This window comes from Superficieibacter sp. HKU1, assembly GCF_029319185.1.
Classification (GTDB): Bacteria; Pseudomonadota; Gammaproteobacteria; order Enterobacterales; family Enterobacteriaceae; genus Superficieibacter.
In genome coordinates, this window is the sequence record NZ_CP119754.1 from 56,339 (window position 1) to 287,024 (window position 230,686).

At 53.4% G+C, this 230,686-nt stretch carries 214 protein-coding genes, 2 tRNA genes and 1 pseudogene (2 of these 217 cut by a window edge); 113 read left to right on the top strand and 104 right to left on the bottom strand.

From position 1 onward, the window contains the following. A protein-coding gene (locus P0H77_RS00280) for a LysR family transcriptional regulator (protein WP_276165210.1) crosses the window boundary here: on the top strand, nt 1-887 show its 3' portion. Its footprint begins 4 nt before the window's first position; 887 of the gene's 891 nt are visible here — the last part of the coding sequence; its start codon lies off the left edge, out of view; its stop codon occupies nt 885-887. Nucleotides 888-891: 4 nt separating this feature from the next. Here the strand turns inward: P0H77_RS00280 and P0H77_RS00285 are convergent, their stop codons facing one another. Continuing rightward, nucleotides 892-1,947 carry an NAD(P)-dependent alcohol dehydrogenase gene (locus P0H77_RS00285; RefSeq protein ID WP_276160657.1) on the bottom strand — a complete coding sequence of 352 codons (1,056 nt, stop codon included), beginning with the start codon at nt 1,945-1,947 and terminating at the stop codon, nt 892-894. A 369-nt stretch (nt 1,948-2,316) separates the two neighbouring features. Here P0H77_RS00285 and P0H77_RS00290 point away from each other — a divergent pair, with 369 nt between their 5' ends. The 9 genes from P0H77_RS00290 to P0H77_RS00330 all read left to right on the top strand — a co-directional run bounded on the left by P0H77_RS00290 (nt 2,317) and on the right by P0H77_RS00330 (nt 11,857). Further along, the gene (locus P0H77_RS00290; protein WP_276165211.1) at nt 2,317-2,775 is read left to right on the top strand and encodes a helix-turn-helix domain-containing protein; all 459 of its coding nucleotides are present in this window, start codon (nt 2,317-2,319) and stop codon (nt 2,773-2,775) included. A gap of 267 nt (nt 2,776-3,042) precedes the next feature. Beyond that, a complete protein-coding gene (gene dagR, locus P0H77_RS00295; RefSeq protein ID WP_276160664.1) occupies nt 3,043-5,841 on the top strand; it encodes a transcriptional regulator DagR in 2,799 nt (932 codons plus the stop codon). A 118-nt stretch (nt 5,842-5,959) separates the two neighbouring features. Next, nucleotides 5,960-6,394 carry a PTS sugar transporter subunit IIA gene (locus P0H77_RS00300; RefSeq protein WP_276160667.1) on the top strand — a complete coding sequence of 145 codons (435 nt, stop codon included), beginning with the start codon at nt 5,960-5,962 and terminating at the stop codon, nt 6,392-6,394. 13 nt (nt 6,395-6,407) lie between these two features. Beyond that, the gene (locus P0H77_RS00305) at nt 6,408-6,893 is read left to right on the top strand and encodes a PTS system mannose/fructose/N-acetylgalactosamine-transporter subunit IIB (RefSeq protein WP_276160668.1); all 486 of its coding nucleotides are present in this window, start codon (nt 6,408-6,410) and stop codon (nt 6,891-6,893) included. Between the two features lie 23 nt (nt 6,894-6,916). Then, nucleotides 6,917-7,669 carry a PTS sugar transporter subunit IIC gene (locus P0H77_RS00310; protein WP_276160670.1) on the top strand — a complete coding sequence of 251 codons (753 nt, stop codon included), beginning with the start codon at nt 6,917-6,919 and terminating at the stop codon, nt 7,667-7,669. Then, a complete protein-coding gene (locus P0H77_RS00315; protein WP_276160672.1) occupies nt 7,666-8,523 on the top strand; it encodes a PTS system mannose/fructose/sorbose family transporter subunit IID in 858 nt (285 codons plus the stop codon). The genes P0H77_RS00310 and P0H77_RS00315 overlap by 4 nt, the downstream gene beginning before the upstream one ends. A 3-nt stretch (nt 8,524-8,526) precedes the next feature. After that, nucleotides 8,527-9,636: a D-glucosaminate-6-phosphate ammonia lyase gene (dgaE, locus tag P0H77_RS00320; protein WP_276160673.1), complete on the top strand. Its 1,110-nt coding sequence runs from the start codon at nt 8,527-8,529 to the stop codon at nt 9,634-9,636. Continuing rightward, a complete protein-coding gene (locus P0H77_RS00325) occupies nt 9,623-10,366 on the top strand; it encodes a 2-dehydro-3-deoxy-phosphogluconate aldolase (RefSeq protein ID WP_276160674.1) in 744 nt (247 codons plus the stop codon). Before dgaE ends, P0H77_RS00325 begins: the two co-directional genes overlap by 14 nt. A gap of 276 nt (nt 10,367-10,642) precedes the next feature. After that, nucleotides 10,643-11,857, top strand: a complete 1,215-nt coding sequence (locus P0H77_RS00330) for a diguanylate phosphodiesterase (RefSeq protein WP_276160675.1) — start codon at nt 10,643-10,645, stop codon at nt 11,855-11,857. On the opposite strand, the gene P0H77_RS00335 is transcribed toward P0H77_RS00330, so the two are convergent. Beyond that, the gene (locus P0H77_RS00335) at nt 11,854-13,632 is read right to left on the bottom strand and encodes a diguanylate cyclase (RefSeq protein WP_276160676.1); all 1,779 of its coding nucleotides are present in this window, start codon (nt 13,630-13,632) and stop codon (nt 11,854-11,856) included. The genes P0H77_RS00330 and P0H77_RS00335 overlap by 4 nt on opposite strands. Nucleotides 13,633-14,032: 400 nt before the next feature. Here P0H77_RS00335 and P0H77_RS00340 point away from each other — a divergent pair, with 400 nt between their 5' ends. After that, nucleotides 14,033-16,018 carry a ligand-gated channel protein gene (locus tag P0H77_RS00340; protein WP_276160678.1) on the top strand — a complete coding sequence of 662 codons (1,986 nt, stop codon included), beginning with the start codon at nt 14,033-14,035 and terminating at the stop codon, nt 16,016-16,018. A 44-nt stretch (nt 16,019-16,062) separates the two neighbouring features. Here the strand turns inward: P0H77_RS00340 and P0H77_RS00345 are convergent, their stop codons facing one another. Then, entirely contained in the window at nt 16,063-16,845 is a 783-nt protein-coding gene (locus tag P0H77_RS00345; RefSeq protein ID WP_276160680.1) for an SDR family NAD(P)-dependent oxidoreductase, read from the bottom strand. A 119-nt stretch (nt 16,846-16,964) separates the two neighbouring features. On the opposite strand from P0H77_RS00345, the gene P0H77_RS00350 reads away from it, so the two are divergent. Continuing rightward, nucleotides 16,965-17,933, top strand: a complete 969-nt coding sequence (locus P0H77_RS00350) for an AraC family transcriptional regulator (protein ID WP_276160682.1) — start codon at nt 16,965-16,967, stop codon at nt 17,931-17,933. A 41-nt stretch (nt 17,934-17,974) separates the two neighbouring features. Here P0H77_RS00350 and P0H77_RS00355 read toward each other — a convergent pair whose 3' ends face one another. Next, nucleotides 17,975-18,331: a MerR family transcriptional regulator gene (locus P0H77_RS00355; RefSeq protein ID WP_276160690.1), complete on the bottom strand. Its 357-nt coding sequence runs from the start codon at nt 18,329-18,331 to the stop codon at nt 17,975-17,977. Nucleotides 18,332-18,416: 85 nt separating this feature from the next. Here P0H77_RS00355 and P0H77_RS00360 point away from each other — a divergent pair, with 85 nt between their 5' ends. Continuing rightward, nucleotides 18,417-19,304, top strand: coding sequence for an alpha/beta hydrolase (locus P0H77_RS00360; RefSeq protein ID WP_276160697.1), 888 nt, complete (start codon nt 18,417-18,419; stop codon nt 19,302-19,304). Nucleotides 19,305-19,398: 94 nt separating this feature from the next. Here P0H77_RS00360 and P0H77_RS00365 read toward each other — a convergent pair whose 3' ends face one another. Next, on the bottom strand, nt 19,399-19,704 hold the full coding sequence (locus tag P0H77_RS00365) for a SymE family type I addiction module toxin (RefSeq protein WP_276160711.1): 306 nt from the start codon (nt 19,702-19,704) through the stop codon (nt 19,399-19,401). Nucleotides 19,705-19,830: 126 nt separating this feature from the next. Between P0H77_RS00365 and P0H77_RS00370 the strand changes: the two genes are divergently transcribed. Beyond that, entirely contained in the window at nt 19,831-20,022 is a 192-nt protein-coding gene (locus P0H77_RS00370; RefSeq protein ID WP_276160719.1) for a toxin-antitoxin system HicB family antitoxin, read from the top strand. A gap of 30 nt (nt 20,023-20,052) precedes the next feature. Here P0H77_RS00370 and rhuM read toward each other — a convergent pair whose 3' ends face one another. Together rhuM and P0H77_RS00380 are read right to left on the bottom strand one after the other, a co-directional pair. Further along, complete coding sequence (rhuM, locus tag P0H77_RS00375; RefSeq protein ID WP_276160724.1) at nt 20,053-21,090, bottom strand: RhuM family protein; 1,038 nt, start codon at nt 21,088-21,090, stop codon at nt 20,053-20,055. A 226-nt stretch (nt 21,091-21,316) separates the two neighbouring features. Further along, nucleotides 21,317-21,604: a SymE family type I addiction module toxin gene (locus P0H77_RS00380; protein ID WP_276160739.1), complete on the bottom strand. Its 288-nt coding sequence runs from the start codon at nt 21,602-21,604 to the stop codon at nt 21,317-21,319. Between the two features lie 137 nt (nt 21,605-21,741). Between P0H77_RS00380 and P0H77_RS00385 the strand changes: the two genes are divergently transcribed. After that, on the top strand, nt 21,742-21,930 hold the full coding sequence (locus P0H77_RS00385) for a toxin-antitoxin system HicB family antitoxin (RefSeq protein WP_276160746.1): 189 nt from the start codon (nt 21,742-21,744) through the stop codon (nt 21,928-21,930). 187 nt (nt 21,931-22,117) lie between these two features. On the opposite strand, the gene P0H77_RS00390 is transcribed toward P0H77_RS00385, so the two are convergent. After that, nucleotides 22,118-23,152 (bottom strand): CHAT domain-containing protein, encoded by a 1,035-nt coding sequence (locus P0H77_RS00390; RefSeq protein WP_276160749.1) that lies wholly within the window; start codon nt 23,150-23,152, stop codon nt 22,118-22,120. A 270-nt stretch (nt 23,153-23,422) separates the two neighbouring features. Next, nucleotides 23,423-24,109: a toll/interleukin-1 receptor domain-containing protein gene (locus P0H77_RS23180; protein WP_346429455.1), complete on the bottom strand. Its 687-nt coding sequence runs from the start codon at nt 24,107-24,109 to the stop codon at nt 23,423-23,425. A gap of 419 nt (nt 24,110-24,528) precedes the next feature. On the opposite strand from P0H77_RS23180, the gene P0H77_RS00400 reads away from it, so the two are divergent. Continuing rightward, the gene (locus P0H77_RS00400) at nt 24,529-24,876 is read left to right on the top strand and encodes a DUF6404 family protein (RefSeq protein ID WP_276160755.1); all 348 of its coding nucleotides are present in this window, start codon (nt 24,529-24,531) and stop codon (nt 24,874-24,876) included. A 490-nt stretch (nt 24,877-25,366) separates the two neighbouring features. On the opposite strand, the gene P0H77_RS00405 is transcribed toward P0H77_RS00400, so the two are convergent. The 8 genes from P0H77_RS00405 to P0H77_RS00440 form a co-directional block, all read right to left on the bottom strand. Then, nucleotides 25,367-25,687: a TA system toxin CbtA family protein gene (locus P0H77_RS00405; RefSeq protein WP_071605960.1), complete on the bottom strand. Its 321-nt coding sequence runs from the start codon at nt 25,685-25,687 to the stop codon at nt 25,367-25,369. A 41-nt stretch (nt 25,688-25,728) separates the two neighbouring features. Further along, complete coding sequence (locus P0H77_RS00410; protein WP_054627869.1) at nt 25,729-26,085, bottom strand: type IV toxin-antitoxin system YeeU family antitoxin; 357 nt, start codon at nt 26,083-26,085, stop codon at nt 25,729-25,731. A gap of 31 nt (nt 26,086-26,116) precedes the next feature. Continuing rightward, entirely contained in the window at nt 26,117-26,338 is a 222-nt protein-coding gene (locus P0H77_RS00415) for a DUF987 family protein (RefSeq protein WP_054627868.1), read from the bottom strand. 8 nt (nt 26,339-26,346) lie between these two features. After that, nucleotides 26,347-26,817 carry a DNA repair protein RadC gene (gene radC / locus P0H77_RS00420; RefSeq protein WP_276160779.1) on the bottom strand — a complete coding sequence of 157 codons (471 nt, stop codon included), beginning with the start codon at nt 26,815-26,817 and terminating at the stop codon, nt 26,347-26,349. Between the two features lie 69 nt (nt 26,818-26,886). Beyond that, complete coding sequence (locus tag P0H77_RS00425) at nt 26,887-27,708, bottom strand: DUF932 domain-containing protein (protein ID WP_044599778.1); 822 nt, start codon at nt 27,706-27,708, stop codon at nt 26,887-26,889. Nucleotides 27,709-28,400: 692 nt separating this feature from the next. Beyond that, entirely contained in the window at nt 28,401-29,240 is an 840-nt protein-coding gene (locus P0H77_RS00430) for a hypothetical protein (RefSeq protein ID WP_137574673.1), read from the bottom strand. Between the two features lie 59 nt (nt 29,241-29,299). Then, nucleotides 29,300-29,734 carry a hypothetical protein gene (locus P0H77_RS00435; RefSeq protein ID WP_054627865.1) on the bottom strand — a complete coding sequence of 145 codons (435 nt, stop codon included), beginning with the start codon at nt 29,732-29,734 and terminating at the stop codon, nt 29,300-29,302. Between the two features lie 403 nt (nt 29,735-30,137). Next, the gene (locus P0H77_RS00440) at nt 30,138-31,292 is read right to left on the bottom strand and encodes a hypothetical protein (protein ID WP_244474130.1); all 1,155 of its coding nucleotides are present in this window, start codon (nt 31,290-31,292) and stop codon (nt 30,138-30,140) included. A 368-nt stretch (nt 31,293-31,660) separates the two neighbouring features. Between P0H77_RS00440 and P0H77_RS00445 the strand changes: the two genes are divergently transcribed. The 8 genes from P0H77_RS00445 to P0H77_RS00480 all read left to right on the top strand — a co-directional run bounded on the left by P0H77_RS00445 (nt 31,661) and on the right by P0H77_RS00480 (nt 38,331). Beyond that, the gene (locus P0H77_RS00445) at nt 31,661-31,864 is read left to right on the top strand and encodes an AlpA family phage regulatory protein (RefSeq protein WP_023181603.1); all 204 of its coding nucleotides are present in this window, start codon (nt 31,661-31,663) and stop codon (nt 31,862-31,864) included. Between the two features lie 343 nt (nt 31,865-32,207). Continuing rightward, nucleotides 32,208-33,227: an inovirus-type Gp2 protein gene (locus tag P0H77_RS00450; RefSeq protein ID WP_063162105.1), complete on the top strand. Its 1,020-nt coding sequence runs from the start codon at nt 32,208-32,210 to the stop codon at nt 33,225-33,227. 634 nt (nt 33,228-33,861) lie between these two features. Further along, nucleotides 33,862-34,185 (top strand): metalloregulator ArsR/SmtB family transcription factor, encoded by a 324-nt coding sequence (locus tag P0H77_RS00455; protein WP_025760241.1) that lies wholly within the window; start codon nt 33,862-33,864, stop codon nt 34,183-34,185. A 1-nt stretch (nt 34,186) separates the two neighbouring features. Next, complete coding sequence (arsH, locus tag P0H77_RS00460) at nt 34,187-34,900, top strand: arsenical resistance protein ArsH (protein WP_054627862.1); 714 nt, start codon at nt 34,187-34,189, stop codon at nt 34,898-34,900. 8 nt (nt 34,901-34,908) lie between these two features. After that, nucleotides 34,909-35,454, top strand: coding sequence for a sigma-70 family RNA polymerase sigma factor (locus P0H77_RS00465; RefSeq protein ID WP_054627861.1), 546 nt, complete (start codon nt 34,909-34,911; stop codon nt 35,452-35,454). A 75-nt stretch (nt 35,455-35,529) separates the two neighbouring features. After that, the gene (locus P0H77_RS00470) at nt 35,530-35,892 is read left to right on the top strand and encodes an arsenic metallochaperone ArsD family protein (RefSeq protein WP_054627860.1); all 363 of its coding nucleotides are present in this window, start codon (nt 35,530-35,532) and stop codon (nt 35,890-35,892) included. Nucleotides 35,893-35,912: 20 nt separating this feature from the next. Then, a complete protein-coding gene (gene arsA / locus P0H77_RS00475; RefSeq protein WP_054627859.1) occupies nt 35,913-37,670 on the top strand; it encodes an arsenical pump-driving ATPase in 1,758 nt (585 codons plus the stop codon). A 124-nt stretch (nt 37,671-37,794) separates the two neighbouring features. Next, nucleotides 37,795-38,331 (top strand): GNAT family N-acetyltransferase, encoded by a 537-nt coding sequence (locus P0H77_RS00480; protein ID WP_054627858.1) that lies wholly within the window; start codon nt 37,795-37,797, stop codon nt 38,329-38,331. 34 nt (nt 38,332-38,365) lie between these two features. On the opposite strand, the gene arsC is transcribed toward P0H77_RS00480, so the two are convergent. The 5 genes from arsC to arsR are packed head-to-tail and all read right to left on the bottom strand — an operon-like array spanning nt 38,366 to nt 42,670. After that, the gene (gene arsC / locus P0H77_RS00485) at nt 38,366-38,791 is read right to left on the bottom strand and encodes a glutaredoxin-dependent arsenate reductase (RefSeq protein WP_054627857.1); all 426 of its coding nucleotides are present in this window, start codon (nt 38,789-38,791) and stop codon (nt 38,366-38,368) included. Nucleotides 38,792-38,803: 12 nt separating this feature from the next. After that, nucleotides 38,804-40,093: an arsenite efflux transporter membrane subunit ArsB gene (gene arsB / locus P0H77_RS00490; RefSeq protein ID WP_054627856.1), complete on the bottom strand. Its 1,290-nt coding sequence runs from the start codon at nt 40,091-40,093 to the stop codon at nt 38,804-38,806. Nucleotides 40,094-40,140: 47 nt separating this feature from the next. Next, nucleotides 40,141-41,892 (bottom strand): arsenite efflux transporter ATPase subunit ArsA, encoded by a 1,752-nt coding sequence (arsA, locus tag P0H77_RS00495; RefSeq protein ID WP_054627855.1) that lies wholly within the window; start codon nt 41,890-41,892, stop codon nt 40,141-40,143. A 17-nt stretch (nt 41,893-41,909) separates the two neighbouring features. Next, complete coding sequence (gene arsD, locus P0H77_RS00500; protein WP_054627854.1) at nt 41,910-42,272, bottom strand: arsenite efflux transporter metallochaperone ArsD; 363 nt, start codon at nt 42,270-42,272, stop codon at nt 41,910-41,912. A gap of 47 nt (nt 42,273-42,319) precedes the next feature. Beyond that, on the bottom strand, nt 42,320-42,670 hold the full coding sequence (gene arsR / locus P0H77_RS00505) for an As(III)-sensing metalloregulatory transcriptional repressor ArsR (protein WP_054627853.1): 351 nt from the start codon (nt 42,668-42,670) through the stop codon (nt 42,320-42,322). A 300-nt stretch (nt 42,671-42,970) separates the two neighbouring features. Between arsR and P0H77_RS00510 the strand changes: the two genes are divergently transcribed. Continuing rightward, entirely contained in the window at nt 42,971-43,957 is a 987-nt protein-coding gene (locus tag P0H77_RS00510; RefSeq protein ID WP_032294507.1) for an ATP-binding protein, read from the top strand. Between the two features lie 3 nt (nt 43,958-43,960). Then, nucleotides 43,961-46,351 carry a S8 family peptidase gene (locus tag P0H77_RS00515; RefSeq protein ID WP_074147574.1) on the top strand — a complete coding sequence of 797 codons (2,391 nt, stop codon included), beginning with the start codon at nt 43,961-43,963 and terminating at the stop codon, nt 46,349-46,351. A 101-nt stretch (nt 46,352-46,452) separates the two neighbouring features. Here P0H77_RS00515 and P0H77_RS00520 read toward each other — a convergent pair whose 3' ends face one another. Next, nucleotides 46,453-47,637 (bottom strand): integrase arm-type DNA-binding domain-containing protein, encoded by a 1,185-nt coding sequence (locus tag P0H77_RS00520; protein ID WP_063162107.1) that lies wholly within the window; start codon nt 47,635-47,637, stop codon nt 46,453-46,455. A 162-nt stretch (nt 47,638-47,799) separates the two neighbouring features. Then, a tRNA-Sec gene (locus tag P0H77_RS00525) sits at nt 47,800-47,894 on the bottom strand. A gap of 272 nt (nt 47,895-48,166) precedes the next feature. Between P0H77_RS00525 and P0H77_RS00530 the strand changes: the two genes are divergently transcribed. From P0H77_RS00530 to P0H77_RS00570, 9 genes are all read left to right on the top strand, one after another. After that, nucleotides 48,167-49,549: a glycoside-pentoside-hexuronide family transporter gene (locus P0H77_RS00530; protein ID WP_276160887.1), complete on the top strand. Its 1,383-nt coding sequence runs from the start codon at nt 48,167-48,169 to the stop codon at nt 49,547-49,549. Between the two features lie 11 nt (nt 49,550-49,560). After that, complete coding sequence (gene yicI / locus P0H77_RS00535; protein WP_276160896.1) at nt 49,561-51,879, top strand: alpha-xylosidase; 2,319 nt, start codon at nt 49,561-49,563, stop codon at nt 51,877-51,879. Between the two features lie 336 nt (nt 51,880-52,215). Beyond that, the gene (locus P0H77_RS00540) at nt 52,216-53,772 is read left to right on the top strand and encodes a transcription antiterminator (RefSeq protein WP_276160902.1); all 1,557 of its coding nucleotides are present in this window, start codon (nt 52,216-52,218) and stop codon (nt 53,770-53,772) included. A 23-nt stretch (nt 53,773-53,795) separates the two neighbouring features. After that, on the top strand, nt 53,796-54,266 hold the full coding sequence (locus P0H77_RS00545; protein ID WP_176917032.1) for a fructose PTS transporter subunit IIA: 471 nt from the start codon (nt 53,796-53,798) through the stop codon (nt 54,264-54,266). Between the two features lie 21 nt (nt 54,267-54,287). Beyond that, entirely contained in the window at nt 54,288-54,602 is a 315-nt protein-coding gene (locus tag P0H77_RS00550; RefSeq protein ID WP_176917033.1) for a PTS fructose transporter subunit IIB, read from the top strand. Between the two features lie 23 nt (nt 54,603-54,625). Further along, nucleotides 54,626-55,717: a PTS fructose transporter subunit IIC gene (locus P0H77_RS00555; RefSeq protein ID WP_276160918.1), complete on the top strand. Its 1,092-nt coding sequence runs from the start codon at nt 54,626-54,628 to the stop codon at nt 55,715-55,717. 11 nt (nt 55,718-55,728) lie between these two features. After that, nucleotides 55,729-56,580: a class II fructose-bisphosphate aldolase gene (locus P0H77_RS00560; RefSeq protein ID WP_276160924.1), complete on the top strand. Its 852-nt coding sequence runs from the start codon at nt 55,729-55,731 to the stop codon at nt 56,578-56,580. Nucleotides 56,581-56,660: 80 nt separating this feature from the next. Further along, entirely contained in the window at nt 56,661-57,521 is an 861-nt protein-coding gene (locus tag P0H77_RS00565; protein ID WP_276165212.1) for a ketose-bisphosphate aldolase, read from the top strand. 53 nt (nt 57,522-57,574) lie between these two features. Beyond that, nucleotides 57,575-58,258, top strand: coding sequence for a D-lyxose/D-mannose family sugar isomerase (locus P0H77_RS00570; RefSeq protein WP_276160929.1), 684 nt, complete (start codon nt 57,575-57,577; stop codon nt 58,256-58,258). A gap of 35 nt (nt 58,259-58,293) precedes the next feature. Here the strand turns inward: P0H77_RS00570 and P0H77_RS00575 are convergent, their stop codons facing one another. Further along, complete coding sequence (locus tag P0H77_RS00575; protein WP_276160930.1) at nt 58,294-60,012, bottom strand: AsmA family protein; 1,719 nt, start codon at nt 60,010-60,012, stop codon at nt 58,294-58,296. 120 nt (nt 60,013-60,132) lie between these two features. Next, nucleotides 60,133-61,524 (bottom strand): xanthine/proton symporter XanP, encoded by a 1,392-nt coding sequence (gene xanP / locus P0H77_RS00580; RefSeq protein ID WP_276160935.1) that lies wholly within the window; start codon nt 61,522-61,524, stop codon nt 60,133-60,135. A 298-nt stretch (nt 61,525-61,822) separates the two neighbouring features. Here xanP and gltS point away from each other — a divergent pair, with 298 nt between their 5' ends. Beyond that, the gene (gene gltS / locus P0H77_RS00585; protein ID WP_276160938.1) at nt 61,823-63,025 is read left to right on the top strand and encodes a sodium/glutamate symporter; all 1,203 of its coding nucleotides are present in this window, start codon (nt 61,823-61,825) and stop codon (nt 63,023-63,025) included. Nucleotides 63,026-63,121: 96 nt separating this feature from the next. On the opposite strand, the gene glpK is transcribed toward gltS, so the two are convergent. Both glpK and P0H77_RS00595 read right to left on the bottom strand, forming a co-directional pair. After that, a complete protein-coding gene (glpK, locus tag P0H77_RS00590) occupies nt 63,122-64,633 on the bottom strand; it encodes a glycerol kinase GlpK (RefSeq protein WP_276160940.1) in 1,512 nt (503 codons plus the stop codon). Nucleotides 64,634-64,655: 22 nt separating this feature from the next. Beyond that, nucleotides 64,656-65,501 carry an MIP/aquaporin family protein gene (locus tag P0H77_RS00595; RefSeq protein WP_276160941.1) on the bottom strand — a complete coding sequence of 282 codons (846 nt, stop codon included), beginning with the start codon at nt 65,499-65,501 and terminating at the stop codon, nt 64,656-64,658. 433 nt (nt 65,502-65,934) lie between these two features. On the opposite strand from P0H77_RS00595, the gene zapB reads away from it, so the two are divergent. Then, a complete protein-coding gene (zapB, locus tag P0H77_RS00600) occupies nt 65,935-66,174 on the top strand; it encodes a septal ring assembly protein ZapB (protein WP_103676369.1) in 240 nt (79 codons plus the stop codon). A gap of 143 nt (nt 66,175-66,317) precedes the next feature. Then, complete coding sequence (locus tag P0H77_RS00605; protein WP_276160942.1) at nt 66,318-67,307, top strand: sulfate ABC transporter substrate-binding protein; 990 nt, start codon at nt 66,318-66,320, stop codon at nt 67,305-67,307. 232 nt (nt 67,308-67,539) lie between these two features. Here P0H77_RS00605 and P0H77_RS00610 read toward each other — a convergent pair whose 3' ends face one another. Both P0H77_RS00610 and P0H77_RS00615 read right to left on the bottom strand, forming a co-directional pair. After that, nucleotides 67,540-67,851: a type II toxin-antitoxin system MqsA family antitoxin gene (locus P0H77_RS00610; protein ID WP_276160944.1), complete on the bottom strand. Its 312-nt coding sequence runs from the start codon at nt 67,849-67,851 to the stop codon at nt 67,540-67,542. Next, nucleotides 67,848-68,189: a toxin gene (locus tag P0H77_RS00615; protein WP_276160945.1), complete on the bottom strand. Its 342-nt coding sequence runs from the start codon at nt 68,187-68,189 to the stop codon at nt 67,848-67,850. Before P0H77_RS00615 ends, P0H77_RS00610 begins: the two co-directional genes overlap by 4 nt. A gap of 248 nt (nt 68,190-68,437) precedes the next feature. Here P0H77_RS00615 and P0H77_RS00620 point away from each other — a divergent pair, with 248 nt between their 5' ends. Further along, nucleotides 68,438-69,217: a CDP-diacylglycerol diphosphatase gene (locus P0H77_RS00620; protein WP_276160947.1), complete on the top strand. Its 780-nt coding sequence runs from the start codon at nt 68,438-68,440 to the stop codon at nt 69,215-69,217. Nucleotides 69,218-69,239: 22 nt separating this feature from the next. Here the strand turns inward: P0H77_RS00620 and lsrK are convergent, their stop codons facing one another. Both lsrK and lsrR read right to left on the bottom strand, forming a co-directional pair. Further along, nucleotides 69,240-70,832 (bottom strand): autoinducer-2 kinase, encoded by a 1,593-nt coding sequence (gene lsrK, locus P0H77_RS00625; RefSeq protein WP_276160949.1) that lies wholly within the window; start codon nt 70,830-70,832, stop codon nt 69,240-69,242. 85 nt (nt 70,833-70,917) lie between these two features. Then, the gene (gene lsrR, locus P0H77_RS00630; RefSeq protein WP_276160951.1) at nt 70,918-71,883 is read right to left on the bottom strand and encodes a transcriptional regulator LsrR; all 966 of its coding nucleotides are present in this window, start codon (nt 71,881-71,883) and stop codon (nt 70,918-70,920) included. Between the two features lie 248 nt (nt 71,884-72,131). Here lsrR and lsrA point away from each other — a divergent pair, with 248 nt between their 5' ends. The 11 genes from lsrA to P0H77_RS00685 all read left to right on the top strand — a co-directional run bounded on the left by lsrA (nt 72,132) and on the right by P0H77_RS00685 (nt 83,898). Beyond that, nucleotides 72,132-73,667: an autoinducer 2 ABC transporter ATP-binding protein LsrA gene (lsrA, locus tag P0H77_RS00635; protein ID WP_276160954.1), complete on the top strand. Its 1,536-nt coding sequence runs from the start codon at nt 72,132-72,134 to the stop codon at nt 73,665-73,667. Further along, on the top strand, nt 73,661-74,707 hold the full coding sequence (lsrC, locus tag P0H77_RS00640) for an autoinducer 2 ABC transporter permease LsrC (RefSeq protein WP_276160955.1): 1,047 nt from the start codon (nt 73,661-73,663) through the stop codon (nt 74,705-74,707). Before lsrA ends, lsrC begins: the two co-directional genes overlap by 7 nt. After that, nucleotides 74,704-75,702, top strand: a complete 999-nt coding sequence (lsrD, locus tag P0H77_RS00645; RefSeq protein ID WP_276160957.1) for an autoinducer 2 ABC transporter permease LsrD — start codon at nt 74,704-74,706, stop codon at nt 75,700-75,702. The genes lsrC and lsrD overlap by 4 nt, the downstream gene beginning before the upstream one ends. A gap of 27 nt (nt 75,703-75,729) precedes the next feature. After that, on the top strand, nt 75,730-76,752 hold the full coding sequence (lsrB, locus tag P0H77_RS00650; protein WP_276160958.1) for an autoinducer 2 ABC transporter substrate-binding protein LsrB: 1,023 nt from the start codon (nt 75,730-75,732) through the stop codon (nt 76,750-76,752). Between the two features lie 19 nt (nt 76,753-76,771). Continuing rightward, nucleotides 76,772-77,647: a 3-hydroxy-5-phosphonooxypentane-2,4-dione thiolase gene (lsrF, locus tag P0H77_RS00655; RefSeq protein ID WP_276160959.1), complete on the top strand. Its 876-nt coding sequence runs from the start codon at nt 76,772-76,774 to the stop codon at nt 77,645-77,647. A 39-nt stretch (nt 77,648-77,686) separates the two neighbouring features. Then, nucleotides 77,687-77,977 carry a (4S)-4-hydroxy-5-phosphonooxypentane-2,3-dione isomerase gene (gene lsrG / locus P0H77_RS00660; protein ID WP_276160961.1) on the top strand — a complete coding sequence of 97 codons (291 nt, stop codon included), beginning with the start codon at nt 77,687-77,689 and terminating at the stop codon, nt 77,975-77,977. Between the two features lie 380 nt (nt 77,978-78,357). Further along, nucleotides 78,358-79,692: an MFS transporter gene (locus P0H77_RS00665; RefSeq protein ID WP_276160962.1), complete on the top strand. Its 1,335-nt coding sequence runs from the start codon at nt 78,358-78,360 to the stop codon at nt 79,690-79,692. Nucleotides 79,693-79,702: 10 nt separating this feature from the next. Further along, entirely contained in the window at nt 79,703-80,653 is a 951-nt protein-coding gene (locus P0H77_RS00670) for an aminoimidazole riboside kinase (protein WP_276160964.1), read from the top strand. 9 nt (nt 80,654-80,662) lie between these two features. Then, complete coding sequence (locus tag P0H77_RS00675) at nt 80,663-81,703, top strand: ADP-ribosylglycohydrolase family protein (protein WP_276160966.1); 1,041 nt, start codon at nt 80,663-80,665, stop codon at nt 81,701-81,703. Nucleotides 81,704-81,766: 63 nt separating this feature from the next. Next, nucleotides 81,767-82,489, top strand: coding sequence for a GntR family transcriptional regulator (locus P0H77_RS00680; RefSeq protein WP_276160967.1), 723 nt, complete (start codon nt 81,767-81,769; stop codon nt 82,487-82,489). Nucleotides 82,490-82,593: 104 nt separating this feature from the next. After that, nucleotides 82,594-83,898, top strand: coding sequence for an SLC13 family permease (locus tag P0H77_RS00685; protein WP_276160968.1), 1,305 nt, complete (start codon nt 82,594-82,596; stop codon nt 83,896-83,898). 234 nt (nt 83,899-84,132) lie between these two features. On the opposite strand, the gene tpiA is transcribed toward P0H77_RS00685, so the two are convergent. Together tpiA and P0H77_RS00695 are read right to left on the bottom strand one after the other, a co-directional pair. Continuing rightward, nucleotides 84,133-84,900, bottom strand: coding sequence for a triose-phosphate isomerase (gene tpiA / locus P0H77_RS00690; protein WP_276160969.1), 768 nt, complete (start codon nt 84,898-84,900; stop codon nt 84,133-84,135). A gap of 107 nt (nt 84,901-85,007) precedes the next feature. Next, complete coding sequence (locus P0H77_RS00695) at nt 85,008-85,604, bottom strand: YiiQ family protein (RefSeq protein WP_276160970.1); 597 nt, start codon at nt 85,602-85,604, stop codon at nt 85,008-85,010. Nucleotides 85,605-85,715: 111 nt separating this feature from the next. Here P0H77_RS00695 and P0H77_RS00700 point away from each other — a divergent pair, with 111 nt between their 5' ends. Continuing rightward, nucleotides 85,716-86,135, top strand: a complete 420-nt coding sequence (locus P0H77_RS00700; RefSeq protein WP_276160972.1) for a DUF805 domain-containing protein — start codon at nt 85,716-85,718, stop codon at nt 86,133-86,135. Here P0H77_RS00700 and fpr read toward each other — a convergent pair whose 3' ends face one another. Beyond that, a complete protein-coding gene (gene fpr, locus P0H77_RS00705; RefSeq protein ID WP_276160974.1) occupies nt 86,136-86,882 on the bottom strand; it encodes a ferredoxin--NADP(+) reductase in 747 nt (248 codons plus the stop codon). Nucleotides 86,883-86,977: 95 nt separating this feature from the next. Continuing rightward, on the bottom strand, nt 86,978-87,988 hold the full coding sequence (gene glpX / locus P0H77_RS00710) for a class II fructose-bisphosphatase (protein ID WP_276160977.1): 1,011 nt from the start codon (nt 87,986-87,988) through the stop codon (nt 86,978-86,980). A 107-nt stretch (nt 87,989-88,095) separates the two neighbouring features. Between glpX and P0H77_RS00715 the strand changes: the two are divergent. Then, nucleotides 88,096-88,605, top strand: a pseudogene (locus P0H77_RS00715) (hypothetical protein). Nucleotides 88,606-88,607: 2 nt separating this feature from the next. On the opposite strand, the gene recG reads toward P0H77_RS00715, so the two are convergent. The 5 genes from recG to gmk are packed head-to-tail and all read right to left on the bottom strand — an operon-like array spanning nt 88,608 to nt 94,460. Next, on the bottom strand, nt 88,608-90,689 hold the full coding sequence (gene recG / locus P0H77_RS00720) for an ATP-dependent DNA helicase RecG (RefSeq protein WP_276160982.1): 2,082 nt from the start codon (nt 90,687-90,689) through the stop codon (nt 88,608-88,610). Nucleotides 90,690-90,692: 3 nt separating this feature from the next. After that, the gene (gene trmH / locus P0H77_RS00725; RefSeq protein WP_276160984.1) at nt 90,693-91,382 is read right to left on the bottom strand and encodes a tRNA (guanosine(18)-2'-O)-methyltransferase TrmH; all 690 of its coding nucleotides are present in this window, start codon (nt 91,380-91,382) and stop codon (nt 90,693-90,695) included. A 3-nt stretch (nt 91,383-91,385) separates the two neighbouring features. Beyond that, a complete protein-coding gene (gene spoT / locus P0H77_RS00730) occupies nt 91,386-93,488 on the bottom strand; it encodes a bifunctional GTP diphosphokinase/guanosine-3',5'-bis pyrophosphate 3'-pyrophosphohydrolase (RefSeq protein WP_276160989.1) in 2,103 nt (700 codons plus the stop codon). An 18-nt stretch (nt 93,489-93,506) separates the two neighbouring features. Then, a complete protein-coding gene (gene rpoZ / locus P0H77_RS00735; protein ID WP_000135057.1) occupies nt 93,507-93,782 on the bottom strand; it encodes a DNA-directed RNA polymerase subunit omega in 276 nt (91 codons plus the stop codon). A 54-nt stretch (nt 93,783-93,836) separates the two neighbouring features. Continuing rightward, complete coding sequence (gmk, locus tag P0H77_RS00740) at nt 93,837-94,460, bottom strand: guanylate kinase (RefSeq protein ID WP_276160990.1); 624 nt, start codon at nt 94,458-94,460, stop codon at nt 93,837-93,839. A gap of 255 nt (nt 94,461-94,715) precedes the next feature. On the opposite strand from gmk, the gene ligB reads away from it, so the two are divergent. After that, the gene (ligB, locus tag P0H77_RS00745; protein WP_276160991.1) at nt 94,716-96,386 is read left to right on the top strand and encodes an NAD-dependent DNA ligase LigB; all 1,671 of its coding nucleotides are present in this window, start codon (nt 94,716-94,718) and stop codon (nt 96,384-96,386) included. Between the two features lie 2 nt (nt 96,387-96,388). Here ligB and P0H77_RS00750 read toward each other — a convergent pair whose 3' ends face one another. The 3 genes from P0H77_RS00750 to P0H77_RS00760 form a co-directional block, all read right to left on the bottom strand. Next, the gene (locus tag P0H77_RS00750) at nt 96,389-97,006 is read right to left on the bottom strand and encodes a trimeric intracellular cation channel family protein (protein ID WP_276160993.1); all 618 of its coding nucleotides are present in this window, start codon (nt 97,004-97,006) and stop codon (nt 96,389-96,391) included. Between the two features lie 312 nt (nt 97,007-97,318). Then, a complete protein-coding gene (locus P0H77_RS00755) occupies nt 97,319-98,347 on the bottom strand; it encodes a hypothetical protein (protein WP_276160995.1) in 1,029 nt (342 codons plus the stop codon). A 150-nt stretch (nt 98,348-98,497) separates the two neighbouring features. Beyond that, nucleotides 98,498-98,728 carry an AlpA family phage regulatory protein gene (locus P0H77_RS00760; RefSeq protein WP_276160998.1) on the bottom strand — a complete coding sequence of 77 codons (231 nt, stop codon included), beginning with the start codon at nt 98,726-98,728 and terminating at the stop codon, nt 98,498-98,500. 263 nt (nt 98,729-98,991) lie between these two features. Between P0H77_RS00760 and P0H77_RS00765 the strand changes: the two genes are divergently transcribed. Then, nucleotides 98,992-99,510 (top strand): hypothetical protein, encoded by a 519-nt coding sequence (locus P0H77_RS00765; RefSeq protein WP_276161000.1) that lies wholly within the window; start codon nt 98,992-98,994, stop codon nt 99,508-99,510. A gap of 44 nt (nt 99,511-99,554) precedes the next feature. Here the strand turns inward: P0H77_RS00765 and P0H77_RS00770 are convergent, their stop codons facing one another. Continuing rightward, on the bottom strand, nt 99,555-99,935 hold the full coding sequence (locus tag P0H77_RS00770) for a helix-turn-helix transcriptional regulator (protein ID WP_276161002.1): 381 nt from the start codon (nt 99,933-99,935) through the stop codon (nt 99,555-99,557). Nucleotides 99,936-100,191: 256 nt separating this feature from the next. Here P0H77_RS00770 and P0H77_RS00775 point away from each other — a divergent pair, with 256 nt between their 5' ends. From P0H77_RS00775 to P0H77_RS00785, 3 genes are all read left to right on the top strand, one after another. Then, nucleotides 100,192-100,755 carry a hypothetical protein gene (locus P0H77_RS00775; RefSeq protein WP_276161004.1) on the top strand — a complete coding sequence of 188 codons (564 nt, stop codon included), beginning with the start codon at nt 100,192-100,194 and terminating at the stop codon, nt 100,753-100,755. Nucleotides 100,756-100,825: 70 nt separating this feature from the next. After that, on the top strand, nt 100,826-101,314 hold the full coding sequence (locus tag P0H77_RS00780) for a hypothetical protein (protein WP_276161006.1): 489 nt from the start codon (nt 100,826-100,828) through the stop codon (nt 101,312-101,314). 53 nt (nt 101,315-101,367) lie between these two features. Then, nucleotides 101,368-101,724, top strand: coding sequence for an acyl-CoA dehydrogenase (locus P0H77_RS00785; protein WP_276161008.1), 357 nt, complete (start codon nt 101,368-101,370; stop codon nt 101,722-101,724). Nucleotides 101,725-101,885: 161 nt separating this feature from the next. Here the strand turns inward: P0H77_RS00785 and P0H77_RS00790 are convergent, their stop codons facing one another. The 6 genes from P0H77_RS00790 to P0H77_RS00815 all read right to left on the bottom strand — a co-directional run bounded on the left by P0H77_RS00790 (nt 101,886) and on the right by P0H77_RS00815 (nt 108,776). Continuing rightward, a complete protein-coding gene (locus tag P0H77_RS00790; RefSeq protein WP_276161010.1) occupies nt 101,886-102,650 on the bottom strand; it encodes a restriction endonuclease in 765 nt (254 codons plus the stop codon). 1 nt (nt 102,651) lies between these two features. Then, nucleotides 102,652-103,455 carry a hypothetical protein gene (locus tag P0H77_RS00795; RefSeq protein WP_276161014.1) on the bottom strand — a complete coding sequence of 268 codons (804 nt, stop codon included), beginning with the start codon at nt 103,453-103,455 and terminating at the stop codon, nt 102,652-102,654. A gap of 152 nt (nt 103,456-103,607) precedes the next feature. Then, nucleotides 103,608-103,925 carry a hypothetical protein gene (locus P0H77_RS00800; protein WP_276161016.1) on the bottom strand — a complete coding sequence of 106 codons (318 nt, stop codon included), beginning with the start codon at nt 103,923-103,925 and terminating at the stop codon, nt 103,608-103,610. 174 nt (nt 103,926-104,099) lie between these two features. Beyond that, nucleotides 104,100-106,238, bottom strand: a complete 2,139-nt coding sequence (locus P0H77_RS00805; RefSeq protein ID WP_276161017.1) for an AAA family ATPase — start codon at nt 106,236-106,238, stop codon at nt 104,100-104,102. Between the two features lie 224 nt (nt 106,239-106,462). Then, on the bottom strand, nt 106,463-107,719 hold the full coding sequence (locus P0H77_RS00810; protein ID WP_276161019.1) for a site-specific integrase: 1,257 nt from the start codon (nt 107,717-107,719) through the stop codon (nt 106,463-106,465). Nucleotides 107,720-107,912: 193 nt separating this feature from the next. After that, nucleotides 107,913-108,776 carry a YicC/YloC family endoribonuclease gene (locus P0H77_RS00815; RefSeq protein WP_276161020.1) on the bottom strand — a complete coding sequence of 288 codons (864 nt, stop codon included), beginning with the start codon at nt 108,774-108,776 and terminating at the stop codon, nt 107,913-107,915. Between the two features lie 124 nt (nt 108,777-108,900). On the opposite strand from P0H77_RS00815, the gene rph reads away from it, so the two are divergent. After that, entirely contained in the window at nt 108,901-109,617 is a 717-nt protein-coding gene (gene rph / locus P0H77_RS00820; protein ID WP_276161022.1) for a ribonuclease PH, read from the top strand. 64 nt (nt 109,618-109,681) lie between these two features. Further along, nucleotides 109,682-110,323 (top strand): orotate phosphoribosyltransferase, encoded by a 642-nt coding sequence (gene pyrE / locus P0H77_RS00825; RefSeq protein ID WP_276161024.1) that lies wholly within the window; start codon nt 109,682-109,684, stop codon nt 110,321-110,323. Nucleotides 110,324-110,357: 34 nt separating this feature from the next. Here the strand turns inward: pyrE and P0H77_RS00830 are convergent, their stop codons facing one another. The 4 genes from P0H77_RS00830 to coaBC form a co-directional block, all read right to left on the bottom strand. Continuing rightward, nucleotides 110,358-111,374: an SMP-30/gluconolactonase/LRE family protein gene (locus P0H77_RS00830; RefSeq protein WP_276161026.1), complete on the bottom strand. Its 1,017-nt coding sequence runs from the start codon at nt 111,372-111,374 to the stop codon at nt 110,358-110,360. A 147-nt stretch (nt 111,375-111,521) separates the two neighbouring features. Next, the gene (gene slmA / locus P0H77_RS00835) at nt 111,522-112,118 is read right to left on the bottom strand and encodes a nucleoid occlusion factor SlmA (protein ID WP_276161028.1); all 597 of its coding nucleotides are present in this window, start codon (nt 112,116-112,118) and stop codon (nt 111,522-111,524) included. Between the two features lie 115 nt (nt 112,119-112,233). After that, complete coding sequence (dut, locus tag P0H77_RS00840; RefSeq protein ID WP_276161030.1) at nt 112,234-112,692, bottom strand: dUTP diphosphatase; 459 nt, start codon at nt 112,690-112,692, stop codon at nt 112,234-112,236. Further along, on the bottom strand, nt 112,670-113,881 hold the full coding sequence (gene coaBC / locus P0H77_RS00845) for a bifunctional phosphopantothenoylcysteine decarboxylase/phosphopantothenate--cysteine ligase CoaBC (RefSeq protein ID WP_276165213.1): 1,212 nt from the start codon (nt 113,879-113,881) through the stop codon (nt 112,670-112,672). Before coaBC ends, dut begins: the two co-directional genes overlap by 23 nt. Nucleotides 113,882-114,061: 180 nt before the next feature. Here coaBC and radC (P0H77_RS00850) point away from each other — a divergent pair, with 180 nt between their 5' ends. From radC (P0H77_RS00850) to mutM, 4 genes are all read left to right on the top strand, one after another. After that, nucleotides 114,062-114,730: a DNA repair protein RadC gene (radC, locus tag P0H77_RS00850; protein WP_276165214.1), complete on the top strand. Its 669-nt coding sequence runs from the start codon at nt 114,062-114,064 to the stop codon at nt 114,728-114,730. 216 nt (nt 114,731-114,946) lie between these two features. Continuing rightward, a complete protein-coding gene (gene rpmB / locus P0H77_RS00855) occupies nt 114,947-115,183 on the top strand; it encodes a 50S ribosomal protein L28 (RefSeq protein ID WP_002436699.1) in 237 nt (78 codons plus the stop codon). Nucleotides 115,184-115,203: 20 nt separating this feature from the next. Then, nucleotides 115,204-115,371 carry a 50S ribosomal protein L33 gene (rpmG, locus tag P0H77_RS00860; RefSeq protein ID WP_003024094.1) on the top strand — a complete coding sequence of 56 codons (168 nt, stop codon included), beginning with the start codon at nt 115,204-115,206 and terminating at the stop codon, nt 115,369-115,371. A gap of 69 nt (nt 115,372-115,440) precedes the next feature. Then, nucleotides 115,441-116,250 (top strand): bifunctional DNA-formamidopyrimidine glycosylase/DNA-(apurinic or apyrimidinic site) lyase, encoded by an 810-nt coding sequence (gene mutM, locus P0H77_RS00865; RefSeq protein WP_276161120.1) that lies wholly within the window; start codon nt 115,441-115,443, stop codon nt 116,248-116,250. Between the two features lies 1 nt (nt 116,251). Here mutM and coaD read toward each other — a convergent pair whose 3' ends face one another. Further along, nucleotides 116,252-116,731: a pantetheine-phosphate adenylyltransferase gene (coaD, locus tag P0H77_RS00870; protein WP_276161127.1), complete on the bottom strand. Its 480-nt coding sequence runs from the start codon at nt 116,729-116,731 to the stop codon at nt 116,252-116,254. Nucleotides 116,732-116,739: 8 nt separating this feature from the next. After that, on the bottom strand, nt 116,740-118,017 hold the full coding sequence (gene waaA / locus P0H77_RS00875; RefSeq protein WP_276161129.1) for a lipid IV(A) 3-deoxy-D-manno-octulosonic acid transferase: 1,278 nt from the start codon (nt 118,015-118,017) through the stop codon (nt 116,740-116,742). 461 nt (nt 118,018-118,478) lie between these two features. On the opposite strand from waaA, the gene P0H77_RS00880 reads away from it, so the two are divergent. Genes P0H77_RS00880 through P0H77_RS00895 form a run of 4 tightly spaced genes read left to right on the top strand, consistent with a single transcriptional unit; the run spans nt 118,479 to nt 122,483 of the window. Then, nucleotides 118,479-119,603 (top strand): glycosyltransferase family 4 protein, encoded by a 1,125-nt coding sequence (locus tag P0H77_RS00880; RefSeq protein ID WP_276161131.1) that lies wholly within the window; start codon nt 118,479-118,481, stop codon nt 119,601-119,603. Nucleotides 119,604-119,656: 53 nt separating this feature from the next. After that, a complete protein-coding gene (gene rfaQ, locus P0H77_RS00885) occupies nt 119,657-120,730 on the top strand; it encodes a lipopolysaccharide core heptosyltransferase RfaQ (protein WP_276161132.1) in 1,074 nt (357 codons plus the stop codon). An 11-nt stretch (nt 120,731-120,741) separates the two neighbouring features. Continuing rightward, nucleotides 120,742-121,539 carry a lipopolysaccharide core heptose(I) kinase RfaP gene (rfaP, locus tag P0H77_RS00890; RefSeq protein WP_276161133.1) on the top strand — a complete coding sequence of 266 codons (798 nt, stop codon included), beginning with the start codon at nt 120,742-120,744 and terminating at the stop codon, nt 121,537-121,539. 5 nt (nt 121,540-121,544) lie between these two features. Then, nucleotides 121,545-122,483: a glycosyltransferase family 8 protein gene (locus tag P0H77_RS00895; RefSeq protein ID WP_276161135.1), complete on the top strand. Its 939-nt coding sequence runs from the start codon at nt 121,545-121,547 to the stop codon at nt 122,481-122,483. A 38-nt stretch (nt 122,484-122,521) separates the two neighbouring features. On the opposite strand, the gene P0H77_RS00900 is transcribed toward P0H77_RS00895, so the two are convergent. The 6 genes from P0H77_RS00900 to rfaD all read right to left on the bottom strand — a co-directional run bounded on the left by P0H77_RS00900 (nt 122,522) and on the right by rfaD (nt 128,852). Next, complete coding sequence (locus P0H77_RS00900; RefSeq protein ID WP_276161140.1) at nt 122,522-123,532, bottom strand: glycosyltransferase; 1,011 nt, start codon at nt 123,530-123,532, stop codon at nt 122,522-122,524. Between the two features lie 148 nt (nt 123,533-123,680). Next, the gene (locus tag P0H77_RS00905) at nt 123,681-124,664 is read right to left on the bottom strand and encodes a glycosyltransferase family 2 protein (RefSeq protein WP_276161142.1); all 984 of its coding nucleotides are present in this window, start codon (nt 124,662-124,664) and stop codon (nt 123,681-123,683) included. After that, entirely contained in the window at nt 124,639-125,898 is a 1,260-nt protein-coding gene (locus P0H77_RS00910; protein WP_276161143.1) for an O-antigen ligase family protein, read from the bottom strand. Before P0H77_RS00910 ends, P0H77_RS00905 begins: the two co-directional genes overlap by 26 nt. Nucleotide 125,899: 1 nt before the next feature. Then, nucleotides 125,900-126,865 carry a lipopolysaccharide heptosyltransferase RfaC gene (gene rfaC, locus P0H77_RS00915; protein ID WP_276161144.1) on the bottom strand — a complete coding sequence of 322 codons (966 nt, stop codon included), beginning with the start codon at nt 126,863-126,865 and terminating at the stop codon, nt 125,900-125,902. A gap of 3 nt (nt 126,866-126,868) precedes the next feature. After that, entirely contained in the window at nt 126,869-127,915 is a 1,047-nt protein-coding gene (rfaF, locus tag P0H77_RS00920; RefSeq protein ID WP_276161146.1) for an ADP-heptose--LPS heptosyltransferase RfaF, read from the bottom strand. Nucleotides 127,916-127,919: 4 nt separating this feature from the next. Further along, nucleotides 127,920-128,852, bottom strand: coding sequence for an ADP-glyceromanno-heptose 6-epimerase (gene rfaD, locus P0H77_RS00925; RefSeq protein WP_194207568.1), 933 nt, complete (start codon nt 128,850-128,852; stop codon nt 127,920-127,922). Nucleotides 128,853-129,064: 212 nt separating this feature from the next. Here rfaD and kbl point away from each other — a divergent pair, with 212 nt between their 5' ends. Both kbl and tdh read left to right on the top strand, forming a co-directional pair. Continuing rightward, a complete protein-coding gene (kbl, locus tag P0H77_RS00930; protein ID WP_276161149.1) occupies nt 129,065-130,261 on the top strand; it encodes a glycine C-acetyltransferase in 1,197 nt (398 codons plus the stop codon). Between the two features lie 9 nt (nt 130,262-130,270). Next, nucleotides 130,271-131,296 carry an L-threonine 3-dehydrogenase gene (tdh, locus tag P0H77_RS00935; RefSeq protein WP_276161151.1) on the top strand — a complete coding sequence of 342 codons (1,026 nt, stop codon included), beginning with the start codon at nt 130,271-130,273 and terminating at the stop codon, nt 131,294-131,296. 150 nt (nt 131,297-131,446) lie between these two features. Here tdh and P0H77_RS00940 read toward each other — a convergent pair whose 3' ends face one another. Beyond that, nucleotides 131,447-132,148 (bottom strand): lipopolysaccharide core heptose(II) kinase RfaY, encoded by a 702-nt coding sequence (locus P0H77_RS00940; protein WP_276161152.1) that lies wholly within the window; start codon nt 132,146-132,148, stop codon nt 131,447-131,449. 233 nt (nt 132,149-132,381) lie between these two features. Between P0H77_RS00940 and P0H77_RS00945 the strand changes: the two genes are divergently transcribed. Further along, nucleotides 132,382-133,416: a glycosyltransferase gene (locus P0H77_RS00945; RefSeq protein WP_276161156.1), complete on the top strand. Its 1,035-nt coding sequence runs from the start codon at nt 132,382-132,384 to the stop codon at nt 133,414-133,416. Nucleotides 133,417-133,430: 14 nt separating this feature from the next. Here the strand turns inward: P0H77_RS00945 and P0H77_RS00950 are convergent, their stop codons facing one another. Genes P0H77_RS00950 through gpmM form a run of 3 tightly spaced genes read right to left on the bottom strand, consistent with a single transcriptional unit; the run spans nt 133,431 to nt 137,204 of the window. Beyond that, complete coding sequence (locus P0H77_RS00950; protein ID WP_276161161.1) at nt 133,431-134,372, bottom strand: divergent polysaccharide deacetylase family protein; 942 nt, start codon at nt 134,370-134,372, stop codon at nt 133,431-133,433. Between the two features lie 3 nt (nt 134,373-134,375). After that, nucleotides 134,376-135,647: a murein hydrolase activator EnvC gene (gene envC / locus P0H77_RS00955; RefSeq protein WP_276161163.1), complete on the bottom strand. Its 1,272-nt coding sequence runs from the start codon at nt 135,645-135,647 to the stop codon at nt 134,376-134,378. 9 nt (nt 135,648-135,656) lie between these two features. Further along, nucleotides 135,657-137,204: a 2,3-bisphosphoglycerate-independent phosphoglycerate mutase gene (gpmM, locus tag P0H77_RS00960; protein ID WP_276161166.1), complete on the bottom strand. Its 1,548-nt coding sequence runs from the start codon at nt 137,202-137,204 to the stop codon at nt 135,657-135,659. 247 nt (nt 137,205-137,451) lie between these two features. Between gpmM and P0H77_RS00965 the strand changes: the two genes are divergently transcribed. The 5 genes from P0H77_RS00965 to cysE all read left to right on the top strand — a co-directional run bounded on the left by P0H77_RS00965 (nt 137,452) and on the right by cysE (nt 140,628). Next, nucleotides 137,452-137,883 carry a rhodanese-like domain-containing protein gene (locus P0H77_RS00965; RefSeq protein ID WP_276161169.1) on the top strand — a complete coding sequence of 144 codons (432 nt, stop codon included), beginning with the start codon at nt 137,452-137,454 and terminating at the stop codon, nt 137,881-137,883. Between the two features lie 15 nt (nt 137,884-137,898). Beyond that, nucleotides 137,899-138,150 (top strand): glutaredoxin 3, encoded by a 252-nt coding sequence (grxC, locus tag P0H77_RS00970; RefSeq protein WP_176920037.1) that lies wholly within the window; start codon nt 137,899-137,901, stop codon nt 138,148-138,150. An 88-nt stretch (nt 138,151-138,238) separates the two neighbouring features. Beyond that, nucleotides 138,239-138,715: a protein-export chaperone SecB gene (gene secB, locus P0H77_RS00975; RefSeq protein ID WP_276161175.1), complete on the top strand. Its 477-nt coding sequence runs from the start codon at nt 138,239-138,241 to the stop codon at nt 138,713-138,715. Next, entirely contained in the window at nt 138,715-139,734 is a 1,020-nt protein-coding gene (gpsA, locus tag P0H77_RS00980; RefSeq protein ID WP_276161180.1) for an NAD(P)H-dependent glycerol-3-phosphate dehydrogenase, read from the top strand. The genes secB and gpsA overlap by 1 nt, the downstream gene beginning before the upstream one ends. 75 nt (nt 139,735-139,809) lie before the next feature. Further along, on the top strand, nt 139,810-140,628 hold the full coding sequence (cysE, locus tag P0H77_RS00985) for a serine O-acetyltransferase (protein ID WP_276161182.1): 819 nt from the start codon (nt 139,810-139,812) through the stop codon (nt 140,626-140,628). A gap of 78 nt (nt 140,629-140,706) precedes the next feature. Here cysE and trmL read toward each other — a convergent pair whose 3' ends face one another. The 8 genes from trmL to P0H77_RS01025 form a co-directional block, all read right to left on the bottom strand. Next, nucleotides 140,707-141,180, bottom strand: a complete 474-nt coding sequence (gene trmL / locus P0H77_RS00990; RefSeq protein ID WP_276161184.1) for a tRNA (uridine(34)/cytosine(34)/5-carboxymethylaminomethyluridine(34)-2'-O)-methyltransferase TrmL — start codon at nt 141,178-141,180, stop codon at nt 140,707-140,709. A gap of 59 nt (nt 141,181-141,239) precedes the next feature. Beyond that, nucleotides 141,240-142,430, bottom strand: coding sequence for an FMN-dependent L-lactate dehydrogenase LldD (gene lldD, locus P0H77_RS00995; protein ID WP_276161186.1), 1,191 nt, complete (start codon nt 142,428-142,430; stop codon nt 141,240-141,242). Further along, on the bottom strand, nt 142,427-143,203 hold the full coding sequence (gene lldR, locus P0H77_RS01000) for a transcriptional regulator LldR (protein ID WP_276161187.1): 777 nt from the start codon (nt 143,201-143,203) through the stop codon (nt 142,427-142,429). Before lldR ends, lldD begins: the two co-directional genes overlap by 4 nt. Continuing rightward, a complete protein-coding gene (lldP, locus tag P0H77_RS01005; protein WP_276161190.1) occupies nt 143,200-144,855 on the bottom strand; it encodes an L-lactate permease in 1,656 nt (551 codons plus the stop codon). Before lldP ends, lldR begins: the two co-directional genes overlap by 4 nt. A gap of 344 nt (nt 144,856-145,199) precedes the next feature. After that, the gene (locus tag P0H77_RS01010) at nt 145,200-145,562 is read right to left on the bottom strand and encodes a YibL family ribosome-associated protein (RefSeq protein WP_194207552.1); all 363 of its coding nucleotides are present in this window, start codon (nt 145,560-145,562) and stop codon (nt 145,200-145,202) included. 57 nt (nt 145,563-145,619) lie between these two features. Next, complete coding sequence (gene mtlR, locus P0H77_RS01015) at nt 145,620-146,210, bottom strand: mannitol operon repressor MtlR (RefSeq protein ID WP_276161194.1); 591 nt, start codon at nt 146,208-146,210, stop codon at nt 145,620-145,622. Beyond that, nucleotides 146,207-147,355, bottom strand: coding sequence for a mannitol-1-phosphate 5-dehydrogenase (mtlD, locus tag P0H77_RS01020; RefSeq protein ID WP_194207550.1), 1,149 nt, complete (start codon nt 147,353-147,355; stop codon nt 146,207-146,209). The genes mtlR and mtlD overlap by 4 nt, the downstream gene beginning before the upstream one ends. Nucleotides 147,356-147,475: 120 nt before the next feature. Beyond that, on the bottom strand, nt 147,476-149,389 hold the full coding sequence (locus P0H77_RS01025; protein WP_276161197.1) for a PTS mannitol transporter subunit IICBA: 1,914 nt from the start codon (nt 149,387-149,389) through the stop codon (nt 147,476-147,478). A gap of 526 nt (nt 149,390-149,915) precedes the next feature. Between P0H77_RS01025 and P0H77_RS01030 the strand changes: the two genes are divergently transcribed. The 4 genes from P0H77_RS01030 (at nt 149,916) to yiaY (ending at nt 155,230) form a co-directional block, all read left to right on the top strand. Then, on the top strand, nt 149,916-150,524 hold the full coding sequence (locus P0H77_RS01030) for a glutathione S-transferase (RefSeq protein WP_276161199.1): 609 nt from the start codon (nt 149,916-149,918) through the stop codon (nt 150,522-150,524). Between the two features lie 89 nt (nt 150,525-150,613). Next, nucleotides 150,614-151,999, top strand: coding sequence for an L-seryl-tRNA(Sec) selenium transferase (selA, locus tag P0H77_RS01035; protein ID WP_276161201.1), 1,386 nt, complete (start codon nt 150,614-150,616; stop codon nt 151,997-151,999). Beyond that, nucleotides 151,996-153,843 carry a selenocysteine-specific translation elongation factor gene (gene selB / locus P0H77_RS01040; RefSeq protein WP_276161202.1) on the top strand — a complete coding sequence of 616 codons (1,848 nt, stop codon included), beginning with the start codon at nt 151,996-151,998 and terminating at the stop codon, nt 153,841-153,843. The genes selA and selB overlap by 4 nt, the downstream gene beginning before the upstream one ends. A gap of 241 nt (nt 153,844-154,084) precedes the next feature. Further along, nucleotides 154,085-155,230, top strand: coding sequence for an L-threonine dehydrogenase (yiaY, locus tag P0H77_RS01045; protein ID WP_276161204.1), 1,146 nt, complete (start codon nt 154,085-154,087; stop codon nt 155,228-155,230). 18 nt (nt 155,231-155,248) lie between these two features. On the opposite strand, the gene P0H77_RS01050 is transcribed toward yiaY, so the two are convergent. Further along, nucleotides 155,249-156,136: an ROK family protein gene (locus tag P0H77_RS01050; RefSeq protein ID WP_276161205.1), complete on the bottom strand. Its 888-nt coding sequence runs from the start codon at nt 156,134-156,136 to the stop codon at nt 155,249-155,251. 166 nt (nt 156,137-156,302) lie between these two features. Here P0H77_RS01050 and aldB point away from each other — a divergent pair, with 166 nt between their 5' ends. Then, nucleotides 156,303-157,841 (top strand): aldehyde dehydrogenase AldB, encoded by a 1,539-nt coding sequence (gene aldB / locus P0H77_RS01055; protein WP_276161207.1) that lies wholly within the window; start codon nt 156,303-156,305, stop codon nt 157,839-157,841. A 122-nt stretch (nt 157,842-157,963) separates the two neighbouring features. Here the strand turns inward: aldB and P0H77_RS01060 are convergent, their stop codons facing one another. The 3 genes from P0H77_RS01060 to P0H77_RS01070 form a co-directional block, all read right to left on the bottom strand. Then, on the bottom strand, nt 157,964-158,275 hold the full coding sequence (locus tag P0H77_RS01060; protein ID WP_276161209.1) for a hypothetical protein: 312 nt from the start codon (nt 158,273-158,275) through the stop codon (nt 157,964-157,966). 92 nt (nt 158,276-158,367) lie between these two features. Beyond that, a complete protein-coding gene (locus tag P0H77_RS01065) occupies nt 158,368-160,341 on the bottom strand; it encodes a glycoside hydrolase family 127 protein (protein WP_276161212.1) in 1,974 nt (657 codons plus the stop codon). After that, nucleotides 160,328-161,728 (bottom strand): MFS transporter, encoded by a 1,401-nt coding sequence (locus tag P0H77_RS01070; protein ID WP_276161215.1) that lies wholly within the window; start codon nt 161,726-161,728, stop codon nt 160,328-160,330. The genes P0H77_RS01065 and P0H77_RS01070 overlap by 14 nt, the downstream gene beginning before the upstream one ends. Nucleotides 161,729-161,986: 258 nt before the next feature. Here P0H77_RS01070 and P0H77_RS01075 point away from each other — a divergent pair, with 258 nt between their 5' ends. After that, nucleotides 161,987-162,805: a helix-turn-helix domain-containing protein gene (locus tag P0H77_RS01075; protein WP_276161216.1), complete on the top strand. Its 819-nt coding sequence runs from the start codon at nt 161,987-161,989 to the stop codon at nt 162,803-162,805. Here P0H77_RS01075 and araD read toward each other — a convergent pair whose 3' ends face one another. The 8 genes from araD to yiaK form a co-directional block, all read right to left on the bottom strand. Next, nucleotides 162,806-163,501 (bottom strand): L-ribulose-5-phosphate 4-epimerase, encoded by a 696-nt coding sequence (araD, locus tag P0H77_RS01080; RefSeq protein ID WP_276161217.1) that lies wholly within the window; start codon nt 163,499-163,501, stop codon nt 162,806-162,808. It lies immediately after the preceding gene. Further along, complete coding sequence (locus P0H77_RS01085; protein ID WP_276161218.1) at nt 163,495-164,355, bottom strand: L-ribulose-5-phosphate 3-epimerase; 861 nt, start codon at nt 164,353-164,355, stop codon at nt 163,495-163,497. Before P0H77_RS01085 ends, araD begins: the two co-directional genes overlap by 7 nt. After that, nucleotides 164,355-165,011 carry a 3-keto-L-gulonate-6-phosphate decarboxylase UlaD gene (ulaD, locus tag P0H77_RS01090; RefSeq protein WP_276161219.1) on the bottom strand — a complete coding sequence of 219 codons (657 nt, stop codon included), beginning with the start codon at nt 165,009-165,011 and terminating at the stop codon, nt 164,355-164,357. Before ulaD ends, P0H77_RS01085 begins: the two co-directional genes overlap by 1 nt. After that, nucleotides 165,008-166,513 (bottom strand): FGGY-family carbohydrate kinase, encoded by a 1,506-nt coding sequence (locus P0H77_RS01095; protein ID WP_276165215.1) that lies wholly within the window; start codon nt 166,511-166,513, stop codon nt 165,008-165,010. Before P0H77_RS01095 ends, ulaD begins: the two co-directional genes overlap by 4 nt. A 104-nt stretch (nt 166,514-166,617) precedes the next feature. Further along, nucleotides 166,618-167,937: an MFS transporter gene (locus P0H77_RS01100; protein ID WP_276161220.1), complete on the bottom strand. Its 1,320-nt coding sequence runs from the start codon at nt 167,935-167,937 to the stop codon at nt 166,618-166,620. Nucleotides 167,938-167,992: 55 nt separating this feature from the next. After that, nucleotides 167,993-168,925, bottom strand: a complete 933-nt coding sequence (locus P0H77_RS01105) for a DUF4862 family protein (RefSeq protein WP_276161221.1) — start codon at nt 168,923-168,925, stop codon at nt 167,993-167,995. Between the two features lie 44 nt (nt 168,926-168,969). Further along, a complete protein-coding gene (locus tag P0H77_RS01110; protein ID WP_276165217.1) occupies nt 168,970-169,434 on the bottom strand; it encodes a YhcH/YjgK/YiaL family protein in 465 nt (154 codons plus the stop codon). Beyond that, nucleotides 169,415-170,443 (bottom strand): 3-dehydro-L-gulonate 2-dehydrogenase, encoded by a 1,029-nt coding sequence (gene yiaK / locus P0H77_RS01115; RefSeq protein WP_276161222.1) that lies wholly within the window; start codon nt 170,441-170,443, stop codon nt 169,415-169,417. The genes P0H77_RS01110 and yiaK overlap by 20 nt, the downstream gene beginning before the upstream one ends. Nucleotides 170,444-170,671: 228 nt before the next feature. On the opposite strand from yiaK, the gene yiaJ reads away from it, so the two are divergent. Beyond that, the gene (gene yiaJ, locus P0H77_RS01120) at nt 170,672-171,487 is read left to right on the top strand and encodes an IclR family transcriptional regulator YiaJ (protein ID WP_194207532.1); all 816 of its coding nucleotides are present in this window, start codon (nt 170,672-170,674) and stop codon (nt 171,485-171,487) included. A gap of 227 nt (nt 171,488-171,714) precedes the next feature. Next, nucleotides 171,715-172,269, top strand: a complete 555-nt coding sequence (locus P0H77_RS01125; protein ID WP_276161224.1) for a 4Fe-4S dicluster domain-containing protein — start codon at nt 171,715-171,717, stop codon at nt 172,267-172,269. Here the strand turns inward: P0H77_RS01125 and avtA are convergent. Continuing rightward, nucleotides 172,188-173,438, bottom strand: coding sequence for a valine--pyruvate transaminase (gene avtA / locus P0H77_RS01130; protein WP_276161227.1), 1,251 nt, complete (start codon nt 173,436-173,438; stop codon nt 172,188-172,190). The two genes, P0H77_RS01125 and avtA, sit on opposite strands and share 82 nt — an antisense overlap. A gap of 158 nt (nt 173,439-173,596) precedes the next feature. Beyond that, nucleotides 173,597-175,630: an alpha-amylase gene (locus P0H77_RS01135; RefSeq protein WP_276161229.1), complete on the bottom strand. Its 2,034-nt coding sequence runs from the start codon at nt 175,628-175,630 to the stop codon at nt 173,597-173,599. Nucleotides 175,631-175,945: 315 nt separating this feature from the next. On the opposite strand from P0H77_RS01135, the gene P0H77_RS01140 reads away from it, so the two are divergent. Next, on the top strand, nt 175,946-176,767 hold the full coding sequence (locus P0H77_RS01140; RefSeq protein WP_276161234.1) for a protein bax: 822 nt from the start codon (nt 175,946-175,948) through the stop codon (nt 176,765-176,767). Between the two features lie 54 nt (nt 176,768-176,821). On the opposite strand, the gene xylR is transcribed toward P0H77_RS01140, so the two are convergent. The 4 genes from xylR to xylF form a co-directional block, all read right to left on the bottom strand. Beyond that, nucleotides 176,822-178,000 carry a D-xylose utilization transcriptional activator XylR gene (gene xylR, locus P0H77_RS01145; protein ID WP_276161237.1) on the bottom strand — a complete coding sequence of 393 codons (1,179 nt, stop codon included), beginning with the start codon at nt 177,998-178,000 and terminating at the stop codon, nt 176,822-176,824. Nucleotides 178,001-178,085: 85 nt separating this feature from the next. Beyond that, on the bottom strand, nt 178,086-179,267 hold the full coding sequence (locus P0H77_RS01150) for a sugar ABC transporter permease (protein ID WP_276161242.1): 1,182 nt from the start codon (nt 179,265-179,267) through the stop codon (nt 178,086-178,088). Next, nucleotides 179,245-180,786 carry a xylose ABC transporter ATP-binding protein gene (locus tag P0H77_RS01155; protein ID WP_276161246.1) on the bottom strand — a complete coding sequence of 514 codons (1,542 nt, stop codon included), beginning with the start codon at nt 180,784-180,786 and terminating at the stop codon, nt 179,245-179,247. Before P0H77_RS01155 ends, P0H77_RS01150 begins: the two co-directional genes overlap by 23 nt. A gap of 78 nt (nt 180,787-180,864) precedes the next feature. Next, nucleotides 180,865-181,857 (bottom strand): D-xylose ABC transporter substrate-binding protein, encoded by a 993-nt coding sequence (gene xylF / locus P0H77_RS01160; protein WP_276161248.1) that lies wholly within the window; start codon nt 181,855-181,857, stop codon nt 180,865-180,867. Nucleotides 181,858-182,230: 373 nt separating this feature from the next. Here xylF and xylA point away from each other — a divergent pair, with 373 nt between their 5' ends. From xylA to yiaA, 4 genes are all read left to right on the top strand, one after another. Beyond that, complete coding sequence (gene xylA / locus P0H77_RS01165) at nt 182,231-183,553, top strand: xylose isomerase (protein WP_276161253.1); 1,323 nt, start codon at nt 182,231-182,233, stop codon at nt 183,551-183,553. 52 nt (nt 183,554-183,605) lie between these two features. Then, nucleotides 183,606-185,066 carry a xylulokinase gene (gene xylB, locus P0H77_RS01170; protein ID WP_276161255.1) on the top strand — a complete coding sequence of 487 codons (1,461 nt, stop codon included), beginning with the start codon at nt 183,606-183,608 and terminating at the stop codon, nt 185,064-185,066. A gap of 177 nt (nt 185,067-185,243) precedes the next feature. After that, on the top strand, nt 185,244-185,624 hold the full coding sequence (locus P0H77_RS01175) for a YiaA/YiaB family inner membrane protein (RefSeq protein WP_276161260.1): 381 nt from the start codon (nt 185,244-185,246) through the stop codon (nt 185,622-185,624). 37 nt (nt 185,625-185,661) lie between these two features. Beyond that, entirely contained in the window at nt 185,662-186,099 is a 438-nt protein-coding gene (gene yiaA, locus P0H77_RS01180; RefSeq protein WP_276161262.1) for an inner membrane protein YiaA, read from the top strand. A 40-nt stretch (nt 186,100-186,139) separates the two neighbouring features. Here the strand turns inward: yiaA and P0H77_RS01185 are convergent, their stop codons facing one another. Beyond that, nucleotides 186,140-187,135 carry an acyltransferase gene (locus P0H77_RS01185; RefSeq protein WP_276161263.1) on the bottom strand — a complete coding sequence of 332 codons (996 nt, stop codon included), beginning with the start codon at nt 187,133-187,135 and terminating at the stop codon, nt 186,140-186,142. A 186-nt stretch (nt 187,136-187,321) separates the two neighbouring features. Between P0H77_RS01185 and P0H77_RS01190 the strand changes: the two genes are divergently transcribed. The 4 genes from P0H77_RS01190 to yidD all read left to right on the top strand — a co-directional run bounded on the left by P0H77_RS01190 (nt 187,322) and on the right by yidD (nt 191,207). Beyond that, a complete protein-coding gene (locus tag P0H77_RS01190; protein ID WP_276161264.1) occupies nt 187,322-187,621 on the top strand; it encodes a YsaB family lipoprotein in 300 nt (99 codons plus the stop codon). A 105-nt stretch (nt 187,622-187,726) separates the two neighbouring features. Continuing rightward, the gene (gene glyQ, locus P0H77_RS01195) at nt 187,727-188,638 is read left to right on the top strand and encodes a glycine--tRNA ligase subunit alpha (RefSeq protein ID WP_276161268.1); all 912 of its coding nucleotides are present in this window, start codon (nt 187,727-187,729) and stop codon (nt 188,636-188,638) included. A 9-nt stretch (nt 188,639-188,647) separates the two neighbouring features. Then, nucleotides 188,648-190,717: a glycine--tRNA ligase subunit beta gene (glyS, locus tag P0H77_RS01200; protein WP_276161271.1), complete on the top strand. Its 2,070-nt coding sequence runs from the start codon at nt 188,648-188,650 to the stop codon at nt 190,715-190,717. A gap of 67 nt (nt 190,718-190,784) precedes the next feature. Then, on the top strand, nt 190,785-191,207 hold the full coding sequence (yidD, locus tag P0H77_RS01205; protein WP_276161274.1) for a membrane protein insertion efficiency factor YidD: 423 nt from the start codon (nt 190,785-190,787) through the stop codon (nt 191,205-191,207). 47 nt (nt 191,208-191,254) lie between these two features. Here yidD and cspA read toward each other — a convergent pair whose 3' ends face one another. Both cspA and P0H77_RS01215 read right to left on the bottom strand, forming a co-directional pair. Continuing rightward, complete coding sequence (cspA, locus tag P0H77_RS01210; RefSeq protein ID WP_049839272.1) at nt 191,255-191,467, bottom strand: RNA chaperone/antiterminator CspA; 213 nt, start codon at nt 191,465-191,467, stop codon at nt 191,255-191,257. A 277-nt stretch (nt 191,468-191,744) separates the two neighbouring features. After that, nucleotides 191,745-192,035, bottom strand: coding sequence for an HTH-type transcriptional regulator (locus P0H77_RS01215; protein WP_276161278.1), 291 nt, complete (start codon nt 192,033-192,035; stop codon nt 191,745-191,747). Between the two features lie 322 nt (nt 192,036-192,357). On the opposite strand from P0H77_RS01215, the gene P0H77_RS01220 reads away from it, so the two are divergent. After that, entirely contained in the window at nt 192,358-193,068 is a 711-nt protein-coding gene (locus P0H77_RS01220; RefSeq protein WP_276161281.1) for a DUF3053 domain-containing protein, read from the top strand. A 54-nt stretch (nt 193,069-193,122) separates the two neighbouring features. Here P0H77_RS01220 and ghrB read toward each other — a convergent pair whose 3' ends face one another. The 6 genes from ghrB to P0H77_RS01250 all read right to left on the bottom strand — a co-directional run bounded on the left by ghrB (nt 193,123) and on the right by P0H77_RS01250 (nt 199,149). Continuing rightward, complete coding sequence (gene ghrB, locus P0H77_RS01225; RefSeq protein ID WP_276161286.1) at nt 193,123-194,097, bottom strand: glyoxylate/hydroxypyruvate reductase GhrB; 975 nt, start codon at nt 194,095-194,097, stop codon at nt 193,123-193,125. Nucleotides 194,098-194,118: 21 nt separating this feature from the next. Then, the gene (locus tag P0H77_RS01230; RefSeq protein ID WP_276161288.1) at nt 194,119-195,399 is read right to left on the bottom strand and encodes an MFS transporter; all 1,281 of its coding nucleotides are present in this window, start codon (nt 195,397-195,399) and stop codon (nt 194,119-194,121) included. Between the two features lie 62 nt (nt 195,400-195,461). Continuing rightward, nucleotides 195,462-196,400 carry a sugar kinase gene (locus tag P0H77_RS01235; protein WP_276161290.1) on the bottom strand — a complete coding sequence of 313 codons (939 nt, stop codon included), beginning with the start codon at nt 196,398-196,400 and terminating at the stop codon, nt 195,462-195,464. Nucleotides 196,401-196,402: 2 nt separating this feature from the next. Next, nucleotides 196,403-197,152, bottom strand: a complete 750-nt coding sequence (locus P0H77_RS01240; RefSeq protein ID WP_276161294.1) for a sugar phosphate isomerase/epimerase — start codon at nt 197,150-197,152, stop codon at nt 196,403-196,405. Nucleotides 197,153-197,252: 100 nt separating this feature from the next. Then, complete coding sequence (locus P0H77_RS01245; protein ID WP_194207508.1) at nt 197,253-198,269, bottom strand: LacI family DNA-binding transcriptional regulator; 1,017 nt, start codon at nt 198,267-198,269, stop codon at nt 197,253-197,255. Nucleotides 198,270-198,486: 217 nt separating this feature from the next. Continuing rightward, complete coding sequence (locus tag P0H77_RS01250) at nt 198,487-199,149, bottom strand: OmpA family lipoprotein (RefSeq protein WP_194207507.1); 663 nt, start codon at nt 199,147-199,149, stop codon at nt 198,487-198,489. A 161-nt stretch (nt 199,150-199,310) separates the two neighbouring features. Between P0H77_RS01250 and P0H77_RS01255 the strand changes: the two genes are divergently transcribed. Then, nucleotides 199,311-201,644 carry a molybdopterin guanine dinucleotide-containing S/N-oxide reductase gene (locus tag P0H77_RS01255; protein WP_276161305.1) on the top strand — a complete coding sequence of 778 codons (2,334 nt, stop codon included), beginning with the start codon at nt 199,311-199,313 and terminating at the stop codon, nt 201,642-201,644. Here the strand turns inward: P0H77_RS01255 and P0H77_RS01260 are convergent. Together P0H77_RS01260 and tag are read right to left on the bottom strand one after the other, a co-directional pair. Continuing rightward, the gene (locus tag P0H77_RS01260; protein WP_276161309.1) at nt 201,607-202,053 is read right to left on the bottom strand and encodes an N-acetyltransferase; all 447 of its coding nucleotides are present in this window, start codon (nt 202,051-202,053) and stop codon (nt 201,607-201,609) included. The genes P0H77_RS01255 and P0H77_RS01260 overlap by 38 nt on opposite strands. After that, nucleotides 202,034-202,612 carry a DNA-3-methyladenine glycosylase I gene (tag, locus tag P0H77_RS01265; RefSeq protein WP_276161315.1) on the bottom strand — a complete coding sequence of 193 codons (579 nt, stop codon included), beginning with the start codon at nt 202,610-202,612 and terminating at the stop codon, nt 202,034-202,036. The genes P0H77_RS01260 and tag overlap by 20 nt, the downstream gene beginning before the upstream one ends. A 213-nt stretch (nt 202,613-202,825) precedes the next feature. Between tag and P0H77_RS01270 the strand changes: the two genes are divergently transcribed. The 19 genes from P0H77_RS01270 to P0H77_RS01360 form a co-directional block, all read left to right on the top strand. Next, nucleotides 202,826-203,527, top strand: coding sequence for an autotransporter domain-containing protein (locus P0H77_RS01270; protein ID WP_276161317.1), 702 nt, complete (start codon nt 202,826-202,828; stop codon nt 203,525-203,527). Nucleotides 203,528-203,906: 379 nt separating this feature from the next. Next, entirely contained in the window at nt 203,907-205,115 is a 1,209-nt protein-coding gene (locus tag P0H77_RS01275) for an MFS transporter (protein WP_276161318.1), read from the top strand. Nucleotides 205,116-205,340: 225 nt separating this feature from the next. Further along, on the top strand, nt 205,341-207,023 hold the full coding sequence (gene eptB / locus P0H77_RS01280) for a kdo(2)-lipid A phosphoethanolamine 7''-transferase (RefSeq protein ID WP_276161319.1): 1,683 nt from the start codon (nt 205,341-205,343) through the stop codon (nt 207,021-207,023). Between the two features lie 91 nt (nt 207,024-207,114). Further along, nucleotides 207,115-207,191 (top strand) — tRNA-Pro (locus P0H77_RS01285). A 719-nt stretch (nt 207,192-207,910) separates the two neighbouring features. Further along, nucleotides 207,911-209,518 carry a dipeptide ABC transporter periplasmic-binding protein DppA gene (gene dppA / locus P0H77_RS01290; RefSeq protein WP_276161320.1) on the top strand — a complete coding sequence of 536 codons (1,608 nt, stop codon included), beginning with the start codon at nt 207,911-207,913 and terminating at the stop codon, nt 209,516-209,518. A 169-nt stretch (nt 209,519-209,687) separates the two neighbouring features. Next, the gene (gene dppB, locus P0H77_RS01295) at nt 209,688-210,707 is read left to right on the top strand and encodes a dipeptide ABC transporter permease DppB (RefSeq protein WP_276161321.1); all 1,020 of its coding nucleotides are present in this window, start codon (nt 209,688-209,690) and stop codon (nt 210,705-210,707) included. A 9-nt stretch (nt 210,708-210,716) separates the two neighbouring features. After that, on the top strand, nt 210,717-211,619 hold the full coding sequence (gene dppC / locus P0H77_RS01300; RefSeq protein WP_276161322.1) for a dipeptide ABC transporter permease DppC: 903 nt from the start codon (nt 210,717-210,719) through the stop codon (nt 211,617-211,619). Nucleotides 211,620-211,629: 10 nt separating this feature from the next. Continuing rightward, nucleotides 211,630-212,613, top strand: a complete 984-nt coding sequence (dppD, locus tag P0H77_RS01305) for a dipeptide ABC transporter ATP-binding protein (protein WP_276161323.1) — start codon at nt 211,630-211,632, stop codon at nt 212,611-212,613. Further along, the gene (gene dppF / locus P0H77_RS01310; RefSeq protein WP_276161335.1) at nt 212,610-213,623 is read left to right on the top strand and encodes a dipeptide ABC transporter ATP-binding subunit DppF; all 1,014 of its coding nucleotides are present in this window, start codon (nt 212,610-212,612) and stop codon (nt 213,621-213,623) included. Before dppD ends, dppF begins: the two co-directional genes overlap by 4 nt. A gap of 674 nt (nt 213,624-214,297) precedes the next feature. Further along, nucleotides 214,298-214,987, top strand: coding sequence for a cellulose biosynthesis protein BcsO (locus P0H77_RS01315; protein WP_276161341.1), 690 nt, complete (start codon nt 214,298-214,300; stop codon nt 214,985-214,987). Beyond that, nucleotides 214,978-215,781: a cellulose biosynthesis protein BcsQ gene (gene bcsQ / locus P0H77_RS01320; RefSeq protein ID WP_276161345.1), complete on the top strand. Its 804-nt coding sequence runs from the start codon at nt 214,978-214,980 to the stop codon at nt 215,779-215,781. Before P0H77_RS01315 ends, bcsQ begins: the two co-directional genes overlap by 10 nt. 17 nt (nt 215,782-215,798) lie before the next feature. After that, nucleotides 215,799-217,913 carry a UDP-forming cellulose synthase catalytic subunit gene (bcsA, locus tag P0H77_RS01325; protein WP_276161350.1) on the top strand — a complete coding sequence of 705 codons (2,115 nt, stop codon included), beginning with the start codon at nt 215,799-215,801 and terminating at the stop codon, nt 217,911-217,913. Next, nucleotides 217,910-220,390, top strand: a complete 2,481-nt coding sequence (gene bcsB, locus P0H77_RS01330) for a cellulose biosynthesis cyclic di-GMP-binding regulatory protein BcsB (RefSeq protein WP_276161354.1) — start codon at nt 217,910-217,912, stop codon at nt 220,388-220,390. The genes bcsA and bcsB overlap by 4 nt, the downstream gene beginning before the upstream one ends. After that, complete coding sequence (locus tag P0H77_RS01335; RefSeq protein WP_276165218.1) at nt 220,380-224,420, top strand: cellulose biosynthesis protein BcsC; 4,041 nt, start codon at nt 220,380-220,382, stop codon at nt 224,418-224,420. The genes bcsB and P0H77_RS01335 overlap by 11 nt, the downstream gene beginning before the upstream one ends. Next, the gene (gene bcsD / locus P0H77_RS01340) at nt 224,417-224,887 is read left to right on the top strand and encodes a cellulose biosynthesis protein BcsD (protein WP_276165219.1); all 471 of its coding nucleotides are present in this window, start codon (nt 224,417-224,419) and stop codon (nt 224,885-224,887) included. The genes P0H77_RS01335 and bcsD overlap by 4 nt, the downstream gene beginning before the upstream one ends. A 13-nt stretch (nt 224,888-224,900) precedes the next feature. Further along, on the top strand, nt 224,901-225,899 hold the full coding sequence (locus P0H77_RS01345; protein WP_276161358.1) for a glycosyl hydrolase family 8: 999 nt from the start codon (nt 224,901-224,903) through the stop codon (nt 225,897-225,899). Between the two features lie 156 nt (nt 225,900-226,055). Beyond that, nucleotides 226,056-228,062 carry a biofilm formation regulator HmsP gene (gene hmsP / locus P0H77_RS01350; protein WP_276161364.1) on the top strand — a complete coding sequence of 669 codons (2,007 nt, stop codon included), beginning with the start codon at nt 226,056-226,058 and terminating at the stop codon, nt 228,060-228,062. 155 nt (nt 228,063-228,217) lie between these two features. Beyond that, nucleotides 228,218-229,504, top strand: a complete 1,287-nt coding sequence (gene dctA, locus P0H77_RS01355) for a C4-dicarboxylate transporter DctC (RefSeq protein WP_276161366.1) — start codon at nt 228,218-228,220, stop codon at nt 229,502-229,504. A 190-nt stretch (nt 229,505-229,694) separates the two neighbouring features. After that, nucleotides 229,695-230,686, top strand: partial view of a pitrilysin family protein gene (locus tag P0H77_RS01360; RefSeq protein ID WP_276161369.1) — the 5' portion only. It continues 502 nt past the right edge of the window; the window shows 992 of its 1,494 coding nt (coding positions 1-992); it begins with the start codon at nt 229,695-229,697; the stop codon falls past the right edge of the window.

A 230,686-nucleotide genomic window follows, 5' to 3' on the forward strand; every position in this document is an offset into this window, starting at 1 on the left:
TGAAAGAAAATTTTAACGATCTGATCGCCTTCCTGGTGGTAGCGCAGGAAAAGAGCTTTACCCGCGCGGCGGCAAAACTCGGGCTTTCCCAGTCGGCCCTCAGCCATTCCATGCGCGCCCTTGAAGAGCGAATGGGTATTCGTCTGCTCACCCGTACCACCCGTAGCGTCTCGCCGACGGAGGCGGGAGAACGGCTGATTGAGCGGATCGGCCCGCATTTTCAGGATATCGAAAATGAACTCAGCAGCCTGAAAGATATGCGTGACATTCCGGCGGGCAATATCCGTCTCACCGCGGGCGAGCATGCGGTGGATTACGTGCTATGGCCGGTGCTGCGAGATTTTATGGCCCGCTGGCCGGACATTAACGTAGAGGTCACGGTGGACAACGCGTTGATGGATATCGTCACGCAGCGCTTCGACGCCGGTATCCGGCTGGGGGAGGCGGTGGCGAAGGATATGATCGCCATTCCCGTCAGCCCGCCAATGCGGATGGTGGTCGTCGGTTCGCCAGCGTACCTCCGCCAGCGCGGGACGCCCGTGGTACCTGCGGATCTTCAGCAGCATCGCTGCGTCAATATGCGGCTGCCGACGGCGGGTGGCCTGCTGCCGTGGGAGTTTTCACGCGACGGAAAAGCGCTGAAGGTCAGGGTGGAAGGTCAGTTAACAATCAACGCGTTGCATCACCGTATCGAAGCCGCTCGTGATGGCATGGGGCTGGTTTATATTCCGGAAGATAGCATTGCGCGGGAGATCGCCAACGGCGAGCTGGTCCGCGTGCTGGATGAGTGGTGCGAGCCGTTTCCGGGATATTATCTCTACTACCCCAGTCGCCGGCAGCACACCACCGCGTTTTCACTGTTCGTTGAGGCTATGCGATTGCCTTAACGGATCATGCTTGCAGCGTGGCCATATCGATCACAAAGCGGTATTTCACATCGCTTTTCAACAACCGGTCATAGGCTTCATTAATTTCATCCATGCGGATGATCTCAATGTCTGACGTAATATTGTGCTCGCCACAAAAATCCAGCATCTGCTGGGTTTCTTCAATCCCGCCAATGCAGGAGCCGGAGACGGAACGGCGTCCCATAATCAGCGGCAGCGTATTGAGCGTCGGGTCGACATCGCCCAGCAAACCAACGAACACCAGCGTGCCGTCGAGGGTCAGTGTCGGCATATAAGGGTTGATATCATGTGCGTAAGGCACAGTGTCGATGATTAAATCGAACTGGCCTTTTACCGCGTCCATCTGCTGTGCGTCAGTGGAGAGCACCACATGATGCGCCCCCAGACGCCGCGCGTCGGCCTCTTTGCCAGGCGAGCGAGTAAACAGCGTGACCTCCGCGCCCAGCGCGTGCGCCAGTTTCAGCGCCATATGCCCCAGACCGCCCAACCCGGTCACCGCCACTTTACTGCCTTTGGTCACGCCCCAGCGGATCAGCGGCGACCAGGTAGTGATCCCGGCGCAGAGCAGCGGCGCGACCGCTTTCACATCAAGGCTTTCCGGGATGCGCAACACGAAATCCTGGGTGCAGGTAATGGAGCGGGAATAGCCGCCGTAGGTAGGGCGATGGTCGTGGGGATCAACGCCGTTATATGTCTGCGTGCAGCCCGCTTCGCAATATTGTTCCAGTCCGGACTGACAAGGGGAACACTCGCGACAGGAATCGACCATACAGCCAACGCCAACCAAATCGCCGGGTTTGAATTTTGTCACCTTGTCGCCCACAGAGGCTACACGCCCGACAATTTCATGGCCCGGTACGACCGGGTATTGGCTGAAACCCCAGTCGTCGCGCGCCTGGTGGAGATCGGAATGGCAAACGCCGCAGTAGAGAATATCAATAACCACGTCATCTTCACGACGATCGCGACGTTCAAAATGAAAAGGGGCCAGCGGCGCTTTTGCTGACTGCGCGGCGTAGCCGAGGATAGTAACCGTCATAGTAACTCCTGCTTTCAAGGGACGCGAATACCTGAGACGTTAAGGATAAGGGCCTTCAGGCGAGGGGATAAGCCGTTAAAAACAACAAGAGGTGATGAAGTACATTCATGAATGAATGTCCGGACCGTATTTATCTTAGTTCGCCTTATCGGGAGATGTTTTGCTGTTTGCGCCATACAGGCTTGAGCCGGGCCACGAGCTGCATAACCAGCAAGCGTTATCTGGCAGAATTGCAGACGTGGGTAGATGGTAGACTCACCCTGCCTCTGTGCTGAGGGAGTGAATATGGTTTTTTCGTTTATTTTGAATATTTCGCTTTTCGATTATTTCGATTACGCTTATAGCCATTATTTGAAAAAAGCGAATGCAATGACAACGCTCTTGAACAACCTAAACCTGCCGGACAGTCGGGAAAGTGAACTGGCACAGCGTGGACAACGGGAGCTGGCGGCATATATTTCAACCAAACTTGAAACCCACCATATTTCTATTGTCACTGACGATAAGAAAAACCATAGCATCGAGCTGCCGACAAGCGCGCTCACTATGCTGATGGATATTCTGGGGGAGCTGGCTGCCGGTAATGCGGTGCAGGTCGTTCCGGTACATGCTGAGCTCACTACCCAGGAGGCGGCAAATATGCTTAACGTTTCGCGCCCTCATCTGGTCAAGTTACTGGAAGAAGGCAAGCTGCCTTTTCACAAAACGGGTCGACATCGTAGGGTTTTATTCGCTGATTTAATGGAATATAAAAAGCGCCGTGAGAATGACAGCCTGGAAGCTATGCAGGCTCTGTCCGATCAAGCGCAGGACTTAGGGATGTATTAATGAATGAGACATTCTCTCAGGCATCCTTCCCTGACGACAGATGAATTTCTGGAGATGTTACTAAAGCAGGGCCTGCTGATGACAGTCAGGATGCTGGAAGAATATCAATATGCGATTTAAATCGCGCTTTCCTGGCAACCTCATGAAAAATAACGCCTGAGATCCACTAAATCATGACGAAAACCTATTCTTCCCGCCTTGTCTCTTTTTCGCATAAAGGAATAGTGTATGGTCTGAATCTTCTTTATTTATGTGTCCGGTAACAAGATGAGACGTATTGAGATCGTACTGAAAGAGCTGGAGCGGCTGACGCATGGGTTGAATCTGGCCGATCTGCAACAGGATGTCGCTTTTACCGCAGAGCGCATCGGTTTTAACCTCGGGCTGGCGCGTAACTCGGTCAGTAAGGATCTCAATCAGCTATGGAATGATGGCCTGGTGATAAAGAGCCGTGGTCGCCCGGTTTATTTTCTGCATCGGATGGCGATTGAAGCACTGCTGGGTCGTAAGCTGGATGAGAATGAGCGCGAGATGCGTTCAGTGGCCGCGCTATTGCCGCAACCATCCTTTCCGGCGACAACCGATCCCTTTAGTGCGCTGATTGGTTATGAGCGTAGCCTGCGCGATGCAGTAGAGAAGGGTAAGGCAGCGGTATTATATCCTCATGGCCTGCATGTCCTGCTGACCGGGCCTTCCGGCGTCGGGAAAACCTTTTTTGCCGAACTGATGCACCGCTACGCCTGCGAACATGCGTCAGGCGTCACGCCGCCGCTGGTCTACTTTAACTGTGCTGAGTACGCTCACAACCCGGAACTGCTTTCATCACATCTTTTCGGCCATCGGCAGGGTGCTTTTACCGGCGCAACGGAAAATAAATCTGGTCTCATAGATCAGGCGGACGGTGGCTATCTGCTGCTGGATGAGGTGCACCGACTGCCTTATGAAGGGCAGGAAAAATTGTTCTCTCTGCTGGATAAGGGGGAATACCGGCCGCTTGGCTCCAGCGCCAGCGCGCGGACGATCTCAGTACGGCTAATCTGTGCCACGACCGAGCCGGTGAACTCCTCTCTGCTACGTACTTTTCAACGGCGCATTCAGGTCTGCATCGATTTACCCGGTATCCGTCAGCGCTCGGTCGAAGAACAGGTTGAACTGATTGTCGGTTTCCTTCAGCGTGAAAGCCGCAAAATTGAGCGCACGGTCAGTATCGACAAAACCCTGCTGCTGTGGCTGCTCAACAAGCCGCTGGAAGGGAATATCGGCCAGCTAAAAAGTGATATCCAGTTTCTTTGCGCCCAGGCGTGGGCGTCAGGAATGGCGGAGCACAATGAGGCGCTACAGCTGGACAAAAGGCTGGTGGAGACGCCGTTTAATGCCACGCCGGAGCAGCGTTTGCTGGTGGATGCGTTGTTCGATGGTAAAGAGCGGCTCAGCGTCGATGCCCGCACGCTTCCGGCGCTGAAAACATCCCTTTCCTCAGGCGCTGAAGGGGAGGAGAGCGATCTCTTTTATAGCTTCCTCACCCGCGAGTATGTCAACCTGCGTAACAGTAACGTGCCGCCCGCCGAAACGCTGGCGATTTTGAAAAACAAACTCAGCTCTATTTTCGAGTATGGCCTCTATAGTCGCGACAGCGCCGCCCATCCGCCGCGCTACGGCGATCAAATCGAGGAGCGGGTGACCTTGCTGATCGGCTGCGTGGAGCAGGTGCTGGGCTTTGGCCTGCCGGAAAATCTGATCAATCCGTTACGTAAGCACTTTCTGGCGCTGATCAGCTACGTACAGCGGGGCCTGATCCCTCAGCTTTACTCCTCCAGTCTGATCCTCGACCGTTGCAAAGATGAATTCGAGAATGCCACGTTACTGTGTCGTAAAATCAATGAGTTGCTACATATCCAATGTCCGGCGACAGAAGTCGTCTGGCTGTGCCTGTTCCTGAAAGAGTGCCGCCACTACCGTCAGCGTATTGATGCCAGCCCGGACTGCGGCGTGATCCTCATCGCCCATGGGGCAACCACCGCCACCAGCATGGCGCAATACGTCAACCGCGTGCTGGAGCGCGATCTGTTCAGCGCCATTGATATGCCATTTGAGCAGTCGGTGCACGACACGCTGGAGACGCTGACGCAGATGATCCAGGCGCGGCAGTATCGGCGATTAATTTTGATGGTTGATATCGGCTCCCTGGTGCATTTCGGCAGCACCGTCAGCAAACTCTTCCAGATTGACGTATTGCTGATGCCTGACATTACGCTGCCCGGTTTGCTGGAGGTCGGCCTGGATCTGAGCTTCGAAACCAGCGACTTACCGCAGCTTGCCGCCTTAATGCAGGACAAAGGCATCGCCTGCCAGCTCTGCACGCCGCAGCAGGAGAGTGCCGGAAAGGTACTGGTCATCTCCTGTATTACCGGTATGGGCACGGCGGAGAAAATCAAAAAGGTGCTGGAAGAGAGCTTCGGTGACTTGATGTCGCAGGATACGCGGATGGTGATCCTCGATTATAACGAGGTGCGTAGCCTGGAACGCGTGCAGCAGGCGTTGAATGCGGGTGAGCGGCTGGCAGGCATTGTTGGTACCTTCCAGCCTGGTTTGCCGGATATCCCGTTTATTTCTCTGGAGGAATTGTTCTCTGAACAGGGGCCGGAGCTGGTACTAAGCCTGCTGACGCCGGATCTCTCCAGCAGCGAGCGGCGTCTGGAGATGGAGCGCAGCGCGATGCGTTTTATCAGCGCGCTGACCATGGAAAGCATTATCAACCATATCTCGGTACTCAATCCGCAGCGCATTTTACTGGAAATGGAAGGGGTGCTTAACCACCTGCGCGCCGCGCTTTCATTAAAACCGAGCCGTCAGGTGACACTACGCTTCCTAATCCACTGCTGTTGTATGGTGGAGCGTATTGTGATTAACCGTAAACCGTTACAGATGGCGTTGGAAAACAAACCCGATTTGGATGCGCATGCTTTTAGTGTCATCAAAGCCGCCTTCCTGCCCGTGGAAGAGGCCTATGCCATCCGTTTATCCGACGCTGAATACATTTATATCTACGAATTGCTGTACAGCTGATCCCTTTACTGACGGGGCCTTACGTCCCGCCACGTCGCTTTCTTCTCCCGCGTGACACAAATCCTGGCACACCCTTTGCTCTGTCTGACAGGAAAACAGAGCGCGCCAGGAGGCCATTTTGACATCCACTGTACTAACCCAAACGTTGCCCGAAATTCTGCTACTGACGCACGGCGGCTGGGGGCAACAGCTTTGCAACAGCCTGCGCATGGTAGCAGGTGAAATTAAAGGCGTATCGGAGATTGCGTTGATGCCCGTCGACACACTGGGCGAGTTTTATCAGCGCGTCGAAGCGGTGGTGAAAACCATGCCGGAGGGATCGCTGATCCTGACTGATTTTGTCGGCGGCACCACCTCCAATGTCGCCGCGCGTTTAAGCGCCGATTACCCGATAGCAGTGATTGCCGGTCTGAACGCGACGTTGTTGCTGGAGGCGCTGGACCAGCGTGAACGCAGTCAGTTGACGGCTTGTGTACCCGAGCTTGTCGATGCCGGGCGCAACAGCTGCCTTGATGTCGTCGCCCACGTTCGACAGCTACAACAACCACAATAAGAAGGAAAAAGCTATGGCAAACATCGTGTTATGTCGCATTGACAGTCGACTCATTCATGGTCAGGTCGTCACCAAATGGGTGGGACAGTCCCAGGCGAACCGGATTGTCGTTGTCAGCGATGAGCTGGACGCCGATCCCTTTATGAAAAACATCTACCTGATGGCTGCGCCGCCAAACATCAAAGTGGATTGCTATGGCAATAGCAGCTTCGCGACGGCCTGGCAGGAGAACCAGTTGGGTGATGGCAAAGTACTGGTGCTGTTTCCCTCGCTTGCCGCAATTCAGCAGGCCGTCGTGCAAGGCTTCAACGTTAGCGCCATTCAGGTGGGTGGCTTAGGCGGCGGACCGAATCGCAAAGCGGTCTTTCAGAACATTACGCTTGATGAAACCGATGTCGGCATTCTTAAGGACCTGAAAAGCCGCGGGATTCAGGTAATTTTCCAGACGATCCCGGAAGATAAGCCACAGTCGCTGGACGATATCCTGAAAAAATTCTAACCCTCTGATAATGGGATAACACTATGGATACCTTAATTTTTGCGAGCCTGATGGGTCTGTATTACTGGTTCGCCCGTTTACGCCTCGGCTACACCTTCTCCGCCATGCTATTGCAGCCGGTCGTGATTGCCGTATTCGTTGGCCTGCTGCTTGGCAATATGGAAACGGCAATGATTATCGGCGCGGGAATGCAGTTGGTTTATCTCGGGGTGACGTCTACGCCGGGCGGCAACGTGCCGTCGGATCCGGCGCTGGCCGCCTGCATTTCGATTCCTATTGCGGTGAAAGCCGGGATGGACCCAAACCTGGCGATCGCACTGGCGATCCCCTTCGGCGTGATTGGCGTGTTCCTCGATCAGCTCCGGCGCACGCTGAATGCAGCATGGGTACATATGGCGGACAAACACGCGGAAACGGCCAATATCGCCGGGATCATGCGCTGCGCCTTTGTCTACCCGGCGCTGCTGGGGCTGATTCTGCGCTTTCCGGTCGTTTTTGCCGCCAACTATTTTGGGCAGAATGTGGTGGAAAGCTTCCTCAAACTGATGCCGCACTGGCTGACTCACTCCTTTGAAATCATGGGCGGCATTCTCCCCGCGCTCGGCTTCGCCATCACCATTATGGTGATCGGTAAAAAAAGCCTGTTGCCGTGGTTTATCGGCGGATTCTTTGCGGTGCTGTACCTGAAAGTCGACATCATGGCGATGGCCATCTTTGGCACCTGCGTGGCCTTCCTGATCAAAGGTCTGGCGAAAAATGAAGGAGCAACCTCATGAGTAGCGATGTAATGGAACATGAACTGGTCGAGCGTGCGCGAACAAGCCACGCGCTGACCAAAGCGGATATCACCAAAGCCTGGTTTATTTACTGGCTGGGCGCGGAAGTGTCCAACTCCTATGAGCGATTGCAGAGCCTGATTTTCTGCGCCTCGATGACGCCGATCATCAAAAAACTCTATCCGCAAAAAGAGGAGCAGGTGGACGCGCTGAAACGTCATCTGAACTTCTTCAACTCTGAACAAACGTTCGGCGCGGTGATCCAGGGGATTTCCATCGCCATGGAGGAGCAGAAAACACGCGGCGAGCCGATCAGCGATGCCTCCATCACCGGCATTAAAACCGGCCTGATGGGACCGCTGGCCGGGATGGGCGACTCTATCGTCTGGGCCGCCGTCATGCCGCTGTTAATTGCGATTTTCATCCCGTTCGCCGCCAGTGGCAGCTCGTTTGGCGGTATTGCACCGCTGATCCTCTATCCGGCGATCACCCTGGCCATCAGCTACGGCCTGATCCACAAAGGCTACACGCTCGGTCGCGATTCGATAATCGGACTGCTTCAGGGAGGACGAATTAAAGAACTGATCTACGGCGCGAACGTGCTGGGCTTGATCATGATGGGCGCGCTCTCGGCAAGCTACGTCAAAATCACTACGCCGCTTAAAATCAGCGCCCAGAAAGGGTCCGAAGTAGTGGTGCAGCAAATCCTCGATTCTATCGCGCCCGGCCTGCTGCCGCTGGCGGCGGTGTTTGCCATCTACTTCTATCTGGTGAAAAAGGGACCGCGCTACACCACTATCCTGCTGTCGATTGTGGCGATTAGCGTCGTTTGCTCGTTGCTGGGGGTGTTGTAAGCCATGACGCAAAACATTTATCAGCAGCTGGGGCTGAAAAGAGTGATTAACGCCTGCGGCAAGATGACGATACTCGGCGTCTCCAGCGTTGCGCCAGAGGTGATGCAGGCCACCGCCCAGGCGGCAGGCGCGTTCGTGGAAATCGACCAGCTGGTGGATCGTGCCGGGGAACTGGTTTCCCACCATACTGGCGCAGAGGATAGCTATATCACCTCCTGCGCCTCGGCGGGCATTGCCATCGCCGTTGCCGCCGCCATTACGCACGGTGAACAGACCAGCGTCGCGCAAATGCCGGACAGCACCGGTCTGGCGAATGAGATTGTGATGTTACGCGGGCATAACGTGGACTACGGCGCGCCCATCATCAGTGCGATTCGACTGGGCGGTGGACGGGTAGTGGAAGTCGGCTCCAGCAACCTCGCCGCACGCTGGCAACTTGAGAGCGCGGTGAATGACAACACCGCCGCGCTGCTGTTCGTTAAATCGCACCACTGCGTCCAGAAAGGGATGCTGAGCATTGAGGACTTTGTCGCTGTCGCTCGCACTCATGGCCTGCCGCTCATTGTGGATGCGGCGGCAGAAGAGGATTTGCACAGCTGGGTGGCCTGCGGCGCGGATATGGTGATCTACAGCGGAGCGAAAGCGTTTAATGCGCCGACCTCCGGGTTTATTACCGGCAAGCGAGCCTGGATTGCCGCCTGCAAAGCGCAGCATCACGGCATTGCGCGGGCGATGAAAATTGGCAAAGAGAATATGGTCGGGCTGGTGTATGCCCTGGATCGCTATCAGCAGGCACAACAAACGCCTGATGCGCAGGCATTGCAGCCGTGGGCGGAGGCCATCTCCGCGATTCACGGTCTCCACGCCGATATTGAACAGGATGAAGCCGGACGAGCGATCTGGCGCATCCGTGTGCGAGTTGAACCGCAGGAGCTGGGGCTTGATGCCCGGAAAGTGGAAGCGCAGCTTCGCGATGGCGACATTGCTATTTATGCCCGTCGTTATTATCTGCATCAGGGCATATTCAGCTTCGATCCACGGACCGTGGGTGAAGGGGAAATGGCGCTGATCGTTGCCCGACTGAAGGAGATTGCAGACCATGCAGCAAATTAATTTTTATCGCCAGCGAGTAGCCATTAACGTACTGGCGAAAGATATTGCCAACGCCCGGGAAATTTATGACGCCGCAGAAGGGCATGCGGTAATTGGAATACTCTGTGCGCAATTCGCCAGCGTTGAAGAAGGAATTGACGAGGTGAAGCGCTGGATGATGGAGATACCGTCGGTTTCTGTAGGTTTGGGAGCAGGCGATCCGGCGCAGTATTACAAAGCGGCGATGATTGCAGCAAAGGTCCACCCGGCACACGTGAATCAGACCTTTACCGGTAGTGGTTTTGCCGCGGGTGCGCTGGCGGCAACGGGCGGTGAGCAAACGCATATTAACGCCCTGGTCAGCCCTACGGGCACGCCAGGGGATGTGCTCATATCAACCGGAGTCCGCAGCGGTCAGGGAACGCCAGCCCATGTCTCCTGCGATGCCGCAGTCAGAATGATGCAGGATATGGGAGCGCACGCGGCGAAGTTTTTCCCGATGGGCGGCGAAAAATCGCTGGCGGAACTGAACGTACTGGCGCAGGCGGCGGCCAGAAATGGCATGACGCTGATCGAGCCGACTGGCGGAATCGATCTGGAAAATTTTGGCGTCATTCTGCAAACCAGCCTGGAAGCAGGCGTCTCCCGCGTAATGCCGCATGTTTACAGTTCCATTATCGATCCGCAGTCTGGTAATACACGCCCTGAAGATGTGAAGGCGCTGATGGAAATAGTAAAAAGCCTGGTATAACGGTGACAATGTGCCGGGCGGCGGCTTTGCCTGACCCGACCTGTGAAAAAGCGTTAGCCCTGGCTTTTATCTCTTTCAGGTACCCCTGCGATTTTTGCTTACCCTAGTGGGCAATGGTGTCGTTCACAATGCCGTTGAGATCGCGTTGCGCTTCTCGTGTGATCCTGCGCCCCCCATGCCTAAATTCTCAGAAATCACGTATTCACCGTGTGACATCTCTGGCTGTGTGTTAAATATGTTGTATAACCTTTTAACATTACTCAGGGACGCTTCACGGTGCTTACGACGCTTATCTACCGAAGCCAGTTAAATTTATCCTGCGAGACGTTTCCTCTTGATGCGCTGGTCGAGAAAGCGAAACGGAGCAACGCGGCACTTGACGTCACGGGCATGCTGCTGTTTGACGGAACCCATTTTCTTCAGGTACTGGAAGGGCCGGAAGACATTCTCGACAGGTTATTTTGTAAAATTAGCCAGGATATCCGTCATCAGAACGTTGTTGAGCTAATGCGCGACTACGCTCCCCGGCGGCGCTTCGCCAACGTAGGCATGGTGCTGTTCGATCTGCGTCTTGAGACGCCCCAGGCTATTTTGGATTCTGTGTTACGCCACGGAAAACTGGAAAGTTACCTTGCGGCCGAAGACCGGGTATTTAAGTTTATCGAAACTTTTGCCACCACCGGGCACAGAGCGCAAGCCGAGGCGCGTTTTGACCCGAACCACTGGGTGATGGAACCGAAAAAAGCGCCGTTCCAGCCGCCGTCAACCCAGCTGTGGCCAGGGCAAATGTGCCAGTTCGCGCTTCAGCCGATTGTCGAGCCGCTGGGGCGTACAATTAGTTCGCTGGAAGCGCTGGTGCGCAGCAATACTGGCGGCAGTCCGGAACACTTTTTCTCAGCGATCCCCGACGATCAAATCTATGAAGTCGATCTGCAAACCAAAGCTTACGCGTTTGCGCTGGCAGAGAAGATCGGTATTGGTAACCACAAGATCGCCATTAATTTACTGCCGATGTCGCTGGTATATGTACCAGGCGCGGTCGAGTTTTTGCTGGAGAAAATCGCGGCGTGCGGACTTAGCCCGGAGCAGGTGATAGTTGAAGTCACCGAAAACGAGGTGATTTCAGGGTTCCGTGAATTTACCAGCGCGATAAAAAAACTGCGTGCCGCTGGCATTGGTCTGGCGATCGATGATTTCGGCTCCGGCTACGCGGGACTGTCGCTGCTGACCAAATTCCAGCCCGACAAAATCAAAATCGACCGTGAAATCGTCAGCAACATTCACCTCAGCGGCCCCAAACAAGCCATCGTGAAGTCGATCGTGAAGTGCTGCGCTGAGCTGGAAATTACTATTGTTGCCGAAGGTATCGAGCAAGTGGAAGAGTGGTGCTGGCTGGAATCTGCGGGCATCCGGCGCTTCCAGGGATTCCTGTTCGCCCGCCCGCTGTTGAATGGCGTTAACGACATTCACTGGCCGACCTTTAAGCTTTAAGACGCTTTTTTGGCGACGACAATCTGATTTCTGCCGCGCTCTTTTGCCAGGTACAGGGCGAGATCCGCCGCCCTGACCAGATTACTTTCGCGGGCATGCGTCGGCCATGTCGCCAGCCCGATGGACACCGAGATCGGCCCGACATCGTGAAGTTCATATAACATCCGGTGCTGGCCAACGTTATGCAGGATCTGCCCGGCGATGCTTTTGGCCTGCGCCTCGTCGATATCCGGCAGCAGAATTAAAAACTCTTCTCCCCCGTAACGAAACGCCACGCTGGCGTCATCCAGCAGCTCACTGATGATGCGCCCGGTTTCCCGCAGCACTTTATCGCCCGCGCCGTGGCCCCAGGTATCGTTGAGTTTTTTAAAGTAATCAATATCGATCATCAGACAGCTAACGCAGCTCTTTTTGGTTTCGGCGCGTTCGATCAGACCGCGCAGCAACTCTTCCAGATTATGACGATTACGCAGGCCGGTCAGCGGATCGTACATCGCTTTTTCGGTCAGCGTATCGCGCAGTTTCTGGTTCACCAGTGCCAGCGAGAGCGTTTCGGCCATCAGTTCGAGATAAATATACGGCGGCTCTTTCTCATTGATATGATTATCAAAGGTCAGCAGGCCGATGGTTTTATTCTGCGCGATCAGCGGCACGCAAATCGCTTTTGTCGCGACCTGAGCGGGATAGTGTTCGCAGGGCATATCCACGGCGTCTCTGGAGGGACTATGCAACTGTCCGCGCTTGAGCGCCCAACAACACTCCGGCTGAAAGGGCGTATCTTCCCCCGCCGGAGACAGCCAGCTGGCCATGCATTTCATGGTATTGTTTTGCGGATCGAGAATATACAGCCGCCCGCCCATCTCCGGCACGATTTTCGGCGCGAAGAGGCTGACAACCTTGATGATGCTGCGGTGAGATTCGCATCCCTGGAGCCGCTGCGTCATCCGCGCGAGCAGGTTGCGCGTTACCCAGTCGGCATCGCGCTCCTGCTCCAGTTGTTGCCGGACCATGCCATTTTCGCGAAAAATGCGTATCGCCTGCGCCATATCGCCAATCTCATCGACCTGCGCATACTGAGGCGCTTCTACGGCAAAATCCTGGGTAGCCAGCCGGTTGACCACATCGCTCAGGGTCACCACCGGGCGTAAAATCCGGCGCTTGATGATAAAGCCCAGCACGAACAGAAACAGCAGGGCAGTCAGGCCAACCATGATTTCTGACAGGGTGCGCAGACGCTGTGAAAGATGAGTTGCTTCGGCAATTGTCGCTTCGGTTCGCTGATTAATCAGGCTTTCAAAATGGGAGAACCGATACTCAACCTGCGATAACTGTTGTTCATAATTCTCGTCAAATAACCGTTCAATAGCGTGCGTATTTTGTCCCTGTTCAAGCGCGGCGATCGCCGCCTGTTGTTCTTCTTCCAGCGTTTTTAGCAGGCTAATGCCGTCGCGCAGTAATATAAGTTCTTCAGCGGAAGCGCCAATATCCTTCAGGCTCGCGATATGCTGCTCCAGCCGCGACTCCTGTGCCATTCCGGCCTTCCAGGCCTGAATATTTTCCGGCGCTTTATTGATGACCGATAAGCGGGCAAGATCGGTCTGTGCAAAGGCATCTTTCTCCAGTTGTTCCGTTACCGTATCAAAATCCTGACTTTGCTTTACTGCGGCTCGCTCCGCCTTATCTGCTCCGGAAGCCATAAACAATGCCACGCCGGAGGCAAGCGTCAACACGACGGTGGCGATGTAGGCAAAATTAGTAATCGTTGCGATGCGCAAACCGGCCTCACAGGGGCAAATAACGAGTGGATTATTATCAGTTTACTTTAAATTTGAGAAAGTACGGGATTTGAAGGATGACTGCTTTTAAAGAAATAAAAAAGACAGGGCGCACCACCCTAATAAAACGCCTGTAAAAGATTATTTCTCCTTAAATAATGCTACGCCATGAACCGTTGCTAAATAATAACACCTCTAAAACAAATGGTTATTTGCGCACCCGGGAAAAGCGTGATGGGGATCACGTTACAAACGCTAACAATTCTCATTAATGTTTACATTCTCATCTTTGTTGCCTAAAATCGCGCCGTTTCGCTCTACATAAATGCTTTTTATAAAAATTTTGTACTTTTTTTACAGCACGCTCTTTTGCCAGTGCTTTTTATTCTAAGGAATGAAAATGACAATATCTCGCGTTAATTTACTTGCCGCAGCGGTCTCACTCGCCACATTCTCAGCCAGCGTCTATTCTGCCGATCAGGATACGATGGTGGTCAGTGCCACCGGCTTTGAACAAAAAATCCAGAATGCGCCCGCGTCTATTTCGGTGATCTCTAAAGCGCAAATAGAAGATAAAGCGTATCGCGATGTTACCGACGCGCTAAAAGACGTACCCGGCGTCGTGGTAACCGGTGGTGCCAGCAGCAGCGATATTAGCATTCGCGGTATGTCTTCCCAGTACACCTTATTCCTTGTCAACGGTAAACGTATTAGCACCCGCGGTACGCGCCCGAACAGCGATAATTCCGGCATCGAACAAGGCTGGCTTCCGCCGCTGGAATCCATCGAACGTATCGAGGTTATTCGCGGGCCGATGTCATCGTTATATGGTTCTGATGCGATGGGCGGCGTGATTAACGTGATTACCAAAAAGGTTTCTAATAACCTTGGCTGGACCGGATCTCTGCACGGTGATGCAACGTTCCAGGAAGATAATAATTCAGGCGATCTCTTCCAGACCGACGCCTATGCTTCCGGCCCGATTATCGACGGCCTGCTGGGGGCAAAAATTACCGGCCTGCTGTCGCGCCGCGCCGAAGACCAGATCGTTAACGGCTACAACGAGCAAAAATTACGTAACGGCGGCGTAACGCTGAACTTCACGCCGGATGAGAAAAACGACTTTGACCTCGACGTCGCGCGCGAATTGCAGGACCGTAATAGCACGCCGGGCAAGTCGCAGGCTGCGGAAACCTGCCGCGGCAACACCTGCACGCCTAACAGCCCGAGCAATAGCCGCTATGAGCACACAACCTATGCGTTAACCCACAACGGCTATTACGACGACTTCAACACCACCAGCTATCTCCAGCAGGAAAAATCGACCAACCCCGGCCGCGAAATGAAGTCGTATAACACCACGTTTAACAACCAGAACCAGATTTTCCTCGGCGACCACACCCTGACGGTGGGCGGCCAGTATCGCTATGAAAAACTGAACGATAACGGCAACCAGCTGGAAGCGGCGGACGGTCTGAATAAACTGACCCGCTGGAGCTGGGCGCTATTTACTGAAGATGAGTGGGCGATGACCGACAGCTTTACCCTGACCGGCGGCCTGCGCATGGACAAGGACGAAAACTACGGCACCAACTGGACCCCGCGCGGCTACGGCGTCTGGCATCTTGCCGAACAGTGGACCCTGAAAGGCGGCGTCTCTGCGGGCTATCGCGCGCCGGATCTGCGCCAGTCTTCAGCCAGCTGGGGCCAGGTGACCGGCGGCGGACGGCTCGACGGCATCATCGTCGGCAACCCGGACCTCAAACCGGAAAAAAGCCTGAGCGAAGAGATCGCGCTGCTGTGGGATAACAACGACAATCTCAACGCGGGCATCACCCTGTTCAACACCGATTTTAAAGACAAGATCACCGAAGTTCGCCGCTGTAACAGCAGTGCCGATCCGGCCTGTACCATTGGTAACCATAGCTACGACTTCGTCAGCGATCGCGTCAACGTCGATAAGGCAAATATGCGCGGTGTGGAATCCAGCTTCGGCTGGGAAATCGTGCGCGACCTTAACCTGACGGCGAACTATACCTATACCGAGTCCGAGCAGAAAAGCGGCCAGTTCTCCGGCCAGCCGCTGAACAAAATGCCGAAACACATGTTCAACACTACGCTGGACTGGCAGGCCACGCAGGATGTCGGCTTCTGGAGCCGTCTGAACCTGCGCGGCAAAACCTCGGAGTACCTGAGCCGGACGTCAATGGCGCAGGGCACGCCGTCCTATACGCAAATCGACCTTGGTCTGCGTTACAACGCCAACAAAAACCTGCTGGTCTCCGCCGGGGTGTATAACGCGCTGGATAAGCAGATTGACTATGACACATATGATACGGTGCTCGATGGTCGGCGTTATACGGTAGGGCTGACGTATAACTTCTGACGAGGTGAAAGGCGGGGGCGATAGCTCCCGCCCTGCGAATCGCCTTAATCCGGCCGACGCGGCGGGTTACCAAATTCCTCCGCTCGCCCGTCATTCAGCGCGGTAAACACAGCCGTAAACTTCTGCGCCTGTTCCGCAAAACGCAGCCTTTTAGCCGCATCCACCACGATTTCCCCACTCTCCGGCGGCTGCGCCAGCAGGGCCATCGTTTGATCGAGATAGTCCTCCAGCGGCATCGCCCGTTCATCAAAACCCCGCTCCCCCTGAAGCGCGGTTTGGACCCACGGCGGAATAATCTCCAGCACCCTGACAGGCGTATCCTGCAACTGATAGCGCAGCGAAAGGGTATAAGCATGCAGCGCCGCTTTGGTCGCTGAATAGGTCGGGATCATCGCCTGCGGCACAAACCCTAATGCTGAGGTAACATTGATAATAGCCGCAGAAGGCTGCGCCAGCAGGTGCGGCATAAACGCCGCGATAAGTCTGACGGGGCCAAGAAAATTGCTGGTAACCTGCTCCTCCGCCCGATCCACCTGACCAAGATGCAGATTTTCAACGCGCTGAACGCCGGCATTATTGATGATGATATTCAGCGCCGGATAGTCGCGGATCGTCTGTCGGGCACATTCCACGATCGCCTGCGGATCGCCTTGGTCCAGCGTCACTGCGGCCATGCCGGGATTCAGTGCTACCACCTCATCCAGCGCCGCTTTCCTGCGCCCGGCAATAATCACCTTATTCCCTGCGGCGTGAAGCCTTTCCGCCAGACCGCGCCCGATGCCGGAGCCGCCGCCGGTGATTAAAATCGTATTGTTCTTCAGATTCATGGCTAACCTCATCAGGAGTTCCGTTGCGCCCGGAGCGGGCCGTGGAAGAAGTATGGTGAAGACAGCCGGGATGATCTATATTCAACCATCCCTAAAATCACACCAATAGTCCCAGCGCGATGGACGTTATCGAAGATGTACTCGGCAACCTGCACCTGAGAAGCTCGGTCTTTTGCCGCATGGCGCTTGCCGCCGGATGGGGCTTCAGCAAAGATCCGCTGGCGGGCGTGCCTTTTCATATCGTGATTTCCGGTCAGGCCGTCATTTCCGGCGGGACGGTCGGGGAAACGTATCGCATGGCGCAGGGCGATATCGTCATTCTGCCCGGCGGCGATGCCCACGAACTGCTGCATCACGAACACGCTCGCCGCGTGCCGTTCAGCGACGTCCTGAACACTATTGGCGTGCCGCCGTGGCAGCCCGGTCATCATTTTGAGACGCGCGCCTTTCATTATGGTCAGGAGAGCGATGCCGCCGGAACGGTCATTATTTCCGGCGTCTTTCACTTCGGCGATCGCAGCTATACGCCGCTGTTATCCGGCCTGCCGAAGGTGCTGCTGTTGCGCCAGGATAATGCCGGCCCTGAACAACACGCCCTTGCGCAAGTTATCTCCCTGCTTGACCGTGAAATCAGCAGCGACCACACGGGCAGGGGAACGGTATCTGCCCATCTGACCGATATTCTGTTCATCTATGCGTTGCGCGCCTGGCTGGCGACCGATGCCCGATCCGGCGCGCCAGGACTGCTGCGGGGGCTGGCCGACCGCTATATCGCCAGCGTCCTTCAGGAAGTGCATCAGCGTCCGGAAGCCCACTGGTCCCTTGACGCCATGGCCGCCACCGCAGGGCAATCGCGCTCGCGCTTTGCTGAGCATTTTCGCACCGTAATGGGAATGCCGCCGCTGACCTACGTCACGGACTGGCGGATGCGCCAGGCGGCCCGCCGTCTGCTGATCTCCGGCAGCCGCCTCGCCAGCATCGCAGAACTGGCGGGCTACCGTTCTGAGGCATCATTCAGCAAGGCGTTTCAGAAATGGGCGGGGTGTACGCCTGCGCGGTTTCGGCGGGAAAGGGGGCAGTCCATCTAAACGCCAGAACCTGAAAATTCAACCGGAGAGGACATCGCCGGTTAGCCGTTTTTACCCTGTCGCAACGTTTCCATTAATCGCGCCCGCCGACATTCCAGGTCACTAATCTGCCGTTCGATCTCCGCCAGCCGTTTATGCTGAATAGCCTGGGTTTCCGGGCAAAACGCCGCGCCTTCAATTAACCGCATACAGTCAGGAAAACTGCGGATTTCCGCGATGCTGAACCCGGTGCCGATCAGCCGCTGGATCTGCCGCACCTGCGCAATGGCCTCGTGCGGAAAATAGCGGTAGCCGTTACAGGCGCGGGTCGATGTCAGCAGACCGTGGCTATCGTAATGCCGAATCGAACGCACGCTGACGCCCGTCTTTGTTGCCAGCTCGCCAATGGTTAACTGCATAACCCACCTCTGTGAATGCCGCTTGACTCTGACATTAATGTCAGGGTTCAGCATAGCGCGGGATCACTTACCAGAGGAGCTTTTTATGTGGTTATTCATTTTTCGTCGCACGGTCGTTCCGCTGTTCCTGCTGCTGTTTTCTGCGGCGCTGTTTGCGCAGGTAAAAAACTATACGGTTACCGCGCCTGACGGCGTCACGCTGGCCGTCCAGGAGAGCGGCAACCCGAACGGCAGGCCGGTGATTTTTATTCATGGTCTGCTGGGCAGTCACCTGAACTGGGAAAAACAGACCGAAGACGTACAACTGCAACGCTACCGGCTGATTACTTTTGATCTGCGTGGTCACGGACTCTCCGGTAAGCCGCAGCAGGAAAGCGCTTATCGCGACGGCAGGCGCTGGGGCGATGATCTGGCGGCGGTTATTGAGGGCAGTCATGCTGATAAGCCGCTATTGGTTGGCTGGTCACTGGGAGGCGTGGTGATCACGCGTTATCTGGACGCTTATGGCGATGCCCGCATCAGCGGCGCGATCTACGTCGACGGCGTGGTGGAACTTGTTCCTGAGCAAATAACAGCGCATCCGGAGGTTTACCGTGACATGACCGCCAGTGATTTAAAAACCCACCTTGATGGTGAGCGCGCCTTCCTGCGGCTCTGTTTCTATCAACAGCCGGACAATGAGACATTCGGGCGGCTGCTGGCAAATGCCGCTCTTGCCGCATGGCCGATGCAGCGCGCCGTGCCGTCGATAAGCGTTTCTCTTGAAAAATCACTCAGGCCTGCCCGCGTGCCTTTACTGTTTATTTACGGCAGGCATGACGCGCTGGTCAATCCGCAGACCTCGCTGGCGCGGGCGAAGGACGTGAATCCGCGTATTCAGTCAGTGATTTTTGATGACTCCGGCCATGCGCCGTTTATGGAAGAAAGCGAACGTTTTAACCGCGAGCTGAAGGGGTTTATTGAGAGGCTGTAGGGAGTGTTTAACTGGCGGTGTCGCCGGGGAGTATCAGCAGTTGTTCGGTAAAACCGAACAACTGCGTTTTACGCTGGTGGCCTTAAAGGCGGTTTTAGCCAACCGGGCTAGTTTCAGCGGGCAGAAGCATTTTTCTCAGATCGTTCAGCGTTTGTTTGGTCTGCCCCAGCTCTTTCGTCAGGCTTTCTTCTTTATCCGACAAAGCTACCAGCACGAGACAACCGGACATCACCTTAAGCGTGTAGTGGTTGCCGGTCTCAAAGCCCGCCTCGCGCAGCCATTTGCCGGAAAGCGTAATGCTGGGTGTGCTGGTATCAAGACATTTTGGACGATAGCCCACAATAAACGTGCGCTCGGGTTTGGTTGCGGGAAGGTCTGAGGTAGAATGCGGGTCAGCCATAATCAACTCCTTGATAGTTGGTGAGGTTAGACGCTCCGGTTGTGTTGCTGCACATCGGAGCGTTGTTAATAGAGGAGGTTTTTAGGTGGCCTCCTATATAGTCAGAATAAGTGGATAGGTGGCCCCATGTCAATCATATCGCGTGAAAAAAAACCAAAAGGTGGGGGGCAATCACCACAGTTTAAGATGCGCATTGATCCGGCATTGAAAGAACAGCTTGATGCTGTGGCGGCTGAGGAGGGGGTGAGCCTCGCCAGTTGGTTGAAGGAGTTGGCGAGGGAGGCATTACGTAAGAAGAAGATTGAGCCGAAGGGATAGCTTGCGTTTATCTCTATCAAGTAGCCAGCGTTAGCTTTTCTTTTCTTTGTCCCACTGTAGCAAAGCAGCAATATCTTTCTCACCTTCAGCTTCTTTTAAGCGCCGCCGTTGTTCGGCAAAATTAACATATTGCGCCTGCGCTTTTTCATCTGCCATTTTCTTACTGACCGTCCCCGCGCCTTGCAGAACCTCGCGGTCGTTAAATTGCAGGAACTGATCCAACTTAACCTGCCAGTCACGCAGAAAGACCTGCTGACGGCGACGAGCCTGATCTTCGGCAAAATCCAGCCACATGTTAACCACGCGGTTAAGCTCGCTAACTTCATCCTGATTAAGGTAGTTTTTTGCCACCGTCACGTCACACTTCCGTACCTCTTCACCTTTATAGCTGGTTAAGCCCATATGTGGTTTGCTGGCATCAGCACGTTTGTGGATGAGTTCCGCAGCGGTATGACCGGTACAGGCGAAATGCAGCTTGTTCTGGATGGTTTGAAAAAACTGTGTGGTTTCTTTTAGCGATGGCTGATAGTCGGCGGCTAAGGCAAAGATTTCTCTTACTCTCAGATAAACCCGGCGCTCACTGGCACGAATATCGCGGATGCGCTCCAGCATCTCGTCGAAATAGTCAGGCACGGCCGATGAACCCACAGGCGGATTTTTCAGCCGCTCATCGTCCATCACAAAACCTTTGATCAGATATTCCTGGAGGGTCTGGGTTGCCCACTGACGGAACTGAGTGCCTCGCTGGGAGCGGACGCGATAGCCAACGGCGAGTATAACGGGCAGGCTGTAATGAAGCCTGTTGCGGCTTACCTGACGATGGCCTTCCATTTGAACCTGTAAGTAAGACTTACAGGTTGCGTTTTGTTCAAGTTCGCCTTCTTCGTAGATCGCTTTAATGTGTTGCGTAACCGCCTGGGGGGTGATCTGATACAGGCTGGCAATGGTTGCCTGAGATAGCCACAGCGTCTCTTGCTCAAAGCGACATTCAACGCGCACTTCGCCGTCATCACTGGCAAACAGAATAAATTCACCTGCCGGGGACTGGGATAAGTGTTTTTCTGTCATGCCGCCTCCATTTCATCTTACTCACGACGCTGTAGTTCACTTATTATGCCAGAGATTGAGGGTTAAGCTCAGGCATCTGACTGGGTGACGATGCAGTAATTTATCACTGCCATGTTGACGTGTTCGGCTTTCCACTTTTCCGATGCAGGAAGGGCGGCTGATGATAACCGTCTCATCCGTTCCGGTAAGGCCGGTCTGGCAAGAGTGCCTCCGGCCTGAGTAAAACTTAAGCGCCTTGCAGCATCCCTTTCATCTCCTCAAGCGTATGCTTAGTCTCCGCCAGTTCCTTAGTGAGCGTTTCTTCTCTGTCCGTCAAACCGACCAGCACGAGGCAGCCGGGCATCACCTTCAGCGTATAGTGGTTGCCGGTCTCAAAGCCTGCCTCGCGCAGCCATTTGCCGGACAACGTGATGCTCGGCGTGCTGGTATCAAGACATTTTGGACGATAGCCCACAATAAAAGTGCGCTCGGGTTTGGTTGCGGGGAGGTCTGAGGTAGAATGCGGGTCAGCCATAATCAACTCCTTGATAGTTGGTGAAGGTTAGCTCTCGTCCGGTACTGCGAATACTGGATGAGGGCGTTTATAAATCAGGCCACGTTATGTTAAGGTACGTACCTGAATAGAGTTATCTTCCGCTTGTAGGTACGTGCATGTCAACCGCTAAACGTGATCCAAACCAGTCCAAATCCGGAAAAGCGCCGACTTTTCAAATTCGCATAACACCGGAACTAAAAGCTCAGTTTGAAGCTGCGGCAAAGGCGGAAGGGATGAGTCTGGGGAACTGGCTCAAAAGCCTGGGAAGGAAAGAGTTAGAGAGATTAGGCTATAGTGCTGAATGAAATCGGTTAATTATATGTATTAGTTCAGACTCGAGCGGACAGACTATTGTTGATAAAACACAACTAAATCTGTCAGTCTGCTTTGAGCGAGGAGCAGACGTTACCATTTTCTTATTGAGATCAAATTTGCTCAACACGCCGACAAATGAGATATGTTGAGCAATTAAGTATTTATTAAATACATTGATTAATCTGACTGTGCAATAATGTATGTATTAGTTGCATCGCAACCACATTTCATAAAAAGTGTTGGTGTATTCTGTTCTGAAATACCCTCTAGCATTAAAGCTGCTTTCGCTTGATTAAACGATCTTTCAACAGAAAGACCAAAAGTTAAAGATGAATAAAATTGCGCAGAAAAGGTTCTCGCAGCATCATCTGTAATCGAGTCGCTCATTCCAATTGCACATTCAATGTGTTCAACTACTTTATTAGCTTGATTTTTTGAGTGACATGTATTGAAAAATACTAGTCTTAAGTTGTCATTCGCAACACTCATTGCCTGAACGATAGATTCCATCGACACTAATTTAGTGTTGGAGTTGTTATCCATAAGTACCAATTCATCATTGGAACTTCCGTGGCCACTAAAGTGTACAATTGTTGGCATATATTCATTCATATGTTGTAGAATGTCGCCTGGTCTAACCGCCCAACATGATTCCAATTTTACTGCATCACGGTGACGTGATTTTGTAATCATTTCTTTTATAGAACGAACTTCTTCATCTAACCTTAACTGTCCTTGATCTTGTGGATTTGAAGCAAGAAACAATACCGTAATTTCTTTAGGTAACTCACTTAAATTCTTTATCATATTAGTGTGCTCCGACAATGTCTTATTGACAGTGCTTAATGCCCTAGTTTGTTCGCGCTGGAGTTTATCTTGAAATTGTTGGAATTTTTTGTATTCTTTAACTTCCTCATTATCCATTTTTCTTTGCTCAGCTTGTAATTCTTTATTCTTTTTGGATATTTTGGTTTCAAATTCTGAAATTTTCTTTTCAACTTTAGATATCTCTGCTTGGTGTTTGTATATTTCCTTCTGCCTATTGCTAATCGTTGCTAATGACTTCGATGAGTTCATTTGCTTTGTTGTCGACTGAATTTTATTATTTAAGCTTGTTATTTTTGCATATTCTTTAGCCTTTTGGTCAATCAATCGAGCGATTTCACCTCTTTTACGATCAACATTTCTTCTATGTAAATCAATCATCGCCATATCTTTGTCTCTTTTTTGAACTGACTATTTCCACAATCCAGATTTTATCAAGCAATTCTTTGAATAAAAGAAGCAAAGTGGTGTGAGAATCTTACATTGTCCGCAACTGGCACTGACAAGTCCACAGGGGCGAATCGCGTCGGCTATGAGCGAGTCGGACATTCCCGTTGTAAGTAACTGGCTTGCCGGAGGCAGGCCAGCTGACCAATGGTTAGATCGCATATTTGCCAACAACCACATCTTAATCGAGAATCTGAGTGGGCCACCGAGCTAAAGGGCAACCAGCTCGGCGATTTTTGTCGCGACAACTGCCATTGAATCCTCTCCAGTGTCCAAACCAGTTCGTGAGGCGAGCAAGGGGCTGACATTGCGGAGAGCTATATACGTCGTGTTATGCACGATTGGAACGAGCTGGTTACCCGCCAAGAGTGCCGAGAGCTCTTTGTCAGCTACACCCTCTTTGGGGAGACGGTCCAGCAGCGCAGGGGTCACCAGTACCAGCCCGATTCGCGAATTTGCTAAGCCCTTGTCGATGGCGCGCATCATAGGAACTCCGAGGCCAAGGTCCTTTTCGCTAAACCAGACTTTGACACCAGCCGCCACGAGTAAATCGTATAGCTCTTTCGCTATACCCTGCCGGTCGTCCCACGCGTGGCAAAGAAAGACGTCACGAAGGTCTGGTTGCTCCACTGCACGTGTCTCAACAGTTTGTCGAATTGGTGTGAGTGACTGCACTTGAGCAGACGTGTACGACACGGATGAACCTGATTTCGACCAGCGAGGTCTTGAACTGCCGCTGGAACTACCACCGCCTCCATTGTTCCCTCCGCTACTGCCCGACGAAGAGTAGGAGGAGTCGTAAGAGCCATAGCTTCTGCTACGATAACGACAAGCAGGACATGCGGCGGCGGCGGCCGCTGAGCTATGTCCGCGTACTGGTGCGGTGCATCTAGCCATATCGTAATACTCCCATTTGTATTGATTTTTCAACTAGAGGTTGCTCTAGCATGCAAATTATAAGGGGTATAAGTGCTTTAAAGAGTGAGGTAACTCTCCTTAATTGATTTCATTGTTTAATTCAGTAAGCCACTATACTTCCAGCACGAGTCTGATTCGGATCCTCAAGATATGGGATATCAAAAGGTCTTTTTTGGCCGATGATACGGTTTTTGTTCAGTGGTGAGCTACTCATGACCAATTTCCTATGATGGAGGAGGTTTAATTATGATCGTCTGGCAAGAGCGAGTAGCGGACATAAGCAGTATCTTTTGAGTTATGATACCAAGTGAATTCTGCACGATTCAGTTCAGATATGAATGCAAGCAATCATAACAGAGGTCCCACAAACAGACTAAGTGTCATGCAGGGAGAAAAAGATGAGTTTTGAGCGAAAAAAGAAACGTGCATTTGCCATTATGGAAAGTAAAAACATGTGGCGCAACAACTATGCTCCGCCTCTGTTGCGTGGATTATGGAAGTTAGGACTAAAAATCCCGCCATTACCTTTCGCTTCATTCTGGCAGGTAACATTTATGATGGGATTAGGATTTGGTCTTGTATGGGGACTAGTTATGTGGTTTTTCACATGGCAAGGTATGGGCGTTCAACTCTCTTGGGCGATATTCAGGAGTCTCTCCGGTGGGTTTCTGTTTGGCGTAATGATGGCAGCGTTTCACTGGTGGCGTAAAAAGACCAATAATCTGCCTGACTGGAAAAACCTGTAAATGACTTAAAAACGACTCAGCATCGCTTAAAATCCGCTCTTGGCACAGAGCGGACGGTCAGATTAGGTTTAGTTACCTGTCAAAACTGTATTACTTCAAATCTGAACCAATACAAATTATAATTTTCTCATTTTCTGGTTCTTTAGATGCGCTAATAAATTCTACCTAAAATGCCCCATTATCTGAAACAACCGATATCACTCCCTGGCGCTTTATACCGTTATGCACCAGATAGTTACATTTGCTTGATAGTTGCCTGAGCCAAGTACTTTTCCACACTTCACTAGTCAGTTTTACATCAGTGATGGGGATTTTTAACAGGTCATTCTGGGATTAAAAAGGTGTTATATAGGAAAGGAATTTTGGCGATCACAGGAGTCGCATTTGGTGGTTAATCATGTTGAATTTATTGATTATTTTCCTATGCGCTTTACTGATGTGCCCCCGATTATGCCCCCACATGTTTTTCCTTAAGGATCAGTTGGCTGATTTATGGGCGTTTCAAGCCAAGGTTGGACTGTGCCCGATGAACATCCAAAGATGTTATCCAGGGTTCTTGATCCTGCCAGGAGAAACTCTTCTGGTCAATGCGCACAAGCTCGAATCGTTCCACAAGGAAATTAACAGCATCAGTAAGATTCACTCCCGCCTCTATATGTTCCTGAATCGTCGTATCGTTACTGAACGGTGTGTCGTTGATCGTGAGGCCGTAATGATGCTCTAAAATATACGTTAATAGTTTTTGCCAAACTTGGACAGGAGACAGGCGTGACGAAACCGTCACTGTTTTCGGTACAGTCGAAATATGCATGAGTTGATTCCCTGATAAAAGTAGAGGAAGGTGTTAACTGGTTATAGCTGATGGGGATAAATGGCGATATAAACGTAGCCATAAGAGCCGAGAGTGTCAGCTTCACAAGTAAGTCCATTGTGATGCAGTGTGACGCAGTGCTGGTTGTGAGGATCAAGCTCGCCAGTTGTCAGCATCCGCTCAAGCTGTTTCACCATTAGTGGAAACGCTTGGTCCAGACTCAATGCTTCTGCGTCACTGAATGAGCCATTAAATCCTGCCCGGTCAGCCAAAAAGTATATGCGGTTGCCTTCCTGTACCAGACGAGCGCCGAAGCACGGCGTGATATTACGTTTTAATCCCCACTGAAGGCAGGATGTGTTCTCCGCCGATGTGCCGGATATGGTGGTCGACTGCATTAATATACTCCTTAATGATTGAGTGGGATGATTAGTTCACCGTCACGCAGCGAAGAATAGCGTACGGGCCTGCCCGGTCCTGACGACGTTCAACAAAAACAGCGAGTACGCCGCTGATATGCTGAACTTCATGTCCATAGTAATGGCATACACTGCCATGCCACTGGTAGTGACCTGTACAGAAGGCAGATAGCCTGGATTCGGGATGCTGACGATAAATATGCATCGCCTGGCTCTTACTGATGATTTTCATTCTGCACCTCATAACAAGCCACATTCAGCAAAAGACACCACTTCGTTCCCGACCACAAGATGATCCAGCACACGCACTTCCACCAGAGCCAAGGCTTTAGCAATTCGCTGCGTGACATGTTTATCCTGCTGGCTGATTTCTGTCGTGCCGGACGGGTGGTTATGCGCCAAAATGACCGCAGCAGCGTTATGTTTCAGGGCTGATTTAACCACTTCGCGGGGATGCACTTCGGTATGGCTGAGCGTGCCGGTAAACAGTGTTTCTCGCTCCAGCAGGCAATGCTGATTGTCGAGATACATTACGATGAAGACTTCCCGCTCCAGGTGAGCCATCTGCAGTTGCAGCCAGGTTTTTGTAAGGCTGGTAGAGGTAAATGACTCACTCGGTTGACACTGGTATTTCTCCAGCAGACGTAATGCTCGCTGGATGACTCGCTGCTCGTTTGCAGGAAATACCGGGGATAAATTGATCGTAGACATGGTTGCTCCTTAGAAAGAAAAGCCCTTCCGAATCTTCGGAAAGGCGTTAAGGGAAAATAGTGGAAGAGATCATGAAGCAAGCTGCAGCATATTCTCAGCCATCACCCAGAGGGCCCGGTTGAGCTTCACATCACCGTCAATACCTTTCACTGCTCGGGTATGGGCGCGCTTTCCTTTGGTTGTTCTCCCCGATAGCCCGCCTTTAATTAGGTTTTCCTGAATGCGCTGATAAGTGGTCCACAGGTCGTTACTCTCATCCTGCCAGCGGCGTGGGGAAAGTATCTGCGTCTCTGTCACCGGTTGGTGCTCCTCACCGAAGCGATATGTCAGCGCCGCTTTCGCCATAGCCTGCTGAGCGGGCGGCGGCAACAAAAGCGACTGCATGGAATCGCGTTTCTCTTCTACGCGGTCAAATATTCCCAGTACTTCGTAGGCCCCTTCGATGACTTTCTCTACTACGTTGCCTTTATGCGGCACGCGTACTTCGCCAAAACTCTCACCGCAAATCAGCCCATTTTGGCAAACTGCTCTGAATAACCCCGGTAGCATCTGATATGAGCTGGAGCCGTCGTGGCTGTTCAGCAGAATAATTTCGGGAACCTGTTTGCCAGTAATCTGGCCTTCACGACGCAGGCGCAGCATGTGCTTCGTATGCTCTCGTTTGCTCTGGTCGCGGACTCTGGTTTGACACGCGAAGAATGGCTGGAAGCCTTCGCGTTGCAAGTTATCGAGAAGGGTAATTGTCGGGATGTAGGTATAGCGATCACTACGGGATTCATGCTTTTCTTCGCTGAAGACACTGGGCACATAATGGGCCAGTTCGTCGCGAGTTAACGGGCGGTCACGACGAACAAGGTTGACTGCACCAAAGCGGCTGGCTAAACGGGTCATAGTTGATTCCTTTTAAAACGGGCATAAAAGCCACTCCAGTAGAGTGGCATTGGATGGAAGATAAAATGTTCAGGGAGAGGCTGGTGGCTGGCTCTGCTGTGGCGAGAGTTCTCTGTCAGGTAATGCCGGTGGTATTAGCTTTTCGGCCTGGTGATGTTGTAATCGCTGCAGAATAAAGGGTTTACTGTACTGGAAGTATCGAAGACACCACTCGTATTTAACGACTCGCCTTATGTTCAGAGGTAAGCGTTCATACGCTTTGCTGCACACCGCTAAAACAAAGGCATCATCATTGATTCTGTCCTCTGCTATTGCAGCCAGCCCTTTGATAAAGGAACGCTTCAGCTTTTGTCGAGAGTTAGCTTCCAGGCGAGCTTCGGAAGGTGATAGTACGTCTGGTTCAGGTGTTAGAACACAAACCGTGTTGCCTGATTGGGACTTTTCAGGCAAGCGTGGCGAGTTTTTTTATGAGTCTTATCAGGCTATAGGTCATCAGGCTGGCTCCCATTGTCTGGCATACGACCGACTTACTTCTCAGCAGAGTGAGGCCTGCGACGCTGAAAACAACGGGCCAGGTCAACCCAAATGATTCTGCATCTGGCGTTGTATCGTCCGGGGATTTTTTAGTTTTCATAGGTTGATCCAAAAGGCGTCCGGTATCGCAGGAAGCTTATACCGGACTAGAAGAGTAATTAGGGGAGATCGACTGAGGCTATTTCCTCAGAAGCGTTTGTGGGGCCACTGTAAACGCCGACGTATTCATTTTGAGGGAAGATAATTACTGCATTTTTCTTCGGGTCAAAAGAGCAACCATTTAATCCTGCAATTTCGGCGGTTTTCCCGGAGCTTGTGTTTTTAACAACCAGTTTGTTGTCAGCACAACTGCTACCTTTTACATAATTCACCACATAACCGTCCTGCTCTGCGACCATTTCTCCAGCTGCTGGTTTTAGCTGAGAGTTACTTTCTTTATTCCTACTTACGCGTTTGCTGTTGTAAGGAATATATTGCGCAGCATCATTCCGCATGGTCGGTGGATCATTGTTCAGACCAAGATATACAGGACAACTGGGGACACCCACCTCGCAACTCTTTTCGACGATAGCACGTGACGGCCAGCCTTTTGTGCCGATGTAAGCAGCACCGGTTTCATCAAGGCAGTAGGTTTCCTCCCATGTGTAATTTTTATTCTGACCCGGCATAGTGCGGGTCGTTACGAGACAAGTCAGAGCCTTAACCGGTTTACTGTCGTAGCGGATAAAGTTCTGTTCAAGGGGTGATGCTGCGTACAGCAAAGGAGATATGTTCGCAGCAGCAGCCTTGCTCTGTGCCTCAGCGCTAAAACCAACTTTGTTGTTGAGTTTTACGCTGACTGCCGCATCGTTCATTTCGCGAAGCATTTCACCGCCTCTATCTGTTAGAAAGAACGTGTATCGCTCTGGGTGAATATTACCGGGAATTGTGATGGCAAAACTGAAGGCCGGGATTGAAAGGGTACAGAGTAAAATCAGGCGTGAAATGAATGTCGCCATATAAAGATATCCTCACTAATGATTAACAATGTGGGAGCATGGGCTACCCGATGGGGTGGTTAATGGCTGATGCAGTCTTCCCAGTTGAGGTTCTCCAGTGCGTCCCTGAGCCCTGCGGTATTGAACGGGTGAGATACGGATTTATTCATCCTGGTGATTTCAATTTTCCCATGGCTGTCTGTGTTTTTGAGTGCGATGAAAGCCGCCTTGCCTGGCAGGTAATGTACTGCGTTGATATTAATCCCCATGGCTTCCTGACCTTCATCTGGTACACCCAGGGGTTTCTTATCAGACCCGCTGTAGTTCAACATCAGATGATTGTCCCGGCAGGTGAGCGTCATGCGTTCTCCGGCGCTATTGTCGGTATTCAGTTCAAACTCCATCGCATTAACAGTGCCAAACCAGTTGCCCCATTGTTGCTCCTGGCCCATGGCGTGCACCGCCGCGCTGAACAGTGCCGTACTGAAAAAGAATGCGGAGGTTATCTTCAACATAGAGAATCCTTGCTGTTGTTTTACAAACGAAAAATGGCCCTTTGCTGAACAAAAGGCCACCTGATCGTATGCATTTGAGAGGGGATGGGATAATCGTTAATACAGATCATTTTCAACAAATTGATCGTTATTACCTATAATAAAAACGATCAATCGCTCAATATTGATAGTTGTCGGCTATTAAGATTGCGAATATCGATCGGCGTGACAGATCGGTGAGTTAGAACAACTTCGGTAGAGATATGACGTATTGATTCATTCTGATGATATAGAATTGAAAAAATCTGAGGTTCAATTTTCTAATCCTTTGTGGCCAAAGTTAGTGGTGAATATCAAATAAATATATTAAATAAAATAAATTAATCTGGTATGAAAATAAAAATATTCACCACTTTTCTTTTAGTCAGAAAAAAGGCCAGCCATTGCTACTTAAATCTGGAGGAGTATCGCTATCCTTTTCTGATGATAGTTCTGAGTTTCTGGTCTTGATGTTCTTCATTATCTCATGTGCTTTCTCTCTCATGAACTCTTTATCAGTTTTAGCTATTTCCTTTTCAGTATTATCAGGAGAATCAGATGGAGTGTCATTGCCGTCAAGTTCTCTTTTAGTTAACTTTAAGATTTTGTTCTTACTTTTCTTTTTTGCTTTACGAAAGGATGTTAATTCCCAGGCTTTTTTAAATCTGGGTATAAAGTTTTTATCATAATAGTACATGGAAATGTAAATGCAACGTAGTGCCAGATATTTCTCAGTCGTTGTTGATGGTCTAAAGAGGCTGAGAAAATGAGGTTGATGAATATATCCTTCAATGCTCGATTTATATATTTCATCAAGAACTGCTTGTGAAACCTGGCCTGTCTCTTCAGTCTTACTCTTTTCAATTAATTTTTCTTGTGCTCTTTTTATCGAACCATTGATATAATTTATTTTATCTTTGCAGATATAGTCCCATGCCCAGTTTATTTTTCCCTTGTCACTTTTCTTCAACGGCAATATATCTGCTAACTGAGAATGTCTGTCCCACGCATCCCTTATACTTAACATAATGGATAACTTAGATGAAAGATCCATTGGTGATCTATCAAAGAAATCCTCTATACACTCAATGCGCTCACGGTGACTTACTGGATGTTCAATTCTAATAAAACGACGATAAGGTGTTCTGGTATAAATAGAGAATGAGTCATTCCCACCAACGTTTGCCAAAGAACTATTTTTTTTACTAAAAACCCTGATATATGCCCATGCAAAATAACAGGCATCATTGCTACGTTTAAACCAACCAAACTCTTTTATTGGTAATAATGCTTCTTTCGCTTTTTTAAATCTATAGGCGTATGAGAATAACTCGTCTGAATCCTTATAAAGAATCCGAAAAGCCTCGTTTATTGCCAGCGCTGCTAAATTACAGTCTTCACCATATATGTGATTCAGGTGGTATGTTTTGATTTCCTTTGTTTGCCGGTAATTTTCAATAGCAACATCGTTTCCTGCCATCCATAAAAACAATCTTACATCACGCTTGGTTTTTATATCTACCCACATTTTTCCATTCAAGATTAGCTATCCTTTTACATTCAACTTTAAATTATCTTAAAAGGATACTTCACAGTGAAAATCATAGCAATATTCATAGTTGAAAACACAGTGTAAAACGTAGGTGTAAAAGCTCATGTAGAGCTTGTTACAAGGCATTTTTCACATGAAAAATGACACTTTTATTGACGTGAAATCATAAGCAAAAACCACACGCTATGCAAACCCCCCAGCAGAGGAATCCCGGAGGTTGTTAGGGCATGCTTTATATAGAGACTTAAAGCCTTAACAAAGCACTGAGTGGATGGATAGTAAAGGCGTACATATACGACCTATGACATGAAAGGATGCCGCCCGGTGTCCTCCTGTTACATTCCCGGAGTCCTCTCATGAACACCATTGATATACATAACGATAAGTTCGTCAGCATGCAGTTCATTACTGAACTAACTGGGTTATCCGATAAATGGTTTTATAAGCTTGCACAGGAAGGTAAGTTTCCAAAACCTGTAAAGTTTGGCCGCAGTTCCCGCTGGATTGAACGTGAAGTAAAAGAATGGTTAGAAGCTCGCATTAATGACTCGAGAGCATAAAGACAATTAAAGATAGTGATAAAAAGGTCACTAACTTTACACCATGTTTTTATACTTCAACACCTTGTTGTACATGGGCTTCATGTAATTTATAAAGACGGTTTATTTATTATTGTATTTGATTCTTTATCAATAACCTATTAATCCACTCTATCAACAATCAATATCACTTCAGATAAACACGCTATATCACACTCATTATAACGTCATACACTTTGTTATCACACAGAAACTATCTCTGATACCACTATTCATGCTGAATATCAGATGAAGAAACTCATTCAATAACCACACTGATACATTTCCTGTCAACCATTACTGACAGGCATCAGGGAAGCACATTATGGACTTACCAGAATCATTCCTGTTATCTCATTCTGAATATCATATTGAGAATAATACTCCCCACATCATCATCTCTGATGACAATGAGTTCCGATTCAAATTAGAGCAATTGGATATGTGCCTTAAAACTGTCAGCAGAGGACGTAAGTTACCTTTCACTATTCTGTATAACCGATCAGGATACAAAGAGAGTGCAGAGTCAGCCATCATTCTTGATGCTATCCGTCATCTCAATATGTTGCCGCAAGATGCGATGAAAGTACGAATGGCTAATCCACGTATAACTACATTTCAGCGTTTATTTACTCGCGCTGATTTATATGCGCGTGTCCATAACGGGAAAATAGTAGGGGCAGATACCGTTACCACAGCAGAAGTGCTGAATAAGCTGGTGCAGGATTACCGATTTACTGTAAGTCAGGCAGGATTTAAACAAGCATGCAGAAAGTACCAGCGAGCTTCGGTTAAAAATCTGAAGGGAGTGATGAATTACATCAGACATCTGCAGGAGCGTCATTCCCGGCTGCTGGTCTTGCGGGTTGATTTATCATGGGCAAATGAGCACAAAGCTGATATCACTGCTGATGATGCCCGTAAGCACCGTCAGCAGCTGTTTCGCAATATGCAAAAGAATCCAATGTTTCGCCATGTCCTCGGGACGGTATGGAAACTGGAATATGGCCCACAACGTAAATTTCATTACCACATGCTATTTATCTTAAATGGTAATAAGGCACAACAGGATGGCGTGATTGCTCATGCTTTCGGGAGATACTGGAATGAAACTATTACTAAAGGTAAAGGCATGTTCTACAACTGCAACGCTTACAAAGAGCGTTATGAGGACTGCTGCCTCGGCAAACTGAAACGCGGTGACAGTAGTAAGGACAAGGGGTTACTTAAGGCGCTAAGTTACATCACCAAAATCGATGCCTGTGCACGTCTGGTTCTTCCGGGTAATGCCAGAACCTTTGGTCGCGGAGAAGTACGTTCATTGAAAAAAAGGAAGAGAGCATAAATAGGCCGGTAAACCTAACCTGTTGTAACAGTCGGTAATGCTTCCTTCCCCCCTTCTATCTACAAAGCCAGCTAACCATGCTGGCTTTTTTCATTTGTTACGGAGTTCATGATGAATTACTTCGTCTTAGCCACTCACGCCGTCACCGTAGATGGTGAATGGGTTACACCAGAATCTGTTCAACAGGTTGATTTTGATTCATTGCTTTGTATTTACTGCAAACTGCAGATCGGTCTTCAGTTTGATCCTCTGACATCTACAAAAACGTTTGTGCACATACCGAGGCATATCAACAATGTTGCTCGGCTTAAAACATGTCGATTTAACAAGCCCCAAACAGTACCAGAACAAACCTCGCCAAAAACTATCCCGCCTCCAGAAATGCGCCTTCGACCTACTAACACGACGATACGGCAATGGCGATGCTGCTGGTGCGATACTCACTGGCATGGGGACAAGGTTTGTCCGAAATGTCGCGACTTGATTTATGTGTTAGACGTTTAAGAGACAGTTTCGGTCGTTAGAGTTCGTAGGTTAAATCTGAGCGTGCCGACATCTACCATTGCCCCTCTTTTACCAGGAAATGAAATTAGGTATATTTCCACAATTCCGGAAATATAGAAACGAGATGCAAATGGAGCTTTCAAAAGCAGCAGACACCCTGAAAGAGCTGGGACATCCTACACGACTGAGCGTGTACAGAGAGCTGGTTAAAGCCGGGCATGAAGGTTTACCGGTTGGCGAACTGCAGAAGCGGCTCGACATCCCTGCCTCTACGCTGAGCCATCATCTCTCATCGCTGATATCAGTTTCTCTGGTACGCCAGGAACGTCAGGGCAGAACGCTCTTTTGCCATGCTCGATATGAAAATCTTGAGGCTCTGATTGCCTTCCTGACAGAAGAATGCTGCTCAGGAACTGACGACTGCCTCACCATGCCCCAGAAGACGGAGAAGTAAAATGACAGGTGATCTTAAGAATGTTGATTCGGGTTTGTTCGACACCTCAATCACAGAGGCAAGATTCGGCGTTCCTGCCGTTCCCCATCCTCCACGTATCCTCATGTTGTACGGCTCTGTACGCGAACGTTCCTACAGCCGACTGGCAACTGAGGAAGCTGCAAGGCTGCTGACTGCCATGGGCGCAGAGGTGCGGATCTTCAATCCTTCTAGTCTGCCTCTTCCTGATGATGCGCCTGATTCGCATCCTAAAGTCATGGAGCTGCGTGAGCTGGTTCGTTGGTCCGAAGGCATGGTGTGGTGCTCACCTGAACGCCATGGTGCGATGACCGGCATCATGAAGGCCCAGATTGACTGGATACCACTTTCGGAAGGTGCTGTTCGCCCTTCTCAGGGTAAGACGCTGGCCGTTATGCAGGTCTGCGGTGGTTCCCAGTCTTTCAATGCCGTAAATCAGATGCGCATTCTTGGCCGCTGGATGCGGATGATCACCATCCCGAATCAGTCCTCCGTGGCAAAAGCCTGGCAGGAGTTTGATGAAGATGGACGAATGAAACCATCGTCTTATTACGACCGCATCGTGGATGTGATGGAAGAACTGGTGAAATTTACTCTGCTGACAAGAGGTAGCTCAGCTTATCTCGTCGATCGCTACAGCGAACGTAAAGAGTCTGCAGAAGAACTTTCCAGGCGGGTTAATCAGAGCAAAATCTGAGGGCTAGGATGAGTGATGTAACGGCATTCAACAACTGCATGAGCGCGTTATGGCGGCAACATGAAGCCGAACTTTCTCGCTTCCTGACATCGAAGACAGGTGATAGCGAAAAAGCAGCAGACCTTCTGCAAGAGCTATTCCTGCGTGCCCGCGCTCATTCAGACAGTTTCTGCGAGATGGAGAATCCGCGAGCCTGGCTATATCGGGCGGCGAGGAATCTGCTGATTGATGAGTACCGCACCACCAGGGAGTTTGTTGAGCTGGAAGAAGATGCCCCATTAACAGACGCATCCCCTGATGCAATCTCAACGCTGGATATTTGCCTGCCTGAAACATTACAGGCTTTACCCGAAGATGAGCGATGGTTGATTGAAGAGTCCGACCTTAACCGGCGTCCCCAGCAGTCTCTGGCCGATGAACTGGGAATTACGCTTACGGCGTTTAAATCCCGTTTGCTTCGGGCCAGAAAGCACCTGAAAGAAACGATGACAGAACTTTGTCAGATTGAGGCGGATGACACGTCTCCCGTCTGCTGCCACAAAAAAATGAATTAATCGCGCATCTTTTTCCCGTCACCTTCGTTTACCTCAGTGTAAAGCCAAATGACTAAACACTGAGGTAAACAGTCCATGTCAAAAATTGAGATCTTTGAAGCAGCAGGCTGCTGCGCAACCAGTAGCGTTGTGGTCAGCGACGATGCCGTCAAATGGAACGCCAACGCCGAATGGGCGAAAAAGAATGGCGTTGATATTCAGCGCTACAGCCTTGCGAAGAACCCGCAGCAGTTCCTGAATACCCCTGTCATCAAAGAGTTCCTGAACACATCAGGAATGGAGTCCCTCCCCGTCACCTTGCTCGATGGGAAGCTCGTGATGGCAGGCAAACTCCCGACGCGTGAAGATATCGCCCGTTGGTCAGGTATTCCGCTTACTCAGGACTGGAGTGAAGACAACACGCAACCACGCTGCTGCAGCATTCCACGTATGCCTTAATTCCAGAGGAGCTATTACTGATGAATATTCCATTTTTAAAAGACATTCCCCCGTTCATCTTCTTCACTGGCAAAGGTGGCGTGGGTAAAACATCTCTGGCCTGTGCTACTGCGGTATGGCTGGCCGATCAGGGTAAGAGAACGCTTCTGGTGAGTACCGATCCGGCTTCCAATGTCGGCCAGGTCTTTAGCCAGACTATCGGCCACCGAATCACAGATATCAGCACCGTAGAAAATCTTGCCGCGATGGAAGTTGATCCGATGGCTGCAGCACAGGCTTATCGTGACCGCGTGCTCGACCCGGTTCGCGGGCTGATGCCAGCCGATGTGGTCAGCAGTATTGAAGAACAGCTCTCTGGCTCATGCACCACGGAAATCGCTGCGTTTGATGAGTTTACCGGTCTACTGACCAATCATGAGCTGCGGGAAAAATATGACCATATCGTATTTGATACCGCGCCAACCGGTCACACCATCCGCATGCTTGAGCTGCCGGGAGCCTGGAGCGGTTATCTGGAAGCGAACCCCGATGCCGCCGCTAACCTCGGGCCGCTGGTGGGGCTGGAGAAACAACAGCACCAGTACTCAGATGCGGTTAAGGCGCTCTCTGATGCTGCACTCACGCGTCTGGTTCTGGTTGCCCGCGCCCAGGCTTCGACACTGAAAGAGGTTTCCCATACGCATGATGAGCTGTCTGCTATCGGTTTACGGCATCAACACCTTGCCATTAATGGTGTGTTGCCGCCATTTGTGGGTGAAAATGATCCGCTGGCGCAAAGTATTTTAGCTCGGGAGGAAAAAGCGCTACTTGCTATGCCAGAGAATTTGGCGAACCTTCCCCGCTCGCAGCTGTATCTGAAGCCATTTAATCTGGTCGGTCTCGAAGCCCTGCGTGGGTTATTTACAGAGAGCGAAGCCTCGATGTCTCTCCTAACTACGACGCTGAACACTCTGGATTTACCGAAACTTGCCTCGCTGGTGGATGAACTCAGCCTGACAGGTAAAGGTCTGGTAATGACGATGGGTAAAGGCGGTGTCGGCAAAACGGCTGTTGCAGCATCGGTGGCGGTATCTCTGGCAAAACGCGGGCATAAAGTCCATCTGACGACGTCAGATCCGGCAGCACATCTGTCTTATACGCTGGATGGCTCGATACCAAACCTTCAGGTCAGCCGTATTGACCCGAAAGTAGAGACTGAACGCTATCGTCGCTTTGTTCTGGAAAATCAGGGGAAAGGGTTAGATGCAGAAGGGCTGGCGGTGCTGGAGGAAGATCTCCACTCACCATGTACTGAAGAGATCGCCGTCTTCCAGGCATTCTCGCGGATCATCAAAGAGGCAGACGAACATTTTGTCATTATGGACACAGCGCCAACAGGTCACACGCTTCTGCTACTGGATGCAACAGGAGCCTATCACCGGGAAATGGTGCGTCAGATGGGGCAAACGCATGACAATGTGTTGACGCCAATGATGCAATTGCAGGACCCGGAGAAGACGAAGGTGATTATCGTGACGCTTGCCGAAACGACACCTGTACTGGAAGCAGCAAACCTGCAACAGGATTTGCGTCGGGCTGAAATTGAACCATGGGCATGGGTAATCAATAGCAGTCTGGCTGCTGCGAAACCGTCCTCACCGTTCCTGGTAACCCGAGCCAGTCGCGAACTGCCGCTGATAAATGACGTTACAGAGCAGTTTGCAAAGCGTATTGCATTAACACCACTGCAGAACGAAGAACCAGTGGGTGCAGCTCTGCTGGCAAAAATGGCAGGCTAATAGATGGGGCTGCGGCCCCATCTTCTGTAGCCAAACTTTTGCTTATACAGATTATAAGTTTAAGTGCTTAACCTGCTGTCGCGAATTCCGGTAGTTTGTAAAACACCATTACTGGAGCAATTCGATGCACATTATCAAAGCTGAAGAACAGCACATTACCGCGATACGCAATATCTATGCTCACCATGTTCTGCATGGTACAGGTAGCTTCGAAACCGAACCTCCGGATATGCAGGAAATGCTTAACCGACTGAGGAGCATTCAGTCTCGGGGATTCCCATGGTATGTCGCCCTGCAGGGCGATACGATCATTGGCTACTGTTATATTTCCCGTTACCGCGAACGCCATGCTTATCGGTTCACGGTTGAAAATTCGATATATATTGATCCGGCTTATCAGCGCCAGGGCGTCGGAAAAGCACTGCTCGATCATGCATTAAAATGGGCCGAATCTCAGGGATATCGTCAGATGATTGCTGTTGTGGGTGACAGCGCTAACGTTGCTTCTGTTGCGCTGCATATCCGCGCAGGATTTACTGAAATAGGCACATTAAAGGACATTGGTTTCAAACATGGCCGCTGGCTTGACACGGTTTTGCTGCAAATGAAACTTGGTGAAGGGAATAGTACTCTGCCAGAAGGTTCAGGTCTTATGCCTTGAGGCAAGAATAAGGGGGCGTCTGCCCCCTTTATGTTTATTTCAATCGCTTACCTGTTTCATCAACGACTTTCTCGCCGTCTTCCTTAGCAAATGCGCCTTTTTGCGCATCCGGAAGAATATCCAGTACCACTTCGGAAGGGCGGCAAAGGCGCGTTCCCAACGGTGTCACCACAATCGGGCGGTTAATCAGGATCGGATGCTGAAGCATAAAATCGATTAACTGATCGTCAGTAAACTTATCTTCGGCAAGCCCCAGTTCTTCATAAGGCTCGACATTTTTACGCAGCAGCGCCCGTACTGTAATCCCCATATCTGCGATAAGTTTGACCAACTCATCGCGTGAAGGTGGAGTCTCAAGGTAAAGAATTACGGTCGGTTCATTACCGCTGTTGCGGATCATCTCCAGCGTATTACGCGACGTGCCGCAGGCCGGGTTGTGATAGATGGTGATGTTGCTCATATCAGTATCTCATTACAAAGTGAAAGAGAGACGTAGCGCCAGCGCGGCCAGCGTTACAAACAGCACAGGCAGAGTCATGACGATCCCTGTGCGGAAATAGTATCCCCAGGTGATGGTCATATTCTTCTGTGAAAGTACATGCAGCCAGAGCAGCGTTGCCAGGCTACCAATAGGTGTAATTTTCGGGCCCAGATCGCAGCCAATCACGTTGGCGTAGATCATCGCTTCTTTGATAACGCCTGTTGCGGTGCTTCCATCGATAGAAAGAGCGCCAACCAGCACGGTAGGCATGTTGTTCATGATGGAAGACAGGAAAGCCGTCAGGAAGCCAGTACCCAGCGTCGCAGCCCAGAGTCCTTTATCCGCCAGTACGTTCAGCACACCTGAAAGGTATTCGGTCAGCCCGGCGTTGCGCAGACCGTAGACCACCAGATACATCCCCAATGAGAAGATGACGATCTGCCATGGCGCACCGCGCAGCACTTTACCGGTGTTAATGGCATGGCCTCGTTTCGCCACCGCAAATAGAATGACAGCGCCTACAGCAGCAATCGCGCTGACCGGGATACCCGACGGCTCAAGGACGAAAAAGCCAACCAGAAGAAGGATCAACACTATCCAGCCAGTTCTGAAGGTTGCCAGATCTTTAATCGCCTTTGCCGGTGCTTTCAGGAGAGCCAGGTCGTAAGTCGGTGGAATATCATTGCGGAAGAACAGATGTAGCATAACCAGCGTGGCAACAATGGCTGCAATATCAACCGGCACCATTACCGACGCATACTCGGTGAAGCCCAGTCCAAAGAAGTCTGCAGAAACGATGTTTACCAGGTTGGATACGATAAGCGGCAGGCTGGCTGTATCGGCAATAAACCCAGCAGCCATGACGAATGCCAGTGTCGTGCCTTTGCTGAACCCTAATGCCAGTAGCATGGCGATGACTATCGGCGTCAGAATAAGTGCCGCACCATCGTTGGCAAACAGTGCCGCTACCGCTGCACCTAGCAGAACGATATACGTAAAGAGCAAACGGCCACGACCGTTACCCCAGCGAGAAACATGCAATGCCGCCCATTCGAAAAAGCCTGATTCATCAAGCAGCAGGCTGATAATAATCACGGCAATAAAGGTCGCCGTCGCGTTCCAGACGATATTCCACACCACCGGAATATCGCCCACATGCACAACGCCAGATATCAGAGCCAGTCCCGCGCCCAGCATTGCACTCCAGCCGATCCCTAATCCCTTTGGTTGCCAGATAACCAAAACAATGGTCAGGACAAAAATAGCGCCTGCCAGTAACATAAAACCTCCTGACAGGGCGACTTTGTCGCCCTGTATATGCCAAAAAATTAACTCATCAACTCTCTGAGCTTTTCAATACCGGTGGGCTCTGACGCCAGCACCGGAACAAGCGCTATACGGTCAGCATGCTGATTCTTAACAGCCTCAATCTGAGGCAGTTCCTGATGAGCACGCTGGCAAAGCAACGGAGAACGCGTATCCGCAATGGAAAGGCTGTTATTGATAATCCAGCCCCACGGATGAATCTCCGCTCTTTCAAGGTCAGCCTGCAGGTTTGCCGCTTCCAGCACTGGTGTGGTTTCAGGAAGCGTAACAAGCAGAACTTTGGTTCTATCCGGATCCTGAAGTTGCATCATTGGGGTAGTAAAATGACCTTTACTACCCATTTTTTTGGCAATCTCTCGGTGGTAAGCCCCGGTCGCATCCAGCAGCAATAGCGTATGTCCCGTAGGGGCGGTATCCATGACAACAAACCGTTTACCCGCTTCACGAATCACCCTGGAAAAGGCCTGAAACACGGCAATTTCTTCTGTACAGGGAGAGCGTAAATCCTCTTCCAGTAGCCGTTTCCCTGCTTCGTCCAGATCTCTTCCCTTCGTCTCAAGAACATGCTGACGATAGCGTTCGGTTTCATCGCGAGGGTTGATGCGGCTGACCTGCAGGTTTTTGAGGTTGCCGTTCAGCGTTGTACTCAGGTGCGCAGCAGGATCAGAGGTCGTGAGATGCACGTCAAATCCCATGTCTGCCAGCCTGACGGCTATAGCCGCAGCCATCGTGGTTTTCCCTACGCCACCTTTGCCCATCAGCATAATCAGGCCGTGTTCACTGCGAGCGATATCCTCGACCAGGCCAGAGAGCGATAAGTTTTCAGGCATGTACAGAGCGTTCGTTGCCGGGAGCGGTAACGCCTCAGAATGGATATCCAGCAGTCCCTTCAATGCGGACACACCAACCATATTGACTGGCTGTAGTAATAGGGTATCTGTCGGTAGCTCAGATAAACCGGCAGGAAGATTTGCCAGTGCCTCCTGCTCACGTTGCCATATCGCAGCGGCCAGGGCGTCATGTTCAGCTTCGGCTTTAGGCAGCACACCATTAATCACCAGGTATTGGTTTTTCAGGCCAATTGCAGCCAGTTCTTCATGGGTGCGGGCGACTTCCTGCAGCGTCGATTTTTGCAGTCGTGCAACCAGAACCAGGCGGGTACGTTCAGGATCGGATAACGCCTCTACTGCATGAGCATACTGCTCACGCTGCTTTTCCAGCCCGGCCATTGGGCCAAGACAGGAAGCACCATCTGGATTACTTTCAATGAAGCTACTCCAGGCACCGGGAAGCTGGAGAAGGCGAATCGTGTGGCCCGTCGGCGCTGTATCAAAAATGATGTGATCGAAGCGGGTCAGCAGGGTAGCGTCTGTCAATAAGCCGGTGAACTCGTCAAACGCCGCAATCTCAGTGGTACAGGCTCCTGAAAGCTGCTCGCTGATACTGTTAACAACGTCATCTGGCAGAAGACCTTTGATAGGATCAACAATTCTGGCGCGGTATTGCTGGGCGGCTTCCTGCGGGTCAATCTCCAGAGCAGAAAGCCCAGGAACTGCTGTCACAGGGCGAATGTTGTTACCGATAGCTTGGTCGAATACCTGGCCGACATTCGAGGCAGGATCGGTACTGACCAGCAAAACCTGCTTGCCCTGTTCGGCAAGGCGGATAGCCGTCGCGCAGGAAATGGAAGTTTTTCCTACGCCTCCCTTGCCAGTAAAAAACAGGTAAGGCGGGATATTCTGTAAGAATTTCATATGTCCTCCTGACATATTCAGCAACAGGAAGTATTACCACCACAGCAGCTGGTGGGAGCTAACCCTACCTTCTCCAGCGTAATACCGAACCAGCGAGCCAGCTCAGCACGTTTTGGGTATCGCCCTGCCATCACAGTTTCACCGTCCAACAGCAGTAGCGGAAGCCCTTCTGCTCCAGATACTTCGAGGAATGCTTTCGCTTTCTCATTCTGAACAAAGCTCATGGGCTGCTGCGCCAGGTTGTAACGCTCAACCTGTACGCCACGTCCTTTCAGCCACTGCACATCAGCAGAAAAATCAACCAGAACCTGATCGACATCTGAGCCACATACGCCGGTACTGCAGCACATTGCCGGGTCAAACACCGTTAACGTCTTCATTCTAAATACCTCACATTCGTAAAATCATATATGTTCAGGCAAATTTTTTAGATGCAAACAGCCTTACCGCTACCAGAGCAGTTTGCCGATGCCAGCTTACGGGCGATGGCCTGTACGTCGTCCTGTTGGCTTAACCAGGCCTGCTCAATCACCTGAGCGGCCCAGGAAGGAATATGCGGGGATAAGCGGTAGTGAACCCACTTGCCCTGTTTACGGTCCAGCAATAGACCACTTTCCCGGAGCATTGCAAGATGACGGGAGATCTTGGGCTGCGACTGCTCCAACGCCGTGCAAAGATCGCACACGCACAGCTCTCCCATCTCCCTGAGCAGCAGCACGATGCCCAGGCGGGTTTCATCGGAGAGATTTTTGAAGAGTTGTAAGGATGTTAGTAGCATCTGTCCTCCGGTTAGTTTAATAACAGGATACTCTGTAGGTCTAAGATCGCAACAATATATTCGAAAAATCATATATAACTTTTGTTGTGGGATTTTTTTATCATGATATCAGTAAGTTGCTTAACTTATTGATATTCATATTTTTATAAAATTCCCTAAAGGATGTAACCCCCATTCTGATATGCAAATAAAATCTTCAGGGATTCAAGAAATGTTGATAGAACGAACTTCTTATGGCGTTACGCCGATGCTAAACTGAACTAAAGGTTTTATTTGTATGGGTATGCTCAGGGGAAAAAGATGGCTAACGGTAAGGTTCTAAGACAGCTTATAAAAGCTGGAGCGACAGGTGATGTCGCGGCCTTCCGTCGTGTTTCGGAAGTGATCATTGAAGAAGAACGACAAAAACAACATCATCTTCTTGCCAATGACCTTGAACATATTCTTTATGGTGATCATGCGATACAAACCTCTCGAGTGCCCGCTGCACCTCCAGTGCCAGTGGACAAAGAGCGAGGCTTGCCCTTGCTAGATATTAGACAGCCAAGTCGTTCTTTAGATGAAATCGTACTACCTGAATCAAGTTCAGATGCTGTCGAAGAGATACTTGAAGAAAATCGTAGGGCTGATGTGTTACGCACTTACGGAATGAAAGCTATCAGTAAAGTTATTTTTTTTGGTCCTCCTGGGTGCGGTAAAACTCTTGCTGCAGAAGTAGTGGCTTGTGAATTGGATATGCCGTTGGCCATCGTCAGGCTTGATACTCTGGTTTCTTCATATCTTGGTGAAACTGCTGCTAACCTACGCCAAATATTTGATTTTATCTCTCAATACCCAATGGTTGTACTCTTCGATGAGTTTGATGCTATAGGTAAAGAACGTGGGGATAGTGGGGATCATGGTGAGTTAAGACGAGTTGTAAATGCTGTTTTACAAATGATGGATGCATACCAAGGAAAAAGCTTAATTCTTGCAGCAACAAACCATGAACATATCCTGGATAGTGCTATTTGGAGGCGTTTTGACGATGCTATTGAGTTTCCACTACCCGATAAACATCAGTTGTCAGAATTGATGAAACTCAAACTTCGTGGTATTCGCCGCCAGTTTGAGCTTGAAGACGATGAGGTTCTCTCACTATTCATTGGAAAAAGTGGTGCTGATTTAGAACGGATTGTAAGACGTGCAATCAAGAGAATGATTTTACGTAGCCAAGAGTTTTTGACTCTCAAAGATCTTAAGAATGCACTTTTACGGGAAAATATAAACAAAACTCGTCAGGGATAATAAATGACGGAACAATATCAACATCTTAGTATTGCTAAAGAATCTCTTCAGAACCCTAGACGCACACGCCAGTTCAAAATTCCGAGAACACAGCGTGCTGACTTGCGCTTACATGGACGCATTTTGTCTGAGCAATTACGAAGTATTACACAATTAGCTAATCCACAAATTCCAGGAAAGGATAATGATGGTCGGTATATGCTGAAGTTACAGTATACCGGGATGTTAGATATTGCTCATATGGATAGGCATGGAATAGAGTTCGTCAGTCAAGAAGATAAAACAATATGTATTGCCTTTGCTGATGAACGAGGAATCGCTCTTTTTGAGGAACACCTTTCACAGCTTGGTCACGCTCATATAACCTACCAGCAAATTTTAACCGCATTGGATAGCGTTGATGTTTGGACTAATGAGGATCGCAAAAGCTGGTCAGTGAAACAGTATGGGTTTCCTGATTCAGATTCCTTCGGTCTAGATGTTGAGCTGTGGCCGGTAGAAACGACACAACATCCTTCTCGAGCTCGGATCTGCGGAGAATTTGAAAACTGGCTCCGCGAAAATATGATTCATCGCTTGGATAGAATTAATCTTGATAGTTTGCTGATGTACCGGGTAAGAGTAAATTTAGAGCAAGCTGAAAAACTGCTTGAGCACCGTGATGTTCGAATGGTGGACCGTCTTCCTGTCAGTGGAATCTCGTATGAGAAACTGAACAAAGATATCAATTTTATCCCCGAATATATCCCATCTCCATTACCTAATGCCGTAAAAGTTTGCATCCTTGATAGTGGAATTAATACCGCACATCCATTATTGCGTAGTGCAATAGCTGAGAGTGCCTGCTTCGTGGATAATGAAGATGAATCTGACCATTTTGGACATGGTACTGCTGTTGCAGGTATTGCCCTATATGGTGATGTTGAGGCTTGCGATGCTAGCAATTTCTGGCAACCGTCAATGTGGTTATATAACGGCAAAATTCTTAATGCCCAAGGGGAATTTGATACTGCTACGATTGAAACAACTTTGACCGAAGCAGTAGAATATTTCGTTGGTCTAGGATGTCGTATTTTTAACTTATCACTTGGCAATGCAAATGCGCCTTACGATGGAAAGCACATCCGAGGTATTGCTTATGTGCTTGATGTGCTGGCGAGGCGTCACAATATTCTTTTCGTAGTTTCCGCAGGTAATTTTAATGGTAGCAGTGACCCTGATGTTCCAGTAGAAAGTTGGCGGGCAGAGTATCCCAGCTATTTAATCCACGATAGCTCAGTTATTATTGATCCAGCGCCCGCACTCAATGTTCTAACGGCAGGAAGTTATGCAAGGCATAATGCAACATTTGACGCTCAACGTCGTGCTGATGAAATTAGCCATTTAAGCCCTGCAGGTGAATATCAACCTTCACCATTCACGCGGCATGGACCTTCTGTGAAAGGTGCATTTAAACCAGAAATAGTTGCGCACGGTGGAAACTTTGCGGCACCTATGCGTAATGCTGGAGGTCAATGGCGACAACATGCCAGAGGACTTGGTGTGCTAAGCTGCCACCATCAATTCCAAGGAAGTACACTTTTCTCTGAACAAAGTGGAACTAGTTTTTCTGCACCTTATATCACGCACCTCGCTGCACGTTTACTCAATGAATATCCAGATATGTCTGCCAATATGTTGCGAGCTATGCTTGTCAATCACGCTGCGCTGACACCGCAGATGGAGAATACATTCTCAGAAGAGGTTACAGAACATTATAAATCTGAACCTTCAACCCGAAATCGTAGTGTTATTCGAGATGTCGTTGGATATGGAGTTGTTGAGGAAGATGGTTTATATCGCTCGTCCGAGGAAGTAGTTGTTATGATGTGTGAAGAGCAAATCTCTGATGACACTCATCAATTCTTTGAGCTTCCATTACCTACATCTTTTTTAAGAACTCAGCGAGCAGTAAGAGAACTGCACATTACTTTAGCGTATTCACCAGCAGTCAGGACAACGCGATTAGATTATACAGCAACACAAATATCTTACAGGCTTGTTAAAGGTTCTTCGTTGCAAGATGTTCAGCAATACTTTAATCATGATATACAAGATGGTACTGATTCTAGGAATGACGATGCGGTAAGCAATCGTTCTATTACTGCACAACAACGTGATCATGGTACAGTACAATCCTCTAGTTGGACTTTTAAGCAAAGGTCTCCAGATGAAAAGTGGTTTGTGGTTGTAACTAGAAATGATCGTGAGTGGGGCACCCCACTTAATAGCCAACATGAACCTTATGCATTAGTTGTTACTGCAACGGACAGAGAAAATGCTGAAGCTAATCTTTATGCCGAAATTGAGGCACGAATTCGTGAGCAGGAGCGCTCCAGGGCTCGGGTAAGTTAAATATAAAGTATTTAGCTTTTAAGCGAGAGGGAAAAAAAAGATTCTCAATCTCTATTATAAGAATGCTAATAGGGGGTGAGAATCTTTATACTGCTGAATTTTCACACACCTCGAGAGACTAAACTTTCTACATAATCTGCATACTTCTGCATCATTTCTCTCCGCCCCTCCAAATACTGCGCATGGTTGTAAGTCCCACGTATCGCGTTCTTATCCACATGTGCTAGCTGCGTTTCTATCCACGCTGAGTTAAAACCTTCTTCATGGAGGATGGTACTCATCGTGTGGCGGAAACCATGTCCTGTCAGCCTTCCTTTATATCCCAATAACTCAATAACCTGATTAACGCTTTCCTTTGAGATCGGCTTCGTTCGATCGTTACGTCCGACGAATACCAGTGGGTATAGCCCGGTAATAGGTTTAAGTGACTCAAAGAGCTCGACAACCTGATCCGACATTGGAACGATGTGTGGTCGTTTCATCTTCATCACTTCAGCAGGGATCTCCCAAAGCCGCTTTTCAAAATTGATATCCTCCCAGCGGGCAAAACGTAATTCCTGAGTTCGTACCCCTGTAAGCATGATGATTTGAGTCGCAGTCTTGGTAATAACGCTACCGGTGTAACCGGCAAGATCCCTAAGAAAGTGAGGGAGTTCTTCGGCTGTCAGGAATGGAAAATGTGTTTTCTTTGGTGTTGCGAGGGCTGTGGCGAGATCGGGTGCTGGATTGTATTCAGCGCGTCCGGTCACAATCGCATGACGGAATACTTCACCGCAGCGCTGTCTGACTTTGCGCATCTTTTCTAATGCACCACGCTTTTCCATACGACGAAGGGTTTCCAGCAATTCCATGGGCTTAATTTCAGCTATAGGGCGCTTACCGATGTAGGGGAAAATATCCTTTTCAAAGGTATCAATAATTTCATCGCGATAGCGTAATGACCAACGATCCGCTCTCAACTGATGCCATTCACGGGCAATAGCTTCGAAGGTATTTTCATAGTTAAGCTTTTGGGCAATTTTCTCTGCTTTCTTTACTTCACCGGGATCGCTTCCGGCAGACAGCAGCTTTTTCGCAGCATCACGCTTTTCGCGTGCTTGAGCGAGAGAAATCTCGGGATAAACGCCGAAAGCAAGACGCTTTTCTTTACCTGCGTAGCGATACTTTAAACGCCAGTAACGTGAGCCGTTGGTAGTTACTTCAAGGTAGAGGCCGCCACCATCAGATAGCTTATACGGCTTCTCTTTGGGTTTGGCTGTATCAATTTGTCTGACTGTTAGCTTCATTGGGGGCATCTCAAAATAGGGCTATAAATCATGCCCCCCATTATGCCCCCAGAATGCACTTGATTCTGGTAGAGACAGTAGACCTCGGGAGAACATAATCAGCTTTAATTGCGGGTATTATAGGGGATTTACTTGAGACAGTGGAGTTCAGTAGAAGCTAATTGGCGGAAGATCACAGGAGTCGAACCTGCCCGGGGCCGCTGGCGGTCCCAACTGGATTTGAAGTCCAGCCACCTCACCGGAGATGACGATCTTCCGCGCCTCGATTGCTACATGGAGGCGGGCGCATTATAGCTACTTCCTGCGGTTTCCACATCCCCCATGTGACTTTTTTCACTCCCTTACTACCAAAACATCCCTAATCTGACATAAATCCTCAACAAATCCACGCGTTACGATTTTTCCCTACTGCGATCACAGAAAACAAGAAACGTAATTTGATAACCAGAAAACGGAATACCCCCGCCCGGCAGGATGCTTTAAAACGCTTATCAGTCGTCACGTACCTTACCGCATCAAGGAAAGACCAATGAAAAGTCAGATACTTTCTGTAAAAGAGAAGATTGGCTACGGCATGGGTGACGCCGCCAGCCATATCGTTTTTGATAACGTCATGATGTTTATGATGTTTTTTTATACGGATATTTTCGGCATCCCGGCAGGGTTTGTCGGCACGATGTTTTTGCTGGCCCGCGCGCTGGATGCCATCTCCGACCCTTGCATGGGGCTGATTGCCGACCGTACCCGCAGCCGCTGGGGCAAGTTCCGCCCGTGGGTGCTGTTCGGCGCGCTGCCGTTTGGCATCGTCTGCGTGTTGACCTACAGCACGCCGGATCTCAGCATGACCGGCAAAATGATTTACGCGGCGGTAACGTATACCCTGCTGACGCTGCTGTATACCATCGTCAATATCCCCTACTGCGCGCTGGGTGGCGTGATTACTAACGACCCGACGCAGCGCATCTCGCTGCAATCCTGGCGTTTCGTACTGGCGACGGCGGGCGGGATGCTCTCAACCGTGCTGATGATGCCGCTGGTCGAGCTGCTTGGCCGTGGCGATAAAGCATTTGGTTTTCAGAGTGGGATTGCGGTGCTGTCGGTGGTGGCGTTCCTGATGCTGGCGTTCTGCTTCTTTACCACCAAAGAGCGTGTGGTCGCGCCGCCATCCACAACCGCGATGAGTGAAGACCTGCGCGATATCCTGAAAAACGACCAGTGGCGCATCGTCGGCCTGCTGACCATCCTCAACATTCTGGCGGTATGCGTGCGTGGCGGTGCCATGATGTACTACGTCACCTGGATTATGGGCGCGCCGGGCTTGTTTACCTGGTTCCTGACCACCTACTGCGTGGGCAACCTGATTGGTTCGGCGCTTGCGAAGCCGGTCACTGACCGTCTGTGCAAGGTCAGCGTCTTCTGGGGCACTAACGCGCTGTTGGCCGTGTTTAGCGTGGCGATGTTCTTTGTGCCGCTGAGCGCCAATATCGTGATGTTCGGCTTTATCGCCATTATCGGCGTGCTGCATCAACTGGTCACGCCTATCCAGTGGGTGATGATGTCCGACACCGTCGATTACGGCGAGTGGTGCAACGGCAAACGCCTGACCGGGATCAGCTTTGCCGGGACGCTGTTCGTGCTGAAGCTGGGCCTGGCACTGGGTGGCGCGATGATCGGCTGGATGCTGGCTGGCGGTGGTTACGATGCCGCGGCCAAAACCCAGAACAGCGCCACGCTCTCTATTATCATCTCCCTGTTTACCCTCGTACCGGCCTTTTGTTATCTGCTGAGCGCCATTATCGCCAAACGCTTCTACCTCCTGAAAACGCCGTTGATGAATCATATTCTTGAACAGGTCGCGCAGGGCAAGCGTCGCGATACGCAGTCGCCAGCGGGCAACGCATTGCAGCACTAAAGGAGCATGTTATGAAAATCAGTGATGGAAACTGGCTAATTCAACCGGGGCTGAATCTTATTCACCCGATCCAGGTGTTTGACGTCGAGCAGCAGGGCAACGAGATGGTGATCCACGCCGCGCCGCGCGATGTGCGCGAACGCGCCTGGCAACTCGATACGCCGCTGTTCACTCTGCGCTTTTTCTCGCCGCAGGAAGGCGTGGTCGGCGTGCGCATCGAACACTTTCAGGGGGCGCTGGATAACGGTCCACACTACCCGCTGAACGTGCTGAAAGATGTGTCGGTGGAGATGCGCAACACGGAGGCATTCGCCGAACTGAAAAGCGGCAGCCTGAGCGTACGCGTCACCAAAGGCGAAAACTGGGCGCTCGATTTTTTGCGCGACGGTGTGCGCATTACCGGCAGCCAGGTGAAAAATAACGGCTACGTCCAGGACAGCAACGACGCGCGCAACTACATGTTCGAGCGGCTGGATCTGGGCGTCGGCGAGACGGTCTATGGTCTCGGCGAGCGCTTTACCGCGCTGGTGAAAAATGGTCAGACGGTGGAAACCTGGAACCGTGACGGCGGCACCAGCACCGAGCAGTCGTATAAGAACATCCCGTTTTACCTGACCAACCGCGGCTACGGCGTGCTGGTCAATCATCCGCAGTGCGTCTCGTTTGAAGTGGGTGCCGAAAAAGTCTCGAAAGTGCAGTTCAGCGTCGAAGGCGAGTATCTGGAATATTTTGTGATCGACGGCCCGACGCCGAAAGAGGTACTCAACCGCTATACGCAGTTTACCGGCCGCCCGGCGCTGCCGCCTGCGTGGTCATTCGGGCTGTGGCTGACCACCTCGTTCACCACTAACTACGACGAAGCGACGGTTAACAGCTTCATCGACGGCATGGCGGAGCGCAACCTGCCGCTGCACGTCTTCCACTTCGACTGCTTCTGGATGAAAGCCTTCCAGTGGTGTGATTTTGAATGGGACCCGGCGACCTTCCCGGACCCGGAAGGGATGATCCGCCGCCTGAAGGCGAAAGGGCTGAAAATCTGTGTATGGATCAACCCCTACATCGGCCAGAAATCGCCGGTATTCAAGGAGCTGAAAGAAAAGGGCTACCTGCTGAAGCGTCCGGACGGCTCGCTGTGGCAGTGGGACAAATGGCAGCCGGGGCTGGCAATTTATGACTTCACCCATCCGGACGCCTGCCAGTGGTACGCCGATAAGCTGAAAGGGCTGATCGCGATGGGCGTTGACTGCTTCAAGACCGACTTTGGCGAGCGCATCCCGACCGATGTTGTCTGGCATGACGGTGCCGATCCGCAGAAAATGCATAACCATTACGCCTACATTTATAACGAACTGGTGTGGAACGTGCTCAAAGATACCGTCGGCGAGAAAGAGGCGGTGTTGTTTGCGCGCTCGGCCTCCGTCGGTGCGCAGCAGTTCCCGGTTCACTGGGGCGGCGACTGCTACGCCAACTATGAGTCGATGGCGGAAAGCCTGCGCGGCGGGCTGTCAATTGGTCTGTCCGGGTTTGGGTTCTGGAGCCACGATATCGGCGGCTTTGAAAATACAGCCCCGGCGCACGTCTACAAACGCTGGTGCGCGTTCGGGCTGCTCTCCAGCCACAGCCGCCTGCACGGCAGTAAGTCCTACCGCGTGCCGTGGGCTTATGACGACGAATCCTGCGATGTGGTGCGCCACTTTACTCAGCTTAAATGCCGCCTGATGCCGTATCTGTATCGTCAGGCGGCGACGGCGAATGCGTCCGGTACGCCGATGATGCGCGCCATGATGCTGGAGTTCCCGGACGATCCGGCGTGCGATTATCTCGACCGGCAGTATATGCTCGGCGACGCCATGATGGTGGCTCCGGTGTTCAGCGAGGCGGGCGAGGTACAGTTTTATCTGTCGGAAGGGCGCTGGACGCACCTGTGGCACAATGATGAACTCGCAGGCAGCCGCTGGCATAAACAGACCCACGACGTGCTCAGTCTGCCGGTTTACGTGCGCGAGAACACGCTGCTGGCACTCGGTAATAACGACCAGAAGCCGGATTACGCCTGGAATGACGGGACCGCTTTCCAGCTATTTGCGCTGGAGGACGGGCATACGGCGACCTGCGAGGTTCCGGCGCAGGACGGTTCTGTGGTCTTTACGCTGACGGTGAAGCGTGAAGGTCGCGCCATTATTGTCAAAGGCGATGGCAAGGCGAGCGGCTGGACGCTGTGCCTGCGCAACGTGGCGCAGATCGCCGGCGTGCAGGGTGGTGCGCAGAGCGCCAGCGATTGGGGCGTGGTAGTGACTGCGACCGGCAATGACCTGACGATTACCCTGTAAAACGGCCATCCTCTCTCTGTTAGGGAGAGAGGATGTTTTTGATTGCTGACCACCCGTCGGCAGCAGATTATTTATCATCATCCTCACGCTTTCTTCTTTTACAACAATTCATATTTGTGATCGCTATCACTCATATTTATCGCGAAAATGTGATCTGTCCTGAAATTAATTCCTTATTGGCTTCTGTTCCTGTTTTTGTCCGGAATTCCGGACACGATTTAGTATTGTGATTTAATCAACTGACTTTTATATTTACGCTTACAGAATATTTATGGAGCTTAAGTCGTAAAAAAAGCATTCCGTGGGGTTAATCTGGTATGTAATAAGGGTAAAAAAATGCAAACAATTACCTCTCGACAAAACAGATTATTAAAGTTTCTCCTGCAACGACGAGAATATGTCACGCTGCTAAAAATCGCGGAATATCTTAATGTATCCGAGAAGACCATTCAGCGCGATCTCCGGGAGCTGGAGCAGTGGCTTGCCGAACGTAAAATCACTATCGATAAACGCGCAGGTTCCGGCGTGATGTTATTAGCAGAAAACGTTACCGATTTTTTGCAACTGGATCTGCCAGTGAGTGGCGAAGGTGATGATGCCGATGTGATGTTAAATAATTCCCGGCGGGTAAAAATAGCCTCGCAGTTATTGAATGAAACGCCACATGAAACATCCATCAGTAAATTATCCGAACGCTATTTTATCAGCAGCGCGTCCATTGTTAACGATTTAAAAATTATTGAATCATGGATCGCCCCGCTGGGATTATCACTGATTCGCAGTCAAAGCGGAACGCATATTGAGGGCAGTGAAAATAGCGTCCGTCAGGCGATGGCCTCGCTGATTAATGGCATTATTAATCATAATGAGACCGGAACCATTATTCATTCACGGCTTGATCCGGGCAGTTATAAGGCGCTGGTACGCTATTTTGGTGAAGAGGATGTGCTGTTCGTTCAGACGCTGTTACAGGATATGGAAAAGAAGCTCTGCTGGTCGCTGGGCGAGCCATATTACGTGAATATCTTTACCCATATCCTGATTATGATGTACCGCATTACGCGGGGCAACGCGCTGCCTAAAAAAGAGGAGAGCACCCCGCCATTCGATGAAAACGTGTTTACCATTGCCCGGGGGATGCTGCGGCGTATAGAGAAACATATCGCCCATCCGCTGCCTGAAGATGAAGTGTGGTTTATCTATCAATACATTATTTCCTCCGGCGTGGTGGTCGAGGAGCGGGGCGATATCCGTAACCCTGGCAATATGCATTCCAGCGATGAGGCGCGGCTGATTACCGGTCAGCTCATCGCGACGTTCTCCGCAATGGTGGATAGCGATTTCCGTGATGATGCCGCGCTGTATGATGGTTTGCTGATCCACATAAAACCGTTAATTAACCGGCTGAATTATCAAATTTTTATTCGTAACCCGCTTCTGGAAGATATTAAAGGCGAGCTACAGGACGTCTGGAAACTGACGCAGCGTGCGGTGAATCAGGTATTTAGCGCCTGGGGCGAGGCGGCGGTGTCGGAAGATGAAATCGGTTATCTGACCGTGCATTTTCAGGCGGCGATGGAGCGGCAGATCGCACATAAACGTATTCTGCTGGTGTGTTCTACCGGTATCGGAACGTCGCATCTGCTGAAAAGCCGTATCCTGCGCGCCTTTCCGGACTGGACGGTTGTCGGCGTGGTCTCCGCCAGCGGTTTGCAGACGTTTCATGCAAAAGACGATATTGAGCTGGTGATCTCCACCATCAATTTACCGGCGGTCGATCTGCCGGTGGTGTATGTCACCGCCTTTTTTAATGATGCCGATATTAAACGCGTTACCGAAGCTGTCATTACCGAAAAATTACATCATGCGACAAGTGTTGTCGTCGGAAATTAATTTTATCTCCATGAGGTAGGGCTATGGACATAAGTAAAATTCTGAATACGAATCGTGTTCTTTTAGATATGAAGGCGAAAAATAAAGAGGAGGCGATAGAGGAATTAACCGATCTCTTACAGCGAGATGGCGCTATTACCTGCCGTGATACGTTTATTCAGGATGTCTGGCAGCGCGAAGCGGAAGGGTCGACCGGTTTTGAAAACCATATTGCGATCCCGCACGGTAAGTCCTCCGCGGTGGTCAACACGACGCTGGCCATTGGCCGCACGCGGCATGATATTCCCTGGGAGACGCTGGATGGCAGTAGCGTGCGGTGCATTATTCTGTTTGCCGTCCGCCTCGAAGATCAAAATACCACCCATATTCGCTTATTGTCACAGGTCGCCGGGGCGCTTGCGGACGACGACATTATTAATCAACTGCTCGAAGAGAAAAGCCCGCAGCGGATTATCGATCTTTTTAGCCAGTACGCTGAATCGGATGTTTGCTAACTATTTTAACGGGAGCATGTCATGAATATTGTTTGTGTCGCCGCCTGTACTGCGGGCATTGCGCATACCTATATTGCCCGCGAAAAACTGATAAAAGGCGCGAAAGCGCTGGGTCATAATATCAAAGTAGAGACGCAGGGAACCATCGGCACAGAAAATGAATTACCGGCGGAGGATATTGCTGCCGCAGATGTCGTGATTCTGGCCGTGGATGTAAAAATAAAAGGAGAGGAAAGATTCAAAAATAAAAGGATAGTTCGCGTTAAAACGGAAGTTGTTATTAAATCACCAATTCAATTTCTTGAAAAGGTGGAAAAATCAATTGCTAATGCATGATCCTTATTCTGGAGGGATCTCACATGAGTGAATATAAAATTCCGGTGTCGCAGGAAATTAAAAAACATCTTTTGACGGGAATTTCCTGGATGATCCCGTTGATTGTCGCGGCGGGCATATGCATCGCCCTCGGGCAGATATTAGGCGGTACCAATGTTGGCGAGAAGACAGGGTCGGTTCCGTGGATGCTGAATCAAATCGGCGGCTGGGGAATGGGGCTTATTGTTCCGCTGATCAGCGCCGCCATTGCCTATTCCATCGCTGACCGCCCCGGTTTCGCCCCCGGCCTGATTGTCGGGTTTGTGTGCGGTGAAATTCATACCGGTTTTATCGGTGGCATGCTCGGCGGATTTTTAGTGGGCTATACCGTGCTGCTGCTGAAACGCTATATCCGGTTGCCGCAGTCGATGCAGGGGCTGATGCCGATAATGGTACTGCCGGTACTGAGCACGATTATTGGCGGTCTGCTGATGATGACGCTCATTGGTAAGCCAATCGCCTGGTTGCAGGATGCGCTGATCCACATGCTCGAATCCATGCAGGGCGGATCGCGTTTTCTGATGGGGGGGATCCTCGGCGCGATGGCGACGTTCGATTTCGGCGGTCCGGTGAATAAAACCATGTCGCTCTTTGCCGATGGCCTGCTCGTCAGCGGAGTGTACGGGCCGGAGGCCGTCAAGTTTGTCGGCTCTATCATCCCGCCGTTCGGCATTACGCTGTCGTTCCTGCTGACCCGCCATAAATATACCCGCGCCGAGCGTGAAGCGCTGAAAGCGGCTTTCCCGATGGGCATTTGCATGATTACCGAAGGCGTGATCCCTATTGCCGCCCGCGATTTGCTGAGGGTTGTCGGCTCCTGCGTGGTGGCCTCGGCGGTGGCTGGCGGGTTGATCATGGTGTGGGGCGTGGAAAGCCCGGTGCCGCACGGCGGCATGTTTGTGGTACCGCTGTTTACCCATCCACTGCTGTTCTGCCTGGCGCTGGGTATCGGCACCGTGATTTGCGGCGTCATGCTGTCGCTGTGGAAGAAACCGGTGACCGATCGGGATGAGGAGTTTGACGAGTTAAGCGATCAGAAAGTGAAAGACGAAGAGATCACCTTTACCCTGGAATAACCGGAGGCCGTATGTTTGCCGATATGAAAAGTATGGTGACGAAAGCCTGGCGTGAGCATTATGCGCTGCTGGCGATTAACTGTATGAATCTGGAAAGCGCCCGGGCGGCGATCCGCGCGGCGGAAACCCATCGCGCGCCCATTATCCTCAATGTTTATCAGGGGCATCTTTCCCACTTCCCGGCCAGCGTCGCCGCCTCCGTGGTGAAAGCGCTGGCGGACGAGGCCGCGGTGCCGGTGGCGCTGAGTCTGGATCATGGAAAAGAGCCTGCGTTGATTTATCAGGCGTTTCGCGCCGGTTTTAACGGGTTGATGATTGATGCCTCGGCATTTCCGCTGGCGGAGAATATCCGCCAGACGCGGGCGGTGGTCGAGCTGGCCGCCAGTGCAGGAGTATGCGTGGAAGGCGAACTTGGTCATCTGGCGGATGCGCCGCGCTATGACCATGCCACCAATGTCGATTTGATGACGCAGCCCGGCGACGTGGAGCCGTTTATCCGCCAGACCGGGATCGATCTGCTGGCGGTCTCCGTCGGCACCGCGCACGGCATGTATGCGCCCGGCGTGACGCCGAACCTCGATTTTGATCGGCTGGCGGAGATCGCCCGTCTGTCGAGCGTCCCTCTGGCGCTTCACGGCGGCAGCGGTACTCCGTTCGATCAGCTCGCACGTTGTCCGGCGCTGGGCGTGGCGAAAATTAACGTCGGTGCGGCAATCTTTGAGGCCGGGAAAGCCGCATTGCTACATGCGCTGTGCCATGACAGCGCCGCTGAACTGGCCGACGTGATGGCCGTCATGGAGCGGGCCAGCGAAGAGGCCATAACCCCTTACCTTCAGGCATCCGGCGCGATCGGCAAAGCCTGATTTCATTCCTGTAACGCCTTATATGTCAGCGCGTCAACGCCCTGGCAGGGCTTACTACACTCTGAAACTGGAGAATGATGATGTTAGTTTCGATGAAAGAACTGCTGAACCCCACCCGCCAGCACGGTTTTGCCATTGGTGCATTTAACGTGGCGGATAGCTGCTTTATCCGCGCCGTGGTTGAAGAAGCTGAAGCGACCAACACCCCGGCGATTATCTCCGTTCATCCCAGCGAGCATGACTTTCTCGGCGACAGCTTTTTTGGCTACGTCCGCGAAATCACCCGTCGCAGTCCGGTCCCGTTCACGCTGCACCTCGATCACGGCGCGTCAATAGAGCACGTGCTGCGCGCCATCCAGTGTGGCTTCACGTCGGTGATGATCGACGGCTCGCTGTTGCCCTACGAAGAGAACGTGGCGCTGACCCGTGAAGTAGTCAAACTGGCGCATGCCGTGGGTGTCTCCGTGGAAGGGGAACTGGGCACTATCGGGCAAACCGGTACGTCCGTGGAAGGCGGTGTTTCTGAAGTGACCTATACCGATCCGGCGCAGGCGGAGGATTTTGTCGCCCGGACCGGCGTCGATACGCTGGCGGTAGCGATAGGCACTGCTCATGGCATCTACCCGAAAGGGATGCAGCCCAAACTCCAGATGCACATCCTGCGTGAGATTGCTGATCGCTTGTCCATCCCGCTGGTACTGCACGGCGGCTCCGCGAACCCGGACGCGGAAATTGCCGAGTCGGTAACCCTGGGCGTCGGCAAAATCAATATCTCCAGCGATATGAAATACGCCTATTTCCAGAAAGTGCGCGAAATTCTGGGTAAAGAGACCTGGTGGGATCCGAATGTGATTTACCCGGAACCGATTAACGCCGCACGTGAGGTTATTCGCTACAAAATGAAGCTATTCGGCTCAACCGGTAAAGCGACGCTCTATTAATTGCTGCGAGGCGGGTTCGCCCGCCTCAGATGGCGTCTGCACAGGAGGCTAACATGAAGCGTTCATCGATCAATTACGCGATAGATAAGGCGCACGCGGTCGCGGAAAGTTTTCGGCTGCGTTTACCTGATTTCGCTTACTTTACCGCAGAGGCATGGCGGCAAAAGCCGCTGGACGAATGGCAGGAAGTGCTGGATTTACAGCTTGGCTGGGATATTACCGATTTTGGCCGGGGAAATTTTGCCGATACCGGATTAACGTTGCTGACCTTACGTAACGGCGAGCTGCATAATGCACAGTATCCGAAACCCTACGCCGAAAAAATGCTGCAAATCCAGCCGGACCAGCATACGCCCTGGCATTTTCATACGCATAAAATGGAAGATATTCTCAACCGGGGCGGCGGCGATTTATGTATGCAGCTGGCGTGGTCCACGGAGGATAATCAACGAGACCTGCGGCGGACCATCGACGTTGCCGTGGACGGGCGTCGCCGCACTCTCCGGCCCGGGGACACGCTGGTGCTAAAACCGGGGCAGGGCGTTTGCCTTCCTCAGCGGCTTTACCACCGTTTCTGGGCGGAAAAATCGCTGGTGCTCGGCTGGGAAATTTCGATGGTGAATGACGACAGGCAGGATAACCATTTTCTTGAGGCAGGCGAACGCTACTCCACCGTTGAAGAAAACGAGCCGGTGAAGTGGCTGCTGTGTAATGAGTATCAGCGGTTAGTGGTATGAACAATAGCACCGTTGCTGCAGAGAATTTACCCCTCTCAAAGAGAGGGAGATTCAGACAGCACCGAACCCTCGTTTCCGCCGCTCACCACCCCGCCGCGCATCGTCTGCGTCACCTGCTGCTTACTCATATTCACCGCCCGCAACTGACCGTTCACCGACGGTTTCAGCGGTGCATCGGCCTGTAGCGTACCGCTGGCGGTCAGTTGCACGTTGCCGTCGCCGGAGATCGGCAGCGCGGGCCATCCCCACTGTTGCAGGATAGCCAGCGGCACGCCGCGCCCGTTGAGGCTCACGTTAATCTGCCGCTGTGGAAGCTGCGATACCGTAGCGGTAGCCTCCAGCAGCCCTTTTTCCGTAAAGGCGCTCAGTTCGCTGATATTTACCGTCGAGGCATTGGCGCTAAGCTTGATCGACGGTCGGCGCACGTCCACCCGGTTGAACGTGGCGGCGGCGGCGTTCAGCCCGCCTGCGCCGCCCCAGATCCCCCACTGGCGATTTTTTGCCACCTGCAAATAGCTGCCATAGCCGTCGAGCGCCGTAAGCTGCCATGGAAATGCCGGGTCGATATCAATCACCAGGTTGCGGCTGGCGGTCAGGCGGTTAATCGTCACGCCCTGTAGCCACGGGGGAAGCTGGGTCATCCACAGCTGCTTCCAGTCAGGCGGCAGGGTATATTCCAGCCCGGCGAGCGCAAAGTCGTCCAGCACCAGCGTTTTACCGTCGCGCAGCCAGTTGCCTGACGTGCGGATCATGCCGCCTTCCCAGCGTGAGGTGAACTGGCGCAGCGCCACGCCCTGCGGGGAAAACTCGGCGTTAAGAATGGGATCGTTCAAATGCAGCGAGCCGTAAATAAACTCGCTGGCGTTCATGGACAGTTTACCGCCCTGGCTTTGCCAGTCCTCTTTGCTGAGCGTCAGATCGCGCAGGCTGAGATCGAAGTCGATAATCGCCCAGTCGGGCCCCTGAAGCTGCGCATCCGTCACGTCCAGACGATTGATTTGCAGGGAAGGGACGGTCGTCAGCGGCGCAAAAAAGTCTGCCAGCGTTTTATCGCTTTGCAGGCGGATGTCGTTCATCTGCAGGCTATCGACGATCCAGCCGCCGTCGGCATTACGTCGCGCGGTGCCGGTCAGCGAGCCGCGCGCCAGATCTGCGCCAATGGTGCTCAGATTAACGTTATTGTGATCGATACTGCCCTGAATCAGCACGTTGCTGGCAGGCACGCCGTTCAGGGTCAGCGACCCGGCGCTCATCATGATATCGGCTTTACTGCCGAGGACATTTCCCGCTTCCGGCAGCCACGGGCTTACGCCGCCGGTGACGCGCTGGGCGCTGAGATCCCAGCCGGTCTCCGGGCTGTTAAACGCCATATTTATTAACTGGAGACGGTCCGCGCGGATGGCCAGCGGTGCGGTGGCGGGCGACAGGTTCAGCGTGCCGTCCTGCAAAATAATCGCGTCCGCGTGCAGCGGATCGGTGAACTGGCGGCTGCTGAGCCCGATATCCACGGTTTTGGCATCCAGCGTGGCGGGTTTACCGTCGCGGCCAAACGTCACGTTCTTTAATAAAATATGCGAAGGCGATGAGAAGCGGTGATCGATGGCGTCAAACGTCAGCTGGTAGTCGCTGTTATCGCTAATCCAGCCGCTGACCTGTTTCGCTCCCCAGCGCGTCTGAACAAGGAACCAGAACGCGATAATGACCACCAGTACGGCAATCAGAATCCAGGCGATCAGTTTTCCGAGAAATTTCATGGTCATCCTTCCCGAGAAATAAACATAAGGGAGTTATGCCCGAATTACAGGAAATCCTCAAGGAAGGAATAGTGAAAGTGCGTTACAGCGGCAGCGGGTCAGGCCCGCTGCCGCGGCAGATCAATTTTTCTCTGGCGGGAAAAGCAGGTTCAGCACAATCGCGGTAATGCCGCCTGCAGCGATGCCGGAGGAGAGCAGGTTTTTCACCCAGTCCGGGGCAAACTGCAGGATCAGCGGCTGCTGGGAGACGCCAAGGCCCACGGCCAGCGACAGGGCGATAATCATGATGGCGCGGCGGTTCAGCGGCTCGCGGGAGACAATGCGCACGCCGGAGGCGGCGATGGTGCCGAACATCACCAGGGTTGCGCCACCCAGCACCGGTTCCGGGATGTGCTGTACAAAACCACTCACCGCCGGGAACAGGCCAAGCACGATCAGCATCAGCGCCACCACAAAGCCGACATAGCGGCTGGCGACGCCGGTCAACTGGATCACGCCATTGTTCTGCCCGAAGCAGGAGTTGGGGAAGGTGTTAAACACGGCGGAGACAAACGAGTTCAGGCCGTTCGCCAGCACGCCGCCTTTCAGACGCTTCATATACAGCGGGCCGGAGACCGGCTGTTCGGAAACGTCGGAGGTGGCGGTGATATCGCCGATAGTTTCCAGCGAGGTGATCATAAACACCAGCATCAGCGGCAGCAGCAGGCTCCAGTCAATGCCCAGACCATAGTAGAGCGGGGTCGGCACCATGATCAGCGGGCTGTTGGTTGGCGCGTTACCTTCCGGCAGCATCCCCATAAACCAGGCCAGCAGATAGCCCGCGGCCATCGCAATCACCAGCGACGCCACGCGCAGATACGGGTTGCGCTGACGGTTTAGCAGGATGATGATCGCCAGCACCACGCCCGCCAGCAGCAGGTTTTTCGGTGCGCCGAACGTGTGATCGTTCATCGCGGCAAAGCCGCCGCCGATGGAGGTCAGTCCAACCTGAATCAGCGACAGTCCGATAATCATCACCACCACGCCGGAGACCAGCGGGGTAATAATGCGGCGCGCCAGATGCAGGATGCGCGAGATAACCATTTCAGTACAGCTCGCCAGCATCAGGGTACCGAACAGCGCCGCCATCATGGTCGGAACGTCCGCCCCGCCGGTTTTTAATGCCGTTCCGCCCATGATCAGCGGGGCGACAAAGTTGAAGCTGGTGCCCTGAATCGAAAGCAGCCCCGAGCCAACCGGCCCCCAGGCTTTAATCTGAATGATGGAGGCCACGCCGGACGCGAACAGCGACATGCTGATGATGTGCTGGGTATCCTCTGCCGGTAATCCCAGCGCCTGACAAATCAGCAGCGCAGGGGTGATCACCGCGACGAACATCGCCAGCAGATGCTGGCAGGCGGCAAACAGGGTCTGGGGCAGGGGAGGACGATCTTCGAGACGGTAAATCAGTTCGCTATTCTGCGCAGGCGCAATCGGTTGCGCATGTTCAGATTCGACGGTGTGAGCAGACATCAGAGGCAATCCCGCGGTGGAAAAGTGGCGATTTTAGCCGACTGGCAGGCAAAAGCAAACGGTTGCTTACGGGTAAGGGTAAAATTTTACCGGCGGGAGTGGGTTGTGTCGGTCGGAACTGGCTGGCGTATAGCGCACAGCTACTCACATCACCCGAGAACGTGATATCCCTACATTTAATAGCGTCTTTGCCCTTTTATTGCTTACAATCGGTTTTGTCACCTCATGATGAGGAAATTACGGCACAGGAAATGGGTCGCGTATGAATGAATCATGCGTTGAGTAAGGAGTTTTAATTATGTTTCATCTTGATACGTTATCGACGCTGGTAGCCGCCACCCTGGTGCTGCTGTTAGGGCGTAAACTGGTCCATTCGGTCCCCTTCTTCGAAAAATACACCATTCCTGAACCGGTCGCGGGCGGCCTGCTGATAGCGCTGGCGCTGCTGGTGCTGAAAAAAAGCATGGGCTGGGAAATCGACTTCGATATGAGCCTGAAAGATCCGCTGATGCTGGCCTTTTTTGCCACCATTGGTCTCAACGCTAACATTGCCAGCCTGCGGGCGGGCGGCAAAGTTGTGGCCATCTTTCTGGTGGTCGTGGTGGGGCTGCTGGTGGTGCAAAACGCCATCGGTATCGGCATGGCGAAAGCGCTGGGTCTCGACCCGTTGATGGGGCTGCTCGCCGGGTCGATCACGCTTTCCGGCGGACACGGCACCGGGGCGGCGTGGGGTAAACTCTTCTCCGAGCGCTATGGTTTCACCAGTGCGACCGAGGTGGCGATGGCCTGCGCCACCTTCGGCCTGGTGTTGGGCGGGCTGATTGGCGGGCCGGTAGCGCGATTTCTGGTAAAGCGTTCGCCTACCCCGGACGGCACGCCTGACGATCTTGCCACCCCGACCGCCTTCGAGAAACCCGATGTTGGACGAATGATCACCTCGCTGGTACTGATTGAATCTATTGCACTAATCGCCATTTGCCTGACCGTCGGGAAGGTGATTGCGGAACTGCTGGCGGGAACCGCACTGGAACTGCCAACCTTTGTATGCGTCCTGTTTATTGGCGTTATTCTCAGCAACGGTCTGGCGTTACTCGGCTTTTATCGTGTCTTTGATCGGGCGGTTTCGGTGCTGGGTAACGTCAGTCTGTCGCTGTTTCTGGCGATGGCGTTGATGAGCCTGAAGCTGTGGGAGCTGGCCTCGCTGGCGCTGCCGATGCTGGCGATCCTGGCGGTGCAGACCCTGGTCATGGCGCTCTACGCGATGTTTATTACCTGGCGGATGATGGGCAAAAACTACGATGCCGCCGTACTGGCGGCCGGGCATTGCGGCTTTGGTCTTGGTGCGACGCCAACGGCGATTGCGAATATGCAGGCCATCACCGAACGCTTTGGGCCGTCGCATACGGCGTTTTTAGTGGTGCCGATGGTAGGGGCGTTTTTTCTCGATATCGTTAACGCGCTGGTGATTAAAGTGTTCCTGATGATGCCGGTGTTTAGCTGATACCGCCTGCAGTTCAGGTAACCGGGTAAGGCGTTTGACATTACCCGGAAATTCTCCCCGGTGGCGCTACGCTTACCGGGGCTACTTTTGAAAATCTTATCCTTCGTCGTGCTCTTCCCACGCCATCGCGCGTTTCACCGCTTTTTTCCAGCCGCTGTAACGGTAGTTACGCTCGGTGGTTTCGATGCCAGGGCGGAACTCGCGTTCAATTACCGCTTTTTCCTGTAGCTCATCCAGGTTCTGCCAGAAGCCGACCGCCAGACCCGCCAGATAGGCGGCGCCCAGCGCGGTCACTTCACGCACTTCCGGACGCTCCACGCGGGTGCCCAGAATGTCGGACTGGAACTGCATCAGGAAGTTGTTGGCAACCGCGCCGCCGTCCACGCGCAGCGCGTGAAGACGAATGCCGGAGTCCGCCTGCATCGCTTCCAGCACGTCGCGGGTCTGGAACGCAATGGATTCAAGAGTCGCACGGATAATGTGATTGGAATTTACGCCACGGGTCAGGCCGAAGATCGCGCCACGCGCATACGGGTCCCAGTAAGGCGCGCCCAGACCGGTAAAGGCGGGAACCACATAGACGCCGTTGGTGTTCTGCACTTTGGTGGCGAAGTATTCAGAGTCAAAGGCATCGCTGATCAGCTTCATTTCATCGCGCAGCCATTGAATAGACGCGCCTGCCATAAACACCGCGCCTTCCAGCGCATAGTTGACCTCGCCGCGCGGACCGCAGGCGATGGTGGTCAGCAGACCATGTTCAGAAGCGACCGCTTTTTCCCCGGTATTCATCAGCATAAAGCAGCCGGTGCCGTAGGTGTTTTTCGCCATCCCTTCCTTCACGCAGAGCTGGCCGAACAGCGCCGCCTGCTGATCGCCGGCGATCCCGGCGATCGGAATACGGGTGCCGCCTTTCCCGCCGATATTGGTCTGGCCATACACTTCGGAGGATTTGTGGACCTGCGGCAGCATGGCGCGCGGGATGTCCAGCACCTCCAGCATTTTGTCGTCCCAGTCCAGTTTGTGGATGTCGAACAGCATGGTACGCGAGGCGTTGGTGTAGTCGGTGACGTGAACGCGACCCTGAGTCATTTTCCAGATAAGCCAGGTATCAACAGTGCCGAACAGCAGTTCGCCGCGTTTCGCCCGCTCGCGGGAGCCTTCAACGTGGTCGAGGATCCACTTCACTTTGGTGCCGGAAAAGTACGGGTCGATAACCAGCCCGGTGGTTTTACGGATGTAGTCTTCCATCCCGTCACGCTTTAACTGTTCGCAGATCTCAGCGGTACGGCGGCACTGCCAGACAATGGCGTTATAAATCGGTTTTCCGGTTTCCCGATCCCAGACGATAGCCGTTTCACGCTGATTGGTAATGCCAATGGCCGCGATCTGATCGGAATTGATATCCGCTTTTGCCAGCACCTCCACCAGCGTGGAGCTTTGGGTAGCCCAGATTTCCATCGGATCGTGCTCAACCCAGCCTGGCTTCGGATAAATTTGTTCAAACTCGCGCTGCGACACGCTGATGATATTGGCGTCGTGATCCATCACGACGGCGCGGGAACTGGTAGTGCCCTGATCGAGCGCAACGATATATTTTTTGTCAGTCATAGTCATAAGTCCCGTAGTCGTATTACAGCGAAGCTTTTTGCGTGGCGGCAGCGGTGTCTTTCTCATCTTTTGCCACCGGAATATCACACGGCAGGTGCAGGCCAATCAGTTTACGATAGCCGAACGCACCCAGCGCCGCGCCTACAATCGGTCCGAAAAGCGGTACCAGGAAGTAGGGAATATCTTTCCCGCCGGTGAAGGCAACGTCGCCCCAGCCAGCAAACCAGGCGAAGGTTTTCGGGCCTAAATCACGCGCCGGGTTCATGGCGAAGCCAGTGAGCGGTCCCATTGATGCGCCAATGACCGCAATCAGCAGGCCAATCAGCAGCGGGGCCAGCGGTCCGCGCGGAATGCCGTTACCGTCATCGCCCAGCGCCATAATCACGCCCATCAGGATAGCGGTAATCACCATTTCAACTGCGAAGGCCTGCACAAAATTGAGATGTGGGTTAGGATAAGTGGAGAATATTCCCGCCAGATCAAGGCTTTCGACGCTGCCGCGCACCATATGGTGCGTCAGTTCGTAATCAGCGAACAAATTGTAATAAAGCCCGTACACCAGCGCCGCCGAGCAAAACGCCCCGGCGAACTGGGCAATGATAAACGGTGCGACTTTGCGTCCGTCAAAGCAGGCGAACAGCCAGAGCGCGATAGTCACCGCGGGGTTAAGATGCGCACCGGAGACGCCGGCGGTCAGGTAGATCGCCATCGCGACGCCCAGCCCCCAGATGATGCTGATTTCCCACTGGCCGAAGCTTGCGCCCGCCACTTTCAGCCCGGCAACACAGCCGACGCCAAAAAAAATCAGCAGTCCGGTGCCTAAGAACTCTGCGATGCACTGACCTTTCAGGGTTGTTGTTTGGCTCATAATCCGATCCTAAAGCAAGGTGAGAAGCACTATGTGCATAACGGTCGAAGACGACCATACAGCATTGTATGTTTAATGTTAATTTATCGTTAACGAACAAAAACGAGAAATATCGAAATCAAAAAGTGTGTGTTGCGTCAACAAAATGAGCGTTTTCGCGCTATGTAGTGTATTTTTCCGCCAGAAAAATAATGAGAGCTGAATCATTTCATTAACGCATGGGTTAACAATTAAGTGGTATTTGCGACGAACGCATCAGGTTTTAACTGAAAATGGACGCAATCCGCAAACAGCGCGGGATGCCGCTGGACAGTAAGGGCGGGGCTTCATACAATCGGAGCTATGGTAGTGTGCTAATTCATTAAGGCGTCGCCGGTGTTCGGGACGAGGATTTATATCCATCAACGCCTTGCAATTCAGGAGAGGTAGGACGATGTCATTAGAAGTGTTTGAAAAACTGGAAGCAAAAGTACAGCAGGCGATTGATACCATCACTCTGTTACAGATGGAGATCGAAGAGCTGAAAGAGAAGAACAACAACCTGTCTCAGGAAGTTCACTCTGCACAGCAGAACCGTGAAGATCTTGAACGTGAAAATCATCATCTGCGCGAGCAGCAGCAGGGCTGGCAGGATCGTCTGCAGGCGCTGCTGGGCCGCATGGAAGAAGTCTGATTTACGGCCCTCTCTTTTCGGAGAGAGGGTTTTTCTCCTTTTATATTCCCCTTCGTTATAGCCAATCTTTTTTTATTCTTTAATCATTGATCGCCTTTCTGGCACGCTAACTTCATCAAAACACAACATACAGAGAGTGGGCGATGAATAAGTGGGGCGTGGGATTAACTCTTTTGCTGGCGTCAACCAGCGTGCTGGCTAAGGATGTTCAGCTATTAAACGTGTCTTATGATCCAACGCGCGAGCTGTACGATGAGTACAACAAAGCTTTTAGCGCCCACTGGAAAAAAGAGACTGGCGATAATGTGGTGATCCGTCAGTCGCACGGCGGCTCCGGCAAACAGGCGACGTCGGTGATTAACGGGATTGAAGCCGATGTGGTGACGCTGGCGCTGGCTTATGACGTTGATGCGATTGCCGAACGTGGCCGTATTGATAAAAACTGGATCAAGCGCCTGCCGGACAACTCCGCGCCGTACACCTCAACCATCGTGTTCCTGGTGCGCAAAGGCAACCCCAAACAAATTCATGACTGGAACGACCTGATTAAACCGGGCGTTTCGGTGATCACCCCGAACCCGAAAAGCTCCGGCGGCGCACGCTGGAACTACCTGGCGGCCTGGGGCTACGCCCTGCACCATAACAACGGCGATCAGGCTAAAGCGCAGGAGTTCGTGAAATCGCTGTTCAAAAACGTCGAAGTACTGGATTCCGGCGCGCGCGGTTCCACCAATACCTTTGTTGAACGCGGTATCGGCGACGTGCTGATTGCGTGGGAGAACGAGGCGCTGCTGGCAACGAATGAACTGGGTAAAGACAAATTTGAAATCGTGACGCCGAGCGAGTCCATCCTGGCAGAGCCGACCGTGTCCGTAGTCGATAAAGTGGTTGAGAAGAAAGGCACTCAGGCGGTAGCAGAAGCGTACCTGAAGTATCTCTACTCGCCGGAAGGGCAGGAAATTGCGGCGAAGAACTTCTATCGCCCGCGCGATCCTGAAATCGCGAAGAAATATGACAGCGAATTCCCGAAACTGAAGCTGTTTACGATTGATGAAGAGTTCGGCGGCTGGGCGAAAGCGCAGAAAGCGCATTTCTCTAACGGCGGCACCTTCGATCAGATTAGCAAGCGTTAAGCGCGGGTGACACAACCTGCCCGGTGGCGCTGCGCTTACCGGGCCTACGGCAGACGCACATTGACACCGTAGGCCGGCGCAAGCGCAGCACCGCCTCCGGACCGCTTCAGCTGGCGTTCAGCCAGCGGGCAGCGGTTTTTTTGCATGTTGTTTCCTGTCAGCCTCCACCCGAACGCCGCAGAGTAAAATAGAACGGATGGAAAAATCCCCGCTTTTCATGGCGGGGATTACATCAAAGAATTGCCAGTTGGGACAATACTGACGGGCTTTTCTCAATCATACGGATCAGCAACACGGCCTGTTTATTGGGTCGGGCCAGTCCCTGTTCCCAGTTCTGATATGTTCTGAGGCCAGCATGAAGGTACTGTGCAAAAACAGCCTGTGAGAGATTTAATTTTTCGCGGACTTTGACCAAATCATCAGGAGAGATCGCCGGGGTTTCAGTATTAACGCGGTGAGTACGCAGCGTGATTTTCCCTGCGTCATACTCTTCCCATGCCTGAAATCCTTCTGTCAGCTCGCTAAAAATATTTCGTTGAGTCATGATTTGCCCCTCTGTTTTGCCTGTTCCAGGAGCTGGCGCAGGACGTTGCGTTGCTGAGTAGTGAGATCATCAAGCTGATCTTTATCGTACAAAGTGAACAGTAAAAAGTGCGATTTTTCGAGGTACCAGTAGTAAATAACCCGGATGCCCCCACGCTTTCCCTTATTCCTGCGCGAATCTAAAAAACGAACCTTACGTAACCCACCAGCATCCGGGATCACATCCCCGCACGTGGGGTTTTTCAGCAAAAATTGCTGGAAGGCACGGAATTCTTCATCGCTGAAGTACTCCGCGCGGTGCCGTTCAAACGGCGGTAGTTCAATAAAAAGCGCGTCCATCAGTTCACCCTATCCTTGATATAGGGGTATAATATACCCAAGTTGGGTATATAAAAAGCCACTTTTTAAGCAGGTAACATGAATAACCTTACTTATCATAGAGTTGTGCTGCATCAGCTTATTAATATTGTCTCAATTTCCAGTAGTAGTGCCCTATATTCAGTTTTATTTGGCATAAGCCAGGAATGAGCCTCATGCGCCTGAGCTTTTGCGGTACCCTTTGGCAAAAAGCATCAAGGGATCGGGTAATGAAAAACGTTAAACGTGTCATCGTCGTGCTGCTCATTGCGGTGGTTGCGCTCGCGGCAGGGGGTTTTTACTGGTTGCACACCAGCAATCCCGACGCGCTAAGGCATATTACCTTCGCGCAATGTATTCCCGGACAGCAGCAGCGCCATAATCCTACCCCCTGTAAAGAAGTGGATCTGCGGGCAGGCTACGTGCTGTTAAAAGACAAAAACGGCCCGCTGCAATATCTGCTGATGCCCACTCAGCGGATCAACGGGATTGAGAGCCCGCTACTGTTACAGCCTGGCACGCCGGACTACGTCTGGCTGGCCTGGCAGAAGCGCGACGTGCTGAGCGAACAGAACGGTTCTCCTCTGCCGGATTCGGCAGTCTCGCTGGCTATCAACTCCCGTCTCGGACGCACGCAAAACCACTTTCATATTCATCTCTCCTGCCTGCGCCGGGATGTGCGGATGCACCTGAACGACAATCTGACTACCATCAGTACCCGCTGGCTACCGCTGGAAGGCGGATTGCGCGGTCACGATTACCTGGCGCGCCGGGTGACGAAAAATGAGCTGTCGCAGCGCAGCCCGTTTATGATGCTGGCGGAAGAGGTTCCCGGCGCGCGGGAGCATATGGGACGTTATGCGCTGGCAATGGCGCAGCAAAGCGACGGATCGCTGGTGCTGCTGGCGACCGAGCGTAATGTGCTGATGTTGAATCTGGCGTCAGCCGAAGAGCTTCAGGATCACAATTGCGCGATCCTGAAGTCGTCCGCACCAGACGGCGGGCGGTAATAAATGGTTGCGCAGGTGCCGCTTATAGCCCCGGCGCTTTCCATAACGACGTCGTCAATCCATCATCCACCAGGCCGCGCTGATCCAGATAGACGGCCTGCCATTTCTCCCGCGCCTGCTGATAAACTTCATGATTTTTGGGATCGGGTTTATGCTCCCGATCCCAGCGCACCAGGCTTTCGCCGGTCAGCGCCAGCGAGGGCCAGATATCCGCGCCGACGCCCGCCGCAATAGCACAGCCCAGCGCCGTCGCTTCTTTAACCACCGGCACCCGTACCGTTAACCCGGTGACGTCAGCCAGGATCTGGCTCCATAATTTGCCTTTCGCGCCGCCGCCGGCAAATACCAGCGAGTCGGCCTGTACGCCCGAGAAATCGGCGATCTGCTGTAAATTACAGGCGGAAACAATGGCGGCGTTCTCTTCCAGCGCGCGGAACAGCGTCGCTTTATTACATTTTTCAGGATCGATAGAGAGATTAATAAACGACGGCGCGGCGTGATACCAGCGCTTGAAACGCATCACGTCAGAGAAGATGGGCATCACACCGTGCGCGCCTGGCGGCACCCGGCTGGCCATCTCTTCAAGCAGCGTATAGGCGTCGATGCCCAGCCGCCCGGCGATCAGCTTCTCTTCCGCGCAGAAGGCGTCGCGGAACCAGCGCATCGTCAGGCCGGTAAAGAAACTGATCGATTCGGTCTGCACCATTCCCGGAATGACATGCGGGTTGATGCGCACGTTCATATTCGGATCGGTCGCCGGAGAGGGGAGATTAACCACCTGCTGCCAGAAGGTGCCGCCCAGCACCGCCGTTTGCGCAGGCTGAACAACGCCGAGGCCGAGGCATCCCAGTTGTACGTCGCCGCCGCCGACAATGACCGGTGTTCCGGCCAGCAACCCGCTCTGTTCCGCGGCGCGTTGGGTTATTTTCCCCAGCGGCGTGCCGGTCTCTTTCACCGGTGACAGAATATCGGCGCGCAGGCCCGCCATTTGCAGCAGGCTGCGCTTCCAGTCGCGGGTGACTAAATCCAGCAGGCCGGTGGTGCCAGCGTTGGACGGATCGACCGCCAGCTCGCCGCTGAGCATATACGCCATCCAGTCGCTGATCATCGTCACCGTCGACGCCCGACGGTAAATATCCGGGCGATGATGCGCCAGCCAGAGCAGGCGCGGGATGGCGCTCAGCGCCAGCGTCTGCCCTGAGCAGCGGTAAACATTCTCTTCGAAAGTATTGTCGTACAGCTCTTTCAGTTCGCTGACCTCATGCGCCGCACGCGCATCCACGTTGGCGCAGGCCCAGATGGGCTCGCCGTCGCCATCGTAAATCACGATCCCTTCGCGCATGGAACAGGCGGAAACGGCAACGATCGCGGCGGGCGAGATGTCCGCATTGTGTAACGCCTGACGAATACACTGACAGGCCAGCTGCCAGTTCTTCGCCAGATCAAATTCCATTGAACCCGGCACGTCCGGCACCGCCAGATGCTGCCACTCCGCCTGACCAACGGCGACCTGGTTGCCCTGGAGATCGAATATGACTGCCCTGACGCTGCCGGTGCCAGCGTCGAGAGCCATCAGATAATGTCCTGATTCAGTGTGGGTACAGAGTCGAGCCATGTGTTCGCCCTCGGCTATTTATGTCGTCACCTGGACTCCTGTCAGTTGCTGCTCCGTTTTGTAGGGGTAAGTGTTCATGTGTTTATTATTTTTCAATCAGTTGAAGCATTTTCGCGGCGGTGGCCTGATCGGTCACCAGCGCATTGATATAATTGCCTTTCATGGCGGCGATGATGGCTTCCGCTTTTTCTTCGCCGCCTGCGACGCCGATAATGGTTGGGATTGTGGAGAGGGAGGTTAAGCTCAGGCCAATAAGCTCCTGATGAATTTTGATCTCCGGGATCACCTCGCCGTTGGCGTCGAAAAAGTAGCCGAGAATGTCGCCTACCGCGCCTTTACGACCAATCATTAACTGCTCGCCGGTGGTGATATAGCCGGAGCGTAAAATGGTGGCGTCGTCTTTCTGGCTAATTGAGCCGATTCCCACCACCGCGACATCCGCCGCCTGTGCCGTCAGCATCACGTCCCGGACGCTGTTTTCATTACGCAACGTGCGGGCGATATCCGCCGACGACGCGCGCAGCGGGGCAGGCATAATGCTCACGCTACAGGCGGCGTCCAGCTGGCCGATGCCGGTCATATACGGTCCGACACCGCCGGAAAGCGTGACCAGCCGGATACGCTGGGCGGAGATAAACCCGCTCAGCCGCTTTAGCGTAGTCATAGTGGCTTCGCCGAACCCGACCGCCAGCAGCTGCTGCGGTTGCAGCGATTCCATCAGCATATGCGAAGCGCCAATACCAAGGCGCGTACCGACATTCGCATCGGGCAACGCGGGCAAAACGCGGATATTACGCAGCGAGAACCGGCTGCGCAGCGCGTCTTCATACTCCAGACACCCTTCAAAGCGCGAGTTGATCTGGACGCGAATAATGCCCGACTGGTGCCCTTTCTCCAGCAGCCGCGACACTTTCAGCCGCGTAAGGCCCAGGCGGTCGCTGATTTCGCTTTGCGTCAGGCCGTCGTGATAATAGAACCATGCGATGCGTGCGACCTGTTCCTCTTCACACATCCCGTATTCCGACATCAAGGTGCTGTCATTGGTCGTCATAATATCGCTTCACTTTGAACATTTATAATTCATTAACACAATTGTTCAACCATCCACAGCTGTTCGCTGTGACGTACGCCACACAATTTAATAATGGATGAACTTTTTGCACAGGAAAGTTCATTTATTCACAAAATGTGATCCTGGTGATGTTTTTGTAACCAATTTGCTACTACTGTTTTTGAACAATTCATTTTTATAAAAACATTTGTTCAATCGGGCACTCTTTTTGAGTGAGCGGAGGCAGAATGCAATCCAGTCATTTTTCGGCACCCCCACTGCTTTGCGTACAGGACATCCGTAAACACTATTCCGGTGTTGATGTCCTGAAGGGTATCGACTTTACGCTGCATAGCGGAGAGGTGCACGCGTTGCTTGGTGGAAACGGGGCCGGAAAATCGACGCTGATGAAAATCATTGCCGGTATCGTGCCGCCCGATGGCGGAACCATGGATATCGCAGGCGTGCGTTGCCACCATCTATCTCCGCTCAAAGCGCATCAGTCAGGCATTTACCTTGTGCCGCAGGAGCCGCTGCTATTCCCCAGTCTGTCGGTACAGGAAAACATTCTGTTTGGTCTGCGGGGGCGTCAGGCCTCGACCGAAAAAATGCAGCAGTTGCTGACGGCGCTGGGCTGCCAGCTCGATCCGGCCAGCATCGCAGGCACCCTCGACGTGGCCGATCGGCAAATCGTTGAGATCATGCGCGGGCTGATGCGCGATTCACAAATTTTAATCCTTGATGAGCCTACCGCCTCGCTGACGCCAGCGGAAACCGACCGGCTGTTTACCCGCCTGCGTGAGTTGCTGAAAAAAGGCGTCGGCATTGTGTTTATCTCGCACAAGCTGCCGGAAATTCGTCAGCTTGCCGACCGCGTGAGCGTCATGCGCGACGGCAAAATCGCGCTGGCTGGAAAAACCGCGGATCTCTCCACCCACGATATTATTCAGGCAATTACCCCGGTTTCCAGCGGTGTAAATCTGTCCGACAGCCAGAAACTGTGGCTGGAACTGCCCGGCAGCCGTCCGCAGAATGCGCGGGGCGCGACGGTGCTGACGCTGGACGATCTGACCGGCGAAGGTTTTATGCACATCAGTCTGGAGGTCCGCGCCGGGGAAATTCTTGGACTGGCCGGACTGGTGGGCGCCGGGCGCACCGAGCTGGCCGAAACGCTTTATGGCATTCGCCCGGTACGGGGCGGAAAGGTCATGTTGAACGGCAAAGACATCAGCGTTTTATCCACGCGCCAGCGCTTACAACACGGTCTGGTGTATTTGCCGGAGGATCGCCAGTCGTCAGGATTACATCTTGATGCGTCTTTGGCCTGGAATGTCAGCTCGCTGACCCATAACCAGCGCGGCCTGTGGGCCAACGCCCGGCGCGATGACGCCATTCTGGAGCGCTATCACCGGGCGCTGAATATCAAACTCAATGATGCAGAACAGCCCGCGCGCACGCTGTCCGGTGGCAATCAGCAGAAGGTGCTGATTGCCAAATGTCTGGAGGCGTCCCCTCAGCTGCTGATTGTCGATGAACCTACACGTGGCGTGGACGTGGCGGCCCGCAGCGATATTTATCAGCTTCTGCGCAGTATTGCCGGGCAAAACGTGGCGGTGCTGTTTATCTCCTCTGATCTGGAAGAAATCGAACAGATGGCCGATCGCGTCTACGTCATGCACCAGGGCGAGCTTGGCGGTCCCGCGCTCTCCGGCAGCGATATTAATGTCGATACCATTATGCACGTTGCTTTTGGCGAGCATCACGCGAAGGAGGCAACATGTTGAAATTTATTCAAAATAATCGTGAGGCGACCGCGCTGCTGGCGATTGTCTGCCTGTTCGTTTTCCCCGGCGCGCTGGACAGCAACTACCTGAGCATGCAGACGCTGACCATGATTTTCAGCAGCGCGCAGATTTTGATGCTGCTGGCAATCGGTGCCACGATGGTCATGCTAACGCGCAATATCGACGTATCGGTGGGATCGACCACCGGAATGTGCGCGGTGCTGCTCGGGCTGATGCTGAATGACGGATATAGCCTGCCGGTCGCCTGCATTGCCACGCTGTTACTCGGTATGGCGGCAGGATTCTTTAACGGCGTGCTGGTGGCGTGGCTGAAAATCCCGGCGATTGTCGCCACGCTCGGCACCCTGGGACTGTATCGCGGCATCATGCTGCTGTGGACCGGCGGCAAGTGGATCGAAGGATTGCCCGCCAGCCTGAAACAGCTCTCCGCGCCTGCTTTCCTCGGCATTTCCGCGATTGGCTGGTTCACGCTGGTGCTGCTGCTGGCGATGGCCTGGCTGCTGGCCAAAACCCCGTTTGGCCGTAATTTCTACGCGACCGGTGACAATTTGCAGGGCGCACGTCAGCTCGGCGTGCGTACTGAAATGGTGCGGATTATCGCCTTTTCCCTGAACGGCTGCATGGCGGCGCTGGCCGGGATTGTATTTGCCTCGCAGATTGGTTTTATTCCCAATCAGACCGGCACCGGGCTGGAGATGAAGGCCATTGCCGCCTGCGTGCTGGGCGGCATCAGTCTGCTCGGCGGTTCCGGGTCGGTGATCGGGGCCATTCTCGGGGCCTACTTCCTTACGCAAATCGACAGCGTGCTGGTGCTGCTGCGCATCCCGGCCTGGTGGAATGACTTTATCGCCGGTCTGGTGCTGCTGGGCGTGCTGGTGTTCGACGGTCGCCTGCGCCGCGCGCTGCAAAAAAATCTGCGCCGCCAGAAATACGCCCGCTTTATGCCGTCCGCGCCGCCGCAACCTAAACCCGTGCGGAAGCCATCTCAACACAATAAAAAACGGGAGATAGCACAATGACTCTCTGGCGACGTTATAGCTGGGAACTGGCTCTGGCCGTGTTACTGGTGCTGGAAATCCTGGCCTTCGGCTTCATTAACCCACGGTTGCTGGACGTGAATGTCCTGCTGTTCAGCACCAGTGATTTTATTTGCATTGGTATTGTCGCTCTGCCGCTGACGATGGTCATTGTCAGCGGCGGGATGGATATTTCATTTGGATCGACCATTGGCTTGTGCGCCATCGCGCTGGGCTTTTTATTTCAGGCTGGCGTGCCGTTACCGCTGGCTATCCTCCTGACGCTACTGCTTGGCGCGCTGTGCGGGCTGATCAACGCCGGACTCATTATCTATACCGGTATTAACCCGCTGGTGATCACCCTCGGCACCATGTATCTGTTTGGCGGCAGCGCGCTGCTGCTGTCCGGGATGTCGGGCGCGACCGGTTATGAAGGGATCGGCGGCTTCCCGGCCGCGTTTACCGATTTCGCCAACCTTGCACCGTTCGGCGTACCTGTGCCGCTGATCTTCTTTCTGGTATGCGGCGTCTTTTTCTGGCTGCTGATGCACCGTACCCATGTTGGGCGCAATATTTTTCTGATTGGCCAGAGCACGCGGGTGGCGCAGTACAGCGCTCTGCCGGTGAACCGCACGCTGTATACCGTTTACGCCATGACCGGGGTCGCGTCCGCCATCGCCGCCGTGCTGCTGGTCTCTTATTTTGGCTCTGCCCGTTCCGATCTGGGCTCGTCATTCCTGATGCCAGCCATCACGGCGGTGGTGCTGGGCGGGGCGAATATCTACGGCGGCTCCGGGTCGATTATCGGCACCGCCGTGGCGGTTCTGCTGGTGGGCTTTTTGCAGCAGGGGCTGCAAATGGCTGGCGTGCCGAACCAGATTTCCAGCGCGCTGTCCGGCGCATTATTGATTGTTGTTGTCGTAGGGCGTTCCGTCAGCCTGCACCGTCATCACATCGTTGAGTGGATCTCACGTCGCCGCACCGCGCGGCAGGCGTGACGTCGTGTTGAAATTACGGAGAGAAAAATGGCAAGACAAAACATGAAGACGCTGACCTTACTCGTCGCACTTGGCCTCGCCTCCACGGCGATCGCAGCGCAGGCGGCAGAACGTATCGCGTTTATCCCGAAACTGGTAGGCGTTGGCTTTTTCACCAGCGGCGGCAATGGCGCGAAGGAAGCGGGCAAAGAACTGGGTATTGATGTGACGTACGATGGTCCGACCGAGCCGAGCGTCTCAGGCCAGGTCCAGCTGGTGAATAACTTCGTTAACCAGGGCTATGACGCGATTATCGTTTCTGCGGTGTCGCCCGACGGTCTGTGTCCGGCGTTAAAACGCGCTATGCAGCGCGGCGTGAAAGTGCTGACCTGGGATTCCGATACCAAACCGGAATGCCGCTCGTACTACATCGATCAGGGCACGCCGAAACAGCTCGGCGGCATGCTGGTGGATATGGCCGCGCATCAGGTGACCAAAGAGAAGGCGAAAGTGGCGTTCTTCTACTCCAGCCCAACGGTGACGGATCAGAACCAGTGGGTGAATGAGGCGAAAGCGAAAATCGCCAAAGATCATCCGGGCTGGGAAATCGTCACCACCCAGTTTGGCTATAACGACGCCACCAAATCGCTGCAAACGGCGGAAGGGATCATTAAAGCGTACGGCGATCTGGACGCCATCATCGCCCCTGATGCCAACGCCTTGCCCGCCGCGGCGCAGGCTGCTGAAAACCTCAAGCGCGACAATATCGCCATCGTCGGCTTCAGTACGCCGAACGTCATGCGTCCGTATGTGAAACGCGGCACCGTCAAAGAGTTCGGCCTGTGGGATGTGGTGCAGCAGGGAAAAATCTCGGTTCACGTCGCTAACGCATTGCTGAAAAACAAGCCGATGAATACCGGTGACAAGCTGGATATTCCGGGCGTCGGCCAGGTGGAAGTCTCGCCAAACAGCGTACAGGGCTATTCCTACGAAGCGAAAGGCAACGGCATCGTGCTGCTACCGGAGCGCGTGGTGTTCAACAAAGACAATATCGATAAATACGATTTTTGATCTCGCTGGGGAGTAAATAATGGCTGATTTAGATGACATCAAAGACGGTAAAGATTTCCATACCGATAAACCGCAAATCAATACCCCATTTACCTTAAAAGGCTGCGGCGCGCTGGACTGGGGCATGCAGTCCCGCCTGTCGCGCATTTTTAATCCGCATACCGGCAAAACGGTCATGCTGGCGTTCGACCACGGCTATTTTCAGGGGCCAACCACCGGGCTGGAACGGATTGATATTAATATTGCGCCGCTGTTTGAACATACGGATGTCCTGATGTGTACCCGTGGCATATTGCGCAGCGTCGTGCCGCCCGCCACCAATAAACCGGTGGTCTTACGCGCCTCGGGAGCGAATTCGATTTTAACCGAGCTGAGTAATGAGGCGGTGGCAGTCGCGATGGACGATGCGGTACGGCTGAATAGCTGCGCCGTCGCCGCCCAGGTCTATATCGGCACCGAGTATGAACACCAGTCGATTAAAAACATCATTCAGTTAATCGATGCCGGGCTGCGGGTCGGGATGCCGACCATGGCGGTGACCGGCGTCGGCAAAGACATGGCCCGCGATCAGCGCTATTTCTCGCTGGCGACGCGTATTGCGGCGGAGATTGGCGCGCAAATTATCAAAACCTACTACGTCGACAAAGGCTTTGAGCGGATTGCGGCAGGCTGCCCGGTGCCGATTGTGATCGCGGGCGGCAAAAAACTGCCCGAGCGTGAAGCGCTCGAGATGTGCTGGCGGGCCATCGATCAGGGAGCCAGCGGCGTGGATATGGGACGCAATATTTTCCAGTCGGAAGATCCGGTGGCGATGATCAAAGCGGTCCATGCCGTTGTGCATAAAAATGAGACGGCAGAACGGGCTTATGAACTGTTTCTTAGTGAAAAAGGGTAAGCCGTAAATCGTTCAGACCAGGCATACAGGAGGAGAATAATGCACGTTACGCTGGTGGAAATTAACGTTCACGAGGACAAAATCGGGCAGTTTATTGATGTTTTTCGCCAGAATCATCTCGGTTCTGTACAGGAAGCGGGCAACCTGCGTTTTGACGTTTTACAGGACCCGGAGACGCCGACGCGGTTCTACATCTATGAAGCTTACGTCGATGAACAGGCCGTCGCGATGCATAAAACCACGCCGCACTACAAAGCCTGCGTTGAGCAGCTCGAGCCGCTGATGAGCGGTCCGCGTAAGAAAACGGTTTTTATCGGCCTGATGCCCTGAGGAGCGCCCATGAACCGCGAGTTCGCCGCTTCGTTATAACCCGCTGTACTCAAAAGTATTTACTGATATTGCCTGTCTCCTTAACGTTAGGCGACAGGCATTCTTCTGATTTTCCATCCCTTCACTATCTTTCCTTCCCACTGACCCTTTTCTGGCTGGCGATGCCTCCGCCATTGACGGTTATTTATACAAAATTATGTGAGCCCGATCAAAAGATATAAAGGTATACCTTTATATCTTTTAGGCGATGGCTATACTCGCTCTGAAACCATCGTAAACAGTGAATACGATAGTTTCTCTTTAAAAACGTTTTTATTTCATGATGTTAAATTGCGGGTTCTTCGAGATGTTTTCGCCTTTACACCTGAAGGAATATCGACATGAAACTTTCTATCGTGGAAAAAATCGGCTTCGGCGCGGGGGATATGGCGATAAACGTCGTGATTATCGCTATGCAGCTGCTGCTGGCTTATTTCTATACCGATATTTATGGCCTGAAGGCCGCAGATGTCGGCGTGCTGCTGGTGGTGGTACGCATGATCGATGCCATTATCGATCCGGCGATGGGTATTCTTACTGATAAATTAAATACGCGCTGGGGACGCTATCGTCCGTGGCTATTATGGTTTGCCCTGCCGTTTGGTTTCGCCGTCTACCTGATGTTTATCACGCCTGATATGGCCTATATGGCTAAGCTGGCCTGGGCGTATGGCACCTATATCCTGATGACGCTGGTCTATACCGCCATCACCATCCCCTATATTTCCATGATTGGCGTCATTACCAGCGATCCGGTTGAACGCCTCAGCGCCAACGGCTATCGCTTCGTAATGACCAAAATCGCGGCTTTTCTGGTGACCATCGTTGTGCCAATGCTGGCCGTCTGGCTGGGGCAGGGCAATAAAGCGCTCGGTTATCAACTTTCTATGGGATTGATGGGCGCAATGGGCGCGCTGTTGTTTATCTTCTGTTTTCTGACTACCCGTGAACGCAGCGAGCCGGAAATTACGTCGCTCTCCGTCGGCAAGCAGTTTAAATATCTGCTGCGTAACGATCAGTGGATCATTCTGGGTGTGGTGATCCTGTTGTTAATGTGCGGCTATGTTATTCGTGGTTCCGTCGCAGCGTATTACGCTAAGTATTTCCTCAACGGTGGGGATAACCTGATTTCACCGTTCCTGACCACCGGCGTGGTGGCGTCAATTCTGGCAATGATTGCCACCACCTGGGTGACGAAGTTCTGGGACAAAATAAAAATGTTCCGCTACACCCAATTAATCACCTTTATTCTGAGCGCGCTGATGTATTTCTTCGTCGGACGGGAAAACCTCGTGCTGGCATTCGCGTTCTATTTCCTCATCAATTTTTTCTGCGACATGCAAATGCCGGTGTTCTGGTCTTCCATTGCCGAAGCGGTGGACTACGGCGAGAAGAAAACCGGCCTGCGCGTTTCCGGTCTTGCCTTTGGCGGCATCCTCTTTTTCCAGAAATTTGGCATGGGCGTCGCGGGCGGCGTGCTGGGCTTCCTGCTGAGTCATTTTGGTTATCAGGCCGATGTTGAGCAAAGCGCGCGTTCGTTGAGCGGTATTGCGCTGATGATGACGCTTATTCCGGCATTGTTCCACCTCCTGGTTGGGCTGCTGATGAAAAAGTATCTGATTAATAACCACTATTACCGCGATATTCAGCGCGAGCTGGCGCAGCGTCAGGCATAAGGAGACGCATATGAATAAGATTTGGGTGATTGGCGATGCGTCTGTTGATCTCGTCCCGGAAACGCAAAATATCTATCTGAAATGTCCCGGCGGCGCGTCGGCGAATGTTGCGGTCTGCGTGGCCCGTTTAGGCGGCTCGTGCGGTTTTATCGGTTGCCTTGGTGACGACGACGCTGGCCGTTTTCTGCGTCAGGTTTTTGAGGATAACGGCGTGGACGTCGCATTCCTCAGACTGGACGCGGCGCTGACCAGCGCGGTGCTGATCGTCAATCTGACGGACGACGGAGAGCGCAGCTTCACCTATCTGGTGCACCCCGGGGCCGACACCTGTGTCTCACCGCAGGACCTGCCGCCCTTTTGCAGGAACGAGTGGTTCTGTTTTAGCTCGATTGGCTTAACCGACCATCCGGCGCGTGAAGCCTGCCTGGAAGGCGCGAGGCGAATGCGTGAAGCTGGCGGCCACGTTCTGTTTGACGTCAATCTACGGACCACCATGTGGCAGGACAGCAGTGAGATCCCCGCGCTGATTGCCCGGTCCGCCGCGCTGGCCTCTGTCTGCAAAGTCTCTGCTGATGAACTGTGCCAGTTAAGCGGAGCCAGCCGCTGGCAGGACGCCCGTTACTACCTGCGTGAACGGGGATGCGAGACCACCATCATCTCCCTGGGGAAGGAAGGCGCACTGTTGATTTGCGCAGAGGGAGAACATTACTTTCCCGCGCCGCACGTTGAGGTGGTGGACACCACTGGCGCGGGCGATGCGTTTGTCGGCGGCCTGCTTTTTACGCTCTCGCAGACTGATAACTGGCGTCAGGCATTACTGGCTGAGGCGATCGGCAACGCCAATGCCTGCGGCGCAATGGCAGTGACGGCAAAAGGTGCGATGACCGCACTGCCGTTCCCTGACCAGCTCAACACTTTCTTGTCCAGTCATCCGCTGGCGCAAGTCGTTACCGTGAAATAAGGAGTCATCATGCACGTTGATCACAATAAAATTCTGGGATGTCTGGTAGGTGCCGCCGCGGCGGACGCGATGGGTGCCGCAACGGAAGTCCGGACTCAGCAGCAGATTAAGGACTACTTTGGCGGGTGGGTTACCACGTTTCAGAAACCCCCGGCAGATACCTTCGGACGTTGCAACGACGCAGGAATGTGTACCGATGACTTTATCCAGGCGAAGTACATCATGGAGGCGCTATTGCGCCATCAGCGTGCCGTCAGCGATGAGGCGATGCGCGAAGCTTTCCAGCAATGGCTCGATTACCCTTACTACGCCAACTTTACCGGCCCCACGACGCGGGCGGCGATGAAAGCCATTTTTAACGACAATCGCGCGTCATTACAGGGCGAGCTGGAGGGAGAAAAGCAGTCGGTACAAATCATCAATAAAGGCAACGCCGAGGCGACCAACGGGGCGGCGATGAAAATCTGGCCTGCGGCAGTGCTGCATCCCGGTGACATCGACGCGGCGATCCAGTGCGCGCTACAGATTTGCCGTTTCACGCACAACAACGTGCTGGCCATGTCAGGCGCAGCGGCAATGGCGGCGGCGACCAGCGAAGCGTTAAAAGCGCAGACCAGCGCCGACAGTATCATTGCGGCGGGAGTGTATGGTGCGCAACGCGGATACCTGCTTGCGCAGGAGCAGGGCGCGATGATGGTTGCCGGTCCATCGGTTGCCCGGCGTATTGAACTGGCCGTTGATATTGGTAAGCGGCATCGCCACTGGGAAACCGCGATCGTGGACATCGCCGATATTATCGGCTCCGGGTTGCACGTCAGCGAGGCTGTCCCGGCAGCCTTCGGTCTGTTCGCATGTTGTCCGGATTCCGCCGTTGATGCTATTATCTCCGGCGTTAATATCGGCAATGATACCGATACTGTCGCCACGATGGTTGGCGCAATATCCGGCGCATTCCACGGTGTGAACGCCTTTCCTGCCGATTATTTAACAACCGTGGATCGTATGAATCATTTCGATTTGGCAGAACTGGCCAGACAAATCGCAGGGTAGCGTATTCATCCTGCCGGGGACGGAAAGATCGTCCCCTGTCGGCTGAGACATGAGGTAAACAGCTTGCAGGTTGATAAAACGAGTTTTACTCCGCTTTATAAGCAGTTGTTTTTTATCCTCTGCCAGCAGATCCAGAACGGCGCGCTGCCTGTCGGCCACCAGTTACCCACGCAAAAAGAGATTGCCCGCACCTACAATGTTTCGCTGATCGTCGTGAAGCAGGCCTGGAGCGAGCTGATTAACGCGGGGATTATTACTTCGCAGCGCGGCAGCGGTTCGATAGTGTGCGCGGTACCGGAAGGGGTGAGCTACGGCCATACGTTTCGCGGGATCACCAGCGATTTGCAGGATGCCAGTGTCGCTGTCGAAAACCGCATTCTGGAGATTGCCCCGCGCCGCGCGCGTGATGCCCAGGCTGACGGCCTGAGTTTACCTGCGCATCACCACTATTTTTATATTTCGCGCATTCGTTATCTGAACAATCGTCCGTTTAACCATGAGAAAATTTATCTCGATCTCAGCTTTTTCCCCGATCTTGCATTAACCGCAGAGGCTCTGGAGCATACGTCCCTGTATTCTCTGTTGCAGGTCGCCAGCGACTCGGCGACTGAAAAAGTTGAAGCCATCTTACCGTCTGCGGATCTGTGTGAGAAATTACAGATTGCGGCCAATAAACCGATCTTATCCGTGGCCAGACAGACCTTTATGGCCGGAGCTGACAGGCCTTTTGAATACTGCCGATACTACGTATTGTCAGAGTACTTTGGCGAAATTCACTATCATTAATCCCTGTAATAAACGTCCGTTGCGTAGATAGCCCCACCAACTCTGGCGTTTACTCCCGCTGTCTGTCCCCGTATCCTTGTTGAAAAAATCATCAGGAGACAGGCATGTCGCTCTGGCTTACCCACCCGCTATTCCTTCCGTCCGTGGTCGTTGGCATTACCATTTTACTCTGGGCGACCTCGCTGCTGCCGGAGTTCATCACCGCACTACTGTTTTTTGCCGTCGCGATGATCGCCAAAATTGCCCCGCCGGAGGTGATTTTCGGCGGCTTTGCCTCGTCGGCCTTCTGGCTGGTGTTCAGCGGTTTTGTGCTGGGCGTGGCGATCCGCAAAACGGGACTGGCGGACAGGGCGGCACGGGCGCTATCGGCGAAGTTGACCGATTCCTGGCTGCTGATGGTGGCGAGCGTGGTTCTGCTCAGCTATGCGCTGGCGTTTGTGATGCCGTCTAACATGGGACGTATCGCGCTGCTGATGCCGATTGTGGCGGCGATGGCGGCCCGCGCGGGCATTCAGGACGGCAGCCGCGCGTGGTATGGTCTGGCGCTGGCGGTCGGCTTTGGCACCTTCCAGCTTTCCGCGACCATTCTGCCCGCCAACGTGCCAAATCTGGTGATGAGCGGCGCGGCAGAAGGCGCGTACGGTATCCATCTCAACTACGTGCCCTACCTGCTGCTGCACACGCCGGTATTAGGAATTCTTAAGGGGCTTATCCTGATCGGTCTGATCTGCTGGCTGTTCCCCGGTAAGCCGCAGCCGCCGCGTGAACTGATGCCGTCTGCGCCAATGAGCGGCGAGGAAAAACGCCTCGCCTGGCTGCTGGCGGTGGTGCTGATTTTATGGGTGACCGAGAGCTGGCACGGCATCGGCCCCGCCTGGGTTGGGCTGGCGGCGGCCTGTGTAACGTTACTCCCGCGCGTGGGCTTTATCAGCGGCGAAGAGTTCGCTTCCGGGGTCAATATGCGCACCTGCTTTTACGTCGGCGGCATTCTGGGGCTGGCGCTGACCGTAACGGAAACGGGGATCGGCGGCGCGGTAGGTGATGCGTTACTGCACGTAATGCCGCTCGATCCGGCGCGGCCTTTCACCAGCTTCCTCGCCCTGACCGGGATCACCACCGCACTCAATTTTATTATGACCGCCAACGGCGTGCCAGCACTGTATACCACGCTGGCACAGAGCTTTTCGGATGCGACAGGCTTTCCGCTGCTCAGCGTGATTATGATTCAGGTGGCGGGATACTCGACGCCGCTGTTGCCGTATCAGGCGTCGCCGATTGTGGTGGCGATGGCGCTCGGTAAAGTCCCGGCTCGCGCAGGAATGCTGCTGTGCCTGGCGCTGGCGCTGGTGACGTATCTGCTGCTGGTGCCGCTGGATTACGTGTGGTTTAACCTGCTGGGGAAATTGTAGGTGTGAATGCCCGGTGGCGCTGCGCTTACCGGGCCTACGGGATGCGATTACGTGAACATAACGTAGGCCGGGTAAGATGCGTCAGCATCGCCACCCGGCATTAACGTGACGTTAGCCGCGATGGGTTACCTGTCCGGTGGCGCTGCGCTTACCGGGCCTACGGAATGCGATTACGTGAACATAACGTAGGCCGGGTAAGGCGAAGCCGCCACCCGGCACTCACGGCAACTGCGGTTACGCCTGTTTAGCGGCTTCGGCTGCTTTAACGATCACCGCGAAAGCGTCAGCTTTCAGGGACGCGCCGCCAACCAGTGCGCCGTCGATGTCCGGCTGGGTGAACAATTCGGCCGCGTTAGAGGCGTTTACGGAACCGCCGTACTGAATAATAACCTGCTCTGCTACTTTTGCGTCGGCTTTGGCAATGTGGTCACGGATAAATTTGTGAACCGCCTGTGCCTGGGCAGGCGTTGCAGATTTGCCGGTACCGATCGCCCATACTGGTTCGTAGGCGATAACCGCGCCTTCGAATGCCGCTGCGCCCTGAGTTTTCAGGACCGCATCGATCTGACGAGCACAGACTTCTTCCGTTTTGCCCGCTTCGTTTTCGGCTTCGGTTTCACCGATGCACAGAACCGGGATCAGACCCTGCTCTTTCAGTACGGCAAATTTCTTCGCGATCAGCTCGTCGGATTCTTTGTGGTAAGTACGACGCTCTGAGTGACCGATAATGATGTATTTCGCGCCGATATCTTTCAGCATTTCGGCAGAGGTTTCACCGGTAAATGCACCGGACTGATTCAGGTCGACGTTCTGCGCGCCCAGCACGATGTGGCTGCCCGCTGCGGCCTGTTTTGCCAGGTCGATGTACATTTCCGGCGGCGCGATCGCTACGCCACAACCGGTGACGCCAGCCAGCTCTTTACGCAGGTTAGCCACCAGTTCGTTAACCATATGGCGGCTGCCGTTCAGTTTCCAGTTACCCATCACTAGAGGATGTCGCATTTTAATTCTCCACGCTGTAAGCGAGTTAGGGAATATTGCCGCCCCTCAGGGCAGCATGGTCTGTGAGTCAGTATAGAGATTGATCGCTTCAAAGGCTTTGCTTTTCGTCATTTATTGTCGCCTTCATTGCTATCAGATAACGTCAGCTTAATCGGTTCAACAGCGAAGGTCAGCCCTTTTTCGCCGTTATCCGCTACAACATAGCGAATGGCGCCTTCGGTTTCGGCGTAATAACGCTGGCCTTTGCCTGCCGCGAGCAATTTTTGCAGCTTTTGCTGGCTTTGCGCTTTGGTCATTGTCGGGATAAACACACGCAGTACGGCGCTCATGTACTCATGAGCTTTAGCTCTGGCCGATTTTTGCTCCGATCCCTGAATGGGAAGCCAGGTGAGCTGCATGGATTTGATCTTCAACGTGCCGCGTTCGAGTGCGGTAGAGGCGTAAAGATTTTCGTTAATCTTACTGGCGGCACGCGTCAAATTGACGCCATCCTTTACGCCCGCAATCGCGCGAAACTCATTGAGCGGCAGGCCAGGATTGTCGGTATTAAATTTTTCCCGAAACTGGCTGATGGATTGATCGAACGTGGGGGAACCGGCCAGCAAATAAGGCGCGGTCACGCCGGGGGGGTCCTCAGCCAACGCGGATGCGCTCACGGTGAAGCCCGTCAGCCAGAGTAAAAGCAGTATTCCCCATCTCTTCATTACTATCGCCTTTTTACCAGTCTGCTTCGATTAAAACGATAACCGCCGGACTTGTCAAAAACTGACGACTTCAGGGTAAACTACGCGCAATAACATAATAAGGATGAATGCATGACCCTACAGCAGTGGTTATTTTCAATTAAAGGGCGCACTGGACGCCGTGATTTCTGGATTTGGATCGTCATCTGGCTGGTGGCGATGTTTTGCCTCTTTACCCTTGCAGGCAGCAACCTGATCGATATGCAAATCGCCGCGTTTGCGCTGGTTTGCCTGCAATGGCCTACCGCGACAGTGGTAATAAAACGTCTGCACGATCGCGGTAAATCGGGCCTGTGGGCGCTATTGCTGATTCTGGCGTGGATGCTGCTGGCCGGAAACTGGGCAATTCTGCCGGGCATCTGGCAGTGGATAGTGGGGCGTTTTATTCCCACGCTGGTGATGGTAATGATGGTAATCGAACTGGGCGCGTTTATCGGCACCCAGGGCGAGAACAAGTACGGTAAAGAGACGCAGGACGTTAAATTCCGCTGATCACCAGTAGTGCTCAGCGGTCATATGACCCGGACGACGGCGCAAATGTTTGGTCATCTGCCGGGTATCTTTCAGCATTTGCTGGGTATCGCGCACCATCTGCGGGTTGCCGCACAGCATGACGTGGCTGGTTTCAGGCGTCAGTGGTAATCCGGTGGCCTCTTCCAGCGCGCCGCTCTCAATCAACGCCGGGACGCGTCCGGTCAGCGAGCCGGCGACGTTTTCCCGGCTAACCACCGTTTGAATACGAAGTTTACCTTCGTAACGCCGCTGCAATTCCAGCATCAATGGCAGGTAGCTGAGATCCGCCGCGTAGCGTACGGCATGCACCAGCACCAGATTTGTGAAACGCTCCAGGTCTTTACCCTCCTGCAAAATGGAAAGGTAAGGGCCCAGTGCCGTCCCCGTTGCCAGCATCCACAGCGTCTGGCAGTCAGGCACTTCTTCCAGGACGAAGAATCCGGCCGCCTCGCTGACAAGCTGAACCTCATCGCCAGGCTTTAGCGCAGCCAGCCGGGGACTGAGCTTTCCTTCCGGCACGGTGACCAGATAAAACTCAAGATCGGGATTATGCGGCGCGTTAACGTAGGAATAAGCGCGCTGCACGCGCTCGCCGTCGATTTCCAGTCCCAGCTTGGTGAACTGTCCGGCGGTGAAAGGCTGAACGGGAGCATGAACGGTGAGGCTAAACAGCGCATCGGTCCAGTATTCTACTTTGGTTACTTTGCCTGTTACCCAGTCCGCCATGGTGATCTCCTCTTGGTTTCGTTACCTTATCTTCGTCGCTCGGCGTTAACATTTCCAGCCCCGCAAGGCTGGAAAGCTCTCCAGGACAAATATTTTCAGAGGATGTGACGCTGAACGTCTGGATCTTTGCGATCCAGATAGTGAATCGATTTGATGCGGCGAATGGTGCGGGATTTTCCGCGGATCAGCAGCGTTTCGGTGGTGGCGATATTTCCCTTGCGGCTAATCCCTTCCAGCAAATCACCTTTGGTAATGCCGGTGGCGGAGAAAATCACGTTGTCGCTGCGCGCCATATCGTCGAGTCGCAGCACGTTGCCCGCCTCAATCCCCATCGCCTGACAGCGTGCCAGCTCATTTTCGCCGATGCGACGGTTCTCTTCACTGTCGCCTTTAACGTGATGACGTGCCAGCAGGCGACCGTTCATATCGCCGTCCAGCGCGCGGATCACTGCCGCCGAGACCACGCCTTCCGGCGCGCCGCCGATGCCGTACAGCACGTCAACTTCGCTGTCCGGCATACAGGTCAGTATGGAGGCCGCCACGTCACCATCCGGAATGGCAAACACGCGCACGCCCAGTTGCTGCATTTCGGCAATGGTCTCGTCATGGCGCGGTTTGGCGAGAATAGTGACGGTCAGTTCGCTTAACGGTTTATGGAGCGCGGCGGCGATATTACGCAGGTTATCGGCCAACGGCAGATTGAGGTCGATAGCGCCTTTTGCGCCCGGTCCGACAATCAGCTTTTCCATATACATGTCCGGCGCGTTCAGGAAGCTGCCTTTATCGCCGACGGCCAGCACCGCCAGCGCGTTCGCCTGGCCCATGGCGGTCATCCGGGTGCCTTCAATGGGATCAACCGCGATATCCACCGCGTCGCCCTGGCCGGTACCGACCTGCTCGCCGATATAGAGCATCGGCGCTTCGTCGATTTCGCCTTCGCCAATCACGATGGTCCCGTCGATATTGACCTGATTAAGCATAATGCGCATGGCGTTAACCGCCGCGCCGTCAGCGGTGTTTTTATCGCCGCGTCCCAACCATTTATAGCCTGCCAGCGCCGCCGCTTCGGTGACGCGCGAAAATTCGATTGCCAGTTCCCGTCTCATTGCCAACTCATGTAAGAAGAAAAATTGCGCGCAGTTTAGCACACGCAGGATAGACAACCCTACCGGCACAAGGTGTACTCTTCCGTACAGTCAGCCAGGGAGGCGCTATGTCGCGAAAAAATAAGAAGGAGGCGTTAACGCCAGAGGAATGCTGCCGGGCAATATTTGGTGATGAACCGCCTGTCAGACACGTATGGGAACCTGAATTTGACTACGTGTTCAATGAGATTGGCGGGATAGCACCAGTGATGCGCATCATCTGGTCCCGCTGGTGGTCACTGGATTCCGTAGGCAAAGCAGTATGCGCCCTGCAATACGCGGCGTATCTCATCTATGCCGGCGAGGACAACATCCTCTGCTCATAGGGATGGCACTGCGCTGGCTGGCTCCATCCTTTAAGCCATACTGAATTCTGGTCGCAAGAGAACTGGGCATTTCTGTGCACGGCATTAACACCACAGACGATACTGGAAGGTGTTCAGGCGGCGGCTGAAAAATTGCGCGGCGAACCGGAAGAAGATATCGCGGCGCGAATTGCCCAGGATGCGCTTAAGGCCGCCGAGATTATTGCGATTCAGATCGAGGATGTGCTGACGGAACTTGCGTGCGGCACATAACGTCAGGCATTCGAATAACGCTCCGTTTCCGGCATCCAGCGTTCAATCAGTGCAACCGCCTGCTCCGGATAACGTTCGTGAATATGGCGCGCCAGGCGCTGAACTTCGGGGATCATCGTCTGATCGCGCAATAAATCTGCCACCCTGAATTCGGCGTTGCCCGTCTGGCGGGTGCCCAGCAGTTCACCCGGCCCACGGATTTCGAGATCTTTTTGCGCGATGATAAAACCGTCGGTGCTGTCGCGCAGTACCTGTAACCGTTTTTGCGCGGTTTTGGACAACGGCGATTTGTAGAGCAGCACGCAGTGGGAGGCTACCGCGCCACGCCCGACGCGTCCCCGCAGCTGATGAAGCTGCGCCAGCCCCAGACGCTCCGGGTTTTCGATAATCATCAGGCTGGCGTTGGGCACGTCCACGCCCACTTCGATAACCGTCGTCGCCACCAGCAAGTGCAGCTCGCCCTGCTTAAAGGACTGCATGACGGCTTGTTTCTCAGCCGGTTTCATCCGCCCATGCACCAGACCGACGTTAAGCTCCGGCAGCGCCAGCTTCAGCTCTTCCCACGTCGCTTCTGCGGCCTGGGCTTCCAGCAGGTCTGATTCCTCAATGAGCGTACAAACCCAGTATGCCTGCCGTCCTTCGGTGGTGCAGGCATTGCGCACGCGATCGATGATATCGCTACGCCGGGTGTCCGGAATGGCAACCGTGGTAACGGGCGTGCGGCCCGGCGGCAGTTCGTCAATCACCGAGGTATCCAGATCGGCGTAAGCCGTCATCGCCAGCGTGCGCGGGATCGGCGTGGCGGTCATGATCAGCTGATGGGGATGAAAACCCTGTTGCTGGCCTTTTTCCCACAGCGCCAGCCGCTGATGGACGCCGAAACGGTGCTGTTCATCGATGATCACCAGCGCCAGGCCGTTAAATTGCACCTGTTCCTGGAAGATAGCGTGGGTACCTACCACCATCTGCACCTGGCCACTGGCAATCGCCTCCTGCTGAGCAAGCCGCGCTTTGCCTTTTTGCTTACCTGCCAGCCAGCCGACGTTGATTCCGAGCGGTTCAAACCAGCTGCGGAAGTTACTGGCGTGTTGCTCGGCGAGCAGTTCGGTGGGGGCCATCAGCGCCACCTGCCTGCCGTGCGCGATGGCGCGCAAGGCGGCGAGCGCGGCGACCAGCGTTTTACCGGAGCCGACATCGCCCTGCACCAGGCGCATCATCGGAAAATCCAGCGCCATATCATGTTCGATTTCCGCCACTACCCGCGTCTGTGCGCCGGTCGGTTTAAAGGGCAGGGACGCGAGAAAACGGTTTTTTAACTCATCCTGCGGGCTGAGCGGTTGCGCATGATAGCGCTGTGCGCCAGCACGTAGCGCAAGCATGCTGAGATTGTGCGCCAGCAGTTCTTCAAGAATAAGACGCCGCTGCGCGGGATGCTGGCCCGTTTCCAGATCGGCCAGTTGCAGTGACGGTGGTGGACGGTGCAGGGTACGCAGCGCCTCCGGCAGCGTCATCATCCCCTGCGCCAGCTGCGGGGGTAACAGCTCGGTAATTGCGCAGGTATCCAGCAGATCCAGCGCCTGATCGGTCAGCTTGCGCAGCGTCGCCTGTTTCACGCCTTCCGTCGTCGGGTAGACCGGCGTCAGGGTCTCCTGAAGTTCCGGCGTGCTGAGATCGCCCTGCACGCGGTACTCTGGATGGATCATCTCCGCGCCGTACTTCCCGCGTTTTGCTTCGCCATACGCCAGCACGCGTCGCCCGGTGGCGAGGCTGTTTTTCATCGCCGCGTTGAAGTTGAAAAAGCGCATGGTCAGAATGCCGGAACCGTCGCTGATTTGACAGGTCATCATCCGGCGACCGCCGAAGGTGATATTACTGTTCAGCACTTCACCTTCCACGGTAGCGTAAATACCAGGCAGCAACTCACCGATAGGATAAAGCTGGGTGCGGTCTTCGTAGCGCAGCGGGAGGTGTAAAAGGAGATCCTGAACGGTATGCAGGCCAATCTTTGCCAGCTTGCTGCTCTGCGCCGCGCCGACGCCGGTCAGGGAGCTAAGCGGGATGGCGTCCAGCAACCGGCCCTGCATGTTTTAGCCTGCGGCCTGCATGGTTGACCACCATGCGGCGTCTGCATCAAGCTCGCCCTGCTCATTGACGCGCGGATAGGGCAGACCTTTACGTTTTGCAACGCGCGCCAGTACCGGATAGCCGCCCTCAAACAGCAGGCGCTGCTGTTCTTCTTCCGGCAGGTTGCTGTTTTCACGCAGGTACATCCCCGCGTTTTGCCGCTGGCGCTGCGCTTCATAGAGGATCAATGCGGAGGCGACGGAAACATTCAGCGACTGCACCATGCCGACCATCGGAATGATGATGTCCTGGTCGGCGAGGGCTAACGCTTCCTGAGTTATACCGGTTTTTTCCTGGCCCATCAGAATGCAGGTCGGGCGGGTATAGTCGATTTCGCGAAAATCAACGGCTTTGTCGGAAAGATTGGTCGCCAGAATCTGCATACCGCAGCCTTTCAGATGCGTAACGGCATCACTGATGGTGCGGTGAGTTTTGACCTCAACCCAGCTATTGCTGCCCGCCGCCGCAGAAGCCATCGTGCGCATCCGGTTGCCCGGCCAGACGGCGTGCACTTCATGCACGCCGATGGCGTCAGCGGTACGGATAATCGCCGAGACGTTATGAGGCTTATGCACCTGCTCCATACACACCGTCAGATCGGGCTGACGTCTGGCGAGCATCTCGCGTATACGCGCATAACGTTGTGGATTCATACGCTAATTTCGGTTACGGGTGACTTTAATGACGTCCGGCATCACGCGAATTTTGCGCATAATATTCGCCAGCTGCACGCGGTCACGCGCCGTCAGGCGAATAAAGGCGCTGTAGACGCGGCCATCTTTCTCTTCCGTGTTCAGACTCTGGATATTTGAGGACGCCGTGTTGATCGCCGCCGTCAGGTTCGCCAGCGCGCCCTGATGATTAAACATATCTACCTTGATCTCGGTGATAAATTCCTGCTCGGTCTCTTTATCCCATTCAACCGCCATAAACTTCTCCGGCTCTTTCTGGTAGCCGCGAATATTTCGACAGGATTCATGGTGAATAACCAGACCTTTACCAGGGCTGACGTGCGCAATGATCGGATCGCCGGGGATAGGACGGCAGCACTTGGCAAAGGTGATCAGCACGCCATCTGCGCCTTTTATGGGCAGATGTCCGCTACCCGGTTGGGGCGTCATCGCATCACCCTGCTGAAGGTTTTTCGCTACCACCACGCTCATCGCGTTGCCAAGACCAATTTCGGCCAGCAGATCGTCCAGCGAGGCGAGCTTCATGCGGTCAAGTTCACGCTGAATGCTTTCCTGCGGGATCTCGGCCAGCTTGCGACTGCCGCCCAGAGCGTGATTAAGCAGACGTCGGCCAAGGCTCACCGAGTCGTCGCGCTTGAGGTTCTTCAGCAGCTGGCGAATTTTGGCGCGCGCTTTCGAGCTGACGACAAAGTTCAGCCAGGCGGCGTTAGGACGGGCGCCCGGCGCGGTAATAATTTCAATGGTCTGACCGCTGGTCAGTGGCTGCGAGAGCGGGTACGGCTGGCGGTCAACGCGTGCGCCGACGCAGGCGTGACCGATATCGGTATGCACCGCGTAGGCGAAGTCGACTGGCGTCGCACCGGCAGGCAGTTCAACAATGCGGCCTTCCGGCGTGAAAACGTAAATCTCATCGGGGAACAGATCGGATTTAACGCTCTCAATGAACTCAAACGAGCTACCGGCGCTCTGCTGAAGTTCCAGCAGGCTTTGCATCCAGCGCTGGGCGCGGATTTGTGCCGTGGTGCTGGTTTCACCGTGCTCTTTATAAGCCCAGTGTGCCGCGACCCCCATTTCCGCCATCTGATCCATATCTTCGGTGCGCACCTGCACTTCTACCGGCACGCCGTGCGGGCCGATCATGGAGGTGTGCAGAGACTGATAGCCGTTCGCTTTCGGAATGGCGATATAGTCCTTCATGCGGCCCGGACGCGGTTTGTACAGGCTGTGCATCTGACCCAGCACGCGGTAACAGGTGTCGGCGTCCTGAACGATAACGCGGAACGCGTAGATGTCCATGATCGAGTGAAAACGCTGCTCTTTAAGCACCATTTTGCAGTAAATCGAGTAAAGATGTTTCTCACGACCACTCACGCGACAGGGAATACCGGCTTCCTGTAAACGCCCTTCGATTTCAGAGAGGATTTTCTGGATCATCTCTTTACGGTTGCCGCGCGCGGCTTTCACCACCTCTTTAATCACGCGATAGCGATTCGGGTGCAACGCTTCAAAGCCCAGCTCTTCCAGCTCGGTTTTGATGTGATGGATACCCAAACGGTGCGCCAGCGGGCTATATATTTCGAGGGTTTCACGGGCGATGCGGCGGCGCTTGTCCGGGCGTAAAGCCCCCAGCGTGCGCATGTTGTGAGTGCGGTCAGCGAGTTTGATGAGAATGACGCGGATATCCTGCACCATCGCCATGATCATCTTGCGAAAGTTTTCGGCCTGCGCCTCTTTCTTGTCGCGGAATTTAAGCTTATCCAGCTTAGAGACCCCTTCCACCAGCTCGGCAACGCTTTTGCCAAACAGCTGTTCCATGTCCTGATAGGTGGCGGGGGTATCTTCAATCACGTCATGCAGCAGCGCAGCCATTAGCGTTTCATAGTCGAGTTTCATCTCGGCCAGAATACAGGCTACCGCCACCGGGTGTGTGATATAGGGTTCACCGCTTGAACGTGTCTGACCCTCGTGAGCGTCACGTGCAACGAGATATGCCTGCCGAAGACGCTTAATCTGGTCTTCCGGCAGGTAATTTTGAATCAGCTGATTCAGGCTTTCAAACAGATACAAGGGCGACCCGCTTTGTGATTAACGACGACCTTCAGCAATAGCGGTAACGGCTTGAATTTCAGCGGCTTCCTGCTCTTGCTGTTCCTGGCGCTCACGGACGTCGAGGATCTGGTTGTTGATCAGACCTTCTTCGATCTCGCGCAGCGCGATAACGGTAGTTTTATCGTTTTCTTCCGGTACCAGCGGATCCTTTCCGCCTACCTGCATCTGACGAGCGCGACGCGCGGCGACCAGTACCAGGTCAAAACGGTTACCAATTTTCTCTACAGCGTCCTGAACAGTTACGCGTGCCATACTTAAAATGCTCCACAGATGAAGAAAGAACTGGGCATGATACTGAAAGTGGGTTCAGTCTGCCAACAGTTTGGTGATTAAAGCGTCATGTCGCTGTTTCTGGCGGCTCATACGCAGACGTTCAGCACGAATGATGGTTTTCAGATCGCCGATGGCGGTATCGAAATCATCATTCACAATAAGATAATCATATTCGGCGTAATGGCTCATTTCTGCAACTGCCTGGGCCATACGTTTTGCAATAACCTCTTCGCTATCCTGACCGCGACCGCGCAAACGGCGATCCAGCTCAATTTTAGACGGTGGCAGGACAAAAATACTGCGTGCCTGCGGCATTTTCTCACGAATTTGCTGTGCGCCCTGCCAGTCAATATCCAGAAAAACATCCACGCCGGTCGCCAGCACTTGTTCAATAGCTTCCCGCGAGGTGCCGTAGTAATTGCCAAACACTTCCGCATGCTCAAGAAAGGCATTATTGCTGATCATGGTTCTGAACTCATCATGATTCACAAAGAAGTAGTGTTCACCGTGCGCCTCACCCGGACGCGGTGCGCGCGTGGTGTGCGAAACGGAAACCTGAGTATCGTACAGCGGCTGGGTTTTCAACAACGCCTGAATCAGGCTGGATTTACCCGCGCCGCTGGGGGCAGAAACAATATAAAGCGTGCCTTGAGCCATGAGAATCTTATGTATGTGTTAAACGAAAGTGAGCTTACATACGAGCCTATTATACACGTCGCCGTTACGTGACGTAGCCTTCGTCACACTTTTTGCACTGGTTTCTTTCATTTTGCGAGCCGCTTTCCTGATTTCATTGCCTGTTGCAGCAACAACGCCATTTCTCTGGAAGCCTTGCCGGAGATTTTGCTTTGCCCGTTGGCACTCTTTTTCTCCTGAGGATAAAACGTCTATAGCGTAAAAGGAGGGGTGAAAGTGAAAAGGATACTACTGCTGTTCATCGCGACAGTTACCGGAGCTCAGGCGACGTGTCCTGCCTGGGCGCCTGCCCGAGCAGAACGGGAAATCGCCCAGCTTACGGCACAAATCGCACGCTGGAACGACAATTACTGGCGGCAGGGTGCAAGTGATGTGAGCGATAGCGTTTACGATCAGCTTTCAGCACGCCTGACGCAGTGGCGGCGCTGTTTTGGCTATGAGGAAAGCGGTGAAAGTGCGCCACCGGGTCTGACGTCCGGCGTGTTGCACCCGGTCGCTCATACGGGGGTACAGAAACTGGCCGATGCGCGCGCGGTGAGCCAGTGGATAGCGGGGAAGCGAGATCTCTGGGTTCAGCCAAAAGTCGACGGCGTCGCGGTGACGCTCGTTTATCATCAGGGGCGTTTAAAGCAGGCTATCAGTCGCGGCGATGGCCTGAAAGGCGAGGACTGGACTGAGAAAGCACGGCGCATTCCTGCCATCCCACAAACGGTGACAGGGGCGCTTTCGGAGAGCGTGTTGCAGGGGGAAATCTACCTGCAACGGGATAATCAGATTCAAAAACAGATGGGCGGCATGAACGCCCGCGCGAAAGTCGCCGGGGCGCTGATGCAGCAAGGGGAAAGCAACGCGCTGACCCGGTTGGGCGTATTTATCTGGGCATGGCCGGATGGGCCGCAAAAAATGGACCACCGTCTGATGCTGTTAAGCCAGGCGGGGTTTCCTCTGGCTCAGCGGTATTCACAGAAAGTGACGCGGCTGGAAGAGATCGCCGCGTGGCGCGATCGCTGGTTTACAACGCCGCTGCCGTTTGTGACCGATGGCGTGGTGATTCGCTCTGCCATTGAGCCAGAGGGAAAACACTGGCTACCGACGCAGGGCAGTTGGGTCGCGGCCTGGAAATATCAACCGCCCTCTCAGGTTGCCGAGGTGAAAGCCATTAACTTCACGGTGGGCCGAACCGGAAAGATTAGCGCAGTGGCGCAGCTCCAGACAATAAAGCTGGATGATAAAGCGGTGCAGCGGGTGAATGTTGGCTCTCTTGCGCGGTGGCAAACGCTGGATATTGCGGCGGGCGATCAGGTATTGGTAAGCCTGGCCGGACAGGGGATCCCTCGCATTGATAGCGTGGTGTGGCGCAGCACACAGCGCGCGAAACCGACGCCGCCTGCGCAGAAATATAATGCGCTGACCTGTTTTTATGCCGTCCCCGGTTGCGAGGAACAGTTTGTGGCGCGGCTCGAATGGCTTGGATCAAAAGCGGTTTTCGATATTGATGGCCTGGGACGCGCAGGCTGGCAGACGCTGCATCAGGCGCATGCTTTCACGCACATCTTCTCATGGATGGCGCTGACGCCGGAGCAGTTGCGTAATACGCCGGGAGTAACTCCCTCGCGTGCCGCACAGCTCTGGCATCAGTTCAGTCTGGTGCGGCAGCAGCCTTTCAAACGGTGGGTAACGGCGCTGGGTTTACCGCTTAGCAGGGCGGCGCTGGGGGCGCTGGCGGATAATCACTGGCAGGAGATAGTGGCGCGCGATGAGCAAGGCTGGCAACGTTTACCCGGTATGGGAAGCGCGCGGGCGCAATCCATGGTGAACGCAGTACATCATCCGGATATTTCCCGGCTGGCGCAGTGGCTCGCCGACCAGAAAATACCCGGGTTTTGACTTCAGTGCGCGTTGTGTTTGTAGTAAAACACCGGTAAGCCCAGCTTCAGGCGCAGCGCCAGCAAACGGGCCGTAAAGCCAAACAGCAAGGTGGCGATAACCACGATATCGTGGTTACTCACGTAATGTTGCAGCGCGACGTAGAGCACGGCGGCGGAAAATGCCACGCCCGCGTAAAGCTCTTTCTGGAAGACCAGCGGAATGCGTTTACAGAATATGTCGCGCAGCACGCCACCAAATACGCCGGTCACTACGGCGGCAATGGTGGCAATAATCGGTCCTTCCCCCATATCCAGCGCTATCTGCGCGCCGATGATAGAAAAAACCACCAGACCTAGTGCATCCAGCACCAGAAAAAGCTTACGTAAATAGGGCATCACCGGGGCCATGATGGTGGTCAGTACCGCAGCAATCGCAACAATGATCACGTATTCCGGATGTTTTACCCAGCCCAGCGGATAATGGCCTAACAGAATATCGCGCACCGACCCGCCGCCAAGGGCCGTCGCCGTGGCAATGATGATGACGCCAAACGTATCCATGCGTCGACGCCCGGCAGCCAGCGCGCCCGTCATGGCTTCAGCCGTAATGCCGATGAGATAAAGAATATGCAGTAACACAGACGCCCCCGAAATTAGTGACGAAAGGGTAGCGATTTGTGCGCTATATCACGATTGAGATTTTCTAAGGCGAAGCGATTTGGTTTAGAAAAACTAATGCCTGAAGCGGGTTTGAACCTTAACCTGTAGGGATGTAATGTTTTTAAGCGGTTTTTTTGGCTTAGAAAAGCTAAAGTGGCCCACCACCGGCGGGCCATGAGTACCGGACGTTACTCGATGTTGGATCTGAATGTTGAATAGTGCTGTATATACTATGATTTATAATATATTTATCTAATCATATTTTCGATTAGCTACACCCTTAAGTACACCTTAAGCACATGCTATGCTGTGTATGCTGCTTAATTGCTCAACGCAGCGTGGCCACTGATCCCAGATCTTACGTTCATCGAAAAGCACTGTTTTATGTCTAGCAAGTAAGGCAGTCAAGCGTGAACGCCCAAGTGGCTGCTTAAAACAACTCTTCAAAGCTATGACACTGGGTTCTTTAGGGAGGTCATTTAAGTATTCTCTTTTTAGTAGCTCATCGACTAAACCCTTAGAGTAGACTTGAAACCGTTCAAAAGGGTTCTTCATCACTAGGAGTTGGGCCAACCTCATAGCCCCCGCTTTTTTACCGGCTGGTTTAGCGCCAGGTTTGTACCGAGCTTCGATACGCAAGAAGCGCTTACGCTCATCCAGATTGATGTTAATGAATTTGGCCCTATCCTCCAGAATGAGTTTTTTGTCGCGGAGCGTATTAACTTTTTCATAACAATGAATATGTAGAAGAGAGCGATTGCTGCCGATTCTTACTCCCGGTAAACTATTTTCAGTATCGTAATACGTGCTCTTCTCTGCATTTTTTAATCCCCACAGGTAATCATCTAGCTTGCAGTCATATACATCAAGAGCTACGTCAACCCTTGTAACCCAAGCTCGAACAAGTAGTCGATAAAATATCTCACCTAAGTTGCTATTTATCCATGATACTAAATCATCTATTTTTACTTTTGTCATATGTTGAGGATTAAAATCCAAACGTAGCCCTCCTGTATTAGGATGTTTCGGAACATAATCAATATGTAATAGTAATGGTGAGTTCCTCGTTCTACTGTATATATTTAATGATTTGCGATAAGGTTTGTCCTTTTTGTTCTTAATGTATTCAACTCTATACTTCTTTTCCTTCCGCTGATTCATTTTTTCCAGCTTAATATACACTTCCCTTTTTTCCTCTTCAGTAAGAAAATCACTGACTACCGTTAACTTATCAATTCTAATTCTTAAGTAATGATCATGCTTATCTCTGCCGATGTTTAAAGAGGGGCATATCTCTATATTGCTTCTGTGTAATAACATAACTATTCCTTCTCAAAATAGTGAGAGTTACAGCCAATATGAGGCCATAATCAACATATGAATCAATATCAGTTATGACTCTCACTATTCCTATCTATGTGCATATAACGTGCTATTAGAGGGATGGGATTTTCTGATCCATAAACGTCATCAAATTTTGGTTTCTGCTAACGACACTTTTTGACGATTAGCAATCCATCGCAGTATTTCCTCTTCTCGCCATGCAACAGCACGCGAGGATTCGTTTGTGCTGGCTATTCCACCTGTCAGGCGTACAGGTTCAGGGAAGTGGCCAGCTTTTATCTGACGATAGAGGGTGGCACGTGAGAAGGCACAGTATTCAAGGACGGTTTTGAGTTTGATCAGACGTGAGGCATGCATCGTAAAAGCCCGTTTGGTTTACGCATCCAATTGATGCGAAATGCATTTACAGATTTCCAAAACCGCTAAATTTTGATGTTAAATAGGTGAATCTGATCGTCAGATTCACCTAAAAGTCGTTTGAAAGGGCTTTTCAGCAAAAACTATAAGGATCTGATGATCAGATTGTGATTGAGTATGGATCTGATCATCAGACTATAATGTTGACAACTACTAACCACAGGGTAATCTGATCGTCAGATTTTGAGGCGAGGTATGGCGTTATGGCAAAAGTGGAAAAGTGTTTGGAAGATGATGAAGTGGCAGCCCGAAAACAGAGAGACAAAGATTATCAAAATAGACGTCAGGAACGACTGAAAGAACTAGGCGAGAAAAAAATATTAATTAGAATTGATAATGATACCTATGAAAAATTGGCGGACTTATGTGAAAGTTTGGGGCATAAAAGACCAGTGCCGGGAATGCACAACCTTATAGAAAGTTATTCTGCTGCTTTAGCTTATTTGCTACGTCTTGAAAAGACGCAGCAGTTGTGTCAACCTCAATCACAAGCATCAAAAGAATTATACGATTTATATAAGACAGTTGATCATTTTAAAAATGATCTAGGACTTTCTGATTCTCAAATAATCAATAGCATGAAGGAAAGAAAAATTCGACATCCATGTGCAGTATTTAATGGTGATGACAGATATGACTGGAAGGAAAGACATATTAAGAAATTGTTGAATAAGAAGCTTCTTCTTAGCCGGCTATCTATATTAAATGAAGAAGATAAATAAACATCTTTCTTTAAGTTTTTGGATAAACTAGCCATTGTTTATCATTATTGTTTGGTGTATTTATCAAGAAACATAATCAATAAGCGCCTCTGCTCATGTGTTAAGCGAGGCCAAATATTATCAAGTCGACTCTTCAAGTCTGCATCTTTTACAGGTGCGAAATCCTGTTGTTTCTGGATATCATTTTCAAACGTCGAGAAGCAATCAATGAAAAACCAGCTAATCGGTGTGTTGAGCTTTACCGCGATGTTCACGAGATGGGCAACGTTGATCTTGTTTGTTCCACGTTCATAACGCGAAAGCTGTTGGTGGGATATATCCACAAGCTCCGCTAAATGCTGGGCTGTCATTCCCAGTTCTTTACGACGCATTTGAATGCGTTGGCCTACCTGTTTGTCTGCACTATCTGAGGGTAACTGGGCCATATACTGCTCTTCACTTCCATAAAATGTCTATAGATGGAAGTTTGTGGCCTTTTTTCTCTTGTATAAACATCATCTATGGATTATAAATGAATTTTGCGCATCTATAGTCGTTGTGGTGAAGGGGGAGAAGGGAGCAAGACAGTGAATATCTAGTAATCTAACGCTTTTGCGATAACCAATTCCTTGAACTGTAGATGGGAGTTTTTTGGTATGTCTATAACAAACTCATAAACGAATATCTTGTTTGGCGTGGCTGATGAAAAAACAGGAAGTATTGATTATAGAATCACGTAGTGATCAGGATATTTATGATGGCAGAGGTGAAGGAGAAACATTAAAGCGTATACTTCAGTTACAAGGTGTCAATGCCAAAAGCATTGAGGCTATCAATGAGAAAATGCTCATTAAAGCGTTAAAAGTCGCTCAAAGAGAAAATATTAAATATGTCCACATAAGTGCTCATGGATATGATAGAGGCTTTGCTCTAACAGATGATGCTATTATTACATGGCGAGATTTAGATCGACTTGCCTGGCCGATATTAAGAGGGAAATGCATTTGTTTTTCAAGTTGCTCTGTTGGTAATGGTGCAGAAGAGTTATTTATCCTACACAAATCATTCTGCAATGCGATTGTTGCCCCAACAAGAGAAATTAGCTGGGGGGAAGGCTTGGTGGCATATTCTGCGTTTTACCATCGAGCACAATTACGCGAAAAATCATCTATCCAGAATGTAAAAGTAATGAACCATGTTGTTGGCGCGGGGACGTTCAGGATTATTGAGTCTCCCTATGTTTCGCATACATATACGATTGGCTGATTAAAGAAGAGGAAATGAGGTCGGTCAAGTTACTCAACATAGATAATATGAGTTAATTTAGGAGAGCACTATGAATAAAGAGCAAGATGAAATTAAACGTGTAGCGAACGTTCATTCATGGCTATATGGAGTGGGGGTGACGGCAGTTATTTCAGGCATAGGTTATATCTTCACGCCTCTGGAAATACCGATTCGTATAATTGTCAGTACATTAATCTTTTTACTGCTTTTATTTCCTATTGTAAAATTGGTTTTTTATTTTATTTCAAGTGGTGTTAGATGTAAGGTTTGCAATGCTTCATATAGTATTCAACTAATAGATACTAAAAGAAAATTTTTATCAGCCATACCCAAGAGTAAAACTCAAAACCAAGCCGTTGTTGGTGGAGATACACGAGGCCCTCATTATGGAAAGCAGATGATTATAAAGTCAACTTGGACAGAAGAACGATACAAAATTACTAATGTTTATTCGTGTGTTAATTGCGGAAACACCTATGATACTCAACGCATGGAAACACGAAAACAAGGGTATTCTAGTACAAAATTATATCGGTAATAATTTGTTGGTATAGATGTTTTTTATATTTAACAGTATATAAAGGAGTAATAATGAAAAAGATAGTCCTAACTTTTCTATTGGCCAGTAGCTTTACTATGGCGCATGCAGCTGAATACGTTAAGCGAAATGGCGCTTTATCATTGTCGACGGGGAATAACACTGCTGAATTTAATATTAATGCATCTCACGGTAATGCTTCTGGCGTATGTAATATGGAGGGCATTGCAGAACGTGTCGGTTCAGGCGCAGGGCAGCGAAATCGTTGGGTTTACAGCGACTCATCGAGTGCATGTGTAGCAGTAATTAGTGAATTGAAAGATGGTTCTGTCAATGTTATGACACGTAGCTGCGATAACTATTGTGGTATTTCAGCTGTTGGTTCTATGGACGGAAAGTACAAAAAATAATAATTGATTAGGCAAGTATCAAGAGCAGTAGTGATACTTGCCTGTATTGAATACCAATCATTTCTGTTAGCTACTATATTTAGCTAAACTATTTTCACAGAGAAATATGGCAGTCTATTATGAGCGGGAGGCGGAAGTCATCCCACTGCTGTGAAGGTTAGCTAACCAATAGCCCAGCCTGATGGATAAATCATCTGATGACTTAATTCCAACAATGTGGTTAAAGCTTCATCAAATTGGGCAGTAATATTATATTTTTGCGCGTCGATGGAATCTTCAATTTCACTGATTGTTGCATTCAATTCTCTTAAATAAAGGAATTTTTTTATTGAGAGCTGCCTAATGCATTCATGATTGGTGCTATGGTCATCTAAGTACCATTCTAATGTTAAATCATTATTGTTCTCAAATAAGTAACATTTTGCGTTTTCAATTTTATCAGAATCTAATAGATCTTTACTACAGCCACAACAACAAAGTAAAGGTTCATACTCTGCCCCAAATAACTTAGGCTGAGTAATTCTTCCTGAGTCAAAAAAACTTTGATTGACCATAAAAGGAAGGCTTTTTAAATTTTTTAATATTTCATAACTTTCTATTATTGTATGAGGGATATTGGATGAGTTTAAATATTTTTTTAAATTATCTCCAGCCCTCGTTGAATAAAACCCTATAAACAATTCCGTTTTATGCTGTGACATTCTATCAAGGATTGAATCTTCATCAGCAAGTGTTACAGATTTATTCGATCTGACATTGTTTTTACAACTAACTAAGCTGCGTACTGATTCTTTTTCAGCAATTAAATCTTTACCTCTATCAGGTCCTACTGAAGCACCTTCTAAAATAGTATATCCGATGTTTTCTAAATAATATGCAGCAAAATTCTCCCAATCATCTGGAGTCATATTTTGGAATATATTCATTCTACGCTAACCTCGAAAAAAGTCCGCCATTAACAGATCTAATCCTTTGCATGATCCTCATGGTAAAGATTCTTTTGTATTTATAAAACTCAGAAGTGTTAAGACCCAAATTGTTCTTGAGAAAAATCCTAATAGATTGATTCCATTCAATGAACTGGTCAGGATGTAGTACTTGGCTTATCTCAAGCCAACCACACTCTGTATTATCATCTATTCCATTTATACAGTGCTTAAGTCCGTAATATAAAAAAATAAAATTGTTACATCTGTGTATTAAGACCATGGAGTTTGTAATATTTAAAGGGTCTAAAATATCTGCATTACATCCACACATGCACTTTAGTGGCTTGTAAGATGACTCATCATTTAGATTAATATAATAGTTCGCAGGGATAAGATGATGACCCTTTATTCCACTGCCGAAGTAAGTATCAATAATGTTTGAATGTGTAAACGGGATAAATGTGGTTATTCTGGAACCGTTAAATAACTTAAAGTTGACTTGCATTGATGTAAGTCTCTCAAGTAAAGATGTTGTGTAATTTCCAGAGTAAAAACCTATAAAACCTTCTGCATTGTGTTTTTTTATTCTGTCAGTAATGTTTTTTTCTAACTTAGTACCTATAGCACCTCCATTAATGTTATGCCTGAAAGAAACAAGATATCTTGTTCCATTGTAATCGCAAATACCTAGATTTCCAGATATTTCATAGGCTTGCCATCCCATGTCATTAAGAAAGTCGACTGAGAATTTTTTCCAAGTTTCCTCATCAGTCCACTCTCTTATTTTCTGTTTATAGTTCATAATGACTCGATTATTATTACTAATAAAAATTTATATAATAATGAGGGCTACATTATTTTCCCAATAAATATCATTTCCCTGATGAAAATGGTAACTCAAATATTTTACTTTAAGATATTCTAAATTAAATTTTGAAATTGAAGTCACTGGCGTTATATTTTAACTTCTAAATCAATTTGATCAATACATGTTTGGGCTTGGCTATGATTTTTTGCGGTATGCCATTCCCCATGTCTTAATTTTATATCTGTTAACCCTTCTAATGGAATGCACCGCCAGTTCGAAGGAGAGTTGGGGGTTACAGGGCCTTTGCTACCACTTCCTCCAAATTGATAAAATAGTGCTTGATATTTACCTCTTTTTTTACCAAGCGCATGGGGGCACATTTCCCGATAATATCCTTGGTAATAAGCTGTTACTTGTAGCTTTCCTTTGATTGCTTCAGCGATAAGGTCATAGTTATTAGCCATGTTTAATTTCCTCAGTAAGTTTTATCGATGTTAAAAATGATTGTAAGGACAGTTTGAAAAATCACACGTTTAATATATTAACAAACCTATACTGCTAATTCGGAGTAGCACTAAGCCGCTGTAAATTCCAATCCGTAATTTGGACGAATCGTTAAAAAATTATGTACAGGCATATTATACGACCTCCTGCCCTATCTGATCATTGGCTGATTGAGTCGGGATAAGAAGCCTGTCACATTCTAAGATGACGTATTCAGGGATCAGATCGAATCGAGCCGGATCGAGTTGGCAGATAAATTCATTTTCAATATGATACGTTTCATTCACAAACTTGCGAATTACTCGATTATTCACTTCTGGCTCTAACAACCTGAATACCTGCAGTTTCTCATACCCAGTTCTACAATTTTGGTAGAGAGCCATAATGTACGCTGGAGTAGATAGAAGGCCTAGCATGTAAGCGTAGTTAAAATTAGGAATACGCTGAGTGATCTCGTCGCACCCTGTTTGCAACTTATTAGCAGCCATAGGAGGATAACCTGTACCTTCCTCTTTCGGCTCGCGCGAATCAATGGGTGAAGCTCGGCCGTGAAAAAGGTTTGAGAGCACCTGATAAGCATCTCCGCGATCGTCCAGAATTTCGTAATGTCGGCGTAGGTAGATCAGCTTAATTAGATCGTCACAATTTGACTCAGTCACTGTCTTGCATATTTGTGCAAATGTCATTATATCGCTATCGCGAATTGGTATCTCCGTTATAGTTCCTGTACTATAGCGGAGATATGATGCCATGACCTGATTATTAAACATCTGTCTAACTGATTTGAGTGTATCAATGATGGGTTCAACATCGTGTGTCAACATTAGTACTGTCAGGCTTTTCAGGCACTCTCCTGTATCACGACGGAATAGCATTTCAAGAATGGCAAATTTTTTGTTCTTGTCGAATGAGGAAATGGGATCGTCCAGGACTATTAAATCGGGTCTGCGGGCAAGACATTCGTACATAAAGAGGACAATAGCAAATGCATTACGTTCACCGTAACTGAGATGCTGACTTCCTCCTCTGAGATGGTCATCGTGATCCAAATGCCGCAGTTTGAGTCGACATTCTGCACCATCGCCGGAAATATCGACCTGATATCGGTAGCCTGCATATGCTAGGAATGTATTGATATCTGTCTTGTGCTTAGAGATTAGTCGTTGCATACCAGCACGCTGTATATTAATTTTTCCTTGAAGCTGGCCTGCATGTGTCATGAGTACATCTAGTGAAGTGTTGAGCCGGTCAACTATTCGTTGGGTTTGATTCGACCGTAAGTCAGGAAAGAATTGCAGATCCAACCGGCAGGCCGCCAGAGACGCACGCACATTACTTGCATCACTGAACGAAAAACTATTAAGGTTTTTTAATGTATTCAGCAGTGTAAGTAGATTGTCGGTTTGCCGCTTGATTGAAAGGAGATAATCTTCGTGGTGCTGTTCCAAGCCTCCCTGTAGCGTCGTAATTTCCGTCAGCAGTGCCTTCGCTGCGTCGGAAAAGTAGCCCCCCAGTTCGCTAAGCACATTAATGATGACTACGAGGTTTTTGATTACGGCCTTGTCATACTCATCACTGACTCTGCGAATCTGCTCGGTTTTATCGTGAGAATCACCTGTGCAGAAAGGGCAGCAACCTTCTGACAGTCCAGAGAAATTTTCATATCCCTTAGTCTGCCATTCGATCCACTCTACGTTGCGTAGGCTTTGTATAAATGGCTGGTAGAGTTCGAGTCCAGCGGGGATATGCTGTAGCTTATTGCCGCCGGCCAGCCCCCTCATCCCCGTTGAGGCTCTGGATAACCCTCTGTTGCTGAGCTTAAACGCCCCGCTGAGTTCCTGTAGATGAGTAATGAAAAGATCTAGCTCGTCGTTAGCTGTAAACTCCTGCCGTATGGCCATGACCATAGCCTCAATTTCACCTTCGGTCTGACTATAAGCCTCAGTTTTGATAAAAATGTCAAAACTGTTACTGACAAGCTCGTTTGGTTGAAAGGTAAATTGCGCAACGTATTTTTCATCAAAGCACATAACGTCGTGAATATTTTCCGCGCCGCTCACGCTCGGTTGGAAACCTGAGGGATTCGACGAGCGAAGCTTAAAGGGAAGGAGGGCGTTCAGGTTCTCAGTATCGCCAACAGCGCTGTACAGTATTGCGCGAGAGATGGTGCTCTTGCCAGTACCGTTCGGAGCAAATTTAATGTTCAGTTTGTTTTCTGAAAGTGTGATACGGGCACAATCAATATTGTTACAATGGCTGATTTCAATATCCATTTCAAAATCCCTTTAATGGGCTGAATTGATGATTAAAATTAATACAACATTAGCTGCGACCGTTCAATTTGAACATCGATCTTTGAGCTTAAACTAGAGTAGAACATAGGAATAATCTGCTAATCAAGTCGAAGCGTCTACTCCGAGCAACATAATGTGATGTTTGTAACATTAGCTTTTCATAGGTCGGCTGATATAGCGAGTTTGTGCCCGTACGTTTCACTCTAAGCCTTTCTAAGTGGCATCACGTTATAGCCTTCACCTCTTTCCAGAGATACGAGCAAGTCAGCCCAAAGCTCAAGGGCTTGCCTCCTCTCATCAAAATACTGATAACGGTTATAAATCCCTTCAACGCCTTTGATTCTGTGGTTCAAACAGCGCTCTGCAACTACCGGATCAACCCCTAATGCCGCCAGATGTGAACGCGCGGTACGTCGAAAATCATGAATAGTGAAATTAGGCATATCAGGTAGATTGCTCTTTACCTTGCTCAGCGCAACAGGCAGTGTGCTTTCTTGAATATGGGGGATCATGCGGTGCTGCATCTTTCTTGCTGGAAGAACCCACTGGCTATTGCAGGACATCTGATGCAGTTCTTTCAACCATTCAAGCGCTGGTGCAGGGATAGGGATATCGATCGCATCACCATTCTTCACTCGTTCAGCGGGTAAGTGCCAGACCGCTTCATCAAGATCGAACTCCTCCCATCGAGCTCCACAAAGCTCCATCTTACGGCAGCAGAACACCAGCAGAAGTTTCATTGTCAACTCGTTTTGACGTGAGAAGCCTTTTGTCATGGGCATAGCCTGGAAGAGCTTCATCAACTCTTCACGGCTGAGCCAGCGTTCTCTGCTTTGCTCCTGTCCGCCAGCATCTGAGATTTCAAAAGCACTAGTAGGATTGCTTTCAAGCATATGTCGCTTGATACCGTAATCAAAAATACGGCGGGTCCAGCGAAGCACGTCATTGGCAACTGTAGGAGCGCCACGTCGGACGATTTTTTGTAGCATATCGTCGATATGCCAGGGTTTAACATCTTCGATTCTGTGATTCCCGATTGCGGGGTTGATGTCTTTGTCTATGCGGCGGCGTAGAATGTCAGGGTGCTTCCACCGATTGAGGATCTGACGTTCAAAGTATTCTGCCGCCAGTTCTGAAACGCGGAGTGCATGTTTCTCCTCCTCCATCTTCTTCAGCGCTTCAGCCTTACGTTCCTGCTTCTCTCCCGCTACGTCATGTCCCAGAGCGACACGGGCAGAAAGTTCTTTAGCAATTTCCCGCGCTTTCGCGAGCGAAATGCTGGAGTAATAGCCAATCAGCATAACTCTGGCTTTGCCCGCCATTTTGTAGCGAAATCGCCAGAATGGGGCGCTATAAGTCTTTGGAAAACAGATGTATAACCCATTCCCGTCAGAGCGACCCGCAAAGTACTCATTGTTTCTAATCCATGTACGGATTTGTATGTCTGTCAGTTTTCCCATATGTCTCTCATCATCAGAGGGGGTGTACTTAAACGTGTGTACTTAAACCTGAATAAGTACACCTTTAAGTACACACGAAACATGCGCTGTAGTGATACGATGTGAGACTATATAAAACAAAAAAGGACATTATTTACAATGGCCTTTTTATCCTGACGAGACTTAGTGAGACTAAGCGAGATCGCGTGAAACGTTACTCGATATTCTGAATCTGTTCCCGCATCTGCTCAATCAACACTTTCAATTCAATCGCAGAGTTGGTCACCTCAGCATTGATTGACTTTGAGGCCAGCGTATTCGATTCACGGTTGAACTCCTGCATCATAAAATCCAGGCGGCGACCGACGGCTTCTTTTTTCTTCAGGATGTTCCAGGTTTCTTTGACATGTGCTTCTAGGCGATCAAGCTCTTCTGCCACGTCGATGCGCTGCGCCATCAGCACCAGCTCCTGCTCAAGACGGTTATTTTCCAGCTGAACCTGCGCATCTTCCAGTTTGGCGACCAGACGCTCGCGCTGCCACTGTAAAATCTCCGGCATATGGGCGCGCACTTTAGCGACTTCGGCGCTGACGCCATCCAGCCGCTGTTCGATTAAGCCTTTCAGCGCCTGACCTTCGGTTTCGCGGGCAACGATAAAGTCATCCAGCGTGCTATCCAGCGCGGCGAGGATTTCACTGGCGATCGCATCCAGATCCTGCTCCTGAGCCGCCATCACGCCCGGCCAGCGCAGGATATCTACCGGATTGATTTCACCTTCATCGCTCTGCATTTTGACCCAGTTCGCTGATGCTACCAGCTGTTTTGCCAGTTTTTCGTTGAGGATCAGCTCTCCTTGCGCGCTGGCGTCCGGTTCGAAGCGCAGACTGCACTCGACTTTACCGCGCGTCAGACGGGTGCGAATACGCTCGCGTACGACCGGTTCAAGGCTACGAAACTGCTCCGGCAGACGAAACCAGGTTTCCAGATAACGCTGGTTTACCGAGCGCATTTCCCAGGTGGCGCTGCCCCATTCGCCCTTGATTTCACGGCGGGCATAAGCGGTCATACTGCGGATCATAAACGTTCCTGTTTTTAAAGGAGAGATGGAAGGATTATAGCTTTCACTGCCCTGGCAGGATAGGAATAACCGCCGGAAGTCCGTATAATGCGCAGCCACATTCGTTTCAAGCCGGAGAAATCACATGCGTCCAGCAGGTCGTAGCGTCAATCAGGTGCGTCCCGTCACCCTGACCCGTAATTACACAAAACACGCAGAAGGCTCCGTGCTGGTCGAATTCGGTGATACCAAAGTGCTGTGCACCGCGTCCATTGATGAAGGTGTGCCGCGCTTCCTGAAAGGTCAGGGCCAGGGCTGGATCACCGCCGAGTATGGCATGCTGCCGCGTTCGACCCATACCCGTAACGCCCGCGAAGCGGCGAAGGGTAAACAGGGCGGCCGCACCATGGAAATTCAGCGTCTTATCGCACGCGCGCTTCGTGCGGCGGTGGATTTAAAAGCGCTTGGTGAATTCACCATTACCCTCGACTGCGACGTGATTCAGGCCGATGGCGGCACGCGGACGGCGTCAATTACCGGTGCCTGCGTGGCGCTGGCCGATGCGCTGAACAAACTGGTCGCGGCAGGCAAGCTGAAAACCAACCCGCTGAAAGGGATGGTAGCTGCGGTCTCCGTGGGTATCGTCAATGGTGAAGCGGTCTGCGATCTGGAATACGTTGAAGATTCCGCCGCCGAAACCGATATGAACGTGGTGATGACCGAAGACGGTCGCATTATTGAAGTACAGGGGACGGCAGAAGGCGAACCGTTCACTCACGAAGAGCTTCTCACCCTGCTGACGCTGGCCCGGGGGGGAATAGAATCCATTGTCGCCACGCAGAAGGCGGCGTTAGAAAATTGATGTTAAGGCGACTGAGAGGTCGCCTTTTTTTTGCCTGAAAAATGAAACCTGGAGGAGTATCGACATGAAACCGTATCAGCGCCAGTTTATTGAATTTGCGCTCAGCAAGCAGGTACTGAAGTTTGGCGAATTCACGCTGAAATCCGGACGTAAGAGTCCCTATTTCTTCAACGCCGGACTGTTTAATACCGGGCGCGATCTGGCACTGCTTGGCCGTTTCTATGCCGAAGCGCTGGTCGATTCTGGTATCGATTTCGATCTGCTGTTTGGTCCTGCTTACAAAGGCATTCCGATTGCGACGACCACGGCGGTCGCGCTGGCGGAGCATCACGATCGCGACCTGCCGTACTGCTTTAACCGTAAAGAAGCTAAAGATCACGGCGAAGGCGGTAATCTGGTGGGCAGCCCGCTTCAGGGAAAAGTCATGCTGGTGGATGACGTTATTACTGCCGGTACCGCTATCCGTGAATCGATGGAGATTATCCAGGCCAATGGCGCAGAGCTGGCTGGCGTGCTGATTTCGCTGGATCGACAGGAACGCGGCCGCGGCGAGATTTCCGCGATTCAGGAAGTGGAACGCGACTATGGCTGCAAGGTGATTTCCATCATCACGTTAAAAGAGCTGATTGCGTATCTGGAAGAGAAGCCGGAGATGGCAGCGTCTCTGGCGTCGGTGCGCGCCTATCGGGAAGCGTACGGGGTGTAAATCATTCCCCGGCAGGATGGCTGCCGGGGCATTTTTAGATCAGCTTCGCGCCCTGCGTATTTACAAACAGGGAATAGATGGACGTGCTGGAGGCCATAAACAGCCGATTACGCTGCTCGCCGCCAAAACAGAGGTTGGCGCAACGTTCCGGTAATTGAACGGTTCCGATATGTTTCCCCTGAACGTTGAATACCCGCACGCCATCAAGTTCTTCAGTACCGGTGCCCCAGCCGCACCACAGATTGCCGTCCACATCGCAGGCGATGCCGTCCGCCGTACCATTGCCGCAGTCAATATGCGTTCGCTTGTTTTGCAGCGCGTTATTCACCACGTCATAGGCCAGGATTAAGCGGTTTGGCGCGGCACGGCTTTCGACAACGTACAGTATTTTTTCGTCAGGTGAAAAGCACAGGCCGTTAGGGCCTTTAACGTCACCAAGAACCACCTCTAATTGACGGCTTTGCGGATCGAGCCGATAAACGTTTTGCGGCAGTTGCGGCTCGGCTTTATGGCCTTCATAGAAGCCGGTAATACCAAAGGGCGGATCGGTAAACCAGATGGAACCATCAGATTTCACGACAATATCGTTGGGCGAGTTAAGTGGCTTACCGTCAACGCTATCAGCCAGCACGGTAATGGTTCCGTCGTATTCAGTGCGGGTGATGCGCCGCGTATCGTGCTCACAGCTAATCAGCCGTCCCTGACGGTCACGGGCATGGCCGTTCGCATTATTGGCTGGGCGACGGAATACGCTGGTTGCTCCGGAAACCTCATCCCAGCGCATAATGGCGTTATTGGGAATGTCGCTCCATAACAGCATCTGCATATCGCCAAACCAGACCGGGCCTTCCGCCCAGCGAAAGCCCGTGGCGATTTGCTCCACCTTCGCGCTGGCGACCATATATTTCCGAAAGCTATCATCAATGGCAGTGACGCGTGGATCGGGATAGCGCCCGGACGGTGTCCAGCCAGCAATACTTTTTTGGCTTAACAGTAATGTGGCGGTGGCAAGACCGCTCAGTTTTAACAATTCCCGCCGTGATGTTGCCATTGATCCTCTCCGTAGCCGCTAAACGATACAGTTCAATGGATAGTAGGAGGGAGCAAAGACAGAAAGCATCTGGCAATTCAACGAATTAACCTGGGGTTTCTTACAAAGATGCGAATAATGCAGCCCGGGCAGGCTGCATAGACGGTATTACTGTAGCTGCGCGGCAATCAGCGGCCAGCGGGCGTCAAAATCTTCCGTCGGGCGATATTTAAACTCGCTGCGCACAAAGCGCGACAGCATGCCTTCGCAGAAGGCCAGCAGCTGACTGGCAAGCAGCGTTTCATCCGTTACATAGCCTTCGCCTTCACGCATGCGCTTTTCCCGCATCACCTGCCGCAACTGAGCTTCAATTCGCTCAAAAAGCTGGCTAATACGCCCCTGTAGCCTGTCCTGCTCGAACATCAGGGCATGACCGGTCAGGATGCGCGTTAGCCCCGGATTACGCTCACCAAACCCCAGAATCAGCTGTACGATCAGGCGCAGACGCGCGGTCGTATCCTTTTCATCCTTAAGGATCAGATTGATGCGGGTAATCAGGCTATCTTCGATAAACTCAATCAGACTATCGAACATGCGCGTCTTGCTGGGAAAATGACGATACAGCGCCGCTTCAGAAACGCCTACCGAGGCGGCCAGTTTCGCCGTAGTGATACGTTGACTACCATCACTGGATTCGAGCATCAGCGCCAGAGATTGAAGTATTTCTTCGCGACGGTTCCTTTTCGCAGTTTGTTTTTCTGCCATGTTGCAAAATACCCCTGAAAATAAGCAATAGTCAGGCGAGCATCCACACAGCGACCGCAAACTCAGGGTTTGCGGCGATGTTATAGCCTTTTTGCGCGGTGGGATGCGTTACGTTTTATTTACGCCCGGAGTGCCCGAAGCCGCCTTCGCCACGATCGGTGGCGTCAAACGATTCCACCAGATTGAATTCAGCCTGTACCACCGGGACAAACACCATCTGAGCGATGCGCTCGCCAGGTTCGATAGTGAAAGCGTTCTGGCCGCGGTTCCAGATAGAGACCATCAGTTGCCCCTGATAGTCGGAATCAATCAGACCCACCAGATTGCCCAATACAATGCCGTGCTTGTGACCAAGACCGGAGCGGGGCAGCATCACCGCCGCGAGCGACGGATCGGCGATATGAATCGCCAGCCCGGTAGGCAGCAGCGCGGTTTCGCCCGGCGCCAGTTCAAGGGCGTCGTCAAGGCAGGCGCGCAGATCAAGGCCGGCCGAGCCGGAGGTGGCATAGGTGGGCAGTGGGAACTGTTCACCTACGCGCGGGTCCAGAATCTTAACGTCGATTTTTTTCATCATAACGGGTCACGATCTCGTCGAGTAATAATTGGCCAAGGAGCGCTTTCCGCTCAAGCGGTAAAACTTTATCTCCCTCCTGCCAGAAAAGGTGCAATGCATTGCTGTCGCTATTAAATCCTTGATTAGAAAGCGAAACATCATTTGCACAGATTAAATCAAGGTTTTTGCGGGTTCGCTTTTGCCGGGCGTATTCTTCCACATTATTTGTTTCGGCGGCAAACCCAACAACATAAGGCCGGCGATCGGTAAGTGCGGCGACTCCGGCGACGATATCCGGGTTTTTGACCATTTTTATTGTTAATTCATCGCCTTGCTTCTTAATTTTTTCATCGGCGACGGCGGCAGCGCGGTAGTCCGCCACGGCAGCGCAGCCGATAAAAATATGCTGCTGCTGAACGCCTGCCTGCACCGCTGCTTCCATTTCCAGCGCCGTGGTGACGTCAACACGCTGTACCAGTGGCGGCGTTGGCAGGGACACGGGACCGGCAACCAGCGTAACCTTCGCTCCGCGTTTGGCGGCAGCGGCAGCGATAGCAAACCCCATTTTGCCGGAGCTGTGATTGGAGATATAGCGTACGGGATCCAGCGGTTCGCGGGTGGGACCCGCAGTAATCATAATATTCAGATGTTGCAGATCGTTGACTGGCGAGAAGTGCGCGGTAGCCATATCAACAATGGTTAGCGGATCGAGCATGCGTCCCGGTCCGACATCGCCGCACGCCTGACTGCCGCTATCCGGCCCCCAGATCAGCAGCCCGCGGTCGGCCAGAACGCGTAAATTATGCTGTGTCGCGGCGGCACGGTACATCTGCTGATTCATGGCGGGCACCACCGCAACGGGGGAAGGCGTCGCCAGGCAGATGGTAGAAACCAAATCGTTGGCCATACCCGCGGCGACGCGCGCCAGCAAATCGGCGGTGGCCGGAGCCAGAATCACCAGATCGGCCCATTTGCCCAGTTCGATATGCCCCATCGCCGCTTCGGCTGCCGGGTCGAGCAGGCTGTCAGAAACGGGATAACCTGAAACGGCCTGCAGGCTCAAAGGAGTAATAAACGCTTTGGCGGCGTCGGTCATCGCCACGCGCACATCCGCCCCGCGATCGCGCAGGCGACGTACCAGCTCAGGCGTTTTATAGGCGGCAATGCCGCCGCTCACGCCGAGAACGATTTTTTTACCGGCCAGGCTCATCATGATTCTTTCCTGTTGGATTGCACCAGAAGCTGAGCATTTTATCACAAACCTTTTGTATCGTGCGGTCCGGGATCATTCACTTTGCGAGGCGCTACGCAAGAGTTGAAAACGCAGGTCGAAGCGGAAAATACCCTATGGCAGCATAGCGGCGGGTGCAAAGGGAGACGCCATATGAAGATGTCCAGAGAAGAACGGGAAAAGTTGCCGCGGGAAAAACTTCGGCGTTATGGCGTTGAAACGCTCAGCGAAGTGGAACTGCTGGCGCTGTTTTTGCGTACCGGTGCACGAGGTAAACACGTCATGACGCTGGCAACGGAATTATTGCGTCATTTTGATACGCTTTCGCAGCTGATGTCGGCAGACTGGAAGCAATTCGACCAAATAGAAGGTATCGGCATTGCGAAATATTGCCAGCTAAGAGCCATCGCAGAACTGGCCCGCCGCTGTTATAACGAACGCCTGCGGGAAAAGAGGGGGCTATACAGTCCTGAGCTAACGCGAGAGTTTTTAAAAAGCCAGTTTACAGGTGAAAATCGTGAAGTCTTTATGGCAATTTATCTCGATAACCAGAATCGAATACTCAAACATCGTCGCCTGTTTTCCGGTACGCTAAGCCATGTCGAAGTGCATCCGCGCGAAATTGTACGAGAAGCCATCAACGTCAACGCCGCTGCCGTGATCCTCGCACATAATCATCCTTCGGGTAACGCCGAACCAAGTAAAGCTGATAAAATGATCACCGAACGTGTGGTAAGCTGCTGTCAGCTAATGGATATTCGCGTACTTGATCACCTGGTGATTGGACGTGGTGAGTACGTTTCCTTTGCGGAAAGGGGCTTAATTTAGCCCGGATCGCGCGATCCATCGGGATCTTTGTCTGTTCGGGACTTGAGCACACCGCCGACTCAGCGTATACTACGCCACCTTTGAGAATCTCGGGTTTGGCATTTGGGCCTGGTAATCGCGAGTTCACTTAGAACCGCCAGGACCGGGCTTTACAGCCTGACGAGGCGTCAATACCCCATACGAAGCTCGAGCTAATTTGATTTTTGGAGAATAGAAATGTCCCGAGTCTGCCAAGTTACTGGCAAGCGTCCGGTGACCGGTAACAACCGTTCCCACGCACTGAACGCGACTAAACGCCGTTTTCTGCCGAACCTGCACTCTCACCGTTTTTGGGTTGAGAGCGAGAAGCGTTTTGTCACCCTGCGTGTATCTGCTAAAGGTATGCGTGTAATCGATAAAAAAGGCATTGATACAGTTCTTTCTGAACTGCGTGCCCGCGGCGAAAAGTACTAAGTACTTAGAGGAAATAAATCATGGCTAAAGGTATTCGTGAGAAAATCAAGCTGGTTTCTTCCGCTGGTACTGGTCACTTCTACACCACCACGAAGAACAAGCGTACTAAACCGGAAAAACTGGAACTGAAAAAATTCGATCCTGTTGTCCGTCAGCACGTTTTATACAAAGAAGCTAAAATCAAGTAATTTTAGTGGATTGTATGAAAACCCCGCTCCGGCGGGGTTTTCTGTTTTCTGGCCCTGGAGAACATAAAAATGCCTGAATTACCTGAAGTTGAGACCAGCCGTCGCGGAATTGAACCGCATCTGGTGGGCGAGACCATCCTTCACGTCATTGTCCGCAACGGACGCCTGCGCTGGCCGGTGTCAGACGAAATCCATACCCTGAGTGACAAACCGGTGCTCAGCGTGCAGCGGCGCGCGAAATACCTGCTGCTGGAGTTGCCGGACGGCTGGATCATCATCCATCTGGGAATGTCAGGCAGTTTGCGCATTCTCACGGAAGAACGGCCGGCAGAAAAGCATGACCATGTCGATATGGTGATGAGCAACGGTAAAGTGCTGCGCTATACCGATCCCCGGCGCTTTGGCGCCTGGCTGTGGACCAAAGAACTGGAAGGGCATAACGTACTGGCGCACCTGGGACCGGAGCCGCTCAGCGATGCGTTTAACGCCGACTATCTGCAACAGAAATGCGCAAAGAAGAAAACTGCGATTAAACCCTGGCTGATGGATAACAGGCTGGTGGTGGGCGTCGGCAATATTTACGCCAGCGAATCGCTGTTCGCCGCCGGGATCCATCCGGATCGGCTGGCGTCATCGCTATCACGTGACGAGTGCGAACTGCTGGTGCGGGTTATTAAAGCGGTGCTGCTGCGTTCAATAGAGCAGGGCGGAACGACGCTGAAGGACTTCTTACAGAGCGATGGCAAGCCGGGCTATTTCGCCCAGCAGCTCCAGGTGTATGGACGTAAAGGCGAACCGTGCCACGTTTGTGGAACCCCGATTGTGGCAGCGAAGCACGCACAGCGGGCGACGTTTTACTGCCGCCAGTGCCAGAAGTAAATTACCTGAGCTTGTCCATCAGCGCCTGATGGACGCTGGCAGGCAGAAAATGCGTCACGTCGCCCGCGTGACGCGCGACCTCTTTTACCAGCGACGAAGAGATAAACGACCACTCTTTTGACGGCATCAGGAAGACGCTTTCCAGTTCCGGCATCAAATGGCGATTCATATGCGCCAGCTGCATTTCATACTCAAAATCCGCCACTGCGCGCAGGCCGCGGATCAGGATGTTCGCCTGCTGGTCGCGGGCGAAATTGGCCATCAAATCGCTGAATCCTATCACCTCAACGCCTGACAGATGCGATGTTGCCTCTTTCGCCAACGCTACGCGCTCTTCGAGGGTAAACATCGGTTTCTTACTCGGGCTGGCGGCAATGGCGAGTACCACCTGATCGAACATCATGGTCGCGCGGGTGACGATATCAATATGGCCATTGGTAATGGGATCGAACGTTCCCGGATAAATTGCCCGTCTTTGCATAACAGCCCTCAATGCGTTTTGGGTGGCAGATACGGTTGTAGCAGATGCAGAAGCCGTTGTAACGCGCCCTGGTTCTGGTGCAGGACTTCTACGGCATGATGCCCATAGTAATTACGATAATCTTCGTCCGTCAGCAACGAGGCAATTTCTTTGGTCAGGGAAGGCGCATCCTCAACGGTGATCAGGCCATCCGCCTGCTCCAGGCGTGCGCAGATATCTTTAAAATTAAAGGTATGCGGGCCCATCAACACCGGAATGGCGTGAGCGGCAGGTTCCAGCGGATTATGGCCGCCACGTTCAACCAGCGAGCCGCCAACGAAAGCCAGATCGGCAATGCCATACAGCAGCATTAATTCACCCATGGTATCGCCCACCACCACCTGGGTACTGCCGGAGGGCACTTCACCCGAGGAACGCGTGGTATAGCTCAGGCCCGCCTGACGCACGAGATTCACCGCATCCGGGAAACGTTCAGGATGACGCGGGACCAGAATGAGCAGCAGGTCAGGGAATTGTTGCAGCAGCGCCTGATGCGCAGCCAGCACCACGCTCTCTTCACCATCGTGAGTACTGGTGGCAATCCACACCGGGCGGCGAGGTGCCCACTGGCGACGCAGCGTAATGGCTTTTGCCGCCAGCTGCGGCGTCACCGAAATGTCGAACTTCAGGCTGCCGGTGACGGTAAGCTGGTTACGTTTGGCGCCAAGCTGAATAAAACGTTCGCCGTCCTCTTCATTCTGCGCCGCAATCAGGGTGATCCGGCGCAGCAGCGTTTTGATGAATTTGCCCAGCTTGCCATAGCCGTTGGCCGAGCGTGCCGAGAGACGCGCGTTAGCGATGACCAGCGGCGTTTTACGCTTATAAAGCGCCGTAATGAGGTTCGGCCACAGTTCCGTCTCCATGATCAACACCAGTTTCGGGTTGACCTTATCCAGGAAGCGGTTAATAGCGTCCGGCAGATCGTAAGGCAGATAGACGTGCTGGACGTCTTTACCGAATGCGGACTGGACACGTTCAGAGCCGGTCGGCGTCATGGTGGTGACCGTAATGGGAAGCTCAGGGTAGCGATGACGCAATGCCCGCACCAGCGGGATTGCCGCGAGCGTTTCACCGACCGAAACCGAGTGCAGCATGATACCGCCAGGCTTCAGCGGCGTGCGGTAAAAACCGTAGCGCTCGCCCCAACGTTTGCGATATGCCGGAGCTTTACGACCACGCACCCAAAGCCGTACCCAAATGAGCGGCTGAATAAGGTAAAGCAATGTGGTGTAAAGCAATTGCAGCATAGGATGTAATTGACTAATGAATGTGCTGGGGATTCTAAGTTTTTAGGGGAGCCTTTGCCATTACTTTTGCGGAATTTGGCTTAGGTGAGGGTAAACAGCCACCAAAACGCAGCCCTGAGGCCGTATTTTTTAAATTTTATCGCCATATTTTAACGTTTAATCGAGATTATTTGTCATCGCTAAAATGAATATTCTAAGGCGGTGGCATTTTTTATGCGGTTGTTTTTATAAGCATTGTTTTGTTATCAGGTTAAAAAACATTCATATCGGCTTGCAGGACAAGTAATGATACACTGTATCGCTAAATTGTTGTGGATAGCGGGCAGGTAGCTGTAAGCCTGAGCGGTAGCGTGTCCGCAGGCAAAGCCATGTCATTTTTGCCGCGGTAGCTGCGGCGGGCTGCATGCGTAGCCTGCTGAGTTCATTCTTTTTTATCACGAAATGTTGGGCAGGGAGTCAGCATGATCATCGCGTTTTGCTTGTATAAATATTTCCCCTTTGGCGGCTTGCAGCGCGATTTCCTGCGCATTGCAAAAACCGTTTCACAACGCGGTGCCAGGGTTCGGGTGTATGTGCTTTCCTGGCAGGGGGAGCGCCCGGATGATGTGGAGATTGTGACAGTACCGGCAACTGCCTCAACCAATCATGGTAAAAACAAAGAATATTATCAGTGGGTCCAGCAACATTTACGGCAGCATCCGGTCGATAAAGTGATTGGCTTCAATAAGATGCCGGGCCTGGATATCTACTATGCCGCCGACGTCTGTTATGCCGAAAAGGTCGCCAGAGAAAAAGGCTTCTTTTACAAGCTGACCCCCCGCTATCGCCACTTTGCTGCCTTTGAAGAGGCCGTTTTTCGCAAAGGTGCAAAAACAGAATTGCTGATGCTGACCGATCGGCAAATTAACGATTTCAAAAAGCATTACGGCACCGAAGAGGCGCGTTTTCATATTCTGCCGCCGGGGATCTACCCTGACCGCAAATACAGCGCTCATGCCCCGGACTGCCGTGAAACGTTTCGTCGGGAAAATAACATCGGTGCCGATGAATTTTTGCTGTTGCAGGTCGGATCAGACTTCTCCCGCAAGGGGGTTGATCGCAGCATCAGAGCCTTTGCCGCGCTGCCCGACGCTTTCAAAGCAAATGCCAGACTGGTGGTGGTGGGGCAGGATAAACCGGGCAAATTTGACGCGCTGGCCTCCCAACTTGGCGTTAAAAACCGGGTCTGGTTTTACGCGGGCCGAAATGACGTCTCGAACCTGATGATGGCGGCAGATGTGCTGATCCATCCGGCCTATCAGGAAGCGGCCGGTATTGTGCTACTGGAAGCCATTGCTGCCGGGCTGCCCGTATTGACGACCGAAGTCTGCGGCTATGCGCACTATATTGATAAAGCGCAGTGCGGCGTGGTGATTGCCGAGCCGTTCAGTCAGGATCAACTTAATGCAGCGCTGTTAAAGGCCGCTACAGACGAGACGCAGCGACGCCAGTGGGCGGAAAATGCCCGGCATTATGCCGATACCCAGGACATTTATAGTCTGCCGGAAAAAGTGGCCGATATGGTGATGGCATCGTCATCCCGGTAAATAAAGCGCCACTGTAATAAGCACCGTGAATTTGCGTAACTATCTGGAAAATCATGAGTAAATTTAAAAAGATTCTGATTATCAAATTGAAGTTTCAGGGAGATGTCCTGCTAACGACGCCGGTGATCAGTACGTTGAAAGCGCAATACCCTGATGCTGAAATCGATATGATGGTTTATAACTCTACGGTTCAAATCATCTCAGAAAACCCAAATCTTCATAAAATTTACGGTATCGCAGATAAGAAATCCTCAGCGCTGAATAAAATCATTAATATTTTTCACATCATTAAAGCGCTGCGAAAAAATAACTACGATCTGATCGTTAATCTTTCAAGCCAGAAATTACTGGGCTTCGTCATTCGCTGCATTCCGGCCCGGTCAAAAATCGGCTTTACGTTTGGCCGCCGCAAATCGTCTTACTGGATGAACGCGTTTGATAAAACTCTCGACGACGCTGGCGAACATATCGTGCCGCAAAACCTGTCCATTCTGACGCTGCTTGATATTGATCCGATGATTACCCGCACCTCAATGCGCTATGACGTCCGGCACTGGGATCGCTTAAAAACCAGAATGGCTGAGCTGGGAGTGACGAAAGAGTATATCGCCATTCAGCCTACGGCCAGGCAGATATTTAAGTGCTGGGATAACGACAAGTTTGCGGCAGTGATTAATCATCTTATGGCGCGGGGTTATGAGGTGATACTGACAGCCGGACCCGGTAAAGAAGATGCGGATATTATTGCTGATATTGTGCAGCAGTGTAACCGTAAGCCGGTAACGGAATTTGCCGGAAAAACGTCGTTCCCTGAACTGGCGGCGCTGATTGACCACGCCGCATTATTCATCGGCGTCGATTCGGCGCCAGGCCATATTGCCGCAGCGGTTGATACCCCGGTCGTGTGCCTTTTTGGAGCCACCAAGCATCGTTTCTGGCATCCCTGGACGGAAAAGCTTGAGCTGATTTGGGCAGGGGACTATAAACCTATGCCGCTGCGCAAAGATCTCGATCGTAGCTACCGCTATTTGACCTGCATCCCCGCAGAGGATGTGATTGCTGCAGCGGACAGAATGTTAGCGCAATATCCTGCGGCAAAGACCCTTTTTAACAACAATGCAGAATGATGGTGGGAAAGATGGTTGAATTAAAAGAACCATTCAAAACGCTGTGGCAGGGTAAAGATCCCTTCCACGAAATAGAACTGCTCACCGGCCATGTTTATCGGGCGCTTGAGACCCGTAAAACGCTGCGTTTTGAAATAGAGAATGTTGGCTATTTCATCAAAATACATTACGGCACCACGACAAAAGAAGTGGTGAAAAACCTGCTGTCGTTTCGTTTGCCGGTGCTGGGCGCTGACCGGGAATGGAAGGCTATTCATCGCCTGGCCGAGGTTGGCGTAGATACCATGCACGGCGTGGCCTTTGGTATGAAGGGAGCCAACCCGGTTACGATCACGTCGTTTATTATCACTGAAGAATTAACCAATACCATTAGTCTGGAAGATTATTGCGCTGACTGGAAAAGCCAGCCGCCGGGGTGTAAACCGAAAAGAAAACTCATCGCCCATCTGGCAACCATGGTGAAGAACATGCATGCGGCGGGCGTTAACCATCGCGACTGCTATTTATGCCATTTCCTGCTGCATCTTCCTTACGATCCTACTCAGGATACGCCAAAGCTATCGGTCATCGATTTACATCGCGCTCAGATTCGTCCTCATGTTCCGTTGCGCTGGAGAAATAAAGATCTCATCGGGCTCTATTTTTCATCGCTGGAGATTGGCCTGACCAGGGCGGATGTTTTGTATTTTATGAAAATCTACTTTGCGAAGCCGCTGCGTGACATTCTGCGTGATGAACACAGTCTGATCGCCAGTGCCCAGGTCAGGGCGCAAAAGATCAAAGAAAGAACGCAACGGAAAGGGCTGTAATACGTATGGAATCCACCATTCACGTCGTTTTTTGCTCTGACGGCAATTACATTGAATACTTAGCGACTTCTCTGGCGTCGGTTTATCATAATAACCTGACAAACAACGTTCATTTCCATGTCTTCTCTTATGATGTCAGCGAAGACCAGCTGGATAAAGTCAGATCGCAGGCCGGTAATATTTCAGTTTATAAAATTGAAGATGCCGATCTTGAGAAATATGATGGGCAATCATCATTAGCGCATATCAATAAATCAACCTATATCCGGCTGCTGGTGCCGCGTCTGCTGCCTGAAGATGTCACCCGCTTTGTCTACCTTGATGTTGATACGCTCTGTTTTTCCTCTTTAGCTGCCCTCAGTGCGGTCGATATCGATAATACGGTCTGCGCGGTGGTGACGGATAACTCGCAGGAGATTAACCGTAAAAATAGTCAGCGTATTGGTATGACTGATGCCCGCTATTTTAATGCCGGTTTTCTCTATATTAACCGCCGCGCCTGGCTGGCACATGACGTGGAGCGCAAAACGCAGGATATCTTGCGTGAGCGCAAAGGGCAGCTAAAGTATCTCGATCAGGATGCGTTAAATATCGTTCTGGAAAACAACGTTGTTTTCATTGATAAGAAGTGGAATCTGCTCTATACGCTGCTGAATGACGAGCAGCGACAAGATTTTATTTATCATCCTGAATCGGTTCCGGTGATCATGCATTTTACCGGTGGGCGTAAGCCCTGGTACAGAGAGCATCGGGGGACCGGTCAACATCTCTATCTCTTCTACCGTAATTTCACCGCCTGGCGCGACGCTCCACTGCGCAGCTACAGCGGGCGAATGCGGGCAACGGATTATCGGGTATATGCGCGCGACGCCTTCAAAAAAGGGCAGGTGCTGGAAGGGTTACGCTATTACGCAGGCTATATCAGAAAGAAATTAGCGAAATAAAAAAAGCCACTGGCGTCAAAACCAGTGGCTTTTTTTACTTATTTTTTCATCTTCTTCCAGGTATAGGCCAGATAAGTTTTGAAGCCTTCAAAACGGTGGCCCAGATATTTTTGATGGACCGATTTCTTTTTAAACTGCTTTAATGTTCTGGCGTCGTATAGCGGCTGGTCACGCCACGGCGAAATTTTGTAGATCTCGCTAAAATACGTTATGGCAGGGTAATCTTTGGCCCACTGGAACCAAGGTTTTGTCACGCCAACATAATGAATAAACACCGTGTCATCATTTATGATCTCTTTATAGCGGTCGGCCCGTTTTATTTTTGGTTCATCATCGAAGTTATAGAAAGCGTTGTAACCACGGTGGAGAAACTTCACTTTTCCTCTTACCAGAAGATTGAGCGCGTCCTGATCGGGGAACGTTAACTTCGGTGCAAGCGCTTCGTCCGAGAAGATGGCGATAATTTTTTCCAGGATATTATTTTCTTGCCATGCTTTCAGATCGATATATAACATACCGCTGTTAAAGTAAGTATCAGGTTCAAAGCCAAAAACCTGTACCGCTCTTTTCTGCATCATCTCGACGTCAATGACGGCCGCAACAATATTATCTTCGATATCCAGGTTTAACAGAGGTTCTACGCTACCCTTACAGATAATATCTGCATCCAGATATACCAGGCTATCGGCCTGTGACTTAAGGTATTCGCAGGTAAGAAAACGATAATAGGCCGCGTAGGAATAACGGATAGTATAAGGGAAGTCAGCAAGACAATCATTATTGATAATATACAATGTGATTGTAGTCTGATAATGAGTAGCCAGTTCTTCTAACTTCTTACAGGTTTCTTCGTCATTATAATCAGAAAAAATATGAAAGGCTAAAGGGATATTTTTATTATTTTCAAGTATTGATGTGACAGAAATACAGGCACCGAATAAGAAATTTTTGTCGATCCCATAAGCAATATTAAGTCGTTTTGCGGGTAACGTTGTGATGACGGTGCCGGAAAAAGTTTGTTGGCTGAGTATGAAATTCTTACCAAACATAACTACACCTGTAACGAAAATATCATAGCCAATGATAACATGTTATCAAGGGGATGACTACAATCGTTAACGATGACGCGTTATGTGTTCCTTCCATGGAACCAGGGATTTTTACTTAAAAATTAGTCAAGTAGACGCGGGTGCTACGCTATTGTTTTCTAATCCAGCGTGGCAGTAATTTGTATTTTAGCCGTGAAAAGAAAAGATCAAACTGATAAAGTTTGACCCTTAAATAGAATTTTTTATGCTTCGTATCTATATTCTTATACAGGCATGCTTCTTTAAGCTTGCCAATTAACTGCATTTCTTCATGGCTATAGCTATAGTAGCCACGCATCTTTCTGGTCTTTTTCCTGAGCTCAATATAGCAATTCATCATCGCCATAGTGGTCAGTGACGCCGTCTCCGGATGCTCTTTCACGCTGGTAATAAATTTATTCAACGCATACGACATATCCATGATGTCATTTTCCTGATGCGTTTCAGTGACGCTCAATCTATTCTTGCGGTAATAATACAGAATACTGTTTACTTTACACAGATTCTTGCTTTTCAAATATTGAAAAGGAGTAAATGAAACGTCTTCAAAGTAGGAGAGGTGCTCAGGGAAGCGGTCATCTCCAATAATGTCTTTACTAAAGATACGGCTCCATACTTGCCAGTGTGAGGCTTTGAAAGTTTTTTGCATAATCTCTTCGTAGCGAGTATCTGGCTTGTACTGGAGATTGCTTTTTTCGGCCGCCATAAATACGCTGAGATCGCGAGTATTTTCATATGCAATAATGTCGTATTGCCGCTTTTCCAAAAGAGGCATTACCACACTAAAGAAATGTTTGCTGTACAGATCGTCCCCATCAATAAATGCGAGGTAATCTCCCTTGCTGAGTTCAATACCCCGATTTCGCGCAACGGAAACGCCGCTCTTAGGTTGGTAATAGTAACGTATGTTATTATATTTGTGTGTAAGTTCGCGGATAATCTGGTCTGATTCATCCGTGGAACCATCATTTATTACCAAAAGTTCACAATTGTGCGGGATATTACTTATAACAGACATAATGGCATCTGACGCCAGCACGCCATTGTTGTGTGTCGCCATAATTATGCTAAGAACAGGCTTTTCGTTCATCATTAACTTTATTCTGTTGTAATAATACGCAAAGTGCGATACACGACATTGCAACTATGGGCATTTCCCGGGAATAGAGCAACACATCGGAAAGGCCGAACAACATGATTGCAAGTGTCACTACAAAAAGCGATATGTTTTTATGCCTGATTGAGTAATAAATAAGCGTAATGTAGAGCAAGAGCAGCAGTAACGTACCGACAATGCCTTTTAATGAAAGAGTTTCGATAACTTCATTATGCAAATGAACGTTCAGATAAGGTGCAGCACCTGAAAGATTGGGGTGCTGTTGTATCATCGTCGTAATGGCGTTCTGACGGTCTTCAATGGATTGCCCGATGAAATTTAACTTCATCGTTTCTAAACCCACCTGATACATAGCAAGGCGTGCACCAACAGAGGTATTACTATTATTATTTTGATAGCTCGTAATATCACTCATTAAATTTTGTGTACGCTGCTGGATTACATCTTTCATTACTGCGCCACAAGCCATTAGCAAGACAAAAAAAAGTGCTGCTCGTCTCAGCAATTTTTTTCTTGAGTGGGAGTAATTTACCAACAACATCAGCAAGATAACAAGCGGATAGGTCAGCATTGCTGCACGGGTTTCATTGAGTGCCAGGGTTACTAAAACGCACGCCGAGATCAGGGCCAATATTAACGAGTAAAACTTTGGTTTTAGCTGAATGAGCCACGCGCTGCATACGATACCGATGAGGGCGACGGCATAGCCTGCCGTTGTGGCGACTTTAAAAGCCAACATAATTCGGGGGAGCTGATTATGCGTATCTTCCACTCCAGCATAAATTACCGTCGCTATAAGCAGTATCGACAGACAAGGGACAATAAAACGTTTCATGTTTTGTCTGATCATACTGAATGCCAGGATAACAAACGTACCACAGATAAGCATACGTGCTGCATATAAATAAGCGCGATATGTGCCTGAAAAAACGGTTTTTTCTGGCTTAAAAACCTCCAGCCAGAGGACGTTATAAATGCCTATCAGGAAAATGACGCCAACCAGTATCAGCAGCGCTTTTTTTGAAGAGAGCAACTTCCTTTCAGCAACGATATAAACCAGGGAAACCAATGCAGTCACGCTAAATAATTTAGCGGCCACATCAACATTCACCAACAGAAGCGAAAAAAGGGTAGCCAGTAAGCCCGTACACAGCGTCCATTCACACGCTTTTTTTGCCAGTGGAGAAAAGGTCAATCCCTTTAAGGTCATCTTATACACTCAGGTTAGTTAAATGCTCAAAAACCATCTCAGGTGAAATCTCACGGGTTTCCTGACCTGGAGCCTTTAGCGCCAGCTGATTTTTGCCATAGCCGCCAATCAACCCCGGATCGGTCGGGCCATAAAGCGTAATGTTAGGACGATCGAGCGCTGCCGTCAGGTGACTCAGGCCAGTATCGACCGAAACCACAACGTTTGCCCCGGCGAGCATCCGCGCAATCTCTTCCAGACTCATTCGTGGCAATACGTCCACATAGTCAAATCCTTCCGCCAGCCTTTTCGCTCTCGCTTCCTCATGAGGCGCGCCCCAGGGTAGTTTGATGCGTATGCCTGCATCACGCAATAAGTCAATTAACTGACGCCAGCGATCTTCTTGCCAGTGCTTATCATCGCGTGTTGTTGAATGTAAAAATACCGCATAACGCTCACTATCGGCCTTCGGATAAGTCGAAAAGTGCCGCGCAATCGCGTAATCGCCCTGCGTTTGCGGTTGACGATAACCGAGACTTTTGGCAAACAGTTCACGTGTGCGCTCTACGGCATGCTGCTGTTTGGCAATAAAATGGCGGCGGTTATAAAAGAGGCTTGCCAGCGGTTCGCGGGCGCTCTTCCAGTCCATACCGTGCTTCACGCCATGGGCCAGTCGGGTTACCAGCGCTGCACTTTTCACCAGCCCCTGCGCATCAATGATTGCATCATAGTGCACTTCACGTAAACGGCGAGAAAACGTAGCGCGTTCAGCTTTAACGGCGGCGGAAAACCAGGCTTTGCGCCAGCGGCGGATCGCCACGGGCAATACGCGATCGACCGTTTCATGCCAGGAAGGAATTTGAGCAAAGCCTTCTTCTACCACCCAGTCAAAGCGAATGCCCGGCACGGCATGCATGGCGTCGGTAAGAGCAGGAAGCGTATGCAGGACATCCCCCATTGATGAGGTTTTTACGATTAATACCCGCATCCGTCAGGCATCCTCATCAAGCAGTAGCGCATTCAGTTCATCCAGCACGCGTTGCGGTGTGATATCGATCAGGCTCTGGTGATAACCTTCGGCGGCATCGCCTTTTCGTACCTTGTGATAACCTTCAATCAGGCGAATGACGCGCGCCTTGTGAGAAAGCGGCGGCGTAAAGTCCGGGCTGCTGGGGCCATACAGGGCGACCAGCGGACGGCCAAGCGCGGCGGCCACGTGCATCAATCCCGAGTCGTTACTGACCACGGCTTTGCAGGCCGCAATCAGGATCACGGCTTGTTCGAGTTGGGTTTCGCCCGCCAGATTACGGCACCACGCCTGCTGTTCAAGGTTTAAGGCGGCAAGGATTTCATTGCCCGCATCGTGATCTTTCGCTGAGCCGAACAGGACCACCTGATAGCCTTCATCAATGAGTTGTTTTGCCAGCTCTGCGTAGTGATAGTGCGGCCAGCGTTTGGCCGGGCCAAATTCCGCGCCGGGACAAAACCCTACCAGCGGACGTTCTGTCGATAATGCAAACGCCTCGCAGGTCGCTGATTTTTCGTCATTGCTGACCTGAAGCTCAGGCCATAAAAGCGGCTGCGGCAGATCCTTCGCACTGGTGATCGTACCTTTGTCATACGCCAGCGCCACATAGCGCTCCACCATTAGCGGCCAGGCCTGTTTATCCAGGACGCGCGCATCGTTGAGCAGGCCGTAGCGCATCTCGCCGCGCCAGCCGCTGCGAAGCGGAATACCAGCAAAAAACGGCACCAGTGCGGATTTAAACGAGTTTGGCAGGACGTAAGCGCGATCGTAATGGCGGCTGCGTAAGCTATGGCCCAGCTTGCGGCGCGCGCCGATCTCCAGCGCGCCGTGACCCAGCGGCATGGGAATTGCCTCATTCACTTCCGGCATGCGGGACAGCAGCGGACGGCACCACGCGGGTGCCATCACGTCAATAATGGCCTGGGGATAGCGCGCCCGGAGCGTGCGGTAAAGACTCTGCGACATCATCATGTCGCCCACCCAGGACGGGCCGATCACCAGTATTTTCATAGGATTATGCGTCGCGGTTCAGCCAGGCCATATATTCCGTCACGCCTTCAGCAACGGTTTTGAACGGCTTGTCGTAGCCCGCAGCGCGCAGATTAGTGAGATCCGCCTGCGTAAACGCCTGATAGCGGCCTTTCAGTTTTTCCGGGAACGGGATGTATTCGATGCTGCCTTGTTTGTGGAAGGCCAGCGTCGCATCCGCGACGGCCTGGAAAGATTCCGCGCGCCCGGTACCCAGGTTGAAAATGCCGGAAACGCCGTTTTCCAGGAACCACAGGTTCACCGCCGCAACGTCGCCAACGTAGACGAAATCACGCTTAAAGCCGTCGCTGCCTTCAAACAGTTTCGGACTTTCGCCATTGTTCAGTTGAGTATTGAGATGGAAAGCCACGCTCGCCATGCTGCCTTTATGCCCTTCGCGCGGGCCATAGACGTTGAAATAGCGGAAGCCGACAACCTGTGAGTTCGCTTCCGGCAGGATCTGACGCACATATTCATCGAACAGGAATTTAGAGTAGCCGTAAACGTTCAGCGGTTTTTCGTATTCGCGGGATTCAATAAAGTCAGAGGTGCGTCCGCCGTAGGTGGCAGCCGAGGACGCGTACAGGAACGGGATTTCGTGCTCCAGGCAATAGTGCAACAGCTCCTTGGAGTATTGATAGTTATTATCCATCATATACTTGCCGTCCCACTCGGTGGTGGAAGAGCACGCGCCTTCATGAAAAATGGCATCGATATCGTCGAACTCTTCGCCCGCCATGATCTGAACGAGGAAGTCTTCTTTATCCATATAATCAGCGATATTGAGGTCGACCAGGTTGGCAAACTTGGTGCCATCTTTCAGGTTATCAACCACCAGGATGTCGGTAATGCCTTTATCATTCAGGGCCTTAATGATGTTGCTGCCGATAAAACCTGCGCCGCCAGTCACAATGATCATACGTTAACCTTTGAAATAGTGGGTACTGAGACCGTCTCAGATACGAATGTCTTTATCATACCATCACAACGTCCAGTCTTCAGCTTTCACCGACAGCCACCTGCGCATGCGTGATTTATGCTGCAAAAATCGCATCTGCTAATGCGTCATCTCGTATCAACGTATAGCTTTGGGTAATATGTACCAACTTTTATCGAATCGGGAGAGTGGTTATGCGTGGGGACTTTTATAAGCAATTAAGTGGCGATCTGGAAACGGCGCGGGCGGAAGGGTTATTTAAGGAAGAACGGATCATTACTTCTGCCCAGCAGGCGGATATCACTGTCGGCGATGGTAGCCACGTCATTAACTTCTGCGCGAATAACTATCTTGGCCTTGCTAACCATCCTGAACTGATCGCCGCTGCCAAAGTGGGCATGGACTCTCACGGGTTTGGTATGGCATCGGTGCGTTTTATCTGCGGTACGCAGGACAGCCACAAAGTGCTGGAGAAAAAACTGGCCGAATTCCTCGGTATGGAAGACGCGATCCTGTACTCCTCCTGCTTTGACGCCAACGGCGGCCTGTTTGAAACCTTGCTTGGGGCAGAGGATGCCATTATTTCCGACGCGCTGAACCATGCCTCGATAATTGACGGCGTGCGCCTGTGTAAAGCGAAGCGTTTTCGCTACGCCAACAACAATATGCAGGAGCTGGAAGCCCGCCTGAAAGAGGCGCGTGAAGCCGGGGCGCGCCATGTGCTCATCGCCACCGACGGCGTATTTTCCATGGATGGCGTGATCGCCAACCTGAAAGGCGTCTGCGATCTGGCGGATAAATATGACGCTCTGGTAATGGTGGATGACTCCCACGCGGTCGGCTTCGTTGGCGCAAACGGTCGTGGCACGCATGAATATTGTGAAGTGATGGACCGGGTAGACATCATCACCGGTACGCTGGGTAAGGCGCTCGGCGGCGCATCCGGCGGCTATACGGCGGCGCGTAAGGAGGTGGTGGAATGGCTGCGCCAGCGTTCTCGTCCGTACCTGTTCTCCAACTCTCTGGCACCGGCCATTGTTTCCGCCTCGATTAACGTGCTGGAGATGCTGGCATCCGGCGCGGAGTTGCGCGAGCGCCTGTGGGCCAATGCCCGTCAGTTCCGCGAGCAGATGTCGGCGGCGGGTTTTACGCTGGCCGGGGCCGATCACGCGATTATTCCGGTGATGTTAGGCGACGCCACGGTGGCGCAGAACTTTGCCCGCGAGCTGCAAAAAGAAGGGATTTACGTCACCGGTTTCTTCTACCCGGTGGTGCCAAAAGGCCAGGCGCGGATCCGTACCCAAATGTCGGCGGCGCATACGCCGGAACAAATTGAACGTGCGGTGGCAGCCTTTACCCGCATCGGTAAACAACTGGGCGTGATTGCCTGAGGATCATAGATGAAAGCGTTATCGAAACTGAAAGCGGAAGAAGGCATCTGGATGACCGACGTCCCAAAACCGGACGTTGGCCATAACGACCTGCTGATCAAAATCCGTAAAACCGCGATTTGTGGCACCGATGTGCATATCTATAACTGGGACGAGTGGTCGCAAAAGACTATCCCGGTTCCAATGGTTGTCGGCCATGAATATGTGGGTGAAGTGGTCGGTATTGGTCAGGAAGTGAAAGGCTTTAAAATTGGTGACCGCGTGTCGGGCGAAGGCCATATTACCTGCGGCTACTGCCGTAACTGCCGCGGCGGGCGCACGCATCTGTGCCGCAATACCGTGGGCGTGGGGGTTAACCGTCCGGGCTGCTTCGCGGAATATCTGGTGATCCCGGCCTTTAACGCGTTTAAAATTCCTGACAATATTTCCGACGAGCTGGCATCTATCTTCGATCCGTTTGGCAATGCGGTTCACACGGCGCTGTCGTTCGATCTGGTCGGTGAAGACGTGCTGGTCTCCGGCGCGGGTCCGATTGGCATTATGGCCGCGGCGGTGGCGAAACACGTCGGCGCGCGTAACGTTGTTATTACCGATGTGAATGAATACCGCCTTGAGCTGGCGCGTAAAATGGGCGTCACCCGTGCGGTTGATGTCTCTAAAGAAAACCTGACCGAGGTGATGGCTGAACTGGGCATGACCGAAGGTTTTGACGTGGGGCTGGAGATGTCCGGTGCGCCGCCAGCGTTTCGTTCCATGCTGGACACCATGAATCACGGCGGTCGTATCGCCATGCTGGGCATTCCACCGTCGGATATGTCGATTGACTGGAATAAAGTGATCTTTAAGGGATTGTTTATCAAAGGTATCTACGGACGCGAGATGTTTGAAACATGGTACAAGATGGCGGCGCTGATCCAGTCTGGTCTGGATTTGTCACCTATTATTACCCACCGATTCCCGATTGATGCGTTCCAGCAGGGCTTTGACGAGATGCGTTCCGGTCGGTCCGGGAAAGTGATCCTGAGCTGGGATTAAGGTCCGGCGTGTTCCCCGGTGAGCGCAGCTTACCGGGTGTTTAACGTGGGCCGGATGCGGTCCTTTTCCCGGTGGCGCTGCGCTTACCGGGACTACGGTTTGCTGTTAAACGATGTGCCGTTAACGGTATGTTATGGTATGGAGCCCACGTCAGGCGTGAGAACTCACCTTACCGCGCAACCTGCGTGAAAGCTTACGAAAATCCTCTTTCAATCTGATCGCGCGATACACCGCGCCGTGACCTTCTACCTCGAGATGGTATTTTTTCCGCAGGGTTAAAATATCGTTCGCCTGGCACACTCGCATACTGCCGCGACAGGAGAGATCAATAACCTTCAGCTCCCCCTCCGGGGTACGGATAAAATTCCCGGCATGAATATCATTGGAGGCAAGCCCGGCGCGGTGCAGCGCCAGAATACAATTTTTAATCTCCTCGCGATTCGAATCGTCGATGACCTTCAACGGCGTTCCTTCGACATACTCATGAAGGGTAAAGACGTTTTCACATTCGCGGCCGACCATTTTTTCCGCCACATAATAGAGATCGGCGGTCCCGGTATAACCCTGGGTTATCGCGCGGTCGGTGGCATAAATCAGCTTTGAGAAAAAAGGCCCGGAGAGATAATTTTGCAGCCGTTTCTCAAGCCGCTTATCTTTTTCCCGATCGTTTTTGACGATATATTTTTTACCTTCGTATTCCACGACCGCAACGGTTCTGTCCTCATTACCACTGCCCAACGATACCGACGGCAACTCGCCGGCCAGATATTTTTTTACTATCTCGCCAAAACGAACGCCTGTGTCCTTCTGATAAATCGTGAAGCCGTTTTCTTTACTGGTAACGATGGGCATAACACTTCCGGTTGGGTGGTTACATGTAAGGGTAATGATTATTCGTCACATTATACCCTAACCCTAAACGAGCTGGTGTCGTCAAAACTTAACAATTAGTGATTATTCTTAATCTGGATTTATTTTCAATTTGAAAATCAACGGGATAAACAAAGCGCGTCGGGCCTTAAGTCTTTCTTAAGGAATAGTGCGTAAAACGTAACCGCATATCCATTGTTAAGCAGGTAATTACTATGATGATTCGCTCAGGCAAACTCAGCGTCATTATCCCTCTCTATAACGCAGGCGAAGCTTTCGCCGCCTGTATGGAGTCGCTGGTGGCTCAGAGCTGGAGCGCTCTGGAAATTATTATTGTTAATGATGGTTCAACGGACTGTTCCGTCGGAATTGCGCAGCATTATGCAGAGAAATATCCGCATATCCAGTTGATTACGCAGGCGAATGCCGGTGCGTCCGTCGCGCGTAATCGCGGCATGGAAGCGGCGACAGGGGAGTATGTCGCTTTTGTTGATGCAGACGATCTCACCTATTCCAGGATGTATGAAACGCTGATGACCATGGCGCTGCGGGATAATCTCGACGTCGCGCAGTGCAACGCCGACTGGTGCGACAGCGCGACCGGCGACTGCTGGCAGTCGATCCCGCTGGACCGCCTGCGCTCAACAGAGGTATTGAGCGGTCCGGACTGGCTACGTATGGCGCTGGCCTCCCGCCGCTGGACGCACGTGGTATGGATGGGCGTATATCGCCGTCAGATGCTTGAGGAGTGCGGCCTGACCTTCGTGCCGGGTCTGCATCATCAGGATATTTTATGGTCCACCGAGTGCATGTTTAACGCCCGTCGGGTGCGCTACACGGAAGAGTGTCTGTATAAATACTTCCTGCACGACGCCTCGGTTAGCCGCCTCAAGCGCCAGGGGCAAAAAAACCTCGCCTATCAGCGCCACTATATGAAGATCACTCGCCTGCTGGAGAAGCTGAACCGCGACTATGCCGGGAAAATCACTATTCATCCTGAATTCCATCAGCAAATCGTTTACGAAGCGTTGCGGGTATGTCATTCGGTACGCAAAGAGCGCGATCCGATGATCCGCCAGCGCATGATCGCCGAGATTTTTACCTCCGGCATGTATCAGCGGATGGTGACGAACGTGCGTAGCCCGAAACTGGCGTATCAGGCGCTGCTATGGTCGGTGCGGCTGTGGAAATGGCGCGATCGCAAGCTGTGCATCCGGCGTCTCGCCCGCGAGGCGGTTAACCTGCGCTAAGCGGACGCCGTCCGTTATTTTTGCTGGTTCCAGCCCTGCCACTGGTGCTGAAAATACTGCACCAGAGTGCTCTGGCTGATGCTCTCGCTCAGTACGCTGAAGAAGCGCGTGGCGTAAACCGGCTCGGTTTTTTGCTTCGGCTTGCAGAGTTTCACGCCGCGGAACGGATTACGCGGCGCATCCGGCGTAATGGTTTTCGGCGGTTTGGTATTTGGGGTCGACGTGTCAATCTGCGGCTCGTTGAGCAGGTCGCTCGGACGCACCAGGGTAATATCTGACGGCAGGTTGTAGACCATCTGTTGCAACACGCGCACGGTGGTCGGATGCGGATGCCCGATAGCAATCGCCGAACCATTACGCCGCGCCAGCTCAACCGCACGCGTAAACTGGGCGCGAATATCCGCCTCCCGCTGCGTGTCATCCAGGAAAACCCGGCGCTTAATCACTTTTACGCCCGTGCCGCTGGCCGCGCGCATCGACTGGCTGTTGCCGATCGTCATGCTGTCGAGAAAGTAGAGATTATAGCGGCTCAGCGCCTGCATCACTTTCTGCATGCCGAACAGGCTGGAGGTCATGGCGCTGCCCATGTGGTTGTTCAGCCCCACGGCGTAAGGGACGTCATCCACCGCCTCACGTACGATGCGCTCAATTTCAGCGCTGCTCATATCCGGGCGCAGGGTATCTTTTTCCAGCGGCTGTTTGCTTAACGGCGCCATCGGCAGGTGAATTAACACTTCATGACCGTTATTGTGCGCTTTAGTCGCCATCTCACGGGCGTGCGGTGCGTTAGGTAACACGGCGACGCTAATGGTCGGGGGGAGGGCCAGCACCTGATTTTCAGTCTGCGGGCGATAGCCAAAATCATCAATCACGATGGCGAGTTTACCTGCGTAAACCGGCGCGATAACGGCTACTATTCCTGCGGTACAAACAACAATTCGACGAAATTGAAGCAAAACTTATCTTCCCAACCACGGCAGTGGATTGACCGCCTGACCCTGGCGGCGAATTTCGAAATAGAGCGACGGTCTGCCCTGACCGCCGCTATTGCCCACGAGTGCGATTGCCTGACCGGCGCGCACCTGGGTTCCCACGCTCACCAGCGCGCTCTGATTATAGCCGTAAAGACTCATATCGCCTTTACCGTGCTCAACCACAACCACCAGGCCGTAGCCCTGCAGCCAGTCGGCGAGGATCACCCGGCCATCGGCGATGGCTTTGACTTCGGAACCTTCAGACGCGCCGATAACCATGCCTTTCCAGCGTAGTTCGCCCTGAAGCTGCTCGCCATAGCGATGCAGGGTAGGACCGCGTACCGGCCAGTATGCCTGACCACGCGGTGAACCCAGCCCGCCGGTACGCGACATCAGGGAACGTTCACTTTCGGTCGGTTTATAGGTGGTGCCTTTGCTGGAGGCTTCTTTCTGGCGAGTGCGGACGGCTTCCGCTTCACGGGCTTCCTGTTCGGCACGGGCTTTGGCTGCCGCTGCGGCGCGCGCAATACTGTTACGCAGGCGCGATTCGTTGGCCCGCATTTCGCTTAGCTGCTGCTGACCCTGCTGAATGGAAGATTCAAGACCGGTAAGGGTCTTTTTACGCTCGTTGCGCGCCTGCTCCAGTTTCGCCTGCTGCGCCCGCTGCTCATATAGCAAGGTCTGCTGCTGGCTTTGTTTCTCTTCCAGTTCGGCCTTTTGCGAGTCAACCTCGGCACGCGTCTGTTTGAGCTGTGCAATCGTCTCCTGACGCGCCTGGTTCAGATAGCCGAAATAAGCCTGTAAACGCTGTCCGCGCTGGCCTTCTTCGCCGCTCAGCACGAACTGAAGGCCGGAATGCTCGCCCTGACGAAAGGCGGCATCCAGCTGCGCGGCAAGGTTACGCTCCTGCGCCGCTCGCTGCTGTTCAAGGCGGGCAATGGAGGCGTTCATGTCGGCAATCTGCTTGTTTAACTGGGTGAGGCTGTTTTCGGTTTCCCGCAGCTTACGCGCGGCGGCGGCAATCGCTTCTTCCTGCTGCTTGAGCTGGTTGAGCAAACCCGCACGCTGTTGCTGCTGCTTTTGCACCGCACGCTGCTTGGCAGCGATATCGGCCTGAATACTTTTTAGCTGATCGCGTTCATCGGCGTGGGCGGGAAAGGCGCACAGCAATACGCCAGCGCTAAGTGCGCTGGCGTAAAGTACGGATCTGACCGCCGTCACGATCCGTTTGTTTGAATAGATCACCGTTCCCCTCATGGGGAGGGATTATTCCACGATGAACAGCGGCTTACCAGTCATCTGTTGCGGGATTTCCATTCCCATCAGCGTCAGCATGGTCGGCGCGATGTCGGAAAGCTTGCCGCCCTCTACTGCCGTCACGGTTTTGTTGCCGACATAAATCAGAGGAACCGGAAGGTTGGTGTGGGCAGTATGCGCCTGGCCGGTAGACGGATCGCGCATTTGTTCGGCGTTACCGTGGTCGGCGGTGATCAGCAGCTGTCCGCCAACGGACTCCACTGCTTTCGTTACCTGCTCAACGCAGTGGTCCAGCGCTTCAACTGCCTTGATGGCCGCTTCCATTACGCCGGTATGACCGACCATATCGCCGTTCGGGTAGTTACAGATGATGGTGTCGTACTTACCGCTTTCGATGGCGGCAACCAGTTTTTCGGTCAGCTCGGCAGAACTCATTTCCGGTTGCAGATCGTAGGTTGCCACTTTCGGTGAGTTGATCAGAATACGTTCTTCACCTTTAAACGGTTCTTCGACGCCGCCGTTAAAGAAGAAGGTTACGTGGGCATACTTCTCGGTTTCGGAGATGCGCAGCTGGGTCTTGTTGTTCTTTGCCATCCACTCGCCGTAGGTATTTTCCAGCGACGACGGCGGATAAGCGACGGCGGTTTTGATGTCGGCGGCATATTCCGTCAGCATGACGAAATCACCGAGCTTAATTTCTTTCTTACGGGCAAAGCCGTCGAAATCGGCGTTGACAAACGCGCGGGTGATTTCACGGGCGCGGTCGGCGCGGAAGTTCATGAAAATTAGCGCGTCGCCGTCTTCCATCGCGGCATTGGCCTGGCCTTCAGCGCGAATCACCGTGGCTTTAACGAACTCATCGTTTTCATCACGCGCATAGGCCGCCTGCAAACCAGCGACAGCGGTATTCGCCTGGAAATCGCCTTTGGCCTGGGTCAGCAGATCGTAGGCCTGCTCAACGCGGTCCCAACGGTTGTCACGATCCATCGCGTAATAACGACCAATGATTGACGCCACGCGACCTTTGCCCAGCGCAGCAAATTTGTCTTCGAAGGTTTTCAGGGAGCCTTCAGCGCTGCGCGGCGGAGTGTCGCGACCGTCGAGGAACGCGTGCAGATAGATTTTTTCCGCGCCGCGTTCAGCCGCCAGTTCTACCATCGCCAGGATGTGATCTTCATGGCTGTGAACGCCGCCAGCGGAGAGCAGGCCCATGATATGTACCGCTTTGCCTGCGGTGGCTGCTTTTTCTACTGCTGCCGTCAGGACCGGGTTAGCAAAGAAGGTGCGTTCTTTAATTTCGACGTCCAGACGGGTCAGGTCCTGATACACAATGCGGCCTGCGCCGAGGTTTACGTGACCCACTTCGGAGTTGCCCATCTGGCGATCCGGCAGACCGACTTCCAGCCCGGAAGCGTCGATCAGCGTATGCGGACGTTTTGCCCACAGGGCGTCCATTACCGGCGTTTTTGCCGCGGAAATGGCGTTATCCTGTTTATCTTCGCGATAACCATAGCCATCCAGAATCACCAGTACCATTGGTTTTTTAGAAATCGACATTGCGACAACCTCATGCTCATGAGCCAAAAAAATTTGCCTAATATTACTTCAACTGAATCGATTAAATAGCCGCAGAAGATCAAAGAAAGCGGCTGCGTTGGGTGCAGATTTACCTGTATGCGACAATTTTTTTCGCGGCGCGCCGCAGAAAATGCATAACATCGCGCTGGCTGGCTGTATTTGCCACACTGCACAGGTATACTCCTTCCCTGGTTTTTCAATCACTACGTCGGGAGTTGTTACCCCCATGCAAGAAATTATGCAATTTGTTAGCCGTCACCCCATACTTTGTCTCGCGTGGGTGGCATTGCTGGTGGCCGTACTGTTCACCACCTTTAAGGGTCTCACGTCTAAAGTGAAGGTCATTACACGCGGTGAAGCGACTCGTCTTATCAATAAAGAAGATGCCGTTGTGGTCGATCTGCGCCAGCGCGACGACTTCCGTAAAGGGCACATTGCTGGTTCCATTAACGTATTGCCTGCCGAAATTAAAGCGAATAACGTCGGCGAGCTTGATAAACACAAAGACAAACCCATTATTGTTGTTGATGGTACAGGTGTTCAGGCTCAGGAATCCGCCAATGCGCTGATCAAAGCCGGATACGAGAAAGTCTTCGTACTGAAAGAAGGCGTTGCTGGCTGGAGCGGTGAAAACCTGCCTCTGGTCCGCGGCAAATAACCCGGAGAGACGATTATGGCCAATATTGAGATCTACACCAAAGCAACCTGCCCGTTTTGCCACCGAGCAAAAGCGCTGCTGAACAGCAAAGGCGTGACGTTTGAAGAGCTGCCGATTGACGGCGATGCGCACAAACGCGATGAGATGATCCAACGCAGTGGCCGCACGACCGTCCCACAGATTTTTATTGATGCGCAGCACATTGGTGGCTGCGACGACTTGTATGCGCTGGACGCACGTGGTGGACTGGATCCTCTGCTGCGCTAACGCATATAAAACATCATTCAGGATGGCATCAGGGATGCAACCGGAAGGATGACGTATATTTTAAGGACAACACTAAAGGGTTTTTCACATGTCAGAACAAAATAATACTGAGATGGCTTTTCAGATCCAGCGTATCTACACCAAAGACATCTCTTTCGAAGCGCCTAACGCGCCGCACGTTTTTCAGAAAGACTGGCAGCCGGAAGTTAAACTGGATCTGGATACCGCGTCCAGCCAGCTGGCTGAAGGTGTTTACGAAGTGGTACTGCGTGTAACCGTGACCGCCTCTCTTGGCGAAGAAACCGCATTCCTGTGCGAAGTGCAGCAGGGTGGTATTTTCTCCATCGAAGGTATTGAAGGCACTCAGATGGCGCATTGCCTTGGCGCATACTGCCCGAACATTCTGTTCCCGTATGCCCGTGAATGCATCACCAGCCTGGTTTCACGCGGTACGTTCCCGCAACTGAACCTCGCGCCGGTTAACTTCGATGCGCTGTTTATGAACTATTTGCAGCAGCAGGCTGGCGAAGGCGGCGAAGGTACTGAAGAACATCAGGATGCCTGATGAGCGAAAGTAATGCGTCAATGACAGTGATCGGTGCCGGCTCGTACGGCACCGCTCTTGCCATCACCCTGGCAAGAAACGGCCATCAGGTTGTCCTGTGGGGCCACGATCCCAAACATATCGCGACGCTTGAGCACGATCGCTGCAACGTCGCGTTCCTTCCCGATGTTCCTTTCCCGGATACGCTGCGCCTTGAGAGCGATTTAGCGACCGCGCTGGCCGCCAGCCGCAATATCCTGGTGGTGGTGCCGAGTCATGTGTTTGGCGAAGTGCTGCGCCAGATTAAGCCGCTGATGCGTGCCGATGCGCGGCTGGTTTGGGCGACCAAAGGGCTTGAAGCGGAAACCGGACGTCTGTTGCAGGACGTTGCCCGTGAAGCGCTGGGCGACGATATCCCGCTGGCGGTGATCTCCGGCCCGACCTTTGCTAAAGAGCTGGCAGCAGGCTTACCTACGGCGATCTCGCTGGCGGCGACAGATACCGCCTTTGCAGACGATCTCCAGCAGCTTTTGCACTGCGGCAAAAGTTTTCGCGTTTACAGCAATCCGGATTTTATCGGCGTGCAGCTGGGCGGGGCGGTGAAAAACGTCATCGCCATCGGCGCGGGCATGTCGGACGGTATTGGCTTTGGCGCTAACGCCCGCACCGCCTTAATTACCCGCGGCCTGACGGAAATGTCGCGTCTGGGTGCCGCGCTGGGTGCCGACCCGTCCACCTTTATGGGCATGGCGGGGCTGGGCGATCTGGTGCTGACCTGTACCGACAACCAGTCGCGTAACCGTCGTTTTGGCATGATGCTCGGTCAGGGCATGGATGTGCAGGGCGCGCAGGATCAGATCGGCCAGGTAGTTGAAGGCTACCGTAATACTAAAGAAGTGCGCGCGCTGGCGCATCGCTTCGGGGTAGAAATGCCAATAACCGAGGAAATTTATCAGGTATTGTATTGCGGAAAAAACGCCCGCGAGGCAGCATTGACCTTATTGGGGCGTTCGCGCAAGGACGAGCGCAGCAGCAATTAGCCAAAGAGAAACCTGTCATCTCAGATACGGTCAGCACAGAACTGGCCGATCGCTTTAATTCGTCTGGAGTCAGCAATGCCGTGTGAAGAACTGGATATCGTCTGGAATAATATTAAAGCCGAAGCAAGAGCGCTGGCCGATTGTGAGCCGATGCTGGCCAGTTTTTATCACGCGACGTTACTGAAGCATGAAAACCTTGGCAGCGCATTAAGCTATATGCTGGCCAATAAGCTGGCCTCGCCGATTATGCCCGCCATCGCCATCCGTGAAGTGGTGGAAGAGGCTTATGCCGCGGACCCGGAGATGATTGCCTCCGCCGCCTGCGACATCCAGGCCGTCCGCACCCGCGATCCGGCGGTGGATAAATACTCCACGCCGTTGCTCTATCTCAAAGGCTTCCACGCGCTCCAGGCCTACCGCATCGGCCACTGGCTGTGGCATCAGGGCCGTCAGGCGCTGGCTATTTTCCTGCAAAATCAGGTGTCAGTTTCTTTCCAGGTCGATATCCACCCGGCGGCAATGATTGGTCACGGGATCATGCTCGATCACGCCACCGGCATTGTAGTGGGCGAGACGGCGGTGATTGAAAACGATGTCTCCATTCTGCAATCGGTCACGTTAGGCGGGACCGGTAAAACCAGCGGTGATCGCCACCCGAAAATCCGCGAAGGCGTAATGATCGGCGCGGGCGCGAAAATCCTCGGCAACATTGAAGTCGGGCGCGGCGCGAAGATTGGCGCTGGTTCGGTGGTATTACAGCCTGTTCCGCCACACACCACCGTCGCTGGCGTCCCGGCGCGTATCGTCGGTAAACCCGAGTCGGATAAGCCAGCAATGGATATGGACCAGCATTTTAGCGCGCATAACGGGTTTGAGTACGGAGACGGGATTTAACGCCCCGTCTTCCGACGCAGGTTATGTGGACCATACGGCACTTCTGTATGGCTGGGCAAACGCACACCCTCGCTAATATCAGGTTCTTAACACCGCGCCCGGATATCCCAGCTGGCGCCAGGCTTCATACACTACTACCGACACCGCGTTCGACAAATTCATGCTGCGGCTGTCCGGCATCATCGGAATCCGAATTTTTTGCTCCGCCGGTAATGCCTCAAGAATACTGGCAGGCAGGCCGCGCGTTTCCGGGCCGAACATCAGATAATCCCCGTCCTGATAGCTTACCGCGCTGTGCGCTGGCGTGCCCTTTGTGGTTAGCGCGAACAGGCGCTGCGGCTTTTGTGCTTCAATAAAGGCGGCATAATCGTGGTGGCGCGTGACGGCGGTAAATTCATGGTAATCCAGTCCGGCGCGACGCAGGCGCTTATCGTCCCAGGCAAAGCCCATTGGCTCAATGATGTGCAGACGAAAGCCGGTATTGGCGCATAAACGGATGATATTTCCAGTATTCGGCGGGATTTCCGGTTCGAATAAAACGATGTTCAGCATACTGCCCCCTTAAATTGCGGGGGCAGAATAGCAGATAGAGAGAGTGGGGGTGAGGAGAATTACGCCGCATCTCCCTGCGTCATCGGTGCCAGGGCGTTGGGCAGCGCTTTGCCCAGTTCGCGCACCAGCGAATCCTGAGTGATCTCTTTAATCGACTTCGCCCCGGTCAGCGTCATTGCTACCCGCATCTCTTTCTCAATCAGATTCAGCAGATTGGCGACGCCCGCCTGCCCGTGCGTTGCCAGCGCATAAAGATAGGCGCGACCAAGCAGCACGGTATCCGCACCCAGGGCGATCATCCGCACCACGTCCAGGCCGTTGCGGATACCGCTGTCGGCAAGGATCGCGATATCGCCTTTTACCGCGTCGGCAATGGCGGGCAGGGCGCGCGCGGAGGACAGTACACCATCGAGCTGGCGGCCGCCGTGGTTGGAAACCACGATCCCGTCCGCGCCAAAGCGTACCGCGTCGCGGGCATCGTCTGGATCAAGGATCCCTTTGATCACCATCGGTCCATCCCAGAACTCGCGGATCCACTCCAGGTCTTTCCAGGAGATCGAGGGATCGAAGTTATTGGCCAGCCAGCCGATATAATCTTCCAGCCCGGTCGGTTTGCCGAGGTAGGCCGAAATATTCCCTAAATCATGCGGACGACCGTTAACCCCCACGTCCCATGCCCACTGCGGGTGGGTCACCGCCTGCCAGTAACGGCGCATCGCGGCGTTTGCGCCGCTCATGCCGGAGTGAGCGTCGCGATAACGCGCGCCCGGCGTTGGCATATCCACGGTAAAGACCAGCGTGGAGCAGCCCGCCGCCTTTGCCCGCTCCAGCGCGTTACGCATAAAACCGCGATCGCGCAGGACGTAGAGCTGGAACCACATCGGGCGCTTGATGGTCGGCGCGACCTCCTCAATCGGGCACACCGAGACGGTGGAAAGCGTAAACGGAATGCCTTTCGCGTCCGCCGCTGCTGCCGCCTGTACTTCTCCTCGACGGGCGTACATCCCGCACAGCCCGACCGGGGCCAGCGCTACCGGCATGGAGAGTTTTTCATTAAACAGCGTGGTCTCAAGGCTTAAATCGGACATGTTCTTCAGCACGCGCTGACGCAGGGCGATCTGCGAGAGATCTTCCACATTGCGGCGCAGGGTATATTCGGCATAGGCACCGCCGTCGATATAGTGGAACAAAAACGGCGGCAGAATACGTTGAGCGGCAGCGCGGTAGTCGCTGGCGGCGGAAATAATCATGATTTTTTCTCCCCTGAATTATCGTTCTGATCGCCGGGCAGGCGGGTAATACGCGCCTGGCGGGCCTGATCTTCATCGAAACGTTTAATCGTGGTATGGACGAATTTAAGGTGGGCCATCATCGCCTTACGTGCGCCATCGGCGTCACCGGCGAGGATCGCCTCCATCACCGCCTGATGCTGTTCGGTCAGGCAGGCGAAAACGGGCGGAACCAGATACATGCGCTGGCGGCTCTGTTTGACGGAAGACTGCAACAGATCAAAAAAGCCGCGCATGGTTTGCAGCAGCACGACGTTATGGGAAGCCTCAGCAATCGCGAGGTGAAAACGGACATCCGCCTGCGAGGCCAGATCCGGGTCGTCGCCGAGCGTGGCTTCAAAACACAGTTTAATTTTCTCTTTATCCGCGCTGGTTGCACGCAGCGCCGCATGCCAGGCGGTGCTGGCTTCAATCGCATGACGCGCTTCCAGAATGTCAAAACTGTAGTCCGGATCATCCGCCAGCAGCATTTTTAGCGGCTGAACGATATTGTGTTCAGTCCAGCTTTCATGCTGCCAGCGCACAAACGTGCCGCCACCGCGACGGCTCAACAGCAGCCCTTCACTGTTAAGCCGGGCGATGGCCTCACGCAGAGAATTACGCGAGACCCCAAGCTGGACGGCGAGCTGGCGTTCGGCGGGTAAACGCATCCCAGCCTCCAGCTGTTGTTCTTCGATCATTGCCCGCAGACGGTCGGCAACATCGTCTGCCAGGCGTTTAGGCATCACTATCACGGGATCATCCAGGTTAAGACATAGGCCTGAAGCGTGGTGATCACGCCCACCATACAGGTGAAAATCAGGCTGTGTTTGACGGTAAAGCGGAACAGATCGGACTCTTTCCCGACCAGCCCTACCGCCGCACAGGCAATGGCGATGGACTGCGGAGAAATCATCTTGCCGGTGACGCCACCGGTGGTGTTAGCGGCGACCAGCAGAATGTCCGATACCCCGATTTGTTGCGCGGCGGTGGCCTGCAGCGCGGCAAACAGCGCGTTCGACGACGTATCCGAGCCGGTAAGGAATACCCCCAGCCAGCCGAGGAACGGCGAGAAGAAGGTAAACGCGTGGCCGGTATGCGCCAGAGCCAGCGCCAGCGTGGATGACAGGCCGGAGTAGTTCGAGATAAACGCGAAGGCCAGCACCATGCCAATCGAGTAAATCGGCAACGCCAGCTCTTTCAGCGTGCTGCCGAAGGTGTGCAATGCCGCACCCGGCTTCATCTTTAACCAAAGGATAGACAACAATGCGGCAAACAGGATCGCCGTGCCGGTGGCCGAGAACCAGTCGAATTTATATACCGCAGCATACGCGGTGGCGTCGTGGACTACCGGCGGCATCCGGGCAACCAGTCTATCGAGGAACGGCACCGGAACGTTGATCACCCAGTCGTACATCGCGCCGCCGGGCGCAAATAACGCCTTGAACGGCGGAATGCTCCACAGGGTAACCGTCGCGGTCAGGAACAGGAACGGCGACCAGGCGCGCAGGATCTGCCCGGGCGTGTAGCGGATGCGCTCAATCGAAGGATCGACCTGCGCCGCCCCCATATCGCCGAAGCGGAAAATACGCACCGGCTTCCAGCGTTTAAGGAACAACGTCAGGCAGACCAGCGACACCAGCGAAGAGATAATGTCCGGCAGTTCCGGGCCAATAAAGTTAGAGCTTAAATACTGGGCGATGGCAAACGAGCCGCCCGCCACCATCACCGCAGGCCACGTCTCTTTCACCCCGCGCCAGCCGTCCATAATCGCCATGATCCAGAACAGCACGATAATGGTCAGGAACGGCAGCTGGCGACCAACCATCTGGCCAATTTCAAAACTGTCCAGCCCGGTCACCTGGCCGGCGACCAGAATCGGAATGCCCATCGCGCCAAAGGCCACCGGCGCGGTGTTTACAATCAGGCACAGCCCGGCGGCATACAGCGGATTAAAGCCGAGGCCGACCAGCAGCGCGGCGGTAATCGCCACCGGCGCGCCAAAGCCTGCCGCCCCCTCCAGAAACGCGCCGAACGAAAAGCCGACAATCAGCATTTGCAGGCGCTGGTCCGGGGTAATCGATAAAATCGACGAGCGGATAATATCGAACTGGCCGGTTTTCACTGAAATCTTATAAACAAAGACCGCTGCGATAATGATCCAGGCGATCGGCCACAGGCCGTAGAAGAAGCCGTATACCACCGAGGCCAGCGCACGATCGACCGGCATTTTATAGAAGAATAGCGCCACCAGCAGGGCGATAATTACCGTGTAGGTTGCTGCGATGTAGCCTTTCAGCTTGAGCTTTATCAGCGCAAAGAAGAAAAAGAGAATCGGAAGCGAAGCGATGAGGCTTGAGAGCCAAATGTTACCGGCCGGATCGTAGTTCTGTTGCCAGAGGTTCATGCAGGTCTCCTGAGGCCCACCGTTACGCCAGCGCAGTGAGTCTGCGCTCATTGCTGCGTCACATTCTGTGTAAAGGTGGTCCTGCCAATTTGAGGGTTTAGGGTCACGACCTTGAAAGGTTAACTAAATGTTATGTGTAAGCAACGTATGTGTGAGTAAAAATTAAGGAATTGTGAAGTGTGGGTGGATTGAAGGGGGAATTGGTAGGGCCAATAAGAAAGGTAGTGGTTTATAAGCCAGGCGCGTAGCATTTTCATTCAGATATAATGCCAGCCATGATATTTCGATGAGGTTTTATCAGGAATAAGCACAATACAGTGGCATTGTGCTTACCAGGCAAACGATCAGAATTCGTTTTTAGCAAACCCCGTCACTTCTTTCAGCCCCATCTCACGGCCCAGGGCGGTCATCGGATGCACGACAATCAGCCCGCGGACGCTTTTCTTCAGCTTGCCCATATCGGCCTGCTCTTTTTTAGTGATGGCGCGGCGGAACGGTAATTTGCTCAGCTTTTGCGCTTCGACACTCAGCTTCTGGCCGTGAACTTCACGCAGGCGGGCAATTTCCGTTTCCAGCGTGGCCTTCTCTTTTTCCAGCTCGGCGTATTTCTCAGCATCTTCAACCAGCGACAGATCGGCCTGCTGGTGGCGGATGAGATCGAGGCGATCGCTCAGGCGTTTAATTTCGTTCTTTTCGACTTCTTTCATAACAAATGGACTCTGAATCAGGGTGATTGCGCTAAGGATACACCAATGTGCGCGAGGTTACTTCTGAAAGGCTTTTTTTAAGCTGATGCGGGAGATCAGCTCGGTCAGGGAAAGTACCATCGTGGAACGTACAACCTGCTGATAACGCTGGATTTGCATCGCCAGAAGTTCCGCATCGCTGTCGTCAAACGGGGGAGCCGGGGGGAGGGCGGTTACGCAGTGCAGCTCGCCAAACGGCCCGAGGATCTCGTCGTCGGTAAAGGTATATTCGTTACCGTCGTGATTCAGCTCCTCGCGCAGCGCCATCAGCAGTTCGGCATCTTCGTACTCAGGGCGGCTTATCACGCCAAGCCCATAGATAAGCTTCAGACGCACGGAGAGATCGCCCAGCGGACCATTACCGTCCAGCAGCGGTTCAACCGCATATTTCACCGCGTAGTCGTCTTTGCGGAATACCTGCATAACCAGAATATTGACCGCTTCGGTGAGGAGTTCAACGGCGGCAATCAAAAAGCTTCTTACGGTTTTGCCAGCATTCAGACGCTCAAGCACACGATTTTCAAAGGCCTGGGTTTCTTCCATTATTGCCTGCATATCTGACAATCTAAAAGGTTGGCGCAGAGTAATCTGCGCCAGATCGGTCATCATTTGGTGGCGCTGTATTCAGCCACGGCTTTCTCAACGACTTCGCTGTTAGCATCAAGGCCAGAAAGCTGCGCGAGCGCGTCCTGTGGGCCTTTTGCATCGATCAAAGCGGCCAGTTCCTGCGCCTGCGGATCTTGCTCGCTGCGGTAATGCATCGCGGCGGCAATCCCTTTCACCAGGTTGGCGTGCGGCAGATGATACTCCAGCGTACCCAGCAACGGTTTGATCAAACGATCGCCCGCACTCAGTTTACGCAGCGGCTGACGGCCTACGCGCTCAACGTCATCTTTCAGGTACGGGTTCTCAAAACGGCCAAGGATTTTATGAATATAGGCGGCATGCTTCCCGGCATCGAAACCGTAGCGCTTGATCAGCACCGCGCCGCTCTCTTCCATCGCGCCCTGCACCACGGTGCGGATTTTTTCATCCAGAATGGCGTCGCGGATGGTCTGGTGCCCGGCGAGTTGACCGAGGTAGGCGGTGATGGCGTGGCCGGTATTCAGGGTGAACAGTTTACGTTCTACGAAGGCCATCAGATTGTCGGTAAGTTCCATGCCCGGAATGGTCGGCAGGTCGCCTTTAAACTGGGTTTTATCAACGATCCATTCGCTGAAGGTTTCAACGGTCACTTCCAGCGGATCGTTGGTCGCGGAGGCAGACGGCGGCACGATGCGGTCAACGGCGGAGTCAACGAAGCCGACATGCTCTTCAACCCAGGCTTTATCTTCTTCTGCCAGCGCGGCAAAGACATGGCCTTTCAGCTGGGTAGTGCCGCGCACCATGTTCTCACAGGCGATAATATTCAGCGGCGCAGAAACGCCCTGCGCTTTACGCTTTACCAGACCTTTAGCGATGGCTGGGGCGATACGCTCAAGCACTACCGGACCCACCGCGGTGGTGACCAGATCGACCTGGGCTATCAAATCCACTACCTCATCGCCAATGCTGCTGACGGCATTCACGCCAGAGACGGTATCCACCTGCTCATTTTCGCCGACAACATGCACCTGATAGCTATGACGGGCATTCAGGGCGTCGAGAACCACCTGGTTTACATCAGCGAATGTCAGGGCGATCCCCGCGTCGGCAAGCAATTTGCCAATGAAGCCACGACCGATGTTACCTGCGCCAAAATGTAATGCTTTCATAACGTTAACCTTTATCAATGTTTTTACCCGAGAGGGCTGGGGTGAGGCGCTTACCTCACCCTAACCCTCTCCCAAAGGGAGAGAGTCAGAGCCGCGCCCCCGGAGAAGCGCGGCCAAACATTACTGTTTACCTGCCAGCAACGCCAGCACTTCGTCAACGCTCTGGGTATGCGTCAGACGTTCAATGACCGTTTCGTCATCCAGCGCGTTGGTCAGGCTGGTAATCACCTGCACATGCTCGTTATTGCGCGCGGCGATGCCAATGACCAGGCGGGCGATATCATCTTCGTCTTCACCGAAACGAACGCCCTGCGGATACTGGCAGAATACCACACCGGTTTTCAGCACGCGGTCTTTCGCTTCAACCGTGCCGTGCGGAACCGCGATGGATTCGCCGAGATAGGTCGGGGTCAGCTTCTCGCGGTCCAGCATCGCCTGAACGTATTCAGGTTCAACGTAGCCGCCTTTCACCAGTTGTTCACCGGCGAACAGAATCGCTTCTTCTTTGGTGGCGGCAGTGCGACCGAGGAAGATGTTCTCTGCGCCCAGCTGGAACAGGTTGCTATCCGGCTGATCGAAGCTGTCCTGCAGGCTGGAGCGCACTTTAACTTCGTTATCCGTATGACGCTGTGCCGCTACCAGACGCTCGGTCAGATTGGTATACAGACCGCTGTCGAGGAAGTTGGTCAGCGAAATATGCTGCGCCTGCGGAACCTGGCGCATCGCGCGTTCGGTCAGATCGCGGTGGGTGATGACCAGGTCAACATCCGGCGGCAGGCTGTTAATCGCGCTGTTGGTAACAGAGATATTTGTCAGACCCGCATCCTGCACTTTCTTACGCAGCACGCCTGCACCCATAGCGCTGGAACCCATGCCGGCGTCGCAGGCCACGATGATTTTACGCACGTGGCTCAGGTCGTTAGTCACATCGCCCGTTGCCAGCGGCGTTGCGCCTTTAGACTGGGCTTTCATGTCCTGTACGCGACGGGTCGCCGCTTCAATATCGTCTTCTTCTTTCACTTTGCTGGTTTTCAGCAGGATAGCGGAAACCACGAAGGACACGATCAGCGCAGCAAGGATAGCGGCGATGTTAGCAAAATAAGCACCTTTCGGCGTCATCGCCAGTACGGCCAGGATGGAGCCCGGAGACGCCGGGGAAACCAGACCACCGTTCAGCATGGTCAGGGTGAACACGCCAGTCATACCGCCGAGGATAACGGCAAGCAGCAGACGCGGATTCATCAGCACATACGGGAAGTAGATTTCGTGGATACCACCCAGGAAGTGGATGATAGCCGCGCCGCCGGCAGACTGTTTAGCGCTGCCGCGACCAAAGAACATGTACGCCAGCAGAACGCCCATCCCCGGACCCGGGTTAGCTTCGATCAGGAAGAAGATAGACTTGCCGAGATCGTGAGACTGCTGAATACCCAGCGGCGAGAAGATACCGTGGTTGATGGCGTTGTTGAGGAACAGGATTTTCGCCGGTTCAACAAAGATAGACGCCAGCGGCAGCATTTCATGCACCACCATGAAGTTAACGCCTGCCGCCAGAACTTTGGACAGGACTTCAACCGCAGGGCCAATGCCAAGGAAGGCCAGAATCGCGAGGATCATACCGATGATGCCAGCGGAGAAGTTATTCACCAGCATTTCAAAACCGGACTTGATCTTACCGTCTACCCACATATCAAAACGTTTGATCGCCCAGCCGCCCAGCGGACCGGCAATCATAGCGCCGAGGAACATCGGCATATCCGCGCCGACGATAACGCCCATGGTGGTGATAGCGCCGACCACGCCGCCACGATCGCCGCCAACCAGACGACCACCGGTATAACCGATGAGCAGCGGCAGCAGATAGGTAATCATCGGGCCAACCAGTTTCGCCAGCGTTTCGTTAGGCAACCACCCTGTTGGAATAAATAACGCGGTGATAATACCCCACGCGATAAACGCGCCGATATTTGGCATCACCATGTTGCTGAGGAAACGACCAAAGCTTTGCACTCTGATCTTGATATCGGATGACATAAAACACCCCTTCTTATGTGTACTGTCGCGAGGCTGGAAGCCCGAGTTTTTTGTTAATATGGCGGCAGAGGTAGCCGTACCCTGTTGATGATGCGAAATCTGGCACTTAAACGGCCAACTGTCCAGAGAGCACCTTTTTATGTGACGCAGATCACCTAAATGCAGGGGGTTAACGGCTGTTTATAGTGATTTCGATCACAAATAACATGTGTAAAAAAAGAACACAGCGCTAAAGAAGGCTACCATCCCGGCGTTAATGTGATGTTAATCACATTTTTTATCTCCCTCTTTGTCAATTATTTGTGAATTAGATCACAAGATATTTTTGTCAGGATTTTTCCGAGTGTGATCAAACGCAAATTGCGCATGCGGTTAAAATTCGGGCTGTAATTTTCTTACCAACAGCGGCATCAGTTTCACCATCGCCGATGAAGATGTCATTAATATGACGTTTTATGCAAAGCGGTGGGATCAACCCTTCCGTTCTACGCCATACTTACCTTTTTGTTGGCAGAAAGGAGCAGTCATGAAACTCATCGGCAGCTATACCAGCCCGTTTGTACGCAAAATTTCGGTGATCCTGCTGGAAAAAGGCATCACCTTCGAATTTATCAACGAACTGCCCTATAACCAGACGAACGGCGTGGCGCAGTACAATCCGCTGGGAAAAGTGCCTGCGCTGGTGACCGATGACGGCGAATACTGGTATGACTCGCCGATTATTGCCCAATACCTTGAGCAACTGGATATCGCGCCCGCGCTGATCCCCAAAGAGCCAAAAGCGGCGCTGCGCATTTGCCAGCTTGAAGCGCTGGCCGACGGCATCATGGACGCGGCGCTGGTCTCGGTGCGCGAGCAGACGCGTCCGGTGGCGCAGCAGTCTCCCGAGGAGTTGCTTCGCCAGCGGGAGAAAATCAGCCGCGCGCTGGACGCGCTGGAGGCTTACCTCGTTGACGGCACCCTGAAAAGCGACGACGTAAATCTGGCGACCATCGCCATTGCCTGCGCCATTGATTACCTCAATTTCCGCCGGGTGTCGCCAGGCTGGTGCGTGGACCGTCCGCAGCTGGTTAAACTGGTGGAAACGCTTTTCCAGCGGGAGAGCTTTGCCCGCACCGAGCCACCAAAGGCATAACACTTTATACCGGGACGCGGTAAACTCTTTGCGCATAGCGGCCCCTCTCCAGGCGAGGGGGGAATAATTCCTTACTGCCAGGCGCGCCCATGACGACCCATTCACTGTACAGCCAGCTTCCCGCCACCGATCGCCTGCTGCGCGATCCCGCTTTTTCTGCCTTACTGGAGACCTGGGGCCATAGCCGCGTGGTGGAAACCCTGCATCAGCTTCAGGAGACGGCGCGTAACCTTATTCGTGAACAGCAGCGTTTGCCGGAGTGGTGTGATGACTGGCATACGGCGGTGCTTAGCCAGCTTGAGCGCAGCGAACAGAGCTCGCTGCGTCCGGTGTTTAACCTGACCGGCACGGTGCTGCATACCAACCTGGGCCGGGCGCTTCAGGCAGAATCCGCCGTGGAAGCCGTGACGCAGGCGATGCGCTCGCCGGTGACGCTGGAGTACGATCTGGACGGTGCCGGGCGCGGCCATCGCGATCGGGCGATTGCCGATCTCCTCTGTCAGATCACCGGTGCGGAAGATGCCTGTATCGTGAACAACAACGCGGCGGCGGTGCTGCTGATGCTGGCGGCGACGGCGAATGGCAAAGAGGTGGTGGTATCACGCGGCGAGCTGGTGGAAATCGGCGGCGCATTTCGTATTCCGGACGTGATGCGTCAGGCAGGCTGTGTGCTGCACGAGGTCGGCACCACCAACCGCACGCATGCAAAAGATTATATGCAGGCCATCAATGAAAATACCGGCCTGTTGATGAAGGTCCACACCAGTAACTACAGCATTGAAGGGTTCACCAAAACGGTGGACGAAGCGGAACTGGCGGCGATTGGCCAGCAGCAGAGCATTCCGGTGGTCGCGGATTTAGGCAGCGGTTCGCTGGTCGATCTCAGTCAGTACGGTCTGCCAAAAGAGCCGATGCCGCAGGCGCTGATTGCCGCAGGCGTTAGTCTGGTAAGTTTCTCCGGTGATAAGCTGCTCGGCGGCCCGCAGGCAGGGATTATCGTTGGTAAAAAAGCGCTGATCGCGCAGTTGCAAAGCCATCCGCTGAAGCGCGCGCTGCGCGCGGATAAAATGACTCTCGCGGCGCTGGAAGCCACGCTGCGCCTGTATCTGCATCCGGAAGCGCTGGCGGACAATCTGCCGACGCTACGCCTGCTTAACCGTAGCGCGGAGTCTATTCATCAGCAGGGCGTGCGCCTGCGGGAACCGCTCAACGGGCGTTATGCCGATGAATTTGTCGTACAGGTGATGCCGTGTTCCTCGCAAATCGGTAGCGGTTCCCTGCCGGTGGAGCGCCTGCCCAGCGCCGCGCTGACCTTTACGCCGTTTGACGGGCGCGGCGGTCGTCTGGAAGCGTTAGCCGCCCGCTGGCGGTCGCTGCCGGTGCCGATTATCGGGCGCATTTATGACGGTCGCCTGTGGCTGGACCTGCGTTGTCTTGAAGATGAACCTCGTTTTCTGGAGATGGTACTGCAATGATTATTGCCACCGCCGGGCATGTTGACCACGGCAAAACGACACTGCTGGAGGCAATCACCGGCATTAACGCCGACCGCCTGCCGGAAGAGAAAAAACGCGGCATGACGATCGACCTGGGGTATGCCTACTGGCCGCAGCCGGATGGTCGCGTGCCGGGCTTTATCGACGTTCCCGGCCATGAGAAGTTTCTGGCGAATATGCTGGCGGGCGTCGGCGGCATCGATCATGCGCTGCTGGTGGTGGCGTGTGATGATGGCGTGATGGCGCAGACCCGCGAACATCTTGCGATCCTGCAACTTACCGGCAGCCCGACGCTGACGGTGGCGCTGACCAAAGCGGATCGCGTTGACGAGGCGCGCGTTGAGGCGGTGCGACAGGAGGTCATCAGTACGCTGCACGGGTATGGTTTTTCTGGTGCGTCGTTATTCGTGACTGCCGCCACGCAGATGCAGGGTATTGACGCGCTGCGCGAGCATCTTCTGCAATTAAGCGAGCGTCCGCATCCGGAACATCAGCGTTTTCGGCTGGCAATAGATCGCGCGTTTACCGTCAAGGGGGCCGGGCTGGTGGTCACCGGCACCGCGCTTTCCGGCGATGTACGCCCTGGCGATTCGCTCTGGCTGACCGGGGTGAACAAACCGATGCGCGTGCGCAGCCTGCATGCGCAGAATCAGCCAACGGACCACGCGCACGGCGGGCAGCGTATCGCTCTCAACATCGCGGGCGACGCGCAGAAAGAAGACATCGCCCGCGGCGACTGGCTGCTATCCGACGCGCCGCCTGCGCCGTCAGAACGGGTTATCGTCGAACTGCAACGCCATGCGGCGCTGAGTCAGTGGCAGCCGCTGCATATTCACCACGCCGCCAGCCACATTACCGGGCGCGTCTCCCTGCTGGAGAACAACCTGGCCGAGCTGGTGCTCGACACGCCGCTGTGGCTGGCGGATAACGACCGGCTGGTGCTGCGCGATATCTCCGCGCGCGAAACGCTGGCGGGCGCGCGAGTGATTGCGCTAAACCCGCCCCGGCGCGGCAAGCGCAAGCCTGAGTATCTGCAATGGCTGGCGACGCTGGCGGCATGTGATAGCGATGCGCAGGCTCTCTCCGTGCATCTCCAGCGCGACGCCGTCCGGCTAGCGGACGTCGGCTGGGCGCGGCAGCTCAACCGGGCAGGACTTGAGTTGTTAATCGACCGCCCTGATTATCTCCAGGCAGGCGGTTGCCTGCTGGATGCGCCGCTGGCGGCACGCTGGCAGCGTAAGCTGATGGACGCGCTGACGATTTATCACCAGCAGCATCCTGACGAGCCGGGACCGGGCCGCGAACGCCTGCGGCGTATTGCGCTGCCGATGGAAGATGAGCCGCTGGTGCTGACGCTGATTGAGCAGATGCGTGACGGCGGCGCGATCCACAGCCATCACGGCTGGCTGCACCTGCCGGATCACAAAGCAGGCTTTAGCGACGAGCAGCAGGCGATCTGGCAACGGGCCGCTGTTCTGTTCGGCGATGAACCGTGGTGGGTGCGCGATCTGGCGCGGGAAACCGGCACCGACGAACAGGTGATGCGTGCGGTGCTACGGCAGGCGGCGCAGCAGGGGATGATTACGGCGATCGTCAAAGATCGTTATTACCGTAACGATCGCATCGTGACCTTCGCCAGTATGGTCCGCGAGTTAGACGAGCAGCGCGGATCAACCTGCGCGGCGGATTTTCGCGATAAGCTCAACGTCGGCCGCAAGCTGGCGATCCAGATCCTCGAACACTTTGACCGTATCGGTTTTACCCGTCGCCGCGGCAACGATCATATTCTGCGTGATAAAGCATTATTTATTCACGAGGAATAACTCTGCCGGTAAATAAATATCCTCCGGTGATAATACCGGAGGAGGGTTAAGGGCGTATTTTTTTCATGGCGGCGTTAATTTTTTGCATTGGCCGGATAAGGCGCAGCCGCCATCCGGCATCGCGGGCAGGACGTAATCATTTTATTTATTCTCAGGTGTTATTTTTTAACGCGATATCACACTCTCTCCACCCACATAAGAATATATTTCCTTCAGCTTTTACTTTTTTGAGGAAATTATTATGCCCGCATTTTATATCCCCGCTATAAATATTCTTGGCATGAATACTCTGGCCGAAGCGCTGGAGACCATGGTCAGCTTTAATTTTAAAAAAGCGCTGATCGTCTGCGGCACCACCCTGAATAAACAGGGGATCGTCGATCGTATTCAGGCCGATTTACGGCAGAAAGGCATCGCCAGCGTGGTCTATAACGGTTCCCGTCCTAACCCTGGCGTAAAAAGCGTCAATGCCGGGCTGGCGGTGCTGCGAGAGCATCAGTGCGATTGCGTAATCTCCATCGGCGGCGGCTCGCCGCACGACTGCGCGAAAGGTATTGCGCTGGTGGCCACCAACGGCGGCGATATCCGCGATTATGAGGGGATTGACCGCTCCGCCAAACCGCAGCTGCCGCTGATTGCCATTAACACCACCGCCGGAACCGCTTCGGAAATGACCCGCTTTAGCATCATTACTGACGAGGAGCGGCATATCAAAATGGCGATCGTCGATAAACACGTCACGCCGCTACTGTCGGTCAACGATCCGGCGTTAATGATGGGCATGCCTGCTTCCCTGACCGCCGCCACCGGGATGGATGCGCTGACCCATGCCATTGAAGCCTATGTTTCCATCGCGGCGACGCCCATCACCGACGCCTGCGCGCTGAAATCGATAGCAATGATCGCCGAACACCTGGCGGTAGCCGTCGCAGATGGCCGCAATGAAACGGCGCGGGAAGCCATGGCCTATGCGCAGTTCCTCGCGGGTATGGCGTTTAACAACGCCTCGCTGGGCTACGTGCACGCGATGGCGCACCAGCTGGGCGGATTTTACGATCTGCCGCACGGCGTCTGTAACGCGATCCTGCTGCCGCATGTGCAGGCCTTTAACAGTAAAGTGGCGGCGGGGCGTTTACGCGACTGCGCCGAAGCAATGGGCGTCGATACTCGCTTACTGAATGATGAGCAGGGCGCCCAGGCGTGCCTGAATGCGATCCGTACACTGGCGCGGCAGGTCGATATTCCGACCGGTCTGCGCGATCTGCACGTCAAAGAGGAGGACATCCCGCTGCTGGCGACAAACGCCCTGAAAGACGCCTGCGGCCTGACCAACCCGATTCAGGCCACCCATGACGAGATTATGGCAATCTATCAGTCCGCCATGTAATCGTACCGCTGCGCCCCGTTATTTTCCCCGGGGCGCGGCTTTGCGCTGCGCCAGCCAGACCGCCCCCAGCCTGCCCGCCTGATTCCCCAGTTCGCACGGATGAATCGGCACCTGTAGCGCCTCCCACATCTCAAACTTTTCCAGATGGCGGTTTAATAACGGATACAGTTTTTCCTGTTCACTGACCCCTCCGCCGATCAGCACGACCTGCGGGTCGAACATGGAAATCACGCTGTAGACGCCGCGTGCGAGATAACGCCCCCAGTCGTTGACCGCTTCACGCAGATGCACATCATTCTCCATGCGCTCAAAAATCTCCTTTCCGTGCGGCATCTCCTCCGCAGGTAGCGCCAGCGCCTGACGACAGAGCTTCATCAGCCCTTTTGCCGACGCGACTTCGTGCATACATTCGCCGTTATTACCGACCGGGATCACCCCGAACTCGCCGGCATGAAAATGCGAGCCGCGATACAGTTCGCGATCGACAATAATGCCGCCGCCAATGCCGGTACCCAGCGTAATGCAGACTAAATTATCGTAGCGCTGGCCCGCGCCGCGCCACATCTCGCCCAATGCGGCACAGTTGGCGTCGTTCTCTACCACCAGCGGCAGATCGGTCAACTCACCGAACATCTCCAGCAGATTTTTATCGTCCAGATAGTCCAGCGCGCCCGCCTTTGCCGCGTGACCCGTATGCGGATTAATATGGCCAGGAAAGCTGATGCCGATGGCCACAATATCATGTTCCTTCTGGCAGGCCGCTACGGCCTCCTGCCATTTATCTTTGAACGTTTGCGCATCTTCCGGCGTATCGTATTCTTCATTGGTTAACTCCTCGCCGTCCTCATCGATCACGCCATACTTAATATGGGTTCCCCCAACATCAAAACCGATATAACGCTGCATATCTTCTCCAGGAGTTAAACCGTCACTCTCTAAGTATGGCTGAAGCCAGCCGGGGAAATGTAAAGGAAAGTAATTCGTGAAGCGCGTCGTAAAGCGATGAATGACTGGCGAATAATTCACCAGCGGCGTCTACCCTTGTAAGACTATCCGTGACAAGGAGCAGCCCATGACCAACAATCCTTCCTCTTCCCGCATTCAGCCCGGCGAATATGGTTATCCTCTTGAACTGAAATCGCGTTACGACAACTTTATCGGCGGCGACTGGGTCGCACCGGCGGACGGCGAATACTATAAAAACCTGACGCCGGTGACCGGGCAGCTACTCTGTGAGGTTGCCTCCTCCGGCAAGAGAGATATCGACCTGGCGCTGGATGCCGCCCACAAGATAAAAGATAAATGGGCGCATACCTCAGTGCAGGATCGCGCGGCGATCCTGTTTAAAATCGCCGATCGCATGGAGCAGAATCTGGAACTGCTGGCGACGGCGGAGACCTGGGATAACGGTAAGCCAATCCGCGAAACCAGCGCCGCCGACGTGCCGCTGGCGATCGACCATTTTCGCTACTTTGCTTCCTGTATCCGCGCCCAGGAAGGGGGCATCAGCGAAGTGGATAGCGAGACCGTCGCCTACCACTTCCACGAGCCGCTGGGCGTAGTCGGGCAAATTATACCGTGGAATTTCCCGCTGCTGATGGCGTGCTGGAAAATGGCTCCGGCGCTGGCGGCAGGCAACTGCATCGTGCTTAAACCGGCACGCCTGACGCCGCTTTCGGTGCTCCTGCTGATGGAAATCATTGGCGATTTGCTGCCGCCGGGCGTACTTAACGTGGTCAACGGCGCGGGCGGTGAAATCGGTGAATATCTGGCGACCTCGAAACGAATTGCGAAGATTGCCTTTACCGGTTCGACCGAAGTCGGCCAGCAGATCATGCAGTACGCTACGCAGAACATCATCCCGGTAACGCTGGAGCTGGGGGGTAAATCGCCCAATATTTTCTTCGCCGATGTGATGGATGAAGAGGACGCCTACTTTGATAAGGCGCTGGAAGGATTCGCGCTGTTTGCCTTTAACCAGGGCGAAGTCTGTACCTGTCCGAGCCGGGCGCTGGTGCAGGAGTCGATCTACGAGCGCTTTATGGAGCGCGCCATCCGCCGCGTAGAGAGCATTCGCAGCGGCAACCCGCTCGACAACGGCACGCAGATGGGGGCGCAGGTGTCACAGGGTCAGCTGGAGACCATCCTTAACTACATCGACATTGGTAAGCAGGAAGGGGCAGATATCCTGACCGGCGGGCGGCGCAAAGATCTCTCGGGTGAGCTTCAGGGCGGCTATTACCTTGAACCGACGATTTTGTTCGGTAAGAACAATATGCGCGTGTTCCAGGAGGAGATTTTCGGCCCGGTGCTGGCGGTCACTACCTTTAAAACCATGGAGGAGGCGCTGGAGATCGCCAACGATACCCAGTATGGCCTGGGGGCGGGCGTCTGGAGCCGTAACGGTAGCCTGGCGTACAAAATGGGGCGCGGCATTCAGGCCGGACGCGTGTGGACCAACTGCTATCACGCTTACCCGGCGCACGCGGCCTTCGGTGGTTATAAACAGTCCGGCATTGGCCGTGAAACCCATAAGATGATGCTGGAGCATTATCAGCAGACCAAATGCCTGCTGGTCAGCTACTCTGACAAACCGCTGGGGTTGTTTTAGTTCGTCGCCTGAAAAACCTGCCGGGCGGCGCTGCGCTTGCCCGGCCTACAAATGGTGGACGCATCAATATCCGTAGGCCCGGTAAGCGCAGCGCCACCGGGCATAAGGTAGCGGGACTAATGTTAGTCCAACACCTTCACCTGTAGCGGACGAAAACGGCTATACACCCACAGGCCAAAACAAACGATCGTCCCGAAGAACATGGTGAAAAGGACGCTGATAAACAACCCGCTCACCAGCGCCAGCGGCAGGGCGAGCACGCCATGTACCGTCTCGTTATTCCAGCTCACCATGTCATAGCCGAAAATGCCCATCACCCCGCAAATCAGGCTAAAAATCAGCATCGGAATGCTAAGGCCGATAAGCATTAAACGATAGATAACGGACGCTTTAACGCGCTTAACGGTGACCCCAGAGGCAATGTCTTTACTCATTCTATTTTTCTCTATGTTGGTATAAATGCGATAGAGAATAGCATGAGACATAACGTGAGACCCGGCAAACTCACGCCGCCGGGCCGTATCGCTTACTGCATTTCATTCACCCAAATCCGCATCTCCCCCTCGCCGCGGTTGGCCCAGCTAAACCACGGAATAAAGGTTAGCGTCTGCGGTTGGGACGTCGCGGGAGGCGCATCGTAATGCCAGAGCGGTTGCTGCGCGGCGTCGGCTGACGTCTGTTTAACGCCTTCTGCCTGAAGCAGCACTTTGTGAGCGAAAATCCCTTTGCCTTCAAAGGCGGTAAAGGCGCTCGCTTTCGGTAGCCAGAGATTATGCAGTTCTTCGCCGTTATCCGCCTGTTCAAGACAGTACACCAGCGGCCCGCGCTGAATGGCGACTTTTCCCGCCACGTGGCGCACCAGCGGATTACCGTAAACCCGGCGGATCGGCATCGGCAGCATCAGGGTTAAGGTGTCGCCTTCCTGCCAGAGACGCGAGATATGCAGATAGCCTTTCCGCGTCTGCGGGGGAACCTCCACGCCGTTTAACATGACCTGCGGGGTCTCGCACCAGTCCGGCAGACGCAGTGCCAGGGTGTGATTAACCGGCTGGGGAGAGTCAATGATGATATTCACCTGTTCCTTCCACGGATAGTTGCCGCTAATACGCAGGCGCAGCGTCTCGTTGCCGACCGGGATCTCCACGCTGTTACCCACATAGAGGTTGATATACAGCGCGTCCGGGTGCGGCGTATAAATATAATGCCCCAGCGACGTCAGCACGCGGGCGATATTCGGCGGGCAGCAGGCGCAGCCAAACCAGCGCTGGCGCACGGGTTTTACGTGATCGTAGATATGGTTAAACTTCAGCGAACGCGGATGGACTTCCAGCGGATTGACGTAGAAAAAGTGCTTGCCGTCGAGCGCCATGCCGCCAAGGACGGTGTTGTAGAGCGCGCGCTCCATCACGTCGGCATACTGGCTGTCGGCCTCCATCTCCAGCATCCGGCGGGCGAACATCATCAGCCCGATGGACGCACAGCTTTCGGCATAGACGGTGTCATTGGGTAAATCGTAGTCGCTGCTGAAGGCTTCGCCGCTGCTCTGCGAGCCGATCCCGCCGGTAATATAGAGCTGACGCTGGGCCATGTTTTTCCACAGACGCAGGCAGTCCTGCCGCTTGCCTTCATCCTGACGTAAACGCGCCAGGTGCGCCACGCCGGTCATCAGATAGACAAATCGTACCGCGTGACCAATGGCGGTCTGCTGCTCGGCCAGCGGTTGATGCGCCTGGCTGTAGGCTTTGTCTTTCACCATCCATGCCGGACCGTAATTATTCCAGTAGGACGTTTTCCCGCGCTTTTCATATTCGACGTCGTAAAAGTGCGGCTGCGTGCCGCGCTGCTCGACAAAATAATTCACCAGCGTCAGGTAACGCGGCTCCTGCGTGACGTCGTAGAGCCGCATCAGCGCCAGCTCGATCTCCGGATGGCCTGGATAGCCGTGAAGCTGCTCTTCTCCGGGACCAAATACGCTATCGATATGATCGGCCAGCCGACAGACAACGTCCAGCAGACGGCGTTTCCCCGTCGCCTGGAAGAAGGCCACCGCCGCCTCAATCATATGCCCGGCGCAATAAAGTTCATGGCACTCCGCCAGATTGGTCCAGCGATCTTCCGGCGCTTTGACCGTAAAGTATGTGTTCAGATAACCGTCCTCGCACTGGGCGGCGGCAATCAGTTCGATGACCTCATCGGCGGTTTTTTCCAGCTGCGGATCGTGTTTCTGGCACAGCGACCAGGCGACCGCTTCCAGCCATTTCGCCACGTCGCTGTCCTGAAATACCATGCCGTAAAACTCGCCCTCCTGAAGACCCGCCGCGATGCGGAAATTTTCTATCGCGTGGCTGGGATCGGTTTCGGGGATGCGATCGTTAAGCGCGTCCCACTGATAAGGGATCACCACGTCGCGCACCAGCTGTTGATACTGGCCGAGAAACGGATCGTTCACTTTCAGTTTATGCAGATCGACTTCCATTACAGACTCCTTACACGTGGGCATGGCGCTGGCGCAAATCGGTGGCAATACGCGCCATCATGGGATTATTAAGGCGGCAGGCGCGGATCGAAAACGCCAGCAGAAGATGGAAAAGGGCAGGCAGCAGCGTTTCCATGGCGGTAATGCCCTGTAGCGAGCTGGCGGTTTGGTTAGCCAGGCCCGGCTGATACGCCACGAAAATAAAGACCAGGCTGATGATGCCCGCGCTGGCAGCCCAGGCCAGCTTGATGAAAAACAGGTTAAACGCAAAGTTCATGCCCGAAGACCGCACGCCGGTTTTCCACTCGCCGTAGTCATCGGCAAACGCCATCAGTGAGAAGTGCAGCGGCAGCGTAAAACCAAGAATAATGCCGTTACCGAGAATGACCGCCAGCCATAGCGTCTGATAAGCCGGGCCGATTGGCAAAAACCACATTGCGACCGCCAGCGCCGCCAGCACCAGGTTGGTGTAGTAGTAGAGTTTTACCGTATCGATACGGCGCGAGAGCGGGTTGACAATCACTGAACCAAGAATGGAAGCAAAGGTCACCATCGTGAAAAAGAGCGAGGTATAAGCCGTGCTGCCTTCAAGGGCATAGGTGATGAAGTACATATAGCCGCCGCCGCGGATGTTAAACACATTAATCAACAGAAACGACATCACCAGCATCAGCAAAAGCTGATCGTTTTTACGCAAGCCGGCGAGATGCTCGCGCAGGGTGAAGTTGCCCATCGCGCTGAGTGAAACGCGCTCGCGTACCCAGAAAAAGCAGCACAGGAACATGACGACGGCAACCGCGCACAGCACGCCGACGCCCAATTGATAACCGCGCGCCGCATTACCGTTGCCCAGCCCGGCGACCAGCCACGGCAGGCCCACAGAGACCAGAAAACCGGCCACCCCGCACAGCACAAAGCGCCATGACTGGCAGGAGATCACCTCGCTATGCCGGGTGGTCATCGTGTTAATCAGGGCGCAGTAGGGGACGTTGATGGCGGTGTAGCCTACCGAGAGCAGCAGATAGGTGCCGAATGCCCAGGCGATTTTTACGCCCATGCTGGCGTCCGGTACGGTGAAGGTCAGCACGCCGATAATACCAATCGGCAGCGCGATCCACAGTTGCCAGGGACGAAACCGTCCCCAGCGGCTTTGGGTGCGGTCGGCGAGTATTCCCATCACCGGATCGGAAATGGCATCGAACACGCGCAGGGCGATAAATAACGTGCCCACCAGCGCGGGCGTCAGGCCAAAAATATCGGTATAGAAAAAGGTTAAAAAATTCATGATCAGACAGGTGATCACCGTCCCGCCAGCATCACCCAGCCCGTAGCCAATTTTTTCACGAATCGACAGTTTTTCATCAAGTGCTTTCTGCGTAATTTCTGTGGCAGTAATTGGGGTGGAAGTCATAAATAACTCCTCGCGTAATCGAAATTTTATCCAGCATTCACCGCTTATTCGCTGGCGGTCTTTTTGTAATTTGCAAAGTACCCGATAAATTTTGCATGGAAAAAATCTGTCAACAAGGGAGCAGGGTAGTAGATAAAGATGACGATTCCGACCTGATGAATAAAATGTGATGGCGATCCTGTCGGACAGTGTATTTTGGTGAATAATCAATAAATAAAGGTAAATCACGGTCGGCAAAGAGCTGAATAATGAATGTCTATGCTTGAATTATCCATAGCGCTTCCGGTGAAGGCACAGAATGGCGGGTTGTTTATCTCGCGTGGCATGGGAAGCCACCCCGCGCGAAAACTCACCTCGTGGGAAGTTATTTTTGTTGAAAAAGGGACATTAACGATTCAGGAGGAGGAGAATGTATTTGCGGTGAACGCCGGAGAAAGCCTGGTATTATGGCCGCAGCGTCATCATGTCGGCGTGGGTGATTTTCCCGCCGATCTAAAATTCTATTGGCTACATTTTGACGTGACAAAAGAAGCGCATCATGGCGAATGGTTAACCCACCTTGCCATACCGCAGCACGTTAAAGTGGGTGATCCGCAATATATGATGTCGCTATTTAGGCAATTTCTTAACGAGCAGGAAAATATACAGCGTAGCGTGGCGCTGGAATTAGCGTTACTGCTGATCCTGCAACAAATTGCGCTGGGGGCCGATCATAAAACGGATACCGATGATGCGGGTACGGCGCTGGCGTGGAAAGCGCAGCAGCTTATCCGTACCCAGTTTCATCTTCCGCTCTCCACCTCTGCGCTGGCAAAAGAGCTGCACTGCAACGCCGATTATCTGGGGCGCGTTTACCGCCGGGTTTTTCGCCTGACGCTGACCGACGCCATCCACCGCCAGCGGGTGCGGGCGGCGGAAAAACTGCTTATCAGCGACGCCCGTTCGCTGAAAGAGGTCGCCGGGCTGTGCGGTTTCAGCGATGTCGGCTATTTCCGGCAAATCTTCCGTAAACATACCGGGTTAACGCCCGCCGTCTGGAAGCGACGATACTGTAAAGAGCATATTAACTCGGCATGATCACTGTCCGTAATAAGCGGTTTTCCCGTGCTTGCGCAGATAGTGTTTATCCAGCAGTTCCGGTTGCATATCAGGGAGATCCGGGCTGAGCTGACGCGAGAAAAGCCCCATATAAGCGCATTCCTCCAGCACCACGGCGTTATGCACCGCGTCGGCGGCGTTTTTCCCCCACGCAAACGGCCCGTGAGAATGGACCAGCACCGCCGGGACCTGCATGGGATCAAGGTCGCGCTCTTCGAAGGTTTTAATAATCACCTCGCCGGTCTGGTACTCGTATTCGCCCGCAATCTCCTCCTGGGTCATCCGCCGCGTGCAGGGAATAGTGCCGTAGAAATAGTCAGCATGCGTGGTGCCCCACGCGGGCAAATCGCGGCCCGCCTGCGACCAGATGGTGGCATGGCGTGAATGGGTATGAACAATGCCGCTGATGCCGGGATAGCGGCGATACAGCGCCAGATGGGTAGGGGTATCGGAAGAGGGCTTTTTATCGCCTTCCACCACCTTCCCGGTGGCAATCTCCACCACCACCATATCGCTGGCGGTCATAACAGCGTAATCCACGCCGGAAGGTTTAATCACCATCAAACCGCTGTCATGGTCGACGGCGCTAACGTTGCCCCACGTAAACGTCACCAGATGATGCGCGGGCAGCGCCAGATTGGCCGCCAGCACCTCGGCTTTCAGTTGTTCTAACATATCAATCCTCCTTCCTGCATGCGGGCTTCAATCCAGCGGCGTGCCTGGATAATTTCCAGAACCGGCTCGTTGGCTTTCTCGGTCCACATCTCAATCAGAAATGCGCCGCGGTAATTCAGCTTGCGTAACGTGCTGAAAATGCAGACGAAATCGACGCAGCCTTCGCCAAAAGGCACGTCGCGAAACTGCCCGGCACTTTGCGCCGTGACGGGCTGGGTGTCTTTGAGATGAATGGCTGCAATGCGATCGATACCCAGCGAAAGCTCCGCCTGAACGTCATTGCCCCAGGCGCTCAGATTGCCGACGTCCGGGTAGACGCTGAACCACGGCGAGGCGAGCAGTTCATCCCATTTTTTCCATTTGCTGATGGAGTTCATAAACGCGGTATCCATAATTTCTACCGCCAGCATTACCTGCGACGCGGCGGCCTGCTCTACAGCCCACGCCAGCCCTTCGGCAAAACGCTGCTGGGTGCCTTCATCGTGTTCTTCGTAATAGACGTCGTAACCCGCCAGTTGAATGGTACGAATACCTAAATCGCGGGCGAGGCGGATCGCTTTGCTCATGATTTCACGAGCCCGCACGCGAACGGTTTCATCGCGGCTGCCAAAGGGAAAGCGGCGATGCGCAGAGAGACACATTGAGGGAATAGCGACGCCCGTTTCCAGCATGGCCTGCACCAGCGAGGCGCGCTGAGCGGTGCTCCACTCCAGGCGCGACAGGCGCTCATCGGTTTCATCCACCGACATTTCGACAAAATCGAAGCCGCAGCTTTTCGCCAGCACCAGCCGCTCCGGCCAGCTTAGTTCTTTTGCCAGCGCCTTTTCATAAATACCTAATGGATGGCTGCGCATTATTGCTCTCCCCAGATGGACTGGATCTGCGCGTGGAATTCCGCCGCGACCTGGGCGGGATCGCGGGCACCCGCCAGCGCGCGTCCGGCGATAAACGCTTTTACGCGGATATCTTTAAATAGCGGCAGATCGGCTGGCGTAATGCCGCCGGTAATGGACAGCTCAAGGCCGATGTCGGAAAGCGCCTTCATGCGCGCCAGATCGACCTCGCCCCACTGCTGACCGCTGGCCTGCGCGTCGCGGCCGCGGTGATAAATGGCCTGGCGGATACCGACGCGGTACCAGTCACGGGCATCGTTGAGCGTCCAGTTGCCGAACAGTTCAATCTGGATTTCTCCGCCGCGTGCCTGTGCGACCACATGGCCTTTTTCGATGGTCGCAAGCGGTGCGGCGCAGATAATGGTCATCCAGTTCGCGCCCGCGTCGAAGGCCTGCTGCGCCAGCGTTTCTCCGGCGTCCGCGACCTTCCAGTCAGCGACAATAATCTTCTCCGGACACTGTTCGCGTAGCGCTTTAACCGCGCCAAGCCCTTCGGTCAGACACAGAATGGTGCCCGCTTCGACGATATCAACATGGTTTTTTAGCAGGCTGACGTCGCGCTGCGCGTCAGCAAGACGGGTGTGGTCGAGCGCCAGTTGCAAAAGAGGTCGGCTCATACGTTGTGCTCCTTAATACGGGCATGAAAACCCTGAAGTGCTTCAATCAGAATCTGGTAACGCTGGTATTTGCGTTGGTAGTTAGCGTGTGCGGTGGCGTCCGGGGTAACGGTTCGCAGGTCCCAGGTCAGCGAGCGCTGTGCCTCATGAATGCTGGCGTAAACGCCGGTCCCGACCTGCGCCACCAGCGCGGCCCCAAAACAGCCGGTTTCTTCAATTTGCGGCAGCTCCAGCGGCAGGCCGCTGACGTCGGCAAGCATCTGCATCCAGACCTCAGAATGGGCCGGACCGCCGGTAACACGCAGAGTGTGCACCTCGCGAAAGCGTTCACGCATTCGGTTAAGGTGGGTCATATGGCTGAATACCACGCCTTCAAAAACCGCCTGCAGAAGATGCGCGCGGGTATGCATTGCCTGCATGCCGTAAAACCCGCAGGTCATCTCCAGCCCGGCATTGCTGCCGTAGAGAAAGGGCAGAAAGAACAGGTCGCTGCCCGCTTTCGGCAGGTCGCCGACGCTGCGGTTGATCTCCTCAAACGACATCTCGCCCCACTGCGCGGTCAGCCATTCCAGATTACCGGAGGAGGTGGGACTGGCTTCATGAACAATGTACTGACCTGGCGCGGCATAACGGCCGTAGACATAAGCATGCGTTTCGTTGTGACGCAGTTCATCGGCGATACCGCTGGTGACGGCCCAGGTGCCCATAACGGCGTTCAGGGTATGTTCATCGTTAAGGCCCGCACAAAGTGCGGTGGAAACCACATCAAACAGACCGCCCACGACGGGAGTTCCCGCCGCGAGACCGGTCAGGGCGGCTGCCTGAGCGGTGATCTCCCCGCATATTTCTGTTGAGCCAACAATCGGTGGCAGGGCGCAGTCAATCTCGCTGATGCCAAGCCAGCGGGTCAGGGCCGGGTCATAGCGTCCGTCATGCATGTTGTAAAGGTTGGACTCCGAGATGTTGCTCTCTTCCGCGCCCTTAACGCCCGTCAGGCACCATCGCAGGTAATCATGTCCCATCATCACGCTACCGATACGGGCATAGCGCTGCGGTTGATGCTCTTTTATCCAGCGCAGTAGCGAGACCGGATGCCCGGTCCACAGGGTCTGACGCGTATGCGGGTAAAGCGTGTCCGGTATACCATCCTGCTGCCAGCGGCGGACGATCTCCAGCGCCCGGCGGTCGGAAGAGAGGATGGCGTTACCCAGCGGGCGATCGTTTTTATCCAGCAGGAACAACCCTTTACCCTGCGCAGAAATGCCGACGCCCCGGATTTGCTGGCCTGTTACGCGCGTCTTCAGTAACAGACGGGCAATCGTGGTGGCGCAATGCTGCCACAGCGCGGACATATCCCGTTCCGCATAGCCAGCTTGCGGACTTAACGTGCGCAGCGACTGGCGGGCGACGCCGTGCTCCTTGCCCTGGCGATCGTATAAACCGGCTTTCAGATAAGTACCGCCACAATCGATACCCAGCCAGAAGGTCTCTTTTTCACTCATCGTTATCATCTCGTTGCCCCCGGGGGCGCTGCGCTTACCGGGGCTACAGGTAGCCGCCATGTCTTGTAGGCCTGATAAGCGCAGCGCCATCAGGCATTGTTGCGTTATGCTTCGCGCTTACGCGGGTTTACCGGGCGGGTACTTTCAGCTCTGGCATCGCATTTCGCGGGCAGCAGCAGCGCCATCAGCGCCGCCAGCGCCAGCGAGATGGCCAGGCAGTAAACGCCGGCATCTTTGCTGTAGAGCGTGATCAAAACGCCAACCGCGTAAGGGCCGCAGAAGCCGCCGAGGTTGCCGAGGGCGTTAATTACCCCGCGCGCGCCGCCTGCCATTTCGGCGCTGAACAGGCGTGCCGGAATGGTCCAGAACACCCCTGCGGCGGATTGCAGGAAGAAGCCACAGCCGACCAGCGCGGCATAGGAGAGCCAGATATGGGCCTTCAGCGTGACGGACAAAAACATGCACAGCGCAAAACCAATCAGCGGCAGGGAAACAAACAGCTTACGTTTGCCGGTGCGGTCCGACAGGGAGGAGAAGAGGAACATGCCCGCAATCGCCCCGACGTAGGGCAGAACGGCCAGCATTCCCACCTGGCCGATGCTGGTATGGGTCAGCTCTTTGAGAATGGTCGGCAGCCACAGGGTATAACCGTAAATTCCGGTCTGATAAAAGAAGTTTAGTGCGATCAACTGCCACATGGTTTTGTCGGACAGGACCGCGCTAAGCGAGGCGTTTTTGACCTCTTTACCGACAATGGCCTGCTGCTCTGCGGCCAGTGTTTCCACCAGATAATTTTTCTCGGCCTCTGAAATCCAGCGTGCCTCCTGCGGACGGTCATAAACGGTAAATGCCCACAGTACCAGCACCACCACCGACAGCAGACCTTCGATAATGAACAGCCAGCGCCAGTCCAGTACGGTGATGATCCAGCCGGAGAGCGGTGCGGTGATGATCCCGGCAATGGGCACAAACATAATCACGATGGCGTTAGCACGGCCGCGCTCGGCATCCGGGAACCAGTTGCTGATCATCGTCAGCACCACCGGCAGCATCCCGCCTTCGGCCACGCCCAGCAGAAAACGCAGCACCAGCAACTGATACTGGTTAGTAATAAGGCCGGTCAGCACGGAAATCACCGCCCAGGCGACCAGCGACCAGCCGATAAATTTCTTGCCGCTGCCGTGGACGGCGATTTTACCGCCCGGCACCTGCAAAAAGAGGTAGCCAATAAAGAAGATGCCGCCTGCCAGTCCGGCCATGGTGGCGGAAATACCCAGTTCTTCATCCATCCCGCCAGGCATGGCGAAGGCGATATTGACGCGGTCCATATACGAAATAATACAGGCGATGAGAATAGGTGGGATTATTCTAAGCCAGCGTTGGTGCGGAATATTCGCGGGTGTAGAGCCAGATAAAGTATTCATGATAATTTTCTCATAAAAAAGGTTTTGTTCTGGTGTAATGGCGCAAAGTTTGTTTTTATTTTGTCACTGTGTTCATTGCATCTATGCCATTGCGTAAAATCGCAATCCGATGCCCGACATCAGCATTAGCATTTATTTCAAGCAGTTTGATACCGGCAAATTGCAGAGTTGCTGCATCGGCCGCATTAAATACTTCACGCGCGCGATCCACCGTCAGCAAACTCTCTTCGCAGAACGGGGCAAAGGGCGCATGTAAATCCTGCCATTCGCCGTAATCCCCCGTTTCCGTCGTGCCGGAGAACATGAGCGCGCCGAGTTTTCCCGCCCGTTTTGCCATTTGCGTATGCGTCAGCGGCAGCGTGGTATTGCGCCCTTCAATGGCGGAGCGCGCCCAGTTAATACAGACGCTGATATCGTAGCCGCTGAGCACATCCAGCACGTTTTCCAGCGGCAGAAAGCCTTTGCGCGGCGCAGGCTGCGTCATTGCATCGCAGTGCTCCAGCACCAGCTTGCATGACCAGTCCCAGCTGGCGATCTCTTTTATCGAGCGGGCGAACGCCTCGGTTGCCTGGTCTGCATCGGCGTTGCCTGCCAGAGGAGCCGCCTGGATTTCCAGGGCGATCACTTTGCCGCCGTGCCTGGCGTTAACAGAGGCGATTTTCTGCTGCAGATGGCGGTAGTAATCAACGCAGGCCCGACGCTGGTTTTCATCGCTGGAGGCAAGACCAAAGCCACTGTTGAGTCCGCGACGGCGCATGGTTTCCATAATGGCGGTGACAACGATCTGCCACTCTCCGGGCGTGTGTTGCCATAGCCACTCGTCACCATAAGGATGCAGATTTTCCAGGCAGGGCTGCTCCAGTCCGCGTATATCAGCGGTATCGGCGAGCTGTCGCCAGAATGCGCTTTCTTCCTCTTCGCTTTTCTGGTGAAACGACGGCGCGCAGGGGTACGCGCCAATAATATAACCGGCGTTATTGCTTTTCATATTGTGCTCCTGATATTTATCGGGCTTGATAAATATGCAAGTAATTAAAGCGCCGCGAGGGCAACCTTGACGACAATTTTACGAATGGGTGTTGCCGCTATTTTATTACAGCCAGGACGATGCACATCCTGCGGGAAAAATATGGCGTAACTGCCCGGCACCATTTCAATAAAAGATTCGTTTTCGCTCTGGTGATAAAAAATAATATCGCGTTGCTCAAGCAGTGATTCACTGATTTCATTGTTGCCGTTGTCGATGGCGATGCCGATTTTCTCTTCGCCCCACGCGAGAAACTGGATATCCAGATACCGACGGTGTACTTCCGGCTTATTCTCCTGCGCCTCGCGGGTAGTTAAATCGATAATCTGGGCAAAAATGTCTTTGCCGTCGATCTCTTTAACGCCCGGATCGAGCTGGCGAAAATCCGTGGTGCGCAAAAATTCGAGCGCCTTTTCGATTGCCGCAGGCAGGCGGCAAGGATTAGGTTGGTTAATGTGACCGAAGATCATCATCCACCTCCTGTAGCGCCTGAATTTTCGCCCATACGCTGTCATCAACGGTGATGCCGTTACGACGGTTTTCCTCCAGCAGACGGGTAAACTCGTGTCCCGGCAGACGAATGGCAACATCTTCATCGGAACGGTCGGCGGTGGTGACAAAGTCCATAATCCGCTGGAGTTTGGCGTCGCGCGTCGCCCCGTCGATCAGCTTATCGACTTCAATGGCGATGAAAATCTGCGAGACGCCATATTCGTCGCTGTTGTCCTGAGTGACCTCCGCCACGGATGCGCCGTCAGAAAGCAGGGTGGCAATCATGTCCAGCACGATAGAAAGCCCGGAGCCTTTCCAGTAGCCCATCGGCAGAATGCGGCGGTTTTTCTCGATCACGCCCGGCTCTTTGGTCAGTTGGCCGTCATCGTCGAAGCCGCCGTCCACCGGCAGGGTACGGCCCGCCAGCCGGTTCACTTCCAGCATGCCGTAAGAGAACATCGACATCGACATATCCACCATTGTGATGGGGTTCGACGGGATGGCGACGATCAGCGGATTGGTGCCAATGCGGCATTCCTTCGCGCCCCACGGCGGCATGACAGCAATCGAGTTGGTCCAGCAGATGCCAATGTAGCCTTTCTCCGCCGCCTGCCAGCCGTAACTGCCGCCGCGCATCCAGTGGTTAGCGTTACGCAGGGCGACCAGCCCGATACCGTGATCCGATGCCAGCCCGGTCGCGCGATCCATCATCTTTTTCGCCGTCAAATTGCCAATCGAACGCTGCGCGTCCCACTGCTCGATCGCGCCGAGGCTGACGATACGTTTCGGTGCCGCGTCGGGAATAATATCGCCCGCATCGAGTTGCTGAATAAAACGTGGAAATCGGTTTACGCCGTGTGAATACACGCCGGATTCGGTAGTGCGGGCAAACATTTCCGCGCAGGCATCGGCTGTGTCGCTGGCGACGCCACGTGAAAGCAGTACCTGATTAAAAGCGGCTTTCAACTGTTCAAATGTGACTTTCATCGTTCTTTTTCTCCCGTCTTTACATGACGTCCTGAGTGCTTTTTTACCTTTAAATTTCACTATGCGAAATCTGATTTCAAATATAACGATCAATATTTAACAGATCAATGGGTGGCTTTGTTTTTTAAAAACATAAAAATCAATAGGTTGTAAATTTTTAGTCCAGATCGTGAACTGAACCACACTTTGCGCTACCATCAGGACGCGATAAAAAGGAGTGAGGAAGCAATGAGTACGAAAGAGAGCGATGTAATGCAGGATAAAGAGAGGCCCGCCGGAAGCCAGAGCCTGTTTCGCGGCTTAATGCTGATTGAGATCCTCAGTAACTATCCGAACGGTTGTCCACTGGCACACCTGTCTGAACTGGCGGGGCTGAACAAAAGTACCGTTCATCGTCTGCTACAGGGTTTGCAGTCCTGCGGCTATGTGACGCCCGCGCCTGCGGCAGGCAGCTATCGGCTGACGACGAAATTTATTGCGGTAGGGCAGAAAGCGCTTTCGTCCCTGAATATTATCCACGTTGCCGCGCCGCACCTGGAGGCGCTGAACCTGGCAACCGGGGAAACCATTAACTTTTCCAGCCGCGAAGACGATCATGCGATTCTGATCTACAAGCTGGAGCCGACGACCGGCATGCTGCGCACCCGCGCTTATATCGGGCAGCATATGCCGCTCTACTGTTCGGCGATGGGCAAGATTTATATGGCGTTCGGACACCCGGATTATGTGGAGACGTACTGGCAGAGCCACCAGGACAGTATTCAGCCGCTAACCCGCAATACGATTACCGGCCTGCCTGCGATGTACGATGAGCTGGCGCAAATTCGTGAGAGCAGGATGGCGATGGACAGGGAAGAGAACGAGCTGGGGGTGTCATGCATTGCCGTACCGGTATTTGATATCCACCACCGCGTGCCCTATGCGATTTCGATTTCACTTTCGACTTCGCGCCTCAAGCAGATCGGTGAGAAGAATTTGCTTAAGCCGTTACGGGAGACCGCACAGGCTATCTCTAACGAGCTGGGTTTCAGCGTGCGGGAATAAGGCACAAGGTTGATGATAAAGCGCCTGACGTCATCGGGGCGACCACCGGGTTGGGCGTCCCTCCGGGAACCCAATCCCGGTGTTTCCCCTGTTAACCTGTTTTCCTGACCGTCAGATGCCCCATCATTCTCTGGCATCTGACAAATCTTTCTCCTTTCCCGCGTCGGATCAAAGCATTGACGCCATCTTCTCTGGCACTCTGCTTTTTTTCTCTGCCGGAGAAAGGCATGAATCGATTTATTCGCGCCGATTCCACAAAATGCATCGGCTGCCGCACCTGTGAAATAGCCTGCGCGGTGTCGCATCAGGCGCAGCAGGATTGCGCCGCGTTAACCGCCGCTGCCTTTATTCCACGTATTCGGGTGATTAAAGCGGATACCTTTTCAACCGCCGTTACCTGCCATCATTGTGAAGACGCACCCTGCGCCAGAGTGTGCCCCAACGGTGCTATCAGCCGCCGTAACGGCGCGATTCTGGTTGAGCAAAGCCGCTGTATCGGCTGCAAGAGTTGCATGGTTGCCTGTCCGTTTGGCGCGATGCAAGTCGTTACGGCGCAGGAGGGCGTAACGGCGCTGAAGTGCGATCTCTGCCAGCATCGTGATGGCGGCCCCGCCTGCGTTGAGGCCTGCCCGACCCATGCGCTTGAATGTCTCGATCCGGATCAATTACAGCGCGCGCGGCTACGTACGCCGCGCGGCGTTTATCCTTCCAGCCAGGCGCGTTCGATCTCTTCGGCGAGGATTTTTACCCCTGCCTCGATTTTCTCCGGGTCCGGCACGTAATTCATCCGCATGCACTGGTGGGTATGCGGCCAGGGTTTGTCCAGACCGGGGAAGAAGTAATGACCGGGCACCATCAGCACGCCGCGTTTTTTCAGACGCTGGTACAGCAGCTCGGTTGAGATGGGCAAATCTTTAAACCACAGCCAGAGGAAAATCGCGCCTTCAGGTTTGTGGATCAAACAACGTTCTTCCGGCAGATAACGGCGAATAAGGGCCACCGTCTCCTGCACGCGCTGGTAGTAAAACGGCTTGATGACCGTTTCCGAAAGACGTAATAAATCGTTACGCTTAATCATCTCGCTCATCATCGCCGGACCCATGCCGCCCGGAGCCAGGCTGATAATGCCGTTCATATTGGTAATGGCGGAGATGATTTTTTCATTAGCGATGATAATTCCGCAGCGGCTTCCCGGCAGGCCCAGTTTGGACAGGCTCATGCACAGTACGATATTCGGGTTCCACAGCGGGCGCGCTTCGCTAAAAATGATGCCGGGGAAGGGGACGCCGTAGGCATTGTCGATCACCAGCGGGATGCCGTGCTGGTTGGCCAGCACATCCAGCTTCATGATCTCTTCATCGGTGATGACGTTGCCCGTCGGGTTCGTCGGGCGTGAGACGCAGATCATCCCGGTGTCTTCACCCACGTGCAGATGTTCAAAATCAACGTGATACTTAAACTGTCCTTCCGGCAGCAGTTCAATATTAGGGCGTGCGGAGACGAACAGATCCTCTTCCAGCCCCGCATCGGCATAGCCAATGTACTCCGGTGCCAGCGGGAAAAGCACCTTGCGCGTGGTACCGTCGGCGCGTCGTCCGGCAAAAAGATTAAATAAGTAGAAAAATGCGCTCTGGCTGCCGTTTGTTAGTGCAATATTCTGCGGTTCAATATCCCAGCCCAGCTCTTTACGTAGCATATCCGCCAGCAGCGCCAGTAATTCGCTTTTCCCCTGCGGACCATCATAGTTACATAGCGCGTCCGTGGCGTTGCCGTTTGCCAGCATATCGGCAAGCAGCTGATGAAAGTAGTCGGTCATCGCCGGGATTTGCGCCGGATTGCCGCCGCCCAGCATGATTGCGCCTGGGGTGCGTAAACCGTCGTTCAGGTCCTCCATCAGGCGGGTAATGCCGGAATGGCGGGTAAATTTGTCGCCGAAAAGGGAAAATGTCATAGCGGAGATCTGTCGGGCCTGTTTGAAAGAGAGTAACGATAACGCGCCCGGTGACGCGGTGCAAATCGGGGAAACGGGGAATGGATGACGTATTTAACTACAATTTATTACTAACGTAGATTTTTATGCGGGGCGACATGTGCCCCGCATAGAAAAGGTTATTTATTGTTCCCTGCCCAGACGACCATTACGGTATCGTCGCCTTTTTTGCGAATAAAACCGTATCCCTGCGATAGCGTCAGCGTGGTCTGTTTACCCTCGCCAACCGCCGGATGGCGGGCGCGGAACTGGCCGAGTTTTTGCCAGTGCGCGACACTCTCTGAGGCTTTCCCGGCGATATCCTGCCAGTTCATCTGCGAACGCGTGCCCTGAAGCGGGTCCGATCCGGTGGGGCCAAAAGGCCGCGCCGACTCATCACCATAAAAAATCTGTACCGCACCGGGGGCCAGTAAAAGCAGTTCCGCTGCTTTGTTACCGCCTTCGCGGAACAGACGAGTATCGTGGGAAGAGAGATAGCTCAATACGTTAAAGGTCTGAAGCTTATCCGCCATTTGCTGCCAGACAGGATCGATATTCGCCAGGCAGTCAACCGCACCTGCGGCCTGCTCCTGATAATCGAAGTTGATCATCGCGTCAAAACCGTGGCGGTAATAGTCGCTCTGCATCACGCCGTGACCCCAGGACTCGCCGGTCATCCAGAACGGCGCGTCATCCAGCGCTTTATCTGGATTTGCCGCTTTCCACGCCGCGAGCGCTTCGCTGGCCTGAGTTTTCAGCTGCTGCCAGCCCTCCATCTCGACGTGTTTTGCGGTATCGACCCGGAAGCCGTCTATACCGTAATCGCGTACCCACTGACTTAACCAGTGGGTGAGATAATCGCGCGGCGTGTAACCCGCGATGGCTTTGGCGTGCGTGTCGGGCTTGTGCTGATAAAACACCGGTAAACCGGACGGCGTGGTAGATTCAGTTTTTAAATCGGGCAGAAAGGCCAGCGACATGGTCAGGTCGTCAAAACCGGGATTGTCATAATCGCCGATATCGGTACGGATCCAGTTTTTGCCCCACCACTTGTCCCAGCTCGCCTTGTCACTGAAGTTAATGTAATCGTTAAAGCTGTGCCAGCTCTGTCCGGCGGCGGGTTTCCAGTCGGTCCAGCGATCGCCCAGCGTTTTTTTCAGCTCGTCGCCTTTAAGATACAGCGCGCCGAACTGGTACTCCTGCATATCGGCAAGGGTGGCGTAACCGGTATGGTTCATTACCACGTCAAAGAGGATGCGGATACCACGCTTATGCGCTTCATCAACCAGTTTGTGCAGATCCGCCTCATCGCCCATATTGGCGTCCAGCCGGGTCCAGTCCTGGGTGTAATACCCATGATAGGCGTAGTGTGGAAAATCGCCTTTCGTGCCGCCGCCCACCCAGCCGTGGATTTGCTCAAGCGGCGAGCTTATCCACAGCGCATTGACGCCGAGCTGTTGTAAATAATCCAGTTTGCTGGTCAGCCCTTTTAAATCGCCGCCGTGGAAGGTGCCAATCTCTTCCATGCCGTCTTTATGTCGACCGTAGCTGTTGTCGTTAGCGGGGTCGCCATTGACAAAACGATCGGTCAGCACGAAATAGACGGTGGCGTTGTGCCAGTCAAATGCGGCAGGCGCATCGGTTTCCGCACGCTCCAGCAATAATAGGCCCTGGCTTCCGGCGGCAGGCATGAGGGTGATTTTGCCCTGCTGGACGGTCGCGGTTTGTTGACTATAGAAGTCGCGCACGGCGCTGCCTTCCGGAAAAGTCTGGCTGACATCCAGCGTTAAAGGTTTACCATCCCATACCGGACACTGGCGGATAACGGCTGTGCGGGTTTCCTGCGCGGGACTTTGCACGCGAATTGTCAGGGTTGGCGTGCCGGAGCGGGTATCGACTTGCAGTTGATAATCACCATCGCGGAACAGACGCCACTGCGGCGCATCGCCGCTACAGGGCTTAAGCGACAACATCTGGTTGAGCTTAATGGCGTCCGCTGGCTGCCAGCACTGTTGGTCAAAATTTATGGTTAAAGGGCGCGTACCCTTCGTCAGTGCGGCCTGACTTACGAATTTTCCGGTACCTTCTGGCGTGAACGCTGGAAAGCCGGGCGCATTCCAGGCAGCAAACGCCATGCCGGGTAGCAGCAGCGGTAAAAGTGCGGCGAATTTCATGGCGATGTCCTGTCACGGTGTTTAGCGCATTTTGCACGCAAATTTTTCCGGCGTGCTCCTCCTTAGCAGCAACCTGACGGGGAGGATGGCACGGGGTGAGTGATGGCGCGCAAAAAAACAGCAAAAAGTGAGAGATACGTAGCACTTGTGGCGCGTAAATGAGCAAAGTTTACACTTTACACGTGACATTATTTCGGATTTTCTCTATTCCTTTACGTGCTCATGAAGGATATTTTTGGTAAGGTTCGGGGCTCAGTGCTTATTTCCTTAACATAACTAAGGCGTTTGGATGCTTAAATCCGACCAGGAGACTTAATGATATCGACTCCCCTTCGACGATATGGGGCCATGATACTCATGTTACTCACCTATGCTTTTTCGGGTGGGACGTTTGCAAAAACGCACACAACAACGAGTGATATAGCCCGAATAACAGCGACAAGTAATAAAAAGGTTAGCAGTAAACAAGAGTATTCTCGCAATAGTGATTTAAGTAGTTCACTCCCTGACTTGCGAAAATACCCTTCCGGAACACCAAGAAAAAAAGCGTTTCTCCGGACGGTCATGCCTTATATTACCAGTCAAAATGCAGCGATTACGGCAGAGCGTAACTGGCTGATCTCAAAGCAATATAGCAGCCAATGGTCGCCTGCGGAGCGTTCACGCCTGAAGGATATTACGAAGCGCTATAAGATCAGCTGGTCTGGCAATACGCGTCGTGTTCCGTGGAACAAACTGCTTGAGCGCGTGGATATTATTCCGGACAGTATGATTGCGACCATGGCTGCCGCAGAAAGCGGCTGGGGTACCTCAAAGCTGGCACGTAATAATAACAATCTCTTCGGCATGAAATGTGCGAAGGGTCGTTGCACCAACGCGCCGGGTAAAGTCAAAGGCTACTCGCAGTTTGGTTCGGTGAAAGAGTCGGTTAACGCCTACGTCGTTAATCTGAATACGCACCCGGCCTATACGTCATTCCGTAAGTCGCGTGCGCAGTTGCGTAAAGCGGATCAGGAAGTGACGGCGACGGCAATGATTCATAAGCTGGAAGGTTACTCCACGAAAGGCGCAAGCTATAACAACTTCTTGTTTTCCATGTATCAGGATAATCAGCGGTTGATTGCGGCACATATGTAATTGTTACGTTAGCGTAATATCAGAAAGCCTTCTGTCAGGAAGGCTTTTTTGTTTCTACACCATCACCTCACTATACCGCTCCCGGTAATCCTTCGGCGTGGCGTCATATTCTTTCTTAAAAACCGAATAGAAATATTGCAGCGAAGGGTAGCCACACATCTGGGAAATTTCGTTGATCGACAGCGATGTGGAAATCAGCAGGCTACGGGCCTTATCCAGTTTTTCTGCGTGGATCACTGCATGAATTGTCTCGCCAACCTCTTCTTTAAAACGTTTCTCCAGGTTTGATCGGGAAATACCGACCGAATCCAGCACCTGATCTACCTTGATGCCTTTGCAGGCATTATTACGGATATAGTGCATAGCCTGAATCACTGCTGGATCGCTCAGTGAGCGGTAGTCGGTTGAGCGGCGCTCAATAACGCGCGCAGGAGGAACAAGCACACGTTGTAAGGGTAGTTCTTCGTTATCCATTAAGCGGTGCAGAAGCTTGGCGGCCTGATAGCCCATCTGCCGCGTGCCCTGCGCTACGGATGACAGCGCTACCCGGGAGAGGTAGCGGGTCAGCTCTTCGTTATCAATGCCGATGACGCACAGTTTTTCCGGAACCGGAATATGCAGATGCTCGCAGGCCTGGAGGATGTGCCGCGCTCTGGCATCGGTAACGGCAATGATGCCGGTCTGCGGCGGCAGCGTTTGCAGCCAGTCGGCAAGACGATTTTGCGCGTGCTGCCAGTTTTCCGGCGCGGTTTGCTGCCCCTGATACACAACACCGCGGTATCTCTCCTTAGCGACCAACTGGCAAAAAGCATACTCTCGCTCTGCTGCCCAGCGTTTTCCGCTGGAAGCGGGTAGCCCATAAAATGCAAAGCGATGAACGCCCTTTTCCTTCAGGTGTAAAAAGGCGCTTTCCACCAGCGCATAGTTATCGGTAGCGATGTAATGCACCGCCGGATAGCGCTCAGGCAAATGATAAGAGCCGCCGACGCCGACGATAGGAACTCCGACATCGGCCAGCAATTGTTCGATTTCCGGATCGTCGTAATCGGCTATGACGCCATCACCTAACCACTCTTTGATGTTTTCAATACGGGCGCGGAAATCCTCTTCAATAAAGATGTCCCATTCTGATTGTGACGCCTGTAAATATTCCCCTACACCCTCAACGACCTGACGGTCGTAGGCTTTATTTGCATTGAATAACAGCGTAATGCGGTGACGTTTTTCAAACATGATGCTTTTTTCCCGTGAATCATCGCATAGTGAAAAGCACTATCGGCATTCCGTGCCGGTAGTGCTGTGGTACTTTCATAACAGATCAGGCGCGGCGTTTGGTGGCAGAGTCCATCCAGACAGCCAGCAGCAGAATCGCTCCCTTAACGATATACTGCCAGAACGTCGGCACGTCCATCATACTCATCCCGTTATCCAGCGATGCCATGATAAATGCACCCATAACCGCACCTGCTACGCTGCCGATACCGCCCGCCAGGCTGGTGCCGCCGATCACACAGGCGGCGATGGCATCCAGTTCGGCAATGTTCCCGGCGGAGGGAGAGCCTGCGCCTAAACGAGAGCTGAGGATCAGCCCGGCAACCGCCACCATTAAACCGTTGATGGCAAACACGACCAGTTTTGTGCGCTCAACGTTAATACCGGAAAGGCGCGCGGCTTCAAGGTTGCCGCCAATGGCGTAAATTCGACGACCAAAAGCGGTGCGTGTCGCCATAAACATACCCGCCAGCAGTAAAAACGCCAGTACCAGCACGGGCGTTGGAACGCCGCGATAATCATTCAGTAGCCAGATTGCACCAAGGATAATTACTGCGGTGATCGCCTGTTTACCGACAACACCACTGGAGGCAGATGTGCTCAACCCCAGCGCCTGACGGCGCATCCGCCCGCGCCACTGCCAGGCAATGAATGCCATTAGTCCCAGCAGGCCAATGGTAAAGCCGACGCCGCCGGGCAGGTAGCTCTGGCCGATCTGCGACATGGAGGCGCTGGTCGGCGATACGGTGGTGCCGTTAGTGATGCCAATCAGGATGCCGCGAAACGCCAGCATCCCGGCGAGGGTAACAATAAACGACGGGACTTTGCGGTAAGCGACCCACCAACCGTTCCAGGCACCCAGCAGCAGGCCGAGCGCCAGCGTGACGACAATGGTCAGCGGTAGCGGCCAGCCGAGCCAGACGTCAAAAATGGTCGCCGCGCCGCCGAGTAACCCCATCATCGAGCCAACCGAAAGGTCAATTTCGGCCGAGATGATGACAAAGACCATCCCGACCGCCAGGATGCCGGTGATGGCCGTCTGGCGCAGCAGGTTAGAGATATTACGCGCGCTCAGGTAAGCGCCATCGGTAGTCCAGGTGAAAAAGAGCATGATGGCCACGATGGCGGCGATCATCACGAAGACCTGCAGGTTCAGGGATTTCAGGCCCGAAAAGGGACCGGGCGTCGGGACAGCGAGTTTCATTTCAGACGGATTGCTTTTCGACATGACGTTCACTCCTCAATGCGGCTTCCATCACCTGCTCCTGCGTCAGGTTATGATTCACTAAATCGGCTTTCAGCTTCCCTTCATGCATTACCAGTACCCGATCGCTCAGGCCCAGCACTTCCGGCAGCTCAGATGAAATGACGATGACGGCGATGCCCTGCTGCACAAGCTGATTAATGAGCTTATAAATCTCGTATTTCGCGCCGATATCAATGCCACGCGTCGGCTCGTCCAGAATAAGAATGCGCGGATTAAGCAGCAGACAACGGGCCAGAATCGCCTTTTGCTGGTTGCCGCCGCTCAGTCGACCAATCGCCAGGTCCGGCGAAGAGGTTTTGACTTTCAGCCGCTGGATCGATTGTAAAATGCAGTGCTGTTCTGCCGCGTCGTTCAGCGCGCTTGCGGGACCGGTAAACTGATCAAGTGCGGCGAGGGTAATGTTTTTGCCCACTGCCATTACCGGCACAATGCCGTCTTTTTTTCTGTCTTCAGGCACCATGGCGATACCGTGCGCCATCGCCTGCTGGCAGTTGCGAATGTGTACCGGCTGGCCGTCGATGAAAACCTGGCCTTCCCAGCGTCCGCGCCAGACGCCAAACAGGCACTGAACGGCTTCCGTGCGCCCTGCGCCAACCAGCCCGGCAATACCAAGGATTTCGCCGCGTTTCAGGGAGAAGGAGATATCGTTAACCCGTTTAATATGGCGATTAACCGGATGCCAGGCGGTCAGGTGCTCCACGCGCAGGATTTCTTCGCCAGTGGTATGAGGTTCATTGGGATAGAGCGCGGTCAATTCGCGGCCAACCATCATGGTGATGATATCATCCTCGCTCATGCCTGCCGCATCGCGGGTGCCAATATGTTGGCCGTCACGGATCACGCAGATGGTGTCTGAGATGGCCTTCACTTCGTTGAGCTTGTGGGAAATATAAATGCAGGCGATATCGTGCTGTTGCAGATCGCGAATAATATCCAGCAGCACCGCCGTTTCCTGTTCCGTCAGCGAGGCCGTCGGTTCGTCCAGAATAAGTAGCCGCACCTGTTTATTCAGCGCCTTGGCAATTTCGACCAGCTGCTGCTGACCAAGGCCTAAATCTCCCACGCGAGTATTCGGTGAAATTGACAGGCTGACCTGGGCGAGAAGCTTTTCGCAGCGCAGGGTCATACTGTCGTAATCCATGACGCCGTGGCGGGTAATTTCTGCGCCGAGGAAAATATTTTCCAGCACGGTCAGGTCTTTTACCAGCGCCAGTTCCTGATGAATGATGGCGATACCCCGGCGCTCCGTGTCGCGAATATGACTGGCCTGTAAGGGTTCCCCGGCAAAAATAATGTCGCCGTCGTAGCTGCCGTAGGGGTAAATGCCACATAACACTTTCATTAATGTGGATTTACCGGAGCCGTTTTCACCGCACAGCGACACGACTTCGCCTGAGTTTAATCTCAGGCTAACATTATCTACAGCCTTCACAGCGCCGAAAGCTTTGGTAATGTTTTTCATCTCCAGTAAATAAGGCATAACTGCTCCGCGTAGCCAATGAAATAACAGAGTCTGGCAAAACGAGAGCCAGTGCCCTCGCGAAGAGGGCATCAGGCGTTACAGGTCGGTTTTTTTGTGGAAACCGTCTTTAATGACGGTGTCATCAATATTGCTCTTATTCACTTCAATAGGGGTCAGCAGGCGTGCCGGAACATCTTTCAAACCGTTGTTCAGGGTAGAGTCCGCTTTCGGTTGCTGGCCATTCCCCAGCTCAACGGCGATTTCAGCGGCGGTGTTCGCCAAAAGGGTAATCGGCTTGTAGACGGTCATTGTCTGCGTCCCTGCGATAATGCGCTTTATCCCGGCAAGGTCGGCGTCCTGACCAGAGATGGAGACTTTACCTGCCAGCCCCTGCGCATCAAGCGCCTGAATTGCTCCTCCGGCGGTCGCGTCGTTAGAGGCCACCACCGCATCGATTTTGTTGTTATTCGCCGTTAATGCGTTTTCCATAATCTTGAGGGCATTTTCCGGCAGCCAGCCATCAACCCACTGATCGCCCACCACCTTTATTTTCCCCTGATCAATATAGGGTTTTAATACTTTCATCTGGCCAGCGCGGAACAGTTTTGCATTATTATCAACCGGTGAGTCACCCATCAGGAAGTAATTCCCCTGTGGCGTTTTATTTACCAGGCTTTGCGCCTGCATTTCGCCGACTTTTTCGTTATCAAAAGAGATATAAAAATCGATGTCCGCATTGTTAATCATGCGGTCATAGGCCAGCACTTTAATACCTTCCTGCTTCGCTTCTTTTACAACGTTGCTCAGCACTTGTCCGTTGTAAGGAATAATGACCAGCACGTCGACACCGCGATTGATCATATTTTCAATTTGCGACATCTGGGTTTCTTCGTTGCCATTCGCTGACTGAACAAATACTTTTGCGCCTAACGACTCTGCTTTTTTAACAAAAATATCGCGATCTTTCTGCCAGCGCTCCAGGCGTAGATCGTCAATGGCCATACCGATTTTAATCTCTTTTGCATGAATCGCACCGCTTGCCAGTAGCAGTGAGGCGCAGAGCGTGAGACACAGGTTCTTTATTTTCATAATCGTGATGCCTTTTTGTAGGGTTAGGGTGGTGATATCAACGATAAAAGAAAAATTTACGGCTTAACACGCTGCAAATTTTTAACAGGTATACCGAAACTGGCAATTACAGATTTTTATCTTTGCATTACGATATTTCGTTTATTTTCTAATTTATGACCGGGATCGGACTTTTATTGGTTGTTAGCAGACTTTTGCAATGTTGACCGGAAGGACCCTCGTAAAAAAGAACCGGTGCATTTTTGCGAGCCAGCGCACGTTTGTGCATTCTCTTAATAGCAGTGTGAAATAACGTAATTGAGCAAGACGAGATGACGTTCCAGTATTACGGCTGAATCGACTACCCGCCGCGTCTCTGAATATGGAGTTCATTATGCAAGCTTATTTTGACCAACTGGATCGCGTTCGTTACGAAGGACCCACATCAAAAAATCCTCTGGCGTTCCGCCACTACAACCCGGATGAACTGGTGCTGGGTAAACGCATGGAGGATCACCTGCGCTTCGCCGCCTGCTACTGGCATACTTTCTGCTGGAACGGCGCGGACATGTTCGGGGTGGGGTCCTTCGATCGTCCATGGCAGAAGCCAGGCGAGGCGCTGGAACTGGCAAAACGTAAAGCTGATGTCGCGTTTGAATTTTTCCATAAGCTCAATGTGCCGTACTACTGCTTTCACGATGTGGATGTTTCGCCGGAAGGTGGCTCGCTGAAAGAATATCTGCGTAATTTTGCCGAAATGATGGATTACCTGGGCGAAAAACAACAGCAAAGCGGCGTGAAGTTGCTGTGGGGGACAGCCAACTGCTTTACCCACCCACGTTATGGTGCAGGCGCAGCCACTAACCCGGATCCAGAGGTCTTCAGTTGGGCGGCCACTCAGGTGGTGACGGCAATGAATGCCACGCACAAGTTGGGCGGTGAAAACTACGTTCTGTGGGGCGGTCGTGAAGGGTATGAAACCCTGCTGAATACCGATCTGCGTCAGGAGCGTGAACAAATCGGCCGCTTTATGCAGATGGTCGTGGATCATAAACATAAAATTGGTTTCCAGGGCACATTGTTGATCGAACCAAAACCGCAGGAGCCAACGAAGCACCAGTACGACTATGACGTGGCAACCGTCTACGGTTTCCTCAGGCAGTTTGGTCTGGAAAAAGAGATCAAAGTGAACATTGAAGCTAACCATGCCACGCTGGCGGGCCACTCTTTCCATCATGAAATTGCGTCAGCGATTGCACTGGGGATCTTTGGTTCCGTCGATGCTAACCGTGGCGATCCGCAGCTTGGCTGGGATACCGATCAGTTCCCGAACAGCGTGGAAGAGAATGCGCTGGTGATGTATGAAATCCTCAAAGCGGGTGGTTTAACGACGGGTGGCCTGAACTTTGACGCCAAAGTGCGTCGCCAGAGTACAGATAAATATGACCTTTTTTACGGGCATATTGGTGCGATGGATACCATGGCAATGGCGCTGAAAATCGCAGCGCAAATGGTTGAAGATGGCGAGCTGGATCGGCGAGTGGCGAAACGCTACAGCGGCTGGAACGGCGAACTGGGTCAGCAGATCCTCAAAGGTCAGCTAAGTCTTGCCGACATTGCAAAATACGCTGAGCAGCACAACCTGGCTCCGCAGCATCAAAGCGGTCATCAGGAACTGCTGGAGAATGTGGTTAACGGCTATCTTTTCAACAAATAAGCGGTTTGGCCCGGTATGCCGGGCCATTATTAGCAGATAAGGAGTGGTCACTATGTATATCGGGATAGATCTGGGAACCTCCGGCGTAAAAGCCATCTTGCTGGACGAACAGGGAAATGTCGTGGCGTCTCAGACAGAGAAACTGACCGTTTCACGCCTGCATCCTTTATGGTCGGAGCAGGATCCTGAGCACTGGTGGCTGGCGACGGATCGCGCCATAAAAGCGTTAGGCGCGCAGCATTCCTTGCGTGCTGTAAAGGCAATCGGTATCGCCGGGCAAATGCACGGCGCGACGCTGCTCGATCATCAACAGCGCGTGCTGCGCCCGGCAATCCTGTGGAATGATGGCCGCTGCGGCGAGGAGTGCGCCATGCTGGAGGCGAAGGTGCCTGAGTCCCGCGCGATTACTGGCAACCTGATGATGCCGGGGTTTACGGCACCCAAACTCCTGTGGGTGCAGCGCCATGAACCCGACGTTTTTCGCCAGATTGACAAGGTACTGCTACCCAAAGATTATCTGCGTCTGCGTCTGCGCATGACGGGCGAGTTTGCCAGCGATATGTCAGATGCCGCGGGTACGATGTGGATGGATGTGAAAAAGCGTGACTGGAGCGATGAAATGCTTGCAGCCTGCCAGCTCACCCGCGCGCAGATGCCCGCGCTCTTTGAAGGAAGTGAAATTACCGGCAGTTTGTTGCCAGACGTTGCGGATGCGTGGAATATGTCCGCCGTGCCGGTGGTCGCTGGCGGCGGTGACAATGCCGCGGGGGCGGTTGGCGTCGGTATGGCGGACGTCGGCCAGGCGATGCTTTCGCTGGGTACCTCCGGCGTCTATTTTGCCGTCAGTAACGGATTTTTAAGTAAGCCGGAAAGTGCAGTGCACAGTTTCTGCCATGCGCTACCAGCACGCTGGCATTTAATGTCCGTGATGCTTAGTGCGGCATCCTGCCTCGACTGGGCGGCGAAACTTACCGGGCTGAATTCGGTGCCTGCGCTGATCGCCGCGGCACAGGAAGCAGATGAAAATGCAGGCGCTGTCTGGTTCCTGCCCTATCTCTCTGGCGAACGGACGCCGCACAATAATCCGCAGGCAAAAGGCGTCTTTTTTGGTCTGACCCATCAGCATGGACCGGCTGAACTGGCCTGTTCGGTGCTGGAAGGGGTTGGATATGCGCTGGCGGACGGTATTGATGCGGTTCATGCCTGCGGTGTGACACCTGAAAGTATCACCCTGATTGGCGGCGGTGCGCGTAGCGCCTGGTGGCGTCAGATGCTGGCCAATATTACGGGTCATCAGATGGATTATCGCACCGGCGGCGACGTTGGTCCCGCGCTGGGCGCAGCCAGGCTGGCTCAGCTGGCGATGAATCCGGAGCGTCCGCTATCCGAACTTCTGCCACAACTGCCGCTTGAACAAACGCATCTGCCTGATGCCGCTCGTCACGCCCGCTATGGCGAACGACGTGAAACCTTCCACCAGATCTACCAGCAACTGCTGCCGCTGATGTCCTGATCCCCATCCCTCCTTGCCTGCAAGTGAGGGATTATTTTAATGGATACACGGACTTATATTATTAGTTAGCGATATGAATTTATTCTGAATTGCTGATTCATTCTCTCTTCAGTTAAGTATCTGAGCGCTGCTCTGCTCCATAATGCTTTTTCCTCGGAGTAGGAAAAGGGGCTACAGATGGGTAATACAAGTGGGGTGTTATATACTCGCGCAGCAAAAATCGCTTTGCCGGTAGGGATTCTGGTTTATGCAACGGGATTATGGCCTATTTGCACAACGTTGAGTGAAAAGGGGTATTACATCGCATTGTTAGCGTTGGGCCTGTTTTCTGCTGTGGTTTACGTGCATCTAAGACGCCATCATTGCTTCAGTGCGTTGATGAAGATGTGGTGTCAACTGATGCTACTGATTTCGATGGGGCTACTTGCCGTTGGACTGTGGAATGAGCCCATCACGCTAAGTCAGCGAATTATCTACTTTGTCGCCTGGGTTATCAGCCTGATTGCCATGACGGTTTGTTTAAAGGCAAGGTACATCGCAGATCCTGAGCAGCGGTAAAATCAAATTTAAGGATGACCTAAAAAGAAGGATTTTTATGATGGAAAGAAAAGTCGTTGTCTCACCAGCGTTTAACCTGGTGTCATGGATCGCGCTCGTCGCTGGAATTGTGGTTTATCTGCTGGGTCTGTGGAACGCAGAAATGCAACTCAATGAGAAAGGCTACTATTTTGCCGTACTGGTGCTGGGGCTGTTCTCCGCGATGTCTTATCAAAAGACCGTCCGCGATCGGCTGGAAAATATTCCGACAACGCCGCTGTATTACATCGCGTGTCTGGCAACGTTTATTATCGCCGTGGGCCTGCTGGTGGTCGGACTGTGGAATGCAACCCTGCTGATGAGCGAAAAAGGTTTCTACGCCCTCGCTTTCTTCTTAAGCCTGTTTGGCATTGTGGCGGTACAGAAAAACGTCCGTGACGGCTGGGATCGCAGCGCAGAGCTTTCTGGTGAACCCTTACAGGAGAGTGGCGAGTAGCATTTTGTGCCGGGGAACACCCCGGCATCTCACATGCCTGCTAACTCACCAGCCTGCGCGTATCCAGATGCTGAAGCAGCATAGACAGCAGCAGGCTACCCGCCACCGTCGCGCTAAAGATCCAAAGAATGTCCAGCAGCGGCCAGCGAGTCAGCTCCACGCCGTTAGTGCGTAACGCATGGATTATGAGCGCATGAAAACCATAAATCCCCAGAGAATAACGCGAAATAATACTCAGTCCGGGCAAGGTGCGCGCGTTAAGCGTATTTTTCACCAGCGTCAGCAGTGATACCGCGCAGAGAAAGACCGCTGGACCACAGTAGAGGTACCACGTATCGGCAAAACTGCCGCGCCATTTCAGCTCATGCAGCGTGCCGCGTGAAATTACATAGACTGCCATGATGAACAGCGCCGCGCACAGCACGGTAAGCGACTTCTTATTAGTGTCGAGCATGCCGATAGCGCGCCCGAGCATGCCGTACAGGACATAATAAAATGTGTCGCCGCTGATATAGAGATTCACCGGGAGCCATTCAACGCTGCCAATCTTTTGCGAGACGGTATTTGGATTCGCGACGACGCCAATCACCACGATCAGCGCCAGCAGCATTTTACCGCTGACATTTTTTACCTGGATTAAAGGTGACACCAGGTAGATCACGATAATGGCGAAGAAAAACCACAGATGATAAAAAACAGGTTTTTGCAGCAAATAGCGCAGTGAGAGTTCACCGTTTATCGACGTAAAGCCCCAGATATAGAGCAGGGCGACGGCGCTATAAAACAGCAGACAGAGTACGATACGCAGGAAGTGGCGCGGCTGAGCGCTACGCTCGCCAAAAAAGAGATAGCCCGAAATCATAAAAAACAGCGGTACGCTCACCCGCGAGGCGGAATTGAGGACGTTAGCAATATTCCAGTCTATATGGCCGATGACGGTCGGGTTGGTAATGTACCAGGTGGTAGTATGGATCATCACCACCATCAGGCACGCAATCCCTCGCAAATTCTCTATCCAGTGTATTTTTGACGACATCAGTCTCCTGCTTTCCTCTTTTACCGGGGTTTTCTTCCTATTTTGCTTGAGATTCTGATTAGATAATTCTGAATTTACGGACGGCAGCTTGTACAAGCCATTTGCCATTATCAACATCTGCAGGTAGAAATATCCTATACAACTATCACCATTAAAAATAACAGGTAATTAACGAGGCGCGGGAAAATGACCTTAAAAAAGCTAATGCCTGTCATATTCATGCTGCTGGCAGGCTGCCAGAGTGCGCCAGAAACGGTGCAAAAAGCGCAGAAAGCGAAAGTAGGACCGGCGCGCTCGCTGGATATGGAGACGCTATGTAAGGGGCAGGCGGCCTGGCGTTACAATACGGGCGCGCAAAAAATAAACGTTATTGGCTTTGAGCAATTTCAGGGAAGTTATGAGATGCGCGGTTATACTGCACGAAAAGAGGGTTTTATCTGCTCATTTGATGCAGATGGCCAGTTTTTACACCTTTCTATGCGCTAACAGGCCAATTTTCCCCATTCTACCCGCTTTCGTACTGTATATCTTGCAGTCAGCGGGTATACTGGTCGCTTCCTTTAAATCCACACGTATCCAGCACGAAATACTATGCAAAAGTTTGATACCAGGACCTTCCAGGGCCTGATCCTGACCTTACAGGATTACTGGGCTCGCCAGGGCTGCACCATCGTTCAACCACTGGACATGGAAGTCGGCGCGGGAACTTCTCACCCGATGACCAGCCTGCGCGCGCTGGGGCCAGAGCCCATGGCAACCGCTTATGTTCAGCCTTCTCGTCGTCCAACCGACGGTCGCTATGGCGAAAACCCGAACCGTTTACAGCACTACTATCAGTTCCAGGTGGTGATTAAGCCCTCTCCGGACAATATCCAGGAGCTGTATCTCGGATCGCTAAAAGAGCTGGGCATGGACCCGACTATTCACGACATTCGCTTCGTCGAAGACAACTGGGAAAACCCGACGCTGGGCGCCTGGGGTCTCGGCTGGGAAGTGTGGCTGAACGGCATGGAAGTCACGCAATTTACCTACTTCCAGCAGGTCGGTGGCCTGGAATGTAAACCGGTAACCGGGGAAATCACCTACGGTCTGGAACGTCTGGCGATGTACATTCAGGGCGTGGACAGCGTTTACGACCTGGTCTGGAGCGACGGCCCGCTGGGTAAAACCACTTATGGCGACGTGTTCCATCAGAACGAAGTGGAGCAATCCACCTACAACTTCGAATACGCCGATGTGGACTTCCTGTTCACCTGCTTCGAACAGTATGAGAAAGAAGCACAGCAGTTGCTGGCGCTGGAAAACCCGCTGCCGCTGCCTGCTTATGAACGTATTCTGAAGGCCGCCCACAGCTTCAACCTGCTGGATGCGCGTAAAGCCATCTCCGTTACCGAGCGTCAGCGCTATATCCTGCGCATTCGCACCCTGACCAAAGCGGTAGCTGAAGCTTACTATGCTTCCCGTGAAGCCCTCGGCTTCCCGATGTGCAACAAGAATAACTAAGAGGCGGCCATGTCTGAAAAAACTTTTCTGGTGGAAATCGGCACTGAAGAGCTGCCACCAAAAGCCCTGCGCAGCCTGGCGGAATCTTTTGCTGCGAATGTTACGTCTGAGCTGGATAACGCTGGCCTCGCGCATGGCAACGTTGAATGGTTTGCTGCCCCGCGCCGTCTGGCGCTGAAAGTCGCGAATCTTGCTGAGTCTCAGGCCGATCGCGAAGTTGAAAAACGCGGTCCGGCAATTTCCCAGGCGTTTGACGCTGAAGGCAAGCCGAGCAAAGCGGCGGAAGGCTGGGCGCGGGGCTGCGGGATCACCGTAGACCAGGCCGAGCGTCTGACCACCGATAAAGGCGAGTGGCTGCTGTATCGCGCGCATGTTAAAGGCAAAAGCGCAGAGACGCTGCTGCCGAACATGATTGCTACCTCACTGGCGAAGCTGCCGATCCCGAAACTGATGCGCTGGGGCGCGTCTGACGTCCACTTCGTGCGCCCGGTTCACACCGTGACGCTGCTGCTGGGCGACAAAGTGATCCCGGCAACGATTCTGGGTATTCAGTCCGATCGCGTGATTCGCGGTCACCGCTTTATGGGCGAGCCGGAATTCACCATCGACAATGCCGACCAGTATCCGCAAATCCTGCTGGAGCGCGGGAAAGTGATTGCTGATTACGAACTGCGTAAAGCCAAAATTAAAGCCGATGCTGAAGAAGCAGCACGTCACATTGGCGGTAATGCAGATCTGAGCGAAAGCCTGCTGGAAGAAGTCACCTCGCTGGTGGAATGGCCGGTGGTACTGACCGCAAAATTCGAAGAGAAATTCCTCGCGGTGCCGGCGGAAGCGCTGGTCTACACGATGAAAGGCGACCAGAAGTATTTCCCGGTTTATGCCGATGACGGCAAACTGCTGCCGAACTTTATCTTCGTCGCTAATATCGAGTCGAAAGATCCGATTCAGATTATCTCCGGTAACGAGAAAGTGGTGCGTCCGCGTCTGGCGGATGCTGAGTTCTTCTTCAACACCGACCGTAAAAAACGTCTGGAAGATCATCTGCCGCGTCTGCAAACCGTACTGTTCCAGCAGCAGCTGGGCACCCTGCGCGACAAGACCGACCGGATTCAGGCGCTGGCGGGCTGGATCGCTGAACAAATCGGTGCCGATGTTAACCACGCGACCCGCGCGGGCCTGCTGTCCAAGTGCGACCTGATGACCAACATGGTCTTCGAGTTCACCGACACTCAGGGCGTAATGGGGATGCACTACGCACGTCATGATGGCGAAGCGGAAGACGTGGCCGTTGCCCTCAATGAACAGTATCAGCCGCGTTTCGCCGGTGATGCGCTGCCATCTAACCTGGTGGCGTGTTCTGTGGCGATTGCCGATAAGATGGATACCCTGGCGGGGATCTTTGGTATCGGCCAGCATCCGAAAGGCGACAAAGATCCGTTTGCGCTGCGTCGTGCCGCACTGGGCGTATTGCGCATCATCGTTGAGAAGAACCTGAATCTCGATCTGCAAACGCTGACTGAAGAAGCGGTGCGTCTGTACGGCGACAAGCTAACCAACGCGAAAGTCGTTGATGAAGTCATCGATTTCATGCTCGGTCGCTTCCGCGCCTGGTATCAGGACGAAGGCTACACCGTCGACACCATTCAGGCGGTGCTGGCTCGTCGTCCGACCCGTCCGGCGGATTTCGATGCCCGTATGAAGGCGGTCTCGCACTTCCGTACGCTGGAAGAAGCGGCGGCGCTGGCGGCAGCGAATAAGCGTGTCTCCAACATTCTGGCGAAAGCTACCGAGCCGCTGAACGATATCGTTCACGCTTCTGTGTTAAAAGAAGCGGCGGAGATCAAGCTGGCGGGTCATCTGGTGGTGCTGCGCGATAAGCTACAACCGTACTTCGCTGCTGGTCGTTATCAGGAAGCGCTGATCGAACTGGCGTCCCTGCGCGAGCCGGTGGATGAGTTCTTCGAGCAGGTGATGGTCAATGCGGAAGAGAAAGATGTCCGTCTGAACCGTCTGACGCTGCTGTCGAAGCTGCGCGAGCTGTTCCTGCAGGTGGCGGATATTTCGCTGCTGCAGTAAGAATAAAAGACCCGCAGAAATGCGGGTTTTTTATAGTTAGTTATCCCGAAGAGAAAGACGTAAATTTATGGATGAATTTATATTAAAACTCATTGCCTTCTACCAGCGTGTCATCTCTCCCCGTAAAGGCTATCGCTGCGCTTATGGCGTTCTGCATCACACCCACGGCTGTTCCGGCGCGGTAAAACACATTATTCAGCAGAAGGGTATTATTGCGGGCTGGCACGATATTCGTCAGCGCTTTACTGATTGTCATGAGGCGGCGCAAACGCTACGTGCGAGGCGTTTATCTGAAGACGAAGATGAAAGCGAGCGTAAGAATAAACGTCGCGAACGGGCTGAATGGTGCTGCGATATCGGGACAACGCCCGCGGATTGCGTGCCGTCAGAGTGCCCGGATGTTTCCTGCCCGGAAATCCCGTTTCCCGATGTCAGCTGTCCCTGCGATTGCTCATGGTCTGGCGTTTTGCTCAGGCGGAAAAAAAGATAAAAAAAATCCCCGCCGGAGCGAGGATTCGAATTCTGAGCTGTTTAAGCTTACAGGCTGGTTACGTTGCCAGCTGCCGGGCCTTTAGCGCCGCTTTCGATGGTGAAGGACACTTTCTGACCTTCGTCCAGAGATTTGTAACCCTGGTTCTGGATAGCAGAGAAGTGTACGAACACGTCTTTTGAGCCATCGTCAGGAGTGATGAAACCAAAGCCTTTATCAGCGTTGAACCATTTTACGATACCAGTCATTTTACCGGACATAGCAATTACCTTTAAAAAATATGTGAGTGCCTTTCGGCAATATGGCGTGCATTACAGATTTTGAAGCGTTAAAGGAAAAGCTCTCAACGAAGGGTATCAAATGGATTACTCTTGAAGGACACTGCTTAACTAAACTGCTTTATGGTCTGTATATCAAACCGTCGAGTGCATTAACGCATTTACGACGGCCAAAAGCAAACTTTATTTTTAACTGAATACAATTTCTGAGATGCCGCACCGGAAACGGTCCTGTATCAGGACCGTTAAAACTGAAGGATTATTCCATTAACTCTTTACTTAACTTAGGGTTAGCCTGAATCAGGCGCATCAACTTGAGTTCGGTAGCTGATGGTTTAACCCGTTTTGATTCCCATTCCTGCACCGTTGAGACCGTTACGCCAATGGCTCTGGCAAAATCATCGAGTTTCAGTCCTGTACCTTTGCGTAATTGTTCTATCTCAGTGGTCGCTTTCGGCTTCTGGGGTAGGGTGATTTGTTGTTTTACATCTTTAAAAACAATAAGTTCCAGATTGTTCATCAATTCGATCATAGGATCTTTATAGTCCATTGAGTACCCCCCGTACACACAGCGTGATCGTGAATAATGTCGAGCTTTTTAAGAATAGTCGGTAAATTCACGATAGATACTTACCTGGATGACTATTTGCTGGTTATTTTTCCAGGTCCCATCGGTAATCGGTTCACGACGGAGGGCAACCTGCTGATAGATCACTCAATCTGCGGGTATAGACGTATATTGTCATCAGATAGCGATTTTTCAGCTTACGCTGCATGAAAAGGTATCCTGCAAAGCCGTCCTGGACTATCCTTGTCAGCGTCAGACACGCTGGTGTCGGTGTGCACTTTTTTAGGGTGAAAGGAGTATAAAAATGGCGACAGGAAAGTCCTGCTCTCGCTGGTTCGCGTCTGTGATGGCGTTATTAATGGTAGTTAGCCTGAGTGGGTGTTTTGATAAAGAGGGCGATCAGCGCAAGGCGTTCATCGATTTCCTGCAAAATACGGTAATGCGAAGCGGTGAACATCTGCCAGCATTGACCTCCGATCAGAAAAAACAGTTTGGTCCTTTGGTGACCGACTACGCGATCCTCTATGGCTATTCACAGCAGGTGAACCAGGCGATGGATGAGGGTCTGCGCCCGGTTGTCGATAGCGTAAACGCGATCCGTGTGCCGCAGGACTATATGACGCAGCGCGAGCCGCTGCGTCAGGCTAATGGTTCGTTGGGCGTGCTGAGTCAGCAACTGCAAAATGCCAAAATGCAGGCGGATGCCGCGCACTCGGCGCTGAAACAGGCCGACGATCTTAAGCCGGTGTTTGACCAGGCTTATGAGAAAATCGTAACGCGTCCGGCGGATGCGCTGCAGCCGTTAATTCCCGCTGCGCAGATCTTTACCCAGCAACTGGTGCAGGTGGGTGATTTTGTTGCCCAGCAGGGCACCCAGGTTGGTTTTGCCGCGAATGGTGTTCAGTTCCCGACCTCGCAGCAGGCCAGCCAGTATAACGCTCTGATTGGGCCGCTGGCGTCTCAGCATCAGGCCTTCACTCAGGCGTGGAACGCCGCGGTGAGCGCCACGCAGTAAGCTTCAAACCTCATCCTGCGCTGGCGGGATGAGGTTCGCCTTTCACGCCCGCCTTTAGCCGACCACTTTCGGATTCACGCAGTTTTTATCCACTTTGCCGTTCAGCGCGTCGATCAGGTTATCCACCGCACAGGCCGCCATGTTGTAGCGCGTTTCATGCGTGGCGGAACCGATATGCGGTAGCGCGACCACGTTTGGCAGCGACAGCAGGGGCGAGTCTTTCGGTAGCGGCTCCTGCTCAAACACGTCCAGGCCTGCGGCATGGATCTGGCCGGTTTTTAGCGCCTCAATCAGCGCAACCTCGTCAACGACCGGCCCGCGTCCGGCATTGATGAAAACGGCAGAGTTTTTCATCTTCGCAAATTGTTCTGCGCCAATCAGATGGTGAGTTTCCTCGGTCAGCGGCAGCACCAGGCAGACAAAATCCGCTTCCTCTAACAGAGTATCCAGATCGCAGTAGCGCGCATTGAAGCGTTCTTCTGCTTCAGAATGATGACGACGGGCGTTATACAGAATCGGCATGCCGAAGCCAAAGTGCGCCCGCTGCGCCAGCGCCAGACCAATGCGGCCCATCCCGACGATGCCCAGCGTTTTATGGTGAACATCAATGCCAAACCAGTCCGGACCGATGCCTTTGGTCCATTCTCCCGCCTTCACACGTTCCGCCACTTCCACCACGCGACGGGCGCTGCTCAGTACCAGCGCCATCATGGTATCGGCCACGGTTTCAGTGAGCACGGTTGGCGTATGCATCAGCGCAATTTTACGTTCGTTCAGCGCGTCGACGTCAAAGTTGTCATACCCGACGGAGATGGTAGAGGTGGCGCGCAGTTTGGGCATTTTTTCCAGTAGCGCGGTATCCACCGTTTCGCTGGAGCCGAGCAGCCCTTCCGCGCTGGCGAAAGTGTCGGCGTGCTGTTCGACGGTCTCCGGCTTCAGGTTAGCCACCTGAGTTACGGTAAAATGTTCTTCCAGTTTTTGATACAGATTGTCAGGCAATGCTTTGTAGAGAATAACGGACGGCTTCATGAGATCTCCGTAATTGTAGGTTCAGGCGTGGCGTGCGCCTGTCGGAATCTGTTGATTATTCGCAGGCTTAACAATCAAAGTAAGCCACACTGAGGCAAAAAGTGCTACCCCCATAAATATATACGACGCTGAAGGCGAGCCAGTAGAGCCGTTCAGATAACCGACAAACCACGAGCCGAAAAAGGAGCCGAGTGCGCCCATGCTGTTGATCAGCGCCATCGCGCCGCCTGCCACGTTACGCGGCAGCATCTCCGGAATAATGGCGAAAAACGGACCATAGGGGGCATACATCGCGGCACCGGCAATCACCAGCAGCGTATAGGATACCCAGAAGTGATTTGCGCCTACCGCCCACGAACCGATAAAGGCGAAAGCGGCAATCAATAATAACGGCCAGACAAACAGTTTGCGGTTTTGCAGTTTATCCGACGCCCATGAGGCGACGATCATGGCAATAGTAGCCGCCAGATAAGGCACCGATGACAGCCAGCCCACTTCAACCATCCCCAGATTGGCACCGGCGCTGTGAATAATGGACGGCAGCCACAGTACGAAACCATACACGCCGATGCTCCAGGCAAAATACTGCATACAGAGTAAGATCACGTTGCGCGAACGGAACGCCTCGCCGTAGTTACGCACGGCTTTAATGCCCTGCTGCTCTTTCTCCAGTTGCGCCTGCAACGCGGCTTTCTCATCTTCGGCCAGCCAGTTCACCTGCGCCGGTTTATCTTTTACCAGCACCCACCAGCAGAAGGCCCAGATAATGGCCGGAACGCCTTCGATGATAAACATCTCGCGCCAGCCCAGCGCCTGAATCAGGTAGCCGGATACTACCGACATCCACAGCACGGTCACCGGGTTACCAAGGATCAAAAACGTATTGGCACGTGAGCGCTCGGATTTGGTAAACCAGTTGCTGATATAAATCAGCATTGCCGGCATTACCGCCGCTTCCACAACGCCGAGAATAAAGCGGATAGCCGCCAGCATCGGGATATTGGTGACCATCCCGGTTAATGACGCGCAGGCACCCCAGAGGATCAGGCAGACAAAAATCAGTTTGCGGACGCTACGGCGCTCGGCATACACCGCCCCGGGGATCTGGAAGAAAAAATAGCCGAGGAAAAACAGCGCGCCCAGCAGGGAGGAGATCCCTTTGGTGATACCTAAATCATCGTTAATGCCCGCGGCGGAGGCGAAACTGAAGTTCGCGCGATCGAGGTACGCCAGGCTGTAGGTAATAAACACGATGGGCATGATATACCACCAGCGTTTTGTTGCATTTGTTGCGCTTTTCATAGGCCAGCCTCTGATAATGAGAGAGTCGCTGCCTCTGACGGTAGGGTACAGAGGCATAATTGCTACTGATTAAGTTGTTCTCTTGTCGGCAATCCTTCGCTGTCGCCCTGAACCTGAATGGCCAGTGCGCCAATTTTATTACCCCGTGTTACCGCCTGCTCCAGCGTTTCCCCTTCCAGCAGGGCGCTGATAACGCCAACGGCAAAACCATCACCTGCGCCCACGGTATCCACGACGTGCTCAACCCTGACGGGCGGGACGCAGCCCTGACGGCCATCGGCGGATTTGAACCACGCTCCGTCAGCGCCGGTTTTAATCACTACGGCCTTCACGCCTTTATTGAGATAAAAATCCGCGATCGCCTGTGGATCGGAGTGCCCGGTCAGGATCATGCCTTCCTTCAGGCCCGGCAAAACCCAGTCGGCCTGAAAGGCGAGATGATTCAGCTTCTCCACCATCTCCGCCTCGCTGTTCCACAGCACCGGACGCAAATTGGGATCGAATGACAGGGTTTTGCCCTGTGCTTTCATCATCCGCGCGGCGTGATCGAGCAGCTCATACGAACTGGCAGACAGAGCCGCCGCAACGCCGCTGAGATGCAAATGTCGGGCAGAAGAAAAATGGCCCGGATGATAATCGTCCAGCGAAAGATGGCTGGCAGCGGAATTTTTACGGAAATACTCCACGATGGGATCGGTTCCATTTTCGGCTTTAGATTTCAACTGAAAACCGGTCGCGAAACGAGCGTCAAGCGTCACGCCGTCAGTATTAATCCCTTCCTTTTTCAGTCCGTTGAGCACGAAATGGCCGAAACTGTCATTGCCGACGCGGCTGACCCAGCTCACCTTCAGACCCAGCCGGGCCAGCCCGGTCGCCACATTCAGCTCGGCACCAGCAACACGTTTCATAAAGCGTTCGACGTCGCTGAGATCGCCGGTTTCAGTGGCGACAAACATCGCCATCGCTTCGCCAATGGTAATAACGTCCAGGGGGGTATTCATGTTTACTCCTCGCGTAACAGGTCGACATAGCGACGCGTGACCGCCGTCAGATTGCTGCCTTCCAGCGGAAACTCAATACCGCGCGGCACATCGACCGGCAGCGACCGCAGCAGATCCTGCCAGCGTGAACCGCCTTCCTCTGGCGCGATGGCGCGGTAGCTGCCCTGATGCGGCGTTGCGGCTTTAACGTGGATGTAGCTGACAAACGGGGCCAGATGACGCGCCGCCTGTTCTGGCGAATTCTCCACCCACAGCCAGTTGCCCATATCAAACGTCAGCATGACGGGCAGTTCATGCACCTGGCAGGCGGCGCTAAAGCGCTGCATCGGTGGAAGCTGGCCGCACGCGGTCTGATCGTTTTCGACGAGCAGGCGAGTGCCGCTCGTCGCCAGCCAGTCGCGCAGGGTTTGCAGCGTCCGGGTGTCAGTGAAATGACCGAGCGACACTTTCAGCCAGAGCGCATTCAGCGTACGCGCTTCGCGCAACAGTTCAGGTAATCGTGGGTTAAGCGTACCGTCGGCCAGATACAGCGGCTCGGGGGCCGAATAACAGGCCAGCAGCTGATGTTCCGTGATGGCCACGCCGAGCGCGGCCAGATCGGCCTGCTCCTGTTCATTGAACATTTCACGGCGGATCTCAACGCCATCGGCGCCGGCAGCGGCAATGACGGACAGCATCGCGCGTTGACCGCCCGCCTGACGAACCTGGTCATGGCCGTAGGCGGCAGTGACGACAAAGATTTTCCGGTTCATGGTTAACTCCAGTGCAACATAATATCTATTACGCTAGATGGAACCGGTTCCAAAGAAAAGGACGCGATGGCGAAATTATGATCGCCATCACGAAGACAGATTAACGGGAGGTGGAACCACGAACGATCAGTTCGCCGGAGAAAACCTGCTCGCGTATGGTATCGGCATCGCCCTCAATACGGCGCACGACCTGTTCAACCGCGGCAAAACCGATCTGCCAGGTAGGTTGTTTGAGAGTGGTAATGCCGACGCCCGCCAGCTCAGCCCATTCAAGCTCGTCAAAGCCCAGCAGCCCGATGTCGCTGCCCCAGTGCAGGCCGATACGCCGCAGCGAGCGGGCGACCTGTAACGTAAGTGCACCGTTGGCGGAGATGACCGCTTTGCGCATCCCCCGATGGCGGGCGTGGAACTGACGCAGCGCGTTATCCATCAGCGCTGCATCGGTAAGTGATACTTCGCTGTTTTCTGCGATGAGACCCGGATAGCGCGCCAGCGTCGCCCGAAAGGCGCTTAACCGCTCGCGGCGGGTATTGACGGTGCCAAGCGGTTCGCTAAGAAACAGCAGGGCTTCAAAGCCCTGATCGATCAGGTGTTCGGTGGCGGTGGTAGCAGCCTGCGTGTTATCAAGGCCGACCACATCGCAGGCGAAATCGGGGATTTTGCGATCGATAAGCACCATCGGCAGCGCCGACTGTTGCAGGCGGTTTAACCCTTCTTCCCGCATCCCGACGGCATTAACGACAATGCCTTCCACCTGATAGCTGCGCAGTAAATCGAGGTAGTGCAGCTCCTGATCCAGCTCGTTATTGGTATTACAGACCAGGGGCGTAAACCCCTTTTCGCGGCAGGCAGCTTCGATACCGCTCAGTACATCTACGGAGTAGGGATTGGTGATATCGGCGATGATCAGCCCAATCAGGCGCGTGCGCCCGCGTTTCAGGCCACGGGCCATCAGGCTCGGACGATAGTCGAGTTCAGCGATCGCGTTTTCAATACGCGCCAGCAGCGCGTCGGAGAGAAGATGCTTTTCACCGTTGAGGTAGCGTGAAATGCTGGTTTTCCCGGTTTTGGCCGCTCTGGCGACGTCGCTTATTGTGGGGCGCGTTGCTTTGGTCATAGCTGATTCCCTTGCCTGAAGTGAGAACACCTTAACGCGAAAACAGGCGATGGCAAGCGCTTCATGTGGGGGAAAGCATTGCAGGCCGGGCAAGGCGCAGCCGCCTCCCGGCATTATCGCGTACCAATGCGGGCGTCCTGCCCGGTGGCGCTGCGCTTACCGGGCCTACGATCGGGTATTGGGAATAGGGCCAATGCGCCGCCGCCGCCCGGCATGATTACTGGAGCGGGCTCAGCGTAATTTCTACGCGACGGTTCTGCGCTTTGCCTTCTTCGGTGCTGTTGCTGGCCACCGGATTGGCCGGGCCCATACCGGAGGTACGAATGCGGCTGGCGTCCACGCCCTGCGTGATGAGCGAGCTGCCCACGGAATCAGCACGCTGTTTTGACAGGCGCATATTCAGATCCTGACCACCCGTGCTGTCGGTATAGCCCACAATATTAACGGCGGTTTTCGGATACTCTTTCAGCACCATTGCCACGCCGGTCAGGGTATTGGCCCCGGCAGGTTTCAGGGTTGCGCTGCTGCTGTCGAAAGTGACATTGCTTGGCATATTTAACGTAATGTTATCGCCATTTCGCGTCACGCTTACGCCGGTTCCCTGCATTTTCTCACGCAGTTTCGCTTCCTGAACGTCCATATAATAGCCAACGCCGCCCCCCAGCGCTGCACCTGCGGCAGCACCAATCAATGCACCTTTACCGCGATCTTTTTTCGATGAGGAAAGTGCGCCGATACCTGCGCCAACCAGAGTACCTACACCCGCACCAACGCCGGATTTGCCCGCTTCACGTTCGCCAGTATAAGGGTTAGTCGTACAGCCAGAAACGGCCAGCGTGCCACTGACCAGGGCAGCGATAACCAATACGCGTTTTTTCATCTTATTTCCTTAATCCTTTTTATTCTTTGCCTCAGCAGGCGTGACGGTTGATTATGGCGTGAGAATATGGAAAAAATTCCGGGGACAACTCCGAATTTTGTAAACAACATTGAACGGCGACAAACGCCGTCACACCTGCATCGACGACTCAGGAGCGCGTTTTGGCAATCCCATCAGCGAAAAAAACGGTACTTACGGCAGCCCACTGGGGGCCTATGCTGGTCGAGACCGATGGCGAAACGGTGTTTTCTTCCCGTGGCGCACTCTCCACCCCTTTTGAAAACTCGTTACAAACTGCCGTGCGCGACCAGGTGCACAGTAAAACGCGGGTACGCTTCCCCATGGTGCGCAAAGGCTTTCTGACCTCGCCGGATAGCCCTCAGGGCGTGCGTGGGCAGGATGAATTTGTCCGCGTGAGCTGGGACGAGGCGCTGGATCTGATCCATACGCAGCATCGGCGCATCCGGGACAGTTACGGTCCGGCCTCCATTTTCGCCGGTTCTTACGGCTGGCGCTCAAACGGCGTACTGCACAAAGCGGCAACGCTGCTTCAGCGTTATATGAGTCTGGCGGGCGGCTATACCGGGCATCTGGGCGACTACTCTACCGGCGCAGCACAGGCGATCATGCCTTACGTGGTCGGCGGTAATGAAGTCTACCAGCAGCAGACCAGCTGGCCGCTGGTGCTTGAACACAGCGAGGTGGTAGTGCTGTGGAGCGCCAACCCGCTGAATACGCTCAAAATCGCATGGAACGCCTCGGATGAGCAGGGTATTCCCTATTTTGACGCGCTGCGCAAAAGCGGTAAGCGGCTGATCTGTATTGATCCGATGCGATCGGAAACGGTGGATTTCCTCGGCGGCAGCGCTGAGTGGATCGCGCCTCATATGGGGACGGACGTGGCATTAATGCTCGGCATTGCGCATACGCTGGTTGAAAACGGCTGGCACGACAACGACTTCCTTGACCGCTGCACCGAAGGCTACGCTATTTTTGCCGCTTATCTGACGGGCGAGCGCGACGGCACGGCGAAAACCGCTGAATGGGCGGCGGAGATTTGCGGCATTCCGGCGGCGAAAATCCGCGAACTGGCACATTTATTCCATCATCACACCACGATGTTAATGGGTGGCTGGGGGATGCAGCGCCAGCAGTTTGGTGAACAAAAACACTGGATGCTGGTGACGCTCGCCGCCATGCTGGGGCAGATCGGCACGCCGGGCGGCGGGTTTGGTCTTTCATACCATTTTGCCAACGGCGGCAACCCGACGCGGCGCGCGGCGGTGCTGGCATCAATGCAGGGCAGTGTACAGGGCGGCACCGATGCGGTAGATAAAATCCCGGTGGCGCGGATTGTCGAGGCGCTGGAAAACCCCGGTGCGCCGTACCAGCATAACGGGATGGATCGCCATTTTCCGGATATTCGTTTTGTCTGGTGGGCAGGCGGTGCCAACTTTACCCATCATCAGGATACCAACCGTTTAATTCGCGCCTGGCAAAAGCCGGAACTGGTGGTGATTTCTGAATGCTACTGGACGGCGGCGGCCAAACATGCCGATATCGTCCTGCCTGCCACCACCTCGTTTGAGCGTAACGATCTGACCATGACCGGCGACTACAGTAATCAGCATCTGGTGCCGATGAAACAAGTGGTGACGCCGCGAGATGACGCCCGCGATGACTATGAGGTGTTTGCCGATCTCAGCGAGCGTTGGGAAGAGGGCGGACGCAAGCGTTTTACTGAAGGAAAAAGCCATCTTCAGTGGCTGGAGACCTTCTATGACATCGCCGCGCAGCGAGGCGCCAGCCAGCAGGTGGCGCTGCCGCCGTTTGCCGAATTCTGGCAGGCTAATCAGCTGATTGAGATGCCGGAGAGCGAGCAAAATGCGCAGTTTGTCCGTTTTGCTGACTTTCGGCGCGATCCGCAGGCATACCCGTTAAAAACGGCCAGCGGGAAAATTGAAATCTATTCCGCACGCATTGCCAGTTTTCACTACGCCGACTGTCCGCCGCATCCGATGTGGCTGGAGCCAGATGAGTGGCACGGCAATGCCAGGCCTGAGCAGTTACAGGTGCTGTCGGCGCACCCGGCGCACCGTTTGCACAGTCAGTTGAGCTACTCGCGGCTTCGCGAACAGTATGCCGTTGCCGGTCGTGAGCCGATTACGCTGCATCCCCAGGACGCCGCCGCGCGCGGTATTCAGGAGGGAGACGTGGTACGGGTATGGAATCAGCGCGGACAGGTGCTGGCGGGCGCGGTGATCACCGATGGCATCCGGCCCGGCGTGCTTTGCATCCATGAGGGCGGCTGGCCGGGTCTCGATCCGCAAGCAGGTGGGATCTGTAAAAACGGCGCGGTAAACGTACTGACCAAAGATCTCCCCAGCTCGCGTCTGGGGAATGGCTGCGCGGGTAACACGGCGCTGGCATGGGTCGAAAAATATACCGGCCCGCTGCTTACGCTGACGGCGTTTGATCCACCGACCAGCTCATGATCCACGTCGGGTGCTGAGTTTCCTCCTGCCAGGCGCTGTCCTCAATGCGAAAGCCCTGAGCATGGTAAAAATTCACCGCCCGCATATTTTTCTGATAAACCTCAAGACTCAGTATCGGAAAGCGCTGTTGCACGTGGTGCAGTAGCGCTCTTCCAATGCCTCTGCCAATCAGCGCCGGGGCGACAAACAGCGCGCCGACAAACCGCTGGTCCATTACGCTGACAAAACCACCCGGAATGCCTTTTTCCTCCCACACCCAGGTTTGCGCAGCGGGTAAATAGACGTCGCGAACGATAGCTTCGCTTTCATACCAGTAGCGTTCGTTGATAAACGGATGACCGTAGCGGGTACTTTCCAGCCACAAATTCAACAGCGTAGTGGTATCTTTATTATGCCAGGCGCGGATCATGCTGGCCTCCCGGATGACAAAAGCAGCCTGTGATATGGTCGTTCACCAGCCCGCAGGCCTGCATAAACGAATAGCAAATCGTGGTGCCGACAAACTTAAAGCCGCGTTTTTTTAACGCTTTTGCCAGCGCATCGGAGGCAGGGGTAGAAACAGGAATGTCGCCGGGAGTAGCGGCGTGGCGGATTTGCGGCTGATGATCGACGAATGACCAGACGAATTCCGCAAACGGCTCACCTTTCTTTTCCATTTCAAGATACGCCCGCGCGTTGGCGATAATGGCCTCGATTTTTCCGCGATGGCGGATGATCCCGGCATCCAGCATCAGCCTTTCAACGTCCGACTCCTGCATGGCGGCGATGCGCTCAGGCTCGAAGTGATAAAAATTCTGGCGATAATTTTCCCGCTTTTTCAGGACCGTGATCCATGACAGACCGGCCTGTTGTCCTTCCAGACAGATCATTTCAAACAGTTTTTTACCGTCGGTTTGCGGTATGCCCCATTCACTATCGTGATAGGCGATGTAAAGCGGATCCTGACTTACCCAACCGCAACGTTGCATGGTCTTCTCCCTTCGCATTTTTTACAAAAATATATCAGCCAGCGGGCTTGACGTGTCTGTTAAAAAGACAATATTTAATACAGGGTTAAGCCCATCATCCTTCAAGTTGCAGATCTGTGGTCGCGTTCGTTCAACTCGAATGACATGGAGTCCTTTTTCCCGCAAACATAATCAAAAAATCGCCGAATTCGGCTCTTTCCAGGAGTCGCTTTGATGATAATAAAAAAGCGCAGTGGTGGCCGGGACACGATATTCCTGGCAGCTATGTCTGTATGTCTGCTCTGGATGGACACAGCAAACGCCTGGCAACAGGAATATATCGTTGATGACCAGCAAAGTAATACGACTGAACGTTATACATGGGATAACGATCACCAACCTAATTACAATGACATCCTCGCTGAGCGGATCAGCTCGGCGCAAAATGTACCCGGTCTGGCGGTAAATTTGCCGGACAGCACGCCGCTGGATGCGACCAGCTCAATGAGTCTTGGCTGGAATATTGCCCTGCGCGAAAATGTCACTACCGGGCCTGTTGCCGCGTGGCATTATGATGGCTCTTCCTCTTCCATCTATAACGAGTTCGGCGACAGCGTGGTGAATCAGGGGCTCGACCCGTTGTGGCATGCCAGCGTCAGTTCACTCGGCTGGCGCGTGGACTCGCGCTTTGGCGATCTGCGTCCCTGGGCGCAAATTAGCTATAACCAGCAGTTTGGCGACAACCTGTGGAAATCGCAGTCTGGTCTTAATCGTATGAGCGCGTTTGATCAGGAGGGCAACTGGCTGGATGTCACCGTGGGGGCGGATATGCTGCTGAATCAGCATCTGGCGGCCTATGCAGCGCTTTCTCAGGCGGAAAACACCAATGTAGGCGCGAATTATTTGTATACGATGGGGGTGAGCGCGCGGTTCTGACGCGGCGACTTTGGCTAAACCTGCCGGGCGGCACTGCGTTTGCCCGGCCTAAAAAAACGCCTCCGCCTTATCCCCGGAATAAACGTTCGTCCAAAACCTCCCCTCCGGCACCGCCCCCGGAATAGCCTTTTGCCCAACGCGTAGGCCCGGTAAGCGCAGCGCCACCGGGCATGTATGGCTGCGATGCCGGATCCTGGCCTGCCCAACATCACCAACCTTTCACCCCGCATAACCTGCATGCAATGCCATTCATTCTGCATTCCATGCAGTTCATTCCGTCCCTGCGGCACTTCATGCCGTTTTCCCCCAGGTATTGAAAGGATTTCGTTATCGTTGATGGCAGTGAAATCCTTCAATTTTGATGACCTGGACGCTTGCCATGAACACATCAACCTACAATCGTACCCGCTGGCTAACGCTATTCGGCACTATTATTACCCAGTTTGCGCTGGGATCGGTCTACACCTGGAGCCTGTTTAACGGCGCGCTCTCCAGCAAGCTGGATGAGCCGGTAAGCCAGGTCGCATTTTCGTTTGGCCTGTTAAGTCTTGGTCTGGCACTCTCATCATCGGTTGCCGGTAAGCTTCAGGAGCGTTTTGGCGTGAAACGCGTCACCATGGCCTCCGGGATCATGCTCGGCGTCGGTTTCTTCCTGACCGCGCATTCCAGCAACCTGCTGATGCTGTGGATCAGCGCGGGTCTGCTGGTGGGTCTGGCGGATGGTGCTGGCTACCTGCTGACGCTCTCCAACTGCGTGAAATGGTTCCCGGAGCGTAAAGGGGTGATCTCCGCGCTGGCCATTGGCTCCTATGGTCTGGGTAGCCTTGGCTTCAAATTTATCGACAGCCATCTTCTTGAAACGGTCGGGCTCGAAAAAACCTTCATGATTTGGGGTGCCATCGTACTGGTAATGATTGTCGCCGGTTCTACCCTGATGAAAGATGCGCCTCAGCAGAGTGTGAAAGCCGTTAATGGCGCGGTAGAGAATGACTTCACCCTCGCGCAATCCATGCGTAAACCGCAATACTGGATGCTGGCCGTAATGTTCCTTACCGCCTGCATGAGCGGCCTGTATGTCATTGGTGTAGCGAAAGATATCGCGCAGGGCATGGTACGTCTGGACGCCGCCACTGCGGCTAATGCCGTAACGGTAATTTCTATCGCCAACCTGAGCGGTCGTTTAGTGCTGGGTATTCTGTCCGATAAAATCGCCCGCATTCGCGTGATCACGATAGGTCAGGTGATTTCCCTGGTTGGTATGGCCGCGCTGCTGTTTGCGCCGTTGAATGAAGCGACGTTCTTCGCTGCCATTGCCTGCGTAGCCTTTAACTTCGGCGGTACTATCACCGTTTTCCCGTCGCTGGTCAGCGAATTCTTCGGCCTGAACAACCTGGCGAAAAACTATGGGGTGATTTACTTAGGCTTCGGGATCGGCAGTATCTGCGGGTCGATTATTGCCTCGCTGTTCGGCGGCTTTTATGTCACCTTCTGCGTCATCTTTGCCCTGCTGATCCTGTCGCTGGCGCTTTCAACGACGATTCGTCAGCCGCAGCGCGAAATGTACCATGAAGCCCATGCCACATATTGATGGTATTAATAGAATCACTTACTTAGCCTGCTAACCTATCTTCCTGATCTGACCAACAATTTTTGTAAATAATTGGTCAGATCACATTTCTCCTGGACACTTTTCCATTTCCCTGTGGTCTACTTAGCCGCGCTTAGCCATGTCTAATAACAGAGATTCGCGCTTTGTTTAGCCTGCACGCGGGTGCCGGCTGATTTATAAGTCCCTTTTCCCAGGGTTGTTTGCATGAAATATATTAAAGTGATGTCTCAGCAAACGCTGAGCCTCCTGCTGGCCATCTATATCGGCCTGTTTATGAATTGCGCGGTTTTTGTCCGTCGGTTTGACAGTTACGCGCAGAATTTTACCATCTGGAAAGGATTCGCTGCGGTTGTTGAGCTGGCTGCTACTGTGCTGGTGACCTTCTTCCTGCTACGTATCCTGTCACTACTCGGTCGCCGCGTCTGGCGCATTCTCGTCACGCTGCTGGTGCTCTGCTCGGCCGGGGCCAGCTACTATATGACCTTCCTTAATGTCGTCATTGGTTACGGCATTATTGCTTCGGTGATGACTACCGACATCGATCTCTCGAAAGAAGTCGTGGGGCTACATTTCCTGCTATGGATGTTCTTTGTGAGCATCGTGCCGTTAATTTTCATCTGGAGTAATCGCAGCCCCTACACGCTGATGCGCCAGCTACGCACGCCGGGCCAGCGCATAGGCAGTGTCGCGGCGGTTGTCGTCGCCGGATTGCTGGTCTGGGGACCTATTCGCCTGCTGGATATTCAGCAGAAGAAAGTTGAGCACCAGACGGGGATTGATTTACCCAGCTACGGTGGCGTAGTGGCAAACTCTTATCTGCCATCAAACTGGCTCTCCGCGCTGGGGCTGTATGCCTGGGCGCAGGTGGATGAATCTTCGGATAATAAATCGCTGATGAACCCGGCGAAGAAATTCACCTGGGAAGCGCCGAAAGATCTGGATGATACTTACGTGGTATTCATCATTGGTGAAACGACCCGCTGGGATCATATGGGTCTTTTTGGCTATGAGCGTAATACCACTCCGCGATTATCTCAGGAGAAAAATCTGGCAGCGTTTCGCGGTTACTCGTGTGATACCGCCACCAAACTCTCCCTGCGCTGCATGTTTGTGCGAGAAGGTGGTGCAGACACTAACCCACAGCGGACGCTGAAAGAGCAGAACGTTTTTGCGGTACTCAAGCAGTTAGGCTTCAGTTCCGACCTCTATGCGATGCAGAGTGAAATGTGGTTCTACAGCAACACGATGGCGGACAATATTTCCTATCGTGAGCAAATCGGTGCCGAGCCGCGTAATCGCGGTAAACCGGTAGATGACATGCTGCTGGTCGATGAGATGCAGCGCTCGTTGCAGGACAATACCGAAGGTAAACACCTGATTATTCTGCATACCAAAGGTTCGCACTTTAACTATACCCAGCGCTACCCGCGCAGCTTCGCGCAGTGGACGCCGGAGTGTATGGGCGTTGACGGCGGCTGTACCAAAGCGCAGATGATCAATTCCTTTGATAACTCGGTCAGCTATGTGGATTACTTTATCAGCAAAGTGATCGACCAGGTCCGGGATAAGAAGGCGATTGTTTTCTATGCTGCCGATCACGGCGAGTCGATCAATGAGAAAGAGCATTTGCACGGCACCCCGCGCAATATGGCTCCGCCAGAGCAGTTCCGCGTGCCGATGATGGTCTGGATGTCCGATAAGTATCTGGAGAACCCGGATCATGCGCAGGCAATGGCGAAGATGAAGGCCCAGGCGCAGATGAAAGTGCCGCGTCATCATATCGAATTGTTCGACACCATCATGGGCTGCCTGGGGTATACCTCGCCGGATGGCGGGATTAATGAGAACAATAACTGGTGCCGTTTACCCGCAACAGCTAAGAAATAAGCGGTCCGGCGAGTTTCTCGCCGATCGGCTGGCTTTTTTTAGCTAAGGGATTGACGGACATCTGGCCGCGCAGTAAGATGCGCCCCGCATTCGGTGATTGGCGCAGCCTGGTAGCGCACTTCGTTCGGGACGAAGGGGTCGGAGGTTCGAATCCTCTATCACCGACCAAATTTGAAAAGCCTGCTCTTGAGCAGGCTTTTTTGCATCTGAAGCGGATGAAGGCCTTTGGAGCAGGAGGTTCGACTCGGGCAAACTCTGTGATCAGCGGTAACATATTATTCTGTCTGGAGTGCTAAACCTGCTGTTAACAATCTTGCTGCAATTAATCCTCATGGTTATCACAATTCTCCCGCCACTCCCACTGCCGCCTCTCGATTTTGTGACATAATCCATTGTATTTTTTTATATATGTATCAACCTTTTTTCGCGTTACTTATGGATAATGCCAGCATTTTCCGCTGTGCGTTTTAACGTTCGCGGTATTAATCGCTCATATATTCACCATTTTGCAAGAAATTTTTCTTAATATGTTTGAAATTTAACATCTGCGTTACAGGAAATAACCAGCATAATCCTCTGCATCAGAGGCCTTAGCATAATTTTCCCTGCTGGAAATGGTGGCTTGAACTTTTTTTAATCTTTGTTTGTTAATTCTCATCCCTGATGTAAATCCCGGTTACCTGTATTGACGTTTTGACATTCTGTTGACAGATTGTAGGCCATGAGGGGCATTTCACGGACGATCTGTACTGCTACTCAGTCAATCGATTGCACGGATTCTCCCACCCTCATTGCTACTGACCAGACCGGTGAAATTATAAATAAAGGCTGGCGGTATGGCCCCGTTGCCGGGGTAAACACAACACCCATCACATTGGAGCAGAAGAATGAGTATTTCCTTGAAGAAGTCAGGGATGCTGAAGCTTGGTTTGAGCCTGGTGGCTATGACTGTCGCAGCAAGCGTTCAGGCGAAAACGCTGGTGTATTGCTCAGAAGGTTCTCCTGAGGGCTTTAACCCGCAGCTTTTCACCTCTGGTACCACCTACGATGCCAGCTCTGTACCGATTTATAACCGTCTGGTGGAATTCAAAATCGGCACTACTGAAGTGATCCCAGGTCTGGCTGAGAAATGGGAAGTCAGCGAAGACGGTAAAACCTATACCTTCCATCTGCGCAAAGGCGTGAAGTGGCAGGACAACAAAGATTTCAAACCAACGCGTGAGTTCAATGCTGATGACGTTGTATTCTCGTTTGATCGTCAGAAAAACGAAAGCAACCCGTACCACAAAATCTCCGGCGGCAGCTATGAATACTTCGAAGGCATGGGCCTGCCGGAGCTGATTAGCGAAATCAAAAAAGTCGATGATAATACGGTTCAGTTTGTGCTTACCCGTCCGGAAGCGCCGTTCCTGGCGGATCTGGCGATGGACTTCGCGTCTATTCTGTCTAAAGAGTACGCGGACAACATGCTGAAAGCCGGTACGCCGGATAAAGTTGACCTGAACCCGATTGGTACTGGTCCGTTCCAGCTCCAGCAGTATCAGAAAGACTCGCGCATTCTGTATAAAGCCTTCCCGGGCTTCTGGGGCACCAAGCCGCAGATCGACCGTCTGGTCTTCTCCATCACGCCTGACGCCTCCGTGCGTTACGCTAAGCTGCAGAAAAATGAATGCCAGGTGATGCCGTATCCGAACCCGGCTGACATCGCGCGTATGAAGCAGGATAAAAACATCAACCTGATGGAGCAGGCGGGCCTGAACGTTGGCTATCTCTCCTACAACGTTGAGAAAAAACCGCTGGATAACGTGAAAGTGCGTCAGGCGCTGAACTATGCGGTTAACAAAGAAGCGATCATCAAAGCGGTTTACCAGGGCGCAGGCGTGGCGGCGAAAAACCTGATCCCGCCGACCATGTGGAGCTATAACGACGACGTTAAGGATTACACCTACGATCCGGAGAAAGCCAAAGCGCTGCTGAAAGAAGCGGGTATGGAAAAAGGCTTTAGCATCGATCTGTGGGCAATGCCGGTACAGCGTCCATACAACCCGAACGCTCGCCGTATGGCAGAGATGATTCAGGCTGACTGGGCGAAAGTCGGCGTGCAGGCGAAGATCGTCACTTATGAGTGGGGCGAGTACCTGAAACGTGCGAAGTCTGGCGAGCATCAGACCGTGATGATGGGCTGGACCGGCGACAACGGGGATCCGGATAACTTCTTCGCCACGCTGTTCAGCTGCGATGCGGCGAAGCAGGGGTCGAACTACTCTAAATGGTGCTACAAGCCGTTTGAAGACCTGATCCAACCGGCGCGCGCGACCGAAGATCACAACAAGCGTATCGAGCTTTACAAACAGGCTCAGGTGGTGATGAACGAGCAGGCTCCGGCGCTGATCGTTGCTCACTCCACCGTGTATGAGCCGGTGCGTAAAGAAGTTAAAGGCTATGTTGTTGATCCGCTGGGTAAACACCACTTCGAGAACGTGTCTGTCGAATAATTAAAATGTCAAAGGGGCGGCGCTGCGTTTGCACGGACCTACGAAGGTAGGCCGGGTAAGCGTAGCGCCACCCGGCAGCAGTGCTTTATTCCCGTAAAGGGGAATGAGATTTGTGAGCAATACAGACGTCTGATCTCCAGGTGAGACGTCATTACAGAGAATCCGGGTTATGTTGCAGTTCATCCTCCGACGTCTGGGACTTGTGATCCCGACGTTTATCGGTATTACCCTTCTCACCTTTGCCTTTGTCCATATGATCCCCGGCGATCCGGTGATGATCATGGCAGGTGAGCGTGGTATTTCCCCTGAGCGCCATGCGCAGCTGCTGGCTGAACTCGGCCTCAATAAGCCGCTGTGGCAGCAGTATCTCAACTATATTTGGGGCGTGATGCACGGTGATTTGGGCATCTCGCTGAAAAGCCGTCTCACGGTGTGGGAAGAGTTCGTGCCGCGCTTTAAAGCGACGCTGGAACTCGGCGTCTGCGCAATGATTTTCGCTGTCGCCGTCGGTATTCCCGTGGGCGTGCTGGCCGCCGTTAAGCGTGGCTCTATTTTCGACCATACCGCTGTCGGCCTGGCGCTGACGGGCTACTCCATGCCGATTTTCTGGTGGGGCATGATGCTGATCATGCTGGTTTCGGTACAGCTTAACCTGACGCCGGTTTCCGGACGGGTCAGCGATATGGTGTTCCTCGACGACTCTAACCCGCTAACCGGCTTTATGCTGATCGACACGGCCATCTGGGGCGAAGAGGGCAACTTCATTGATGCGCTGGCGCACATGATCCTGCCCGCGATGGTGCTCGGCACCATTCCGCTGGCGGTGATCGTGCGTATGACGCGCTCCGCCATGCTGGAAGTGCTGGGCGAGGACTATATCCGTACCGCGCGCGCCAAAGGCTTAACGCGGATGCGCGTCATCATCGTTCACGCCCTGCGTAACGCCATGCTGCCGGTGGTGACGGTCATTGGTTTGCAGGTGGGGACAATGCTGGCAGGGGCGATCCTGACAGAGACTATCTTCTCCTGGCCGGGCCTGGGACGCTGGCTGATCGATGCTCTGCAACGCCGCGACTATCCGGTGGTGCAGGGCGGTGTACTGCTGGTGGCGACGATGATTATTCTCGTCAACCTGCTGGTCGATTTGCTGTACGGCGTGGTGAACCCGCGTATTCGTCATAAGAAGTAAGGGGCCGTCATGTCACAAGTTACTGAAAATAAAGTTATCGCTGCACCTGTACCGATGACGCCGCTCCAGGAGTTCTGGCACTACTTCAAGCGCAATAAAGGCGCGGTTGTCGGCCTGGCTTACGTGGTGATCGTGGTACTGATTGCCATTTTCGCCAACTTTGTTGCGCCGCATAATCCGGCGGATCAGTTCCGCGAAGCGCTGTTAGCCCCGCCGGTATGGCAGGATGGCGGAAGCTGGACGCATATCCTCGGCACCGATGATGTGGGCCGCGATACGCTCTCGCGCCTGATGTACGGCGCGCGCCTGTCGCTGCTGGTCGGCTGTCTGGTGGTGGTGCTGTCGCTGATCATGGGCGTGGTGCTGGGTCTGGTGGCGGGCTACTTCGGCGGCCTTATCGACAACATCATCATGCGTATCGTCGATATCATGCTGGCGCTGCCGAGTCTGCTGCTAGCGCTGGTGCTGGTGGCCATCTTCGGGCCGTCGATTGTCAACGCCTCGCTGGCGCTGACCTTCGTGGCGCTGCCACACTACGTTCGTCTGACGCGTGCCGCTGTCCTGGTTGAGGTGAACCGCGATTACGTCACCGCCTCGCGCGTGGCGGGCGCAGGCGCGCTGCGCCAGATGTTCGTCAACATTCTTCCTAACTGTCTTGCGCCGCTGATCGTTCAGGCGTCGCTCGGCTTCTCTAACGCCATTCTCGATATGGCCGCCCTTGGCTTCCTTGGCATGGGTGCGCAACCGCCGACACCGGAGTGGGGCACCATGCTCTCCGACGTGTTGCAGTTCGCACAAAGTGCCTGGTGGGTCGTGACCTTCCCCGGTCTGGCGATCCTGCTGACGGTGCTGGCATTTAACCTGATGGGTGACGGTCTGCGTGACGCGCTCGATCCCAAACTGAAGCAGTAAGAGGTTCGAGATGGCGTTATTAAATGTAGATAAATTATCGGTGCACTTCGGTGACGAAGATGCGCCATTCCGCGCCGTGGATCGCGTTAGTTATAGCGTGAATCAGGGTGAAGTGGTCGGCATCGTTGGTGAATCTGGCTCCGGTAAATCGGTCAGTTCGCTGGCGATCATGGGACTGATTGATTATCCCGGCCGGGTGATGGCGGAAAATCTGGAATTCAACGGCCAGGATCTGAAGCGTATTTCTGAGAAAGCGCGCCGCAGCCTGGTCGGTTCTGAAGTGGCGATGATTTTCCAGGATCCGATGACCAGCCTCAACCCGTGCTACACCGTCGGTTTTCAGATTATGGAAGCGATTAAGGTGCATCAGGGGGGGAATAAGAAAACCCGGCGTCAACGGGCTATCGATCTGCTGAACCTGGTGGGCATTCCCGACCCGGCCTCGCGCCTTGACGTTTATCCGCACCAGCTTTCCGGCGGGATGAGCCAGCGCGTAATGATCGCGATGGCGATCGCCTGTCGGCCAAAACTGCTGATTGCGGACGAGCCGACAACGGCGCTGGACGTCACCATTCAGGCGCAGATTATTGAACTGCTGCTGGAGCTTCAGCAGAAAGAGAACATGGCGCTGATCCTGATTACGCACGATCTGGCGCTGGTCGCGGAAGCCGCGCATAAAATTATCGTGATGTACGCAGGCCAGGTGGTAGAGACCGGCGCAGCAACGGAGATTTTCCGCGCGCCGCGCCATCCGTATACCCAGGCCCTGCTGCGCGCGCTGCCGGAGTTCGCTCAGGATAAAGCGCGTCTGGCGTCGCTGCCGGGCGTGGTGCCGGGAAAATACGATCGTCCCAACGGCTGCCTGCTGAACCCGCGCTGCCCGTATGCGACCGATCGCTGCCGCGCAGAAGAACCCGCGCTGAATACCGTCGATAACGGTCGTCAGTCTAAATGTCACTACCCACTCGATGATGCCGGGAGGCCCACACTATGAGTACGCAAGAGGCCACCCTGCAACAGCCGCTGTTGCAGGCTATCGACCTGAAAAAACACTATCCGGTGAAGAAGGGGCTCTTTGCGCCGGAACGCCTGGTGAAAGCGCTGGATGGCGTGTCATTTAACCTGGAGCGCGGTAAAACGCTGGCGGTGGTCGGGGAATCCGGCTGCGGGAAGTCCACGCTTGGCCGTCTGCTGACGATGATTGAAACGCCGACCGGCGGCGAACTCTATTTTCAGGGCCAGGATTTGCTCAAGCACGATCCGCAGGCGCAAAAGCTGCGTCGGCAGAAAATCCAGATTGTCTTCCAGAACCCTTATGGTTCGCTAAATCCGCGTAAAAAAGTCGGGCAGATCCTGGAAGAACCGCTGCTGATTAACAGTGAACTGAGCAAAGCCGAACGCCGTGAAAAAGCGCTGGCGATGATGGCGAAAGTGGGGCTGAAAACCGAGCATTACGATCGCTATCCGCATATGTTCTCCGGCGGTCAGCGTCAGCGTATTGCTATCGCCCGCGGTCTGATGCTCGACCCGGACGTGGTGATTGCCGATGAACCGGTCTCCGCGCTGGACGTCTCGGTGCGCGCGCAGGTGTTGAACCTGATGATGGATTTGCAGCAGGATTTAGGGCTCTCCTACGTCTTTATCTCGCACGATCTGTCGGTGGTCGAACACATTGCGGATGAGGTGATGGTGATGTATCTGGGCCGCTGCGTGGAGAAGGGAACCAAAGATCAGATTTTCTCTAATCCGCTGCATCCGTACACCCAGGCGCTGCTCTCCGCCACGCCTCGCCTGAACCCGGACGATCGCCGCGAGCGCATCAAGCTGACCGGCGAGCTGCCAAGCCCGCTGAATCCGCCGCCGGGCTGTGCCTTTAACGCCCGCTGTCGCCGCCGCTTCGGCCCCTGCACCCAGTTACAACCGCAGCTTAAAGAGTACGGCGGTCAGCTGGTGGCCTGCTTTGCCGTCGATCAGGATGTGAACGGCGAGAAACCAGGGGTGTAATGTTAATCAGAGACCAGCGCAATGCTGGTCTCTGATTGCTGACAAACGTTATACCGTGGAATGATGCCTGGCGGCGCTACGCTTGCACAGGCCTACGGGTTACGAATAACCTATTGTATTGATGCTTTTGTAGACCGAATAAGCGCAGCTCCACCCGGCAAGACAACCACCCCAACTCAAAGCTGTGCCACTTTGCCCGGCGGCGCTTCGCTTGCACGGGCCTACGGTATTGCGCCTGGTCGTTAATATTATCTTCAGGTAATTGATAACAAAGAATTTGTAGGCCGGGTAAGCGTAGCGGCACCCGGCAAAGCGGGCATTCCGGCTTAATCAGATTACGCCCAGTGCCGATAACGCTTTTTGCTTAGCCAGCCATTATTCATAGCTGACTAAGCAAATTCTCATGACTGCGCTTATAAAAATACGCATTATCTATTAGATATAACGCCCGTTTTTATGGGAGAAATTTGCCAGCGCTACGGCTAATATGTAATGGTGCACTTCATTAACGTACTGATATCTAAAAAATGATTGCACTTATTAATTATATTATCAGTAAGACTTTTAGCGTGCGAAGTATTCCTAAAGCAGCAAAGTAATCTATGCTGTAGATGAATGGATGCGTCATAAGAGAAGCGGGAAACAATTAATGTTTTTAAGTCATGGTGTTAGCGATGAACCATTATGATGATTTGCAGCGGTTTAAGGATAAAACCCGCTCGCAATTAGAGAATTATAAAGACTTGTCTGCGCAGTCATCTGCCGAGGAGCGGGGGGACTGGGCGCTCATTAACCAGTTGTCGCCGACCCGGCAAGAACCCGGACTGGCGATGGGCGGACACGTCTCGTCACCGGTGCCGAAAACCGTGGCGGCACATATTTTTAGTACGCCGCAGTCCTCATCGGTTCAGGCTGCGACACCTGAACGGTCTGTACCTCAGCCTCATAATCTGCCGCCGCTAATGCAAAGCATGGCTCTACAGCCAGCCTCGCCCGCTCAGCCGGAAGCTACGGTGGCGCCTGCGCCGCTGCAGGTCAATGCCCCGGCACCGTCGGTTTCCATTGCGAAAACTTTCACCAGCCCGCCGCCTTCAGCGCCGCCTTTTTCCAGCCCGTTATCGTCCGTCGATCGCTCGCAGCCGGTCGCCCGGCCTGACGTGCCCGTGGCCCATCCGCACCCTGAGCCGCCAATGGCACCACCCGTTGTCCGATCGCGCGTGGTCCCGCCATCGCCTGAGTCGGTGAATTATTCCCGTCTGTTTGCGCCGAAAACCGCCGAGCCACCTGCTACGGACGAGAAAACCAATGAAGAGAAGGCGTTGCCTCTCAAATCACTGTTAGAAAGGATTGCTTCATGCCGTTGATCTGTGTGTGTTCACCCAAAGGGGGCGTAGGGAAAACAACCCTTGCGGCGAACCTGACCTATGCGCTGGCGCGCTCGGGTAGCAAGGTACTGGCCATTGATTTTGATATGCAGAACGCATTGCGCCTGCATTTTGGCGTTCCGCTATCTGACGATCGTGGCTACGTGGCGAAGTCCGCAGAATCTTACGACTGGGGCCAGGATGTGCTGACCGCCGGAGGCAATATTTTTGTGCTCCCCTATGGCGATGTGACCGAAGAGCAGCGGCTGACCTTTGAAAAAAATCTGGCCAGCGACGAACATTTTCTGGCGCGCGGTCTGGGCACGCTGCTGAATTATCCGGGACTGGTGATTGTCGCCGACTTTCCTCCCGGCCCGTCAGCGGCGCTAAAAGCCATTACGCCTTTCGCCGACCTGCATCTGGTCACCCTGCTGGCCGATACGGCTTCGATGTCTCTGCTGCCGCATATTGAAAATCAGCGCTTAACCGGCAACGAGCTGAACCATAATCACGGCCATTTTTTCGTTATTAACCAAAGCGATACCCGCCGCCAGATTAGCCGTGACGTCACTGCTTTCCTGGAAGAGCGTCTGGGCGATCGGCTGCTGGGGATTATTCATCGCGATGAAAGCGTCTGCGAAGCCAACGCCTCGCAAAAGTCGATTTTTGACTTCAGCCCTTCCTCAGCGGCGGCATTTGATATCGAAATCATTGCCAGAAAAATCGTTGCCAAATTAGGGATCAACGTTGGTGATGGCACGGTACATAACGTGTCGCGCAAATCCGGGCTTTAATTTATTCAGGACGACATATGAAAAAGTTCCTGTTTTATATGCTGGTGCTGGCGTTAGCGCCGGTTGCCTTGTTGGTGATCGTGACGCCAATGGACAGCCAGAAGCAGTATATTTTTGGATTGCTCAGTATTGGCATTCTGTTTTTAATGGGATTCAGTAAGCGCCGCAGTATTTCGGTGATTATGGTGGTGATGTCGTTACTGATGTCCACCCGCTATATGTATTTTCGCCTGACGCAAACCCTGCATTTTAATTCCGAGATTGAAGCCATTCTCGGGATGGGGTTATTTTTGGCGGAAGTTTATATCTGGGTCATGCTGCTGCTGAATTATCTGCAAACCGTCTGGCCGTTAAAACGCGAAATTGTTCCTTTGCCGGACGATATGTCGCTATGGCCGACGGTGGATGTTTATATACCGACCTATAACGAGCCGCTGGAAGTGGTGCGTGACACGGTGCTGGCGGCGCAATGTATTGATTATCCGAGAGATAAAATAAAAATCTATCTTCTCGATGACGGCAGTCGTCGGGAATTTGCCGTTTTCGCCCAGGACGTGGGCGTCGGGTATATCACCCGTACCGAGCATAACCACGCCAAAGCGGGCAACCTGAACCACGCGATGAAAATCACCCAGGGCGAGCTGATTTGCGTATTTGACTGCGACCACGTGGCGACGCGAATTTTCCTTCAGGCCACCGTTGGCGGCTTCCTGAAAGATCCGATGCTGGCGCTGGTACAAACCCCACACTACTTTTATTCGCCGGACCCGTTTGAACGTAACCTGTCGGTCGGGCGTAATATCCCCAACGAAGGGATGCTGTTTTACGGCCCGATCCAGCAGGGGAACGATAACTGGAACGCGACGTTTTTCTGCGGCTCCTGTGCGGTGATCCGCCGCAGTGCGCTGGAAGAGATTGGCGGTTTTGCCGTTGAGACGGTCACCGAAGACGCGCATACCGCGTTGAAAATGCAGCGTCGCGGCTGGAAATCGGCGTTTGTCGATATTCCGCTGGCGGCGGGGCTGGCCACGGAGCGTCTGGTACTCCACGTCATCCAGCGTACCCGCTGGGCGCGCGGTATGACGCAGATTTTCCGTCTTGATAACCCGCTGTTCGGGCGCGGGCTGACCTTCCAGCAGCGACTGTGCTACCTGAGCGCCATGCTCTACTATCAGTTTGCCATTCCGCGCGTGGTGTTTGTCACCGCGCCGCTGGCCTACCTGCTGTTTAACCTGAATATTATCCACTCTTCCGCCAGCCTGATCCTCGGCTATGCGCTACCGCACCTGTTCCTTGCGATTTATGTCGGATCGCGGATGAATGGCCGCTATCGCTACAGTTTCTGGGGCGAAATCTACGATATCGTGCTGGCATTTCACCTGATCCTGCCGACGCTGGTGACGATGATTTTCCCGAAACGCGGCAAATTCAACGTGACCGATAAAGGCGGATTGCTGGACGTCGGCTACTTCGATTTCAGCGTGGTCAGACCGCATCTGGTGGTTGCTTTCCTGCTGGCGGTCGCGGTGATTGCCGGGATCGTACGTGCGTTTGCCCATGACTTCTTTACCGCCGATCCCAGCGTTATCGCGCTGAATATCGGCTGGGGCGTTTACAGCCTTATCTTCCTGCTGGCCGCCATTGCCGTTGCCCGTGAGACGCGGCAGACGCGTAAAACCATTCGTATCGAGGTGACCATTCCGGTGCTGATCCACTATGCCAGCGGCTTCGTGACCCGCAGCCAGACGGCGGATCTTTCCATGGGCGGCTGCCGTATTTCCATTGTTGACGACCGTCATACCCACGATGAAATCGAAGAAATCGAACTCATTCTTGAGTCCGGGGCGATCGCCATTCCGGCGAAGCTGGTGGCGGTCGATAATCATTTTATCCGCGTGATGTTTGATGAAGATATTCCGCTCTCCCGTCGCCGTGAACTGGTCCGCGTCGTGCTTTCTCGTGCCGATGCTTGGATCAACCCGCCGCGCCAGCAGGATAATCCCTTCCGCTCGTTTGTGACGATCCTGCGCTGCGTATTTGAACTGTTCTGGCTGACATGGAAATCGCGCCGCAGCCGTCAGCGTCATCGGGCTACCGCTGCGGCGGTGGCGAAGGAGGATAGTCGCGTATGAAGCGATTGACGACGCTGGCACTGATTATAGGGACATTGTTTGTGCCCGTGCTCCACGGAGAGGAGACGGCGACGGACCAGCAGGCCACGCCGCCGCTGAATTTCCCTTTACCCGGCTCGGATGTGGCCCCTGCGACAGCGGCACCTGTGAATAATAATGCCGCAACAAGCGAAACCACCGCGCCTGCAGCAGAAGACCCGTCCACGACGCAGGAGGCTACCACGCCCGCCATGCTGACGCCGGAGCCGACGCCTGACGCCGCTGATGCCGATGCGCCGCCAGCCATGCCGCCCATTACGTCCACCGCCTCCGGTTTTATGCCTCCGGCAGACAGCAGCCTGACCTTTGCGCAAATGGGCAGCCTGCAGGGTATTGCGCTTACCGGCGGACAACTCCAGGGCGGGATCGATTTTACCCTGCCAGGTGACCGGGTGATCACCAGCGCACAGCTCGCGCTGGACGTCGAGGTTTCCCCGGAAATGGCGGCCCGCAATGCGACGCTGCAACTTCAGCTCAACGGTCAGCCGCTGGGCAACGTGCCGCTGGGCGCGGCGGAAAACAACGTCTCGCATTTTGAACTGGATATCCCGGCGGCGCTGATGGTTTCCAGTAATAATCTGAGCTTCAGGATCAACGACGGCGATGCCCAGCAGTGCCTGCGCGATATCAGCGATAAATACCGGGTGGTGATCCTGCCCACTTCAAGCTTTCAGCTTGAAGGACAGCAACTGGATATTGGTGCCGACCTCAGCCATTTTCCGAAGCCGTTTTTTGACAGCCAGCAGATGACGCCAGTTAACCTGGCCTTTGGCTTCCCGGAGAAACTGACCCCGGATGCGGTCAGTGCGGCGGCACTGATTTCATCGTGGATGGGGATGCAGGCCGACTATCGCGGCATTTCGTTTACCGCGCTGAGCAATCGCCTGCCTGAACAGCACGGCATTATCGTCGGCCATCCCGGTGAGCAAATCGGCGGACTGACGCTGCCGCAAACTAACGGGCCGCTGCTGAAAATCATCAATAACCCGGTCAATCCGGTTTATAAACTGTTGCTGGTGGTGGGTAAGGATGATGCGGCGCTGCGGGCGGCGGCCTGGCGGCTGGCGAAAGGCAATTTCCCTGGCCAGACGGCGAGTGCTGAAGTTGACGCGCAGGCGATCCCGACCAGTAAGCCGTATGATGCTCCGCGCTGGATCCCGACTTCCCGCCCGGTCAAACTGTCGGAGCTGATCCGCAAAGATCAAAGCACGACGGTTTCCGGCGTCTGGCACGCGCCGCTGCAGGTGGCATTCCGCGCTGCGCCGGATCTCTATTTGTGGGACGGTGAAACTATCCCGCTGCATATCGGCTATCGCTTCCCTTCCGAAACCTGGATTGATGAAGAGAAATCACGCCTGAGCGTCACGCTGAACAATACCTTCCTGAGTAACCTGCCGATGAACAAGCAGGGGTTCCTTGAGATGCTGTGGCGTAAAGCGGGCGGCGATGCGCGTCAGGAGAAGGTGACCATCCCGCTTGAGCCGTATCTGATTTACGGCGACAACCAGCTTTCTCTCTACTTTAACGTGGTGCCGAAGGAAACCGCGCCCTGTAGCGTACTGCTGAATAACAACATCAAAAGCCGTCTCAACGAGGATTCGTGGATCGACCTGAGCCATACGCAGCACTTTTCCATGCTGCCGAACCTCTCCTATTTTGTCGGTGCATCCTTCCCGTTTACCCGTCTGGCGGACTATTCACAGACGGTGATGCTGCTGCCGGAAACGCCGTCTGAGACCCAGGTGGCAACGCTGCTGAATCTCGCCGCGCGTTCCGGTAATGCGACCGGAATGGCGCTGGCCAATAACCGCGTAGTAATGGGGATCCCCGGCGGCGGTACCAGTCTTGAGTATCTGCGCCAGCGCGATGTGCTGGCGGTAGGCGGCCTCGATCAGAAAGCGTTTATTCAGGGGCTGCTGTCGCAATCGCCGTACATTGCAGGCGACAGTACGCTGGGCGTTCGGCCACCGACTCCCTGGCAGAAGGTACAGCGCTGGCTGCTTGGCGACTGGTCTACAGATAATATCGACGCAGACCGTTATTTCTCCTCAAACGAGGCGTGGCGCGGGTTTGTTAGCTATCGTTCGCCGTGGAATCCCGAACGAGTGGTGGTCGCGGCCGTGGGCAGTAATGACGATCAGCTTGCCAGGCTGCCCAACGACCTCAGTTCATCGCGGATTAATGCAGGGATCCGCGGCGATACCTCGATTATCACCGACGAAAACGGCGTTCGCAGTTTCCGGGTCAGTACCCAGTTCCCGAGCGGACAGATGCCGGGCTATATGATGGCTATCTGGTATGCGAACCAGTATTCAGCGCTGCTGGCGATTGTGGGACTTATTGCCGCGTCTATCCTGGGGGTGGCATTAACCGCCATGTTCAGACGGCATGCCCGTAAACGTCTCTATTCAGGGAGCGACCACAATGATGAAACATGATCCGGGACGCCATTTATCCACCCTGTGCCTGACCGGCGTGCTGGCACTGGGAACGATGGGTGACGCGCTGGCCGCCGCGAATGACGCGGCGCTCAATGCGCTCTTTGAACAGGCTAAATACTGGCACGAGAAATCGCACGACGAACTGGCGATGGAATCGCTCAGGAAAGTGCTGCTGGTGGATGCCAATAATCCGCAGGCGCTGTATTTAATGGCGCTGTGGACCCAGCAGCGCGGGGATACTCAGGCTTCGGCCCAGTGGCGTGCGCGGCTGGAAAAAGCTTCGCCCAATGATGCGGGTCTTGAAGCGCTGTCTAACGCAAGGCAGCTTTCGGCCGTGCCGCAGGGCCAGCTTAATCTCGCCCGTCAGCAGGCCCGTAGCGGCAATATTCCCGCCGCGCTGGCAACGTGGAAAAGCATGTTCAGCGGTGATACGCCGCCGCAGGGCATTGCGGCAGAATATTACCTGACCATGGCAAGCGACAAAGCGCTCTATCCTCAGGCGGTCAGCGAGTTGCGCCGTTATGTGGCGCAGCGCCCGCAGGATAATGCCATCCGCGTGGCGCTGGGCAAAGCCCTGACCTGGCGGGAAGAGACGCGCCGCGAGGGAATGGAGATGCTCGAACCGTTAGCCAGCGGTAATAAAGAGGCGGATAGCGGCCTGCGTCAGTCGTTGCTGTGGCTTGGCGTAGAGCAGGGCGATCAGCGTTATTACGATAACTGGCTTCAGCGTCATCCGCAGGATACCGAGGTACAGAAGTATTTTCGTGAGCGTATCGGCGGCATTGCCAAAGGCGAAGGCTATACCGCACTGAACAGCGGTAACGTTGATGCGGCAAAGCAGGAATTTGAGCAGGTTCTGCAAACTAACCCGGCGGATGCCGACGCGCTGGCGGGCATGGGCTACATTGCCCAGCGCAGCGGGGATTATCAGGCGGCGGCGCAGTATCTTAACCGGGCCGCCAGTCAGGGTGGCGAGGCGGCGGACGAGCGTAAAAATCAGGCCGATGACGCCGAGTTTTACGGAAGGCTGGCCCAGGCGCAGCAGGCATATAAGCAGGGCAATATCAGTCAGGCGCTGGCGCTTTCCGCGCCGCTGGCCCAGCAGACCGGCGATCGCGGTACGGCAGGAAAATTATTCCGTGCTGACCTGCTGCGGCAGAACAAAGATTACGCCCAGGCCGAGCAGACGCTGCGCGCGGTGCTGAACGATCAGCCGCAGAACGCGGCGGCACGGGAAAATCTCTACTACGTCCTGCGCGATCAAAACAAAACGGCGGAAGCGCAAACGGTGCTGCGCACGCTGCCGCAAAATCTACAGAACCGCCTTCAGCCGCGGGTGGTCACTGGCGTACCGGGTGATGCTATCCGTCGTCAGGCGCAGCAGCAGGCGGCCAGTGGAAATATTCCGCAGGCAATAACCACTCTGCGTCAGGGCGTGGCGCGTAATCCTGATGATTTCTGGCTGCGTCTGGATCTGGCGCGGCTGTTGCAAAAATCCGGCGCAGAGAATGAAGCGGCTGCCGTGATGGCGCCTGCTTATCGCACTGGCGCAAACGCGAATGCGCTGTACGCAGCGGCGCTTTTTTCCAGTGAAAACGGCGCCTGGCAGCAGGCACAAACGCTGCTCTCCCGCATTCCGGCTTCCAGTCAGAATACGCAGATGCGCGATCTGCGCCAGCGGGTGAATTACAACATGCAGATGGCCATGGCGCAGAATTACCTCGCGCAGGGGAATGCCGTGGCGGCGATGAATACCCTGAAAGCGCTCTCGTCGCAGCCGCCGAAAGATCCGGCTGATGTCGGTAAACTGGCCCGGTTGCTGGCGCAGAGCGGCGATATCACCACCGCCGTCGCGCTGGTGCGTAACAATATCAGTTCTGGCGTCCACGGCGGCGCGGGCGACTATGCGGATCAGGTAACGGTCCTGAATCAGGCGGGCCTCACCAGTGAAGCGCAGGCGCTGCTGGCGAACCCGACCCTGCAAGCGGAAAGTACTCCGGCTCAGCTTGCCAGTCTGCAAAATGGCTATGTGGTCAACGACGCGGATCGCCTGCGTGAGCAGGGCAACTATGCGGCGGCTTACGACAAGCTGATCCGCGCGCTGCAACAGGATCCGCAGAATACCGATTTAATGTTCGCGATGGCACGGCTTTATCAGAGCGGCAAAATGAACAAAGAGGCGGGGGTCGTTTACGACTATCTGATCACCCGCGACACGCCTGACCAGGCGGCGCGGGCCGGAGCCATTGATGTGGCGCTGTCGGAAGGCAATAATGACCGTGCAGAACAGCTGGCGCGCGGCTTGCGTAACGATAATACGCCGGATCGTCTGATCCTGCTGTCGCGCGTGGAAGAGGCGCAGGGTAACCACCAGCGAGCACTTACTTACCTGCGTAGTGCCCGTGGCCGGGTCCTGGGCTTGCAGACCACCAATAACTCCGCGACACCCAGCGTGGGCGGCCTGCTGGCGGCGGATAACCCGTTTGTCGGCACGTCACGGCTTCAGCCGCAGGCGCGGACGGCCTCAACCTACGGGCGCACCTTGCCCTGGCAGGTGGGCGCGGTCTCTACCGGCGAACCGGAGACGGGCATGCCGGGCAGTCAGCGTACTGACCTGCCGGTCGAAACGGCGCAGAACCGCACGCTGCGGCAAATCGATTCCATGATGGAACAACTGGAAGAGAAAACCGGCACCTGGTTGCAGGGCGGTGTTGAAGTGCGCAGCCGCGATGGTGAATCCGGCACCAGCAAGCTGACCGAAGTTAAAGCGCCGCTGACCTGGTCTTCGTCACCGTTCGGCGAGTCGCGCTTTGAATTTACCGCCACGCCGATCACCCTCAATGCCGGTAGCGCCACGGGCGATGCGTGGCGGCGTTACGGATCGAACCCGCTGGCGAATGCCGTCTCTAATATCGCGGCTACCGCCGCCAGCGAGCAGCAGGCGATTGCGGCGATGACCGCAGCGCAGCAGACGGCCTATTTTGCCAGCAACCCGGGCGCTCAGTTTTTGAGTACGCTGGGCACCATTGATGCGGCTACGCTGAATCCGACCACCAGCACGGGTATTGAGAATCTGGCGCGGCTGCGTAACTACGATTCCGGTCAGGTAGCCAGCTATCTTGCGGCCTCTAACCTCAAGCCCAATGTCAATGACGCGGGAGATTCTTCAACCGATTCGCAGAAGGCTAACGGCGTAGAGTTAAGCATGGCGCTGAGCGGCGATCGGTACCGCGTTGATATCGGCAGTACGCCGCTGGGCCAGGATTTGAATACCCTGGTGGGCGGCGTCAAATGGTCGCCGAAGCTGACTAACTATCTGTCATTGATCCTGACCGGTGAGCGGCGTGCGCTGACCGACAGCCTGCTGTCCTATGTTGGCATCAAAGATTCCTACTCCGGCAGGCGCTGGGGCCAGGTAACCAAAAACGGCGGTACGCTGCAATTAAGCTACGACGATGGCGATGCAGGCTTTTACATTGGCGGTGGCGGCTATAGCTATCTCGGTGAAAACGTCGCCAGTAACACCAGCGTCAACGCCAATGCGGGCGTTTACCTGCGGCCTTTCCACGATGATTACAGCCAGCTACAGACCGGCCTGAGCATGAGCTTTATGGACTACTCGAAAAACCTGAGCCAGTTTACTTTCGGCCAGGGCGGCTATTTCAGTCCACAAAACTATGTCAGCGTTTCTCTGCCGGTTGATTTAACACAGAAATATGACAGCTGGACCCTGAAAGTCGGCGGTTCAGTAGGTTATCAGTCTTATTCTCAGGACAGCAGCGACTACTTCCCGACGCAGTCCGGCTGGCAGCAGCAGCTTGAAACGGCGGTCGCCAGCGGTTTTGCCAAAGAAGCACAGTATAAAGCCACCTCGGAAAACGGACTCGGCTACACGGTACGCGCGGGTGCTGATTACAAAGTAAACAAACAGATGAGTATTGGCGGCCAGGTTGGCTATGATACCTTCGGTGATTACAACGAAAGCACCGCCGGGCTCTGGTTCCGCTATATGTTAGGGAATGAATAATGGATAACAATAATGCGCTAAAGGCCTATTTCCAGCATCAACAAACGCCGCCGGGCTGGTTTGATCTGCTGACCATTATGGTTGACGGCATGATCCGCAACGCGGGTGAACGCGAAAGCCAGCCATTTTTACGTCAGATGGGGGAAGCCCTGGCCGATGCGTTTCCGCTTCCTGAAGCGGAGACGCTGGGCGACCTGGAACGCAATATGAATCATCTGTTGGCCACTTTTAACTGGGGCGTGGTGGCGGTGAGCGTCGACGAGCTGGGGCTGGTGGTGCGCCACCAGGCGCTGCCTATCGGCCGTGAAGAAGAACAACAGGTCCGCTGGTGTAATGCTTTTTGTGCAATACTGGAAGGACTTTACGCACGCTGGTTGCAGGGACAGGGCGGAGAGGCGCATTTGCTGTTTCAGCGGGAGCAGCTTTTTGCCGTCGACGACGTACAGTTCCGCTATTTTAATCCGTAACGATGAGTAAATTATGGTTTTGCGAACGCTATCTGCCACTGTAGTGATGACCGCGCTGCTGTTTACCTCTGTTGTCCAGGCGGGTACGGCCTGGGAGAGCTACAAAGCTCGTTTCCTGATGCCGGATGGTCGCATTGTTGATACCGGCAACGGGAATGTGTCGCATACCGAGGGGCAGGGTTATGCCATGCTGATGGCGGTCGCCAATAATGACCGGCCAGCCTTCGACAAACTGTGGCAATGGACCAACGGTCATTTAAAAAATAAAGCGACGGGGCTATTTTACTGGCGCTATAACCCGGTTGCGCCCGATCCGATTGCCGATAAAAACAACGCTTCGGACGGCGACGTGTTAATTGCCTGGGCTTTATTGAAGGCGCAGCAACGCTGGCAGGATAATAGCTACGGTGCAGCATCGGACGCCATCACTCAGGCCATCGTCAAATATACGGTGATCGACTTTGCCGGCTACCGTGTCATGCTGCCGGGCCAAAACGGCTTCAATCTCAATACCCGGGTTAACCTGAATCCGTCTTACTTTATTTTCCCCGCCTGGCAGGATTTCGCCCGCCGCAGCTATCTTAAAGTGTGGCAGGAGCTAATGCGCGACGGGCAGACGCTGATCGGTAAAATGGCATGGGGAGAGGCCCAACTGCCAACGGACTGGGTGGCGCTTTCTGCTGACGGCAATCTGAGCCCGGCGCAAGAATGGCCGCCGCGCGTCAGCTACGATGCGATCCGTATTCCGCTCTATATTCGCTGGCAAAATGCGCAAAGCCCGCTGCTTCAGCCCTGGCGGCAATGGTGGAAGCAGTTCCCGCGTCAGCAAACGCCAGCCTGGATTAACGTGGTGAACGGCGAGCGTGCGCCTTATAACATGAATGCAGGATTACTGGCCGTGCGCGATTTGACGATGGGAGAGAGTCAGTCAGAACCTCAGATCACGGCCCAGGACGATTACTACGCCGCCAGTCTCAAAATGCTGGTCTGGATGGCTGCCCAGGGCAATTAGTTGCCTGTAAAAGTGGCATTCTTCCGCATTTACTGACCGGTAAATGCGGATTCGTCGCGTTCTCTCTCTCATTGCCTTACGATCGGGTATAATCGCCCCCGGCCAGGAGACCTTTCCTGACCTGATGCTCTGGATCAGTATTAGTGGAGAGTTAATTTGCGCGTCAGCCGTTCTCTAACCATAAAACACATGGCGATGGTTTCTGTCGTTGCCATGGTTTTTCTGTTTATTTTTTGCTTTATTTTACTCTTTCACTTTGTGCAACAGAGTCGCTATGACACGGCATCTCAACTTGAAAGCATTGCCCGCTCGGTCCGCGAACCGCTTTCCTCCTCTATTCTGAAAGGTGATATTCCGGAGGCGGAGACGATCCTGCGCCGCATCCAGCCAGCCGGGATTGTCAGCCGGGCCGACGTGGTTTTACCGAATCAGTTCCAGGCGCTGCGCATGAGCTTTATCACCGAAAGACCGGTGCCGGTGACCATCACGCGTATTTTCGAACTGCCGGTCCAGATCTCATTGCCGATCTACTCGCTGGAACGGCCTGCCAATCCGCAGCCGCTGGCGTATCTGGTATTACAGGCGGACTCATGGCGCATGTACCGCTTTGTCATGAGTGCGATTTCAACGTTAGTAACTGCTTACTTGCTTCTGGTGCTGGTCATGACGGTGGCGATCACCTGGGGCAGCAGCCGCTTGCTGGTGCGTCCGCTGCGGCAGATCGCCCGCGAACTTAACGAGACATCGCCTCATGACGCGCCGGGCCATCAACTTAGCCTGCCGACGCTGCATCATGATGATGAAATCGGCATGCTGGCGCGCATCTACAACCGCAACCAACAGGCTCTGTTACGCCATTATGACGAGTTAAATAACCACTCCACCGCGTTTCCCGTGTCGGGGCTGCCAAATAAAAGTTTCCTGCTGGCGCTGCTGGAACAGAACACCGGGCGCAGCAGCGGCGCCGCGCTAATGGTAATCGCCTGTGAAACGCTACAGGATACGGCGGGCGTGTTGCAGGAAACCCAGCGTGAAATGCTGCTGTTGACGCTGGTCGAGCGGCTGAAAGCCGTGCTGTCGCCCAAAATGGTTCTGACCCAGGTCAGCGGCTATGATTTTGCGGTCATCGCGCACGGTGTAAAAGAACCCTGGCACGCGATTACGTTAGGTCAGCAAGTACTTACTTCAATTAACGAGCGGCTGCCGGTGCAGGGTATTCAGCTGCGCCCGAGCGCCAGCATTGGCATCGCCATGTTTAATCGCGACCTGTCGGCCGAACAGCTCTATCGTCGGGCGTTCTCTGCCGCCTTTACCGCCCGGCGCAAAGGCAAAAACCAGATTGAGTTTTTCGATCCAGAACAGATGGAAAAAGCGCAGCGCCGCCTGACAGAAGAGAGCGATATCCTCAATGCGCTGGATAATCAACAGTTTGCTATCTGGCTACAGCCGCAAATTGATACCCGCAGCGGAAAGGTCTGCAGTGCCGAAGTGCTATTACGCCAGCTTCAGCCTAACGGCCAGTGGGAGCTACCTTCCGATCTGATTGACACCATTGAATGCTGTGGCCTGATGGTCACGGTGGGCTACTGGGTACTGGAAGAAGCGTGTCGCCAGCTTGCCGCCTGGCGGGCAAAAGACCTGCGCCTGCCGCTGTCGGTAAATATTTCTGCCCTGCAGCTGTTACATCACGACATGGTGCCGGACCTGCTTGAACTGCTTAACCGTTATCGCATTGAACCGGGTTCGCTGATCCTCGAAGTGACCGAAAGCCGCCGCATTGACGATCCGCAGGCGGCCATTGCCATCCTGCGCCCGCTGCGTAACGCGGGCGTGAGTATTGCGCTGGACGATTTTGGAATGGGTTATGCCGGGTTGCGTCAGCTTCAGCATATGAAATCGCTGCCGGTGGACATGCTGAAAATCGACAAAATTTTTGTGGACGGCATTCCGGAAGACACCAGCATGGTGTCGGCGATAGTGCAGATGGCGCAAAGCCTTAATCTCAGCATTGTGGCGGAAGGTGTGGAAGAGCAGGCGCAGTATGAGTGGCTGAAAGCCGCCGGGGTGGATTATGTTCAGGGATTCCTGTTCGCCAGTGCGCTGACGCCGGAAGCGTTCGAGCAAACCTGGCTCAGAACGCATCATGTTAAGGAAGATGAGTAAGTTTATTGCGCTTGTGCGAGTCAGCTCTAATTTCTTGATAAAAATGTTTCAAATTTGAACCATGTTCATTTCTGGAATGTTTCTTGGGTGTTATTTTAAAACCGCAGGTGGAACCAACCCTACAATGCCTGTGGTTTTATCTTAAGGACATCCTAATGAAAACCTCACTGTTTAAAAGCCTCTATTTTCAGGTCCTGACTGCCATCGCCATCGGTATTTTACTGGGCCACTTCTACCCTGACATCGGCGCACAAATGAAGCCGCTGGGCGACGCGTTTGTAAAGCTCATTAAAATGGTTATTGCGCCGGTCATCTTCTGTACCGTGGTCACGGGCATTGCCGGTATGGAAAGTATGAAAGCGGTCGGCAGAACCGGGGCCGTTGCGCTGCTTTACTTTGAAGTCGTCAGTACTATCGCGCTGATTATTGGTCTGATTATCGTTAACGTGGTGCAGCCTGGCGCGGGCATGAACGTTGATCCGGCGACGCTGGACGCGCAGGCGGTGGCGGTTTACGCCGAGCAGGCGAAAGACCAGGGTATTGTGGCGTTCCTGATGGACATCATTCCGGGAAGCGTGATTGGTGCCTTTGCCAGCGGTAATATCCTGCAAGTGCTGATGTTTGCCGTGCTGTTTGGCTTTGCCCTGCACCGTCTGGGCAGCAAAGGCCAGCTCATTTTTAACGTGATTGAGAGCTTCTCGCAGGTCATTTTCGGCATCATCAACATGATCATGCGCCTGGCGCCGATTGGCGCATTTGGGGCAATGGCGTTTACCATCGGTAAATACGGTGTCGGTACGCTGGTGCAGCTCGGACAACTGATTCTGTGCTTCTATGCCACCTGTATTTTGTTTGTGGTGGTGGTGCTCGGCTCTATTGCCCGCGCGACCGGCTTCAGCATTTTTAAGTTCATCCGCTATATTCGCGAAGAGTTGCTGATTGTACTGGGCACCTCGTCTTCCGAATCCGCACTCCCGCGGATGCTGGATAAAATGGAAAGGCTGGGCTGCCGTAAATCGGTGGTTGGGCTGGTGATCCCGACGGGCTACTCGTTTAACCTCGATGGCACGTCGATCTATCTGACGATGGCGGCGGTGTTTATCGCTCAGGCCACCAACAGCCATATGGATATTTTCCACCAGATCACGCTGCTGGTGGTGCTGCTGCTGTCCTCGAAGGGGGCGGCGGGCGTAACCGGTAGCGGGTTTATTGTCCTCGCGGCGACCATTTCGGCGGTAGGTCATCTGCCGGTTGCCGGGCTGGCGCTTATCCTCGGGATTGACCGCTTTATGTCGGAAGCGCGTGCGCTGACCAACCTGATTGGTAACGGCGTGGCCACCATCGTCGTCGCCAAACGCGTGAAAGAACTCGATCATAAAAAGCTTACCGATACCCTGAATAATCGTGCGCCAGACGGCAAAACGCACGAAATATCCTCTTAATTCCGCCCCTTATCGCCGTAGTCCCTTGAAGGGCTACGGCCTCCTGAGCATAATTGGTGATTATTTTCTGAAGCCAGCGCGACATTTTCCGCTTTGCGTGGTCTTAGAAATGGCTTTTCCATACTCAAAATAATCCTCATTGCAGGATGGTCTTTGTCTTTATTACCAGGAATGTTGATCAGGGGTTTACATGCAGGGCACAAAAATTCGACTCTTAGCCGGTGGTTTGCTGATGATTGCAGCGGCTGGTTATGTGCAGGCAGAAGCACTCCAGCCTGACCCGGCCTGGCGACAGGGAACGCTGGCGAATGGTTTTCAGTGGCAGGTGCTATCCACCCCGCAGCGCCCCAGCGATCGTATTGAAATTCGTCTGCTCATTAACACCGGTTCACTGACAGAAAATACGCAGCAAATTGGCTTTAGCCACTTTATTCCTCAGATTGCGCTTTCACAGCACGGCAGCTTACAGCCGGTGCAGGCGCAATCCTTGTGGCAGCAAGGGACCGATCCTAATCGCCCTTTGCCGCCCGCCGTCGTCTCCTACGACCACACCATGTTTAACCTCAGCCTGCCGAATAACCGCAACGATTTGCTGAAAGAGGCGCTGACCTGGCTGGCGGACAGCGCTGGCAGGCTGAACATTACGCCTGAAACCGTCAGCGCAACGCCTGACAGTACAGACAAAATAATGACCTGGCCGATGGATACCAAAGAAGGCTGGTGGCGCTACCGCCTGAAAGGATCGACTATGCTGGGTCACGATCCGGCCGATCCGCTGAAAAAACCGGTGGATGCGGAACAGGTGAAATCGTTCTACCAGAAATGGTATACCCCGGATGCGATGACGCTGATTGTGGTCGGCAATGTTGACAGCCGTAGCGTCTCGGAACAAATCAACAAAGCCTTTGGCGAACTGAAAGGCAAGCGCGAAACGCCTGCGCCGATGCCAACGCTGTCGCCGCTGCCGCGCAACGCCGTAAGCCTCATGACCGACACCGTGACGCAGGATCGTTTGTCTGTGATGTGGGATAACCCGTGGCAGCCGATCCGCGAATCCGCTGCGCTACAGCGCTACTGGCGTGCGGACCTGGCGCGTGAAGCGCTGTACTGGCACGTCCAGCAAAACCTGAGTAAAAGCAACGCTAAAGATATCAGCATGGGCTTCGACTGCCGCGTACTTTA

Coding starts and splice junctions, on each gene's coding strand:
- P0H77_RS00285 (WP_276160657.1), bottom strand. CDS start 1,947: ATGACGGTTACTATCCTCGGCTACGCCGCGCAGTCAGCAAAAGCGCCG.
- P0H77_RS00290 (WP_276165211.1), top strand. CDS start 2,317: ATGACAACGCTCTTGAACAACCTAAACCTGCCGGACAGTCGGGAAAGT.
- dagR (WP_276160664.1), top strand. CDS start 3,043: ATGAGACGTATTGAGATCGTACTGAAAGAGCTGGAGCGGCTGACGCAT.
- P0H77_RS00305 (WP_276160668.1), top strand. CDS start 6,408: ATGGCAAACATCGTGTTATGTCGCATTGACAGTCGACTCATTCATGGT.
- P0H77_RS00310 (WP_276160670.1), top strand. CDS start 6,917: ATGGATACCTTAATTTTTGCGAGCCTGATGGGTCTGTATTACTGGTTC.
- P0H77_RS00315 (WP_276160672.1), top strand. CDS start 7,666: ATGAGTAGCGATGTAATGGAACATGAACTGGTCGAGCGTGCGCGAACA.
- dgaE (WP_276160673.1), top strand. CDS start 8,527: ATGACGCAAAACATTTATCAGCAGCTGGGGCTGAAAAGAGTGATTAAC.
- P0H77_RS00325 (WP_276160674.1), top strand. CDS start 9,623: ATGCAGCAAATTAATTTTTATCGCCAGCGAGTAGCCATTAACGTACTG.
- P0H77_RS00340 (WP_276160678.1), top strand. CDS start 14,033: ATGACAATATCTCGCGTTAATTTACTTGCCGCAGCGGTCTCACTCGCC.
- P0H77_RS00345 (WP_276160680.1), bottom strand. CDS start 16,845: ATGAATCTGAAGAACAATACGATTTTAATCACCGGCGGCGGCTCCGGC.
- P0H77_RS00350 (WP_276160682.1), top strand. CDS start 16,965: ATGGACGTTATCGAAGATGTACTCGGCAACCTGCACCTGAGAAGCTCG.
- P0H77_RS00355 (WP_276160690.1), bottom strand. CDS start 18,331: ATGCAGTTAACCATTGGCGAGCTGGCAACAAAGACGGGCGTCAGCGTG.
- P0H77_RS00360 (WP_276160697.1), top strand. CDS start 18,417: ATGTGGTTATTCATTTTTCGTCGCACGGTCGTTCCGCTGTTCCTGCTG.
- P0H77_RS00365 (WP_276160711.1), bottom strand. CDS start 19,704: ATGGCTGACCCGCATTCTACCTCAGACCTTCCCGCAACCAAACCCGAG.
- P0H77_RS00370 (WP_276160719.1), top strand. CDS start 19,831: ATGTCAATCATATCGCGTGAAAAAAAACCAAAAGGTGGGGGGCAATCA.
- rhuM (WP_276160724.1), bottom strand. CDS start 21,090: ATGACAGAAAAACACTTATCCCAGTCCCCGGCAGGTGAATTTATTCTG.
- P0H77_RS00380 (WP_276160739.1), bottom strand. CDS start 21,604: ATGGCTGACCCGCATTCTACCTCAGACCTCCCCGCAACCAAACCCGAG.
- P0H77_RS00385 (WP_276160746.1), top strand. CDS start 21,742: ATGTCAACCGCTAAACGTGATCCAAACCAGTCCAAATCCGGAAAAGCG.
- P0H77_RS00390 (WP_276160749.1), bottom strand. CDS start 23,152: ATGGCGATGATTGATTTACATAGAAGAAATGTTGATCGTAAAAGAGGT.
- P0H77_RS23180 (WP_346429455.1), bottom strand. CDS start 24,109: ATGGCTAGATGCACCGCACCAGTACGCGGACATAGCTCAGCGGCCGCC.
- P0H77_RS00400 (WP_276160755.1), top strand. CDS start 24,529: ATGAGTTTTGAGCGAAAAAAGAAACGTGCATTTGCCATTATGGAAAGT.
- P0H77_RS00405 (WP_071605960.1), bottom strand. CDS start 25,687: ATGCATATTTCGACTGTACCGAAAACAGTGACGGTTTCGTCACGCCTG.
- P0H77_RS00410 (WP_054627869.1), bottom strand. CDS start 26,085: ATGCAGTCGACCACCATATCCGGCACATCGGCGGAGAACACATCCTGC.
- P0H77_RS00415 (WP_054627868.1), bottom strand. CDS start 26,338: ATGAAAATCATCAGTAAGAGCCAGGCGATGCATATTTATCGTCAGCAT.
- radC (WP_276160779.1), bottom strand. CDS start 26,817: ATGTCTACGATCAATTTATCCCCGGTATTTCCTGCAAACGAGCAGCGA.
- P0H77_RS00425 (WP_044599778.1), bottom strand. CDS start 27,708: ATGACCCGTTTAGCCAGCCGCTTTGGTGCAGTCAACCTTGTTCGTCGT.
- P0H77_RS00430 (WP_137574673.1), bottom strand. CDS start 29,240: ATGGCGACATTCATTTCACGCCTGATTTTACTCTGTACCCTTTCAATC.
- P0H77_RS00435 (WP_054627865.1), bottom strand. CDS start 29,734: ATGTTGAAGATAACCTCCGCATTCTTTTTCAGTACGGCACTGTTCAGC.
- P0H77_RS00445 (WP_023181603.1), top strand. CDS start 31,661: ATGAACACCATTGATATACATAACGATAAGTTCGTCAGCATGCAGTTC.
- P0H77_RS00450 (WP_063162105.1), top strand. CDS start 32,208: ATGGACTTACCAGAATCATTCCTGTTATCTCATTCTGAATATCATATT.
- P0H77_RS00455 (WP_025760241.1), top strand. CDS start 33,862: ATGGAGCTTTCAAAAGCAGCAGACACCCTGAAAGAGCTGGGACATCCT.
- arsH (WP_054627862.1), top strand. CDS start 34,187: ATGACAGGTGATCTTAAGAATGTTGATTCGGGTTTGTTCGACACCTCA.
- P0H77_RS00465 (WP_054627861.1), top strand. CDS start 34,909: ATGAGTGATGTAACGGCATTCAACAACTGCATGAGCGCGTTATGGCGG.
- P0H77_RS00470 (WP_054627860.1), top strand. CDS start 35,530: ATGTCAAAAATTGAGATCTTTGAAGCAGCAGGCTGCTGCGCAACCAGT.
- arsA (WP_054627859.1), top strand. CDS start 35,913: ATGAATATTCCATTTTTAAAAGACATTCCCCCGTTCATCTTCTTCACT.
- P0H77_RS00480 (WP_054627858.1), top strand. CDS start 37,795: ATGCACATTATCAAAGCTGAAGAACAGCACATTACCGCGATACGCAAT.
- arsC (WP_054627857.1), bottom strand. CDS start 38,791: ATGAGCAACATCACCATCTATCACAACCCGGCCTGCGGCACGTCGCGT.
- arsB (WP_054627856.1), bottom strand. CDS start 40,093: ATGTTACTGGCAGGCGCTATTTTTGTCCTGACCATTGTTTTGGTTATC.
- arsA (WP_054627855.1), bottom strand. CDS start 41,892: ATGAAATTCTTACAGAATATCCCGCCTTACCTGTTTTTTACTGGCAAG.
- arsD (WP_054627854.1), bottom strand. CDS start 42,272: ATGAAGACGTTAACGGTGTTTGACCCGGCAATGTGCTGCAGTACCGGC.
- arsR (WP_054627853.1), bottom strand. CDS start 42,670: ATGCTACTAACATCCTTACAACTCTTCAAAAATCTCTCCGATGAAACC.
- P0H77_RS00510 (WP_032294507.1), top strand. CDS start 42,971: ATGGCTAACGGTAAGGTTCTAAGACAGCTTATAAAAGCTGGAGCGACA.
- P0H77_RS00515 (WP_074147574.1), top strand. CDS start 43,961: ATGACGGAACAATATCAACATCTTAGTATTGCTAAAGAATCTCTTCAG.
- P0H77_RS00520 (WP_063162107.1), bottom strand. CDS start 47,637: ATGAAGCTAACAGTCAGACAAATTGATACAGCCAAACCCAAAGAGAAG.
- P0H77_RS00530 (WP_276160887.1), top strand. CDS start 48,167: ATGAAAAGTCAGATACTTTCTGTAAAAGAGAAGATTGGCTACGGCATG.
- yicI (WP_276160896.1), top strand. CDS start 49,561: ATGAAAATCAGTGATGGAAACTGGCTAATTCAACCGGGGCTGAATCTT.
- P0H77_RS00540 (WP_276160902.1), top strand. CDS start 52,216: ATGCAAACAATTACCTCTCGACAAAACAGATTATTAAAGTTTCTCCTG.
- P0H77_RS00545 (WP_176917032.1), top strand. CDS start 53,796: ATGGACATAAGTAAAATTCTGAATACGAATCGTGTTCTTTTAGATATG.
- P0H77_RS00550 (WP_176917033.1), top strand. CDS start 54,288: ATGAATATTGTTTGTGTCGCCGCCTGTACTGCGGGCATTGCGCATACC.
- P0H77_RS00555 (WP_276160918.1), top strand. CDS start 54,626: ATGAGTGAATATAAAATTCCGGTGTCGCAGGAAATTAAAAAACATCTT.
- P0H77_RS00560 (WP_276160924.1), top strand. CDS start 55,729: ATGTTTGCCGATATGAAAAGTATGGTGACGAAAGCCTGGCGTGAGCAT.
- P0H77_RS00565 (WP_276165212.1), top strand. CDS start 56,661: ATGTTAGTTTCGATGAAAGAACTGCTGAACCCCACCCGCCAGCACGGT.
- P0H77_RS00570 (WP_276160929.1), top strand. CDS start 57,575: ATGAAGCGTTCATCGATCAATTACGCGATAGATAAGGCGCACGCGGTC.
- P0H77_RS00575 (WP_276160930.1), bottom strand. CDS start 60,012: ATGAAATTTCTCGGAAAACTGATCGCCTGGATTCTGATTGCCGTACTG.
- xanP (WP_276160935.1), bottom strand. CDS start 61,524: ATGTCTGCTCACACCGTCGAATCTGAACATGCGCAACCGATTGCGCCT.
- gltS (WP_276160938.1), top strand. CDS start 61,823: ATGTTTCATCTTGATACGTTATCGACGCTGGTAGCCGCCACCCTGGTG.
- glpK (WP_276160940.1), bottom strand. CDS start 64,633: ATGACTGACAAAAAATATATCGTTGCGCTCGATCAGGGCACTACCAGT.
- P0H77_RS00595 (WP_276160941.1), bottom strand. CDS start 65,501: ATGAGCCAAACAACAACCCTGAAAGGTCAGTGCATCGCAGAGTTCTTA.
- zapB (WP_103676369.1), top strand. CDS start 65,935: ATGTCATTAGAAGTGTTTGAAAAACTGGAAGCAAAAGTACAGCAGGCG.
- P0H77_RS00605 (WP_276160942.1), top strand. CDS start 66,318: ATGAATAAGTGGGGCGTGGGATTAACTCTTTTGCTGGCGTCAACCAGC.
- P0H77_RS00610 (WP_276160944.1), bottom strand. CDS start 67,851: ATGACTCAACGAAATATTTTTAGCGAGCTGACAGAAGGATTTCAGGCA.
- P0H77_RS00615 (WP_276160945.1), bottom strand. CDS start 68,189: ATGGACGCGCTTTTTATTGAACTACCGCCGTTTGAACGGCACCGCGCG.
- P0H77_RS00620 (WP_276160947.1), top strand. CDS start 68,438: ATGAAAAACGTTAAACGTGTCATCGTCGTGCTGCTCATTGCGGTGGTT.
- lsrK (WP_276160949.1), bottom strand. CDS start 70,832: ATGGCTCGACTCTGTACCCACACTGAATCAGGACATTATCTGATGGCT.
- lsrR (WP_276160951.1), bottom strand. CDS start 71,883: ATGACGACCAATGACAGCACCTTGATGTCGGAATACGGGATGTGTGAA.
- lsrA (WP_276160954.1), top strand. CDS start 72,132: ATGCAATCCAGTCATTTTTCGGCACCCCCACTGCTTTGCGTACAGGAC.
- lsrC (WP_276160955.1), top strand. CDS start 73,661: ATGTTGAAATTTATTCAAAATAATCGTGAGGCGACCGCGCTGCTGGCG.
- lsrD (WP_276160957.1), top strand. CDS start 74,704: ATGACTCTCTGGCGACGTTATAGCTGGGAACTGGCTCTGGCCGTGTTA.
- lsrB (WP_276160958.1), top strand. CDS start 75,730: ATGGCAAGACAAAACATGAAGACGCTGACCTTACTCGTCGCACTTGGC.
- lsrF (WP_276160959.1), top strand. CDS start 76,772: ATGGCTGATTTAGATGACATCAAAGACGGTAAAGATTTCCATACCGAT.
- lsrG (WP_276160961.1), top strand. CDS start 77,687: ATGCACGTTACGCTGGTGGAAATTAACGTTCACGAGGACAAAATCGGG.
- P0H77_RS00665 (WP_276160962.1), top strand. CDS start 78,358: ATGAAACTTTCTATCGTGGAAAAAATCGGCTTCGGCGCGGGGGATATG.
- P0H77_RS00670 (WP_276160964.1), top strand. CDS start 79,703: ATGAATAAGATTTGGGTGATTGGCGATGCGTCTGTTGATCTCGTCCCG.
- P0H77_RS00675 (WP_276160966.1), top strand. CDS start 80,663: ATGCACGTTGATCACAATAAAATTCTGGGATGTCTGGTAGGTGCCGCC.
- P0H77_RS00685 (WP_276160968.1), top strand. CDS start 82,594: ATGTCGCTCTGGCTTACCCACCCGCTATTCCTTCCGTCCGTGGTCGTT.
- tpiA (WP_276160969.1), bottom strand. CDS start 84,900: ATGCGACATCCTCTAGTGATGGGTAACTGGAAACTGAACGGCAGCCGC.
- P0H77_RS00695 (WP_276160970.1), bottom strand. CDS start 85,604: ATGAAGAGATGGGGAATACTGCTTTTACTCTGGCTGACGGGCTTCACC.
- P0H77_RS00700 (WP_276160972.1), top strand. CDS start 85,716: ATGACCCTACAGCAGTGGTTATTTTCAATTAAAGGGCGCACTGGACGC.
- fpr (WP_276160974.1), bottom strand. CDS start 86,882: ATGGCGGACTGGGTAACAGGCAAAGTAACCAAAGTAGAATACTGGACC.
- glpX (WP_276160977.1), bottom strand. CDS start 87,988: ATGAGACGGGAACTGGCAATCGAATTTTCGCGCGTCACCGAAGCGGCG.
- recG (WP_276160982.1), bottom strand. CDS start 90,689: ATGCAGGGCCGGTTGCTGGACGCCATCCCGCTTAGCTCCCTGACCGGC.
- trmH (WP_276160984.1), bottom strand. CDS start 91,382: ATGAATCCACAACGTTATGCGCGTATACGCGAGATGCTCGCCAGACGT.
- rpoZ (WP_000135057.1), bottom strand. CDS start 93,782: ATGGCACGCGTAACTGTTCAGGACGCTGTAGAGAAAATTGGTAACCGT.
- gmk (WP_276160990.1), bottom strand. CDS start 94,460: ATGGCTCAAGGCACGCTTTATATTGTTTCTGCCCCCAGCGGCGCGGGT.
- P0H77_RS00755 (WP_276160995.1), bottom strand. CDS start 98,347: ATGTTATTACACAGAAGCAATATAGAGATATGCCCCTCTTTAAACATC.
- P0H77_RS00760 (WP_276160998.1), bottom strand. CDS start 98,728: ATGCATGCCTCACGTCTGATCAAACTCAAAACCGTCCTTGAATACTGT.
- P0H77_RS00765 (WP_276161000.1), top strand. CDS start 98,992: ATGGCAAAAGTGGAAAAGTGTTTGGAAGATGATGAAGTGGCAGCCCGA.
- P0H77_RS00770 (WP_276161002.1), bottom strand. CDS start 99,935: ATGGCCCAGTTACCCTCAGATAGTGCAGACAAACAGGTAGGCCAACGC.
- P0H77_RS00775 (WP_276161004.1), top strand. CDS start 100,192: ATGAAAAAACAGGAAGTATTGATTATAGAATCACGTAGTGATCAGGAT.
- P0H77_RS00780 (WP_276161006.1), top strand. CDS start 100,826: ATGAATAAAGAGCAAGATGAAATTAAACGTGTAGCGAACGTTCATTCA.
- P0H77_RS00785 (WP_276161008.1), top strand. CDS start 101,368: ATGAAAAAGATAGTCCTAACTTTTCTATTGGCCAGTAGCTTTACTATG.
- P0H77_RS00790 (WP_276161010.1), bottom strand. CDS start 102,650: ATGAATATATTCCAAAATATGACTCCAGATGATTGGGAGAATTTTGCT.
- P0H77_RS00795 (WP_276161014.1), bottom strand. CDS start 103,455: ATGAACTATAAACAGAAAATAAGAGAGTGGACTGATGAGGAAACTTGG.
- P0H77_RS00800 (WP_276161016.1), bottom strand. CDS start 103,925: ATGGCTAATAACTATGACCTTATCGCTGAAGCAATCAAAGGAAAGCTA.
- P0H77_RS00805 (WP_276161017.1), bottom strand. CDS start 106,238: ATGGATATTGAAATCAGCCATTGTAACAATATTGATTGTGCCCGTATC.
- P0H77_RS00810 (WP_276161019.1), bottom strand. CDS start 107,719: ATGGGAAAACTGACAGACATACAAATCCGTACATGGATTAGAAACAAT.
- P0H77_RS00815 (WP_276161020.1), bottom strand. CDS start 108,776: ATGATCCGCAGTATGACCGCTTATGCCCGCCGTGAAATCAAGGGCGAA.
- rph (WP_276161022.1), top strand. CDS start 108,901: ATGCGTCCAGCAGGTCGTAGCGTCAATCAGGTGCGTCCCGTCACCCTG.
- pyrE (WP_276161024.1), top strand. CDS start 109,682: ATGAAACCGTATCAGCGCCAGTTTATTGAATTTGCGCTCAGCAAGCAG.
- P0H77_RS00830 (WP_276161026.1), bottom strand. CDS start 111,374: ATGGCAACATCACGGCGGGAATTGTTAAAACTGAGCGGTCTTGCCACC.
- slmA (WP_276161028.1), bottom strand. CDS start 112,118: ATGGCAGAAAAACAAACTGCGAAAAGGAACCGTCGCGAAGAAATACTT.
- dut (WP_276161030.1), bottom strand. CDS start 112,692: ATGATGAAAAAAATCGACGTTAAGATTCTGGACCCGCGCGTAGGTGAA.
- coaBC (WP_276165213.1), bottom strand. CDS start 113,881: ATGAGCCTGGCCGGTAAAAAAATCGTTCTCGGCGTGAGCGGCGGCATT.
- radC (WP_276165214.1), top strand. CDS start 114,062: ATGTCCAGAGAAGAACGGGAAAAGTTGCCGCGGGAAAAACTTCGGCGT.
- rpmB (WP_002436699.1), top strand. CDS start 114,947: ATGTCCCGAGTCTGCCAAGTTACTGGCAAGCGTCCGGTGACCGGTAAC.
- rpmG (WP_003024094.1), top strand. CDS start 115,204: ATGGCTAAAGGTATTCGTGAGAAAATCAAGCTGGTTTCTTCCGCTGGT.
- mutM (WP_276161120.1), top strand. CDS start 115,441: ATGCCTGAATTACCTGAAGTTGAGACCAGCCGTCGCGGAATTGAACCG.
- coaD (WP_276161127.1), bottom strand. CDS start 116,731: ATGCAAAGACGGGCAATTTATCCGGGAACGTTCGATCCCATTACCAAT.
- waaA (WP_276161129.1), bottom strand. CDS start 118,017: ATGCTGCAATTGCTTTACACCACATTGCTTTACCTTATTCAGCCGCTC.
- P0H77_RS00880 (WP_276161131.1), top strand. CDS start 118,479: ATGATCATCGCGTTTTGCTTGTATAAATATTTCCCCTTTGGCGGCTTG.
- rfaQ (WP_276161132.1), top strand. CDS start 119,657: ATGAGTAAATTTAAAAAGATTCTGATTATCAAATTGAAGTTTCAGGGA.
- rfaP (WP_276161133.1), top strand. CDS start 120,742: ATGGTTGAATTAAAAGAACCATTCAAAACGCTGTGGCAGGGTAAAGAT.
- P0H77_RS00895 (WP_276161135.1), top strand. CDS start 121,545: ATGGAATCCACCATTCACGTCGTTTTTTGCTCTGACGGCAATTACATT.
- P0H77_RS00900 (WP_276161140.1), bottom strand. CDS start 123,532: ATGTTTGGTAAGAATTTCATACTCAGCCAACAAACTTTTTCCGGCACC.
- P0H77_RS00905 (WP_276161142.1), bottom strand. CDS start 124,664: ATGATGAACGAAAAGCCTGTTCTTAGCATAATTATGGCGACACACAAC.
- P0H77_RS00910 (WP_276161143.1), bottom strand. CDS start 125,898: ATGACCTTAAAGGGATTGACCTTTTCTCCACTGGCAAAAAAAGCGTGT.
- rfaC (WP_276161144.1), bottom strand. CDS start 126,865: ATGCGGGTATTAATCGTAAAAACCTCATCAATGGGGGATGTCCTGCAT.
- rfaF (WP_276161146.1), bottom strand. CDS start 127,915: ATGAAAATACTGGTGATCGGCCCGTCCTGGGTGGGCGACATGATGATG.
- rfaD (WP_194207568.1), bottom strand. CDS start 128,852: ATGATCATTGTGACTGGCGGCGCAGGTTTTATCGGCAGCAACATCATT.
- kbl (WP_276161149.1), top strand. CDS start 129,065: ATGCGTGGGGACTTTTATAAGCAATTAAGTGGCGATCTGGAAACGGCG.
- tdh (WP_276161151.1), top strand. CDS start 130,271: ATGAAAGCGTTATCGAAACTGAAAGCGGAAGAAGGCATCTGGATGACC.
- P0H77_RS00940 (WP_276161152.1), bottom strand. CDS start 132,148: ATGCCCATCGTTACCAGTAAAGAAAACGGCTTCACGATTTATCAGAAG.
- P0H77_RS00945 (WP_276161156.1), top strand. CDS start 132,382: ATGATGATTCGCTCAGGCAAACTCAGCGTCATTATCCCTCTCTATAAC.
- envC (WP_276161163.1), bottom strand. CDS start 135,647: ATGAGGGGAACGGTGATCTATTCAAACAAACGGATCGTGACGGCGGTC.
- gpmM (WP_276161166.1), bottom strand. CDS start 137,204: ATGTCGATTTCTAAAAAACCAATGGTACTGGTGATTCTGGATGGCTAT.
- P0H77_RS00965 (WP_276161169.1), top strand. CDS start 137,452: ATGCAAGAAATTATGCAATTTGTTAGCCGTCACCCCATACTTTGTCTC.
- grxC (WP_176920037.1), top strand. CDS start 137,899: ATGGCCAATATTGAGATCTACACCAAAGCAACCTGCCCGTTTTGCCAC.
- secB (WP_276161175.1), top strand. CDS start 138,239: ATGTCAGAACAAAATAATACTGAGATGGCTTTTCAGATCCAGCGTATC.
- gpsA (WP_276161180.1), top strand. CDS start 138,715: ATGAGCGAAAGTAATGCGTCAATGACAGTGATCGGTGCCGGCTCGTAC.
- cysE (WP_276161182.1), top strand. CDS start 139,810: ATGCCGTGTGAAGAACTGGATATCGTCTGGAATAATATTAAAGCCGAA.
- trmL (WP_276161184.1), bottom strand. CDS start 141,180: ATGCTGAACATCGTTTTATTCGAACCGGAAATCCCGCCGAATACTGGA.
- lldD (WP_276161186.1), bottom strand. CDS start 142,430: ATGATTATTTCCGCCGCCAGCGACTACCGCGCTGCCGCTCAACGTATT.
- lldP (WP_276161190.1), bottom strand. CDS start 144,855: ATGAACCTCTGGCAACAGAACTACGATCCGGCCGGTAACATTTGGCTC.
- P0H77_RS01010 (WP_194207552.1), bottom strand. CDS start 145,562: ATGAAAGAAGTCGAAAAGAACGAAATTAAACGCCTGAGCGATCGCCTC.
- mtlR (WP_276161194.1), bottom strand. CDS start 146,210: ATGATGACCGATCTGGCGCAGATTACTCTGCGCCAACCTTTTAGATTG.
- mtlD (WP_194207550.1), bottom strand. CDS start 147,355: ATGAAAGCATTACATTTTGGCGCAGGTAACATCGGTCGTGGCTTCATT.
- P0H77_RS01025 (WP_276161197.1), bottom strand. CDS start 149,389: ATGTCATCCGATATCAAGATCAGAGTGCAAAGCTTTGGTCGTTTCCTC.
- P0H77_RS01030 (WP_276161199.1), top strand. CDS start 149,916: ATGAAACTCATCGGCAGCTATACCAGCCCGTTTGTACGCAAAATTTCG.
- selA (WP_276161201.1), top strand. CDS start 150,614: ATGACGACCCATTCACTGTACAGCCAGCTTCCCGCCACCGATCGCCTG.
- selB (WP_276161202.1), top strand. CDS start 151,996: ATGATTATTGCCACCGCCGGGCATGTTGACCACGGCAAAACGACACTG.
- yiaY (WP_276161204.1), top strand. CDS start 154,085: ATGCCCGCATTTTATATCCCCGCTATAAATATTCTTGGCATGAATACT.
- P0H77_RS01050 (WP_276161205.1), bottom strand. CDS start 156,136: ATGCAGCGTTATATCGGTTTTGATGTTGGGGGAACCCATATTAAGTAT.
- aldB (WP_276161207.1), top strand. CDS start 156,303: ATGACCAACAATCCTTCCTCTTCCCGCATTCAGCCCGGCGAATATGGT.
- P0H77_RS01060 (WP_276161209.1), bottom strand. CDS start 158,275: ATGAGTAAAGACATTGCCTCTGGGGTCACCGTTAAGCGCGTTAAAGCG.
- P0H77_RS01065 (WP_276161212.1), bottom strand. CDS start 160,341: ATGCCCACGTGTAAGGAGTCTGTAATGGAAGTCGATCTGCATAAACTG.
- P0H77_RS01070 (WP_276161215.1), bottom strand. CDS start 161,728: ATGACTTCCACCCCAATTACTGCCACAGAAATTACGCAGAAAGCACTT.
- P0H77_RS01075 (WP_276161216.1), top strand. CDS start 161,987: ATGCTTGAATTATCCATAGCGCTTCCGGTGAAGGCACAGAATGGCGGG.
- araD (WP_276161217.1), bottom strand. CDS start 163,501: ATGTTAGAACAACTGAAAGCCGAGGTGCTGGCGGCCAATCTGGCGCTG.
- P0H77_RS01085 (WP_276161218.1), bottom strand. CDS start 164,355: ATGCGCAGCCATCCATTAGGTATTTATGAAAAGGCGCTGGCAAAAGAA.
- ulaD (WP_276161219.1), bottom strand. CDS start 165,011: ATGAGCCGACCTCTTTTGCAACTGGCGCTCGACCACACCCGTCTTGCT.
- P0H77_RS01095 (WP_276165215.1), bottom strand. CDS start 166,513: ATGAGTGAAAAAGAGACCTTCTGGCTGGGTATCGATTGTGGCGGTACT.
- P0H77_RS01100 (WP_276161220.1), bottom strand. CDS start 167,937: ATGAATACTTTATCTGGCTCTACACCCGCGAATATTCCGCACCAACGC.
- P0H77_RS01105 (WP_276161221.1), bottom strand. CDS start 168,925: ATGAAAAGCAATAACGCCGGTTATATTATTGGCGCGTACCCCTGCGCG.
- P0H77_RS01110 (WP_276165217.1), bottom strand. CDS start 169,434: ATGATCTTCGGTCACATTAACCAACCTAATCCTTGCCGCCTGCCTGCG.
- yiaK (WP_276161222.1), bottom strand. CDS start 170,443: ATGAAAGTCACATTTGAACAGTTGAAAGCCGCTTTTAATCAGGTACTG.
- yiaJ (WP_194207532.1), top strand. CDS start 170,672: ATGAGTACGAAAGAGAGCGATGTAATGCAGGATAAAGAGAGGCCCGCC.
- P0H77_RS01125 (WP_276161224.1), top strand. CDS start 171,715: ATGAATCGATTTATTCGCGCCGATTCCACAAAATGCATCGGCTGCCGC.
- avtA (WP_276161227.1), bottom strand. CDS start 173,438: ATGACATTTTCCCTTTTCGGCGACAAATTTACCCGCCATTCCGGCATT.
- P0H77_RS01135 (WP_276161229.1), bottom strand. CDS start 175,630: ATGAAATTCGCCGCACTTTTACCGCTGCTGCTACCCGGCATGGCGTTT.
- P0H77_RS01140 (WP_276161234.1), top strand. CDS start 175,946: ATGATATCGACTCCCCTTCGACGATATGGGGCCATGATACTCATGTTA.
- xylR (WP_276161237.1), bottom strand. CDS start 178,000: ATGTTTGAAAAACGTCACCGCATTACGCTGTTATTCAATGCAAATAAA.
- P0H77_RS01150 (WP_276161242.1), bottom strand. CDS start 179,267: ATGTCGAAAAGCAATCCGTCTGAAATGAAACTCGCTGTCCCGACGCCC.
- P0H77_RS01155 (WP_276161246.1), bottom strand. CDS start 180,786: ATGCCTTATTTACTGGAGATGAAAAACATTACCAAAGCTTTCGGCGCT.
- xylF (WP_276161248.1), bottom strand. CDS start 181,857: ATGAAAATAAAGAACCTGTGTCTCACGCTCTGCGCCTCACTGCTACTG.
- xylA (WP_276161253.1), top strand. CDS start 182,231: ATGCAAGCTTATTTTGACCAACTGGATCGCGTTCGTTACGAAGGACCC.
- xylB (WP_276161255.1), top strand. CDS start 183,606: ATGTATATCGGGATAGATCTGGGAACCTCCGGCGTAAAAGCCATCTTG.
- P0H77_RS01175 (WP_276161260.1), top strand. CDS start 185,244: ATGGGTAATACAAGTGGGGTGTTATATACTCGCGCAGCAAAAATCGCT.
- yiaA (WP_276161262.1), top strand. CDS start 185,662: ATGATGGAAAGAAAAGTCGTTGTCTCACCAGCGTTTAACCTGGTGTCA.
- P0H77_RS01185 (WP_276161263.1), bottom strand. CDS start 187,135: ATGTCGTCAAAAATACACTGGATAGAGAATTTGCGAGGGATTGCGTGC.
- P0H77_RS01190 (WP_276161264.1), top strand. CDS start 187,322: ATGACCTTAAAAAAGCTAATGCCTGTCATATTCATGCTGCTGGCAGGC.
- glyQ (WP_276161268.1), top strand. CDS start 187,727: ATGCAAAAGTTTGATACCAGGACCTTCCAGGGCCTGATCCTGACCTTA.
- glyS (WP_276161271.1), top strand. CDS start 188,648: ATGTCTGAAAAAACTTTTCTGGTGGAAATCGGCACTGAAGAGCTGCCA.
- yidD (WP_276161274.1), top strand. CDS start 190,785: ATGGATGAATTTATATTAAAACTCATTGCCTTCTACCAGCGTGTCATC.
- cspA (WP_049839272.1), bottom strand. CDS start 191,467: ATGTCCGGTAAAATGACTGGTATCGTAAAATGGTTCAACGCTGATAAA.
- P0H77_RS01215 (WP_276161278.1), bottom strand. CDS start 192,035: ATGGACTATAAAGATCCTATGATCGAATTGATGAACAATCTGGAACTT.
- P0H77_RS01220 (WP_276161281.1), top strand. CDS start 192,358: ATGGCGACAGGAAAGTCCTGCTCTCGCTGGTTCGCGTCTGTGATGGCG.
- ghrB (WP_276161286.1), bottom strand. CDS start 194,097: ATGAAGCCGTCCGTTATTCTCTACAAAGCATTGCCTGACAATCTGTAT.
- P0H77_RS01230 (WP_276161288.1), bottom strand. CDS start 195,399: ATGAAAAGCGCAACAAATGCAACAAAACGCTGGTGGTATATCATGCCC.
- P0H77_RS01235 (WP_276161290.1), bottom strand. CDS start 196,400: ATGAATACCCCCCTGGACGTTATTACCATTGGCGAAGCGATGGCGATG.
- P0H77_RS01240 (WP_276161294.1), bottom strand. CDS start 197,152: ATGAACCGGAAAATCTTTGTCGTCACTGCCGCCTACGGCCATGACCAG.
- P0H77_RS01245 (WP_194207508.1), bottom strand. CDS start 198,269: ATGACCAAAGCAACGCGCCCCACAATAAGCGACGTCGCCAGAGCGGCC.
- P0H77_RS01250 (WP_194207507.1), bottom strand. CDS start 199,149: ATGAAAAAACGCGTATTGGTTATCGCTGCCCTGGTCAGTGGCACGCTG.
- P0H77_RS01260 (WP_276161309.1), bottom strand. CDS start 202,053: ATGATCCGCGCCTGGCATAATAAAGATACCACTACGCTGTTGAATTTG.
- tag (WP_276161315.1), bottom strand. CDS start 202,612: ATGCAACGTTGCGGTTGGGTAAGTCAGGATCCGCTTTACATCGCCTAT.
- P0H77_RS01270 (WP_276161317.1), top strand. CDS start 202,826: ATGATAATAAAAAAGCGCAGTGGTGGCCGGGACACGATATTCCTGGCA.
- P0H77_RS01275 (WP_276161318.1), top strand. CDS start 203,907: ATGAACACATCAACCTACAATCGTACCCGCTGGCTAACGCTATTCGGC.
- eptB (WP_276161319.1), top strand. CDS start 205,341: ATGAAATATATTAAAGTGATGTCTCAGCAAACGCTGAGCCTCCTGCTG.
- dppA (WP_276161320.1), top strand. CDS start 207,911: ATGAGTATTTCCTTGAAGAAGTCAGGGATGCTGAAGCTTGGTTTGAGC.
- dppB (WP_276161321.1), top strand. CDS start 209,688: ATGTTGCAGTTCATCCTCCGACGTCTGGGACTTGTGATCCCGACGTTT.
- dppC (WP_276161322.1), top strand. CDS start 210,717: ATGTCACAAGTTACTGAAAATAAAGTTATCGCTGCACCTGTACCGATG.
- dppD (WP_276161323.1), top strand. CDS start 211,630: ATGGCGTTATTAAATGTAGATAAATTATCGGTGCACTTCGGTGACGAA.
- dppF (WP_276161335.1), top strand. CDS start 212,610: ATGAGTACGCAAGAGGCCACCCTGCAACAGCCGCTGTTGCAGGCTATC.
- P0H77_RS01315 (WP_276161341.1), top strand. CDS start 214,298: ATGAACCATTATGATGATTTGCAGCGGTTTAAGGATAAAACCCGCTCG.
- bcsQ (WP_276161345.1), top strand. CDS start 214,978: ATGCCGTTGATCTGTGTGTGTTCACCCAAAGGGGGCGTAGGGAAAACA.
- bcsA (WP_276161350.1), top strand. CDS start 215,799: ATGAAAAAGTTCCTGTTTTATATGCTGGTGCTGGCGTTAGCGCCGGTT.
- bcsB (WP_276161354.1), top strand. CDS start 217,910: ATGAAGCGATTGACGACGCTGGCACTGATTATAGGGACATTGTTTGTG.
- P0H77_RS01335 (WP_276165218.1), top strand. CDS start 220,380: ATGAAACATGATCCGGGACGCCATTTATCCACCCTGTGCCTGACCGGC.
- P0H77_RS01345 (WP_276161358.1), top strand. CDS start 224,901: ATGGTTTTGCGAACGCTATCTGCCACTGTAGTGATGACCGCGCTGCTG.
- dctA (WP_276161366.1), top strand. CDS start 228,218: ATGAAAACCTCACTGTTTAAAAGCCTCTATTTTCAGGTCCTGACTGCC.